The sequence below is a fragment of the Luteimonas sp. e5 genome, from assembly GCF_054031035.1.
In genome coordinates, this window is sequence record NZ_JBSTRX010000002.1 from 564,220 (window position 1) to 765,435 (window position 201,216).

Below are 201,216 nucleotides of genomic sequence, written 5' to 3' on the forward strand. Positions count from 1 at the left end.
ATCAGTTGCAGTGTGCCGCGGCGCAGTTCGCGCGCGGCCAGAATCTCCGGCGTCACCGGTGACAGCGCCAGGTCGGACGCCAGCACCGCCATCTCCAGCAGCACGCTGCGCGCGCCCTGCGTGTCGATCAACAGCAAGTCATAGTGCGTGCGGAAGACGGGAAGCAGATGGCGCAGTCGCAGGCGCCCATCCGGAGCGTGCAGCAGCAGCGTGTTCAGTTCGCCGCGGTCGTCGTTGGAGAGCACCAGGTCCAGGCCCGCGATCGCGGTGCGCGACACCAGTTGCTCGATGCGCCGCTCGTTGAAGGCCAGCATCTCGTAGATGCCGCCGGGCGCGCGCACGTCCAGCGTGAAGTAGCTCGACAGCGTGGGCTGCACGTCCAGATCCAGCAGCAGCACGCGCAGCCCGGCATCGGCGATGAAGCCGCCCAGGTTGGCCGCCGTCGTGGTCTTGCCCACGCCGCCCTTGGTCGAAATGATGGACACCACCTGCATGAGCTTCTCCTCGTCGAATGGCATGAACCGAGAAGAAGCGTCAGGCGCGTTCTTTGAGGCGATCGGCGATCCACTGTTCGATCTCCACCGAGTCCCAGCCCACCGCGCGCACGCCCAGGCGCAGCGCCTTGGGGAACTTGCCTTCCTTCATCAGGCTGTAGATGTGCGCGCGCTTGAAGCCGGTCTTGGCTTCGACCTCGGCGCGGCGCAGGATGCGGTGCTCGGGCGGCAAGGCCGGCGCGATGGTCTGCGAAGACATGAGAGGCACTCCTTGACGCTCGATGGCGTTGTTCAGAAAGTGCCTCGCATTCCATATGCTGCTGCTGCGAGATTCACTGCAACTGCAGAACACGCAACTGCAATTGCAGTCTGCTGTTACAGGCTCAGCGCGATGCCTCCAGGTGGCGACGCGCCTGTGCCAGCTTGCTCCACAGCGTTCGCTCGCTGATGCCGGGCCGCCCTTCATGGTGGGCCAGTAGCGCACTGATCACCGCATCCATGTTGCGGAAGGACGAGTAGGCAGAGCCCGCGGGGGACTTGCCCAACAGCAATGTCAGCAGGCCGCCAATGATGTTCAGGTAAGTCGATTCGCTGCGCAGGCCCGGTTCACTCGCATCGCCCTCACGAATGCTACTGGCATGCTCCTTCGCCAACGCTTCGTGCTGTGCCTTCAGCGCCGCATGTAGTTGTGCGAGTTCGGCAAGCTGCAGCTTGGCGGCCTCGCGATCGGCCAGCAACACGTTCAGCATGGCGACGCTCACCGAAGGATGCAGTTCGCGCTCGATGCCGTCGAACAGGAATGGAGGCCGCTCACCGGGGTAGTAATGCGACATCCACGCCTTCAGGTCGACGTGGCGCACGATCAACGCAGGATCGTCGAGTGCGGGGCGCTGAGGTTCCTGCGCCATGCCTGCCTTGCCGTAAGAAAGCTCATCGTGTGCCAATGCGTCGAAGATGCGCTCGGAGAAAAGGCGCAGCAAGGGCCAGCGCGGAAAGTCGTTCGGCTCAGGCATGGCACGTGGCCCGAGCGTTTCCAGAATCCGCGGCTCAAAGCGCAACAGTCCCGCCCAACGGACGGCCGCCTCGATCGGGCGGTAGTAGATCCTGGCGCCAAAGGCAAGGCAACTCGATTTCTCCATGTCGCGTGCGTCCCATCGTCGGATCGAACTCTGGCAGACGCGCACCGCCCAAGTGGGCGAGGCGATTGCCCAGAAATCCGGATGAAGCGCAGGACCGGCCGGGATCGTGGAAGGAAGCGTTGCATCGGCGCTGACGGCCGGCTAAGGGCGAACTCCATCTTGCTACGCTTGAAACTCCTCAACCATGATGCGGGCGCTTTGCCTTTGGACCGGCACGCGGCTTGGTGGTCGCGCTCCCCTGGAGTCAAGCATGGGTGCCGCGCTTTACCCGAAACCTGGCCAAAGTTTTCCGTAGGAATTCCAACGGCGTAAAGTGCCAATACGTCAACAGGATGAGCCGGTTTGCAACCAGCAAAAGCTCATGCGTTCCGCGTCAGTGAAATGACCGCGGCGGCGAGCCCGCAGGCGAGTGCCGGAGTACGGAAGGGCGCAGCAATTGCGTCGAAACTGGAATTAGTACAGCGCATGAGCCATGCGGATCGGGTCAGCCGCAAGACCAAAGATGAATCGCGCAATCCGAGAAAACTAGCCGCGCACCTTTCGATAGATCTGCGTCAGATCGCGCGTGATGTGCTTGCGTCCTGATGACATACACGTTCGGCGCGTTCGATGAACCGCTGCAACGGCTCCGTCATGCCACCCTCGGTTCGTAGCAGATAGGTGGTTATCGATGCGCTCTGACCGGCCAACGGGCGGACAACAACATCCGCCGGCTGGCAAGTTGCCAAGTGCGCGGCAGTGGAAAAACTTAGCCCGTACCCTGCGGCCACCAACGTCAGCATCAGCCCGTGAGAAGCGGCATACTCAGCCACGATCGGTTGGACATCGACAGAGCGGAACAGTCGTTCGCTCTGCCGACCGCAACCTTGGCATGCCCGTGGATCACAAAGTACCAGCGGATAGCTCACCACTTCCTGCAACGGCACTTCCTTGAAGGCTACAAGCGGGTGCCGTGCGGGCAGGATCACTACCAAGGGGTCGGCCCACAGCGGCTCAGCAATGATCCCGTCCTCCACTTCATTGACCATTGCAAAGCCGGCGTCGAACAGATTTGCGTTCAGCCCCTGCACGAGTTCGGTCAGCGGTACTTCGGAGAGCCGGATGTTTACCTGCGGCGACTCTTCGCGGCACAGTGCAAGCAGTGCTGATAGCCTCGCCCGTCCTATGTCTCTCGACAGCGCGATTCGCAAAATGCCCTGAGAACCGGAGGCAGCAGCCTTCGCGCTGGCCACTGCCTGCTCAACGCTCAACATGATGCGGCGGGCGTCGTCGAGGAAGACTCGCCCTGCCCAAGTCAGGGTTGCGCCCCGCGGCGTGCGACTGAGCAACGTCACGCCTAGAGTTGTCTCCAACTTGCGGATCGTGCGTGATAGGGGAGATTGTTCTATATGCAGCCGCCTAGCGGCTCGACCGAAGTGCAGTTCCTCGGCTACAGCAATGAAACAGCGAAGATGACGTAAGTTCATGCGCAGTCCCTCGTGACGTGACCAGTCCTTATGATCGTAGGGAGCCGCATGCGTGCGGAGAAGAGGCCGGCATGTCTTGCAGCGGCTGCCGTCGCCGGCTCACAGCACGCGGGCAATGGTGTCCGGAGTTATTGCAACGCTGCTTGAACGCGGGCGGCGGTCATGGCGGATGGCTAGCTAGAGCACTCGCGCCAGCGCGCCTCGGCTATCTTCTGTGGCCGCAGCGACCCGAGGAAGACAGTCGCGGCGTCTTACGTCACTCCCCGAGGGCGAGCGATTTGGTCTGTCGACACGGGCGGCGGCGCAGCGTCTGAAGTTCGCGCCAGCGGGCATCGCGCCGGATGAACTGTCGATGGGCATGTTCGGCGAATTCGAGATCGCCACCTGTAACCGCGCTGCTGAAGCACTGCGGCCGGAGCAGTCGCAGCAAGCGGTTGACGCGGGCGGACAAGCAATTCCTGTAACATGTGCCGCGCCTCTTCACTGCCTTGCAGCAAGCCCGCGACAGCGTGAGGGGAGCGGCCAGCGGCTTTCACGGTCAGCAACGCATTACGCTGTCCGATGGCATCACCCCGTCGCGCTTGCCGACCTTGCTGGCGTTAAGCTGGCAGGAGGAGCCCGACGTCGAGTTGCGCCTGTTCGAGGTGTCACTGTCGCAGCAAATCAAGGGGCTGCATGGCGATCTGTATGACCTAGGGCCCAGTCTGGTGAAGTGGGTGACCACATCGTGGCTAAGGCGCTTTGGAGCGCCCCCCCTCATGGTCGCGGCGCCGGCATGGCATCCGCTGCTCAAGCACAAACGTATCTCACTGGACGAGGTGCTGCGTTATCCGCTGGTGCTGGTGACCCACATGCATACGGGAGTCATGAACGTCAGATCCAACGAGTGCTGCCGCGGGTGAAGCAGGAACCCGTGATCGCTGCACGGGTGGCTTCCTGGGAACCTGAAACGCGTCGAGGTATATTGATTGGACAGAAGCTAGTCTTCCGTCAACAGGTGTAGCCATCCCTTGCTAGCGGCTTCCATAGAACTTTTCCACGAACGAGCGACGGTAACTCTGGTGGCAGGCTAGGCAGCTTTGCTGGGTCTTGGAGAAAGCCGCGATGACTGCTTGGCCGTCATTCCGCTGTGCAGCCTCGCCCATGGCGGTCGCGGCGTCATGGACCTGTCCATCAAGACCCCGAAACTTTCCAGCGTCTGCCCCAAGCCAAGCAAGGATGCGCATCTTTTCCGACATGGGCGGCTCGGCATGCTTGGCGATTCGTGGTGCTAGCTCGGCGACCAGCGGCCAGTCTTCTTTGGAGATCGCGCCCGTGACGGCTTGCATGTCGCGACCGAGTCTTTCCATTATGGTACGAAGCGCCATTGGCTTTGCCGCCTCTACGGACTGCGCACCGAGTGCCGTGGCGAAGGTTGCCAAGAGCACGGACAGCGGGACGGTGAAAAACGATCTGGGTTTCAAGGGCTGGTTCACGAATTTCTCCATTGATGTTGTGACGAATGCTTTGGGTCTAACGATTGGTTGCAGGTGTCCTCAAAATTCCAGACTCAGCGCGATCGATCCGAATGCGTGATGGCCCGCCTGCTGGTCGAACTCGCGGGTTCTCCAAACGCGCATCACGGCGAGCCGTACGCCACGTCCAGCAACGATCCATTGGCTACTGATGCCGAGAGCTGCTTGCGCGATCCAAGGCCGCCGGCTGACGTGATGGCTATGCCGGAACATGTTTCCGTCGAGTGAGAAGTCCCAGGCGACGGCTTTACCCTCCAGATTCAGGAAGACATGTGCCCCAGGTTTGGGCGCCAGGACCGACTGCGGCGTTGTCGTGCGCAGATCGGCAACACCAGAGGGCGGGCGGTTCTCTGCGCCAGGGCGGATCGGATAGCTGCCGAAGTCGTTCGGTATGTTCCAGCCCGCGCGAAACTCCACGCCGGTACTGGCGGCGGTTTCGATGTTTCCGACCCGCAGGGCATAGCTGCCGATCACGTCGCTGCCCCATCCAGGGCGGACCGCACCCTCCGTGTACGGCTTGAACTTGCGCTCCATGGCCATCTGAAACGCCGGCTCGTTGCGCAACTGGTTGTCCCAGCCGCGAAATCGCTCAATGCCGCGTGTCCGATGCACCAGATCCTGAGATTGCTCGGCCAGCGACCAGGGGCCGATCACGCCCAGGGTCAGCTCACGCACGTCAAGCATTTCGTAGCTGGCGGCTTGTGGGTGGATGCGGCGATTCCACGCCAAACCCAGGTAGAGCAAACCAGCGTACGGTCGGTCATCTGGAATCACGTCGGTGCGCGTCTTGTTCTCGGGCGTGTACATGGACTGGCCAAAGCGCACGACGAGGTTTTGCGACGATGTCTGGGCGCCGGAATCGCGCCAGAACCCGGGATCAGCCCAGCCGATGAAGCGGGCGTACAAACCAATCGGCTGTGGCAGGCACTCGGGACGGAGCTCGCCTTGCAGATCACGTGAGACTGCTGTTAGCGCGACACCGTTGGTGTAGTTGCGGTCGGAGCCGGTGAATAGATCGTTCTCCAGGCGCAGGGTGCCACCCCGCCAGCGCAGGGAGTGCTCTGGCGAGCAGGAGGGAGGATCTGCAGAGAGCGAGAAGTCGGAACCGAAAGCAGAAATCGGGCTGAACAATGCACAGGCAATCAACAAGGTGGCGAACTGCATCGACTGCTGCACCTTGGTGCCGCGCAGGCTCCGGCAATACCCGTCGATGCCGATCATGTCGCCCCATCGCCTGCTGCCCTGTTGACGTAAAAGCGTTCGAGGGCACTAACGATTTCCTCGGCTTCGTCTACGCAGGTGAACAAGTCGAGATCGGATGGAGAGATATAGCCTTCGTCGAGCAGAAGATCGAAATCAACTACGCGACGCCAGAATGCACGGCCGACCAGCACCACCGGAATCCGCTGCATCTTTCCGGACTGGATCAAGGTGAGCACCTCGAACAGCTCATCAAGCGTTCCATAGCCACCGGGGAAGGCCACCAAGCCCTTGGCGTGCAACAAGAAGTGCATCTTGCGCAGGGCGAAATAGTGGAATCGGAACGCCAAATCCGGGCACATGTAGGGGTTGGGTGCCTGTTCGTGGGGCAGCGTGATGTTGAGGCCAATCGAACGTGCGCCGACCTCGAAAGCACCGCGGTTGGCGGCCTCCATGATGCCGGGCCCACCCCCGGTGACGACGACGAAATCACGGCGGTTTTGCTGCTGGAAACGCGCCGAAATAAGGCCCGAGAAACGCCTCGCTTGCTCGTAGTGACGTGCCTGTTCGACCCGGCGATTGGCCCGCGCAAGCTCTTGCCGCAGCCCGACATCCTCCGGAGTGACGAGCGCCTGACGCTCCAGAACGCCAAGACGGGCTTCTGCCGTCTCGGCATCGCTCACGCGTGCGCTGCCGAAGACCACTACCGTCGAGCGAATGCCTTGCTCGTGCAGGATGCGCTCGGGCTTGAGCAGTTCGAGCTGTAGTCGCAGCGGCCGCAGTTCGTCCTGGCCAAGCAGCTCGATGTCTTCGTACGCAAGCCGGTACGTTGGCGACTCGCGGATGGCGCGCAGGCGTTCATCGAGATCTTCTGCGGGCTTCATCACTCGTGCGCCAGAAAGTCCGGCCAGCGCAGCGCATGGCCATACTCGGGCACCGTGACCTGCCAGCCGAGTTGCTGCTGCAAGAGGTCAGCGAAGGTTTGCGCGGCCGACGATTCCCCATGCACCACGAAGGTTTGCGCCGGTGCTTGAATGAAAGCACGGGCCCAATCCAGCAGCGCCTTCTGGTCGGCATGCGCCGAGAGGCCGTCCACGCTGTGGATCGCCGCATGTACCGGGATGTCCTCACCGAAGATGCGTACACGTTCGGCCCCCTCGATCAGGCGCCGGCCAAGCGTCCCCTGCGCCTGGAAACCGGGAAACAAGATGCTGCATTCGCGGCGTGGCAAGTTGTGGCGCAGGTGGTGCCGGATACGTCCCGCATCGCACATGCCGCTGGCAGAAATAATGATGGCCCCGGAGCGAATCCGGTTCAGCGCCATGGACTCCTCAGCGCTCGCTGTGAAATCCAGGTACGGGAGGTTCTCGCCGCGCGCGTGCCATCCGGCCAACCGCTTCGCCTGTTCGTCGAACAATTCGAGATGTTCACGCGTGATGCGTGTGGCCTCGGTGGCCATCGGCGAATCGACAAACACCATTGGACGCTGCAGACGCCCTTCGCAGGTGAGACGATGTAGGTGGTAGAGCACCTCCTGGGTTCGGCCGACCGCAAAGGCCGGAACGATGACATTGCCGCCGCGCTCGAACAGGGTTTTCTCGACGATGCCGATCATGTCCGCTTCGGTCGCCGAAAAATCCTTGTGCCGGCGGTCACCGTAGGTGGACTCGATGACGAGGATGTCGGCTTCCTCAATGGGTGTCGGGTCGCGCAGGATGGGGCGTCCCGGCTGACCCAGATCGCCGCTGAACACGATCTTCGTGGGGTAACCGTACTCGGTAATCCAAACTTCCACGATGGCCGAACCAAGGATGTGTCCGGCATCACGAAAGCGGGCGCGCACCCCGACGCGGGGTGCGAACTCCCGGTCGTATTCGATACCTCGTACTTGCTGCAGGCATTCGTGTGCATCCTGTAGGGTATACAGGGGTGGCGGCACGGTCTTTTCTTTGAGCCGCTTGGCAACCCGCTTGGCATCGCTTTCCTGGATGTGAGCGCTATCGGGCAGCATCACCCCGAGCAGATCAACCGTCGCTGGCGTGGCGTAGATGGACCCCTTGAACCCGGCGCGCGTGAGTTTGGGCAATAGCCCGCTGTGGTCGATGTGGGCGTGGGTCAGCAGGACGAAGTCAATGGACGCCGGGTCGAACGCGAACGGCTCGTGGTTGCGTGCTGCTGCTATACGCCCACCTTGAACCATGCCGCAATCGACCAGGAAGCGGACATTAGCCGCTTCGACCAGAAAGCACGATCCGGTGACTTCTCGGGCTGCGCCCAAAAAACTGAGTTTCATAGGGCGTTCACTCGGGTTTTCGCATCGGGCAAGTGCTGAGGCCGAGCAGGCGATAGCCAGGACAGCGGCCTGCCAGGCCGGCGAGGAGTGGCATGATTCCAATGAGTCCCAGCCAACGCCAGGATGAGTCCAGCCACAATGGGAGACTGAGCAAAATCAGTCCGATGACGATGCGCACAATGCGGTCGAGATTTCCAACGTTGATTTGCATGACGGCCCCCTTGTGTTGAGTCAGCGGCTTGAAAACGCGACGGGGGCGGCAGCGCCCCGCAGCGGATGGGTTGCGGTCGATGCCGTCGTCGATACGTCCCAGCCGCCACCAAGGGCCTTGTACAGCGCCACCAATTGCACGGCGGCGTTGGTATGTGCCCGCGCGGCTGCGGTTTCGGCCTCGTGCAGGCTGCGCTGGGCGGCCAGCAGTTCGACCAGCGCGATGTCGCCCGCCGCGTAGCGCGCCTTGGCGTGGCCGTAGCTGGTGCGCGCGGCATCCAGTGCCATACCGCGGCGCTCCAGTGTGTCCAGCCCGCCGTGGTAGTCGCCAAGCGCGCGCTCGGCATCGCCCAGCGCCGCCAGCACGGCCTGCTCATAGGCCAGCGCGGCCTGTCGCTCGGCCGCCTCGCGTGCCCGAATTTCGGCTCGCACACGGCCACCGTCGAACAGGCGCCAGGAAATCAGCGGCAGGATGGAAAAACGCGAGCTGGATGCATCGAACCAATCGCTCGTACTGAGCGCTTGGAACCCGCCGCCGACACCGATGGAGAGTTTGGGGAACAACTCGGCCGTGGCCACGCCGATGTCGGCGGAACTCGCTGCCAGGCGACGTTCCGCAGCCAGCACGTCCGGGCGCCGACGCAGCATCTCTGCGCGCTCGCCCACCGGCAGCGCCCGCAGCGTGCTCGGCGTCAAGGGGCCATCCAGCAGTGCCAGCTCCCGCTCCGGCGGCGCGCCCAGCAGCACGCCCAGGCTGAGTATCGCGGCGCGCTGACGCGCCTGGATATCCGGGATGAGCGCGTTGACTGCTGTCCATTGGGCGTACGCCGCCTCCACGTCGGCGGCCGACGCGTCGCCCAGCGCATGCCGCAGGCGCACCAATTCCAAGGTCTGCTGCAGCGTATCCAGTGTGGCCTGTTGTGCGTGCAACTCGTAGCGGGCGCCGACGGCGGTGAACCAGGTGCGCGCGACCTCGGCCACGATGCGCATGCGTACGCCCTGCGCCTCGGCTTCGGTCGCCTGCAGGCGGGCGCTGGCGCCTTCCAGCGCCCGCCGCTTGGCCCCGAACAAGTCGGCCTCCCAGGCCGCGTCGAAGCCCGCGTCGTAGATGGTCTGCGTGGCGTCAAGGCCGGGGATCGAACCTACGGGCAGGGGTCCGTTCTCGCTTTGACGGCGCCGGTTGACGCTCGCGCCAGCGGCGGCGGTGGGCAATGCCTCGCCGGCCACACGATCGCGCAGGGCGCGTGCCTCATCGATGCGTGCCGCAGCCTGGCGCAGATCCAGGTTCTGTGCCAGCGCCGTGGCCATCAGGCGATCGAGGATGGGATCGTCCAGTGCAGACCACCATTGGCTCAAGTCTGCGGACTGGGATTCGCTTGCCAACGGCAAGCTCCAGCCGCTGCCGACGTCGACCGGCGGCGGCTCGCGGTAGTCGGGGCCCACGCTTGCGCAGGCAGTCAGCAGCACGCAGGACAGGGCCAGCGCGAGCGGACGCGCGCGCCCAGGGGTCAGGCCGGTGACGGTTGCGCGAAGAAAGGGAGTGCGGGGCTTGGATTTCATTGCAGGCGTCCTCGGACGAATACGGTGGCCATCGTCAGCGTGGCCAGGGCGATGACCGCCAGCGGCCACAGGCTGGCGAGAATGTCACCGGGCGGCATGGCCTTGAGAAAGCTGCCTTCGACGATGATGAGGAAGTGGGTCAGCGGAATGGCCTGAGCCAGCCATTGCAGGACGACAGGCATGTTTTCCACAGGCGTCGCAAAGCCTGACATCAGCACCGCCGGCACGCCGACGGCGAACGCCCCCAGGATGGCCTGCTGCTGCGTCATGCTGACCGCGGAAATCATCAGGCCGATGCCGACCACCGAGGCGATGAACAGCACCAGGCTGGCAAGCAGGAGTGCAAACGAGCCCGTAAACGGGATGCCGAACAGGAAGACGCCCGCGCTAATCATGAACAGGCCCAGCCCGGTGCCAATTGCGAGTGCCGGCAGCGACTTGGAGATGATGATCTCGGGCGTCGAGGTGGGCGACACCAGCAACTGGTCGAAGGTGCCCAGCTCGCGCTCGCGCGCGATCGACAACGAGGTGATCAAGAGCGAGCTGAACAGCGCCAGGATGCCCGTCAGCCCGGGCACGATGAACCAGCGGTAGACCAGATTCGGGTTGAACCAGTGGCGCACGACCACGGGCGTTGGTGCCTGGGCGTCGGGCACGACCTCGGCGCCGACATCGGCGGCGATGGTGGACAGATAGGCCACGGTGATCTGCCCGGAGTTGCTGCGCCGGCCATCGACCAGTACCTGCGCGCGGCCACTTTCGCCGGCAGCGATGGAGCGCGAGAAATCCACCGGGATGGCGAGCGCGGCGATCACCTCGCCACGGTCGATCAGCTCGTGCAGTTGCTGCTGGCTGTCGACATGCCGGATGTGGGTGATGAAGCGGGCGCTGTCCAGGCGCTGTACCAGCTCGTGCGACCAGCGCCCCGTATCCTGGTCGTAGACGGCGATATCGACGTTGCGCACTTCCAGCGTCGCGGCAAAGGCGAACACCAGCAACTGCAGGATCGGCGGCACGAACACCACCATGCGGCTGCGCGGGTCGCGCAGGACGCTGAGCACCTCCTTGATGAACTGGGCGCGCAGGCGGGTCAACGAGAATGCGGACGTCAACATCGCTTCACTCCAGGTTCTTGCGCGTGGCGCGCTTGGCGATCACGAAGAACAGCACCCCGATCGCCGCCATGGCCGCCAGGTTGGGCAGGAACACGGCCCAGATGTCGCCGGCCAGGAACACCGTCTTCAGCGAATCGACGAAGTAACGCGCCGGAACCAGCCGGGTGATGGCCCGGATCGGCGCGGGCATCGCGTCGATCTCATACAGAAAGCCCGACAGCATGAAAGCCGGCAGAAAACCCGTGAACAGCGCGATCTGCGCTGCCAGGAACTGGTTGCGTGCCAAGGAGGAAATCAGCAGACCTTGACCCAGCGCCGGCACCATGAACACCGCCGACAGCAGCAGCAGCGCCGCCAGCGAGCCCCGCATCGGGACCCCGAACACGAACACCGCCAGCGCCGCCGCACCCAGCGTGGACAGCATGCCGAGCACGAAGTACGGCAGCAGCTTGCCGATCAGGATTTCGGCCACCGAGGCCGGCGTGGACAGCACCGCCTCCATGGTGCCGCGCTCCCATTCACGCGCCACCACCAGTGCAGTCAGCATGGTGCCGATGATGGTCATGACGATGGCGATGGCACCGGGAATCAGTGCGCGGCGGCTTTCCAGCTCGGGGTTGAACCAGTAGCGCGGTTCCAGCATGACGGCCTGCGCTGGTGCTCCGACGTCCAGTCCGGCACGCCAGGACTGGACCACGCCACGGGCGTAGTTCTCGACGTAGTTGGCGGTATTGGGGTAGGAGCCATCGGTGACGATCTGCACCAGCGGCTCGCTGCCACGCTGGGCCAGACGCTGCTCGAAATCCTGCGGAATCACCACGTAGCCGCGCAGGTCGCCTGAGACCAGTTGGTCGGCCACTTCGCGCCGGTCATGGGCGAAGTGCGTATTCAGGAAGCGGGTGCCCGAAAACGCTGCGGCCAGCGAGTGTGCCGATGCGCCGGGCGACTCCAGGACCACGCCGACACGGACATCCTTCGCATCCAGCGACACCGCATAGGCGAACAGCAGCAGCAACACCACTGGCAGCACGAACGCGATCAGCAGCGTCGAGGGGTCGCGCAGCGCCTGGTAGCTTTCCTTGGTCACCAGGGCGATCAAGCGCCGTAAATCAAAACGGCGCAAGTCGGTCTGCAGGGGGCCACTTCCGTCTTTGTGCATTGTGGCGCCGTTCATGTGGCGGCCTCCAGCTCGCGGTCTGACGACTCCACCAGGTGAATGAAGGCGTCCTCCATCGTCGGGTCGGGTTGTTCGGGGCTGACCGCCGAACGTTTGAGCGCGTCGGGCGTATCCAGCGCGATCAGTTGCGCACGCGAGAGCATGGCCACGCGGTCGCAGTATTCGGCCTCGTCCATGAAGTGGGTGGTGACCATGATGGTCACGCCCTTGCGGGCCAGTCCGTTGATGTGGGTCCAGAATTCCCGCCGGGTGATCGGGTCCACGCCCGAAGTGGGTTCATCCAGGAACAGCACGGGCGGCCGGTGCATCAGCGAACAAGCCAATGCCAGGCGCTGCTTGTGGCCCAGCGGCAGGGAATCGGGCGTGGCGGACAGCCAGTCGCCCAGATCGAAGGTTTCGATCATCTCGGCAATGCGCTCGCGCCGGGTGTTGCCTTCCAGTCCGTAGACGCCGGCCGAGAATTCCAGGTTCTGCTGCACCGAGAGCAGGCCGTAGAGCGAAAACTTCTGCGCCATGTAGCCGAGCCGGCTCTTGGCTGCGCCGGTGGCGCGGCGCAGATCATGGCCCACCACATGCGCTTCGCCAGCAGTTGGTTTCAACAGGCCGCACAACATCTTGAAGGTGGTGGACTTGCCGGCGCCGTTAGGGCCGAGCAGGCCGAAGATTTCGCCCTTTTGCACCTCGAAGCTGACGTTGTCGGTGGCGGTGAACTCGCCGAAGCGCTTGGTGAGGTTTCGGCACGACACGGCAATGTCGGAACCCAGCTCAACCGGCGGCAGACGCTCGGCCAGCGTCGAAGTGCCGCCGGGGCCGCCACCGAGCAGATCGATGAAGGCGTCTTCGAAGCGCGCGGGCACCTGCGCCAGCTCCACTCGCGCCTGATCGGACAGGGCCTGGAGCTGCTCCGCTTGAGCGCCCTCGCGCAACACCACGCGCACGCCGGCGCCCTGGATCACGCCATCGCTCACGCTGGGCAGGTCGAGTGCCTGGGTCAGGACCGCTCGGCGCTCGGCACCGACGTCTTCCAGACGGAAACTGCGGCCTTCGAGCTGCGCGGTCAGCTCCTGCGGCGGGCCATCGAACAGGAGCTGCCCTTGGTTCAGCAGCAGCACGCTCTCGCAGCGCTCGGCTTCGTCGAGATAGGCGGTGGACCAGACCACGGCCATGCCTTCATCGGTCAGCGCCTGCACCATGCGCCACAAGTCCTGGCGGCTGACCGGGTCGACACCCACGCCCGGCTCGTCCAGCAGCAGCACCTTCGGCCGCGCCATGAGCGCACAGGCAAGGCCCAGCTTCTGCTTCATGCCGCCGGAGAGCTTGCCGGCCAGGCGTTTGGTGAAGGGTCCGAGCCGCGTGAAGTCCAGCAGCTCGGCAAACAGATCGGCGTTGCGGTCCGCATCCATGCCGCGCAACTGCGCATACAGGCGCATGTTCTCCATCACCGACAGGTCTTCGTACAGGCCAAAGCGTTGCGGCATGTAGCCACTGGCGACATGAATGGCGTCGTTGTCCTTGACCACGTCATAGCCTGCCAAGGTGACGTGGCCGGCGTTAGGCACCAGGAGGCCGGTCAGAATCCGCATCAGCGTCGTCTTGCCAGCGCCGTCGGGGCCGACCAGACCCGTCAGCCGCCCATAGTGGATGCGCGCGCTCAAGCCCCGCAGCGCCTTTACGTCTCCGAAATGCTTGTCCACGTCTTCGATGACGACGGCAGCGTCTTCGCCCGCACCCGCAGGCACGGCGGCGATGGCAGGGCTTGCCTGCATTTCAACGCTCCCCCGCCGGGATGCTGGTGCCGGCTTTCGCATCGACCTCGATCGTCACCGGCATGCCCTGGCGCAAGGCACTGTCGCTGTCGGCTTCGTCGATGACGATGCGCAGGCGGTAGACCAGATCCGTGCGCAAATCCGTCGTCTCCACCGTCTTGGGGGTGAACTCGGCGCGCGGCGAGATGAAGCCGATCTGGCCGCGATAGACCTTCTCTGATGAATCGCTTTTGACGCGCACCACAGTACCGGGCGCGATGCGCCCCAAGTCCGACTCGCCCACGTAGGCGCGCACGTAAACCGGCTTGTCCAGGCTCAGGCTGTAGACCGCGCTCTGGCTTGCGACCATGCTGCCGGGCTCCCGCACTCGTGCGATGACGGTGCCGCTACTGGGCGCCATCAACTCGGTGTCCGCCAAGGCTGTCGTGGCTTGCGCTGCGGCAGCCTGTGCGGCCGCAAGGCGAGCTTCTGCTGCGGCGATGTCTTCCTTGCGAAAACCTTCGGATGCTTGCGACAGGGCCGCCTTGGCCGCTTCGACGCCAGCGGCTGCCTGGTCGCGTGCCGTGCGGGCTGCATCGACCGTGCGCTGGCTGCTGGCGCCCGATGCCAACAGGCCACTCTGGCGCTGGAAATTGCGCTCGGTCTCGGTGGCGAGCGCCTGTGCCTGTCTGAGAGCCTCGCGCGCCTGGGTGATTTCCTGTGGTCGCAGGCCGCGGCGCAGCTTGGCCAGTTCCGCCTGCGCCACCTGCACCTGGGCCTGCGCTGCCGCAAGGGCCTCCCGATAGGGTTGCGCATCGAGCGCCGCCAGGCGCGCGCCGGCGCTGACGGCATCGCCCTCATCGAAAGCCATTTGCATCACGCGCCCGGGCTGACGGAAGGCCAGTTGCACCTCGCGGATGTCGACGTTGCCGTAGAGGCGCAATGCATCTTGTTGTCCATGGTCGCGCGACAGCCAGAACGCCAGTGCGCCGCCAAGAGCGAGCACGACGACGGCGATTACGACCCAACGGGTTTTTCTGGAGAGGAGGTTTGGAGTTGTCATCGATGGGTTTCCGCTGGATAAAGGTGCTCAGTGCTCGCGTGCGACCGGCGCATTCGCCGCTGACCGGCGCCAGGCTATGGCCGCTATGCCTGCCCACACCAACGTGCGCAGCGTCATGGCGACCACCGTGCGCCGCTCCCAGGCGCCACCCAAAGCCACATGCACTCCGAAAGCCAGGAACACGAGTGCGGTCGCCACCGTGATGACAATCGCCAACCACGCGGCCCAGCGCCGGCGCATCCACAAGCCGACGCCGGCGACGATGTAGGCGAGCCCGGCCAGAAAATTGAACCAGAGCACGAAAGGCACATAGTGGCCGGCGGCTTGGCGCGCCGCGCCGTCGACAAACAGAACGGCGCCGCCCTCCCGAAGAGTGAGCAGGCCGAAGCCGATCGCGAGCGGGGAGATCAGCCAGTGCCAGATGCTGCGTTGTGGATGAGTGGTCATCTTCATGGCCTTTACTTGATCGCGGAAACTCCCAAGCCTTCGCCGTCGTCGCGGTGTGCGTGTGCGTTCCGCCGGGCGGTCGGGCTGAGTGTTGAATGACGCGGATTCGCGCTGGAGGCGCAACGCGATCGCATGACCGTGGTGTGCCTCTCGGCCGACCGGGCAACTGCGTGGCGGCAGGATGGAAGGCGTTTCATCGGGTGTGCGTGATGCCACGGAGATAGATGGCAAACACGGCTGGCGCATCACGACGGATGCGACTGACCTTGCCGGCCAACAGCGACTGCATGACCAGTCCCTGGATCGTGCCGATGAACAACACGGCGGCGGCATCTACGTCCAGATCCGCATCCAGGTCGCCTTGGGCCTTGCCTGCCTCCATCAGGCGGCGCAGGCGCTGTTCGTATTGACGGAGCAAGGTCTGCACCATCCGCTTGGCGAGCGTCTCGCCAGAGCGTTGCAGTTCTCCGAACAGCATGCGCGGCACGCCGGGATGCTTGGCCACGAAGTCGATGTGCGTCATGAACATGGCTTCGAGTGCCGCGGCAGGAGACGCGGCGCCCTCGGCCGCCTTGTCCACGCGCACCAGCAGACGCTCACCGACCCAGGTCATCGTTGCCTCCAGGATCGCGTCCTTGGTGGGGAAGTGGCGAAACAGCGCGCCCTGCGTCAAACCCATTCGATCGGCGATGGCCGTGGTCGTGATTTCGGCCGGGTTTTGCTCCGCGGCCAAGTCCACCACCGCTTGCACTGTGGCAGCACGCCGCTCTTCAGCGGACAGATGTTGAGGACGTTCGCTCACCGATCAGACTCCATAAAGTAAGTGACTTATTACTATCCTAACATGCAAAACATCCGCGTCGCAAGATCGGGAATACGGTTCATCGCATGGGAAAGGATGGTTCCTGCCCCATCCATGGATCGTGGCCAAGTGAGCTGACGAGACCCAGGAAGCGAACACACTCCTCTGGCACATCATGAGTAATCGGTCGGCAGGTCGGCCACCCCAGTCAGAGCAAGAGAAGCGGTTTCGTTCGAGCGAAGGCGGAAATCCCCCGGGCGTTCTTCAAGGCTTTGCATCTTTTCCCGTAGGCATTATGATAGTAATAAGTTACTTACAACATCGGAAGACCAGAGATGAACACCCTTGCCATACCTGACAAGCCCGCGCCGGCACCGTCCGAAGTCGTCTGTCGCCCCGATGTCCTGGATACGCTTGCGAACGCGTGCCGGGCACGCGGCACTGGCGGGTTGTCACCGGCGGCGGGTTTGCTGGCTTGGTACGACTGGGCGCTGCACCTGAGCCTTTCACCGGGCAAGCAGCGCAGCCTGATCGAAAAGGGATTGCACAAGCAGCGACGCTTGGCGCGCTACGTCGCGCACGCTGCAAGTGCCCACGGCTGCCCCACGTGCATCGAGCCGTTGGAGCAGGATCGGCGCTTCGAGGCGCCGGCCTGGCAGCAATGGCCGTTCAACGTGATCCACCAGGGCTTTTTGCTGCAGCAGCAGTGGTGGCACAACGCCACCACCGGCGTGCGCGGCGTGTCGCGCCATCACGAGAACATGGTCACTTTCGCTAAGCGGCAGTGGCTGGACATGTGGTCGCCATCGAATTTCATCTGGACCAACCCGGAAGTGCTGGAAGCCATCAGAACCAGCGGCGGCGCCAACCTGTGGCGCGGCGCGATGAACTTCCTCGACGATACACAGCGTCTTGCGCTTGACGATGAACCGGCCGGGGTCGAAGGCTTCAAAGTCGGCCAGGACGTGGCGGTCACACCAGGAAAGGTGGTGTTTCGCAACCACCTGATCGAGCTGATCCAGTACACACCCACGACCCCCGATGTGTATGCCGAGCCGGTGCTGATCGTGCCCTCCTGGATCATGAAGTACTACATCCTCGACCTGTCACCGCACAACTCGATGGTGAAGTACCTGGTCGACCAGGGGCATACGGTGTTCATCCTTTCCTGGAAGAACCCGACCGCGGCCGATCGCGACCTCGGCCTCGAGGATTACCGATGGCTGGGGGTCATGGATGCACTGGACGCGGTCACGGCCATCGTGCCCGAGCGCAAGGTGCAGGCGGTTGGCTATTGCCTGGGCGGCACCTTGCTGACGATCGCCGCAGCCGCGATGGCGCGCGATGGCGACGAACGGCTGCGCAGTTTGACGCTGCTGGCGTCGGAGACCGACTTCCGCGAGTCGGGCGAAATCGCGCTTTTCATCGACGACAGTCAACTTGCCTGGCTGGAAGCCGGGATGTGGGACAAGGGCTATCTCGACGGCAAGCAGATGGCCGCCTCTTTCCAGATGCTCAACTCGCGCGACCTGATCTGGTCGCGGCGCGTGCGCGAGTACCTGCTGGGCGAACGGCAGGAGTTCAATGACCTGATGGCATGGAATGCCGACGTGACGCGCATGCCGTATCGCATGCACAGCGAGTACCTGCGGCGTTTGTATCTGAACAACGATCTGGCCGAGGGACGCTACCAGGTCGGCGGACGGCCGGTGGCGATCGCCGACATCGAAGTGCCGATGCTCATCGTCGGCACGGTGCGCGACCACGTTGCCCCCTGGCCATCCGTGTACAAGATGCATCTGCTCAGTGATGCGGAGCTGACCTTCGTACTGACCAGCGGCGGGCACAACGCCGGCGTGGTCAGCGAGCCGGGGCACCCCCGGCGCAGCTACCAGATTGCGACCCGCAGCGTCGGCGCTCGCTACGTCGATCCGCAAACGTGGCGTACCGAAACCCCGCTGAACGAGGGCTCATGGTGGCCAGCCTGGCAGCAGTGGCTGGCACGACATTCGACCGAGCGGGTATCGCCGCCTGCCATGGGCGGCACGCAGGTCCCGCTTGGTGATGCACCGGGAACCTATGTGGCAATGCGCTGATACGACGCGCCGAAGCCGAGACAAGACAAGACCATTTCAACAGGGACATCGCTTGGGATGGCCTACACCCGCCCCGAAGGGGGCCCACCATGACCGAAGGGCACTGCAATGAGCAACGAACTGCCAATCCATCTCTACAAAGCCAATGCCGAGCTGCAACTGCAGATCACGCGCTTGCTGCAGGAGAGCAGCCATCACTGGCTCGAAGTCATGCAACAGCTCAGCGCTGGCAGCGTGCTGGAGACCACCTCGCGCATCCAGGGCCTCCAACAGGCGGCCGACTGGCAAGCGCTCGCGACCTTGCCGTCCGAAGTGTTCTGGCGTCTGTGCCAAGGCCGCATGGGCGATGCCCAAGCGGTCGGGCAAGTAGCAGCCAAGAGCCAGACGGCCTTTGCCAATGGACTGCGCCAGGCGCTCACGACTTGGCAGGAGTCTGTCTCCGAGGCATTCGGCGCGAGTGGCGACGCAGCCTCTTTCACGCAGCTTTGCCAGCGCTGGACCCAGCCCTGGACCGCCCCAAGCGCCGTACCCCAGGGCAAGACCAAGAAATGAGGGGACGGCAATGAATACGACGCAACGGACGGCGCTGGTGACGGGAGGCAACCGGGGGTTGGGCGCTGCGATCGCCCGTGCCCTGCACGATGCCGGCCACCGCGTGATCGTCACGCATACCCCCGGCAACACCACGATTGGCCAGTGGCAGCAAGCGCAAGCGACACAGGGCTACAAACTTGCTGCCTACGGGGTGGATGTATCGAACTACGAATCAACGCAGGAAATGGCGCGGCGCATCCACGCCGACGGTCATCGGATCGACATCCTGGTGAACAACGCCGGCATCACCCGCGATGCAACGCTGCGCAAGCTCGACAAGGCCGGTTGGGATGCCGTACTGCGCACCAACCTGGACTCCATGTTCAACGTCACCAAGCCGTTCATCGATCCGATGGTCGAGCGCGGCTGGGGTCGCATCGTCAACATCTCGTCGATCAACGGCAGCAAGGGCCAGTTCGGGCAGACCAATTATTCGGCGGCCAAAGCCGGCGTGCACGGGTTCACGAAGGCGCTGGCGCAGGAGGTCGCGCGCAAGGGTGTGACGGTCAACACCGTGTCGCCGGGTTATCTGGCCACCGAGATGGTGATGGCGGTGCGGGAGGACATGCGCCAGAAGATCATCGATGCGATTCCGGTTGGCCGTCTGGGCCAGCCGGACGAGATTGCGGCACTTGTCGCCTTCATCGCCAGCGAAGCCGCCGCCTTCATGACCGGCAGCAACGTGGCGATGAACGGCGGCCAGCATATGTATTGAGTAGTCGAGGGGCCTGCGGCATGAAAGTCTGGACCATTCGCTTGGGCAGTTCACCGAAGAGCATCCTTTACACACTCGGGTGCTCGGACACGAAGCATGCGCATTGACACGAGGGTGTTTGCGTGCTGACGGATAGTGATCTGCAAGCCCTCCGGTTGACCGCACGTTTAGCAGGCGTCGTCACCCTGATCCTGATCGACATCCCCATCGCTTGGTGGCTGGCTCGTACCAAGACCTGGTGTAAAGGGCCGATGGGAGGCTGCCTTGGAGCCTAGATTGCTACGCTATTTCGTTGCAGTCGCGGAAGAGCTGCATCTCGCCCGCGCGGCCGAGCGTCTCGGGATCGAGCAATCTCCCGTATCACGAGCAATGCGCGACCTGGAAAGCCAGCTTGGCGTGCAGTTGTTCGACCGCAGCACCCGCCTGACGCGGCTGACCTGGGCCGGCCAGGTGTTCCTAGGCGAATGCCGACGCGTGATGGCCACCGTGGAGCAGGCAGTCAAGAGTGCCAAGGCGGCGGCACAGGGCTACCAGGGCCATCTGCGCATCGCGATCTGCGACGGCCTGGCGCAGCCCCGCATCGCCACCTTGCTGGCACGCAGCCGCGAGGAGGAGCCCGAGATGGAGATTCGCGTCTTCGAGCTGCCGTTCGCGCAGCAGCTCAAGACGCTGCACGACGATCTGCTGGACATCGGCTTTGCGTTGTCAAACGCGGTACATGATGGCCTCGTCGCCGAGCCGGTGTGGACCGATCCGCTGTCGGTGATCGTGCCCGCACGCCACCCCTTGCTGGCACACGTGCAGGTGCCGCTGGCCGAAGCCCTGAAGTTCCCGCTGGTTCTGTGCCATCCCGAATCGGGATCGGGCTGCCGCCATCAGATTCAAGCGCTGCTGCAGGACGCAGGCACGCCGCTCAAGCTGGTCGATGAAGTGACCAGCCTGGGCGTGATGCTGACCCTGGTCGGTGCAGGCTACGGCATCGGCTTCGCCATCGCCTCGCAGGTGCAGACGCTACAGCGCCCGGACATCTCCATTCGTCCCTTGGCCGGCAGCCCACCGGTGCTCTCTACCTACCTGCTGCGCCGCCGGGGCGAACCCTCGGAGCCCATGAAGCGGTTCATCGAGCGGGCGAAAGGCGGGCGGGACCGCGCCTGTCGATGATGAGTCAATCCTTTGAGGACGCAGCTCACCTGTCCGTAGCGGCCTGTGGCGTGATGTGCCAGTGGACAGATAGACTTCGGTATGAAATCCGATGCTCTGGCTGTTGATGGATGAGCTTGGCTCGATTTGGATCACCCGCAGCGGCTTGCGTTGACCAGGCCGAAGACTTGAGTCCACAATCGAGTCTATTCCGTGACGCTTGGATCGGAAAAAGCGTTCGTAATAAACGAGTTAGCGACCGGGTGCTGTTCCCTTCACCCGCTCCAGACCGATCACGGCAGCCTGCGGGCTGCCGTTTTCATGTGCGCACGTGCAGCCGGCCTTCATTGCCGATCCTGCACCATGGCGCCTGTCCCCCGCGGCCGGACCTGCATTGATGAAACTCGCGATCCTGTCGCGCAATCCGAAGTTGTATTCCACCCGCCGCCTGGTCGAGGCCGCGCGTGCACGTGGCCACAGCGTGCGCGTGCTCGATCCGCTGCGCTGCTACATGCGCATCGGCAACGACGGTTTCACGCTGCGTTACAAGGGTGCGCCATTGAGCGATTACCGCGCGGTGATCCCGCGCATCGGCACCTCGATCACGCGTTACGGCAGTGCGGTGCTGCGCCAGTTCGAATTGATGGGCGCATGGACGCCGAATCCTTCGGACGCGATCGCCCGTGCCCGCGACAAGCTGCGCGCGCACCAGTTGCTGGCGGCGCAGGGCCTGGCGATGCCGGCGACGGTGTTCGGCGACAACCCGGACGACACCAGCGACCTGCTGGCGATGCTTGGTCCCCCGCCGCACGTGATCAAGTTGAACGAGGGTGCACAGGGCAGCGGCGTCCTGCTGGCGGAAAAGCTCTCCGCCTCGCGCGGCATGATCGATGCCCTGCGTGGCCTGCATGCGCAGTTTCTGGTGCAGGAATTCATCGCCGAAGCCGGCAACAGCGATCTGCGTTGCCTGGTGGTGGGTGAACGCGTGGTCGCGGCGATGCGGCGCGAGGCGGACGAGGGCGAGTTTCGTGCCAACCTGCATCGCGGTGGGCATGCCCATGCGCACGCGGTCAGCGAGCAGGAAGCCGCGCTCGCGGTGCGTGCGGCGCAGGCATTGGGCCTGGGCGTGGCCGGGGTTGACCTGATCGCCTCCGCACGCGGCCCACTGCTGCTGGAAGTGAACGCATCGCCCGGCCTGGAAGGCATCGAACAGGCCAGTGGCGTGGATGTGGCATCGGCAATCATCGAGCACGTGACGCGCCATGCCGCACAGGCACCGGGCATGGCACGGCGACGCACGCCGGGCAGCGTCGTGGCCGGCGCTGCGCGCCCACGCGGCGCTGCGACATCGACCTGAACCTGCCCGCGGCCGGCATGGCAGAATTGAAACCATACGCGGCACCCATGTCGCAAGCGGAGCACTCATGCGCATACTGGTGATCGAAGACAATCAGGACATCGCCGCCAATCTTGGCGACTTCCTCGAAGACCGCGGCCATACGGTGGACTTCGCCGCCGACGGGGTGACCGGATTGCACCTGGCGGTGGTCAACGAGTTCGATGCGATCGTGCTCGACCTCAACCTGCCGGGCATGGATGGCCTCGAGGTCTGCCGCAAGTTGCGCAACGATGCGCGCAAGCAGACCCCGGTGCTGATGCTGACCGCACGCGACACCCTGGACAACAAGCTGGCCGGGTTCGACTCCGGTGCCGACGATTACCTGGTCAAGCCGTTTGCGCTGCAGGAAGTGGAGGTGCGCCTGAACGCGCTGGTACGCCGCGGCAAGGGCGTGCAGAGCCGCGAATTGCAGGTCGCCGACCTCGAATACAACCTCGGCACGCTGGAGGTGCGCCGCCAGGGCAAGCTGCTGCAACTCAACCCCACCGCATTGAAGATCCTGCAGGCATTGATGGAAGCCAGCCCGTCGGTGGTGACCCGGCAGGAGCTGGAAACCCGGGTCTGGGGCGAGGAATTGCCGGATTCGGACTCGTTGCGGGTGCATATCCATGGCCTGCGCAGCGTGGTCGACAAGCCCTTCGACGTGCCCCTGATCCAGACCCGCCATGGCATCGGCTACCGCATCGCCGCACCCGACGACAGCCAGTAAGCCGGTGTCGCAGTCCGATGGCATGGTGCGCCGCCTGACCCGGCGGCGGCGGCTGCGCAGCCGCATCATCTGGTCGTTCTTCCTGCTCGGGCTCGGCCTCACCCTGCTGTTCGCCTATGCCACCGACCATGTGCGCTCGTTCGTGCAGAACGCGCTGGTCGAGGACGTGCTCAATGACAACATCGACGAGTACGCGCGCAACTGGTATGCCAGCGAGGACAAGAAGAACGTCAGCGTGCAATTCCAGCAGATGGTCGGGCAGGTGGTGCGGCGTGACGAGTTCGAGAAGCTCAAGGAAACCCAGCCCGACTGGTACCGCCTGGGTGATGGCATCCACTCCCTGAGCGGGGTCGACGAGGACGGCAGCACGTTTTCCTACAAGCTGGCGGTGCGCAAGACGCCGGATGAGTGGTTCTTCCTCGCCTACGACACCACCCGCAGCGATCGCGGCGAGATGCGCATCAAGCAATTGCTCGGCCTGTCCGTGGTCGGCTTCGGCCTGTTGTCGTTGCTGCTGGGCTGGTGGTCGGCGTCCAAGGTGATGAGCCCGGTGACCGACCTCGCGCGGCGCCTGCGGCGCGCCGGCAGCAGTTCCGACCCGGAAGCGCTGGCGCCGTACTTCGCCGACGACGAAGTCGGCGAGCTGGCCAAGGCGCTGGATGACTATTCGGCGCGGCTGACCGAGGTGGTGCAGCGCGACCGCGAGTTCAACAGCGACCTCAGCCACGAGTTGCGCACCCCGTTGGCGGTGATCGGCAGTGCCGCCGAGTTGCTGCTTTCGCAGGACGACCTCGACGAGCGCACGCGCCAGCGTCTGCTGCGCATCCAGCGCGCACAGCAGAATGGCGCCGATCTCACCAGCGCCCTGCTGCAGCTTTCGCGCAACGAGCGCGTGCATGGGGCCACCGATGTCGCACGGCTGGCCGAGCAATTGCTGGATGCGCATCGCTCGCAGCTGCGCGGCAAGCCGCTGCAATTGCGCCTGGAAGGCGAGCCCGGCCTGGTGGTGGATGCGCCGGAAGCGGCGGTCAGCGTCGCGCTCGGCAACCTGATCGGCAATGCGGTGAAGTACACCACCCAGGGCGAGGTGGTGGTGCGCCTGCTGCCCGATGCGGTGGAAGTGATCGATTCCGGCCCCGGGCTGTCGGCCGAGGAAGCCGCGCGGCTGTTCGAGCGGGGCTACCGCGGGACGCATGCCGAACACACCCAGGGCGGCGGCATCGGGCTGTCCATCGTGCGTCGCCTGTGTGACCTGTATGGCTGGCGCGTGCACGTCACCCCGGGTGAGCAGGGCGGGGTGGTCGCCACGCTGGCGTTCGAGCCGGCTGAAACCGACGTCCTGTTGCCGCCAGCGCTCGCCTCAGAAGCTGATCCACAGGCAGCCGGCATGCCGGCGCAGGGCGAAGGTGGTGCGGGAGGAAGCCGCCGAACGTCCCAGTGACTGCTCGATGCGCAGGCCGCTCGGAGGGCGTGGCCGCGGGTAGATCGGCACCAGCACGCCCTCCTCATCCTCGACCCACTGCGGCTCGCCATCGCTGCCGCCACCGGCCGGGCCGATGTCGAGCAGCGGTCGCTTGACGATCGCCTCCAGCCGCGCCAGCACCCGATAGCCGCTGCGCGTATCCAGCCCGGCCCAGTGATAGCTGTTGGCCAGGCGATTGGCATCCTGCATGTCGATCGCCGCCGCCACCTCGTAACTCAGTTCCTCCAGCGTGCGCGCACAGCCGCCGCGATACGGACGCATGCGTGCAGGGCCGGCATGTGCCAGTCGCGGCAGGCGTTCCTCGGCACCGATCGCGGCGCAGGGCCGGTCGGTCATCACCGTGCTGCCGTCGGCGGCGGTGCAGCGGCGTACCTGCGGGGTCTGGGCGTCGGCGGTGGGAATGAATGCCAGCGCCAGACCGAACGCAAACGCGGCACACGCCTGCGTGATCATGCTGCGGCCGCTGCGTTGGCGGGTGGGAAAGGCGGTACTCACCGCGCCATCTTAGCGCCGTGCAGGCGGCTGCAATGCCGCCGCCTGCGGGCCGCCGGCCGACGGCGGTCAGGGCATGGCGGGCTCGGCTTCGGCAGCCGGCAGGTCGAGACGCTGCAACACGTTGAGCGTCGGCTTGGCGAGATTCAAGGTGTAGAAGTGCAGGCCGGGTGCACCGCCTTCGAGCAGGCGCCGGCACAGCGAGGCGACAAGATCGGCGGCGAACTCGCGGATTGCCTCGGCGTCATCGCCGAAGCCGTGCATGCGCTGTTCGACCCAGCGCGGAATCTGCGCGCCGCAGCTTTCCGAGAAGCGGCGCAGCTGGGTGAAGTTGGCGATCGGCATGATGCCCGGCGTCACCGGCGCATCGATGCCGAGTGCGCGGATGTCGTCGATGAAGCGGAAATAGGCGTCGGCGTTGTAGAAGTATTGCGTGATCGCACAATCGGCCCCGGCCTGCATCTTGTGCCGGAAATGTTCCAGATCGGCCTGCGCATCGGCGGCCTGCGGATGGGTTTCCGGGTAGGCCGCGACCTTGATGCGGAAGTGCTCGCCATGTTCCTCGCGGATCAGGCGCACCAGGTCGCTGGCATGGCGCAATTCGCCATGGCTGAACGAACCGGAGGGCATGTCGCCGCGCAGCGCGACGATGCGGCGGCAGCCGAGCTCACGATAGTGGTCGAGCAGCGCACGCACATCCTCGACACGGCTGCCGATGCAGGTCAGATGCGGCACGCAATCCACCGCATGCGCCTCGCGCAGGTGCTGCACGGTGTGCAGGGTCGGCTCACGGGTCGAGCCGCCGGCGCCGTAGGTGCAGGACACGAACTGCGGTCGATGCCGCTTGAGCTGGCGCAGCGCACGGTCCAGTTGCGCCTGCTGGCGCGGGTCGCGGGGCGGGAAGAATTCGAAGCTGAGCAAGGCGAAGGGGCCATGGAAGATGGAAACGACAACTATATCGCTTTATCGGGATGGAAGTGAACTCTCGCGACCGCCGGGATCGGCAGGGGGTACCCTTGTGCGCGGTTTTCCACGCTTTCCGCCATGTCGATCGTCCTCACCGAATTTGCCCGCAGCCGGCTGTTTCCGCGCGAGCCGCGCGGCAACACCGTTCTCGACTGCACCCCGGAGCAATTCCAGCAGCGCCTCAATGACGAGCCGCCGCTGAAGGTGCTCGATGGCTACGCGCCGTTCTGCAAGCTGCATGTGCATCGCAACTGGACATCGACCCGCTGCCTGACGGTGCCGATCACCGAGGCCAACCGGCACCGGCTGCGCAGCGCCTACGAGGCGCGCAACCGCAGCGAGTTGCCGGTGCTGGTGCGCTGGTTCGAGGGCGTCGAGCCGCCGGTCGCCGACTACCTGATCCCGATCCTCTACAGCGCCGAACAGATGGCGAAGGAAGGCGCACCGATCGACGGCGACTGGGGCATCGTCGGCTGCCTGTACACGATGACGCCGGAAGAAATCCCGATGGCACCGATCACCATGATGCGCAATGCGCTGGGCGTGGAGGAGGGCGGATCCGGCGTTGCCATCGATCGCGAAGCCTACCGCCGCAGCGTCGAGTTCTGGGAAGCCAACGCCAACTGGCGGCCCTGAATCCTGCCACGCTGGCCGCTGGCAGGCCGCGTGGCGCATCATGGTGGACTGGCATGCAGCAATGTCCGGCCATGGCCGGCGTGGAGGGCGAGATGAAACTGACAGTGGAAGGCATGACCTGCGGGCACTGCGCACGCGCCGTGGGCAAGGCGATCGAAGCCCTGGGTGGCAGCGCGCAGGTGGATCTGGAGCAGGGCACGGTGGAGGTCAGCGGTGTCAGCGACGAGGAGGCCGTGCGTCGCGCCATCGAGGATGAGGGTTACACGGTGCTTGCCTGCGACGCATGACCGCAGCATCGGGACCCGCTGCAGACGAGGTGCTGCGCCTGCCGGTGCGCGGCATGACCTGCGCTTCCTGCGTGGGCCGGGTGGAGCGTGCACTGAAAAAGGTGCCGGGTGTGGAGAGCGCCGTGGTCAACCTCGCCGCCGAGGTCGCCGAAGTGCACGTGCCGGCCTCGGTGCAGGCGAGCCAGCTGATCGAGGCGGTGCAGGATGCTGGCTACGAGGTGCCCGTGCGCACGTGGCAACTGGCGATCACCGAGATGACCTGTGCCTCCTGCGTGGGCCGGGTGGAACGCGCGCTGGCACGGGTGCCGGGGGTGGTCGAGGCGAGCGTCAACCTCGCCACCGAGCGCGCCAGCGTGCGCGCGCTGGAGGACGTGCAGCCGGCCGCCTTGCTCGCCGCCGCCGCGGACGCCGGCTACCCGGCGCGACTGATCGCCGAAGACGGCGCTGATGCCGCGCGGCAGGCCAGCACCGAGCCGTGGTGGCGCCGGCGCGATGCACGGCATCTGCTGATCGCCGCCCTGCTCAGCGCGCCGCTGGTGCTGCCGATGCTCGGCATGCCCTTCGGCAAGCACTGGATGCTGCCGGGCTGGCTGCAATGGGCGCTGGCGACGCCGGTGCAGTTCTGGTTGGGCGCACGCTTCTATCGCGCCGGTTGGCATGCGCTCAAGGCGCGCACCGGCAACATGGACCTGCTGGTGGCGCTGGGCACCAGTGCCGCCTACGGGCTCAGTCTGTACCACCTGTTGCTGCCGGTCGGAACGCCGGGCGCGGACGCGCTGTACTTCGAATCCTCGGCGGTGATCATCACCCTGATCCTGCTGGGCAAGTTCCTCGAATCGCGCGCCAAGCGCCGCACCAGCGAAGCGATCCGCGCGCTGCAGGCGCTGCGCCCGGATACTGCGCGCGTGCTGCGTGGCGAGAAGGAAGTGGATGTCCCGATCGCCGAGGTAGAGGTCGGCGACCGCGTGGTGGTGCGTCCGGGCGAACGCTTCCCGGTCGATGGCCGCATCCAGAGTGGCAGCACGCATGCCGACGAGTCGCTGATCACCGGCGAATCGCTGCCGGTGGCGAGGCAGACGGGTGATGCGGTCACCGGTGGCGCGGTCAATGGCGAGGGCCGGGTGGTGGTGGAAACCACGGCGGTGGGTGCCGAGTCGGCACTGGCGCGCATCGTGCGTCTGGTCGAGGACGCGCAGGCGAAGAAGGCGCCGATCCAGAAGGCCGTGGATCGGGTCAGCGCGGTGTTCGTGCCGCTGGTGGTAGTCGCGGCACTGCTCACCCTGCTGGCTTGGGGCCTCGTCGATGGCGACTGGTCCAAGGCAATCCTCAATGCGGTGGCGGTGCTGGTGATCGCCTGTCCATGCGCGCTCGGCCTCGCCACGCCGACCGCGATCATGGCCGGCACCGGCGTCGCCGCGCGTGCCGGCATCCTGATCAAGGACGCCGAGGCGCTGGAAACCGCGCATCGCGTCAACGTGGTGGCGTTCGACAAGACCGGCACGCTGACCCGCGGCCTGCCGCGACTGGTCGAACTGCACGCGACGGATGGCGATGATGCGGCCCTGCTCGCGCTTGCCGCAGGACTGCAGGCCGGCAGCGAACACCCACTGGCGCATGCGGTGCTGGATGCCGCCGGCGAGCTGCCGCGCGCCGCGGTCGAGGACGTGCGCGCGGTGGCCGGCCGTGGCGTCGAGGGCCGGCACGACGGCCAGCGCGTGATGCTCGGTTCGGCACGGATGATGGATGAAGCCGACATCGACATCGCACCGCTGCACGCGCAAGCCGAGGCCCTGCAGCAGGCCGGGCATACCGTGTCCTGGCTCGCCGGTGACGGCGGCGACGGGCCACGCCTGCATGGCCTGCTAGCGTTCCGTGACACCCCGCGCGCCGATGCCCGTGCGGCGATCACGCACCTGCATGAGCTGGGCGTGCGCACGGTGATGATCTCGGGCGACAACGCGGGCGCGGCACAGGCGGTCGCCAGCGAGCTCGGCATCGATCAGGTGCAGGCCAATGTGCAGCCGGCGGACAAGGCGGCCGCGATCACCGCGTTGCGTGAAGACGGCATCGTGGCCATGGTCGGTGACGGCATCAACGACGCCCCGGCATTGGCGGCGGCCGATGTCGGCATTGCCATGGGCAGTGGCACCGATGTCGCCATGCATGCCGCCGCGATCACCCTGATGCGCCCGCGTCTGGGTCTGGTCGCCGATGCGCTGGACGTGTCGCGCCGCACCACGCGCAAGATCCGGCAGAACCTGTTCTGGGCCTTCGCCTACAACGTGGTCGGCATCCCGCTGGCCGCGCTGGGCTGGCTGGACCCGATCATCGCCGGCGCGGCGATGGCGTTTTCCTCGCTCAGCGTGGTCGGCAATACCCTGTTGCTGCAACGTTGGCGCCCGCAGGCCACGGCTGACAACACGGACGGGGCTGCCGATGATTCCCGGCCCGGTGCCGTGCGCGCCGCATGAGTGATTGGCAGCCGATGATTCCGTGGCTGCACATCAAGGGAGATTGCGATGTCCGAACCGTCACAGCTGGTCGCCCGGCTGCGTTTTGCGCCCGGCGAGTTCGAGCGCTACAAGGCGCATGTGGTGCAACCGGCCAGCACCCTGGATGGCTGGGACGCATGGCTGTCCAGGGCGGTAGCCGGTCAAGGCGCGGGCAACGGCGCTGGCCGTGTTCAGGCCCCCAGCCGTTGCAGCTCCTCACGGGCCTGTGCGCCGGCGTGCAGCCGCCCGATGTGGCCGGCCAGCGTCTCGCTGCTCATGCCCTTGGGCTTGACGAACAGGCTGAGGACACTGCGATAGTTGCCGCTCTTGCGGTCCTTCGCGCTCTGGCCGACCCCGCGCGCCAGCGGCAACTTGGGTGCCTCGTAGCCGGCGACATGCTCCAGTGTCACCGTGGTCATGGTGGCGACGCCATTGATGGTGTTGGTCATCACCTCGAAATCGTCGATCGAGGTCCACGGCAGCAAGACGCCGCGCACGTCCACGCCCTGCTCGGTCAGGGTGAAGGTGGGCTGCCGCGCGCGCAGGAACAGCATCCACACCGCGAATGCGACCAGCGCCAGGCCAACGCCGCCGAAACCCAGCTTTTCGATGCCGCCGAGCTTTGCCGAGCTGAAGGCCAGGTAGGCCAGCGCCAGGCCGAATGCACCGGTCAGGATGCCGATCAGCAGCGCCGATGGCCACACGTCCACGCGACCACGCCCATCGGCGTCCAGCTGCCGCAGCTCGGCGATCGCGCGCTCGCGCTCGTGCTGCGACTGTTCGGCAAATTCCTGTTCCAGCGAGGAGGTGATATCGGTCATGGTGCAAATCTCCGTTGGGGGTGTGGTGGGACGGTGTGTTCAGCCGGGTGCTTCATGGCGCCGCAGCGTTGCCCGGGGCCGCTTCCAGCCCCAGCTCGGCGAGCAGGCCGCTTTCGTTCCGGTCCAGGGCGCGTTGCAGCAGGTGCGCGTCGATCGCCACGCCCAGTGCCTGCAGCCGTTGCGCCAGCGGTGGGTGGGTATCGAGCGGATGCGCCTGGCGCTCGCCCAGGTGCGTGGCCGGATCATCCGGGCCGTGTTCGGCGACCCAGCGGCGGACGAGCGTCAGCACGCCCTCGTGGCGACCCGGGGGCGCCTCGCGGTTGTGCTGCAGCGCCGCCTCGACGACGGCATGCAATGCGCTGATGCGCAGCAACGCCGAGGCGACGGCCTGCCGGCCGGCGACGCGCGTGCCGAAGGCATCGGCGGCCAGTTCACGCTGTCGGCTCCAGTGCTGCACGGCGTGGTCGAACTCGCTCAGGAACCATTTTCCGAAGCGGGTCGCCGGCCGGCTCAGCAGCTCGCGCCAACCGCCGTCGTTGTCGTCGTGCTCGTTGGTGATGGCAAGGATGCTGTCCACCGCCGCGCGGTAGACCGGTGCGAAACGCAGGCTGTATTCGGTGTCTTCGCCGTGGAAGTGGGCCAACTCGTGGCCGATCACCGCCGACACCTCATCACGCGCCATGAAGGCCACGTAGGGCAGTGGCAGGTACAACACGCGGCCGGGCGGCACCGGCTTGCCGCTGACCAGCGCGACCGGGTGTTCGGTGACGAAGAAGCCTTCGTTCAGGCCCACCAGCACGGCGTCCGGTGGCCGCGTCGCCAGTTGTCCTGCCAGGCGCTCGACGTAGCGCCACAGTGCCGGTGCGGCATCGCGCGTCAGCGCCTGGCCCATGATCCGGATCGGCTCCGGCTGCGTCCTGCGCAGCGACAGGCGCAGCATGTCGCGCACGATCAGCAGCCACATCCACAGCAGGGCCAGCGCACACAGCGCCAGCACGCCGATCGCGCGTAGCGGCCCGCGGCCCAGGTCGCCGGCATCGACCAGGCGCAGGGCCTCGAAACTCGACAGGCCGATCAGGCCGAAGAACACCAGACTGGTCTGCACCAGCAGGAACACCGGCAGCCAGCACCGACCGGCATCGAAGGCCTGCAGCAGCCGCGCGCGCGAATGCAGTGCCTGTCGCGTCGCGCGGCGCAAACCCCACAGCGCCAGCAGAAAGACGCCGATCGCGGCCACCCCGAGCAGCAAGGTCAAGGGGGGCAACCACGCCAGCCCACCGGCCCATTCCGCATGTGTGGATCGATGCGCCGCCGGCAGCACATCGCCCATCGCCTGGTCGGTGGCGACCCGCCACCATTGCCACAGCGCCAGCAACGCGATCAATGCGGGTACGCCCAGGCCGAGCAGCACGGGGGCGCGGCGTTCAGGGGACGGTACGGGCTGGATCGATTCGGACATCGGGGCTCCACTGCTTGGCGGGGCCACCGGCACCGATGCCGGCCGGAAAGCGCGATTCGCATGCCCCAGTCCTTGTCAATCACCAAATCGCGGCAAAAGCGCTCATTTTTCTGCGCCTGCCCGGCGCCAGCACCCGCCAGAGCGGCGCGGCGCCGGCATGTGCCACCACCCGAAACACGACGGGCGCCATGTGGCGCCCGTCGTCGTTCGCATCCCGTGTGTCGGGCAGGCGATCAGTAGCGGTAATGCTCGGCCTTGTACGGGCCGTCGATCGGCACGCCGAGGTAGGCGGCCTGCTCCGGGGTCAGGCGGGTCAGCTTGACGCCGATCTTGTCCAGATGCAGGCGCGCGACTTCCTCGTCCAGCTTCTTCGGCAGGATGTAGACCTTGGATTCATACGTGTCCTTGTTGGCCCACAGGTCGATTTGCGCCAGCGTCTGGTTGGAGAAGCTGTTGCTCATCACGAAGCTCGGATGGCCGGTGGCGCAGCCGAGGTTCACCAGGCGACCTTCAGCCAGCAGGAAGATCTCGTTGCCGGCGTCGAAACGGAACTTGTCCACCTGCGGTTTGATCTCGGTGCGTTCGGCGCCGGAGGCGATCAGCGCATCGACCTGGATCTCGTTGTCGAAGTGGCCGATGTTGCAGACGATGGCCTGATCCTTCATCGCGCGCATGTGCTCAAGCGTGATCACGTCCTTGTTGCCGGTGGTGGTGACGTAAATGTCGCCGCTGCCCAGGGTGTCCTCGACGGTGGCGACCTCGAAGCCTTCCATCGCCGCCTGCAGCGCGCAGATCGGGTCGATCTCGGTGACGATCACGCGCGCACCGTAGGCACGCAGGCTGTGCGCCGAGCCCTTGCCGACATCGCCATAGCCGCAGACCACCGCGACCTTGCCGGCCAGCATCACGTCCATCGCCCGCTTCAGGCCATCGGCCAGCGACTCGCGGCAGCCGTACAGGTTGTCGAACTTGGACTTGGTCACCGAGTCGTTGACGTTGATCGCCGGCACCAGCAGCTTGCCGTCCTGCGCCAGCTGGTACAGGCGCATCACGCCGGTGGTGGTTTCCTCGGACACGCCCTTCCAGTCGCGCACCACGGTGCTCCAGAAGCCGGGGCGTTCCTTCTCCACGCGCTTGAGCAGGTTCTTGATCACCTGTTCCTCGTGGCTGGCCGCCGGCGCATCGACCCAGGAACGGTCGCCCTGTTCCAGCTCGTAGCCCTTGTGGATCAGCAAGGTCACGTCGCCGCCGTCATCGACCACCAGCTGCGGGCCGACGAAGCCGCCCTTGCCATCCGGGAACGACAGCGCGGCCAGGGTGCAGTCCCAGTATTCCTCCAGCGTCTCGCCCTTCCAGGCGAACACCGGCACGCCACTGGCGGCGATCGCCGCGGCGGCGTGGTCCTGGGTGGAGAAGATGTTGCACGAGGCCCAGCGCAGGTCGGCGCCGATGTCCTTCAGGGTTTCGATCAGCACCGCGGTCTGGATCGTCATGTGCAGCGATCCGGTCACGCGCACGCCCTTGAGCGGCGCCTCGGGTGCGTACTTCTTGCGGATCGACATCAGGCCTGGCATCTCGTGCTCGGCGATGTCGATCTCGCGGCGGCCCCAGTCGGCCAGGGAAATGTCGGCGACCTTGTAATCGCCGTCTTCGGAAAAGGTTTTCAGTTGTGCATTCATGACGTGCTCCACGTGCTCCGTTCTGTGCGTCGATGGACGGGTGAACGGGCGCCGTTGCAGTCTTCGCCGAGCCTGGCCGGCAGCGGATGATGGATCATCACTCCGCTGCGGTCGCAGCGCCCCTCGGCAGCCGCCAATTATATCGTGGCCGCGTGTATCCCGCGATGCCGGCCGCGGACGGCGCTGCATGGCGGGCGAGAGGGGGCGGTGCTAGGCTTCATGCTGACACGGCCAAGCGTGGCTGGTTGCCTGCAAGCGTGTGATGAGCACCCCGGAAGAACTCGATGTCCGCGCCTGCCTGGAAGCGGCGCTCGACCATGAGGCCGACAGCCTGGCCAGCCTGATGACCCAGCTGCAGCAGGAGTTGCGCCAGATCGCGCGCCGCCAGCGTCGCCGCGGCATGGCCGGGGAAACCCTGTCCACCACCGCACTGGTCAATGAGGCCTGGCTCAAGCTGGCCGGGGCGGCCGAGCGCATCGAGCAGATGGATCACCGCCACTTCCTCGCGGTGGCGGCACAGGCCATGCGCTACATCGTGATCAACCATGCGCGCGATCGCGTGGCCGACAAGCGCGGCGGAGGTGCATTGCACGTCACGCTGGATGACGAGCTGGTCAGTGATCCGCAACGGGCCGAAGCCGAGCGCATGATGGAACTGGCCGATGCGCTGGATCGACTCGAGCAGGCACGTCCGCGGCTGGCACAGGTGGTCCACCTGCGTTACTTCGCCGGCTTGACCGAAACCGAGACCGGTGAAGTCCTCGGCATTGATCGCAGCACCGTGCGCCGTGACTGGATCAAGGCGCGTGGCTGGTTGCACAAACGTCTGGATCCGGACACCGGGGCATGAGCACATCGTCATCCGGCACCTGCGACTGGGCGCGACGGGAAGCGCTGCTGGATGCCGTGCTCGACCTGCCGCTGGAGCAACGCGGCGCATTTCTCGACAAGCTGGCGCAGCAGGATGCAGGCGATGCCGAAGTGGTGGCGGCGTGGCTGCGAGGGGTGGAAGAATCCGATGGCCACTGGATCGAAGCGGCCACCGATGGCGCGACGGGGCGTGCCGGCGAGGTGGTCGGGAACTGGCGCGCATTGCGCCTGCTTGGCCGCGGCGGGATGGGCGAGGTCTGGCTCGGCGAGCGTGCCGACGGATTGTTCGACAAGCAGGTGGCGATCAAGTTCATCCGCGATGAACGCCCGGCCTTGCGCGAGGGCATCGAAGCCGAGCGCCGCCTGCTGGCCGCGCTGCGCCATCCCGGCATCGTGCGTTTGCTGGATGCCGGACTGACCGTATCCGGGCAACCGTACCTGGTCACCGATTACATCGAAGGCATGCGCCTGGATGAGTGGCTGCGCAGCCACCAACCCGGCCTGCCGGCGCGTCTGGACTTGCTGCGCCAGATCGCCAGTGCGCTGGCCCATGCTCACGAGCAACTGGTGGTCCACCGCGACATCAAGCCGGGCAATGTGCTGGTGGATGCAGCGGGACGGACGCATCTGCTCGATTTCGGCATCGCGCGCGCGCTCGACCACGAAGACGGCGAAGCCGGCTCGCAGCGCGCGATGATGACGCCGGAATTCGCGGCACCCGAATCACTCGATGGCTCGCGCGTGGGCGTGCGTGCCGACATCCATGGGCTGGGTGCACTGTTGTATTTCCTGCTGTGCGAAAAGCCACCACTGGCCCTGCGCGATCTGCCGCTGAGCGCGGTGCACGAGCGTATCCGCACGCAGGCGCCTGCGCCGTTGCTCGAACGCATGCCCGCGTCGCTGCGCACCGGCGCCTCGTCGCATTGGCTGGCGGATCTGGAAGCCATCGCGCTCAAGGCGATGGCCAAGGACCCCGCCGACCGCTACGGCAGCGTGGAAGCCATGCTGGGCGATCTCAAGGCGGCTGGCGAACAGCGCAGCATCACTGCGCGAAGCCTGGGTCCGGCGGCGCGCGCCTGGCGTTTCGTGTATCGCAATCGTCTGGCGATCGGCATCGGCGTCGTGCTGCTGGCTTCACTGCTTGCGGGTCTTGCCGGCACCTTGTGGCAGGCGCGTCAGGCCGCGCAACAGCGCGACCTGGCGGCGGCTGCGGCAATGCGCGCGGAGGCCGAACGCGGCGCGGCGGTTGCGGTGCGCGACTTCATGGTCGGCGTGTTTTCCGCGGCCAATCCCGAGCATGTGCAGGGCGAGCTGCCGGATGCCGCGCAACTGCTGGCCAGCGGCGTGCGCCGCATCGAGGGCGATCTGGCCGACAAGCCGGCGCAGCAGGCCGAGCTGTTCACCGCGCTGGGGGACAGCTATGCCGGCCTCGGTGAATACGCGCGTGCGGTGGAGCTGACCCGACGCGCCTACGAACTGGCGCTGGCCGCATGGGGCGAGGACGATGCACGCAGTCGACGCACCCTTGCGCGCCTGGCCTATGCCACCTTGCAGCTAGGTGGGCCGTTCGATGCCTTGCGCGGGCAGCTGGAGCGTTCACTGGCCTATCCGCTTCCGCTCGATGAGAGCGACCGGATCGCGTTCGCCGAGGTGCGCGCCAACCTCGGCGGCGTGCTGTTTCGCGTGGGCCAACTGCCCGAGGCCGAGCGCGTGCTGGCGCAAGCGGTGGCCGAGGCGCGTGCACTGGGTGCGTCGGGCGAAACCGCGTTGATCACCGCATTGCACCAGCGCACCATGCTGGACGATGCCAGCGGTCACCGCGAGCAGGCCATCGCCGGTCTGCACGAACTCACCGCCTTGCTGGAACGCCAGCCGGTCGGCTCGGTGGCCAATCGCCAGGTGGCGTTGCAGAACCTGGCGACCCTGCTTGGCCAGGCCGGTCGCGGTGACGAGGCCGAACAGATCCTGATCAAGCTGCGCGATGCCAACAGCGCGATGTACGGTGCGAGCCATCCGGCCACCATTGCCAGCAATGTGCAGCTGGGCCGCGCGTTGTTGCGACGCGGGCAGAATGCGCAGGCACGCTCGCTGCTGGAACAGATGCTGGCGCTGGCCGTGCGCGCGCATGGCGAAGACAGTGAATCGGCCGCCTTCGCGCGGATCAACCTGGCGGCGCTGGAATTGGCCGAGGATCGCCATGCGGTGGCGATCGGATTGATCGAGGCGGTGTATCGCCATGCCGTGGCGCACGATGGCGTGCACGGCCCGCGCGCCCTGATGATGTTGCAGAACCTCGCGCGCACGCGCATCGATGCCGGCGACCTGGCAGGGGCCGAGCGCGATCTGCAGGCGCTCGAGCACGCGCTGGATGCCAGTGGTTCACCGCCAATGGCCGAGCCGCTGGCCTTGCAGGGCACCCTGGCGCGCCTGCGCGGCCAACCCGCACAGGCGCGGGCGTTGCACCGGCAGGCGCTGGACATGCTGGCGCAGCGGGGTGACACGTCCAGCCTGGACGTGCAGGACTACCGGCTGCTGCTGGCCGAAGATGCACGAGACCTGGGCGAGTTCGACGTCGCACGTGCGCATGTGCAGGACGCACTGAAGGGCCTGGCGGCGCTGGATCCTTCCTCCACTGCCAGCCAGAGCGGCGGTGCGCACTACCTGCTGGCACAACTGGACGTGCTGCAGGGGCGCTGCAGCGCCAGTGCACACGACGCGTTGGCGACCTATCGCACGCAGTTGCTGGCCCCGTTCACGCATGTCGAACCACCTGCGGCAGCGCGCTTGCGGGTGGCGACCGTGGATCTGTATCAGGCCCGTTGCCGGGTGCTACTGGAACCCGGTGATGCGCAGGCTCGCCGTGGTGCGCAGGCGCTGGCGCGGCGCATGCTCGCCATGCCCGGTGCCGAAGCCCACGCGCTGCGGCTGGCGCGGACCATGCTGGCGGGCTCGGGCGCGTCCTGAACCCGCGGACACTCTCCCTGAGCCATCACCCGGGTCGGGCCGCCACCTGCAGAGGCGGCGAGTGCTGGCCGGCACCGTGCCGCTGCGCGCCTGACGCCGCGAAGCAAGGACGGCCCGAAGCTGTCACGCTCCGCTTGAAGCCTCACCGGGGGTCGGCGATATCAAGCACGGAAAACATGGTCCGCCAATTGCCCCGTGCCTTGCGCACGAGGTTCGAGAAAAACGCAATCAGCTCACCGGCCGTTCTTTCGCGGTCGACATCATCGCCGGCATTTCCGTTCATGGCGTCGATCTTGAGTTCGACTTCCTCCAGATCACCCGCCACCCATCCACCTGACGACGCCAGCAGGTATTGCAAGTGATAGGGAATCTCGAAATCGATGGTCGGGGTTCCGTTGGCCAGAGCGGTTTTCAGCTTGCGCATCTGTTGCGCAAGAAGCTGCAGATCGAAGCTCCTTTCCGCCTCCTCGGAGCACAGCTCCGAGCCGTATTGCGCGATCTCAGCCCAGTATTCCGTGTCATGGGAGCCATCCATCTGCTCCATGTGCCGACTGGCAAACGTGGTGATCTGTTCAAGGTCCGCAGTCAGCGGCGACAACACGAGGTCGGAGCCATAGTCGAATCCGAAATAATGCGTTGTTCCATCGACACGAATCTGCTCGATGCCGCCCACATGGCCATATCTTCCATCAAGAGCATCCATGGCTTTTCCTTCGAGTTGTTGAAGATTGCCGTGCGGCATGCCACATCAGCCGCATCGGGCGCGGGTGCCGCCATCCCTGGCAGCGTCATCCACGCTCCTGTGCATCGATCACCCGGCCGCAGCCGCTGCTGTCCAAGTGCAGGCATTCGCCCAGGAAAGAGGCGAAATCATCCGCATGCACCCAGGCCAGCCCCAGCGCGTCATCCATGAGTGCATCGGCCAGTGCGTCGGTGCTCATTGCCGCCGGGTCGCCAAGCTCCATGGCCTTGCAGAAGTCGGCCAGGCTGTTTGCGCCGGCGTGCATTTCATGATCGAGGCTCGCAATGCAGCCGCGTTGGCGTCCGGCGAGGACTTCCACGTACATGGCGCCGTCGTAGCCTTCGCCGATCGGCAGGAACACGCCATGGAACAGGTTGCGCGTGCTGCACAAACGATCGGCCAGCTCGTAATGCGGATCGCGGCTGCGGAAACCGAACAGCACGCGCACGTCGGGATAGCCCGGTTCGGTGGGCGTGCCGTGCAAATAGGCCGAGGCGGCATCGCCCGCCGCATCCAGATGGTCGAATAACAGGCCGTTCTGCGTCTTCAGGAAATCGGCATAGGCATCCGAAAACTCGAACTCCGCCTGCAGCTCGACGACCTCCCCGGCGGGTGGCAGCGGATAGCCGTAGGGGTTGGGAAAGCGGATCTTCATTCTGTGCTCCGTGGTGCAGCCGGTTCGGCTGGCAGGGCGGGGCGCAGGGCGCGCGCCACCGTCAGCAAGGCCCAGCCGTGGAACAGGGCGAGACACAGGCGTGCAATGCCGCCCATGGCCATGCCGGCGATGAATACGCCGGGTTCGCAATCGAGCATTTCCGGGTTCGACAACATCCAGTGTCCGAGCCACACCAGCCCCACGAGTCGCATGGCCACGCACAGCAGCGAGGCCAGGCCGAGCCACAGCCCGACCCGCCTGCCGCGCAACAGCAGCAGGTTGCCGCTGATGCCGGTCAGGGCGACCGCTACGCCGGAAATGCCATCCATCCATGCCTGCACCGCATCCGCACTGCCCGGCTCCAGACCGGGCAGCATCGCCCAGGCCAGCATGGCGCTGACCAGCACCAGAGTGCACAGGAGCAGGTCGATCTTCAGCCAGGCGCGTGCAATGCGCAGCGCCGTGCCGGGTTTAGCGGCGCCGGTCGTGGCGGGAGACGCGTTCATGCCGACGATGGCCGAAGACGAGTCAGTCATGGTGGCCAACGCGGATGTAGCCGTAAGGATTGAAGTAGAGGTCGTCTTCGTCATGGCGCGTGCTGGGGATGGACGGCGCATGCGGTCCGTCGCCACGCAGCAGGCCGTCGATGGCGCGATCCATCGCTTGCACACGCGCCATCTCGTCGCCCACTTCGCGATGGCTCACATCCGGATGGCCGAGCAGGTGCATGCCGCAGGAGTAGAACTCGTCGCCATCCACGATCGGTCTGCGCACCCAGGCCGCGGCCAACGCCCTGCGGTCACCGCCGGAGGCACTCGAGGCCAGCGCCAGCCAACGCGATTTTCCGTGCGCGATCCCGGCGCTTTCGGACTTTGCCGCCAGGCCGCCGGACTGCAGCAAGGCGGATGTCAATGCCAATGCGTCGGCCGATGTTTCCAGCGCGGTTTCCTGCGGCAGTGGCGGGGACAGGATGTAGACGACGGACTCGTGCGCGTCGACCGCAACCCAGTCCTCCGTGAGCATGCTCGGGTCGACACGATCCCGACAGACGTCGAAGGCGCGGGGCATCCTGCCATCGTGCGCCTCCTCCGAATATTCCAGATCCACTTCGAAGCCCTTCCCGAACGAAGCGACGACTTCCTCGGCGTTGCCGAGAAAACCTTGCTCGCCGAGCACGCAAATGACATGGCGTGGCAGCATGTTCATGGCGTCCTCATCGCAGCGTGATCGGGTCGATCAGGACGTTTTCCACGGGTTGGCCGGCAGCCAGCCATTGTCGCCAAGCACCTTGGTGGCGTAGAAATCCCGCGGCGCCGAGTACGCGAAGATGGCAGCGATGAGGAACCGGGTGGCGTTGGCGAGGGTTTCTCCGCCGATGAAGTACAGGATCATCGACAGGATGAACACGGGCGGCACCGTGATCGCGAGCAGCACCAAGCCCTTCTTCCACATGCCCTTGGCGATGTAATAGAGCAAGCCGAAGGCGAACGCCAGGATCATGCTCACCGGCGGCGGCTGCACTTCCTTCAGGCGCAGCTTGCGCTCTTCCGGCGGCAGGTCCTTGAGTGCGGGCGCGCCCAGGCCGCCTGCGTTTTGCAGACCCTTGAAATAGGCTTTCCAGCGGTCGGACACGGCCAGCGCATCGATGTCCACGTGATTGGCGGCAACCGGCGCGGCCGGCAGGATTTCGGGGGTGGTGGAAGTGGTCATCACAGACTCCAACAGTTGAAAGGGCAGGCGATGGGTGGATCGGCGGTGGTTGCCGATCCGCCCGGTTTCAGTACCGCCTGTCCTTCAATTCACGATCGCGCCCCGGAATGCGTCATTTTTTCGTCCGGCGTCGTTCGCCGCACAGGGCCGGGCAGGACGCCGCGGATTCGCCATGTTCAGACAGGCGCGGCGCCCGCCCGTGGCCGGCGGCCAGCGGCCGATGCGATTCGGTCCACGCGCAAGAAGGTGTCCGCGCAAAATGCGCGCCGTGCGGGGTGGGGCATGACTTCCGGCCCCCGCAGCGGTGGCGTGCCTGTGGCAGGCTGATGATTGCGATTTCGAGGAGACGCCCGATGCGCCTGCCCCTGCTTGCCGGCCTGTTGCTGGCCTTCGCGCCGCTGTTCAGCCATGCGCAAACCGCCTACCGCACGCCGCCGCCGGAGTTGAAAGCGATTGCCGATGCGCCGCGCGCGCCGCAGCTGAGCCTGAGCCCGCAACGCGACCTGCTGGCGCTGATCGCGCAGCCGGGCCTGCCGGGCATCGAGGTGGTCGCGCAGGAGGAACTGAAGCTCGGCGGCACCCGCATCCATCCGCGTTCGTTCTCGTCCAGCCAGTTCGTGTTCGGCGATGACCTCAAGCTGCTGGAAGTCGCCGGTGGCCGCGAACTGGGCATCGACGGCCTGCCCACGCCGCTGTCGATCGCCAGCAGCGCGTGGTCGCCGGACCAGCGTTATCTCGCCTTCAATCAGGTCGAGCCGGCCAAGGGCGTCAACAGCCTGTGGCTGGTGGATGTCGGCGCACGCAAGGCGCGGCAGCTGACCACGCGCGCGCTGAACACGGTGACCGATCGCGGCTACCAGTGGCTGCCCGACAGCCGCGGCCTGCTGGTCAGCCTGCGCCCGGCCGATGCCGGCGCGTTGCCGGTCGGCGATGGCGTGCCGGCCGGCCCCAATATCCAGCAGTCCGCCGGCAGCGGCGCGGTGCGCAGCCTGCGCACCTATCAGGACCTGCTGTCCAGCCCGCTGGATGCACGCCGTTTCGAATACCTGGTGCGCAACCAGCCGGCGCTGGTCGGCATCGACGGCGCGGTGCGTGAAATCGGCACGGCCGATGCCTTCATCCGCCTCAGCGTGTCGCCGGATGGCCGGCATATCCTCAGCGAGCGCATCATCACGCCGTATTCGTATTCGGTGCCGTACCGCATGTTCCCGCGGGTGATCGAAGTGCGCGACCTGCAGGGCCGGGTGCGGCATACCGTGGCCAGCCTGCCGCTGGTCGAAGGGCTGCCGACCGGCAACGACGCGGTGCCCGAGGGCGTGCGCAACGTCGCCTGGCGCCACGACGCGCCGGCCACCCTGGTCTGGGCCGAGGCCGCCGATGGCGGCGACCCGGCACGTGCGGCCGAGGTGCGCGACATCGTCTACATGCAGGCGGCGCCGTTCCGCGCCCAGCCGCAGGTGCTGGCGCGGCTGGGCAGCCGCTTCCGCGGCATCCACTGGGGCCGCGGCGACCTGGCCATCCTCAACGAGTTCTGGTGGCGCGACCGCCATCAGAAGCAGTGGCTGATCCAGCCCGATGCGCCGCAGGCCGCGCCACGGCTGATGCATGAAGGCTCGGTGCAGGACCGCTACAACGACCCCGGCACGCCGGTGATGGTGGCCGATGCCGCGGGCAATGCGCGGCTGCTGACCAGTGCCGATGGCGGCAGCATCTATCGCATCGGCGCCGGTGCCTCGGACGAGGGCGATCGCCCGTTCCTGGATCGGCAATCGCTGCAGTCGCTGCAGGCGACCCGCCTGTTCCGCTCCAGTGGCGAGATGTACGAGATGCCGGTGGCACTGCTGGATGCCGAGGGCAGCCGCATCCTGACCATGCACGAGTCGCCGCGCTCGCCACCCAATGTGCACCTGCGCAGCACCGGCAGCGATGACGCGCCGGTGGCGCTGACCCGCTTCCCGCATCCCACCCCGCAGTTGCAGGAGGTGAGCAAGGAGCTGATCCGCTACAAGCGCGATGACGGCGTTGATCTGACCGCCACCCTGTACCTGCCACCAGGCCACGACCCCAAGCGCGACGGCCCGCTGCCGCTGCTGATGTGGGCCTACCCGCGCGAGTTCCGCAGCGCCGGCGATGCCAGCCAGGTCACCGGCTCGCCGTGGCGCTTCAACGCGATCAGCTACTGGGGCCCGCTGCCGTGGCTGGCGATGGGCTATGCGGTGCTGGACAACCCGACCATGCCGATCATCGGCGAGGGCGATGCCGAACCCAATGACACCTATGTGCGCCAGCTGGCGGCCGGCGCGCAGGCCGCGGTCGATGAAGTGGTGCGCCGCGGTGTTGCCGACCGCGACCGAATCGCCGTCGGCGGGCACAGCTATGGCGCCTTCATGACCGCCAACCTGCTCGCGCATACGCGCCTGTTCCGTGCCGGCATCGCCCGCAGCGGCGCCTACAACCGCACCCTGACCCCGTTCGGCTTCCAGGCCGAGGAACGCAACTTCTGGCAGGCCGCCGACACCTATGCCGCGATGTCGCCGTTCAACCACGCGGACAAGATCAAGGCACCGCTGCTGCTGATCCACGGCGAGCAGGACAACAACTCCGGCACCTTCCCGGTGCAGTCCGAACGCATGTACGCGGCCGTCGCCGGCCTCGGCGGCACCGTGCGCCTGGTGATGCTGCCCAACGAATCGCACGGCTACCGCGCCCGCGAATCGATCTACCACATGCTGGCCGAAAGCAACGACTGGCTGCAGCAGCACCTGAAGCCGCAGGCGGAGCCGCCGGCGCGATGAGCGGCGTTCGACCGGGCCGGAGGTGCAGGTCTGCGCGCCGGCCCGGCGTCGGGGGCGGCGTTTGCCTGTGTCGCACTAAAAGCGGGAGCTGCGTCACATCCTGACGCCGACTTGCCTATAATTCGATCATCCGATCCGGGGCAGGACGATGAACAAACGCATGGTGGCGGCAGTGTTGGGGGCGGCGGCTGCGGTATTGGCCTTGCCGGTGGCGGCGCAAACGTCGCTGGGCAGTTGCCCGGCGGATGCCTTCATCACTCGCGGCGCCGGCAGTACGCCCACCAGCCTGTACACGCTGGATCTCGCCACCGGCGCGATGACCGTGCAGGGGCCGCCGGATCCGGACATGGCACAGGTCAACGGCATCGGCTTCCGCAGCCAGGACGGGTTCATCTGGGGCTGGAATTGGGGAGTTAACCGTCTTGCGCGAGTCGGGCAAGGCGGTGTGACTGTTCTGCTTTCTTCGTTCCCCGCAAATATGCCAGCAAATGCAAGTCCGGACTTTTACGCGGCGGATATCCAGCCAAGTACGGGCTATTACGTGGGTCATGATGGTGGCAGTTGGCTCTACCGGCTCAACGTCGATACCAATGCCTTCGTGGACCGTGTCAACGTAGGCAGCGCGCTGGCGGATACCACCGATCTTGCCTTCAGCCCGATCGACGGCATGATCTACAGCGTCAACAGCACTGGTGGCGACCTGATCCGTGTCAATCCGGCCACCGGTGCAAGCCAGGTGGTGGCAGCGGGTCTGCTGCCGACCGGCGAAACCACCGGCGGCGGTTTCGGCGGCTTGTTCTTCGACAGCCAGGGCACCCTGTATGCCTACAAGTCCGGCAGTGGCGGTGCGTTCGGCTATGTCTATCGTGTGTTCAATCCACATACGGCAAGCCCCAGTTACGACCGTCTCGCCCAGACGCCGACCGCCAGCCGACTCGATGGCGCACGCTGCCCCAATGCGCCGCCGCAAGGTGCGCCGGCCATCATTCTCAACAAGCTGACCCACGGCCAGGCGGGCGGCCCGTTCGACTTCACCCTCAGCAACACCGTGCATACCAGCGGCAGCGTCAGCACCACCACGGCGGGGACTGCCGCTCAGGTCGATGGTGACACCACGCGCACCGGGCTGCAGCCGTTCACCGTGCTCAATGCCAATCTTGGCCAGCCGGTGCAAATCACCGAATCCACCCTGCCGATGGGCTGGAGGCTGAGTGCGATGAGCTGCACACTGAATGGCGCGCCGGTCGGCAGCGCGGACATGGCCAATCGCCGTTTCACCCTGCCAGGCAGCGTCATCGCCACCGGCAACAGCTTCGTGTGCACCTTCGAGAACAGCCGCCTTGAGGCCGACCTGAGCGTGGCCAAGACCGCCACGCCGACCGGGCCGGTGGCGTTGGGTGCGCCCATCCAGTACCAGCTCGTCGTCACCAACCACGGGCCCGACCCGGTCACCGGCGCGGTGCTCACCGACACCCCGGACGCGACCTCGGGCCTGTCCTGCGCCGACAGCGCGCCGGTCAGCTGCACGGGGACGCCGGCCAGCAGTTGCCCGGCCGGCCCGCTGACCTTGGGCCAGTTGAAGGCCGGCCTGACCCTGCCGACGCTCGGCAACGGCGCCAGCGCCACCTTCGGCTTCACCTGCCAGGCGCAGTAAGCCGCCAGCGTGAAATGAAACGGGCCGCGCGATGCGGCCCGTTTTCATTGCAGTCGACGAAGGTGCCGCGGCTTACTTCAGCTTCGCCGCCTTGCGCAGTTCCTCGGCCTTGTCGGTCTTTTCCCAGCTGAAGGCAGTGGCGGTCTGCTTCTTGCCGGCGCCGTCGGTGTAGCTGATCGCCTTGGGCTTGCGGCCGAAGTGGCCGTAGCTGGCCGTGGGCTGGTAGATGGGATGCTCCAGGTCCAGCATGCGCGTAAGCCCGTACGGGCGCAGGTCGAAGTGGGCGCGGATCAGTTTTTCGATAAGGGCGTCGGTCACCTTGCCGGTGCCGAAGGTTGTGACCGAGATGCTGGTCGGTTCGGCCACGCCGATGGCGTAGGACAGCTGCACCTCGCACTTGTCGGCAAGGCCCGCGGCGACGATGTTCTTGGCCACGTAACGGGCGGCGTACGCCGCGCTGCGGTCCACCTTGGAGGGGTCCTTGCCGGAGAACGCGCCGCCACCGTGGCGGGCCATGCCGCCGTAGGTATCGACGATGATCTTGCGTCCGGTCAGGCCGCAGTCGCCCACCGGCCCGCCGATCACGAACTTGCCGGTCGGGTTGATGTGCACCTTGTTCTTCGGCAGCGACTCCAGCCACTTCTTCGGCAGCACCGGCTTGAGGATCTGCTCGCGCACCGCCTCGATCAGGTCCTTCTGCTTGATGCCGGGGTCGTGCTGGGTGGACAGCACCACCGCGTCCAGGCCGAGGATGCTGTTGCCATCGTCGCTGTAGCGCAGGGTCACCTGGCTCTTGGCGTCCGGGCGCAGCCACTTCAGCTTGCCGGACTTGCGCACCTTGGCCTGCTGCTCGACCAAGCGGTGGCTGTAGTAGATCGGCGCGGGCATGTATTCCGGCGCCTCGTTGCAGGCATAGCCGAACATCAGGCCCTGATCGCCGGCACCTTGTTCCTCGGGCTTCTTGCGGTCCACGCCCTGGTTGATGTCCGGCGACTGCTTGCCAAGCATGTTGATGATGGCGCAGGTGTGGCCATCGAAGCCGACGTCGGAGTTGTCGTAGCCGATGCCGTTGATGACCTTGCGCGCCAGCGCCTCGATGTCCACCCAGGCGCTGGTGGTGACCTCGCCGGCGACGATCGCCGCGCCGGTCTTGACCATGGTTTCGCAGGCCACGCGGGCGCGCTTGTCCTGCGCCAGGATGGCGTCCAGCACGGCGTCGGAAATCTGGTCCGCGATCTTGTCCGGGTGGCCTTCGGACACCGATTCGGAGGTGAACAGGTAGCTGGACATGGGCTTTATCCCTTGATTCGGATGAAAAGATAGGGTGCGCATGATACCGCCTCGCCGTCGCGTGTGCAGATGAGCCGGGCGGCAGCCGCCAACGATCGTTAAGCCGCGGTTGTCGCGCACCGTCACCGGGTTGCAACCGGATTGCAACCGGGTTGACGCGACCGCGCGGCACTGTGCAGGGCAGGTTCCGCCTCCCGGTGTGCCGATGCTCGAATTGCAAGCCCGTGTCCGGCAGCGTTTTCCGCACTGGTTCCACGGCCCGCGTGCGCGCATTGCCAGGCCCTTGCTGCGCGGGGTGGAAAAGCTGTCGCGGCTGGAGCGGATCGAAGCGTTCCTGCAGGCCGCACCCGAGCGGCGCGGCTTCGACTTCGTGCGTGCCGCGCTCGAACACCTGGATGTGCATTGCCAGGTGGATGCCGAGGCGCTGGCGCGCATCCCGCCGCGCGGCCGCCTGCTGGTGGTGGCCAACCATCCCTCCGGCGCGCTGGATGCGTTCGCCCTGCTTGACGCCATCGGCCGCGTGCGCCGCGACGTGCGCATCGTCGCCAACGACATGCTGTGCGCGATCACCCCGCTGGCCGATCTGCTGCTGCCGTTGCGCGTGTTCGGCGGCGGGGCGGGTGTCGGCTCGTTGCGTGCGATCCGCGCCGCGCTGATGCGCGAGGAATGTGTGGTGGTGTTTCCCGCCGGCGAGGTATCGCGGCTGTCGCCACGCGGCATCCGCGACCGCCGCTGGGAGCCGGGCTTCCTGCGCTTCGCACGCGCCACCGGCACCCCGGTGTTGCCGGTGCACGTGCGTGCGCGCAATTCGGCGCTGTTCTATGGCGCCTCGGCGCTGTTCAAGCCGGCCGGCACGGTGCTGCTGGCGCGCGAGATCTTCGCCCGTGGCGGTCGCCGGATCGAACTGCGCATCGGCACGCCACGCCCGCTGGCCACGCACGCCGACGAGCGGCGCACGCTGCAGGCGCTGCGTGCCGAGCTGTATCGGCTTGGACGCGCCCGCGCAGCGGGGCAGGGTGCGATGCCGCCGCTGGCCGCGGCCGAGCCCGCGGCGCGGGTCGAGGCCGACATCCAGCGCTTGCGACTGCTTGGCCATACCTCCGACGGCAAAGAGATCCGTTGCGGACGGCTGGCGATGGATTCGTCGCTGATGCGCGAGATCGGCCGCCTGCGCGAGCGTACCTTCCGCATGGTGGGCGAGGGCAGCGGGCGCAGCCGCGACATCGACGAATTCGATGCCTGGTACGAGCACATCGTGCTGTGGGATGCGCCGGCGATGCGCATTGCCGGCGCCTACCGCCTTGCACGCGGTGCCGAGGTGCTGGCCGGACGCGGACTGCCCGGCCTGTACACCGCCTCGCTGTTCCATTACCGCGAAGCCGCCGTGCCGCGGCTGGCCGCCGGCATGGAACTGGGGCGCAGCTTCGTCTGCCCCGAGTATTGGCACAGCCGCAGCCTGGACTACCTGTGGCAGGGCATCGGCCTGTATCTGCGCGAACATCCACAGGTGCGCTGGCTGTTCGGCCCGGTGTCGATCAGCGCCGCGCTGCCGGCGGCGGCGCGCGACGCGCTGGTGGCCTATTACAGCCGCTATTTCGGCAGCGAGGATGGCCTTGCGCGTTCGCTGCGGCCGTTCGCCTATTGCGCCACGCCGCCGGACTTCGGCACGCTCGATGCCGACACCGCCTTCGGCGTGCTGCGCGCCAACCTCGCCACGCTCGGCAGCCGGGTGCCCACGCTGTACAAGCAATACACCGAACTGTGCGAACCGGGCGGCGTGCGTTTCCTCGCCTTCGGCGTGGACCCGGACTTCAACAACGCCATCGATGGCCTGATCGAGGTCGATCTGGCGACCCTGCGCGCGGGCAAGCGACGGCGCTATTTCGAAACCGGGGAGGCACGCGCATGAACACGTCCATTGCTTCGCGTCGTCACTGCCGCACGCTGTTCATTTCCGATCTGCACCTGGGCTCGCGGCACTGCCATGCGGCACAACTGGCGGCGTTCCTGCGCGGGGTGTCCTGCCAGCGGCTGTACCTGGTCGGCGACATCGTCGACATGTGGTGGCTGGCACGGCGTCGCGCGCACTGGGACGCGGCGCACAACCAGGTGGTCGAGGCGCTGCACGCACTGCGCCGCGCCGGCACGCACATCATCTACGTGCCCGGCAACCACGACCGCCCGCTGCGCCAGCTGTGCGGACTGATGCTGCCGGCGATGCAGGTGCGTCGCCGTGCCATCCACGTCACCGCCGATGGCCGCCGCCTGCTGGTGGTGCATGGCGATGATTACGACGCCATCACCCACTTCGGCGGCCTGCAGGAGCGTTTCGGCGATTGGCTGTACGAGCGCATCCTGACCTGGAATGCATGGGCCAACCGGTTGCGCGGCCGCTTCGGCCTGCGCTACTGGTCGCTGGCCGAATTCCTCAAGCAGCGCAGCGCCGCGGCGGAAGCCTACATCGCCCGTTTCGTCCAGGCCGGGCTCGAGGATGCGGCCAATCGCGGCCTTGACGGCATCATCTGCGGCCATATCCACCGCCCGGCACTGCTCGAGCGCGATGGCCTGATCTATGCCAACGATGGCGATTGGGTGGAAAGCCTGACCGCGCTGGCCGAGGATGCGGACGGCACGCTGCGCCTGCTCGGTCTGGAGGGCGAGACCCTGGCCGAACTTGCGCCGCGGCCCTGCACGTCTGCTGCCGAACCCGTGGCTCTGGCCGAAGCGGCCTGAGTCGCACCGCCTGACGCTCGCGCGCACGCTTCTTTCCTCACGAGGCCGGCGCTATGCTGGCCCGCGTATGAGGAAAGGACCATCCGCGATGGTGGGCAAGCAGCCGGCAATGAAGAGGCAGGCGCGGCTGCTGGCAGCCTGCCTGTTCCTGGCCGGCAACGCGGTCGCCGCCGATGTGCCGGTGCTGAGTTTCGAGCAGGCGCGCGAACGCCTGGAACAGGTCTCCGACGCGCTCGCCGCGGCCCAGGCCGGGGTACGCAACAAGCAGGACCTGCAGGATGCCAGCCGCTACCTGCGGCTGCCGGAAATCACCGCCGACGTGCGCCGCATGCAGTTCCAGAAGACCCTGCGGCTGCCGCTGGGCTCGCTGGCGCCGGTGGCCGAGGCCTTCGGCATCGAATCGCCGCTGCGCTTCGCCGAGCGCGATTGGCGCACGCGCCCGATTGTCACCGCCAGCATGCCGCTGTACAGCGGTGGACTGATCCCCGCGGCGCAGCAGGCGGCGCAGGCGGCCACCGCGCAGGCGCAGGCCGAGCACGAGGCGCAGCGGCAGTCGCTTGCGTTGCAGCTGGTGCAGGCCTATTTCGGCCAGCAGCTGGCCGAGCAGGCGGTGCAGGTGCGGCGCGAGGTGCGTGACGGCCTGCAGCAGCACCTGGACGATGCACTCAAGCTCGAGCGCGAGGGTTTCGCCAGCCGCGCCCAGCGCCTGCAGGCCAACGTCGCCCGGGACAAGGCCGAGCGCGACTACCAGAAGGCGCGCAACGATCTGGCGACCCTGCAGCAGGCACTGGCCACGCTGCTGCGCAGTGGCGGGGCGGTGCGCACGTCCTCGCCGCTGTTCGTGATCGACGCGCCACTGGGCGCACGTGAGGAGTTCGAGCGCAGCGCGCTGCAGCATCATCCGCAAATCGAGCGCCTGCGCGCGCTCGCCGCGCAGGCCGAACAGGGCGTGCGCGTGCAGCAGGCCAAGCTCAAGCCGCAGGTCTACCTGTTCGGGCAATACGACCTGCACCGCCGCGACGCGCTGCTGAGTGACGCCGACTGGGCGTTCGGCATCGGCCTGCGCTACACCTTGCTGTCGCCGAGCGCGCGGCCGCTGCAGGTCAGCGCCGCACGCGCGCAGCTGGAGCAGGCGCGCTCGGGCGTGAGCGAGGCCGAGAACCAGCTGCGGCTGGGCGTGGGCAAGGCGTGGAACGAGCTGGACACCGCGCGCACCCAGTTCCGCCTGCTCGACAGCAGCATCGCCCAGGCCGAGGAGAACCTGCGCCTGCAGGAGCTGTCCTACCGCGAAGGCCTGGCGACTTCGCTGGACGTGATCGATGCGCGCCTGGCGTTGGGCGGGGCACGGGTGGAGCGGGCGCAGGCCGCCTATCAGTTCGACGTGGCACTGGCGCAGCTGCTGGAAGTGAGCGGGCAGATGGATCGGTTCGACGACTACCGCCGACGGGCGGACAAGGTGCTGGAATGAGCGATTCGCTGGAACCGGGCGTCAGCCCGCGGCATCGCCGCGCGTTCGCCATCGGTGGCGGCCTGCTGCTGGTGCTGGTCGCGCTGGGCCTGTGGCTGGGCCTGCGCCGCCCGGCCGACCAGGTGCAGGGCATGGCCGACGCCGACACCGTCAACGTCGCGGCCAAGGTCACGGCGCGACTGCAGAAGCTGCATGTGCGCGAGGGCGAGCGGGTCGCGGCCGGACAGGTGCTGTTCGAGCTGGACAGCCCGGAAGTCGCCGCCAAGGAGCGCCAGGCCGACGCCGCGGTGGCGGCCGCGCAGGCAGTGGCGGACAAGGCCGAGGAGGGTGCCCGCAGCGAGGACATCCGCGCCGCCGAGGCCAACTGGAGGCGCGCGGTGGCCGGCGCCGAGCTGGCCACGGCCACCTTCCGCCGCGTGGACAACCTGTTCCACGAAGGCGTGGTGACGCGGCAGAAGCGCGACGAGGCGCAGGCGCAGGCGCTCAGTTCCCAGGAGCTGGCGCGCGCGGCGCGTGCGCAATACGACCAGGCGCTGGCCGGCGCGCGCAGCCAGGACAAGGCTGCGGCGCTGGCCCAGGTGCGCCAGGCCGAAGGCGCCAAGGCCGAGGTCGACGCCGCGCGGCAGGAAACGCTGGGCCGTGCGCCGCTGGCCGGCGAGGTGGGCAAGCGCCTGTCCGACATCGGTGAACTGGTGCCGGCCGGCTACCCGGTGTTCACCGTGGTCGACATCGACGCCATGTGGGTGGCGCTGACCCTGCGCGAAGACCAGCTGCACGGGCTCAAGCCGGGCGCGACGCTGCAGGGCACGATTCCCGCGCTGGATGGGCGTGGTGCCGAGTTCGAGGTGTACTTCATCAGCCCGGCCGGCGACTACGCCACCTGGCGCAGCACGCGCCAGTCGTCCGGCTACGATGTGCGCAGCTTCGAGGTGCGGGCGCGGCCACGGCAGCCCATCGACGGCTTCCGCCCGGGCATGAGCGTGCTGTTCGCATGGCCGCAGGGCTGACAACGGGCACGCTGGCCGCCTTCTCTGCTTCGCTGCGACGCGAACTGCGCCACTGGCGCCACGACCGCTGGGAGCTGGCGCTGCTCACGCTGATGCCGCTGCTGCTGATGGCGCTGATGATGTGGCTGTTCTCCGCCTCGGTGTTGCGCCAGGTGCCGGTGGCGCTGGTGGATCTGGACGGCAGCGCGGACAGCCGCGCGCTGGCGCGTGCCATCGACGCCAGCCCGGGCGTGGCGATCGCCAGCCAGCCGGCGTCGCTGGCGCAGGCGCAGGCACAGCTGCGCGCGCTGGAGGTGTTCGCCATCGTGCTGGTGCCGCGCGACATGAGCCGACGCGCCTTGCGTGGCGAGGCCGCGCCGGTGTACGCGTTCTACAACGCCACCTACATGGCGACCGGCCAGTCGGCCGCGCGTGACATCGCCGACGCGGTGGGTGCTTTCAACGCGCGCATGCTGCGCGAGCGGATCGGCCGGCAGACGGGGCCGGCGCGCCTGCGCGCGGCGCCGGTGACGGTGCAGGCCACGGTGCTGCACAACCCGGCACGCAGCTACGAGCTGTTCCTGCTGCCGCTGATCCTGCCCGCGGTGCTTTCGCTGCTGGCCGCGCTGACCGCCGGCGGCGCGGTCGGCCGCGAGCGCCGCGACGGCCGCCTGGCCGAATGGTTGGGCGAGCGCCCCTGGGCCGCCATCGCCGGCAAGCTGAGCCCCCATGTGGCGTTGTTCTCGCTGTATGGCGCGCTGGGGGTGCTGTACGTGGCCTACGCGCGCGGCGACGGCGTGGCCGGCAGCCTGTGGCTGCTGTTGCTGGCGCAGCCGCTGTTCTACCTCGCCAGCTGCAGCTTCGCACTGCTGTTCATGGCGCTCACGCGCGACATGGGCACGGGCCTGTCGCTGGTGGGCTTGAGCATCGGCACCGCGCTGGCGTTTTCCGGCGCCACCTTCCCGGTGATCGAGGCGCCGCTGTTCACCCGCGTGTGGAACGCATTGCTGCCGCTCACCGCCTATGTGCAACTGCAGATGCAGCAGCTGTTCATGGGCACGCCGTGGCCGCTGTCGCTGCGCCCGCTGGGCGTGCTGCTGCTGATGGCGGCGCTGGCCGGTGGCCTCGGCGCGTGGTTGCTGGTGCGCACGGCACGCACCCCCGTCGCTGCGCCGCCGGTGCCGGCATGAGCCGCATCGCCACCAGCTTCCGCGCCACGTTGCAGGCGGTGTTCGCCGATTCAACGGCGCGCGCGGTGATGATCGGCGCGATCCTGCTGTATTCGTTCTTCTACCCGGCGGCGTACCGCCACCAGGTCGCCAGCGACCTGCCGATCGCGGTGGTCGATGCCGACCGCAGTGCCACCAGTCGCGAACTGATCCGGCATGTCGACGCGCTGCGCGCGGTGCGGGTGGTGACGCAGCCGGCGGATCTGGCGCAGGCGCGCGCGCAGCTGGAGGCCGGGCATGTGGACGGCATCGTGCTGATCCCGGCGCGGCTGGAGCGCGACATCCTGCGCGGCGGCAGCGGCCGGCTGGTGCTGCTGGGCAATGGCGCCTACCTGAGCCGCGCCAGCGCCGTCCTCAACGGGCTGGCCGAGGGCATCACCGCCTTCGCCCGCGCGCAGGCGATGCGCCAGACCGCGTTCATGGGGCCGCCGCAAGCCGCGCCGCTGGAGCTGGTGCAGCGGCCGCTGTACAACACCCGCGAGGGCTACGGCAGCAGCGTGGTGCCGGGCGTGGCCGAATTGATCGTGCACCAGACCCTGCTGCTGGGCATCGGCGTGCTGCTGGGCAGCCGCCGCGCGCAGCTGGGCCGGCGCCTGCATTTCGCACCCGTGGTGCTGCTGGGCATGGCCGCGGCATTCGTGCTGATCGCCGTGTGCGGGCTGCTGTACTACGCCGGCTTCACTGCCTGGGCGCAGGACTATCCGCGCGGCGGCAACGTGCCGGGCCTGCTGCTGGCGGTGCTGCTGTTCGCGCTGGCGACGGTGTCGTTCGGCCTGTTCGTCGGCAGCTTCTTCACGACCCGCGAGCGCGCGTTCCAGTACCTCACCGCCGTGTCGATCCCGCTGTTCTTCCTGTCCAACCTGTCGTGGCCGGCGCTGGCCTCGCCGCCGGCGTTGGTGGCGCTGGCCAAGCTGCTGCCGACCACGCCCGGCATCAACGCCATCGTGCGCACCCAGCAGATGGGCGCGCGCCTGCCCGAGATCGGCGGCGAGCTGCTCAACCTGCTGCTGCTGGCGCTGCTGTACGGCGCGCTGGCGCTGTGGCGGTTCCGCGCGCCGCCGCCACGCCACGAGCCCGCGCCGGTGCCGGAGTCGCCTCGCCACGCCGGGGAGGGGCGCCCGGCGGGCTGACATGCTCCTTGAGATAATGCGGCGATGGATTCCCTGAGCCAGATCGTCTTGGGCGGCGCGGTGGCCGCCGCCATCGCCCCGGCCGGTCATCGCCGCGCGGCGCTGCTGGCCGGTGCCGCGCTGGGTACGCTGCCGGACCTGGACAGCATTCCCATCGCGCTGCTCACCGATGATCCGGTTGCGCGCATGACGCTGCACCGCGGGGCCAGCCACTCGCTGCTGGTGCTGCCGTGGGTGGCGCTTGCGATCTGGGCATGGTTTCGCAGCCGCGGCGGGCGCGTGGCCGAATCACCCGTGCGTTGGTTCTGGGCGATCCTGCTGGCGCTCGTCACCCATCCGCTGCTGGACGCGTTCACCGTCTACGGCACCCAGCTGTGGTGGCCCTCGACCTCGTCGCCGGTGATGTGGTCGAGCGTGTTCATCATCGACCCGCTGTACACGGTGTGGCTGCTGGCCGCCTGCATCGCCGCCTGGTGGTTGCGCGAGCGCCGCGCTGCGCAGCACTGGTTGCTGGCCGGGCTGCTGCTGAGCAGCGCCTATCTGGGCTGGTCGTTGCTGGCCAAGCAGCTGGTCGAGCGCGAAGCGGCCAAGTCGCTGGTGGCGATGGGTCTGGACGATGCGCGGATGCTGTCGGTGCCGATGCCGCTGAACACGCTGCTGTGGCGGGTGATCGCGATGACCCCAAACGGCCATGTCGAAGGCCAGTATTCGCTGTTGGCCGATCGTGGCCGGCCATTCCGCTTCGAAGCCTTCCCCGCCGATCAACAGGCGATGGCCGATGCCCTGCGCTTTCCCGCCGGGCAGCGCCTGCACTGGTTCACCCATGGTTTCCAGCGCGCCGAGGCCGTGGATGGGCAACTGGTGCTGCGCGACCTGCGCATGGGTGCGGAGCCGGAGTATTTCTTCAGCTTCGCCTTGGCGCAGCGCGATGCCGAGGGTGGCTGGCAGGCACTGGCACCGAGCGAGCAATTGCGTCCCGAGCTGAGCCGGAGCTTCGGCGAGCAGCTGCGGCAGACCTGGATGCGCATCCGGCAGCCGGACCTGGGCGAGGCGCAGGCGATGAACGGAGCGCCGCCCACGCCCGGTGCGGGCGTGACGGCTCAGGCGGCCAACGCCACGCCGGCGATCAGCGCATCGAAGTAATCGCGCGTGATTGCGTGCTGGTGGCGTGCGTCCTCGGCGCGGTTGACCAGCGCACGAAACGCGGCGTTCTCCGGGTGATCCTTGGCATACCAGCCCAGGTGCTTGCGCGCGATGCGCACGCCATTTTCCTCGCCATAGAACGCGTACAGCGCCTCCAGATGCGCCAGCAGGACATCGCGCACTTCGTCCAGCGCGGGCGGCGGCAGGTGTTCGCCATGCTCGAGAAAATGCGCGATCTCGCGGAAGATCCACGGCCGGCCCTGCGCGGCGCGACCGACCATCACCGCATCGCAGCCGGTGCGCGCGAGCACCTCACGTGCACGCTCGGGTGAGTCGATATCGCCATTGGCGATTACCGGGATGCGCAGTTCGGCCTTGATCGTTGCCACCGTGTCGTGTTCGGCCACGCCACGGTAGTGCTGGTCGCGGGTGCGGCCGTGCACGCTCAGCGCGGCGATGCCGGCGCTTTCGGCAACGCGGGCGATGGCCGGGGCATTGCGATGTCCGGCATCCCAGCCGGTGCGGATCTTCAGCGTCACCGGCACTTCGACCGCGGCCACCACCGCATCGAGGATGCGCCCGACCAGCGCTTCGTCGCGCATCAGCGCCGAGCCGGCCCACACGTTGCACACCTTCTTGGCCGGGCAGCCCATGTTGATGTCGATGATCTGCGCGCCCAGATCGACGTTGTGACGCGCGGCATGGGCCAGCTGCGCCGGGTCGGTGCCGGCGATCTGCACGCTGATCGGGTCCGGTTCGCCGGCGTGGTCCATGCGGTGCCGCGACTTGCTGGTGTTCCAGAAGCGCGGATCGCTGATGGTCATTTCCGACACCGCCAGGCCCGCGCCCATGCGCTTGCACAGCTGCCGGAACGGCTTGTCGGTCACGCCGGCCATCGGGGCCAGCACGACGCGCGGCTGGATCAGGTGCGGGCCGATGTGCATGCGCGGATTATCGATCAAACGCCGCTGCACGATGCCCCAAGCTGTTGTCGAGTCGTCGCCTGCTGGCCGTAAAACTGAATGAAGTCTGAGCAATGGACGTCATTGGCTGCAATTCGTCCGCGCTGCGGCTGTGTCCGTATCCGATTTCTGCATAGGCTTGCGCTGGGACTGAACAGTTCACGTTGGTGAGTTGTGCGTGACGGGCGGCCCATTCCCCCCACATCCATGGAAGATCCATTCATGAAAGTTTCCCTCTCCACTGCGCGTCCACGCGCGCTCATGGTTGCCCTGTGCGGCCTGCTGCCGTTGGCGGCACATGCGCAGGACCTGCGCCCGACCTACAACGAAGTGAGTTACATCGCCGGTCGTGACAAATCGGACTTGCGCACCAATGCCCTGTATGCGCGCATGGAAGTCAGCGACCGGATCCAGGTGCACGGCGCCGTGTACAAGCACAGGGCAAGCAGCACCAGCCACAAGATCGGCGAGTATGCCCTTGGTGTGGGCTATCGCCACCCGATCGCGGACAACCTGGACTTCCATGCGACGGTTTTCGGCTCCCACGTACGTGATCGCTGGAATCTCGACAGCGGGGATATTCGCGCCACGCGCACCGGTTACGTCGTGAAGGCAGGCGTCAAGTACCGGCCAACCGAGGCCTTCCAGATCGCGCCGACGGTCGGCTACTCGTCCGTAGGATCTTCGCGGTACCTGCAGGCCTATCGCACGCCGTTCATCGAGACGGAGATGTCCTACGATTTCAGTCGTCATTGGGGTGTCACCGGTGCCGTCTCCTTGCACAAGGGAGGCAACTGGGGGGTTCTCGCGGGACCGCGCTTCACCTGGTGAGGCGGAGGGTGATCGTGTCGATCACCAGCCCGCAGTGCGACAACGACAAGGCGCGCCCATGTGGCGCGCCTTGTCGTGATGCCCATCGTCCGCCATCGTCGCCCACAGGCGCCGATCGCGGGCAGTTCGTTCAAGCGGTGGTGTCGACCACGCTGGCGTCCGGCGCATTGGCCTTGACCGAGGCGATGCCGTTTTCGCAGGCGGCCTGGCCGGAATACATCTCGCTGTGGCCGATCACCTGCCCGTTGCCGGCCTTGAGCACGAAGTAGGGGCTGCCGTCCTTCGCGGTTTTGCGTTCGTAGAACTTGTCATCGGCGGCGTGCTTGCGCACCGATTCGATGCCGTTCTGGCAACCGGCCATCTGCGAGTAGCCCTCGCTGGTCAGGATCACCTGGCCATTGCCGGCCTTCAGATTGAACTGGAACTCGCCATTCTTGCGCTTGCTGATCTCGAACTTGCCGGCCATCGCCTGCTCCTTTGCGGTATCGGAAGCGTCATCGAAGGGAAGATGACCGATTCAGTCTAGACCCTGCCGTGGTGCGATGGCGTCAACCCGGCGTCAAACGCGGCATTGCGCTGGCGGCGCCGGCGGATTCGGTGGCGCGTGCCGCGTACAGACCGGCGAAGGCGATCAGTTCGGCGAACGGCGCCTGCGGGCGTGCCGCCCAAGCCGCGCACAGGGCGCCATTGAAGGCATCGCCGGCGCCGGTGGTGTCGACCACATGCGCCGGACTCGCGGGGACGCGCCGGCAGGGCGCGGCATCGCCATGCAGTCGCTGCGAAGCATGCGAGACGAAGCTGCCGGCTTCGCCCAGGGTGATCACCACGCTGCCGCCCGGATGCAGCTGGCGGCACAGCCGGTGCAGTTCGTCGTCCGTGCAGCCGGCGACCTCGGCGGCCGCGATGGTGATGTCCGCGTGCCGCGCAAGCAGGGCGGCGAACTCGGTTTCGTTCGGGGTCAGCACATCGGCCAAGGCCAGCAGCGTCGCCGTGGTCGCAGCATTGGCCGGGGCCGGGTTCAGCACCGTGCGCACGCCGGCTTCGCGCGCCATCGCGAGCGCGGCTTCGATCGCCGCCAGCGGTGATTCCAGTTGCACCAGCAGCACGTCGGCCCGGGTGATCGCGCTGGCCTGGCCGCGCACATGCGCCACGTCCAACGCCGCGTTCGCGCCGGCCCCGATGACGATGCTGTTGCGCCCGGCGGCATCGACGAAGATGCCCGCGGTCCCGGTCGGTGCGTCGGCTTCGAGCGCGTCCAGCACGATGCCGTCCTCATCGGCCAGGCGCCGCGCCAGCGCACCGCCGGCATCATCGCCGAGTGCGCAGACGAAATGCGTGCCGGCGCCCGCGCGGCGCGCCGCCACCGCCTGGTTGAAGCCCTTGCCGCCCGGGCCGCTGGCATACGTGCCGGCCAGCGTCGCGCCCGCCAGCGGCAGGGCATCGCAACGCCAGACGTGATCGACGTTGAACGAGCCGACCACCACCACGCGACCCATGTCAGGCAGCCAGGAAGTGCAGCACGCCGGCGATGGTCGCGGTCATCATGGTGGCGATCGAGCCACCGAGCACCGCGCGCAGGCCGAAGCGGGCGAGGTCCTGTCGGCGCTCCGGGGCGATGCCGCCAATGCCGCCGATCTGGATCGCGATCGAGCTGAAGTTGGCGAAGCCGCACAGCGCGTAGGCGGCGATCAGCCGGCCCTGCTCGCTCAGCGCGGCGGTACCGGCGACGCGCCCCGCATCGATGTCGGCCAAGCGCACGTAGGCGACGAATTCGTTCAGCACCACCTTGGTGCCGATCAGTCCGCCCACCGTGCTGGCATCCTGCCATGGCACGCCGATCACCCAGGCCAGCGGCGCCAGTGCCCAGCCCAGCAGGTTGGCCATGTCGGTGGGGCGGCCGAGCGCCTGCTGCAAGCCGGTGACTTCGCCGAGCCACACCAGCGGCGCATTGATCAGCGCGATCAGGGCGATGAAGGCGAGCAGCATCGCGCCGACGTTGAGCGCCAGCTTGAGTCCGTCCGAGGCGCCGGCGGCGGCGGCATCGATCACGTTGGTGGTGGTCTTTTCCACCTTGACCTCGACCTTGCCGAAGGTGGCCGGCTGGCCGGTTTCCGGCACCAGGATCTTGGCAATCACCAACGTCGCCGGCGCCGCCATGATGCTGGCGGTGATCAGGTGCTTGGCGTAGAACGCCTGCAGCACCGGATCGTTGCCGCCGAGCAGCATCACGTAGGCACCGAGCACGCCACCGGCAATGGTGGCCATGCCGCCGACCATCAGCGTCAGCAGTTCGGACTGCGTCATGCGCGAGACATAGGGCCGCACCACCAGCGGCGCCTCGGTCTGGCCGATGAAGGCATTGGCGCATACCGACAGCGTTTCCGCGCCCGATACCCGCATCACCCGGGTGATGATCCAGGCCATGCCCTGCACGATCTTCTGCATCACCCCCAGGTGGTAGAGCACGCTCATGAAGCTGGCGAAGAAGATGATCGTCGGCAGTACCTGGAAGGCGAACACGAAGCCGAACTTCGCCGGGTCGGTGAAGTCGCCGAAGATGAACTTCGCGCCCTCGGTGGTGAAGCCGAGCAGGCGCACGAAGCCCTGCGACAGCGCATTGAAGGTGCCCGCGCCCCATGGCGTGAGCAGCACGAAGCAGGCGATCAGGATCTGCAAGGCCAGCCCGGTGGCGACCAGGCGCCAGTCCACCCGGCGCTTGTTGTTGGAGAACAGCCAGGCGATCGCCAGCAGGACGGCGAGGCCGAACAGGCCGAAGCCGATGCGTGCAAGTGCTTCCATCTAGTCCGTTCCCAGAAACTGGCGATGCGCGCAGATTATCCGATGCCGCGCAGTGCCGCCCACAGGCCGAGCGCGAGGAATACCAGCGCCGCGGTGATGCGCGCCGCCTTCAGCGGCAGGCGTGCGGCAAACCGGCTGCCCAGCAGCACCACCGGCACGTTGGCCAGCAGCATGCCCAGCGTGGTGCCGGCGACCACCTGCCACAGCGGCGGATACTTCGCCGCCAGCAGCACGGTGGCGACCTGGGTCTTGTCACCGATTTCGGCGATGAAGAAGGCGATGGTGGTGGCGATGAAGGCACCGCGTGCCGGCAATGATTCGTTCTCGTCCAACGTGTCCGGCTTCAACGTCCACAGTGCGATGGCGATGAAGCTGGCTGCGACCACCCAGCGCAGCACCTCGGGCGTCAGCCATGCGGCAACCACGGTGCCGAGCCAACCGGCGAGCGCATGGTTGAGCAGGGTGGCCACCAGGATGCCCCAGATGATCGGCCACGGCTTGCGAAAACGTGCGGCCAGCAGCAGCGCCAGCAATTGCGTCTTGTCGCCGATTTCGGCCAGCGCCACGGTGCCGGTCGAGATCAGCGCGGGATAGAGTGAATGGTCCATCGAAGTTCCGGGGCCGGGTGAAGTCGACACGCGAAGACACGCAGCACGTCACCCGGCCCGGGCTGCGCGCTGCCTGCCTTCGGTCTTGCCCGGCCGGGTCAATGAACCTGGCCTGCGACGCCATGGCCAGCCGGCCAAGCATGTTGACGCCGCTCGCGGCCGCATGGCCGTGGGCTACTCCCCGAGGAGGTGGCGCAAGGATACGCGATGCTGCTTGCCATCATTGCAAATGCGAATTATTCTCATTAGCGACATCAATGAGGAAGCCACCATGTTCGATCTGCCGCTCGATTCCGTCGCGCCCGATGCCACCAGTGCGGCCGCCGTGCCAGCTGCCAGTGCGCATCCGCAGGTCGCGGCAGCTGCGCAATGCATCAGCATCAGCAGCGCAGCCTTGCTGCAGGGCGCGCGCGAAGTGCTGATCCGCCATGGCGATGCCTGCTATCGCCTGCGCCATACGCGCAATGACAAGTTGATCCTCACCAAGTAGGCCGCTGATGTGCAGGCAACGCCATTTCCCGCGTGCGCCGTTGCGCCGTGTGCCGTTGGCGGCACTGGCCGGTGTCGGCCCGATGCTGTGCCTGTACCCGGATGCCCGGCGCAGCGAGCTGGCCGCCTGGGCCAGCGCGTGCGAGGTGTGCGCCGAGAGCTGCGTGGATGTGGACGGCATACGCGAGAGCCTGCGCCTGCTCGATCAGGGCGGTGACTGCTGCCTGCGCCTGTTCCTGCTGCCCGACAGTGATTACCAGGCCTGGGAACAGCTGCGCGCCGGCTTGCCATGTGTTTCCAGCGAAGCGCGCCACCAGGCCTGTCGTGCCTGCAGCCTGATGCGACGTCGTTTCAACGACTGCTTCGGCGGCTGGCTGGGCGGAGCGGACTGGCGCGCCTCGGTACTGCGCATCGCCGACGGCGGGGATGGAGTCGCGACGCTGGCCTGGACCGGGCTGTCGGAAATCGGTCGCGGCATCGCCCGCCGCATCGCGCAGGCCGAAGGGGTCAGCGGCCCGGCGCTGGCACCACTGGCCTGAACATCGCCGGCCATCGTCTGTCCGTATACTCGGCGCATCCATAGGGGAGTACGCACATGCTTTCGGGTTCGATGTTGGCGATCGTTTTGCTGGTGGCCGGGGTGATCATCCTGTCCAAGACGGTGCGCATGGTGCCGCAGGGCTTCGAGTGGACGGTGGAGCGCTTCGGCAAGTACACCCACACCATGACCCCCGGCCTGCACTTCCTGATCCCGGTGGTGTACGGCGTCGGGCGCAAGGTCAACATGATGGAGCAGGTGCTGGACGTGCCCAGCCAGGACGTGATCACCAAGGACAACGCGGTGGTCAAGGTCGATGGCGTGGTGTTCTTCCAGGTGCTGGACGCGGCGAAGGCGGCCTACGAGGTTTCCAACCTGGAGATCGCGATGGTGGCGCTGGTGCAGACCAACATCCGTACGGTGATCGGTTCGATGGATCTGGACGAATCGCTGAGCCAGCGCGAAACCATCAATGCGCAGCTGCTGGACGTGGTGGATCTGGCGACCAATCCCTGGGGCGTGAAGGTGACCCGGATCGAGATCCGCGACATCCAGCCACCGCGCGACCTGGTCGATTCCATGGCCCGGCAGATGAAGGCCGAGCGCGAACGCCGCGCGGTGATCCTGGAAGCCGAAGGCCACCGGCAGTCGGAAATCCTGCGTGCCGAAGGCGACAAGCAGTCCGCCATCCTCAAGGCCGAAGGTGAAAAGGAAGCCGCCTACCGCGAAGCCGAAGCGCGCGAGCGTCTGGCCGAGGCCGAAGCCAGGGCCACCGAGCTGGTGTCCGACGCGATCGCCAAGGGCGACGTGCAGGCGATCAACTACTTCGTCGCGCAGAAGTACGTCGAAGCCTTCGAGAAGCTGGCCACCGCGCCGAACCAGAAGTTCGTGCTGATGCCGATGGAGTCCAGCGGCATCATCGGCTCCATCGCCGGCATTGCCGAACTGGCCAAGGACGCGCTGGGCAAGCAGACCGGCAGCCCCGCCGGCAACCGCCTGCCACCCTCGCGCCCGGGCATCTGAGAGCATGGACGGCATGCGTTGGGACGTGTTCGTGTGGGCCGCGGCGGCGCTGCTGCTGATGGCCGCCGAAACCCTGGTGCCGGGCGCGTTCCTGCTGTGGCTGGGCTTTGCCGCGGCGGCGGTGTTCCTGATCGTGCTGGTGCTGCCGGGCACCTCGCTGCTGCTGCAGGTGGCCGCGTTCGTGGTGCTCAGCTTCGTCAGCATCGCGGTGTACCGCAAATGGTTCCGCGGCCGCGAACGCCAAAGCGACCGGCCCACGCTGAACCAGCGCGCGGCGCATCACATCGGTCGCCAGGTGGTGCTGGAGCGGGCGATCGAGGGCGGCGTCGGCCGGGTCAAGATCGGTGATGCCTACTGGACAGTCAGCGGTCCGCCGTTGCCGGTCGGCAGCGTGGTGCGCGTGGTCGGCGTGGACGGCATGAACCTGGTGGTGGTGCCGGACGGTTGAGCCGTGAGCCGCGCGTCGGCGGCGCGCAAGGCTCAGCGTCGCGGCCGTGACGGAGCCGGCTTCGAGCCCAGCAGGTGGCCGTTGACGACGGTGCCGTAGGGTGAGGCATCGGTGTCGTGGAAACGCTTGCGCGTTTCGGCGACATCGCCGGTGAAGCGCGGGTCCTGCGGCCGTTCGTGGGCATTGATGTACAGCGCCACGTCCAGCGCCTGCTGATCGCTCAGGGTGCCGCCCAGGCCCAGCGGCATGTTGTACTTGATGAAGGCCGAGGCATTGTCCAGCTGGTGCATGCCGGCGCCCCAGTTGTAGGAGTTGGAACCCCACAGGGCCGGAAACACCTGACGGCCGCCGGCACGCTGGCCTTCGCCGTCGGCACCGTGGCAGACCGCGCAGTATTCGGTGTACACCTGCTCGCCGCGGGCATAGTCGGCCGGCTCGGCGGCCTTGATTTCGGCCTTGGGGTAGCCGGCACCGGGCATCCTGGTGCCCAGCGGCACGCCCTGTGACAGCCAGTAGGCATAGGTGGCGATGGCGCGCAGCTCCGGCGCATCCGCCGGCGGCATGGTGCCGTTCATGCTGTAGATGAAGCAGCCCTGGATGCGCGAGATGAAGTCATCCACGCCGTCGATCTTCTGCCGGTACTGCGGATACAGGTTGTAGGCGCCCCACAGCGGCGCCGAATTGGCCATGCGCCCGGCGTCGAGGTGGCAGTTCTGGCAGGACAGGTCGTTGCCGATCCACTTGGCGGCGTGTTTTGGCGTGTCCATGAAGATGTCGCGGCCCATGCGCACCATTTCGCCGAAGCGATCGTCGGGGATGCTGTCTTCGCTGGGCGGTTTCCAGTCGCCCTCATCGGTGCTGTCGGCGGTTGTCGTTGCTTGCGACGCGGTGTCTGGCGCCGGCGCGGGCGCGTCACTGCCCGATTTCTGGCAGCCGACCAGCAGCAGCAATGCGAGTGCCGCGGCCACGGGGTGCATGCGGATGTTCATCGCGCGCCCTCCGCAGTGCCCGGCAATGCGGCGAAGTAATGCGCCAATGCATTGATTTCATCGTCGCTGAGCTGGTCGGCGACATGCTTCATCAACCCGAGCGGATCATTCGCGCGCTCGCCCTTGCGCCACGCGTTCAAGGTGCTGATGGCGTAGCTGGCGTGCTGGCCCTGCAGGCGCGGAAAGCTGCTGCCCACGCCGATGCCCTCCGGGCCGTGGCAGGACTCGCAGGCCGGAATCTGTCGCGACCAGTCACCGCGCGTGGCCAAGCGCTCGGCCATGGCGCGTGCCTCGGGACTCAACGCTTCACCCGCTTCGGCGTCGCTCGCGTGCGGCGGCAGCGCGGCATAGAACGCGGTCGAGGCCTGCATGTCCTCATCGCTCAGGTTTTTGGCGATCGGCGTCATCGCGGTCTGCCCGCGACGATCCTGCGCGTGGTCATGCATCTGCTTGAGCATGTAGCCGCCATCGAGGCCGGCCAGACGCGGATAACCCACGGCCGGCATCCCGGCACCGTCGGCGCCATGGCAGGCGACGCAGGTCTGCACCACGTCGGGTACCTGCGCCGGCGACTGCGCCAGCACCGGCAAGGCGGCCAGCACCGCGAATGCGGCCCAGCGGGCATGGGTGGTCGAAGGTTTCGCGGCGGACATGGGGCCTCCTTCTGATACGGGCATGGCGGCCGGCACGGGACGGGCCATGCGCATCCGGTTGTACGCGCCAGCCTGCGCCTGGACAGGTCAACGCTGCGTGCAGGCAGGCGAAGCTGCGATAATCGATCCTTTCACCATCGAGGCCGCCATGACCCGCAAGACCCTTCTCAATGAACGCCATCGCGACCTGGGCGCGAAGATGGTCGACTTCGGCGGCTGGGACATGCCGATCCACTACGGCTCGCAGATCGACGAGCACCATCAGGTGCGCCGTGCCGCCGGCATGTTCGATGTTTCGCACATGAACGTGATCGACGTGCACGGCGCCGGCGCGCGTGATTTCCTGCGCCGGGTGCTGGCCAACAACATCGACAAGCTCAAGGCACCGGGCAAGGCGCTGTACAGCTGCATGCTCAACGAGCGAGGCGGCGTGATCGACGACCTGATCGTGTACTGGCTGGGCGATGAGCGCTTCCGCCTGGTGGCCAATGCCGCCACGCGTGACAAGGACCTTGCCTGGCTGCGTCGCCAGGGCGAAGGCTTCGATGTCGAGATCGTCGAACGCAAGGGTCTGGCGATCATCGCGGTGCAGGGCCCGCAGGCGCGCGGCAAGGTGATCGACCTGCTGGCCGAGGACGAGCGCGAGCGCATCACGCAACTGGCCAAGTTCAGCGCCAGCGATGCGCAGGCCGCCGATGGTGGCGAGTGGTTCATCGCACGCACCGGCTACACCGGCGAAGACGGCTTCGAGGTGGTCCTGGCCGAGGAGGGCGCGCTGGCGCTGTGGAACGCGTTGCTGGATGCCGGCGTCAAGCCGGCGGGCCTGGGCGCGCGCGACACGTTGCGCCTGGAAGCGGGCATGAATCTGTACGGCCAGGACATGGACGAGGACGTGTCGCCCTACGAGGCCGCGCTTGGCTGGACGGTATCGCTCGACGAAGGCCGCGATTTCATCGGCCGTGAAGCGATCCAGGCGCAGGCCAAGGCGCCGCCGCGGCGCATGATCGGCATCGTGATGGACGACAAGGGCGTGTTGCGCCACGGGCAGAAGGTGCTGAGCGAGGCCGGCGAGGGCGAGATCCTTTCCGGCACTTTCTCGCCGACGCTGGGCAAGGCGATCGGCTTTGCACGCATCCCGGCGGGCGAGGCCGGCGCACTGCGGGTGGACATCCGCGGGCGCGAAGTGCCGCTGCGCGCGGTCAAGTTCCCCTTCGTGCGCGATGGCAAGGCGCAGGACGGCATCTGAAGTGCTGTCGGCCCACGCCGGCAACGATTCCATCAGCTACGATTCGAACATTCCCATCCACTGCAACGGAGTTCCCATGAGCAGCGAAATCCCCGGTGATCTGAAGTTCCTCAAGTCCCACGAATGGGTTCGTGTCGAAGACGACGGGCGTGCCCGTGTCGGCATTTCCGATCACGCGCAAGGGCTGCTGGGCGATCTGGTCTATGTCGAACTGCCGGCGGTCGGTGATGAGCTCGAAGCAGGCAATGCCTGTGCCGTGGTGGAATCGGTGAAGGCCGCGTCCGACGTGTATGCACCGGTCAGCGGCAAGGTGGTCGAGATCAATGAAGCGCTGGCCGACACGCCCGAAACCATCAACGCGAGTGCGTTCGGCGATGGCTGGCTGTTCGTGCTGGAAATGAGCGATCCCGGCCAGGTCGACGGGCTGCTGTCGGCGGATGGCTATGCCGAGGTGATGGAAGACGACGCCTGACGCAACTGGTGAAAGTTTCGCCACTCGACGGCCGCCATCGCGCGGCCGTCCTGCTGTCCGCACGTCGGAAAGTTCGCGCAAATCACCTGTCGATCGGTGCATGCGCACACTCGGTGTGCAAAAGCCGCGAGCTCACCAACACGGGGTCACGTGCTCGCGTGCGCAGCGCAGCGCATGCCTGCGCAGTGTGGGTGACTGAACGTTGCGGTTTTTTCGATGCATGACAAAAACCCCTTGTTTCAAAGGCTGTCGCGACATCGACGCCGGCATGGTGCAGCCGCGTCGGGGTGCAATCGCTTGCATGCACACGCTGCAATCCGCGTTGCAATCGGCGTTGCCGGCGAGCGTCCACCATGCGTGCATCCGCACTTTTTGCGCACAGCATGTTGACAGTCAAAAAAAGCGTGTTTAGTTTTCGCGAAACGACAGGCGACTTCGAATTGTCAAACGTCATCGCGAATGCAGCGTGCCCGGGGGGTCCCGTGATTGCCCATTCCAAACGGAATCGGGCCAGCCGCATCGTCGCCGTCCTGCCACCTTCAACAGCCCGCGCCATTTCCGGCGCGGGCTTGTCGTTCATGCATGCCGCACGGCGGCATGCGCCACATCCGTCGCCGCGCATCGTGTGCGCGGCCGGTTCATCGCGGGTCCGACTCCCGCGGTGCGCAAAGCCTGGGCAGTTGTCGAAACAGTCCCAATGACGAGGAGCCATTCCATGGCCATGAAGAAAGCAGCAAAGAAGGCGCCGGCCAAGAAGGCGGCGAAGAAAACCGTGAAGAAGGCGACGGCGAAGAAGGCCGTGGCCAAGAAGGCCGTGAAGAAGCCTGCGGCCAAGAAGATCGCCAAGAAGACGGCGGTGAAGAAGGTCGCGAAGAAGGCGACGGCAAAGAAGGCGGTGAAGAAGACCGCGAAGAAGGCGACGGCAAAGAAGGCCGTGGCAAAGAAGGCGGTGAAGAAGACGGCGAAGAAGGCGACGGCGAAGAAGGCCGTGGCCAAGAAGGCCGTGAAGAAGACCGCGAAGAAGGCCACCGCGAAAAAGCCTGCAGCGAAAAAGGCAGTGAAGAAGGCCACGAAGAAGGTCGCCGCCAAGAAGGCGGTGAAGAAGACCGCGAAGAAGGCCACCGCGAAGAAGGCCGCCAGCAAGAAGGCACCGGCCCGGAAGGCGGTGAAGAAAGCGGCTGCCAAGAAGCCTGCCGCCAAGAAGGCGGTGAAGAAGCCCGCGGCGAAGAAGGCCGCGCGGAAACCGGCTGCACGCAAGAAGGCGCCGGCGGCGATGCCAGCGATGCCGAAGCCGATCATCTGATCGCGCATTCGGTCCGTCCGGCCCCACTGCGCCCAGGCAGGGGAGTCAGGACTTGGGTTCCGGTCGTTCGGATACCAAAAACCCGCGCCCAGGCGCGGGTTTTTCTTTGGCTTCGGACTGGCCCGCCGTTGCAGCAGCGGGTGCGGTGCGGTTTCCTCAGCGAGCGCCGTCGCCGGAACTGCCGACGGCTTCGAGCTCCTCGCTGCTGGCATAGCCGGGCATGCCTTCGAGCTTCAGCCATGCCACTTGCGGCAGGCCGATCGCGCTGTCGAGGATGGTCGGCAACAGGCCCGAGGGCAGGCTGCTCTCGCTGTTCCACAGGATCGCGACGCCAAGGTCGCGGTCGGGCAGCAGTGCCATCGCCGCGCGATAACCCTGCACCGCACCGCCGTGGAAATACATCGAGTGCCCGGCATAGTTGTATACCCGCCAGCCCATGCCGTAGCCGGCTGCGCTCAGGCGTTCGCGACGCCAGCTGGAGCTGCGCAGTTCGGTCGGGGTGTCGATGCGTGAAGCATGGATGCTGGAGAGCAGGCGTGGCGAGAGCACGTCCGGGCGATGGCCGGTCTGCGCGATCAGATACTGCGCCATGTCACGGATGCTGGCATTGACGCCGGCTGCCGGGGCCAGGCGGTAATAGGTGGGCTTGGGCATCAGCGAACGCCAGCCGCTGCCGGCGCGCACATGCGGCTTGGCCCAGCGCGGACTCTGCGTGATGCCTTCCAGGCCGAGGCTGGAATCGTGCATTCCCAGCGGCTTGAAGATGCGTGCCTGCACCTGATCGTCGTACAGGCGACCGGTGGCGGCGTGCACCACATCGCCGAACACGCTGAAGGCCACGTTCTGGTAGGAATAGCATTCGCCGGGACCGCAGCGCAGCGGCGCGCTGGCCAGCTTGCCGCGCACCGTCGGATAGCTGGCATAGGCCTCGATGTCGCGGTCGAACGCATTGCGCGGCAGGCCGGTGCTCTGGCTGAGGATGTTGGCGATGCTCAGGCGCGAGGTGTATTCGGGGCTCTTCAGGCGGAACGAAGGCACGTACCGCACCACCGGCTGCTGCCAGTCGATCGCGCCTTCATCCACCAGCATGCCGGCCAACGTGCCGGCGAAGGACTTCGACAGCGAGGCGAGGCGGAACACGGTGTGCGCATCCACCGGCTCGGGGCGTGCGGTATCGGTGACGCCATAGCCGCGCGCGGACAGCACCTGGCCGTTCTGCACGATGGCAACGGCAAGGCCGGGCACGCGCTGGTCGGCCACCAGATACTGCGCCATCGCCTCGAAGGTGCGCACATCGAACGGCATCGCGCCGCCGGGCATGACGGCCTGCGGCGGGGCCATGCCCTGTTCGCGTTCGCGCAGGAAACGGTCGAGCGGGGAGTCCTGGCGTACCACCTGCGGCATGGCGCCGGGTTGTTGCGCGTTGCCGGATGCAGGCCAGCGCAGATCACTCTGCGCCGAGATGCTGCTGGTGGCAGGCGCCAGCAACAGCACTGCGGTCAGCTTCAAGGCGGTCATGACGGGGCGACGATGGGCGTGCACGGCATCCCTCCCTTGTGAGGACAGGATGAATATAGAACGCCTTGCAGTTGAATGCATGAACAGGACGAAGAAGCAACGCCATGCGGTTGATTTGAATGACCTTTGTCAGGCTCGGCGCGGCAGGTTGCTGGCGCGCCGGCTTCAGCCCTCGCCGCAGTAGCGCTTGCCCTTGGCGCTGCCCAGGTCGGAGGTGGCGGCCAGGGCCGCCGCCGGCGCCGCCGCGCTGCCCAGCGCCACCGCGGCGGCAGCGCGCAGGCCCATGCGCGCATAGTCGGGGCGGATGCGTGGCTGAGTGAAGCTGCCTTCGACATGCAGCGGCGAGCGCAGCGAGAGCGGGCTGAACTTGCGCGTCTTCGGGCGCAGCACCAGATCGAGCTGCTCCTTGCCAAGATCGATCGTGCCCACGCCCACGATCACCGTCTCGCTGGTGTCGAATACCAGCTCGTTCGGCGTCATCACCCCGTCCTTGATGTTGAAATCGCCATAGGCGCAGCGGATCGGGATTTGCTCATCCTGCGTCAGTTTGATCTTGAGGATGCCGGCGAGGTCGATCGCGGCCATCTCCATCAACAACTTGCTGATGTGGCCGCGCCCCATGCCCACATCGGCCTCGCCATCGGCATGGCCGAGCATCGCGGCGATCGAGTTGCCATGGGTCCTGGCACGCACGTTGCCGGCCACCTTGCCGATGGCGTTCTCGCCGAGTTCGACCTTGGGCATCAGCTTGCCCAGGGTCAGGCCGGAGGCGTCGATGTCGGCGGTGGTGCGGATGGTGTCCTCGCGTGCATCCATGCGGATCTGTGAGCGGATGCGGCCATCGGCGACGCCGAAATCGAGCGGCGCCAGCGTCATCACGCCGGCCTCCAGCTCCAGGCGGGCGTCCATGTTGTCCACCGGCAGCACGCGGGTGAGGATGCGCGTGGCGCGCAGGCGCACCTGGGCATCCATCGCACGCAATTTGTCGAGGCGGTATTCCTCGCTCGGAAACAGCTTGCCGCGGGCGGCCTGACGCGCGGCCTGGGTTTTCTGCTGCGCGCTGCTGGTCTCGCCACCGCCGCTTTGCGGTGCGCCGCCGATGAAGCCGGCAAGGTCGTCGAGGTCGAGTCGGGTCGAGCGCAGGTCGGCGTCCAGGCGCGGGCGCGGCTCGCCGGTGGTGAAGTGGGCGAAGCCGCCGAGGTCGCTGTCGCCGACCTTGCCGCTGAAGTCGTCGTACTTCCAGGTGCTGCTGCTTGCCGAATGCACCACGCGGGTCAGACGCCCGTCCAGCACGTACGGCGGGGTCGGTGGCGCGGCGATGCCGAGCAGCGGGTACAGCGCCTCCATGCTGCTGCCGGCCAGCTCCAGTTGCAGGTCGAAGTCGCGCAGGCGCAGCGGGTCGAGCAGATCGCCGCGAACATGCGCACGCGTGGCACCGGCCACTGCGCGCACGTCGATGCGATACGGTGCTTCGCGGTCGGTCAGCGCCAGCGGCGATTCGCCACGGCCTTCCAGGGTGAAGGCATTGCCCTTCCAATGGCCCTTGCCCTTGACCTCGATCGGCGGGCCACTGTCATCCGCGCCCGGCGCGGTGCTGTCGACGCGGATGTCGATGTCGGTCTTGCCCTTGGCATTGACGAAGCGCAGCTCGCCACCCTCGACCCACAGCTGGCGGAACTCGGGTGTGTTGCCGCCCCCTTTGCGGCGTGACTTGAACACCCAGTTGCCTTCGCCCTCGGGGCCGGTTTCCAGCAGCAGGCGCGGGCGGGTCAGGCGCAGTTCGGGAATGCGCAATTCGTGCTTGAAGATCGCCGGCAGCAGCGGCAGGGTGAATTCCAGCCGTTCGCTGGAGGCCATCAGGGCCTCCTTCGACCACTCGGCATTGCCCAGGCGCAGACCGTCCACGCGGATTCGCGTGAGCCGCCCGAGCTTCACGTCGAGGTCGCCATCGATATGGAATTCACGGCCGGTGCTGGCGCTGACGAAACGCTCGACCGGGCGTTTGAACCAGTTCCAGTCCCACAGCAGGATCAATACCATGAGGCCCAGTGCGAGCAGGGCGAACACGCTGGCCAGCGGGTGCCTGCGTGGCCAGGCGAGCACGCGTTCGCCACGGGCTTTGTTCGTCATCGGGGTTTCGCGGTCGGCTTCCGCGGCGGGTTTTCGATCCTGGCTGGATGCCATCGACAAGCACGGGAATGGGCGTGGCTTCAGCTTTCACGCGCGCGGGTAAAACCGCGGTGAACTGCGTGCGGATTCGTTCAGGCTGCATGCGCCGAGCGGTTCAGCCGGCGGGCACCACCAGGGTCCACACCGCGATGAAATGGCAGCCGGTGCCTGCGATGCAGGCGAGGTGCCAGAGCGCGTGCGAATAGGTCATGCGGCGGTTGAGGTAGAACGCCGTGCCCAGCGTGTAGCACAGCCCGCCGGCCAGCAGCCAGCCGAACTGCCAGGTACTCAGGGCGGCCAGCACCGGTTTGGCATACAGCACCACCAGCCAGCCCATGGCGATGTAGGTCAGGGTGGACAGCAGGCGCAGGCGTCCGGTGAAGAACAGCTTGTAGACGATGCCGACCGCGGCGATGCTCCATACCGCGATGAACAGGGTCCAGCCCGTGCGTCCGCGCAGCACGGTGAGGGTGAACGGAGTGTAGGTGCCGGCGATCAGGATCAGGATCGCGCAGTGGTCGAGCACCTTGAGCCAGGCCCGACGTGCCGGGTGGCGCGCCGAGTGATAGGCGGTGGATGCTGCATACAGGGCAAGCATCGAGAGCGAGAACACGATTGCCGAGGCCAGTTGCCAGCCATCGCCTCCGGCGGTCAACGAGGCAATGATCATGGCCGTGCCGCCGACCAGGGCGAGCAGGCTGCCGACGGCATGGGTGAGCACGTTGGCGCGCTCTTCCTCTGGCGAGTACGCGGACGTATGGATGCTCATGGCCCGAGCATACACGCTTGCTGCACTGCCGCAACAGGCCGCCGATGATCAGTGCCCGCGGTGGCGTGCCGTGTCCGGCGTCGTGCCGCCGGATCAGCCGTGGGTCAGTTCGCGGGTGGCGAGGAAGCGCACGCTGTCGTGGGCGCGCTCCTCGGCCAGTTGCAGATTGACCCGGGTCGGTGCCAGGTACACCAGTTCGCCGGCGGCATCCAGCGCCAGGTGCGGCGCGTTCTTCTCGCGGAAGGTTTCGAGCTGCCGCGCGTCATCACATTCGATCCAGCGCGCGGTGGCGATGGTCACCGGCTCGAAGATCGCCTCCACGCCGTACTCGCTCTTCAGGCGATAGGCGGCGACATCGAACTGCAGCACGCCGACCGCGCCGAGGATCAGATCATTCGACATCAGCGGACGGAAGAATTGGGTCGCGCCTTCCTCCGACAATTGCGCCAGCCCCTTCTGCAGCTGCTTGAGCTTGAGCGGATCCTTCAGCCGCGCGCGGCGGAACAGTTCCGGTGCGAAGCTCGGGATGCCGGTGAAGGCCAGGTCCTCGCCCTCGCTGAAGCTGTCGCCGATCGCGATGGTGCCGTGGTTGTGGATGCCGATCACGTCGCCCGGCCAGGCGTCCTCGGCGATCTCGCGATCGCTGGCCATGAAGGTCAGCGCGTTGGCGAGCTTGATCTCCTTGCCACTGCGCGGATGGAACGCCTTCATGCCGGCGCTGAACTTGCCCGAGCACACGCGCATGAAGGCGACCCGGTCGCGGTGCTGCGGATCCATGTTGGCCTGGATCTTGAACACGAAGCCGGTCAGTCGCGATTCGGTCGGCGCCACCTCGCGGGTGGTGGTCTGGCGTGGCTGCGGCGGTGGCGCGTGCTGGACGAAGAAGTCCAGCAGCGGCTGCACGCCGAAGTTGTTGACCGCGGATCCGAAGAACACCGGTGCCTGCTCGCCGCGCAGGTAGGCGTCCTTGTCGAACGGATGGCTGGCGCCCTGCACCAGCTCCAGTTCGTCGCGCAGCTCGGCCAGCATGTCCGCGCCGATCGCCTGCTCCACGCCCGGCGCATCCAGCGACGGGAAGATGGTGGAATCCTGCCGCGTGTGGTTCTTGCCCGATTCGTACAGATGCACTTCACCGCTGAGCAGGTGCACCACGCCCTTCAGGCGCTTGCCCATGCCGATCGGCCAGGTCACCGGCGCGCACTGGATGCCGAGCACACTCTCGATTTCGTCCAGCAGTTCGATCGGCTCCTTGCCTTCGCGGTCGAGCTTGTTGATGAAGCTCATGATCGGCGTGTTGCGCAGGCGGCACACTTCCATCAGCTTGATGGTGCGCTCCTCCACGCCCTTGGCCACGTCGATCACCATCAGCGCACTGTCCACCGCGGTCAGCACGCGGTAGGTGTCCTCGCCGAAGTCGGCGTGGCCGGGGGTGTCGAGCAGGTTGACGATGTGCCCGGCGTAGGGGAACTGCATCACCGAGCTGGTCACCGAAATGCCGCGCTCCTGCTCCAGCGCCATCCAGTCCGAGGTGGCATGGCGCGCGGCCTTGCGGCCCTTGACCGAGCCGGCCATCTGGATCGCGCCGCCGAACAGCAGCAGTTTCTCGGTCAGCGTGGTCTTGCCCGCGTCGGGATGGGAAATGATGGCGAAGGTGCGCCGACGCGCGGCTTCTTGGGCGATGGTGGACATGCGCTGTGCGGGCAGGGCGCGACGGCGGGGCGCCGTGCGCGGAAAGGAAGCCGCGAATTATACGGGCAGGCCGTGCCCGGGCCGGAAGCGTGCGGCCTCGCGCATAATGCAGGGATGAATGACACGCGCCTGATCGATGCCGACGCCAGCGGCGAAGACGTCGTCATCGATGCCAGCCTGCGCCCGCGCAGTCTGGCCGATTACCTTGGCCAGGCCCCGGTGCGCGAGCAGATGCAGATCTACATCGAGGCCGCCAAGCGCCGCAGCGAAGCGCTCGACCACGTGCTCATCTTCGGCCCGCCTGGCCTTGGCAAGACCACGCTCTCGCACGTCATCGCCAATGAGCTCGGGGTCAGCCTGCGGGTGACCTCGGGGCCGGTGATCGAGCGCGCCGGCGACCTCGCCGCGCTGCTCACCAACCTGCAGCCGCATGACGTGCTGTTCATCGACGAGATCCATCGCCTCTCGCCGCAGGTCGAAGAGGTGCTGTACCCGGCGATGGAGGATTTCCAGATCGACATCATGATCGGCGAAGGCCCGGCTGCGCGCTCGATCAAGCTCGACCTGCCACCGTTCACCCTGGTCGGCGCGACCACCCGCGCGGGCCTGCTCACCGCGCCGTTGCGCGACCGCTTCGGCATCGTGCAGCGGCTGGAGTTCTACGCGGTGGACGAGTTGACCCACATCGTGCGGCGTTCGGCGCAGATCCTCGGCATCGAGTGCGAGGCCGAGGGCGCCGCCGAGATCGCGCGCCGCGCGCGCGGTACCCCGCGCATCGCCAACCGCCTGCTGCGGCGGGTGCGCGACTATGCCCAGGTCAAGTCCGACGGACGCATCGGACGCGAGGTCGCCGATGCGGCGATGCGCATGCTCAAGGTCGACCCGGAGGGCTTCGATGAGCTCGACCGCCGCCTGCTGTTGCTGATCATCGAGAACTTCGATGGCGGCCCGGTGGGCGTGGAATCGCTGGCCGCGGCGCTGAGCGAGGAACGCGGCACGCTGGAGGACGTGATCGAGCCGTACCTGATCCAGCAAGGCTTCCTGGTGCGCAGCGCGCGTGGACGCATGGCCACGCACAAGGCCTATCGCCACCTCGGCCTGCGCGCGCGCAGCGAGCGCGCCGATTTGTTCCCCGCCGCCGCAGACGACAGTGAAGCAACGGAGAATCCGGCATGAGCGTGACCGTCCTGACCGACAGCGTGCCGAGCGTCGATGTCTACTGCCATCTGCGCCAGGCCGCGGGGCTCAGTCCCAAGGATCCGCAGGCGGCGGCACGCGGCCTCGCCAACACCTTGTTCGCCGTGCAACTGCATGATGGCCGTGAGGTGATCGGCATGGGCCGGGTGATCGGCGATGGCGGCCTGTTCTATCAAGTCGTCGACATCGCGGTGCTGCCCGAACACCAGGGGCAGGGCCATGGCAAGCGCATCATGGCGGCGATCCAGGCCTGGCTCGAGGCGAATGTGCCGGCGAGCGGCTTCGTCAGCCTGCTCGCCGATGGCCAGGCGCAGGCGCTGTACGCGCAGCATGGCTTCGTCGCCACCGCGCCGGCTTCGGTGGGCATGCGCTGGCAGCGCCACGCGCGGACCGACGCGGCATGAACGGCGCCGATGCATTCGTGCACCCGTTGCGGGTGTACTGGGAGGACACCGATGCCGGCGGCGTGGTCTATCACGCGCAGTACGTGGCCTTCATGGAGCGCGCGCGCAGTGAATGGCTGCGCGCGCTGGGCTTCGGCCAGGAGCTGCTGCGCACGGAGCACGGCCTGTGCTTCGTGGTGCGGGCGATGCAGATCGACTTCCGTGCCCCGGCCCGACTCGACGATTTGCTGGCAGTCAGCGTGCGCCTTGCACAATGCCGCGGTGCCAGTCTGGTGCTGGCGCAGGAGGTGAGGCGTGATGACACGTTGCTGGTCGGTGCGCAGGTGCGCATCGCCGCGGTCGGCGCCGATGATTTTCGCCCCTGCGCGATTCCCGAGGCGATACGCTCGCGTATCACCGCTTCCCCCTAGCTGAAGGACCCCGACGCCGATGCTCCCCACCGTCCACGTTGCCATGGCCGCCCAGGTCGCCACCCAGCCGCTGGAGGCCGATGCCGCCGCCGCACCGGCGATCGACGTCACCACCGCCGCGCCTGTCGCCGCCGACCTCGACCTGTGGCAACTGATCCTGCATGCCTCGCTGCCGGTGCAGCTGGTGATGCTGCTGTTGCTGCTGGCCTCGGTCGCCTCGTGGGTGATCATCCTGCGCAAGAAGCGGGTGCTCGATCGCGCGCTGCGCGAGGCCGACGATTTCGAGGAACGGTTCTGGTCCGGTGCCGAGCTCGGCAAGCTCTACGACAGTGCCCAGCGCGGTGCGGAAGGCGGCATGGAGGCGATCTTCGAGGCCGGCTTCCGCGAGTTCCACAAATCGCGCCAGCGCCGCGGCGTGGTCGATGGCCGCCTGCAACTGGAATCGGCGCAACGCGCAATGCGCGCGACATCCTCGCGCGAGATCGATGGCCTGGAGCAGAACCTCGAATTCCTCGCCAACGTCGGCTCGATCAGCCCGTACGTCGGCCTGCTCGGCACCGTGTGGGGGATCATGATTTCCTTCCATGGCCTGGCCAACGTCAAGGAAGCGACCATCGCCACCGTGGCCCCGGGCATCTCCGAGGCGCTGATCGCCACCGCGATGGGCCTGTTCGCCGCGATCCCGGCGGTATGGGCCTACAACCGCTACGCGACCAAGGTGGAGCGGGTCGCGGTCAAGTACGACGCGTTCCAGGAGGAGTTCTCCTCCATCCTCGAACGCCAGGCGGAGTAAGCCGCGATGACGCCGCGTCGTTTGCGCCGCCGCAACCAGCTCAAGGCCGAAATCAACGTCGTGCCCTACATCGACGTGATGCTGGTATTGCTGATCATCTTCATGGTCACCGCGCCGCTGCTCAACCTCGGCGTGGACATCGAGCTGCCGCAGTCCACTGCACGCTCGATCCAGAATCGCGAGGATCCGGTGGTGGTCAGCGTGGACCGTTCCGGGCGCATGTACCTGACCCTGCAGGGCGATACCAACCGCGAGGTCGGGCGCGCCGAACTGGTGGACAAGGTCGGCGCGTTCGTGCGCAACCGTCCGGATGTGCCGGTGTATGTCGCCGGTGATGCCAATGCGCCCTACCAGACCGTGTATGACGTGCTCAGCATCCTGCAGACCGAGGCCGGGGTGGCACGTGCCGGGCTGATGAGCACACCGGTGGAGCGCGCCGGGCGATGAGGGAAACCCGCGCCGACACCACACGTGCGCTGGTGCTGGCGGTGCTGTTGCACCTGCTGTTCGCTGCGCTGGTTTTCGTCGGCCTCGGCTGGGTGCGGCGCAGTGCCGAACCGGCCGGTGGCGGCCCGGCGGTGGAAGCGGAGATGGTCGATGCCGGCATGCTGTCCGCACGCATGCAACGCGCGCTGGCCAGCCGCGAAGCGGCGCAGGAGCCGACACCGGTCGAGCCCGATCCGTTGCCCGATGCCATCACCGAGCCGGAGGACATCCCGCCGCTGCCGCAACCCGAACCCGAACCGCGCCCCGAGGACGCGGTGAGCACACCACAGCCTGCACCGCAGGTGCCTCTGGCACAGCCTGACACCCGCGAGCAGGACGAGGCCCGGCGCGAGGCGATCAACCGCGAAACCCGCGAGCGCGAGCAGGAAGCCCGGCGCCGTCAGGAGCAGGTGGAACTGGCGCGCAAGCAGGCACAGGAAGCGGCCGAGCAGCAGCGCCGCCTGGCCGCGCAGCGCAAGGCCGAGGCCGATGCACGCGCCGAGGCGCAAGCCAAGGCCAAGGCGGAAGCCGAAGCACGCGAACGCCGTGCCGCGCAGCTGGCAGCCGCGCGCGAACAGCAATTGGCCGACGCGCGCGCGCGTGCCGGCAGCGGGCAGCCGGGCACCGCCACCGGGCCGGGGCAGGGCCGCGACACCCGCGCCGAATGGCTGGCGCTGGTGGTCAGCGAGATCGAGAAGCAATGGGTGCGCCCGGATGACATCCCGCGCGGCCAGCGCTGCCCGATCCGCATCAAGCTGCTGCCCGGTGGCGAAGTGCTTTCCGCCGAAGTGCAATCCAGCTGCCCCTACAGCGAGCAGAACCGGCGCAGCGTCGAGGCGGCGGTGCGCAAGGCCAGCCCGTTGCCGCTGAAGGGCAATGAAAATCTTGCACTGCGCGATTTCGTGGTGAATTTCTACCCCTCGCGCTGAAGCCGCGATGCGTGGGCAGCGCCTGCCTGAACGCTCGCCGGCCATACCTGAACTTTCATTCATGCATGACGCATGGGCACGTTAATCTTTCCGGGTTCATCCTTGCGCCGGACGATTGACGACAACCATGACTGCACTCATCAAGCGTATTCCCCTGCTGATGGCATTCCTGCTCTGGGCCGGCATGGCCGTGGCGCAGCAGGCCGAAGTCGACCTGGTCGGTGGCCGCGACGCGGCGACGCCGATTGCCGTGGTGCCGTTCGGCGGTGGGCCGCAGGGTGCGGAGATCGCCGCCATCATCAGCGCCGACCTGGCACGCTCCGGCCAGTTCCGTCCGCTGCCCGAGCGCGACATGGCCGAGCGCCCGACTTCTTCGGGCGAGGTCAACTACCCGTTCTGGCGCACCCTCGGACAGGACTGGCTGCTGGTCGGCCGCGTCACCGGCGAGTTGACCGTGCAGTACGAGTTGTTCGATGTCGCCAACCAGACCCGCGCCATCGGCCTGATCAAGTCCGGCGCGCCTTCGTCGTTGCGCGACATCGCGCACCAGATCGCCGATGAAGTGTTCGAGAAGGTCACCGGCACGCGCGGCGCGTTCTGGACCCGGCTGGCCTACGTCAGCGTCAGCGGGCTGGGCAAGTCGGCACAGTATTCGATCATGGTGGCCGATGCCGACGGGCATCGCGCGCGCAGCGTGGCCAGTTCCGGTTCGCCGCTGATGTCGCCGGCGTGGAGCCCGGATGGCAGCAAGCTGGCCTATGTCAGCTTCGAAAGCGGCAATTCGGCGATCTACGTGCAGGATCTGGTCAGCGGCGCGCGCGAGCGCGTCGCCGCGTTCCCCGGCATCAACAGTGCGCCGGCGTTCTCGCCCGATGGCCGTCGGCTGGCGATGACGCTCTCGCGCAGCGGCAATCCGGAAATCTACGTGATGGATCTGGGCAGCAAGGCGCTGACCCAGATCACCCGCCAGTCGGGTATCGATACCGCCGCCGCATGGAGCGGCGATGGCGCCAGCCTCTACTTCACTTCCGACCGTGGTGGCCGTCCGCAGATCTATCGCGCCTCGGCCAGCGGCGGCGGTGCCAGCCGGGTCAGCTTCGAGGGTGGTTACAACGCCGACCCCAGCGTCTCGCCCGATGGCCAGAAGATCGTGATGGTGCAGGGCGCGGGCAACAGCTATCGCATCGCGCTGATGGACAGCAGCCTGGGCAGTGCGCGCTGGAGCCTGCTCTCGCCCGGTTCGCTGGATGAAGCGCCGAGCTTTGCACCCAATGCCGGCATGGTGGTCTATGCTGGCCGTGAGGGCACCCGTGGCGCGCTGTACGTGGTGTCCGCCGATGGTCGCGTGCGTGAGCGCCTGCCGGCCAGCGGCGGTGACTTGCGCAATCCCGCGTGGTCGCCCTATCGCGCGAGTCGTTGAGCTTCCCGTCCGCCAGAACGTCAAGGAGATAACCGATGCGTCCGCTTTCCCGTCTCATCCTCGCCACCATGCTGTGCACCGGCATGGTCGCCTGCTCCAAGAAGGTCAAGGAAACCCCGCCTCCGCCGGCCACCGACACCGGGGCCACCACCAGCCCGGGTGAAAGTGCACCGTATACCCCGGCTCCGGGCGCCTACACCGCGGCCGATCTGGATACCGATGCCTGCCTGCGCCAGCGCGCGCTGTACTTCGACCTTGACCGCGACATGGTCAAGCCCGAGTTCCAGAACCTGATCCTGTGCCACGCCAAGTACCTGCGCGACCGCCCGATGGCGCGCCTGACCCTGGAAGGCAATACCGACGAACGCGGCAGCCAGGAATACAACCTGGGCCTCGGCGAGCGTCGTGCCAACTCGGTCGCCCAGGCGCTGCAGGCGCAGGGTGCCTCCAGTGGCCAGATCACCGTGGTCAGCTACGGTGAGGAGCGTCCGGTGTGTCGCGAGTCCAACGAGTCGTGCTGGTCGCAGAACCGTCGCGCCGACCTCAACTACACGGTGCCCTGATGCACAAGCCGGCTGCATGGCTGGCATTGCCGCTGGCCTTGGCGTTGCTCGTTCCGGGCAACGCCGAGGCCCAGCGCCGACCCAGCACCAAGGATCGGCTTGCCGCGCTCGAGCAGCAGGCCAATGCGCCTTCGCCGGCACTGGAGTTGCTGCGCCAGATCGAAGACCTGCGTGCGGAAGTGCAGGGTCTGCGTGCACAGATCGAGGAGTTGCAGCACCAGAATCAGGAAACCGCACGCTCGGCGCGCAATCAGTACCTGGATCTGGACACCCGGCTGCAGCAGCTGGAAGCGGCCAACCAGCCGCCACCGATCGACATGGACAGCCTGCCCGCGGGCGAGCCGGCACCGGCGGCCGGTAACGACGGTGCGCCGCCACCGGCCACGCCTGCCGAACGCGCCGCCTACGATGCCGCGCTCAATGCGCTCAAGGCCGGCGAGTACGTCGAGGCCGCGCGCGGGTTCAGCGACTTCCTCGCCGCCTATCCGCGCGGCGCCTATGCCCCGAACGCGGTGTATTGGCTTGGCGAAAGCTATTACGTGACCGAGAACTATGCGCTGGCCCAGGAGCAGTTCCAGGCGCTGGTGCAGCGCTGGCCGGTGCACGACAAGGCGCCGGGTGCGCTGCTCAAGCTCGGCCTGTCGCAGATCGGGTTGCGGCAGGAATCGGAGGGCCGGCGCACCCTGCAGGCGGTGGTCGAGCAGTATCCGGGCAGCGACGCCGCACGCACCGCGCAACAGCGCCTGCGCAGCGGCGGCTGAAGCGGCCGCCGTTGCCGGCACAGGCGGGGCGCGGCAGGCGTTAAAATCAGGCGATGGACCCCGTTGCCGTGGATGCCGCGCCCGCCGAGCGCCTGCGCATCACTGAAATCTTCTGCTCGCTGCAGGGCGAAGCCCGCGCCGCTGGCTGGCCCACGGTATTCGTGCGCCTCACCGGCTGTCCGCTGCGCTGCGTCTATTGCGACACCGCCTATGCCTTCCACGGCGGCCAGTGGCGCGACATCGACGATATCCTCGCCGAAGTGCGCTCGCACGGCGTGCGCCACGTCTGCGTCACCGGCGGTGAGCCGCTGGCGCAGAAGCGCTGCCTGACATTGCTGGCGCGGCTGTGCGATGCCGGCTTCGATGTCTCGCTGGAAACTTCCGGTGCGATCGACATCGCCGGCGTCGATGCGCGGGTCAGCCGCGTACTCGACATCAAGACCCCGGACTCGGGTGAAGTGGCGCGCAACCATTGGCCGAACCTCGACCTGCTCACCCCGCGCGACCAGGTCAAGTTCGTGATCGGCTCGCGCGAGGACTTCGACTGGGCGTGCCAGGTGGTGTCCGAACATGGCCTCGACGCGCGCTGCGAGGTGCTGTTCTCGCCCAGCCACGGGCGCCTGGCGGCACGTGAACTGGCCGACTGGATCGTGGCCGAGCGCCTGCCGGTGCGCTTCCAGATGCAGCTGCACAAGCAGCTCTGGGGCGAGGAACAGGGCCGCTGATGGCGCTGGAGGGGTGGGATACTGGAAGCGACGGGCGCCCGGCCCGCATCGATTCGGGAACGCATGTCGATGAATGATTCGCGCAACGCGGTGGTGCTGGTTTCCGGCGGCATGGATTCGGCGGTGGTCGCGGCCATCGCCCGCGAGCAGGGCTTCGTCGTGCATGCGCTGTCGGTGGCTTATGGCCAGCGCCATGTCTCGGAGCTGGCCGCCGCGGCGCGGGTGGCGCAGATGACCGGCGCACGCGCGCACAAGACCGTGGACGTGGATCTGCGCAGCATCGGCGGTTCGGCGCTGACCGATGACATCGCGGTGCCGACCGCGGCGGATGGCGGCATCGCGGGCGAGGATGAAATCCCCTCCACCTACGTACCGGCACGCAATACCATCATGCTCGCGGTGGCGCTGGGCTGGGCCGAAGTGCTGGGCGCGCGCGACATTTTCTGCGGCGTCAACGCGGTCGATTATTCGGGTTACCCGGATTGCCGCCCGGCTTTCATCGAGGCATTCGAACGGCTGGCCAACCTTGCCACCAAGGCCGGGGTGGAGCAGGGCGGCATCCGCATCCATGCGCCACTGATGCACATGGGCAAGGGCCGCATCGTCACCGAAGGCGTGCGTCTGGGCGTGGATTTCTCGCAGACCGTGAGCTGCTACCAGGCCGATGCGCAGGGCCGCGCCTGCGGCCAATGCGATGCCTGCCGATTGCGCGCGCAAGGCTTTGCTGATGCCGGCATCGCCGACAACACGCGCTACATCGGGTAGAATTCGCCCTCCCCGGCGACATGCCGGGTGCTGCCTTCGCGCATCGGGTCGTTAGCTCAGTTGGTAGAGCAGGAGACTTTTAATCTCTTGGTCGATGGTTCGAGTCCATCACGACCCACCATTCACATCGATCCCATTCACGCTATGCCGCGTCGGTACGAGCACCATCTCCATCCGGGATGGACTGCCGGCCACGCGCGGGGCGCGTGGCGTTCGTCGCTGCGCGCGCCGGTGGCGCGCAAGCGCAGCGTCTCACCCATCACGACCCACCATTCACATCGATCCCATTCATGCTATACCGCGTCGGTACGAGCACCATCTCCATCCGGGATGGACTGCCGGCCACGCGCGGGGCGCGTGGCGTTCGCCGCTGCGTGCGCCAGTGGCGCGCGGGCGCAGCGTCTCACCCATCACGACCCACCATTAAGTCCCTCGTTCGGCTTCACCTCCGCGCTGCAGCCAGGCCGCCGCGGCGCGGCCCGCGCGCAGGCCGCTGGCGAAGCTGGCCTGCAGCAGATAGCCGCCGGTCGGCGCTTCCCAATCGAGCATTTCACCGGCGCAGAACACGCCCGCGCGCTGGCGCAGCATCAGGCCGTCGTCGAGTTCTTCCAGCCGCACGCCACCGGCGCTGCTGATCGCTTCGGCCAGTGGCCGGCAACGCTGCAAATCGAGGGGCAGGCGCTTGATGGTGGCAGCGAGGCGCTGCAGATCGTCGCCGGCGGCACGGCCCAGCTGCTCGAAGACCAATGCGGTCTTGGCCGCGTCCAGTCCGGCCTGGCGGCGCAGGTGCTCGCCCAGGCTGCGCTTGCCGCGTGGCTTGGAAAGATCGGCCTGCAGGCGCTGCACGTCGCGCCCGGGTGCAAGGTCAAGCCACAGCGTGGCGTGTCCTTGGCGTTGGATCTGCGTGCGCAGGTCGGCGGCTGCGGCATACACCAGGCTGCCTTCGATGCCGTAGCGGCTGATCACGCACTCGCCCTGCCGTGACTGCAGTTTGCCGTCGGCATCGTGCCAACATGCGATCACCGGCTTCAGTGGCGCACCGGCATGGCGCTCGACCAGCAGCGGGCTCCACGCGATCTCGAATCCGCAATTGGCCGGCTGCAATGCCGCGACCTCGATCCCGGCATCCGCCAGCGCGGTGACCCAGGCATCGTTGCCGCCGATGCGTGGCCAGCTGGCGCCGCCCAGTGCCAACACGGTGGCTGCGGCATGCAGGCGGCGCTCGCCATCGGCCGTGGCGAAGCGAAGACGCCCCTCCGCGTCCCAGCCCAGCCAGCGATGACGCACATGCAGGCGCACGCCGCAGCTGCGCAGGCGTGCCAGCCACGCGCGCAGCAGCGGCGCGGCGCGGCCATCCAGCGGGAATACCCGGCCCGAACTGCCGATCCGGGTGTCGATGCCGAGATCGCGTGCCCAGGTGCGCAGGGCGTCGGCATCGAAGTCATCCAGCCACGCCGCGACGTCGCGCGCACGTTCCCGATAGCGTGCATCGAACGCCGGTCGCGCTTCGCCATGGGTGAGGTTGAGGCCGCCCTTGCCGGCGACGAGGAAACGGCGCCCCGGCGAGGGCATCGCTTCGAACACGTCGACCTCGATGCCGGCGGTGCGTGCGGCTTCGGCGGCCATCAGCCCGGACGGGCCGGCACCGATCACCGCCAGCGTGACTGCCTCGGGCGCCGCGCTGCTCACTGCAACAGCAGCACGGTGGCCAGGCCAAGGAAGGTGAGAAAGCCCAGCGTATCGGTGATGGTGGTGAGGATCACGCCGCCGGCCAGTGCCGGATCGAAGCCGAAGCGCTTAAGGGTGACCGGCACGAACACGCCGCCGAGCGCGGCGAAGCAGAAGTTCAGCGTCAATGCGACCGCGATCACCGCCGCCAGCGCCACGTTGTGGAACCACACCAGCACCACCAGGCCGAGCAGGAGGCCAAGCGCGAGTCCATTGATCAGTGCCACGCGCACTTCCTTCCATACCAGCGTGCTGACGTTGCTGGAGCCGATCTGGCCGAGCGCCAGGCCACGCACCATCAGCGTCAGCACCTGGGTGCCGGCATTGCCGCCCATGCCGGCGATGATCGGCATCAGCACCGCGAGTGCGGTCAGCTTGTGGATCGATTCCTCGAAGCGGTCCACCACCGAGGCGGCGAGGAAGGCGGTGACGAGGTTCACCGACAGCCACACCAGACGGCGGCGGAAGGCGCGGCGCACCGGCGAGAACAGGTCTTCCTCGTCGTCCAGGCCGGCGGCGGACAGCGCCTGGTGCTCGGCCTGCTCGCGGATGATGTCGACCACGTCGTCGATGGTGATGCGTCCGAGCAGCACGTTGCCATCGTCCACCACCGGCGCCGAAACCCAGTCGTTGTCGGAGAAGCGGCGCGCCACTTCCTGCGCCGAGGCATCGACGTGGATCGATTCGAGCTCGTCGTCGATCAGCTGGTTGAGCGCGGTGCCGGCATCGCGCGTGACCAGATCCTGCAGTGCGACCCAGCCCATCAGCTGGTGGCGGCGGTTGACCACGTACAGGTGGTCGGTGTTTTCCGGCAACTCGCCGCGCAGGCGCAGATAGCGCAGCACCACGTCCACCGTGGTGTCGGCGCGCACGGTGACCACGTCCGGATTCATCAGGCGCCCGGCCGTGTCCTCGTCGAAGGACAGCACCTGCTCCAGCCGTTCGCGGTTCTCGCGGTCCATCGACTTCAGCACTTCGTCGATCACCGTGTCCGGCAGGTCGTCGACCAGGTCGGCGAGGTCGTCGAGGTCGAGGTCCTCGACCGCAGCGACCAGTTCGTCGGGATCCATTTCCGCGATCAGACCCTCACGCACCTCATCGCCGACGTGGACCAGCACCTCGCCGTCGTCCTCGGCGTCGACGAGGCCCCAGACCACGCTGCGCTTGGCCGGCGGCAGCGACTCGAGCAGGTTGCCGATCTCGGCCGGCGAGAGGGTGTTGATCATCCGCCGCACCGGGCCCAGGCGGCCGCTGTCCAGCGCGTCCGAGAGCAGTCGCAGCTGGCGCACGGTCTTGTCGGGGCGGATGTGTTCGGCCACGGGCACGGTTCCGGCAGGGCGGTCGGGCCAGCGGCGCGACGCGGGATCAGGCGTTCATGATGCCGGCATTATCCCGCATCCGCGTGAGGCATGAAACGCATCGTCGCGTTCAGTCGGCGGCAGCAGTGGCCATCCAGCGTTCGATCGCGGTGCGGTCGCGTGCGCGCAGCAGATGCCGCCCGCGCTCACGCAACTGGCCGAGGTGGCTGTCGCGGATCACCCGGCGCACTTCCAGCATGGTGGCCGGGTGCAGGCTGAACTCCTCCAGCCCCAGCGCCAGCAGCAGGCGGGTGAACATCGCATCGCCGGCCATTTCGCCGCACAGGCTGACCGGGCGGCGGTGGCGCCGGGCGGTGCGGATGAGGTCATGCAGCAAGCGCAGCAGGGCCGGGTGCAGCGGGCTGTACAACTCGCCGAGATGCTCGTTGTTGCGATCGGCGGCCAGCAGGTATTGCACCAGATCATTGGTGCCGATGGAGATGAAGTCGATTTCGCCGATGAAGCCGGTCAGTGCCAATGCCGCCGACGGCACCTCGATCATCGCGCCCAGCGGCACTTCATCGGCGATGGAATGGCCTTCGCCGCGCAAGCGGCTTGCACACTCGGCCAGCAGTGCGCGTGCGGCGCGGATTTCGTCGCGCCCGCTGACCATCGGCAGCAGGATGCGCAGCGGTCCATAGGCGGAGGCGCGCAAAATCGCGCGCAACTGGGTGCGGAAGATGTCCGGGCGTGACAGCGACAGACGGATGCCGCGCAGGCCCAGCGCCGGGTTGTCCTCGCCGCGCAGGGCAAGGCCGGTGTCATCGGCCTTGTCGGCGCCGAGGTCGAGCGTGCGGATGGTGGCGGTGCGCCCGGTCAGGCCGAGCACCAGGTCGCGGTAGGCGCGGAACTGGGTGTCCTCATCCGGCAACTCGCGCACGCCGAGGAACAGGAACTCGGTGCGGTACAGGCCGACGCCCGCCGCGCCGAGGGCATGCGCATGCGCCACGTCCTCGCGCGATTCGGCATTCGCCCACAGCTTGATGTCGACACCGTCGCGGGTGCGCGTGGGTTCACGGCGCAGGCGGTTCAACTGCTGCTGTTCGCGCCGATGGGCCTCGCTGCGCCGGCGGTGATCCTCGAGGTCGGCGGCACTCGGCTCGCGGATGACGATGCCTTCGCCACCATCCACCACCAGCACGTCGCCATCGTTCAGGCCCTGCAGGGCATAGGCGGCACCGACCACTATCGGCAGGTGCAGGCTGCGCGCGAGGATCGCGCTGTGTGACAGGGCGCTGCCGCTGGTGGTGACCACGGCGAGCACACCCTGCGCCTGCAACTGGGCGATTTCCGCCGGCGCGATGACATCGGTGACCAGGATGTCGCCGGCCACGCCGTGCAGTTCCGCCTCCTTCTGGTGCAGCGCCGCGTGGATGCGGCCGATGACCTGGTCGATGTCTTCGATGCGGCTGCGCAGGTAGGCATCGTCCATGCCGAGGAACACGTTGGCGATGCGGTCGCGCTGCAAGCGCAGGGCATAGTCGGCGCTGTAGTGCTGGCGGCCGATCAGTTCGTCCAGTCCCTGCAGCAGCTCGGGGTCGTCCAGCATCAGCACGTGCAGGTCGAGGAACTCGCCGACTTCGTGCGCCAACGCGCCGTGCAGGCGTTCGCGCAGACCGCGGATTTCCTCGCGCACCTGCTCGATCGCCGCATGCACGCGGGCAAGCTCCGCCGGCGCCTGGTTGGCCGGCACCTGCTCGCGTTCGACCTCCAGTGCCTGCGGCAGGCGCAGGCGTGCACGACCCAGTGCGGTTCCGCGCGAGGCGGCGATGCCGGACAGGTCGCGACGCATCAGGCCTCCTCGTCGAAGCGACGTGCGAACAGGTCCAGCGCGGCGGCCATCGCCGCGGCTTCGTCCTCGCCCTCGATGCGCAGGGTGACCCGGCTGCCGGGTCCGGCCGCCAGCATCATCACCCCCATGATGCTCTTGGCATCCACTTCGCGGCCGCGTGCGGCGAGGAAAGCGTTGCTGCGATAGCCCGACAGCAGTTGCACCAGGCGCGCGCTGGCGCGTGCATGCAGGCCGAGACGGTTGTCGATGGTGATTTCCTGCTGCAGCATGCCGACCCCCTACACCGGGTCGTCCAGCAGCACGCCGTTGCGCCCGCCGAGCGAGGCGGTGGCCTGCAACGCGTCCAACGCCTGTTCCGGGTAGTTCATCACCCGCAGCAGCATCGGCAGATTGAGCCCGGCGACACGCCGTGTGGGCGAGCCCAGCTGCGCCAGCCTCGCCGCCAGGTTGCTCGGGCTCGCACCATACAGGTCGGTCAGCAGCAGCACGCCGTCGCCGCTGTCGACGCGGCGCATGGCCGCGCTGGCCGCCGGCAGGATGGCGTCGAGGTCGGCATCGAACGGCACCTCGAAGCTGCCCGCTGCCAGTGGCAGGTTGCGCAGCACGCGCTCGGCCGAGGCCAGCAGCGCGGCGCCGACACCGCTGTGGGTGATCAGGAGAACGCCGACGCTCATCGCGTGCGGCCTTGGCAGGGACGTGGTCGTGGCATGTGGATTGAGTGCACGAAGAGGCGTCCAGTGTGCCTGATGGCGGCACTCGACGAGGGTCGTCGCCAATCCGCATGCGGGCGGGTGCTGGCCATGGTGCGCGGCCGGTCAGGCATCCAGCTCACGATGGAAGCTGGCGGCATCCGGCCAGCCGCTGGTGCGGAAGTGCGCAGCCAGGGTTTCGGCCAGGTACACCGAACGATGACGGCCGCCGCTGCAGCCGATGGCCACGGTGATGTAGCTGCGCGTGTCCTGACGCAGGCGCGGCAGCCAGGCACCGAGGAAGTCGCGCACTTGGGTGTAATAGGTCTGCACGTCGGCTTCGCCATCAAGGAACTCGCGCACCGCCTGGTCGCGCCCGGACAGCGGACGCAGCTGCGGGTTCCAGTGCGGATTGGGCAGCACCCGGGCATCGAACACGAAGTCGGCATCCGATGGCAGGCCGCGGCGGTATGCGAATGAGGCGAACAGCAGCAGCGGCGGCTTGTCGCGGCCGATGCCGAGGCGTTCGATCACCTCGCGGCGCAGCTGGTGCACGTTGAGCCCGCTGCTGTCGATGCTCTCGTCGGCCAGCGTATGCAGCGGCTTGAGTGCCTGGCGCTCGAGCCCGATGGCATCGGCGAGGGCGAGGCCGAGGTGGCTCAGCGGGTGGCGGCGGCGGGTATCGGCATAGCGGCGCAGCAGCACCTCGTCGCTGGCATCAACGAACAGCAGGCGCGGGTCATGTCCCTGTTGACCGAGTTCCGACAGCCATTGCGGCATGTGGTTGAGGTCACTGCGGCTGCGCACGTCGATCGCCACCGCCAGCGGTGGCGGGCTGTCGCCGCCATGCAGGGTGAAATGCTTGCGCACGCAATCGCTGAGCAGTTCCGCCGGCAGGTTGTCCACGCAGAAGAAGCCGTTGTCCTCCAGCGTCTTCAGGGCGATCGATTTGCCGGCGCCGGACATTCCGGTGACCAGCAGCAGGCGCGGTGACTCAGGCATCGACGGGTTCCTCGCCATCGGCGGTTTGCAGGAAATGCGAGTGACGGGCCATGAAGGCGGCCGCGGGATGCACGCCCTTGGCGCGCAGGATGTGCTGGCGTGCGGCGGCTTCGGTCAGCACCGCCAGGTTGCGTCCGGGCATCACCGGCAGGGTGATCATCGGCACGTCGAGGTCGAGCACGCGGCGGCTGCCAAGGTCGCCGGTGAGGCGTTCGATGCCGGCCGGACTGGCTTCCAGCGCGGGACGGGTCAGGTGCACGATCAGGCGCAGGTACTTGTTGCGCTTGACCGCGGTGTCGCCGAACATCTCGCGCACGTCGAGCAGGCCCAGGCCGCGCACCTCCAGCATGTCCTGCAGCAGTTCGGGACAGGCGCCGTCGAGCACGTCCGGCGCGATCTGGGTGAATTCGGGCGCGTCGTCGGCCACCAGACGATGGCCGCGGGTGATCAGCTCCAGCGCCAGTTCGCTCTTGCCGGCACCCGACTCGCCGGTGATCAGCACGCCGATGGAATAGATTTCCATGAACACGCCATGCAGCGTGGTGCGCGGAGCCAGCTGGCGTGCAAGGTGGTATTGCAGGTGGTTGAGCAGCTCGTGGCCACGGCGTGGCGATGTCCACAGTGGCGTGCCGGACTCGTCGGCCGCGGTGAGCAGGTCCTCGGGCGCGGCGTGACCCTTGCCGATCACCAGTGCCAGCGGCTGCGCCTGGATGATCTTCTCGATCGCTTCCCAGCGCGCGCGGGCATCAAGTTCGTCCAGCCACGCCAGCTCCTCGCTGCCGAGGATCTGCACCTTGTTGGGATGGATCAGGTTGAGGTAGCCGGCCAGCGAGGGCCGCCGTGCATTGGTTTGTGCCGCGACCAGCATGCGCTGCGCCTCGTGTTCGCCCCCGACCCAGCGCAGCGCCAGCTTTTCGCGCATCTGCTCGAACAGCTCGCCGGCACTGATGCGCTGACTCATGGCGGCGGCACCTGGGCGAGCAGGGCATGGGCGGCGTCGGTGTCGTGCGCCGTGCGCAATGCGTCGCGGAACCCGGCATCGATGAAGCGTTCGGCGATTTCCGCCAGCAACTGCAGGTGCTGGCGGGTGAAGTGCGCGGGCACCGACAGCGCCAGCACCAGATCCACCGCTTCGCCATCGACGGCATCAAGCTCGAGCGGCCGGGCCAGGCGCACGAAGGCGGCACGCGCCTCGTCGAACACGTCATTGCGCCCATGCGGCAACGCCACGCCGTGGCCGATGGCGGTGCTGCCCAGGCGCTCGCGCTGGCGCAGGCTGGCAAGGATGTCATCGCTGCGCGCAGGATCTTCGTCGGCGAGCAGCTGTGCCAGCCGGGCGAGCAGGCCGTCGACATCGTCGACCGCAACATCCAGGGCAATGCGCGTGGGCGCCAGCAGCGTGCGCAGGCTCATGCGGCGGGGAACGGGCGGGCGGCAGGGACGGGTGGCATGGCATCGGGCACCGTCACGGCGGGATGGCCGCGCGGCGCGCTGCGGTGGAGGTCGGGGTTCAGCCGAATGCACCCTCGCGCGCGGCACTGTCATTGCGGCGCGCGCGGTCGTGCAGCTTCTGCTTGTGCTTGACCAGCACCCGGTCCAGCTTGTCGGTCAGCAGATCGATCGCGGCATACATCGTCTGTGCGCTGGCGTCGGCGTGGTAATCGGCACCGGCCACGCGCACATGACCGACGGCGCGGTGATGCGGCTTGTCCAGTTCCAGCTGCAGCCGGACCTGCATCGGTTGCTCGAAATGCCGCTCCAGCCGACTCATCTTGTCTTCGCCATAACTGCGCAGCGCGTCGGTGACTTCGATGTGCTGGCCGTAGACCTCGATCTGCATGGCTTTCCTCCCGGGCTTGGTGTGCGTCTCCATCACAGCATCGCGCAAGCGGGTTGGCAAGAGGTGAAGGAGCAGTTAAACGAAGTGCGATGCGGGCTTCGCGGTGCACTGCATGGCTGCGGAAGGCCGTGTGATCGCGTGGCATGAGCCGCAGAGGCCAAGCGCCGACAGCTTCAGAGCCGCACGCGCTCTTGCGAGGAGGGAATGCCCAGTGCCTCGCGGTACTTGGCCACCGTGCGCCGGGCCACGGCCACGCCGCCGGCCTCGAGCTGCCGTGCCAGGGCCGCATCGGACAGCGGCTTGCGCGGGTTCTCCGCTTCCACCAGGTCGCGGATCATGGACTGGATGGCGGTGCTGGAGGCCTCGCCGCCTTCGCCACTGATGCCCGAGGCGAAGAAATCGCGCAAGGCCAAGGTGCCGCGCGGGGTGCGCATGTACTTGCGTGCGATCGCGCGCGAGATGGTCGATTCATGCAGTTCCAGCTTGCTGGCGACCTGACGCAGGGTCAACGGACGCAGCGCCTGCGGACCGAACTCGAGGAATGCGGCCTGTTCGCGGATCAGGTATTCGGTGACCCGCAGCAGGGTTTCGCCACGTTGCTGGATGTTCTTCAGCAGCCAGCGCGCTTCCTGCAGCCGACCGCGCAGATAGTGTCCATCCTCGCCGCCGGCATCGGCGGCCATCGCGGCGTAGTGGCTGTTGATCGTCACCCGCGGCTGTGCATGGCTGGCGAGGGTGGCGCGCCACAGGCCGTGCTGGCGCCAGACCACCACATCGGGCACCACGTAGCTGTCATGCGCGACGCTGCCGATCTGCGCACCGGGCCGCGGATCAAGGCCGCGCAGCAGGTCGATGGCGATCGCGGCATCCTCCGGCGACACCTGCATTTCGCGTGCGATGCCTTCCGTACCCAGGCGCGGCAGGCGCTCGATGGCTTCGCCGCAGATGCGGCTGGCGAGCTCCCGCCCCGGGGTGTCGGCGGGCAGCAGCTGCAACTGCAGACACAGGCATTCCCCCCAGATCGCGGCCGCCGCAGCCGGGCGGGTCAAGTTGCTGGATCAGGTGCAGCACCGGAAGGATGTCTTCATCATCCAGCGACCATTCCGCCGGCAGGGCTTCACGGATGGCGGCAAAATCCTCGCGCAGATAGCCGTCGTCGTCGATGCCGTCGATCAGCGCCAGGCCGATCTGCATGTCGCGCGGCGAGAGGCGGGTGAGCCCGAGCTGCCAGGCCAGGTGCTCGCGCAGGTCGCGGTCGGCGGCATGGCGTGCCAGCACGTCATCGTCCCCGCCGCCTGCGCCGGTTCCCTGCGACATGGACCAGTCGTCACCGGCTTCGCGCCATTCATCGCGGACATCATCGGCCTGCCAGTCATCAACGGCATCCTGTGCGGCACGCTCGCCTTCGCCGATGCCGTCCACAGGCTCGGGTTCGACCGCGTCCTCGGCCCATTCCAGCAGCGGATTGGTTTCCACCTGCTCGGCGAGCTCCGCATCCAGCTCCATGGCCGACATCTGCAGCACCGCCAATGCCTGGCGCAACTGCGGCGTCAGCGCGAGGGTCTGGGTCTGTCGGGCCTGGAGCTGCGGTTTCATGGATCCCCTTGCACGCGCGTGGATGGCCTCCCGCGCGTGCCGGGATCACAGGCGGAAGCCTTCGCCCAGATACACCCTGCGCACGTCCGGGTTGGCCAGCAACGTGTCCGGAGCCCCCTGCGCGAGCACGCTGCCTTCGTTGAGGATATACGCGCGGTCGCAAATACCCAAGGTTTCGCGCACGTTGTGGTCGGTGATCAACACGCCGATGCCACGCTGCTTGAGATGGGCGATGATCTTCTGGATCTCGCCGATGGAAATCGGATCCACGCCGGCGAAGGGCTCATCGAGCAGGATCAGGCGTGGACGCGCGGCCAATGCACGGGCGATTTCGCAGCGACGGCGTTCACCGCCGGACAGGCTGCTGCCGACCTGGTCGCGCACGTGTTCGATCTGCAATTCCTCCAGCAGCGAGGCCAGTTCGCGCTCGCGCGCAGGGCGGTCGAGATCCTTGCGCAGCTCCAGCACCAGGCGCAGATTGTCGGCCACGCTCAGTTTGCGGAACACCGACGGCTCCTGCGGCAGATAGCCCACGCCGAGCTTGGCGCGTTCGTACATCGGCTGGTGGGTGATGTCGCGGCCATCAAGCTCGATGCGGCCGGCATCGGCCGGCACCAGGCCGACGATCATGTAGAAGCAGGTGGTCTTGCCGGCGCCATTGGGCCCGAGCAGGCCCACCACTTCGCCGGGTTCGAGGGTCAGGCCGAAGTCGCTGACCACCACGCGCGACTTGTAGCTCTTGCGCAGGCCGCTGGCGACAAGCATCAGTTGCCTTCCGCGTTGCGTGGCTTGATCGTCATCTGCACCCGGCCGCTGCCCTGGCCGCCACTTTGCACCTGGCCGCTACGCATGTTGTAGACCACGCGCTCGCCGCGCAGGTTGCCGCGCGGCTGGGTGATCACCACGCCTCCGGTGAGGATCACGGTTTCGCTGCGCATGTCGTAATCGACCTTTGTGGAACGCGTGCTCATCGGTGTTCCATCGTCCATCTCCTGCGACATCGTCACCGGATTGCCGCTGAGCACGGTGCGCGAGATGTCGCCGCCGGACTGGTATACCTCGGCGCGCGCGGCATTGATCTTCAGCGTGCCCTGGGTGATCACCACGTTGCCGGTAAGCACGGTCGGGCTGCCGTCATTGTTGGCGTTGTATTCGGTGTGGTCGGCGCTGATGTGCATCACCGCACGCCGGTCGGAGGACTTGGCCATGGCCAGGCCGCTGGCGACCACCAGCACCAGGGCGGCGATCAGGGCTTTACTTGATGGACGGCGCATATTGGGCACGGACCTCGGATTTCAGGATGAAACGGTTCTCGTCGAGTCGGGCCTCAAGGCCGCGGCCGCGGGCGATGGAACCGGGTTGGGTGATGGTGACCAAGCCGTCGCTGGTGGCGATGTCGCGGTCGCGGAACACGTCGAGCGCTTCGGTCTGCATCGTCAGGCCGCTGTCTCCATCGGGGTTGTCCAGCTGCACGTCGCCGCGCAGGCGCAAGTGGTTGCCCTCGCCATCGACCCAGCCGCTGGCCGAGCGCGAGCGCCAGTGGCTGCCGTCGCGGTGCGGAAACGTGAACACGGGATTGTCGATGTCCATCTCGCGAGTATCGGGACTGCGCGCCAGTTGCGGCGCCCTGAGAGTGAAGCCCTCGCTGCCGTCCTTGCGCAGGGCGATGATTTCGAAATCGTGCAGCAGATAGTCGGCGCGAGCCTGCGCGGCAGCCTCACCGGGCGGCTGCCGGCGCTCGTGCAGGATGCCCCAGCCGACCGCGATCGCCGCCACCAGCAGCACCAGACGCAGCACGCCACGCCTGCTCACGCCGGCACCCCGAATTCGGCCAGCACCGCCTCGTGCCGGTCCTGCGCCAGCAGCAGCAGGTCGCAGAAGTCACGCGCGGCACCGTGGCCGCCAGCGCGCGGCGTCACCCAATGTGCACGCGATGCGGTCCACGGGTGCGCATTGGCAGGCGCCACCGCCAGACCGACATGGAGGAACACACCCAGATCGACCAGGTCATCGCCCATGAACGCGACTTGATCCATTTCCAGCTGCAGGCGCGCGGCGATGTCGCGCGTGCTCGCCAGCTTGTCCTTGGCCGCGGTATGCACTTCGGTCAGGCCCAGTTCGGCGCCGCGGATCTCGGTGACCCGGCTGCGGCGGGCGGTGATCAACGCGACCTCGATCCCGTGCCGGCGCAGCAGCGCCAGGCCCAGACCGTCCTGCGCATGGAATGCCTTGTGCTCGCGGCCGTCATCATCGAAATGCAGGCGTCCGTCGGTCAACGTGCCATCCACATCGAAGCAGGCCAGCCGGATGCGGCGGGCGCGTTCTTGCACGTCCTGGGGTGCGGTGATCGACATGAATGCGATCACACCACGCGCGCGCGCAACAGGTCGTGAATGTTCAGCGCGCCGACCACACGGCCGTCCGCGTCGACCACCGGCAACGCACTGATCTTGTGCTTCTCCATCATCCGCGCCGCCTCCACTGCCAGTGCGTCGGCGCGGATCGACTTCGGCTGGCGCGTCATCACCTCGCCGATGCTGAGCACGCGCACATCGGCGCCGGCATCCAGCGCCCGGCGCAGGTCGCCATCGGTGAACAGGCCGCTGAGGCGGCCCTCGCCATCCACCACCGTGGTCATGCCCAGGCGCTTGCGGCTGATCTCCAGCAGGGCTTCGCTGAGCCGGGCGTCCTCGCCGACGCGGGGCACTTCGTCCTCCACGTGCATGACGTCGCGGATGTGCAGCAGCAGGCGTCGGCCGAGGCTGCCGGCGGGGTGCGAGCGGGCGAAATCCTCGGCAGTGAAGCCGCGCGCTTCGAGTAGCGCGACCGCCAGCGCATCACCCAGCACCAGCGCCGCGGTGGTGCTGCTGGTCGGGGCAAGGTCGAGCGGGCAGGCCTCGGCCGGCACACGCGCGTCGATGTGCGCATCGGCACGACGGGCGAGGGTGGACTGCGGCTGCCCGGTGATCGCGATCAGCCGGTTGCCCTGACGCGCCAGCACCGGCAGCAGGGTGATCAGTTCATCCGTCTCGCCGGAATTGGACAGCGCCAGCACGATGTCGGCATCGGTGATCATGCCGAGGTCGCCGTGGCCCGCCTCGCCCGGGTGCACGAAGAACGCCGGGGTGCCGGTGGAGGCCAGGGTCGCGGCGATCTTGCGCGCCACATGGCCGGACTTGCCCATGCCGGTGCAGACCACGCGCCCGCGAGTCTCCAGTACCAGTCGGCAGGCGTGGGTGAAACCGCCATCCAGACGTGCACCCACCGCATCGAGCGCGGCGGTTTCGGTGGCGAACACGCGGCGCGCGCTGGCCAGCAGGCTGTCGGTGGAGGCGGGGGCGGCGGACATGCGGGGGCAGGGGCGAGGCGCTAAACTAATCGGTTCATTTTACCCGTTTGGAGAGCGCCGCGATGAACCCCGCCCGCATCGAGCAATTGATCCTTGCCGGCCTTCCCGATGCCCGGGTGGAGGTGCAGGGCGCGGATGGCGTTCACTTCGAGGCGCTGGTGGTGAGCGAGTCATTCCGCGGCAAGCTGCCACTGGCGCGGCATCGCATGGTCTATGCCACCTTGGGCGAGCGCATGGGCGGCGAGATCCACGCGCTGGCGCTGAAGACGCTGACCCCGGAAGAGGCAACTGCGGCCGGAATCGCCTGATGCAGAAGATCGTGGTCGAAGGCGGCGCGGTTCTGCGCGGCGAGGTGCCGATTTCCGGCGCCAAGAATGCGGTGTTGCCGATCCTGTGCGCCACCTTGCTGGCCGAGGCGCCGGTGACCATCGCCAACGTGCCGGCCCTGCATGACGTGCGCACCACGATCAAGGTGCTGGAAGGGCTCGGCGCCGACGTGGACATCGACGAGCGGCATTTCGGCCGCGGATTGGAGAGTGCGCTCACGGTCGACCCGCGCCCGGTCGACCAGCATGTCGCGCCCTACGAATTGGTGCGCACCATGCGCGCCTCGGTACTGGTGCTCGGTCCGCTGCTGGCCCGGCATGGCCGCGCTGAAGTGTCGCTGCCCGGCGGCTGCGCGATCGGTTCGCGCCCGGTGGATCTGCACATCAAGGGCATGCAGGCGCTGGGTGCGCAGGTGGAGGTCGAGCACGGGTTCATCAAGGCGCAGGCCGAGCGCCTGCGTGGCGGGCGCGTGGCGTTCGAGATGGTCAGCGTCGGCGCCACCGAGAACGTGTTGATGGCGGCGTGTCTGGCCGAAGGCGAGAGCGTGCTGGAAAACGCCGCGATGGAGCCGGAGATCGTCGATCTCGCTGCCTGCCTGGTGGCGATGGGCGCGAAGATCGAGGGCGCAGGCTCCGGGCGCATCCACGTGCAGGGGGTGGAGCGGTTGCAGGCCGCACGCCATGTGGTGCTGCCCGATCGCATCGAAGCCGGCACTTTCCTGGTCGCCGCGGCAATGACCGGGGGCCGGGTGACGCTGCGCCATGCCGATGCCGACTCGATGGAGGCGGTGCTGGCCAAGCTGGAAGAAGCCGGTGCGCGGATCGACATCGACGGAACCTCGATCACCCTCGACATGCAGGGCCGACGGCCGCGTGCGGTGGACATCCACACGCAGCCGCACCCGGGCTTTCCGACCGACATGCAAGCCCAGTTCATGGCCATGAACTGCGTGGCCGAGGGCGCGGCGGTGATCAGCGAAACCATCTTCGAAAACCGCTTCATGCACGTGCAGGAGCTGCTGCGGCTGGGCGCGGACATCCACATCGATGGCCATACCGCCTTCGTGCGCGGCGTGGAAAAGCTCACCGGAGCGCCGGTGATGGCGACCGATCTGCGCGCCTCGGCCAGTCTGGTGCTGGCTGGTCTGGTCGCCGAGGGCGAAACCGTGATCGATCGCATCTACCACCTCGATCGTGGCTACGAGCGCATCGAGGAAAAGCTCTCCGGCCTGGGTGCCGGCATCCGTCGCATCGACTGAGCGCGGGCGGCTCGCGCCGGCAGTCAGGGCAAACGAAACAGGCCCCGTCGAGCGGGGCCTGTCGTGATTGCCGCGGGCGAAGTGGCTGGCGCTTAGTTGACCGACTGCAGGCGCAGGTCGATGGTGTCGCCGTTGTCGTCACGTTGCAGGATGCGCACCGGAACCGGGACGTTTTCGACCACCCACAGGCTCATGCGGTTGCCGCCGTCGTTGCCATCGACCTTGATCGCGTTCAAGGTCTTGCCGTCGACCTGGATGTTCTCGCGACCCGCGGTGCGGAAGGCGATGGTCTTGACCTTGCCGTTCTCCACCAGGCGATAGCGCAGCGGCTTGCCGGCCAGGGCATCGCGCACGATGGCGAGGTTCAGCGTCATGCCGTCGACGTCGCCGGCCTGCAGCCGCACCGGACCCTTGCGATCCTCCTTGACGTGCCCGCTCCAGGTTGCCTGGCCGGCACCCCAGTCGTACTGGCCCTGCTTGCTGCGCTTGCGCACCACCATGTTCACCGACTCGCTGTTGCTGAGCGGCCGCAGGCGCTCGCCGCCGGCATCGACCACGGCGCTGCGCTCGAGTTGCACCAGCGCATTCTGCACGTTCATGCGGTAGGTCCAGCGATGGCTTCCGGCCGGGCTCAGCGACATGCTGGCATTGGCTGCCATGTTGTTGTAACTGGCACGGTAGCTGGCATTGAACGCTTTCAGTTCGGCGGCCTGTGCCGGGACCAGTGCGGTCAGGGCAAGTACCGCGGCCAGTGCCGCATTGCGGTGGATGGACATGTCAGACTCCCTTGTACTGGATCAGCATCAGGTCGAGCGGGGCATCGTCACCATCCTGCAGGTGGATGCGTACCGGCAGCGGCACTTCCGGGGTGTACCAGACCACGGTGCGGTCGCCACCCGCCGCGCCGCGCTCGATGCGCCAGGCGTCGTAGCCAATCTCGCCGATGCGCACGTTTTCCGTCGCCTGCGAGACCTGATAGCGGTGTTCACGGCTGCGCGAATCATCGACGAAGCGGTAGGTCAGGGTGGCCCCCGGCTGCGCATCGCGCATCACCGCCAGGTTGATCAGCAGGCCGCTCATGTCGCCGGCCTGCAGCGCGATCTCGCGGCCGCGGCGCGACTTCTTCACATCGCCCGACCAGGTGGCGATGCCCTTGGCCCAATCATATGCACCGACGGTCTTGCGGGTGGCGAACAGCGCATGGCGCACGGTGCTCTGCGTGATCGGCCGGTACTGGCCGCCCAGCACTTCGAACACCGTGCTTTGCTGGATGTTGACGCCTGCGGCACCGGCCAGGCCTTGGGTACCCTGGATGCCGAGGTCCACGCGCCAGCGCGCACCACCGGTATTGACCAGGCGCATCACCGCCTGGCCCAGCGGCTTCTGCCCGCGGAACACCTGATAGGTGCCGGCGAAGGGGCGCAGCACGAACGGCGGCAGCGGCGCCGCGTCGGCCACCGCCTGCACCTGCGTCTGGTCCGCGGCGGCGGATGCCGCAGCGGCAGGCAGGGGCCGGGCGCCAACGGTCGATGACAGGACCAGCACGGCAATCAGGATGGCAGGACGACGCATGGGCAGTTCGTTGTTCGGGTCGTTATCCGGGTGCGTGGACAATCTAATGTGCCGGCGGTAAATGCGGCATGACCGCCGGCGGTCGGGTTGCGCCCTATTCAGGCAGGTCCGGTACAGGCAGGCCCGGCGGTGGCCGCAGCCGGCCCAGGCTGGCATCGTGCAGCACCTGCACCAGCAGCGCATGCTCCAGTGGCAGCAGGCGTGCGGCGAGGCGAGCCTCGTCATCCCCGGGCAGGATCGGCATGCGCGTTTGTGCGATCACCGTGCCCGCATCCAGTTCCGGGATGACCCAGTGCACGCTGGCACCGTGTTCGGCATCGCCGGCTTCCAGCGCGCGGCGATGGGTATGCAGGCCGCGGTACTTCGGCAGCAGCGACGGGTGGATGTTGAGCAGGCGGCCGGCGAAACGGTGCACGAAGGCGTCGCCGAGGATGCGCATGTAGCCGGCGCAGACCACCCAGTCCGGCGCGGTCGCGGCCACCGCATCGCCGAGTGCGGCTTCGAAGCGGGCGCGCTCGGCATGCCACCCCGGGTCACGGCTCCAGCGCAGGGCAGGCGCGACGCGCTGCAGTGCCTCGCAGCCGGGGCGATCGGAAAACACCCCGACCACCTCGGCATGCAACTTGCCTTGGGCGATCGCGTCCAGCACCGCCTGCAGATTGCTGCCGCGGCCGGAAACGAGGAAGGCGATGCGTGCCGGTGGCAGCAGCGCGGCGGATTCAGCCAATGCGCACCCGCTCGCCATTGCTGCGCGCCACCACCTGGCCGATCGCTCGCGGCCCAAGGCCGAGGCGTTGCAGTTCGTCCTGCACTGCGCCGGCCTGTGCCGGATCCACGATCAGCACGAAGCCGATGCCGCAATTGAAGGTGCGCCACATTTCCGCATCACTGACCGCGCCTTCGCGCTGCAGCCAGTCGAACACCGCCGGCAGCACCAGTGCGCCCGCATCGATGTCCAGTCCGAGCCCGTCGGGCACCACGCGGATGATGTTCTCGCTGAGGCCGCCGCCGGTGATGTGGGCAAGGCCGTGGATCGCCGGTCCGTGCGCGCCGGCGAGGAGATTCAGCAACGGCTTGACGTAGAGCCGGGTCGGCGCCATCAGCGCGTCCTCCAGCGAGATCTCGCCCAGGGTCATGCCCAGCGGCATTCCGGCACGCTCGAGAATGCGGCGGATCAGCGAATAGCCGTTCGAATGCGGGCCGCTGGAGGCCAGCCCGAGCAGCACGTCGCCGGCGCGCACCTGGCTGCCGTCACGCAGCTCGCTCTTTTCCACCCCGGCGACACAGAAGCCGGCGAGGTCGTATTCGCCCGGCGCGTACATGTCCGGCATTTCCGCGGTTTCACCGCCGATCAGCGCGCAGCCGGCTTCCTCGCAACCGCGCGCGATGCCGCCGACCACCGCGGCGGCGGTGTCGATGTCGAGCTTGCCGGTGGCGAAATAATCGAGGAAGAACAGCGGCTCGGCGCCCTGCACCAGCACGTCGTTGACGCACATCGCGACCAGATCGATGCCGATGCTGTCATGCCGGCCCAGTTGCTGCGCCAGCTTGAGCTTGGTGCCGACGCCATCGGTGCCGGAGACCAGCACCGGTTCGCGGTACTTGCCGGAGAGGTCGAACAGCGCACCGAAACCGCCGAGCCCGCCCATCACGCCCGGGCGCAGGGTGCGCTTGACCAGCGGCTTGATCCGCTCCACCAGCGCGTTGCCGGCATCGATATCCACACCGGCGTCGCGGTAGGTCAGGGGGGTGGGCGAATTCACGGCGTCCTCGCTGGGCATCGGAAACGGCGATTTTACCAGTCGTCAACGCCGCGCGATGGACGCGCAGCCGCGCCTGCGGCACCATTTGTGCATCGGTTTCCGGAACAGACACATGTCGACAGCGATTCGTTGGGCCTGCGCGGTCATGCTGCTGCTGGCGATGGGCGCGGCCCACGCGCAGCGTGCCGAAGGCAGCCGTGCCGCCGCCCAGGGCGTGTACCAGGCCGAAGTGCCGGTGCGCTCGCAGACCGAAAGCGAGCGCAACAGCGGCTTTGCGCGTGCACTGGTGCAGGTGTTGTCGAAGATCTCCGGCGAGCGCAGCCCGCAGCAGCGGCCGGGCGTGGGCGAGGAGCTGCGCAACGCGAAAGACTACGTGGCCGGCTACGACTATCGTCAGGATGAAGGTGTTTCCGCCAGCGGGGCGCCCACGTTCAGCACCATGCTGGTGGTGCGCTTCAAGCCGGACAAGGTCAACGAGCTGGCGCAGCTCGTCGGCGTGCCGGTCTGGCCGGAGCCGCGGCCCAAGCCGGTGCTGTGGCTGGCTCTGGATGACGGCAGCGGGCCGCGTCTGGTGGCGTTGAAACAGGTCAACGTCGCGCGCAGCGCACTGGATCGCGCGCAGGCGCGTGGCTATCGCCTGGGCCTGCCGCAGGGCAACGCGGCCGAACAGGCCATCGCCGGCGCGATCTGGCGTGGCGACACCGCCGCGGTAGCGCGCATTTCGCGTGCCTATCGCCCGCCGATGCAATTGATCGGCAAGGTGCAGCGCGCCGGCAGCGGCTGGCGTGCGGACTGGATCTTCGTCGACAACGGCCGCGTGCTGGCGCGCCGCTCGGAAACCGGTGCCGACGCGCGACGCGTGATCGCCACCGGTGCCGATGTTGCCGGCGATGCGTTGGCGCGCAAATATGCCCGGGCGACTGTGCCGGCCAGCCCGCCCGGCGACTTCCGCCTGGTGTTCAGCGGCATCCACAGCGGCAGCGATTACCTGCGCTTGGTCGGCTACCTCGAACGGCATTCGCTGGTCGGCACGGTGGTGCCGGTATCAGCCGAGGGTGAGCAGGCGGTGTTCGTGGTGCACCTGAAGAGCGGCCTTGCCGGGTTCCGTCGCGTGATCGAGCGCGATGGCGTGATCGCCGCCGACCAGGCCGAAGGCGGTGACGCTGCCTTCCGCTTGCGCTGAGGCCGCCATGGCAACGTCTGCGCAAGCCTCACTGGCCATCATCGCCCGCTTCTTCCGCTGGATGCAGTGGGGTGTGGTGGCACTGGGGCTGGGTTGGCTGCTGGGCCGCCTGTCGCCGGTGCTGACGCCGTTCGTGATCGCGGCGATGCTCGGCTGGCTGGGTGATCCGCTGGTGGATCGCATCGAGGCGCGTGGTGCCAGCCGCAATACCGCGGTGTTCGCGGTGTTCACCGTGATGACGCTGGCCTTGCTGCTGTTGTTGCTGATTCTGGTGCCGCTGGTGGTGCAGCAGGTCACCACCCTGGTGCAGTCCTGGCCGGAATACCAGCGCTGGTTCGATGGCTGGTTCAGCGGTCGCCTGGCGCCGTGGGTCGAGCAAAACTTCCATTTCGACCTGGTGGCCTGGTTCGAGGCCGATCACCTGCTGGAAATGCTGCGCCAGCACTGGCAAAGCGCCGGCGGGGTGGCGGTCAATCTGCTCGGCTTCGTCTCGCGCTCGGGCCTGACCATGATGCTGTGGGCGGCCAACGTGGTGCTGATCCCGGTGCTGGCGTTCTTCTTCCTGCGCGACTGGGATCGCTTCGTCGAGCGCATCGCGGCGCTGGTGCCACGCGACCATATCGACACGGTGACGCGCCTGGCGCGCGAATCCGACGAGGTGCTTGGCGGCTTCCTGCGCGGTCAGTTCCTGGTGATGGCCGCGCTGGGCGTGCTGTACGGCGTGGGCCTGTGGCTGGCCGGGATCAAGGTCGGCATCCTGATCGGCATCATCGGTGGCCTGCTCAGCTTCGTGCCGTATCTGGGGCCGGCCTCGGTGGTGGTGATGGCGACCGTGGCGGCGCTGGTGCAGGGACTGGGTTGGCAGGGGCTGGCCGGGGTGGCGGTGGTGTTCACCGTGGCGCAGCTGATCGAGAGCTATCTGCTGACGCCGAAGCTGGTCGGCGAGCGCATCGGCCTGCACCCGATGGCGGTGATCTTCGCAGTGATGGCTGGCGGCGTGATGTTCGGCTTCCTCGGCATGCTGCTGGCGTTGCCGGCGGCGGCGGTGATCAACGTCCTGCTGCGTTTCGCGGTGGAGCGTTACCGCGCCAGCCGCGCCTATGTCGGCGAGGGCCCGGCGATCGTGGTCGGTGACGAACGACGCGTTGTCGCGACGGTGGACAGCACGGACAGCGAGCCACCACAGACGTGAACTCCATCGCCCGGCAACTGCCGCTGGCCCTGCGTTACCCCTCCGACCAGCGTCTGCAAGCCTACGTCGGCGCATCGGACGTGATGCTGGCGCAATTGCGCGCGCTGGCCGCGGGCGGGGACTGGCTGTACCTGCATGGCCCGGGCGGGGTGGGCAAGACGCATCTTGCGCTCGGCCTGTGTGCCGAGGCCGAGGAGCAGGGCGTCGCGGTGCGCTATCTCGCCCTGCCGTCGCTGGCGGGCGCAATGGCCGCTTCGCTGCCGCAGCCGCAAGCGGACACCTTGTACGTGCTGGATGGGCTGGAGGCAGTGGCCGGCCGTCGCGATGACGAGATCGCGCTGTTCGATTTCCACAATCACGCGCGGCGCGTGGGTGCGCGCGTGCTGTATGCGGGGCGCGAGGTGCCCGACGCGCTGGGCCTGGTATTGCCCGACCTGCGTTCACGCTTGCAGCAGCTGGCACGCATCCGCCTGCACCCACCCGACGACGCGACGCGCGGCGAGATCCTGCGTCAGCGTGCCGAGCGGCGCGGCCTGCAACTGGAGCCGCCGGCGCTGGACTGGCTGCTGCGCCGGGTCAATCGCGACCTCGTCAGCCTGACCCGCATGCTCGATCGTCTGGATCGGGAATCCCTCGCCGCGCAGCGCCGCATCACGCTGCCGTTCCTGCGCCAGGTGCTGGGCACGGAGGGCTAGGCGACCGGCGCCTGGCCCGCTTGCGCCTTCTGCAAGTGGCGGTTGAGTTCGGCCAGGCGCTCGGGGGTGCCGACATCGGTCCACTGTCCGCGATGGTGGTCGCCGCTGACCTTGCCCCGCGCCATCGCCGCGCGCAGCAACGGGGCCAGCTTGAAGCGCGGCGGGATGGCATCGCTGCCCGGTGCGGTACCGATCACCTCGCGCCAGTGCTCCAGCAGTGCCGGGCGGTACACGCCGACGCCGGCAAAAGTCAGTCTGTGCGCGCCCTCGTCGTGCAGGCGGCCGTTCGCATCCAGCACGAAGTCACCCTCCGGGTTGTGCGGCGGATTGTCCACCAGCAGCAGATGGGCGAGGCCTGCGGGCGAGCGTGGCAGGGCGGCAAGGTCGGCATCACAGAAGATGTCGCCGTTGACCGCAATGAACGGTGCATCGCCCAGCAGCGGCAAGGCGTTCAACATGCCGCCACCGGTTTCCAGCGGGGTTTCACCTTCGTACAGGAAATGCAGGCGCAGGCCGAAGTCGCGGCCATCACCCAGCCGCGCAGGGAATTGTTCGGCCAGCCAGGAGGTATTGATCACCACGTCCTCGACGCCGAGTGCGGCGAGGCGATGCAGATGCCAGGCGATCAGGGGCTGGCCACCGACTTCGAGCAGCGGCTTGGGCACGCGGTCGGTCAACGGACGCATGCGCTGACCCAGCCCGGCAGCGAATACCAGTGCTTTCATGCCGGGGCTGGTGCTGCCTGCAATGCGTGCATCGCAGGTTTCACGCGCCGCTGCAGGAAGTCATGCAGGGGCTGCAATGCGGCATGGCGTGGCAGCACCTCGTCGAGGTAGCCGAGGAAGCGCGGGGCGTCGGCCAGGTATTTCGGTTTGCCATCGCGATGATGCAGGCGCGCGAAGATGCCGAGCACCTTGAGATGGCGCTGCACGCCGATCAGATCGACATCGCGCAGGAAGCGCTCCGGCGCGGGCAGGGGCACGCCTGCCGCACTGGCGCGCTGGTGGTAATGCCGCAGCCAGGCATCCACCCGCGGTGCCGGCCAGCTGATGAAGGCATCCTTGAACAGCGAGAGCACGTCGTAGGCAACCGGCCCGGTCACCGCATCCTGGAAGTCCAGTACCGCCGGGCCATCGCGCACCGGCATCAGGTTGCGCGGCATGAAGTCGCGATGCACCAGCACCTGCGGCTGTGCCAGTGCCGCGTCGATCAGCACCCGTGCCGCGGCATCGAGGGTTTCCAGTTCGCCGCAATCGAGCGCGAGTCCAAGGTGACGCTGGCAGAACCATTCATCGAACAGGCGCAACTCGCGAAGCAAAAGGGCTTCGTCGTAGGCCGGCAGCCAGGCCGGCGGCGCGATCGCCTGCAAGGTGAGCAGCTGGTCGATGGCGGCATCGAACAGGGCATCGGCATTGTCGGCATCGAGCCGCTGCAGATAGGTATCGGTGCCGAGGTCTTCCAGCAGCAGGAAGCCGATATCGCGCGCTTCGGCGATGATGCGCGGCACGCGCACGCCGCCGTGCTGCAGCACCTGGTGCATCGCCAACCACGGTCGCACATCCTCCAGCGCCGGCGGCGAATCCATCAGGATGTACGAGGTGTCCGCGCCGATGCCGCGCCAGTAGCTGCGGAAGCCGGCATCGGTGGACGCGCGTTCGAGTTGCAATCCTGGCGCGCCCAGCGCAGCGCGCGCCCAGGCCAGACGTTCGGCTTGCCGATCCATGGTGCCGTGCTCAGCGACGGCTTTTGAAGATGCGCCGTTCGCGCGGCGAGCGGAACAGGCCGACCACGATCAGGATCACGATCGCGCCCAGTACCGCGGCGATGAAACCGGCCGACTGGCCGGGCTGGTACCAGCCGAAATGCTGGCCGACGGCGCCGGCCAGGAGTGCGCCGCCGATGCCGATCACGATCGTCATCAGGCAGCCCATGCGCTCGCGTCCCGGCTTGATCAGGCGTGCCAGCAGGCCGACCAGAAGACCGATGAAACCGATATAGAGCCAGTTTTCGCTACCGAACAGCGGCATGGTGATTCCCGTCGAGGCCGTGGCAAAAATCATAACAGTGGTGAATGCGGGATGCCCGCCGGGAGCATCCCGCAACGTTCCCCGATCAGCGTGTCGGGCGCTTCTTGCGCATCGCCTCGTAGACGAACAGCAACACCACCGCGGCGAGGATCGCCACCACCCAGGTCAGCACGCGACCCAGGCCAAGACTGACGGATACCTGGCCGCCGATCACCGCACCGACGATGCCAAGCAGGATGGTCATGATCCAGCCCATCGGATCGGAACCGGGTTTGATGAGACGGGCCAGCACGCCGATGATCAGGCCGCCGATGATGTAACCGATAACGCCTCCGAACATGGTGTTGCTCCGGTTGTTGAGTGCGTCACGGATGCTAGCAAGGCAGGCGTGATTGCCATGTTGCATCGCGGCAGGCATCGCGGCGCGGGAAGATCGGTTCAGCAGCAGCCATGATCGCCATGGCGTGTGCCGGAGTCGGCGGCAACCGCGGAGCCCGCGGTTTCACCGCGCAGGCTGGCGGCGTGATGGGCGGCGATCACGTGTGCCACGCAGGCGGTCACGCCCTTGCCCATGGGAATGTGCAGGAACTCGTTCGGCCCATGCGCATTGCTGTGCGGCCCGAGCACGCCGGTGATCATGAACTGCGCACCCGGGAACTTCTCGCCGAGCATGCCCATGAACGGGATGGTGCCGCCTTCGCCCATGTACATGACCGGTTTGCCGAACACCGCCTGGCTGGCGTCATCGACCGCCTGTGCCAGCCATGGCGACATGCTCGGCGCGTTCCAGCCGGTGGAGGATTTTTCCAGTTCGAAGCTGACCCTGGCCCGGTTCGGCGGATCCTGCAGCAGTGCATCGCGCAGCAGGCGACCGCCGGTTTCGCCATCCAGCGTCGGTGGCAGGCGCAGGCTGAGCTTGACCGCGGTGTACGGGCGCAACACGTTGCCGGCCGAGTCCAGTGGCGGCATGCCATCGACCCCGGTGATCGACAGCGCCGGGCGCCAGGTGCGGTTGAGCACCAGTTCGACCAGGTCATCGCTGACCGGTTGCACGCCATCTGCCCACGGGAACATCGATATCAGTTCGTCGCCGAGGGTGTCCGCCATGCGCTCGACCTGCTCGCGGCGCTCGGCGGGAATGTCCACGTGCAGGCCTTCGAGATTGATGCGCCCGGTGTTCTCGTCCTCCACGCGCGAGAGCAATTGCCGCAGCAGGCGGAAGCTGGAGGGCACCGCGCCCGAGGCGCTGCCGGAGTGCACGCCTTCGTCGAGCACGTCCACCCGCAGATTGCCGCCGGCCATGCCGCGCAGCGAGGTGGTGCACCACAGCTGCTCGTAATTGCCGCAGCCCGAATCCAGACACACCACCAGCGAGGGCTTGCCGATGCGTCCGGCGAGGTGGTCGACGTAGGCCGGCAGGTCGTAGCTGCCCGATTCCTCGCAGGCCTCGATCAGCACCACGCAGCGCGCATGGGCGATGCCCTGCGCCTGCAGCGCCATGAGGCTGGCCAGCGAGCCGTACAGCGCATAGCCATCGTCCGCGCCGCCACGGCCGTACAGCTTGTCGCCGCGCAGCACCGGCTTCCACGGACCGAGGTCCGGGTCCCAGCCGGTCATTTCCGGCTGCTTGTCGAGATGCCCGTAAAGCAGCACGCAGTCTTCGCCCGTCGCCGCGTCGCTGGCCGGGATCTCGATGAAGATCAGCGGCGTGCGGCCTTCCAAGCGCACCACTTCCAGTGTCATGCCGGGGATGTCCTGGCGCCGTGCCCATTCGCACATCAGCTCCACCGCCTGCTCCATGTAGCCGTGTTCGACCCAGTCCGGATCGAACATCGGCGACTTGTTGGGGATGGCGATGTATTCGATCAATTGCGGGACGATTTCCTCATCCCATTTGCGATCGACGAATGCGTTGATCTGGCGGGCATCGGGCAGCGTGGACATGGTGCGCTCCATGGCGGGAAACTCCGACTTTAGCGATTCGTGCATGTGCCGCCCGTGAGCATCGCCTGACCGCTGGGTAAGAAAACTCCTACCCATTGGCGGGAAAAATTCCGATGCTCCGACCAAGGAAGCGCCGATGGTCGTGCATGCTGCGCCGGCACAGACTGTCCCCAAGTTCCCGTCTGCCGAATCGGTCCTGGCACATGTCCATGCAATACCTGTCCGCTCTGCTTGCACTCCTGTTGCCGATGCTCGGCCCGCCCGGCCAGGCCACGGCGGCGGAGGCGGTGGACATCAACACCGCCGATGCCGAAAGGCTGCATGAAGCCCTGCAGGGCATCGATCCTGCGCACGCCCGCGCAATCATCGATTACCGGCAAGCGCATGGCGCATTCACCAGCGTCGAGCAGTTGGCCCTGGTCAAGGGTGTCGGCATGCAGGCCGTGGCGCGCAACCGCGAGCGCCTGACGGTCGGCGAGGCACGACCACGGCAACCCTTTTCGAGAGAGCAGAAGGGACGTGTTCCGTTGACTCGCAAACCCTGACACTCAGGGGAGTGTCCCGGCCTCGTGCAGGTGCGGGGCAGGACGCCCCAACACATGGCCAGGAAGGATCAAGGCCATCTGCCACAGGACGTGGCCACAGGGACGTGTCGTCGCCTGGCATGCATGGATGGCATGCCAGGCGACACCTTGTGCCCGGCATAGGGTGTTTTCCGAAGACAACGGCCCGACTGCCGGAGGCTGATGCAGGTCGGTGGCATGGCTAGACTCGGGCAATGCACATTCCGCGAATCATTCGTTTGGCCGATGCGGCGCGACAGCGCTGGCGCAATGGCGGTGGCTGGACCCGCGAAATCGTCGTGGGTGGTGCGGGAGTGGATTGGGACTGGCGCCTGTCACGGGCCGAGATCGAAGCGGACGGCCCGTTCTCCACATTCCCCGGCATCCAGCGCGAAATCGTCTTGCTCAGCGGCGCGGGCATGGCGTTGTGCTTCGATGATGGCGATTGCGTCGAGCTTTGCGCGCAAATGCCCAGCCTGCGCTTCGACGGTGGCCGTGCACTGCATGCGCGCTTGCTCGATGGGCCGGCAGAGGCGTTCAACCTGATGTGGAAACCGGCGCGTGTCGATGCCCGCCTGGAGCGACGGCAGGTACGTGGCAATGCCCGTTGGAGTGCCGGATCGGGCGAAGTCGCCGTCCTGCACCTGGCTGGCGGACGCATGCAACTGCCGGGCACCGGCATCGAGCTGCAAGGCGGGGACACGCTGCTGCAGCCTGCCGCCGGCGAAGCCATGACCCGGCCGCTGCTCGGAGACGGCTTCGCCCTTTTCGTCAACCTGTCCCCGAGGCGCGGGAGGCCGACGGTGCGCACGGCAACAGCCATGGCATGAATCCCGGCCGTGTCCATGGCTTCGGATGGGTTTCGTCCACACCCGGACCGACAGGTGCAGCGTTCCCGGCTCGGGCCTGAGCAGCGGTTGTGCGCCTGACCCATGCGGATGCGGCAGAAAACGCGGGGAAGCCGCCACGCCGCCGCACATGGGCAAGCCGCGCCCGGGATTTTGTGCGCATCGACACATTCTGCTTCGACATCGGTCGCGAATCGGGTTCTGCGCGCGAATATTTGATCGCGCTCACGTCCGCTCGCCGCCAACCGACTTATGGTGTCGGCAATCGTTCAGGATTGAATACGATGGGTCATGTGCTTTTTGAGTCCGGCGAGCATCGCTGCGTCGCCTTCAATGACCTGGTACGCGGAGAAGACGGCGTCCAGGCCAACCAGTTTCTGATCCAGCACGGCAGCCATTCGGCGCTGCTCGATCCCGGCGGCGCGCTGCTGTACAACCCGCTGATCCTCGCCATCGGCCAGTACGTGCGTCCGACCCAGGTGAACTGGATCCTGTGTTCGCACCAAGACCCGGACATCATCGGTTCGGTGGACAAGTGGATGCTGTACACCGAAACCACCATCGTCTGCTCCGAGTTGTGGGGACGCTTCGTGCCGCACGTGGTGCCGGGCTACATGAAGAATGCCGGGCGCGAGCGCTACAAGCTGATTCCCGACAGCGGCGGCCACGTGGATCTGGGTGATGCCAAGGTGCACCTGCTGCCCGCGCACTTCATGCATTCGGTCGGCAACTTCTGCTTCTGGGATCCGTCAAGCCGAATCCTGTTTTCAGGCGACGTCGGTGCCTCGCTGATTCCGAGCGGTGAGCCCTACCGCTTCGTGGAGAGCGATTTCGACGAGCACAAGCGGCGAATGGAGGGTTTCCATCGCCGCTACATGGCGTGCAACAAGGTGCTGCGCCTGTGGGTGGAGATGGTGCGCGAGCTGAATCCGGACATGATCGTGCCGCAGCACGGCTTGCCGCTGAAGGGTGAGGCGATGGGACGTTTCCTCGACTGGCTCGAAGCGCTGGAGTGCGGCACCGACCTGCTCACGCGCAGTGATTACCGCCTGCCGATGATGTGAGCCGGCAACTGGCGTTCAACGGTCGTCACGGGTCCAGATCGCGCCATCCACCACCTTGACCGGGAAACGGGCCACCGGCGTGTAGGCGGGGGGGCAGGTTGCCTCGCCGCTGCGCAGGTTGAACTTGGCGCCATGCAACACGCACTCGATCTCGCCGCGTTCGCCGTCCACCTCGCCGGCGGAAAGCTCGAAATCCTCATGCGTGCACTGGTCATGCACGGCGTAATAGTTCCCATCCAGATTGACCACGAGGATCGGCGTGTCGCCGTGCCACACGGTTTTCTTTTCGCCGGGCAGCAGCTCGGCCTCGGTGCAGACGAATTCCCAGTCGCGCAGGTCTTCGCTCACAGTGCTTTCTCCAGCAGTTCGAAACGCAGGTCGGGGCGACGCGGGATGCCGAAGCGCTCATCGCCATAGGGGAAGGGTTTGTGCACGCCGGTGCGGCGGTAGCCGCGGCGCTGGTACCAAGCGATGAGTTCCTCGCGCAGGTCGATCACGCTCATGCGCAGCATCCGCTGTCCAAGTTCCTCGCGCGCGATGCGCTCGGCCTGGGCCAGCACGCGGCTGCCGATGCCGCCAGCCTGCAAGCCGGGACGCACCGCAAACATGCCGAAGTAACCGGCGCCATCCTCCACCGCGACGTGCGCACAGGCGACCGGCTCGCCCTCGACTTCGGCAATCAGCACCAGACTGTCCTCGCGCGTGATGTCCAGTGCAAGCCGTTCCGCGTCAATGCGCGCACCATCGAGCAGATCGGCCTCGGTGGTCCAGCCGGCACGGCTGGCCTCGCCGCGATAGGCACTGGTGACCAGCTCGAGCAGCATCGGGATGTCGGCGGTGGTGGCGTGGCGGAAACGCATGAGGCGAGGAGTGAGTGAAGAGGAGTGAGGAGTGAGAGGGGGACGCAAGAGCGACGCGGGAGTGGAGAGGGGAGTGTGGCAGCGCCAGCTTTTGCTTTTTCTCGCTTCTCACTCCTCTTCACTCACTTCTGGCTTCAAGCCAGCAGCCGCCGCACCTTTCCGATCGCCGCGGCCAGTGCCTCCACGTCCTCGTGCGTGTTGTAGAACGCGAGCGAGGCGCGGCAGGTGGCGTTGACGCCGAAGAATTGCAGCAGCGGGTGTGCGCAATGCTGGCCGGAGCGTACCGCAACGCCTTCCAAGTCGAGCAGGGTGGCGAGGTCGTGTGCGTGCACGCCATCGATCAGGAAACTGATGATCGCCGCCTTGTCGGGCGCAGTGCCGATGATGCGCAGGCCTTCGATTTCGGTCAGTGCGCGCGTGGCGTGATCGAGCAGGTCGGCCTCGCGTTGGCGGATGTTGGCCATGCCGATCGCGTCCAGCCATTCGACCGCCGCGCCAAGCCCGGCGAAGCCGGCGATGTTGGGGGTGCCGGCCTCGAAGCGCTGCGGCGGGTCGTTGAACACGCTGCCCTCGAAGCGCACTTCGCGGATCATCTCGCCGCCGCCGATGAACGGCGGCATCGCTTCCAGATGTTCGCGCCGCGCCCACAACAGGCCGGTTCCGGTCGGGCCGCACAGCTTGTGCCCGGTGGCGGCATAGAAGTCGCAGCCCAGCGCGGCGACGTCGACCGCCATGTGCGGCAGCGCCTGCGAGCCGTCGATCACGCTGACGATGCCGCGCCTGCGTGCTTCGCGGCAGATTTCCTGCACCGGGTTGACCGTGCCGAGCACGTTGCTGACATGGGTCAGGCCGAGCAGCTTCACCTCGGGCGTCATCGCCGCCCACAACGCATCCATGTCCAGTGCGCCATCGGGCTGCAGTTCGGCCACGCGGATGCTGGCGCCGGTGCGCTCGGCCACCAACTGCCACGGCACGATGTTGGCATGGTGCTCCATGCGGCTGAGCAGGATCACGTCGCCGGGCGCGAGCCGCGGCAGCGCCCAGGAATAGGCGATCAGGTTGATGGCGAAGGTGGTGCCGCTGGTCAGCACCAGTTCGTCGCTGCGCATATTGAGGAAAGTGGCGAGCTTGCGCCGCGCATTCTCGTAAAGCTCGGTGGCCTCGGCACCGAGCTGGTGCACCGCGCGGCTGACGTTGGCATTGTGCCGGCGGTAGTACGCATCCACCGCTTCGATCACCGCGCGCGGCTTCTGGCTGGTATTGGCCGAATCGAGATAGACCAGCGGCTTGCCATGCACCTGCCGCTGCAGCAGGGGGAACTCGGCACGGATCGCCTGCCAGTCGATTGCGCCGCTCATCACGCAGCGCTCTCGCGGCGCGCCAGCGCACGGTCGACATGCGCTTCGAGCATCGCACGCAGCTGCGCATCCTCGACCATGGACAGCAGGTCATGCACGAAGGCGGCGGTCAGCATCTGACGGGCTTCGAGCTCGCCGATGCCGCGCGAGCGCAGGTAGAACAGTGCGGTCGGGTCGAGCTGGCCCACGGTGGCGCCATGCGCGGCCTGCACTTCGTCGGCATGGATCACCAGCACCGGCTGGGTGTTGATGTCGGCCGTGTCGGACAGCAGCAGGTTGCGGTTCTGCAGGTCCGCGTCGCTGCCATCGGCGCCGGCGAGGATGGTGATGCCGCCATGGAACGCCAGTTTGGCGCGATCGTCGGCGAGCCCGCGCCAGGGCAGGTCGCAGCGTGTGTCGCGCGCGGCATGGGTGATTTCCAGACGGGTATCGAGATGACGCCGGCCATCGCCGAGCAGCAGGCCGCCACAGGCGGCATGCGCGCCGCTGCCCTGCAGCTTCAGGTTGAGCTCGTGGCGTGACAGCGCCGCGCCCAGTTCCAGATCCAGGCGCCGGTAATGCGCATCCTGCTCCAGCCGCACCTCGCTGCGCAGGTAACGGCTGGCGGCGTTGCTGTCATGTTGCAGCCGCAGGTGCTGCAGCTGCGCCTCGGCCTCAAGCCGGATCTCGATGTGGCTGTTGTCGAAATTGGCGTGCGCTTCCACGCCCAGCTGGTGTTCGACCAGGGTCAGTGCCGCGCCCTGCATCAGATGCAGCTGGTGGCGCAGATGGCTCACTCGGTCATCGCCATCGCCGATGCCGAGGCTGACCAGATGCAATGGCTGCGAAATCGACCCGCGCACCTGGATGCGGGCGCCGTTGCGCGCCAGCAGCGCATTGAGGTTGGCGAACACCGCATCGCCCGCCGGCTGCCAGGCATCGGCCTGCGCGGGGATCTCCAGTGCGGCGCGCTCGTGATGCCGGCAATCGATGTCGATGTCCTCGCCCAGGCCGTCGAAATCCGACAGCCCGGCATCGAAGTGGCCATTGACGAACACGATGCGCGGCGCGGGAATATCGGCCAGCAGCGCGGCGTCGGCTGGCAATGGCGTGGCCGCAGCGAAACGGCGCCGCTCGAAGGCGCGCAACGGGGTGTATTTCCACGCTTCCGAGCGCGGTCCGGGCAGACCCGCCTCGCGCAGGAGGTGGGCCGCGGGTTCCTCGTGGCCGGCCAGCAGGGAGTCGAGCAATGCACTCATCAGGCCGCCGCCTCCGGCGTGATGCGGTCACGCACCCAGGCGTAGCCATGCTCTTCGAGCTTGAGCGCCAGTTCCGGCCCGCCGCTTTCCACGATGCGCCCATCGGCCAGCACGTGCACCACGTCCGGCTTGATGTATTCCAGCAGGCGCTGGTAGTGGGTTATGACGACGAATGCGCGATCGGGCGAGCGCAGCGCGTTGACGCCATCGGCCACCGCCTTGAGCGCATCGATGTCGAGGCCCGAATCGGTCTCGTCGAGGATCGCCAGGCGCGGCTCCAGCACCGCCAGCTGGAAGATCTCGTTGCGCTTCTTCTCGCCGCCGGAAAAGCCCTCGTTGAGGCCGCGGTTGAGCAGGTTGTCGGGCAGGTGCAGCACCTTGATCTTCTCGCGCACCAGCTTGAGGAAGTTGACCGAATCCAGCTCCGCTTCGCCACGTGCCTTGCGTTGCGCGTTCAGCGCGGCGCGCAGGAAATAGGTGTTGTTGACGCCGGGGATTTCCACCGGGTACTGGAAAGCGAGGAACACGCCGAGCGCAGCGCGCTCCTCCGGCTCCAGCGCAAGCAGGTCCTGGCCATCGAACGACACGCTGCCCTCGCTGATGTCATAGCCTTCGCGGCCGGCCAGCACGTTGCCAAGGGTGGACTTGCCGGCGCCGTTCGGGCCCATGATGGCGTGCACTTCGCCCGGCTTCACCGCCAGTGAAAGGCCGTTGAGGATGCTGCGCTCGCCGGCGCGGACATGAAGGTTCTGGATATCGAGCATGGGTTGGTCCCGGGACAGGTGGGGAATGGGAAAGAGGGAAGGGTTCAGTTGCCGGAGATCGGGCGCGAGCCACTGCACACGCTGCCTTCGGGCAGGCCGTCGAGCCAGGCGCGCAGCTGCGCGGTACGCTCGCGGGTCAGGCGCGCCTTCTCGTTGAGCCGGCACATCGGATTCACCGAGCCGTAGCGGATGCGCGGGTCTTCGTCGGCTTCGGTCGGGAACAGGGCCTCCATTTCGGCATCGCGGAAGGCGATCCAGCGACGCTGTGCGGTGCGCAACCGATCCAGGAACAGCGCGTCGTCGGCATGACGCCGGCGCACTTGGGCATAGACCTCGTTGAGTTCGCGGTCGGCCGCGGCCAGCTCCTGAGCGGCGCAGGCGTTGAGCTCGGCCTGATTGCCGTCCATGCGACACGCGGTGTCCGGCGCCTGTGCCAGCGCCAGCGCCGGCAACAGCGCCAGACTGCCAAGCAGGCCGGCAAGGCATGCGGGCAGGCGCGCACTCATCCGACCGCCCCTTCCAGCGACACTTCCAGCAGCGCCTTGGCTTCCACCGCGAACTCCATCGGCAGTTCGCGGAACACCTGCTTGCAGAAGCCGTCGACGATCATCGACACCGCGTCTTCCTCGCCGATGCCGCGCGAGCGGCAGTAGAACAGCTGGTCGTCGCTGATCTTGCTGGTGGTCGCTTCGTGCTCGACGGTGGCGTCGGCGCGGCGCACCTCGACGTAAGGGAAGGTATGCGCGCCGCACTGCTTGCCGATCAGCAGCGAGTCGCACTGGGTGTGGTTGCGCGCGCCCTCGGCCGAGCGCTCCACGCGAACGAGGCCGCGGTAGGTGTTCTGCCCGTGGCCGGCGCTGATGCCCTTGCTCACGATCTTGCTCTTGGTGCGCTTGCCGACGTGGATCATCTTGGTGCCGGTATCGGCCTGCTGGCGGTGATGGGTCAGCGCCACCGAGTGGAACTCGCCCACGCTGTCATCGCCCAGCAGCACGCAGCTCGGGTACTTCCAGGTGATCGCGCTGCCGGTCTCAACCTGGGTCCAGGTCACCTTGCTGCGCGCGCCGCGGCATTCGGCGCGCTTGGTGACGAAGTTGTAGATACCGCCGACGCCGTTCTCGTCGCCCGGGTACCAGTTCTGCACCGTCGAATACTTGATCTCGGCATCTTCCAGCGCGACCAGCTCCACCACCGCCGCATGCAGCTGGTTTTCGTCGCGCATCGGCGCGGTGCAGCCTTCCAGGTAACTGACGTGGCCACGATCCTCGCAGATGATCAGGGTGCGCTCGAACTGGCCGGTATGCCCGGCATTGATGCGGAAATAGGTGGACAGCTCCATCGGGCAACGCACGCCCTTGGGGATGTAGACGAAGCTGCCATCGGAGAACACCGCCGAATTGAGCGCGGCGAAGAAGTTGTCGCCCACCGGCACCACGCTGCCGAGGTACTGGCGCACCAGGTCCGGGTGCTCGGCGATGGCCTCGGACATGGAACAGAAGATGATGCCCTTCTCGGCCAGCTCCTTGCGGAAGGTGGTGCCGACCGACACCGAATCGAACACCGCGTCGACCGCGACGCCGGCGAGCTTCGCGCGTTCGTGCAGCGGCACGCCGAGCTTGTCGTAGGTGTCGAGCAGCTCCTGCGGCACTTCGTCCAGCGACTTGTACTTGGGGCCCTTCGGCGCGCTGTAGTAGGACAGCGCCTGGAAGTCGATCGGATCGATTTGGAGCCGCGCCCATTCGGGCATCGGCATGGTCAGCCAGTGACGGTAGGCCGCCAGGCGCCATTCGGTCATCCACTCCGGCTCCTGCTTCTTCGCCGACAGCGCGCGGATGATGTCCTCGTCCAGGCCCGGCGGCAGGGATTCGGTTTCGATGTCGGTGATGAAGCCGGCTTCGTACCTGCGCCCGAGACGGGCATGGATTTCGGCGTTTTCCTGCGGCGCGTCGGGCGCGGTGGCAGGCAGGGCAGTGGATGTGTTCATGGTGGTCTTCAGGCCAGCGCGAGGCGGGCGGGAATGCGCTTGCGCGCAGGGAGGGCAGGGCGAATGTCACCGTGCAGCATGGCGTGCAGGCTGACCGCGGACAGCGCATCGGCGATCACCGTGTTGATGTGGCGCCAGTTGCCACGAATGCCGCAGGAATCCTCGATCTCGCATTGGCCATGGTCGGTGCTGCATTCGGTCATCGCCAGCGGGCCTTCCATCGCCTCGACGATGTCGGCCAGCGAGATCTCGCGCGGGTCATGTGCCAGGCGGTAGCCGCCATGTGCGCCACGGATGCCTTCGACCAGGCCTGCCTGCGCCAGCGGCTTGAGCACCTTGGCCGCGGTGGGCGGCTCGATGCCGGCGCGTTCGGCCAGCTCCGCGGCGCTCAATACCGCCTGCGGCGTGGCCGCCAGCACGCTCATCAGCACGGTGGCGTAATCGGTGAGTTTGGTGACGCGAAGCATGGCGGCGTGGCGGAGGCTGGCCAGGGAAATCAATCAGGACCGGAATTGTACTATTAAGCCGGCCCGCGGCAAAGCGCGGCATGCGGCACAATGCCCTGCCAGTCGTCAGCCATCGCCTTTCATGTCGAAGAAATCGAAGAAGTCGAAAAAGAAGTCGCGCAAGATCGAACGCCGCCAGTCACCGATCCACGGCAATGGCGTATTCGCCACCCGGGACATCGCCAAAGGCGAAAAGGTGATTCGCTACAAGGGCTTCCTGCGCTCGCATGCCGACGTCGATGCCGAGTACGGCGGCATCGAGGAGAACGGGCATACCTTCCTGTTCACGCTCAACGACGAGTACGTGATCGATGCCAATGTCGAAGGCAACATCGCGCGCTGGATCAACCACAGCTGCACGCCGAATTGCGAGGCGGTGCTGTACGAGAACCCGAAGGGCAAGCGGCACAAGGACAAGGTCGTCATCGAGGCGCTGCGCGACATCGCCGCCGGCGAGGAACTGTCCTACAACTACGGCATCGTGCTCGACGAGCCGCATACCGACGAATTGAAAGAGCTCTGGGCCTGCCGCTGCGGCGCGCCCGGCTGCAGCGGCACCCTGCTGCAACCCAAGCCGGAAGAGAAGGCGGAGGAATCGACCGGGGACGGGGCGAGTGAGCCGCTCGCCGCGTCGAGTGACAAAGCGGAGGCGAAAGCGCCTGGCAAGCCATTGGCGGAGGCATCCCAACCTGCGCAGCGCGGCACGGGCTCGGAGACGGAGGGTGCGGCCACCGGCAACAAGAGCGATGCCAGCCGCGTCGATGAAAAAACCACGTCCCGGACCGTACGCAAGAAGGCTGCCGGGAAATCGGATGGCGGCAAGCGGGATGCCAAGCCGAGTGAAAGGACGAAGGGCGCTGCCAGCGCAGCCGACGAACCCGTCGCGAGCCAGGCTGGCACCAAGGCGGCCGCGAAGAAAGCCAAGGCGAAAAAAGCCGGCAGGAAAGCGGTTTCCAAGGCCGCGGTGAAGAAGACCACGGCCGGCAAGCGTGGCGCAACCAAGGCAGTGAAAAAGGCACCGCTCACCTCGGCCGTCGCCAAAAAAGCGGCCACCGAGTCCGGCGGCAGGAAAACGGCCAGCGGCAACGCCACGGCCGGCGTGAGCGCCGCCAAGGCGCCGCGCAAGAAGAGCGCGACGAAGAAGGCTCTAACCCGATCGGCGAGCGGGAAATCGGTGACGGGCAAGAAGTCCGTGGCGAAGGCACCGCGCAAGCAGAGCACCTCGAAGCGCAGCGTTGCCGAATCCGCCGGCAAGAAGGCCACGGCCAAGTCCACCCGCGGGAAAGCCGCCGCCAAATCCAGCGCCAGAAAAGCGGTGACGAAGACGCCGCGCAAACAGGCGGCGACCGTGAAAACCGTCGCCAAGCGTGCCGGCAAGAAGGCGGCTGTGGCGACGGATACCCGCGCTACCCGCCGCGGCTGATCATTGCGCGCCGCGTGCCGGCGGCGCGTAGCTCAGTTCGCCAATCTGCAAGGCGCTGCCCAGACGCGGCCAGCGTGCGTCGTCACTGCGGTATTCCGAGTCACCTTCCGGATACGCGTCGCCGCCGGCCGAGGGCGCAGGTTCCAGGCGCACGCCCAACTCGCCGATGTCGCCTGCGCTTGGGTCGAGCTTGCCGCCGTTCCAATCCGCCACGCGCCCGCCATAGTCCCAGGACAAGCCGTAGAAGGTCACCGGGGCGGCATTGATGGTGACCAGTTCCTGCAGCGGCATGCCGATGCGCACGCCGCTGGCGAAATGCCACAGCGAGCCCGGATCGGAAACCCGCACCGAGGCCAGTCCCGCGAGCGCGGCGGTGTCGGTGAAGTAGAGCGTGGCGCGACGCTCGGGCTGTTCCGGGAACAGCACGATGCCGCGCGTGGTATCGCCTTCGGCCAGTGGCAGGTCATCCACCACGCGCACATTGTCGGTGCCGTAGCGCGCCTGCAGCTGCTGCAGCGTGGTGTCGGCCGTGAGCGCGCCGGGCAGGCGCCAGTCGTGCGCGCCATCGGCAGGTACGGCGGGTGCGGCCGGTTCCGGATTGGCAGTGGCAGTGTCATCTGCGGAGCTGGCGCGGGCAGGCGGAGCGACCTCTTCCGCATTCCCGTTGCCCGGTGCGGGGGCGTTGCAGGCGGCGAGGGCGAGCACGAGCATGGCGACGGGCAGCCGCAGGTGCTGACTGGTTCGGGACATGGGGTGTTGGGTCATCGGATTTCCCTCAAGTTGGCGGAGCGGATGCGCCAGGCGCGTTGCTCGGCATCGGCGCCATCCACCACGCTGCGCTGCAACTGGTAGCTGCCGGCGTAGCGGGTCTGGCCGCCATCGGCATGGCGCGCGGTCAGGGTCACCGGGACTTCGATGTGGCGCTGCCCGGCGCCCGGCTCGATGCGCCCGGGCTGGCCGATGCTGAGCGACACACCGACGGTGTCGGCATAGCCGTTGCGGAACTGTTGCAGGGTCTGTCCGCTGGCTTCGCCGCGACCGCGCCACAAGGCATAGGCGGAAGCCGGATCGCCATTGTTTATCGCGGCGTAGTAGTCGCGGATGACCTGCACGGCGGCATCGGCGCCGGGTTCGGGTGGGGCATCCGTACCGGTGGCGGTAACCGGTGCCGGCAGGGGTGGTGCATCGGCCAGCAACGGATCATGGATCGCAGGTTCGGCGCCATCCTCCGGCAATTCCTCGATGCCCGGCACGTCGATCTGCACCGGTTGCCCGTCGCCTGCCGCCGGCATGCCGGTGATCGAGCCGGCGCCGCCGGCGGGCGTGGGCAACGGTGTGCCCGGTGCATGGGCGTTGCTCGCGTCGTTCCCGGCGCTGCGCTGGCGCGGGGATTCACCGCAGGCCGCGAGCAGCAGGCACAGGCCGACGGCGAGCACGGGGAGGGGGCGGGCCTGCATCACAGCACCCGTCGCCGCGGTTGCAGCCAAGCCAGCAACAGGCCGAGCAGCAGCATGGCCAGCGCGGAAAGCACGATCTGCTTGAGCACCACCATGCCAGGCCAGGGCTGCACCGCGTAATAGACCAGGTAGCCGGGCAGCGGCACGGTCAGTGCCATCAGTGCACCGAAGCGCAGGCCCTGACGCACATCGCTGGTCGCGCGTGGGTGGAAGGCGCGATACAGCGCGGTCAGGCCGAAGCCGATGCACAGGTGCGCCAGCAGCATCCATGGCAAGTAGCGAGCGCCATGCTCCGGGCCGCGGATCAAGCCGGCCGGCACCAGCGCCGCGTAATCGGCACGTAGCAACAGGCCGTGGATGAGGAAGTCCAGCACCAGCGCCACGATGCCGGTGACCAGGCCGCAGATCAGGAAGCGCTTGTCCATGCCGGCATGCTAGCGCGCTGCCGCGCGAAGACGGCGTTGATGCACGCAGGCTTCATTCATTCGGGCCCTCGGCCTGCAGCAGCGGCCACGGGTTGTAGGCACCATCTGTGCGGTAAATGCCGTAATGCAGGTGCGGTGGCGTGCCGCGCGCATTGCCGCTGTCGCCGACGTAGCCGAGCAGGGTGCCGGGCTGCAGCAAGTCGAAGCGCCGGATGCCGGGTGCGAAATCGTCCAGGTGCGCGTAGTAGTGGCGCTCGCCACCCGGGCCCAGCACCCACACCTGGCGCCCACCCAGGCCACTCTCGCGCAAGTCGATGACAAGGCCGCGGGTGCTGCTGCGCACCGGCGTGCCGCGTGCGGCGAAGATGTCCACCCCCTCATGCCGGCGTCCGCCACTGCGGGCCGCGCCCCAGGTGTCGGCGATGCGCCGTGCCGCGACGCCTTCGACCGGTACCGGCAGGCTCGCCGGCGGCGGCAGCCGCGAAAGGCGCCACGCTTCGCACAGCGCCAACGCCCACGGCTGGCGCGCGCTCCACAGGCCGCCTGCAACGAGCAGCAGCAGGACCAGCGGCCACAACGGCAAGCGCGGGGTGCGTCGGTGTCGGGGCATGCATTCGTCATGTGCCGGAACGGGCGTCCAGCATCGCGCATGTGCGTGTGGCGGGAATGAAGCCGCCTCCTCGACGACGTGCGTGGTGCCTTGTCCGGGACACAAAAAAACCGGGGCCGTCGCCGGCCCCGGTTCGTGCATCAGGTGATGTCGCCCGCGATCAGCTGGCGGCGTCCTTGAGCTTCTTCAGCGGACGCACCTTGACCTTGACCGAAGCCGGCTTGGCGGCGAACCACTGCTCTTCCTTGGTGAAGGGGTTGATGCCCTTGCGGCGCGGCTTGGCCGGCACCTTGGTCGAGGTGATCTTGAACATGCCCGGCAGGGTGAAGCTGCCCGCACCCTTCTTGTGCATCGATGCCTGGATGGTGTTCTCCAGCGCGGCGAGCACGTTCCTGACGTCCTTGGCGGCGACTTCGGCGTGTTCGGCGATGTGCGTCACCAGCGCGGACTTGGTCATCGGCTCGGTGATCGGCTTCATCGTCTTGGCAGCCGCCTTCTTCGGCGCGGCCTTTTTCGGCGCAGCAGCTTTCTTCATGGCCATGGGTTTCATGTTCCTCTGGATGATGTTGGGTAATGCGCGGTAACGACCGGCGACTCAATGTATTGCATGCCGCGCCCTGCGCCAAGGGGTTTTGCACGGTTTTTTGCGGGTTTTTCGCCTTGTGCGGCTGTTTTCGTCCGCGTTTGCCGGTCGCGGGTCGGTCGTGGTCGCGGATCAGCGCGTCATGGAGTGCGGCAGGGGGCGATTGCAACTGCCGGGCCTGCTGCCCATGGCCGGCCTTCGCAGCGAGGGCAGGCGGATCGGCACAGGTGAACGAAGGGCAACGCGAATGCGGAATTCAGCGCGGTTTCAATGCCCGCATCACAAGGTGGTGGCAGGCGCCAGGGTCAGGCGCGGGGAGTTGCATGATGAAGAAGCGTCTTTTGATTCCATCGTTGGCGATCGCTCTGGGCTTCGCTGCGGGCGCGGCGAGCGCACAGGACGCCAGCAGCCTGCTGCTGGGTTACGACACTTCGGTGAATCGCGGCTACCGCCCTGCGGTGCAGCCGGCGTACCCGTCGAGCGGCATGCAGCAGGATGCGCAGTACGACTGGGCACGGGTGATCAGTGCGGTGCGCGTGCCCGCGGGCGGTTATGCCAGCAGCGGGTATGGCGATGCGGGTCAACGTTGCTACACGCGCGATGATGGCCATGCCGAAGGGGCGTATTACCCCGGTCAGCCGAATGGTGGCTACTACGGTGGCTACCCCGGCGGCCAGCGCGCGGGCTCGCAGGCTGGCCGCACCATGGCCAGCATTGCCGGTGGCGTGGTCGGCGCGGTGCTGGGCAGCAAGGTCGGTGGTGGCAGTGGCCGTTATGCGACCTCGGCGATCGGCTCGATGGTCGGCAGCCAGGTCGCGGGCAGCATCTACGATCAGGCGCAGCGCGAACGTCGCCGCGGTCAGGTCACGGTCTGTGATCCGGTCCCGGTGTCCGGCGGCCAGCCGGGCTACGGCCAGGCCGGGTGGGGCGATGCCTGGGACGTGACTTACGAATACAACGGCCGCCGCTATACCCGGCGCATGGATCACCACCCGGGTGATCGGGTCCGGGTGCGGGTCGACGTCAGCCCGCAGTAAGCATCGTATACCTGCGCATGCGCCTGTGCCTGCCGTCGCAGCTCGCCCGGCGGGTGGCGCGCGTGTCGTGCCGAGCGTGAGTCAGTACCAGTCGATCTGGCCGTGCACCACGCTGACCACGCGGCCGCCCGACCACACATCGCCGTTGTCATCGACCTGGAGTTCGATGATCGCGTCATGACCGACTTCGCGTCCCTGACTGATGCGGTAGAAACCATCCGCACCAGGCAGCGCATCGCGTGCGGCCAGCCACGCGGCGAGGGTGGCGTTCGCAGCGCCCGAGGCGGCATCCTCGAATTGCGACGGGGCACCGACGAAGGCGCGCACCGCGTAGTAATAGACCGGGTCATGGCTGCGCGCGTATACGAACAGGCCCATGCTGCCGCTGTCCTCGGCAAGCCGGCTGATCGCGGCCCAGTCCGGCTGCGCCGCGCGCAGTGCGGCTTCGCTTTCCAGCTCCGCCAGCCACCAGCGGCGGCCGCCGTCCATCAGCGCCGGTGGCAACCCGCCCAGCGGCAGCCCGGCCAGCGCATCGCGCAGGCGCGGATCGTCGGCGTTGGCGGTTTCCAGCAGCGATGCGCGCGGCGTGCGTATCGCGATGCTGCGGCTCGCGCCCTCGCCCTTGATGCGCAGCGGCAGGCGACCGGCGATGCCGTCCTGCACCAGTTGCCCGTCGACCGGCGTGGCAATGCCGGCTTCCAGCACCACGTGCGCGGTGCCGACCGACGGATGCCCGGCGAAGGGCACTTCGCGGCGCGGGCTGAACATGCGCAGCCGATAACTGCTGTCGGCATCGACCGGCGGCAGCACGAAGGTGGTTTCCGGCAACCGGGTCCAGCGTGCGATGTCCTGCATCTGCTGATCGGACAGCCCTTCGGCATCCAGCACCACGGCCAGCGGATTGCCCGCGCCGGGACGGTCGGCGAATACGTCGACTTGCACGAAGGGGCGCGGACGGCGGGTGGATTTGCTCATTAGAATGGGACTTTCGCCAGCGTGTCTGGCCGGCCGGTCATTCTAATGTCTCAATCTCAATCATCCTTGCCCTGGCTGGTGCTGAAGTTCGGTGGCACCAGTGTGTCCAGCCGCATGCACTGGGACATGATCGCGCGCATCGCCGCCGATCGCGCGCAGGATGCGCGCGTGCTGGTGGTGGTTTCGGCATTGGCCGGAGTCACCAACGAATTGATGGCGATTGCCGCGGGTGATGACATTCCCGGCCGCATCGAAGCGTTGACCGTGCGTCACCGCGCGCTGGCCGAAGAGCTCGGTCTGGATGCGCAGGCGGTGATCGGGGAACAGCTCGACGCCTTGCGCGCGACCGGCAACGATCCGCGCGCAGGCGCGCGCCCGTTCGGCTGGCAAGCCGATGTGCTGGCCCATGGCGAACTGCTGGCTTCGCGCCTGGGGGTTGCCTATCTGCAGGCGCAGGGAATGGACTGTGCCTGGTGCGACGCCCGCGACTGGCTGGATGCGCAGGTGCTGCCCAATGCCAGCGACTGGGCTTGCCACCTAGCGGCAAGTTGCAGCAGCAGCGCCGATGATGCCTGGCGCGAACGCTTCAACGCGCAGCGCGGACGCGTGCTGCTGACCCAGGGCTTCATCGCGCGGCATGCCGATGGCGGCAATGCCGTGCTCGGTCGTGGTGGTTCGGATACTTCGGCGGCCTGTTTCGGCGCCCTGCTCGGCGCGCAACGGGTCGAGATCTGGACCGACGTGCCGGGGATGTTCAGCGCCAATCCGCGCGAAGTGCCCGAAGCGCGTCTGCTGGCACGGCTGGATTATGCCGAGGCACAGGAAATCAGCACCACCGGCGGCAAGGTCCTGCATCCGCGTGCGATCGCGCCCTGCCGCGAGGCGCGGGTGCCGATGGCGATCCTCGACACCGCGCGCCCGCACCTGCCGGGCACGCGCATCGAGGGCAGCGCGCAGACCGTGCCCGGAGTCAAGGCGATCAGCCGCCGCGACGGCATCGTGCTGGTGTCGATGGAGTCGGTCGGCATGTGGCAGCAGGTCGGCTTCCTCGCCGACGTGTTCGAGCGCTTCAAGCGCCATGGACTGTCGGTGGACCTGATCGGCTCGTCGGAAACCAACGTCACCGTGTCGCTCGACCCGAGCGAGAACCTGGTCACCACCGACGTGCTCTCGCGCCTGTCCGAAGACCTTGCCGAGGTGTGTCGGGTCAAGGTCATCGCGCCATGCAGCGCGATCACCCTGGTCGGGCTCGGCATGCGTTCGCTGCTGGACAAGCTTTCCGACGTGTGGGCCACCTTCGGCCGCGAGCGCGTGCACCTGATCTCGCAGTCCTCGAACAATCTCAACCTGACCTTCGTCGTCGATGAAGCCGATGCCGATGGGCTGGTCCCGCATCTGCATGTCGAGCTGATCCGCAGCGGGGCGATGCCGGTGCGCGCCGCGGGCGTGTTCGGGCCCAGTTGGCGCCAGCTGGATGCGAGTGATGCGCTGCCGCTGCGCCGCTGGTGGCAGCAGCCGGCGATGCGCGAGCGCCTGTTGGCCTGTGCCGAAAGCGGCACGCCGCGTTACGTCTACCACCTGCCCACGTTGCGTCGTCAGGCACAGCGACTGAATGCCATCGCCGACCTGGACGGGCGCTATTTCGCGATCAAGGCCAACCCGCATCCGGCATTGCTGCGCGAGCTGCATGCGCTGGGCTTCGGTCTGGAATGCGTGTCGCTGGCGGAGATCGAACACGTGCTGGCCAGCGTGCCGGGCATCGATCCGGCGCGCCTGCTGTTCACCCCGAGCTTTGCGCCGCGCGCGGAATACCAGGCCGCGTTCGAGCATGGCGTGCGCGTCACCCTGGACAATGTCGAGCAGCTGCAGCGCTGGCCGGAGGTGTTCCGCGGCCGCGAGTGCTGGCTGCGGGTCGACCTCGGTCGCGGCGACGGCCACCATGCCAAGGTGGTGACCGGCGGCAGCGCGTCCAAGTTCGGCCTGCCGCTGGCACGGGTGCAGGCCTTCATCGAAACCGCGCGCACGCTCGACCTGTCCGTCATCGGCCTGCACGCGCACCTGGGCAGCGGCATCGACAGTCCCGCGCACTGGGCGCAGGTGCATGCCGAACTCGCCACCCTGGCCGACGGCATCGGCACCATCGAAACGCTCAACCTCGGCGGTGGCTTGCCGATTCCCTACCTGCCGGACGAGCCCGAGTTCGACCTCGACGCATGGGCGCGCGCGCTGGCCGAGGTCAAGTCCGCGTTCCCGCGCTATCGGGTGGTGATCGAGCCCGGCCGCTTCATCGCCGCGCAGTGCGGCGTGCTGCTGGCACGCATCACCCAGGTGGTGGAGAAGGACGGCATCCGCCGCATCGGCATGGATGCGGGCATGAACGCGCTGATGCGCCCGGCGCTGTACGACGCCTGGCACGACATCCGCAACCTCAGCCGGCTGGATGATGACAACGAGCTTCCGCATGACGTGGTCGGTCCGGTGTGCGAGAGCGGTGACGTGCTCGGCCATGCGCGCGACCTGCCTGCGGCCAGCCGCGAGGGCGACGTGATGCTGGTGGCCGATGCCGGCGCCTATGGCCACGTCATGGCCAGCCATTACAACCTGCGGCCGCTGCCCGCCGAAGAGGTGATCGATGACTGAGTGGACATTCGAGCGCGACGCGATTCGCGCGTTCCGCTTCGTGCGCCGCGAACTGGATGCCGCCAGCGGCGAAGTGCGTCTGGTGTATGCCTTCGATGACGGCCCGGAGCTGGTCGAAACCCTGCGCATCCCCGGCGCGCCGTTCGCATTCGACGCCGCGCGCGGCGCCGCCATCGAACAGGCGCTCACCCTGCTGCACCTGATCGCCGGGGTCAGCTATTACAAGGCCGCGGTGCCACAGCGCATCGAGGTCGAGTGTGCGCGGCTGGATGCCGCCACCGCGCGCCTGATGGAGGAGATCTACCGCCATGGACTGGGCGAGTTCGCCTACCGCAACGGCTTGCAGCTGGAGGGGCGCATCCGTTTCCCGCATGAGGAAGCCTCGCCGCACGCGGCACCGGCGCTCGACCTGCGTCATCACGCGCTGACCGCGATCGGCGGTGGCAAGGATTCGCTGGTGTCGATCGAGGCACTGCGCGTGGCCGGGGTTGAACAGACGCTGTGCTGGATCGGCGGCTCGCAACTGATCCGCGCCTGTGCCGAGCGCACCGGGCTGCCCACTCTCAACATCGAGCGCCAGCTCGCGCCGCAGCTGTTCGAGTTCAACCGCCAGGGTGCGTGGAACGGGCACATTCCGGTGACCGCGATCAATTCGGCGATCCTGGTACTGGCGGCGCTGCTGGTGGATGCCGATCAGGTGGTGTTCTCCAACGAACGTTCGGCCAGCTACGGCAGCCGGATCGAAGGCACCGGCGAGGTCAATCACCAGTGGTCGAAGGGCTGGGCGTTCGAACAGGCGTTCGGCGAGCATGTGCAACGGCACGTCGCCGCCGATCTGCACTATTACTCCCTGCTGCGCCCGTTGAGCGAGCTGGCGGTGGCGCGGCAGTTCGCCCGCAGCACGCATTACGACGCGCACTTTTCCAGCTGCAACCGCAATTTCCACATTCTGGGCGAGCGCCCGCTCGGACGCTGGTGCGGGGTGTGTCCGAAGTGCCATTTCGTGTTCCTCGCGCTGGCGCCGTTCATGCCCAAGCCGCGGCTGACCGCGATCTTCGGCCGCAATCTGCTGGACGAGCCGGACCAGGTCGCCGGCTTCGATGCACTGATGGAGTTCCGTGACCACAAGCCGTTCGAATGCGTGGGCGAGGCGCGTGAATCACGCGCCGCGATGGCGGCGCTGGCGCAGCGTCCGGAGTGGCGCGAGGACGCGGTGGTGCAGCGCTTCATTCGTGAAGTGCAACCACAACTGGATGCCGATGACCTGTCGCTGGACGCGTTGATGGTGCCTGACGCGGAGCACCGCATCCCGGCGCCGTTGTGGGAACGCCTGGGTGCGTATTTCGCAGCTTGAGGGCCGCCGTGTCGCCCTGTGGGGCTGGGGTCGCGAGGGCCGCGCCGCGTATCACGTGTTGCGCAGGCGGTTGCCGGCGCAGCCGCTGACCCTGTTCTGTACGGCCGCCGAAGCCGGATCGGCGCGCGTACTGGGCGATGCGCTGCTGGGCATCGAAACCGGGGCGCTTGCCGAGCAACTCGGCGCGTTCGACGTGGTGGTCAAATCACCGGGCATCAGCCCGTATGCCGACGCGGTGCGTGCGGCGCAGGCAGGCGGCACCCGCTTCATCGGCGGCAGTGGCCTGTGGTTTGCCGAGCGCGGGGCGCAGCAGCGCACCTGGTGCGTGACCGGCACCAAGGGCAAGAGCACCACCAGCGCGCTGCTGGCGCATCTGCTGCGCAGCGCCGGGCGTCGCACCGCGCTGGCCGGCAACATCGGCCTGCCGTTGCTGGAGCTGCTGGAGGACGATGCCGAGGAATGGGTGATCGAGCTTTCGAGCTACCAGACCCGCGATGTCGCCGAAAGCGGTGTGCGACCAACGCTGGCGCTGATCACCAATCTGTTTCCCGAGCATCTGGATTGGCACGGCTCCGAGGCGCGTTACGTCGAGGACAAGCTGGCACTGCTGACCGAGGCGCGCCCGCGCATCGCGGTGCTCAATCACGCCGATCCGCGGCTGGCCCGTCTGCGGCTGCCGGATTCGCAGGTGCACGGGTATGGCGATGCCGCAGGCTGGCACCTGCAGGGTGATCTGCTGATGCGCGGCAGCCAGGAGGTGATGGATACGCGGGAGCTGCCGCTGCCCGGGCGGCACAACCGCGGCAATCTGTGTGCGGTGCTGACCGCGCTGGATGCGATGGGTCTGGATGGCGCCGCACTGGCACCCGCGGCCGCGCAGTTCCGCCCCTTGCCCAATCGCTTGCAGACGCTGGGTGTGCGTGGCGGCATCACCTGGGTCAACGATTCGATCAGCACCACGCCGCACGCCAGCCTGGCGGCACTGGAAGTGTTCGCCGGACGCAAGGTCGTGCTGCTGGTCGGTGGGCATGACCGCGGGCTGGACTGGCAGGCGTTCGCCGATGCGATGCGCCAGCACGCGCCGCACGGCATCGTCACCCATGGCGCCAATGGCCCACGCATCCACGCATTGCTGGCTCCCCTCGCCAGCGAGGCCGGGTTTGAACTGCATGCCGCCCGCGACCTCGAACAGGCGGTGGCATTGGCACGCCATGTGCTGGACGGGGAGGGCGTGCTGCTGCTCTCGCCGGGTGCGCCGAGCTTCGGCGCGTATTCCGACTATGTCGCGCGCGGCCGGCATTTCGCCGAACTGGGCGGCTTCGATGCCGATGCCATTGCCGCGATCGCCGGGCTCGGCATCGCCTGACATCCGCCTCGCCGCGCGGCATTTTCACCGTGCCTGCGCACGGGATGGGCCAAGCTGGCCGGCATCCACGGTGATGCCGGCTTCCGGCAGGAGCGTGAGCGATGAGCGGGCAGCGCGGCAAGCAGGCCGATGTCGTGATCAAGCGCATCTACGAGGCACCGGCGGCGAGCGATGGCCAGCGCGTGCTGGTCGACCGGCTGTGGCCACGCGGTGTGTCCAAGGCGCGGGCGAAACTGGATGCGTGGTTGAAGGCGATCGCGCCCTCGGACGAGCTGCGCGACTGGTTCGGACATGACCCGGAGAAATGGGATGAGGCGCGCCGACGCTACTTCGCCGAACTGGACGCGAACGCGGAGGCCGTTGCCGAACTGCGTGCGATGCTGGCCAAGGGCCGCGTGACCCTGCTGTATGCGGCGCGCGACACGCAGCACAACAATGCGCAAGCGCTGCTCGAGTATTTGACCGGCAAGCGCGCCTGACCCGGGCGCTGCGGCGTTATTTTTCGCGCGCCACCGCGTAACGCGCCAGACCACGCAACGCCGCCACGGCCTCATTGTCGGCCAGGTCATCGAGTGCGGCTTCGGCGCGGGCCGCGAACTCTTCGGCACGTGCGCGGCTGTAGGCCAGCGAGTCCTGCGCTTCGATCGCCGCGATCACTTCCGGCAAGGCGTCCACGTCACCTGTTTCCACGATCGTGCGCAGGCGCTCGCGCACTGCGGACGGGGCGTGCTTCATCGCGTGGATCAGCGGCAGCGTCATCTTGCCTTCGGCAAGGTCATCGCCCAGGTTCTTGCCCAGGGTGTCGGCATCGGAGGCGTAATCGAGCACGTCATCGGCGATCTGGAAGGCATGACCCAGGTGCAGGCCGTAGTCATGCATCGCCTGCTGGGTGGGTGCATCGGCACCGGCCAGCAGTGCACCCAGCCGCGTTGCCGCCGCGAACAGGATCGCGGTCTTGCGTTCGATCACCCGCAGGTAGGCGGTTTCGTCGGTATCCGGGTTGCGCACGTGCAGCAGTTGCAGCACCTCGCCCTCGGCGATCTGGTTGGTGGTGTCGGCGAGGATCTGCTGCACCGCCATGTTGTCCAGTTCCACCATCAACTGGAAGCTGCGCGAATAGAGGAAGTCGCCGACCAGCACGCTGGTCGCGTTGCCCCATACCGCGTTGGCGGTGGAGCGGCCGCGGCGCAGGTCGGATTCGTCCACCACGTCGTCATGCAGCAAGGTGGAGGTGTGGATGAATTCGATCACCGCCGCCAGCTGGTGCGCATCCGCGCCCTGGTGGCCCAGCGCGCGCGCGGCCAGCAGCAGCAGCATCGGCCGCAGGCGCTTGCCGCCGGCACCGATGATGTATTCGGACACCTGGTTGATCAGCACCACGTCCGAGGCCAGACGGCGGCGGATCAGCGCGTCCACCGCGGCCATGTCGGCGGCGGCCAGCTGCTGGATGGCGTGCAGCGCCAGCGTGGCGCGGGCGGTGGTCAGGGGCGGGGCGGCGTGCGGCATCGCGCCATTATAGGTGGCCACCGGGTCCGCTCGCGGCGGATTCCTACCCGCCATCGGGGGCTTGCCCGGTGGCGCCGGTGCCCGCGTTAGAATCCAATGTTCCTGCGCGCGGCATTGCGCCGCCGCATCCAGACAGAACGCAACCGCAAAAGGACAGGACATGGCACGTGGCATCAACAAGGCGATTCTGGTCGGCAACCTCGGCAACGACCCGGAAACCAAATACACCCAGGGCGGCATGGCGATCACCAAGATCAGCCTGGCCACCACCAGCGTGCGCAAGGACCGCGACGGCAATACCCAAGAGCAGACCCAGTGGCATCGGGTGACCTTCTTCGGCAAGCTCGGCGAGATCGCCGGGGAGTACCTGCGCAAGGGCAGCCAGGTGTATGTCGAAGGCGAAATCCGCTACGACAAGTACACCGGACAGGATGGTGTGGAGCGCTATTTCACCGAAATCGTCGCCAACGAGATGCAGATGCTCGGCGGTCGCGGCGGCGGTGGTGAAGGCGGCTACGCCGGTGGCGGGCAGGAACGCGGCCCGCGCCAGCAGCCGGCGCAGCGGCGTGAGCCGCAGCGTGCCCCGGCGGCACAGCCCACCCCCGCCGACTTCGGCGGCGAGGGCTATGACGATGACGACATCCCGTTCTAGGATCAAGATGCCTGCGCCGATCCGCCGCGTCTGAGCCGGCATGCAGCCACAAGCCCCGCGATCGCGGGGCTTGTGCGTTTTCGGGCGCCGCCGGACCCGGGTGGGGCGTGATGGCGACAGGTACGCGATGCTCGCCTGCGCGTGCGGGATACGACTTCGCTGCGGATTGGTCGCGGACGCTTCGCCGCAGGCACGATCCGCGCCGGCTCGCGTTACCATCGGGCTTTCCATCGCCCAAGGGGATCCCACGATGCGTTTGCGTTCCGCCGTGCTCAGTCTTGCCCTCCTGGCCGCGTTGCCGCTGGCCGCCCACGCCGAGCGCGGCTTCGATGTGCGCGACATGCTCAAGCTGGATCGGTATTCCTCGCCGCTGCTGACGGCGGACGGCTCGCTGCTGTACGCGCACCGCGCGACCGATGCCAAGACCCTGTCCGGCAGTACCGCGTTGTGGCTGCGCCCGGCCGATGGCGGCGAGCCGCGCCGCGTCACCCCGGCGGATTTCCGCGTCAGCTCGCCAGCACTGTCGGCCGATGGCAAGAGCGTGTATTTCCTCAGCGCCAAGTCCGGCAGCAACCAGTTGTATTCGATGCCGCTGTCCGGTGGTGCGCCCAAGCAATTGACCGCGCTGCCGGTGGCGGTGGACGGCTTCGTGCTGTCGCCGGACAACCGCCGCGTGGCCCTCGCGCTGTCGGTGTTCCCCGAGTGCAAGGCAGACATTGCCTGCAGTGCCGACCGCCTCAAGGCACAGGGCGAACGCGGCACCAGCGGCGTGCTCTACGAGAGCCTGTTCGTGCGCCATTGGGATACCTGGAAGGACGGGCGCATGAACCGCGTGTTCATTGCCGACCTGGGCAAGGCACCGGCCCGCACCGGCACGCTGCTGGCGCCGGAGGTGCAAGGCGACATCCCGGCCAAGCCGTTCGGCGATCTGTCCGATCTGGCGTGGTCGCCGGATGGCAGCCAGCTGGCGCTGGCGATCCGCCCGCAGACCCCGCAGCAGCCGTGGTCGACCAATTTCGACATCTGGCTGGTGCCGGCCGATGGCAGCGGCAATGCGCGCAACCTGACCGCGGCCAACCCGGCCTGGGATGCCGGCCCGGTGTTCAGCCATGACGGCAAGACCCTGTACTACTGGGCGATGAAGCGGCCCGGTTTCGAGGCCGACCGCCACGCCGCGATGGCGATGGATCTGGCCAGCAGGCAGACCCGCGAGATCGCGCCCGACTGGGATCGCTCGGTCAACGGCCTGACCCTGTCCGCCGACGGCAAGACCCTGTACGCCACCGCGCAGAGCATGGGCGAGCGACCGCTGTACGCGATCGACATCGCCAGCGGCGAGGTCACCGAGCTGGTTGCCGACGGTTCGGTCGGTGCCTTCGACGTGCGCGAGGGGCGCATCGCCTTCGCCCGCAACTCGCTGAAGACTGGCGACCAGCTGTTTGTTGCCAATGCCGATGGCAGCGGCGTCACCGCGGCCAGCCGCAGCGCCGGCGAGATGGCGCCGGAGGTGCGCTTCGGCGACTTCGAGCAGTTCAACTTCAAGGGCTGGCGCGGCAACACCGTGCACGGTTACGTGGTCAAGCCGTGGAACTGGCAGCCGGGCAAGCGCTATCCGGTCGCGTTCCTGATCCACGGCGGTCCGCAGGGCAGCTTCGGCAACGGCTGGAGTTACCGCTGGAACCCGCAGACCTATGCCGGCGCCGGCTATGCAGTGGTGATGATCGATTTCCACGGCTCCACCGGATACGGCCAAGCCTTCACCGATGCCATTTCCGGCCACTGGGGCGACCGCCCGCTGGAAGACCTGCAGAAGGGCTGGGTCGCGGCGCAGAAGCAGTACGACTGGCTGGACGGCGATCGCGCCTGCGCGCTGGGCGCCAGCTACGGCGGCTACATGACCAACTGGATCGCCGGCAACTGGTTCAACCGCGACGGCAGCGCGCCGTTCAAGTGTCTGGTCACCCACAACGGCGTGTTCGATACCCGTTCGATGGGTCTGGTCACCGAGGAGCTGTGGTTCACCGAATGGGAGTTCGGCGGCACGGTGTGGGAGAAGCCCGAGGCCTACGAGCGCTTCAACCCGGCGCGGCATGTCGGCAAGTGGAAGACGCCGACCCTGATCGTCGGCGGAAACCTCGACTTCCGCGTGCCGATCGACCAGAGCATCTCCGCCTTCACCGCCCTGCAGCGCCGCGGCATCGACTCGCAATTCCTGTATTTCCCGGACGAAAACCACTGGGTGCTGAAGCCGAACAACTCGGTGCAATGGCATGACACCGTCAATGCCTGGCTGAAGCGGCATATCGGCGAATGATGCGCCTTACGCGCCCGCGGGCGCCGCGTCCTTCCATCGTGTGAACCCTGTCCGCGCCGGTATCCCCGGCGCGGAGCATCCCCGAACCTGCGGAACCTGCCATGCAAGCCACGCCCGACCCCATGCCGCCCGGTGCGCTGATCGACAACGACATCGTGGTCTTCGGTCTGATCGCCGCCACCCTGGGTGCGATCTTCTGGAGCGCCTCGCGCCCCGCCGGCTTCTGGAAGAAGTTCTACGCCATCGTGCCGCCGCTGCTGCTGTGCTATTTCATCCCCGGCCTGTACAACAGCATCGGCCTGATCGACGGCGCCGGCAGCAAGCTGTACAACCCGGTCGCCAGTCGCGTGCTGCTGCCGGCCGCGCTGGTGCTGCTGACGCTGACCGTGGACCTGCGCGCGGTGTTGCGGCTCGGACCGAAGCTGCTGGCGATGTACTTCGGCGCCACGCTCAGCATCATGGCGGGCGCGATCATCGCCTTCCTCGTCATGCGCGCGCTGATGCCGGAAATGATGGCCGGCAATACCTGGGCCGGCATGGCGGCGCTCGCCGGGAGCTGGATCGGCGGCGGCGCCAACATGCTGGCGATGAAGGAAATCTTCGACGTCGATGCCACCACCTTCGGCCAGTTCGCGGTGATCGACGTCGCCGTCGGCTACGTGTGGATGGCCGGTCTGATCTTCATTGCCGGGCGTGCCGCGACCATCGATGCGCGTTCCGGTGCCGACACTGCCGCGCTGGAAGATCTCAAGGAGCGGGTGGCGGCGTACCGTGCGCAGCACGAGCGGGTGCCGACGCTGACCGACTTCATGCTGATCGTCGGGCTTGCCTTCGGCGTGGTCGGCCTTGCGCACTGGGTCGCCGGGCCGTGGTCGAGCTGGGTCGGACAGAACATGGCCTGGGCCAGCCGCATGGGCCTGCACGAGCCCTTCGTGTGGATCATCTTCATCTGCACCCTGGCCGGCCTCGCGCTCAGCTTCACCCGTGCGCGAACGCTGGACGGGGCGGGCGCTTCGACCATCGGTTCGGTGCTGCTGTATTTCCTCATCGCCGCGATCGGCATGCAGATGGAAATCGGCGCGCTGCTGGACAACCCCGGTCTGTTCCTGCTCGGCGCGTTGTGGCTGTCCCTGCACGTGGTGTTGCTGTGGCTGCTCGGGCGCGCCCTGCGCGTGCCGCTGTTCTATTTCGCGATCGGCTCGCAGAGCAATGTCGGCGGTCCGGCCTCGGCGCCGGTGGTGGCCTCGGCCTTTCACCCGGCACTGGCACCGATCGGTGCATTGCTGGGCGCGATGGGCTACGTGGTCGGCACCGTCGCCGCTTGGGTGCTGGGCCTGACCCTGCGCGCGATGGCCGGTTGAGCCCATGCCGCGTCGGCCGTCGGCGCGTGCGCGGCAGGCGCCCGTTCTGCCGGCTCAATCGAGGAACTGCAGTCGCGCCAGTTCGGCGTAGAGGCCACCCTGTGCCAGCAACTCCTCGTGCCGACCTTCGGCGACGATGCGCCCGCCATCCATCACCACGATGCGGTCGGCCTTGAGAATGGTGGCCAGGCGATGGGCGATGACCAGCGTGGTACGCCCGGCCATCAAGTGCTCCAGCGCGGTCTGCACCGCGCGCTCGCTCTGCGCATCCAGCGCCGAGGTGGCTTCGTCCAGCAACAGGACCGGCGCGTCCTTGAGCAACGCGCGCGCGATCGCGATGCGCTGCTGCTGGCCACCGGACAGGCGCGCACCGCGCTCGCCCAGCTGCTCGTCGAAGCCGGCCGGCAACGCGCGCAGGAAGTCCAGCGCCTCGGCCGCGCGCGCGGCGATTTCCACTTCCTCGTCACTGGCCTCCAGCCGGCCATAGCGGATGTTCTCGCTGGCGCTGGCGGCGAAGATGGTCGGCGCCTGCGGCACCAGCGCGATGGCCTGGCGCAGATCGGCGGGGTCGAGCGCGCGCAGGTCCTCGCCGTCGACGCGGATCACACCCTGGTCGGGGTCGTAGAAGCGCAGCAGCAGCGACAGCACCGTGCTCTTGCCGGCACCGGACGGCCCGACCAGGGCCACGGTTTCGCCCGGGCGCACGTGCAGGCTGAAGTTCGACAGCGCCGGCACGTCCGGTCGGCCGGGGTAATAGAAGGTCACGTCCTCGAACGCGACTTCGCCACGCAATGGCGAGGGCAGGGCACGCGGCGCGGCAGGCGCGGCGATGCGCGGGTGCTGCACCATCAATTCCTCGATCCGGCCCATGCCGCCGGCGGCGCGCTGCAATTCGTTCCAGGTTTCCGCCAATGCGCCGACCGAGCCGCCGCCGATCAGCGTATAGAACACGAACTGGCCGAGCGTGCCGGCGCTCATGCGCCCGTCGATCACGTCGTGCGCACCACTCCACAGCACCAGGGTCACCGCGCCGAAGATCAGCACGATGGCGCTGGCGGTGACCACGGCCTGCCAGCGGATGCGGCGTCGTGCGGTATCCACCGCCAGTTCGATGGCTTCGCCGAAGCGTTGCCGCTCGTGCGGTTCGCGCACATGTGCCTGCACGGTGCGGATCGCGCCGAGTGATTCGGCCGCGGCGGTGTTGGCATCGGCCACCCGATCCTGGCTGTCGCGGGCCATCTTCTGCAGGCGGCGGCCACCGAGGATGATCGGCAATACCGCCAGCGGGATGCCGATCAGGGCGCCGGCGGCGAGTTTGGGCGCGGTGACGAACAGCATCACCAGCGAGCCGAGCACGGTGATGGTGCTGCGCAGGGCCACCGACATGCCCGAGCCGACCACGCCGCGCAGCAGCTCGGCATCCGCGGTCAGACGCGAAATCAGCTCGCCGCTGCGGTTGCGGTCGTGAAACTCCGCATCCAGCCCGATCAAAGTGGTGTACAGGCGCTGGCGCAGGTCGGCGACAACGCGCTCGCCGAGCAGGCTGACGAAGAAGAAGCGCAGCGCGGTGGCGAAGGCGAGCACCAGCACCACCGCGAACACCAGGGCGAAGATGCGGTTGATGTTGCCGCCGCTGGAAAAGCCATGGTCGATCATCTGCCGGAACGCGACCGGCAGGGTCAGGGTGGCGGTCGAAGACAATGCCAGAGCGCCAAGCCAGCCGGCGAGCAGACCGCGCTGGCGCATGACATAGGGCCACAGCGCACGCAGGCTGTTGATCGGCGCCTTGGCGGTGCTGGCTGCGGCGTCATCGCCGCGCGGACGGAATCTGGACATATCCCCATGCGATGGAGGCGGGTGTCGCCGATTTCAACCGCGTCGGTTCAAGGCTCGGGTTTGGGCCCGGGTTCGGCCAGCAGGGGCTTGAGATCCTCGGGCACTTCCACACGCGGGTTGCGCTGCACGAATTCACGCATGCTGGCACGCGCTTCCTCGATGCGGCCTTCGTCGCGCAAGGTGCGGATGCGCTCCAGCCAGGCCTTGTGCACCGTGGGCGCGGTGGCGCTGAGCGGTGGGCGCTCGTCGAATGCGTCGGATGTGTCTGCTTTCGGAGTGGCTTCCGCGGCGCTGAGTGCCGGACGTGCCGCGGCACGGGGTGCCGGGGTGGCCATCCGGGACTCGCTGGCCGCTTGCGTTGCTGCAGGCTCGACCGCGGTGCGTTCGGCCGCCACCGTGGTGGCAGGCTTGGCCGCCGTGGACTGGCCTTGAGCGGCCGTGCGTGCAGCCGCGGCCGATGCAGCCGGTGCGACCGGCGCGTCGGGCAGCGGGATCGGCGGCGCGCCGGGAAGTTCGGCCGCCACCGCCGGCGCCTGGCGCGGACTGGCAACCACAGCATCAGCTGTCGGTGTGCGCGCGGCCTGCGCCGTTGCCTCGCTTGCGGGCGCCGCTGCGCGCTCGACTGCAGCCTGCCGTGCTGCACGCGGCTGCGCGCTGCGGGGTGCCACGGGCTCGGGCGGTGGCGGCGGAGGTGGCGGCAGCGCGGTCGTGGCGTTGTCAGCGCTGTCCGCAGGCAGGTAATCGATCGGCTGACGCTGGCCGTCGCGATCATCGGCAGCCACCGTCGCCGGGGCTTCGTAGACCACGCGCTGGCCCCGCTGCAGCAGCGGCTCGAGCTGCCAGCCAATGCCGGCGACCACCACCAGCGAGGCGGCCACGCCGAGCCAGACCGGCCAGCGTGCCGGGCGTCGGCGTGGTGCGCGCGTGGCGCTCGCCGTGCCGGTGGCCAGCGCCAGGATGCGCGCATCGGTCGCCGCCGACGGCTCGCCATGCGGCGCGATGCGCGCGAGCCGATCCGCCAGCGCGCGCTCTTCGGCGTCGAGTGCGTCGTGCCCGGGTTTGGCGTGCTTGCTCATGGATTCAACCTCGCGCGCAATTTGTCCATCGCGTAGCGCAGGCGCGATTTGACCGTTTCCCGACCCACGCCGGTGGCGTTGGCGATTTCCTCCAGGCTCAGTTCCTGCTCCAGTCGCAACAGCAGCACCATGCGCTGCTCTTCGGGAAGCTCGTCCAGCGCCAGCTGCAGGCGCCGACGCTCCTCGAACTCCGACAAGGCGCGCTCCGGCGTCTCGTGATCGCTGATGCGCGCGATGCGTTCCTCGGCATCGCCGGGTGCCGGCGGGCGGTGCTTGCGTGCCCGCCAATGGTCGTTCAGCCGATTGTGCGCGATGCGGTACAGCCAGCCGCTGAACGGCGCATCCGGTTTCCACTCGCGATGCGCGGCGATGACCCGTTGCCACACATCCTGGAACAGTTCCTCGGCCAGCGCCGCATCGCGCAGGTGGCGCAGCAGGAAGCGGTACAGCGGCAGGCGGTGGCGCGCATACAGCTGCGTGAATGCGTCGCCGTCGCCGGCGGCCCAATCACGCATCAGCACCGCGTCATCCGCGGGGGTGTCATCCGTGCTGGCGTGTCCGGGTTCCATGGCATGCAGGCTACGCCCTGCGCGGCAGTGCGGGAAGGTGGGCGGTGGCAGCGGGATGCAGGCAGTCACGTGCATGGAAACGTGCCGTGATGGCAAACGGGGTCACGCGCCGATGCATGGTTCAGGTTCGCAGCAGCAACAGACGCGGTTCGGTCATGTCGGCGATGGCACTGGCCACGCCTTCGCGGCCGATGCCCGAATCCTTGACCCCGCCATAGGGCATGTTGTCGACACGGAAGCTGGGCACGTCGCCGAGCACCACCGCGCCGACCTCGAGCTCGCGCCAGGCCTGCATCGCGTGTTCGACACGGGCGCTGAACACGCCGGCCTGCAGCCCGAAGTCGCTGTCATTGGCACGCTCCAGCGCCTGAGCGAAATCCTCGAACGGCTCGAGCATCGCCACCGGCCCGAACACCTCCTGGCGGTACAGCGCGCAGTCGTGCGGCACGTTTTCCAGCAGGTGCGCCGGCAGCATGTTGCCCTGGCGCGCGCCACCGGCCAGCAGTTTGGCACCCTGCCGGCGCGCCTGCGCGATCCAGCCCTCGACCCGTTGCGCGGCGTCCTCGTCGATCATCGGCCCGATGAAGGTGTCCTCATCGCGCGGGTCGCCCATCGGCAGTGCCTTGATCCGTGCGCGCAGTTGCTTCTTCAGCGGTTCGTACACCTCGCGGTGCACCAGGATGCGCTGCACGCTGATGCAGCTCTGCCCGCTCTGGTACCAGCCGCCGAACACCAGCCGCTCGACCACCTGCGGCAACGGCACACCGGGATCGGCATCGACGATGCAGGCGGCGTTGCCGCCCAGTTCGAGGGTGACCTTTTTCTTGCCGGCACGCGCCTTGAGTTCCCAGCCGACCAGGCCGCCGGTGAACGAGAGCAGGGCGATGCGCTCGTCCTCGACCAGTTGCGCGGCATCGTCGTTGGAGCAGGGCAGGATCGAGAACGCCCCCCTGGGCAGGTCGGTTTCGGCGAGGATCTCGCCGATGATCAGCGCGCCGACCGGCGTCTTCGCCGCCGGCTTGAGCACGAACGGGCAACCCGCGGCGATTGCCGGCGCCACCTTGTGCGCGACCAGGTTGAGTGGAAAGTTGAACGGGGTGATGAAGCTGCACAGGCCGATCGGCACGCGGCGGGTAAGGGCCGACCAGCCACGGCTGCGCTCGGCGATGCCCAGCTCGGTCATCTCGCCGCCGATGCGGATCGCTTCGCCGGCGGCGATGTCGAAGGTCTCGATCAGCCGGGTGACTTCACCGCGTGCGTCGCGGATCGGCTTGCCGGCCTCGATGCACAGGGCCTGCGCCAGCTCCTCGCGGCGCTCTTCGAAGCGCCGCACGCAATGCTGCAGTACCGCGCGGCGGCGGTCGGGGGCGAACGCCGCCATCGCTGCACGTGCCTTGTGACCGGCGACGATCGCCTTGCGTACCAGTGCGGCATCGGCCCAGGCGACGCGGGTGGCGCGCTTGCCGCTGTATTTGTCGAGCACCTCCAGCATGTCGGCGCCGGGCACGGCGCGGTTGGCGAGGTACAGCGGATAGGTCTTGCGCAGTTTCATTGGCCGGGATGCGGATGACTCGCGGTCAGCCTAGCCCGGGCGATGTCGGCGCGGGGCGAAGAAGGCTTCAGTCTTCGCCGGCCTCGACGCGCAGCCGCAGTTCGCCATCGGCGAGCCGCGCGGAGAGTGCATCGCCGGGCGCGGCATCGTCCACCCGGCGCACCACCCGGCCATCGGCATGGCGCAGGATGGCGTAGCCGCGCGCGACGGTGGCCAGCGGGCTGACCGCCTCCAATGCACGCGCCAGCCCGGTCAGGCGCTGCTGCTGCCAGCGCAGTCGTGCCAGAACCAGTGCCTGCGGACGGTCTTGCAGGCTGCGCAGGCGCTGCGCGAGCGCATCCAGCCGCTGCCGCGGTGCATGCATGCGCAGGCCGAGGCCGGCCTGCCGGGTACGCGCCAGCGCGGTCTGCAACTGCCGTGCCAGCGCGGCATCCAGCCGTTGCCGTGCCTGCTGCTGGCGGCTGCGCAGCATGGCCAGGCGCGCCTGCGGGCGCTGTGCACGCAGGCGCAGCTGGGCACGATCCAGACGCTGCATGGCATTGCGCAGGCGGTGCTGTTGCTGGCTCGCCAGGCGTTGCTGCAGGCGCTGCAGGCGCTGGCTCAGGGCGATGCGCTCGGGCGCGATCAGTTCGGCCGCGGCCGAGGGCGTCGGCGCGCGCAGGTCGGCGGCGAAATCGCTCAGGGAAAAATCGCTTTCATGTCCGATCGCGCTGACCACCGGCACCGGCGAGGCTGCGATCGCGCGCGCCAGCTGTTCGTCATTGAATGCCCACAGGTCTTCCAGCGAGCCACCGCCGCGGGCCAGCAGCAACAGATCGTAGCGGCCGCTGCTGATCGCGCGCGAGAGCATGCCGCGGATCTGCGGCGGGGCGGTGCTGCCCTGAACCGGCACCGGCAGCACTTCGACCTCCAGCAGCGGAAAGCGCCGCGCCAGCACCGAGAGCACGTCATGCACCGCGGCGCCGCCGGGGGAGGTGATGAGGCCGAGGCGGCGCGGGAAGGCGGGCAAGGGCAGTTTGCGCGCGGCATCGAACAGGCCTTCGGCCTGCAGCCGCGCCTTGAGTTCCTCGAACGCGCGGCGCAGCGCGCCTTCGCCGGCCTCTTCCATGTGTTCGAGCACCAGCTGGTACTCGCCACGCGCCTCGTACAGCGTCAGCCGCCCGCGCGCGAGCACGCGCATGCCCTCGCGCGGCACGAACTTGAGCCAGCCCGATTTCGGCTTGAACATCGCCGCACGCACCTGGGCGCGGGCGTCCTTGAGGGTCAGATACAGGTGGCCGGAGGCAGGCCGCGCCACCTGGCCCAGCTCGCCCTCGATCCAGACCAGCGGGAAGGCGTCTTCCAGCAGGTTGCGCGCCAGCGTGTTGAGCTGGCTCGGGCTGAGGATGGTGTCGGGCGGGGTCTGCGCCATCGCGGCAGGATACGCGAGGCTCCCTATAATCCGCACATGGAAGCCGATCCCGCCCGCCCCGACATCGCCGATTTCGGCCCCGCCCCGCGCCACGCCACCCGCGCGGTGGACATCGGCGGCGTGCGCGTGGGCGGCGACGCGCCGATCGTGGTGCAGTCGATGACCAATACCGACACCGCCGACGTGCAGGGCACGGTGCGGCAGGTGGCCGAGCTGTGGCGCGCGGGCTCGGAGCTGGTGCGGGTCACGGTGAACAATGCCGAATCCGCGGCCGCGGTGCCGCGCATCGTCGAGAAGCTGGCGATGATGGGCATCGAGGTGCCGCTGATCGGCGATTTCCACTACAACGGACATACCCTGCTGGCGAACGAGCCGGCCTGTGCCGAAGCGCTGGCGAAGTACCGCATCAATCCCGGCAACGTCGGTTTCGGCAAGAAGCGCGACAGCCAGTTCGCGCAACTGATCGAGTTCGCCATGCGCCACGGCAAGCCGGTGCGCATCGGCGCCAATTGGGGCTCGCTCGACCAGTCGCTGGCGGCGGCGTTGATGGACGAGAACGCGCGCCGCGCCGAGCCCTGGGACGCCGCTCGCGTGCTGCGCGAAGCGCTGATCCGCTCGGCGCTGGATTCGGCGCAGCGTGCGGTCGAACTGGGTCTGCCCGCCGACCACATCGTGCTCAGTGCCAAGGTCAGCGGGGTGCAGGAATTGATCGCGGTGTACCGCGACCTCGCCCGGCGCAGCGACTTCGCCCTGCATCTGGGCCTGACCGAAGCGGGCATCGGCAGCAAGGGCATCGTCGCCTCCAGCGCCGCGCTCGCGGTGCTGCTGCAGGAAGGCATCGGCGACACCATCCGCATCTCGCTCACGCCCGAGCCGGGGCAGTCGCGCACCGCCGAGGTCGTGGTGGCCCAGGAACTGCTGCAGACGATGGGCCTGCGCGCGTTCACCCCGATGGTCACCGCCTGCCCGGGTTGCGGACGCACCACCAGCGAGTTCTTCCAGGAACTGGCCGGGGTGGTGCAGGCGCATGTGCGCGAGAAGATGCCGGAATGGAAGATCAAGCATCCCGGCGCGGAGAACATGACATTGGCGGTGATGGGCTGCATCGTCAACGGGCCGGGCGAATCGCGCCATGCCGACATCGGCATCTCGCTGCCGGGCACCGGCGAAGCGCCGGCGGCGCCGGTGTTCGTCGATGGCGAGAAGGCCGTGACCCTGCGCGGCGACAACATTGCCGCCGAGTTCATCGAGCTGATCGATGCCTATGTCGAGCGACGTTACACCGCCCACGCCGCCGACTGATCCGCTGGCGCTGCCGCGCGAAGGCCTGCGCTATGGCGCACACGCCTTGCGCCGGCATGGCCTGCGCCTTGCGCTGCTGTTTGCCGCGCTGCTGCTGCCGCTGTGGTTGTTCGGCGAGCTGGCCGAGGAAGTGCATGAAGGCGAGGCGTTCTTCTTCGACCTGCCGTTGCTGGCCTGGTTCGAGGCGCATCGCAGCCCGTTGCTGGACACGGTCTTCGTGTTCTTCACCCACCTTGGCTACGGCTGGGGCGTGGTGCCGTTCGACATCCTGCTGGTGTTGGTGCTGGCTGCGCGGCGACGCTGGCGCGAGGGTCTGTTCGCCGGTCTTGCACTGGCCGGTTCGGGCCTGCTCAACGTCGCCGCCAAGCATCACTACGGCCGGCCGCGGCCTTCGCTTTGGGAATGGCTGACCACGGCCGACGGCTACAGCTTTCCCAGCGGGCACGCAATGGGCTCGATGACCCTTGCCGCGGTGCTGGTGCTGCTGGCCTGGCGCACCCGTTGGCGCGTGCCGGTGCTGGCCTCGATGCTGGTGCTGGTGCCGATGGTCGGCGCCTCGCGGGTCTATCTCGGCGTGCATTACCCGAGTGACATCCTCGCCGGCTGGAGTGCGGCGCTGGCATGGGTGGTCGGCGTGTACCTGCTGCTGTTCGGCCTGCGCCATCGGCCGTGGCGTGGGCGCATCGGCGGATAGCGTTACCGCACACCGGCCTCAACTGCCCGATGGCACCGCCTCGCTGGGTGCCTGGGTGGCCTTGCGCCGTGCCAGTCGCGCCTCACGGTGCGCGATGTAGCCATTGGCGCCGAGGATGATGCCGGCGCCGAACACGGTCCAGCGGTCGATGCCTTCGCCAAACAGCCACCAGCCCATCAGCGCGACGAACGGCAGCTGCACGAAACTGATCGGGGTCAGCGCGGAAACGTCACCGAGCTTGAGCGCGCGCGTCCACAGCAACTGGCCGAGGGTGCCGAACAGGCCGGTCAGTATCAGCCAGGTCCAGATCAGTCCGTCCTGTGGCCAGCGCCATACCAGGATCGCCGGCAGCAACGACATCGGGGTCCAGAACACGTAGGTCCAGAACACGATCGCGTTGGCGCCATCCACCCGCGCCAGCTGCTTGATCTGGATCGCCACCAGCGCGCTCATCACCGCACCGGCCACCGCCACCAGCAGCGCCGGGGAGAACGCGTGTGACCACGGACGCACGATCAGCAGCACGCCGAGGAAGCCGATCAGCACCGCCAGCCAGCGGCGCACGCGCACCTTCTCGCCGAGCATCAGCACGGCGAAGATGGTGACGAAGATCGGCGAGGAATACGACAGCGCGATGGCCTGCCCGAGCGGCAGATGCGCCAGAGACCAGAACATGCAGAACATGCCGATCAGGCCGATCAGGCAGCGCAGGAAATAGCGCGGCAGCTGCGTGGTGTGCACCGCCTCGCGCATCGCCGCCATCGGCCGCGGCGCGCGCAGCGTGGGGCCGAGCAGCAGCGGCAGCAGGAACAGCAGGCCGAGCGAATTGCGGAAGAAGGCGATTTCCCAGGTGTCCACCGCATGCGAGGCGAGGCGGATGGTCAGCGCCATCACGCCGAAGCTCAACGTGCTGGCCAGCATCAGCAGGGCGGCGCGCAGGCTGCGGCTCACCAGTCGGCACCGATCAGGCGGGGTTCGGGCTCGATGCACACGCCGAAGCGCTGCTGCACGCTGGCGGCGACCTCGCGTGCCAGTGCCAGCAGTTGCGCACCGCTGGCGCGGCCATGGTTGACCAGCACCAGCGCGTGTCCGGGCGCGATGCCGGCATCGCCCTGGCGCCGGCCTTTCCAGCCGCATTGTTCGATCAGCCACGCCGCCGACAGCTTGCGCAGCTGCGGGTCCGCGGCGGGGTACAGCGGCAGCGCGGGATGCTCGGCACGCAGCGCCTCGGCCTTGGCCAGCGGCACCAGCGGGTTCTTGAAGAAGCTGCCGGCATTGGGCAGCTGCGCCGGGTCGGGCAACTTGCGCTGGCGCAGGCGGATCACTGCTGCGGCGACATCACGCGGGCCCGGCGTGGTCACGCCCATCTGTTCCAGCTCGCTGCCGATGCCGGCATAGTCCAGCTTCAGCCGTGGCGTGCTGCCAAGGCGGAACTCGACGCGCAGCACGGCATGTCGTTGCGGATCGTGCTTGAACGCGCTGTCGCGATAGGAGAAGCCGCATTCGCGATGGCTCCACCAGCGCGTCTGGCCGCGCTGGCGGTCATGCACTTCGACCCGTTCGATCAGGTCCATCACCTCGACGCCATAGGCGCCGATGTTCTGGATCGGCGCGGCGCCGACGCTGCCGGGAATCAGCGCGAGGTTTTCCAGTCCGCAGCCGCCGATCGCCAGCGAATGCATCACCAGTTCGTGCCAGACCATGCCGGCGGCGACGCGCAGGCGCAGGCTGCCATCGGCTTCGCGCGTGCAGTCGATGCGGCGGTCGCTCACCTGCACCGCGCAATCGATCTCCTCGGCCACCAGCAGCAGGTTGCTGCCGGCACCGATCAGCAAGGCGTCATCGCCGGCCCGTGCCAGTGCTTGCGGCAGCTGATCGACATCCGACACCTGCAACAGGCGGCGCGCATGCGCGGGCAGGGCGAAGGTATTGGGCAGCGCGGCGTGCGAGTGTTCGCGGATCGTGCCGGCGGGCGCCGTGTGCTGGCTCATGGGGTGCGGCGGGCACCGCTGCTGGGGGCTTCCTTGCGCCGGCGGATCGCCTCCACGCACTCGCCGACCAGACGCGGGCCGCGATAGATCAGCCCGCTGTAGAGCTGCACCAGTTGCGCGCCAGCCGCGGTCTTGGCCACCGCGTCGGCACCGGAGAGGATGCCGCCCACGCCGATCAACGGCAGCGAATCGGGCAGGCGTGTGCGCAGGCGGCGCAGGGTGGCGGTGGAGCGGCCAAGCAGCGGTGCGCCCGACAGGCCGCCGGCTTCGCCGGCCAATGGATGTCCGCTGATCGTCGCACGGCTGATGGTGGTATTGGTCGCGACCACGCCGTCCACGCCGAGATCGTCCAGCACCCGGCTGGCGGCGTCGATGTCATCGTCGGACAGGTCAGGCGCCACCTTGACCAGCAACGGCACGCGCTTGCCATGGCGCGCAGCCAGGCGTTCCTGCCCTTCGCGCAGCGCGCCGATCAGCGCACGCAACTGCTGTTCTTCCTGCAGCTCGCGCAGGCCCGCGGTATTGGGCGAGGAAATGTTGACGGTGACGTAATCGGCCAGCGCATAGACCCGTTCCAGGCAGGTCAGGTAGTCGCTGGCGGCCTCGGCATTGGGGGTGTCCTTGTTCTTGCCGATGTTGATGCCGAGGATGCCGGGGCGGTGCTTCAATGCCTCGACGTTGCGCACCAACGCATCCACGCCGTCATTGTTGAAGCCCATCCGGTTGATGATGGCGCGCTGGTCAGGCAGGCGGAACAGCCGCGGCGCGGGATTGCCCGGCTGCGGGCGCGGGGTGACGGTACCGACCTCGATGAAGCCGAAACCGAGCGCGAACAGGCCTTCGATGTGATCGCCGTTCTTGTCCAGGCCCGCGGCCAGCCCGACCGGGTTGGGGAACTCGAGTCCGAGCAGGCGGGTGGGGAAGGGTGCCGGCCGCTTTGGCAGCAGCAGCCGGCCGATGCCACTGGCGGCGGCGATATCGCCCCAGCGCAGGGCGAGCGCATGCGCACGCTCGGGGTCGATGCGGAACAGCCAGGGGCGCAGCGCGGCGTACATCGCTCAGTATCGGGAAAAACCGAACCAGGCCAGGCCGCCAAGGAACAGGAAGATGACCAGCAGCGCAAGCACGACGAAGCCGATCTGCAACCAGCCCAGCACCAGTCCGATCACCGCCATGGTGTCGCCTTCCAGCTGCTGTGGTTGCTTGCGGATTTCACTGCGCGCCATGTGCCCGCACACGATCGCGACCACGGAACCGACCAACGGCAGTGCAAGCCAGCTGAGCAAGCCGCTGATCAGGCTGACCACCGCCAGCGCGCTGGTCTGGCGCGCTGGCGGTTGGCCGGGGGCCTGCAGCGGGGGCGGCAGTTGTGCGCTCACCGGTGCACCTCAGAGATCGAACTTGATGCCCTGCGCCAGCGGCAGCTCATCGGAGTAGTTGATGGTATTGGTCTGCCGGCGCATGTAGGTACGCCACGCATCCGAGCCGGACTCGCGACCACCGCCGGTTTCCTTCTCGCCACCGAAGGCGCCACCGATTTCCGCGCCCGAGGTGCCGATGTTGACGTTGGCGATGCCGCAGTCCGAGCCCCAGGCGGCGAGGAACTGCTCGGCCTGCTTGAGGTTGGTGGTGAAGATCGACGAGGACAGGCCCTGCGGCACGCCGTTCTGCATGTCGATGGCGTCGTCCAGGTCGGAATACTTCATCACGTAGAGGATCGGAGCGAAGGTTTCGGTCTGCACCACCTCGGCGTCATTGTCCAGGCCGGTGACGATGGCCGGCTTGACGAAGAAGCCCTTGCCCTCGATCGCTTCGCCACCGATTTCGATCGTGCCACCCGCCTCGCGCGCCTTGGCGATGGTGTCGGTGAACGCCTTCACCGCATCGGCCGAGTTGAGCGGGCCGACCAGATTGGCCGGGTTGGTCGGATCGCCGATCTTGCCTTCCACCTGGCGGTAGGCCGCGACCAGCTTCTCCAGCACCTCGTCATACACCGACTCGTGCACGATCAGGCGGCGGGTGGTGGTGCAGCGCTGGCCGCAGGTGCCGACCGCGCCGAACACGATCGCCGGGATCGCCAGCTTCAGGTCGGCGGTTTCATCGACGATGATCGCGTTGTTGCCACCCAGTTCCAGCAGCGAGCGGCCCATGCGCCGCGCCACGCGCTCGCCGACCAGACGACCGACGCGGGTCGAACCGGTGAAGCTGACCAGTGCCACGCGCTTGTCGTCGACGAAATCCTGCGCCAGCTCGGTGCCGGCATCGTTGAACAGGAAGAAGATGTCGGGGAAACCGGCATCCTTCAGCGCCTCGTTGCAGATCTTCATGCTGGCGATCGCCGACAGAGGCGTTTTCGGCGAAGGCTTCCACACCGTGATGTTGCCGCAGACCGCGGCGATGAAGCTGTTCCAGGCCCACACCGCGACCGGGAAGTTGAACGCCGAGATCACGCCGACGATGCCCAGCGGGTGCCACTGCTCGTACATGCGGTGGCCGGGACGCTCGCTGTGCATGGTCAGGCCGTACAGCTGCCGCGACAGGCCGACGGCGAAATCGCCGATGTCGATCATTTCCTGCACTTCGCCGTCACCCTCGGGCTTGGACTTGCCCATTTCCAGCGCGACCAGCGAACCCAGCGCGTCCTTGTGCCGGCGCAGCGCGTCGGCGCACAGGCGGATCGCCTCGCCGCGGCGCGGCGCGGGCGTCTTGCGCCACACCTTGAACGCCTCGCGGGCACGATCCATGATCGTTTCGTAGTCCTCGCGGCTGGAGGCATGCACCTGGCCCAGCACCTCGGCGGTGGTCGGATTGACCGGTTCCAGCACGCCGGCGTTGGTCGTCTTCGACCACTCGCCGTTGCCGAGGTAGCTGCCGGATTCGGTGGCGGAAAGACCAAGCTTGGAAAGAACGGGATGCAGGGACATGTGGGACTCCAGAGGGCGAGAAACGAGAAACGAGAAGTGAGGAGTGAGGAGTGAGGAGTGAGAGCAAAGCGGAGGGGTGCGAGGCGGTCGGCCTCTCGCTCCTCACTCCTCGTCTCTCACTTCTGCTCTTCTGGCGACCCCGGCACGATTCGAACGTGCGACCTTCCCCTTAGGAGGGGGATGCTCTATCCAGCTGAGCTACGGGGCCGAATCCGTTCGATTATCGCATGCGCCCGCGACACGGGCGACCGCGCCAGGGCAGCCTCAGGCCCCGCGCATGGCGCCGAAATGGTCGAGCACGTGCATGCCGGCCATGCCGGGACGATAGCCCAGCTGCAGGGCTCGGGCGACGTATTCGCTGGCCAGGCGTGCCGCACGGCGCGGGGGTTCCCCCAGCGCCAGGCGCGCGGCGATGGCCGCGGCCAGCGTGCAGCCGGTGCCATGGCCCTCGATGTCGAGCCGTGCGTGGACGAACTCGTCGCGGCCTTCCGCATCCAGCCAGCGGTCGTGCACCAGTGCGCCTTCGTCCAGATGCCCGCCCTTGAGCAGCACCGTCTGCGCGCCCAGCGCGCGCAATTCGTGCAATGCGGCCTCGGCATCGGCCGCGTTCCCGATGCGGCGTCCGAGCAGCCATTCGGCTTCCGGGATGTTGGGGGTGAGCACCGTCGCCATCGGCAGCAGCCGCTCGCGCAGGATCTTGTGGGCGTCCTCGTCGAGCAGCCTGGCACCCGAGGTCGCCACCATCACCGGATCCAGCACCACGTGTGCAGGTTGGTGCGCTTGCAGTGACGCGGCCACCGCCTCGACCACGTCGGCGTTGGCCAGCATGCCGAGCTTGACCGCGACGATGTTGAAATCGGCGAAGCAGGTATCCACCTGCGCGCGGATGAAGGTCATCGGCGGCACGTGCATCGCCTTCACCCCTTGGGTGTTCTGCGCGGTCAGCGCGGCCAGTACGGTCAGCCCGTGCACGCCATGCGCAGCGAAGGTCTTGAGGTCGGCCTGGATGCCGGCGCCACCGCCGGAATCGGAGCCGGCGATGGTGAGGACGCAGGGGGGGCGTTGATCAGTGGTCATCGAGGGAAGAATCGCAGGTGGCCAGTGGGGACAGGGTTTCGGCAAGGTCCAGGGCCGCATCGTAGCCCGGCACGAAGTGCAGGCCGTGGCCATCGCCACCAAAGCGCATTCCGGCCAGGGTGCGCCGCGCCTGCGGCTGCAGGCCGCTGATCACCAGATGGATGCCGCGTTCGCAGGCGCGCTGGTACAGGCCCTGCAGCGCATGCGCGCCGCTGGCGTCGATGATCGGCACCTGTGCCATGCGCAGGATCAGCACCCGCGGTGCCACATCGCCCGCCTTGTCGGCAGGCACGATCCTGCGCGGCGGCGTGTCCAGCAGCGCGTCGATGCGCCCGGAAGCGCCGAAGAACAGCGGGCCGACGACGCGGAACACCTCCACGCCCGGCGGCAGGCGCAGGCGCTCGGAAATGTCCTCGGCTTCCAGCTCGGCTTCGCTGGGCGTCGCGCCGGCAAGCTTCACGTCGGTGCTGACTTCCACCACCGCGGCCATGCGCACCATGAACACCAGCGCGGCGATGACCACGCCGACCTGGATGGCGAAGGTCAGATCGACGAACACGGTCAGCGCGAAAGTCGCCAGCAGCACCGCGCGGTCGCCATAGGGCGCCCCGAGCGTGCGGCGGAAGGCGCGTTGCTCGCTCATGCCCCAGGCCACCATCACCAGCACTGCGGCCAGCGCCGGCAGCGGCACGAAGCGGGCCAGTCCGGACAGCGCCAGCATGAACACCAGGATGAAAACCGCATGCAGCACGCCGGACATGGGCGAATAGGCACCGGCACGGATGTTGGTGGCGGTGCGTGCGATCGCGCCGGTGGCTGGCAGCCCGGCAAACAGCGCCGAGCCGGCATTGGCCACGCCCTGCGCCACCAGTTCGGTATTCGGCCGGTGCCGGCCACCGCCCATGTTGTCGGCGACGGTGGCCGAGAGCAAGGATTCGATGCCGGCAAGGAAGGCGATGGTCATCGCCGAGGGGATCAGCTCCGGCACCCGCGCCAGATCGATCGTCGGCAGACTCGGCATCGGCAGGTGGCTGGCGATGCTGCCGAAGCGCGAGCCGATGGTATCGACCGGCAATTGCAGCACGCCGACCAGCAGCGAGGCGGCGACCACCACGATCAGATAGGCCGGTGCCTTCGGTGCCCAGCGGCGCAGCGCGGCAATCACCGCGATGCAGCCGATGGCAATCGCCGGTGCCCACGGATTGAAGCTGGCAAGGTTCTGCCACAAGGTGCGCAGCATCGGCAGGAACTCGGCCGGCACCTTTTCCACCTGCAGGCCCAGCAGATCCTTCAACTGGCTGCTGAAGATGATCACCGCGATGCCGCTGGTGAAGCCGATGATCAACGGCTGCGGCATGAAGCGCATCCAGCCGCCGATGCGCAGCGCGCCGGCCAGCACCAGCAGCACGCCGGCCATCAGCGTGGCCAGCACCAACCCGTCGAAGCCGTGGCTGACCACCACCGCGTAGACCACCGGGATGAACGCGCCGGTCGGTCCGCCGACCTGGAAGCGCGAGCCGCCCAGCGCGGAAATCAGGAAGCCGGCGATGACCGCGGTGACCAGGCCCTTGTCCGGCGAAGTGCCGCTGGCAATCGCCAGCGCCATCGCCAGCGGGAAGGCGACGATGGCCACGGTCAGCCCGGCCACCGCATCGCGGCGCAGGTCCGCCAGCCGGTAGCCCTCGCGCAGCATGCTGAGCAGCTTGGGCGCGAACACCGCTTCGCGTTGCCGGTTCATGCTGCCGGCCCAGCCATTGGCGACAGTGCCGCATGCAGTCGCGGACCGGCGACGACGCCCGGGCGTCGTGCCACCGGTTTCAGCGGGCAGGCATGCAGCGGTCCATTCACAGCACGTCGGAAGCGTAATCCGCCAGCCGCGAGCGCTCGCCGCGACGCAGGGTGACATGCGCCGAATGCGCCCAGTGCTTGAAGCGGTCCACCGCGTAGGTCAGGCCGGAAGTGGTTTCGGTGAGATAGGGCGTGTCGATCTGCTCGACGTTGCCCAGGCACACGATCTTGGTGCCGGGGCCGGCGCGGGTGATCAGCGTCTTCATTTGCTTGGGCGTCAGGTTCTGCGCCTCGTCGATGATCAGCCAACGCGAGAGGAAGGTGCGCCCGCGCATGAAGTTGAGCGCACGGATCTTGATGCGGCTGGCGAGCAGGTCGTTGGTGGCCTGCTGCTCCCAGCTGCCGCCCTTGCCGCTGTTGGGCATCAACACTTCGAGGTTGTCGGTCAGCGCGCCCATCCACGGCGTCATCTTCTCTTCCTCGGTGCCGGGCAGGAAGCCGATGTCCTCGCCCACGCTGACCGTGGCGCGGGTCATGATGATCTCGCGATAGCGCTGCGCGTCCATGGTCTGCGCCAGCCCCGCCGCCAGGGTCAACAGGGTCTTGCCGGTGCCGGCGGTGCCGAGCAGGGTGACGAAGTCGATGTCCGGATCCATCAGCGCATTGAGCGCGAAGTTCTGCTCGCGGTTGCGCGCGGTGATGCCCCACACCGCATGCTGCTGGTTGCGGTAATCGTCGACGATCTGCAGCACCGCGCGTTCGCCATCCACCGACACCACGCGGAACTCGGTCTGTTCGTCGCCGGGGAGGTAGAGGAATTGATTGGGGTACCACTCGGCATCGGCATCGGGCACCACTTCGTAGTAGGTGCGTCCCTTGTCGGTCCACGATTTCAGCGCCTTGCCGCTGCGCTGCCAGAAATCCTCGGGCAGCGCGCTGGCCCCGGTGTAGAGCAGGTTGAAGTCATCCAGCGCGCGATCGTTCTCGTAATCCTCGCTGTGGATGCCGGCGATCGCCGCCTTGATCCGCAGGTTGATGTCCTTGGACACGAACACCACTTCGCGCCCGTCGCCGGCCGAGCGCAGGCCGAGGATCGCGGCGAGGATGTGGTTGTCCGGCATCACCGTGCCGAAACGCTCGCCGCCGCCGCCGAAATCCGTGGTCTGGAAGCGCAGCACACCGCTGGCGCCGACGCCGCGCAGCTGCAGGCCGCCGGGCGGGCGCAGCTGCAGGCCGGTGGCCAGCTTGTCCGCACCCTGTTCCTCGATCAATTCGTTGATGAAACGGCTGACCTGGCGCGCATTGCGTGCAGCCTCGCTGGTGCCCTTCTTGCCGTTGTCCAGCTCCTCGATCACCTGCATCGGCAGGTACACGTCGTGCTCGGCGAACTTGAACAGTGCGGTCGGGTCGTGCATCAGCACGTTGGTGTCGAGCACGTACAGGCGCTTGCCTTGGGTCATCGGGAGGTCCTTGACGTGGAATACCGGGAGCGCGGGGTGTCGCCCGCGCATGGCGGGGCGCCCGCCGCCGACGGGGCCGGGGACGGGCAGGCGGGATACTTCGCTGCGGGCTTCACTGCGTGCGCGCCGCCTGCAGTGCCTCGAGCACGGCCTGGGCATGCCCGGGCACCTTGACCTTGCGCCATTCCTGCACCACGCGGCCCTGCGGGTCGATCAGGAAGGTGCTGCGCTCGATGCCCTCGTATTCGCGGCCGTACAGCTTCTTCGGCTTGATCACGTCGAACGCGCGACAGAGGGTTTCGTCGGGGTCGCTGACCAGGTCGAAGCCGAAGCCCTGCTTGGCGATGAAGTTGGCATGCGTGCGCAGCGAGTCGCGCGAGACGCCGAGGATTTCCGCATCCAAGCGTTCGAAGTCTTCGACCAGTGCGGTGAAATCGCGGCCCTGGGTGGTGCAGCCGGGCGTGTGGTCCTTGGGGTAGAAATACAGCACGCGCCAGCGCCCGCCGGAATCGCCGAGCGTGGTGCTGGCGCCGCTGGCCAGTGCCAACGGCAGTTTCAGGGTGCTTGCGGGCAGTTTCTTGCCGGTCATCGCCATCCTCAGAACTTCATCGGGTCCATGATCGCGTCCAGGTTGAGGTGGTCGCAGAAATCGAGGAAATCATCGCGCAGGGCCGCGATGTGCATGTCCGCCGGCACCCCGATGGTGATCTGCGCGGTGAACATTTCGGCCCCGGTCTGCATCGCCTTGTAGCGTGAACTGTGCAGGTTTTCCACCGTGATGCCCTGCTGGTCGAAGAAGTCCGCGAGCTGGAACAGGATGCCGGGCTTGTCCGCGGCGACCACTTCGACGATGTAGGGGATCAGGTTGGATTGCAGCGGCTTGGGGCCGGTGCGGTAGTGCACGATGCGCAGTGATTCGTCGCGTGCGAGGCGGTCGATGGCGCCTTCGAGCTTGGCGATGGCGTCCCACGAGCCGGCCGCCAGCGCCGCCACCGAGACATCGCGGCCGACCGTGGTCAGGCGCGCATCGATCAGGTTGCAGCCGGAATCGGCGATGCGCCGGGTCACCGCCAGCAGGGGGGAGGCCGGGTGCGTGCTGTAGGCATTGATGAGCAGGTGATTTTCGTTCTGCGCCGGGCGCGGAGTGTGTTCGTTCAAGACAGCTTCCAGGGCCCTGGGGCCTGAACAGGAGCCGGCATGCGGCCGGCGAGCCCGTCCAGCATACTTGTCCGCCATTTCGGGCCGCAAGTAAGATGCCGCCGGCCGCATGCTGTTGATGCGCGGCCATCCACCCCCATCGCAGGCCCTGCTTGAACTCGACGCTCCTCGCCATTTCCGGTTGCATCACCGCCCTTGCCACGCCTTTCGACGCCGATGGCGCGGTGGACTTCGCCGCCTGGCGACAGTTGCTGGCCATGCAGCTGGAGGGCGGGGTGCAGGCGCTGGTGGTGGCCGGTTCGACCGGCGAGGCCGCCGCGCTGGGTGACGACGAGTACGAGGAATTGCTGCGCCAGGCGCTGGCCGTGGTCGCCGGACGGGTGCCGGTGCTGGCCGGCACCGGGCATTCGGCCACCGCGCGCACCATTGCGCAGACCCGCCGTGCCGCCGAACTGGGTGCGGATGCCGCGCTGGTGGTCACGCCACCCTACGTGCGCCCGACCCAGGCGGGGTTGATCGCGCATTACCGCGCGGTGGCCGCCGAGGGCGGCCTGCCGGTGCTGCTGTACAACGTGCCGACGCGTACCGGCTGCGACTTGCAGCCCGAAGCGGTGGCCGAGCTGGCCACGCAAGCCGGCATCATCGGCCTCAAGGAAGCGGTTGCCGATCCGGCGCGCATCGCCGCATTGGCCGCGTTGTCGCGGCCGGGTTTTGCCCTGCTGTCCGGTGACGATCCGAGTGCGCGCCGCGCCATGCAGGCCGGATTCGACGGCGTGGTCTCGGTGGCCTCGAACGTGGCGCCGCGCGCGCTGCGCCGGCTGTGCGACCTCGCCCGCGACCCGCGGCAGGCGGCGGCCGCCGAGGCGCTGGATGCACGCCTGCAGCCGCTGTTCGAGTTCCTCGGCTGCGAACCCAATCCGATCCCGGTCAAGGCCCTGCTGCGGCAGGCCGGGATCGGCCATGGCCTGCGTCTGCCATTGACCGCGCTTTCGCCAATGGCACAAACACGCCTGCAGGTGGCTGCAGCCGTTATCCTTGAGCTTGAAAACGAATGCCATTGACCGATGGCCCCATGCCCATCCAGGAGTTCCCCATGTCCCTCGCATCCCCCGGCCGTGCCGTCCTGCTCGCCAGCCTCGCCGCCACGCTCGCCCTGACTTCGGGCTGCAGCTGGTTCCGCAAGGACACCGCTGCCTACAAGTTGAGTGGCGAAGCGCGTCCGCTGGAGGTGCCGCCGGATCTGCAGCAACCGGACACCAGCGGCGCGATGAACCTGCCGCCCAGCGGCGGCGTCAGTGCGTCCAGCATGGCGCGCCCGGCAGCGGCCGCTTCGCCGACCAGCTTCCGCGTGCCCGGCGCCCAGCGCGACGAAGTGTTCGCCCGCCTTGGCGAGGCGCTGGAAGCGGTTGAGGGTCTGACCATCGCCAGTCGTGCCAACCTGCTCGGCACCTATGACGTCAGCTATGGCGGCAGCAATTTCCTGGTGCGCAGCGTGCAGGTCACCGATGGCGTGACCGTGGCGGCGGTCGATCCGCGCGGCCTGGCCGCCACCGGTGAGGCGGCCAGCAGCCTGATCGCCCAGCTCAAGGTGGCACTCGGCGGCCAGTAAGCCGGCGAGCGTTGCCGGCATGCAATGCAAACGGGCGCCGCATGGCGCCCGTCGTGTATCACGGTGATGTAGCTCAGCGCTCGAGGTAGGGCAGCTTGTTCGGCTTGCCGTCCCACTCCTCGGCCTCGGGCAGCGGATCCTTGCGCGTGGTGATTACCGGCCACTCGGCGCTGAGTTCGGCATTGAGCGCGATGAAATGCTCCTGGCCGGCCGGCACGTCATCCTCGGGATAGATCGCGTTGGCCGGACACTCGGGCTCGCACAAGGTGCAGTCGATGCACTCGACCGGATCGATCACCAGGAAGTTCGGCCCTTCGTGGAAACAATCCACCGGGCAGACCTCGACGCAGTCGGTGTATTTGCATTTGATGCAGTTGTCGGTGACGACGAAGGGCATGGCAACCTTGCTCGGAATGGCGCTCCCTACGGGAATCGAACCCGTGTTTCAGCCTTGAGAGGGCCGCGTCCTGACCGCTAGACGAAGGGAGCGCGTGTCGCATGAATACGATGCGCCGGATAGTATAAGCGGGTTTCATCTTCCTGCAGAGCCTCGCGGCTGAATGACTTCCGATCCCGATTGCCCCACCCATGTGCCGCGCAAGATCCCGCGTGACGCCCATCCGGTGTCGCGCAAGGACATCAGTCCGAACGCGGTGCGGGTCCTGTACCGACTGCGTGAAGCGGGCTACCAGGCGTGCCTCGTCGGCGGTGCGGTGCGCGACCTGCTGATCGGGGTCGTGCCCAAGGATTTCGACGTCGCCACCGACGCCACGCCCGAGGAGGTCAAGGCGCTGTTCCGCAATTGCCGCCTGATCGGCCGCCGCTTCCGCCTGGCGCATGTGGTGTTCGGGCGCGAGATCATCGAAGTGGCGACCTTCCGCGCCAACGGCGGCGATGACGAAGGTGATCGCGAGATCCACGACGATGGCCGCGTGCTGCGCGACAACATCTACGGCAGCATCGAGGAAGACGCACTGCGCCGCGACTTCACCGCCAATGCGCTGTATTACGACATCGCGGATTTTTCCATCCACGATTTTGCCGGCGGCTTCGATGACATCAAGGCGCGCCTGCTGCGTCTGATCGGCCAGCCAGAAGCGCGTTATCGCGAGGATCCGGTGCGCATGCTGCGCGCGGTGCGGCTGGCGGCCAAGCTCGATTTCGCCATCGAGCCGACCACCGCCGAGCCGATCCCGCGTCTGGCCGGCCTGCTGGCCGAGGCGGCGCCGGCGCGTCTGTTCGAGGAGTGCCTCAAGCTGTTCCTGTCCGGGCATGCAGTGGCCAGTTTCGAGGGACTGGAGCGCCACGGCCTGCTGCCGGTGCTGTTGCCGGAAGCGGCGGCCGCACTCAAGGCCAACCGTGGCGGTGCATTGCGCCGCATGCTGCTGGCAGGACTGGCCTCGACCGATGCCCGTGTCGCCACCGGCGAGCCGGTATCGCCGGCCTTCCTGTTTGCCTTGCTGCTGTGGCCGGCTTACTGCCGCGAACTGATGCGCCTGCAGGGGCAGGGCATGCAGGCGGCCGAAGCACAGCGTCGTGCCGCCGACCGGGTCACCCTCAACCAGACCCGGGTGATCGCGCTGCCGCGCCGATTCTCCATCCCGATGCAGGAAATCTGGCTGTTGCAGCCGCGTTTTGGCCAGCGCAAGCGGGTCGCGCGATTCATTGCCCATCCGCGCTTCCGTGCGGCCTTCGACTTCCTGCAACTGCGCCAGCACGCCTCGGACGAGCATGCCGCCGACATCGCCTTCTGGCGTGGCCAGCAGGGCGTGCCGGAGACGCCCGACCGAGTGGCCGCGGATGACGACAATCCCGACCGGATCGCGGCGGAGGAAGCACGCCAGGCCGCCAGTCGCCGGCGACCGCGTCGCCGCCGTGCGTCGCGTCCCGCGGCGACATGAGCGCGCGGGCCTACGTCGGCCTCGGCGGCAACGTGGGCGATGTGCCGGCGACCTTGCGCGCGGCGCTGGCGGCATTGGATGCGCTGCCCGGGACACGGCTGGCGGCGGTTTCCGGTTTCTACCGCAGCGCCCCGGTGGGCGGCATCGCGCAGGACGACTTCGTCAACGCGGTGGCCGCGCTCGACACCACGCTGCCGCCGACGGAACTGCTGCAGGCGTTGTTCGCGATCGAGCGCGCACATGGCCGTGATCGCCGCCGCGAACGGCGCTGGGGGCCGCGCACGCTCGACCTCGATCTGCTGCTGCACGGCGATGCGGTGATCGAGACGGACGGCCTGACCCTGCCGCATCCGCGCATGGCGCAGCGCGCCTTCGTGCTGCGGCCGTTGGCCGAGATCGCGCCCGAGGCGTGCATCCCGGGCATCGGTGATGTCACTGGCTTGCTAGAGGCGCTGGGCGAGGAACAACGGCTGGAACGGCTGCCCGACACGGTGCGTTGAACCGCCACGGCTACAATCGCGGAACCTTTCGCCGCCGGCCCCGATCCGCATGAGCGCTCCCAAACCCGTCACCGTTCCCGAACTGGCCGCACTGCGCGATGCCGGCCACAAGCTGAGCATGCTGACCTGCTACGACGCCGGTTTCGCCCGCACCCTGGATACGGCCGGCATCGACCTGATCCTGATCGGTGATTCGCTGGGCATGGTGGTGCAGGGCGGCAATTCGACCCTGGCGGTGACGGTGGATGACATCGCCTACCACACCCGCTGCGTGGCGGCGGTGACGCGACGTGCGCTGATCGTCGCCGACATGCCGTTCCAGGCCGATGCCACGCCCGAGCGCGCGCTGCAGGCGGCCACCCGCTTCCTGCAGGCCGGCGCCGGCATGGTCAAGCTGGAGGGCGCCGGGCACAAGCTCGAGAGCATGCGCTTCCTGGTCGAGCGCGAGATCCCGGTCTGCGCGCACCTGGGCCTGACCCCGCAGTCGGTGCTGCGCTTCGGTGGCTTCAAGGTACAGGGCCGCGGCGATGCGGCGGCCGAGCGGCTGCGTGCCGAAGCGCGCGAGGTGGCCGAGGCCGGCGCCAGCCTGCTGGTGCTCGAGGCGGTGCCCTCGGCGCTGGCGGCGGAGATCACCGCGGCCTCACCGATCCCCACCATCGGCATCGGCGCCGGCGTGGACTGTGACGGCCAGGTGCTGGTGCTGCACGACATGCTCGGGCTGGACAGCGGCCATCGCCGGCCGCGCTTCGTGCGCGATTTCCTCGCCGATGGCGGCTCGGTCGCCGGTGCGGTGGAAGCGTTCATCGCCGCGGTGCGCGAAGGCAGTTTCCCCGGACCCGAACACGGCTATCAGGCCTGAGCGCGCAATGCTGACCATCGACCAGTTGCCGGCACTGCGCGAGCAGATCGCGTCCTGGCGACGCGCCGGCGAGGGCGTGGTGCTGGTGCCGACCATGGGCAATCTGCATGCCGGCCACTACTCGCTGGTCGAATTGGCGCGGCGGCATGGCGAGCGCGTGGTGGCGAGCGTGTTCGTCAATCCCACCCAGTTCGGCCCGAACGAGGATTTCGACCGCTATCCGCGCACGCCCGAGGCCGACGCCGCGGGCCTCGCCGCCGCCGGCTGCGACCTGCTGTGGTTGCCGGACGTGGACAGCATGTATCCACTGGGGCTTGGCAACAGCGTGCAGGTGCGCGTGCCGGGCATTACCGAAGTGCTCGATGGCGCGCATCGGCCCGGGCATTTCGACGGCGTGGCCACGGTGGTGGCGCGCCTGTTCAACCAGGTGCAGCCGCAGGCCGCGGTATTCGGTCGCAAGGACTATCAGCAGCTCGCGGTGATCCGCCATCTGGTGCAGGACCTGGCATTCCCGATCCGCATCATCGGCGCGCCGACCAGGCGCGAGGCCGATGGCCTTGCCCTGAGCTCGCGCAACCAGTACCTGTCCGCCGCCGAGCGCGCCCTCGCGCCGCGCATCCACCACGTGCTGCAGGCGATGCGCGATGACATGCTCGCCGGCAAGCCGCGCATCGAGGTCGAGCGTGATGCGATGCGTGAATTGAGCGAAGCGGGCTTCCGCCCCGATTACGCGGTGGTGCGCACCGCGGCACTGGCCGAGCCCGAGGCCGGGCAGCGCGGCGAGCACGTCGCCCTGATCGCCGCGCGCCTGGGTGAGACACGCTTGATCGACAACCTCGAATTCGCGCTTCCCGCCGGCATCGGCGGCTGAACGGATCGCGTCGATTGTTGCGACGCGCCATGGCACTGCCTACACTGCGCGCAGATATGCCGGCCCGGAGCCGCCCCATGTTGCTGACCCTGCTCAAAGCCAAGATCCACCGCGCCTCGGTGACCCATGCCGAGTTGCATTACGAGGGTTCCTGCGCCATCGACAGCCGCCTGCTGGAGATCGCCGGCATCCACGAGAACGAGCGCGTGGAAATCTACAACATCAACAATGGCGAGCGTTTCGCCACCTACGCGATCCGTGCTGAGGCCGGCAGCGGCATCATCTCGGTCAATGGCGCGGCCGCGCACAAGGCGACACCGGGCGATCTGGTGATCATCTGCGCCTACGGCCAGTGCGATGCCGCCGAAGCGGCGAAGCACAAGCCGACGCTGGTCTACGTCGATCGCGACAACCGCCTGACCCATACCAACGAGTCGATTCCCGCCCAGGCCGCCTGAGGCATGTTCACGCGCCTGGACGAGCACGCGGCGCGACTGGCGGAGGTCCCGCTGGCACGGTTGCTGGCAGAAGATCCGGCGCGTGCCGGTGACTTCGCGCTGCGGGTCGGTCCGCTGTATGCCAACTTCGCCCGTCAGCGCTACGACCGCGAGGCGCTTGGCGCATTGTTCGAGTTCGCGCGCGACGCAGACTTCCCGGATGCCCTGCGCCGCCTCGCCGATGGCGAAGCCGTCAATCCGAGCGAAGGCCGCGCCGCGCTGCATACCGCACTGCGAGGCGAGGCATCCGCCACCGCGGAGGCCACGGCGGCGCACGCGATGGCGAACGAGGCCTTGCAGCGCATGCAGCAGTTGGTGCAGGCGATCCATGATGATCCGAGTATCCATGACGTGGTCAGCGTCGGCATCGGCGGCTCGGACCTTGGCCCGCGACTGGTGGTGGATGCCTTGCGCATCGCAAAACCGCGGTTGTGCGTGCACTTCGTGTCGAATGTCGATGCCACCGCGATCACCCGCTGCCTGGATCAGCTTGATCCCGCGCACACCGCGGGCATCGTCATCTCCAAGAGCTTCGGCACCCGGGAAACCCTGCTCAACGGTGCCATCCTGCGCGATTGGCTGGGCGATGATGCGCGCCTGCATGCGGTCACCGCGCGTGTCGATGCCGCCGAGTCCTTCGGCATCGCCAAGCAGCGCATCCTGCCGATGTGGGATTGGGTCGGCGGACGCTACTCGCTGTGGTCGACGGTGGGCTTTCCGATCGCGCTGGCGCTTGGCATGCCGGCCTTCCGGCAACTGCTGGCTGGCGCGGCAGCGTTCGACCGTCATGTACTGAGCGCCGAGCCGGAGCACAATCTTGCCTGCTGGCATGCGCTGACCGCGCTGTGGAACCGCAACGGCCTGCAGGCGGCGAGCCAGGCGGTGCTGCCCTATGACCAGCGCCTCGCGCTGCTGCCGGCCTACCTGCAGCAGCTGGTGATGGAAAGTCTGGGCAAGCGGGTGCAGGCGGATGGCCGTCCGGTGCAGCGCGACACGGCGCCGGTATGGTGGGGCGGGGCCGGCTCTGACTGCCAGCACAGCTACTTCCAGGCGCTGCATCAGGGCACCCAGGTGGTGCCGGCCGAGTTCATCGGCGTGCTGCGGCCCGATCATGCGCATGCCGGCAACCATGCCGAATTGCTGGCCAGTCTGTTGGCGCAGGCCGAGGCGCTGGCCAATGGCGAGGACAATGACGACCCGCACCGCGCCTACCCCGGAGGTCGGCCAAGCAGCCTGATCCTGCTCGATGCACTGAGCCCGCAAGCACTGGGCCATCTGCTCGCGATGTACGAGCACAGCGTCTATCTGCAGGCGGTGGCTTGGGGCATCAACGCCTTCGACCAGTTCGGCGTGGAGCTGGGCAAACGCCTGGCCGAGCGCCTGTTGCCGGCCCTGCGCGGCGAGGTACAGGCCGAGGATGCGGTGACCCGCGAGCTGCTGCGCCAGTTGCGCTGAGGCTCAATCGACGCCGTGGCGGGCCAGTGCCCAGGCCACGTGCTCGCGCACCAGTTCCGACGGATGCGCGGCGCGCCGGCGCAACGCGGCGATCACCTCGGGCGAAGTCGGCGCATTGCCCAGTGCCACCGCGATGTTGCGCAGCCAGCGCAGATGGCCGCTGCGGCGGATCGCCGAGCCTTCGGTGCGGCGCAGGAATTCGTCCTCGTCCCAGGCGAACAGTTCGACCAGGCTGGCACTGTCGAGTGAATTGCGCGGCGCGAAATCGTCTTCGTGCGAATGCTGCGCAAACTTGTTCCACGGGCATACCAGCTGGCAATCGTCGCAGCCGAAGATGCGGTTGCCGATCGGCGCGCGCAATTCTTCCGGGATTGACCCTTCGTGTTCGATGGTGAGGTAGCTGATGCAGCGCCGCGCATCGAGCCGGTAGGGCGCGACGATGGCCCGGGTCGGGCAGATGTCGATGCAGCGCCGGCAGGTGCCGCAATGGTTGCGCGCCGGCTGCGCCGCGGGCAAGGGCAGGTCGAGGAAGATCTCGCCGAGGAAGAACCAGGAGCCGCCGTCCTTGTCGATCAGGCAGGTGTGCTTGCCGATCCAGCCCAGGCCTGCGTTGCGTGCCAGCGCACGCTCCAGCACCGGGGCCGAATCGACGAACACGCGGTAGCCGAATTCGCCGATGCGCGCGGCGATGCGTTCGGCCAGATACTGCAGGCGGCGACGCATCAGGCGGTGGTAATCGCGACCCAGCGCATAGCGCGCGACGTAGGCGCGATGTCCGTCGGCCAGGGTCGCCCAGGCCTCGTCGTGGTCGCGGCCATAGTCCAGGCCGACCGAGATCACCGACAGCGTGCCCGGAAGCAGCTCATCGGGTCGGCTGCGCTTGTCGCCGTGGGCCGCCATCCAGTGCATGTCGCCATGCAGGCCCTCGGCCAGCCAGCTGCGCAGGTGGGCTTCGTCCTCGTCCAGTTCGATCCCGCTGACGCCGAAGCGGGTGAACCCGAGGCGCGCCGCATCCTCGCGAATCTGCGCGAGCATGGCAGCGCTATCGAGCTCGGGGGCAGGCATGCGCGAAGTATAGAATCGACGCATGACTGGCCCCAGCGCGCTGTATGCCACCGACCGGATGCGCGAGATCGAAGCGCGTGCACAGGCACTGCCGGGCATCGACGAAGGCGAGTTGATGCGCCGCGCCGGGCAGGCGGCATGGCGCTGCCTGCTGAGGCACTGGCCCGAGGCGCAGCGCATCGTCGTCCTGTGCGGGCCCGGCAACAACGGCGGAGACGGCTGGGTGCTGGCCCGCCATGCGCAGGAATCCGGGCGCCGGGTGCAGGTGCTGTATCCACCCTCGTTGCCGCCGGCCTCGCCCTTGGCGCAACGCATGGCGGCCGAATACCGCGCCAGCGGCGGCGCGGCGTCGGCGTTCGACGGCCGTCTCCCGGCAGCGGACGTGATCGTCGATGCGCTGTTCGGCCTCGGCCTTGCGCGCGCGCCGCAAGGCGAGGTGGCGGCCATGATCAAAGCAGCGAATACCGCACCTGCCGCGGTGCTCGCCATCGACCTGCCAAGCGGGGTCGATGGCGAGCGTGGATCGGTGCCGGGCGTCGCCATCCATGCCAGCCACAGCGTGCAGTTCATCGCCGCACACCCGGGTCTGGTCACCGGTGCCGGCGTCGATCATGCCGGGGCGTTGAGCCTGGCCACGCTCGACCTGCCGGCCTCGGTATTCGCCGACGTGCCGCCGTTGGCCGAGGTGCAGGCGAGGCCACGGCTGCCCGCGCGCCGGCGCGATTCGCACAAGGGTCGCTTTGGGCATCTGCTGGTGGTCGGTGGCGATGCCGGCATGGGCGGTGCGCTGGTGCTGGCGGCGGAAGCGGCGTTGCGCAGTGGCTGTGGCGTGCTCACCGCCGCCACCCGCGCGGCGCATGTGCCGGTGGTGTTGGCGCGCCGTCCCGAAGCGATGGTGCAGGCGGTGGAAGATGCCGATGGATTGAGCGCGTTGCTGGCGCCAGCCGATGCGCTGGTGCTCGGGCCGGGGCTGGGCCGCAGTGCATGGTCGCAGGCGCTGTTCGCTGTTGCCATCGATTGGCCGCAGCCGCGGGTGATCGATGCGGATGCGCTGAACCTGCTCGCCGAGGCGCCCCGTGCATGCCCAAGCGCGGTGCTGACCCCGCATCCGGGCGAGGCCGCGCGTCTGCTGGGTTGCGATGTCGCCAGTGTGCAAGCCGATCGCTGGGCGGCCGCGCATGCACTGGCCGAGCGTTACGCGTGTGCGGTGGTGCTCAAGGGCGCGGGCAGCCTGATCGCCGCGCCGGGCGAGCGCACCCGTGTGGTGACGCTGGGCAATCCGGGCATGGCCAGTGCGGGCATGGGCGATGCGCTGGCAGGCGTGATCGGCGCGCGTCTGGCGCAGGGCGATGCGCCGTTCGTCGCCGCCTGCCATGGCGCGTGGCTGCATGCACGCGCCGGCGATCTTGCCGCCGGCGACGGCGAGGCGGGAATGCTGGCCAGCGACCTCATCGCCCGATTGCGTCAGGCCAGCCGGGAATGCACCCTCGACGCATGAACAGCGAATGGTTGCTGGCCGATCCCGCCGCCACCGATGCACTCGCGCGTCGGTTCGCCGCCTGCGCACCCGCGGCGGCGGTGCTGCATCTGCAGGGCGACCTGGGCGCCGGCAAGTCGAGCTTCGCCCGCGCGTTGCTGCGTGCGCTGGGGGTGGAGGGGCCGATCCGCAGCCCGACCTACACGCTGGTCGAGCGTTATGCGCTGCCCGGGGGTGACGAGGCGCTGCACCTGGACCTGTATCGGATCGGCGATCCGGGCGAGCTGGAGTATTTCGGCATCGAGCCGGACCTCGCCGCGCTGTGGCTGGTGGAGTGGCCCGAACGCGGTGCGGGCGGCAGCCTGCCCGCGGTCGATGTGCACATCGAGCTCGCCATCGAAGGCGAAGGCAGACGCCTGTGCGCACGGGCCGCCAGCGCGACCGGTCGTGCCTGGCTGGAGCGGGTGATGGCCGGCGAAGTGGCCGGCCCGGCCGGTTTGTCATTCTCGAAAAGCTGAGAGGAAGTTAACCGAAGCATCGGATTTTCAAGGGAAAAGACTTGATCTTGACTCCTTGCAATGCTTGAATCGGGCCATGCGTGCGCGGGGACTCCGATTCGAGCAAGTTCTGCTGGGGCTGATGCTCCTGTTCGCCATCGCGTGGAATCTGGCCGAGGCCCGCGAGGTGCGCTCGGTGGAACTGCGCTCCGGAGCCACCGGCACCCGCGCCGAGGTCGCGCTGGACAGCCGCGCCGAATATCGCCTGATCACGCTGAAGAATCCCGATCGGCTGGTGCTCGACGTGCTCGATACCGGCCTCTCGCCGCAGGTGCGCCTGCCCGCCGGTGGCGGCGTGGTCAGCGCGGTGCGCAGCGGCAAGCCCGAGCCGGGCATCACCCGCATCGTGTTCGATCTGGCGGCGCCGGTGGTGGCGATCGGCCCCAACCTGGAATGGCGCGATGGTCATGCAGTGCTGATCCTTGAATGGCCTGGCGATGGCATTTCCGCGGTGGTCGCGCACAGCCAAGCGGCACCACGCGCAACGCCGGACCAGGCGGGCAACGCAGTATCCCCGCTTCCCGCCGGCACCTTGACCACGGTTTCGGCAGCGCCGGGCACGGGCACGGTGCCGGCATCCCCGCCAGCGGCGGCGACGCCTGCGGCCGAACCCGCGCCGATGCCGTCCTCGCCCGCGCGCCTGCCGCAGGTGGTGGCGCGGCCCGCGGTGACGCCGCAGCCCACCCGCGCCGAACCCGCACCGCCGGCTGCCACGCCCGCGCCCGTTCGCAGCCTGAGCCAGATGAGCAGCGGCGCGCTGCGCCCGATCGTGGTCGCGATCGATGCCGGGCACGGCGGCCAGGACCCGGGGGCGGTCGGCCTCAATGGCACCCGCGAGAAGGACATCACCCTGGCGGTGGCGCGTGAACTGGCGCGCCAGGTCGATGCCATGCCGGGGCTCAAGGCCTATCTGACCCGCGACGCCGACTTCTTCATCCCGTTGGCCGAGCGTTACCAGCGCGCGCGGCGTGCCAATGCCGACGTGTTCGTGTCGATCCATGCCGATGCCGCCGAGAACCGCAATGCGCGCGGCTCCTCGGTCTACGTGCTGTCCACGCGTGGCGCCACCTCGCAGGCGGCGCGCTGGCTGGCCGACCGCGAAAACGCCGCCGACCTGGTGGGCGGGGTGCGTTTGAAGAACCGGGAAAACACCCTGGCCTCGGTACTGCTCGATCTGTCGCAAAGCGCCACCCAGCGCGCTTCCGAGCGCATCGCCAACGAAGTGCTGGGCGGCCTGCGCCGGGTCGGCAAGACGCACAAGAGCCAGATCGAGAAAGCCAACTTCGTCGTGCTGCGCTCGCCGGACGTACCCTCGATGCTGGTCGAAACCGCCTTCATCAGCAATCCCGAGGAAGAGCAGCGGCTGAAGGATCCGAACTTCCAGCGCCAGCTCGCGCGTGCGGTACTGGATGGCATCCATACCCATTTCACCCGCATGCCGCCCCCGGGTACCCACTACGCGGCGTGGCGCGAAGCGCAGGGTGGCGGCAGCAGCACCACGACCGCGTCGCGCTGAAACCGGATCGGCCCGGGCCACGTAGAATCGCGGTTCCCCCACGAACCGTGATTCGAGCCGCCCAGTGATCCCTGCCCGCATCCGCCCCTTGCCCGAACACCTCGCCAACCAGATCGCCGCCGGCGAAGTGGTCGAACGTCCGGCGTCGGTGGTCAAGGAGCTGGTGGAGAACGCACTGGATGCCGGCGCGCAGCGCATCGACATCGAGCTGGAGGAAGGCGGCGCGCGTCTGGTGCGGGTACGCGACGATGGCCGCGGCATCGCCGCCGACGAGTTGCCGCTGGCGGTGGAGCGGCACGCCACCAGCAAGATCGCCAGCCTCGAGGACCTCGAGGCGGTGGCCACCCTCGGCTTCCGCGGCGAAGCCTTGCCCTCGATTGCTTCGGTCAGCCGTTTCCGCATCACCTCGCGCCGCGCGGCCGATGAGCATGCTCATGCGGTCGAAGTCGAAGGCGGGCGCATCGGCGCGCCGGTGCCGGCGGCGCATGCGGCGGGCACCAGCGTCGAGGTGCGCGACCTGTTCCACAACGTGCCGGCGCGACGCAAGTTCCTGCGCACCGAGCGCACCGAGCTGGGCCATGTCGAGGAATGGCTGCGCCAGCTGGCGCTGGCGCGTCCCGATGTCGAGCTGCGCCTGAGCCACAACGGCAAGGTGCTGCGGCGCTATCGCGGCGGCGAAGCGGCAGAGGAGCCGGTGCAGCGGCTGGTGCAGGCGCTGGGCGAGGAATTCGCGCGCCATGCCATCGCCATCGAGCACGAAGCGGCGGGCCTGCGCCTGTCCGGCTGGATCGCGCAACCGGCGTACAACCGCCCGAGTGCCGACCAGCAATACCTCTACGTCAATGGCCGTGCGGTGCGTGATCGCAGCATCGCGCACGCGGTCAAACTGGCCTACCGCGACGTGCTCTACCACGGTCGCCAGCCGGCCTACGTGCTGTTTCTCGAACTCGATCCGCGGCGGGTCGATGTCAATGTGCATCCGGCCAAGCACGAAGTGCGGTTCCGCGATGCGCGGCTGGTGCATGACTTCGTCTATCGCAGCCTGCAGCAGGCGCTGGCCGATACCCGTGCCGGTGCACAGCCGGCACCGGATGCCGGCATCGACGCGCCGGATGCAGCGGGCATCCCGATCGGCGACACGCAACCGCTGCCCTCCACGCACTGGCAACGCCAGCAGTCCGGGCTGGGGCTTTCGGTGGCGAATGCCCCGGCGGCCTATGCCGCGCTGTACCAGGGCGGCGGCGCCAGCGTCCCCTCGCACGGGGCGGTGAGCGCGCCGCAGGAGGCCATGGAAGAGGGCGAGATCCCGCCGCTCGGCTTCGCATTGGGCCAGTTGCACGGCATCCACATCCTGGCGCAGAACGCGGACGGGCTGGTGGTGGTGGACATGCATGCCGCGCACGAGCGCATCAATTACGAGAAATTGAAGACCGCGTTCGACGGCGAGGGCCTGCGCCTGCAGCCGTTGCTGGTGCCGGTTTCGCTGGCGGTGTCCACGCGCGAGGCCGAGCTGGTGGAGCGCGAGGGCGAGGCGTTGCGGGAACTGGGCTTCGACCTGGCACGCAGTGGCGAGCAGAGCCTGCTGCTGCGCGCGGTGCCGGCGCTGCTGGCGCAGGGTGATCCGCAGGCGCTGGTGCGCGACGTGCTGGCCGACATGGTCGAGCACGGGCACAGCCTGCGCGTGGCCGAGGCACGCGACGCGCTGCTGTCCACCATGGCCTGTCATGGCAGCGTGCGCGCCAACCGCCGCCTGAGCGTGCCGGAAATGAATGCCCTGCTGCGCGAGATGGAAGCCACCGAACGCTCCGCGCAGTGCAACCATGGCCGTCCCACCTGGACCCGCTTCAGCCTGGCCGAAATCGACCGCTGGTTCCTGCGCGGGCGTTGAACGCCGTCGCTCAGTCGTCCTTGGGCAGCATGCGGATGCAGTCCACCGGGCACGGCGGCAGGCACAGCTCGCAGCCGGTGCACAGCGACGCGATCACCGTGTGCATCAATTTGGAAGCCCCGACGATGGCATCCACCGGGCACGCCTGGATGCACTTGGTGCAGCCGATGCATTCGTCCTCGACGATCAGCGCCACCGCCGGCGCCTTGTGCTCGCCGCGACTGCGGTCATAGGGCTTGGCCGGTACTCCGAGCAGACGCGCCAGCGCACGCGCACCGGCATCGCCACCCGGCGGGCAATGATCGATATCCGCCTCGCCACGCGCCAATGCCTCCGCATAGGGCCGGCAACCCGCGTAACCGCATTGCCCGCACTGGGTCTGCGGCAGCAGACGCTCGATGCGCTCGAGCAGAGGCGCAGGAACGAGTGAAGAGGAACGAGCAACGAGTGAAGAGCCGGACGCGGCCGGCGCTGGACTCTTGCTCTCTCTCACTTCTCGTTCCTCTTCACTCGTTTCCAGCTCTCATCAGAAGTGAGTGAAGAGAAGTGAGTAGTGAGAGGAAAGCGTAGCGCTGCCGGTGCTGTGCTCTCGCTTTCTCTCACTTCTCGTTCCTCTCCACTCGTTCCTCGCTTTCATGAGAAGTGAGCAGTGAGAGAAGAGCGTAGCGCTGCCTGCTCTTGCTCTCTCTCACTACTCGTTCCTCTCCACTCGTTCCTCGCTTTTACCTGACCGGCATGCCGGCTTCGGCGCCGTCGTCGGCATCCAGCAGCGCCAGGGCGCCGCCATCGAAACCGGCGGAGAGGATCATCCCTTCGCTCACGCCGAAACGCATCTTGCGCGGGGCGAGGTTGGCGATGAACACCACGTTGCGGCCGACCAGCTTTTCCGGTTCGGCATAGCTGGCGCGGATGCCGGAGAAGATCTGGCGCTGGCCGAGTTCGCCGGCATCAAGCACGAAACGCAGCAGCTTGTCGGAGCCTTCCACCAGGGTGCATTCGAGCACCTTGCCAATGCGCAGGTCGAGGCGGGCGAAATCGTCGATGCCGATGGTCGCGGTCTCCGCCTTGGTCGCGGCCTTCTCGGGTGCCGGCTGCTTGGTCGGCGTGGTCTGTGCAGTTTCGTTGGCGGATTTCAGGGTGTCCTTGCTGGCTTCGATCATGGCATTGATGCGTTTGGGTTCGATGCGGGTGAACAGGGGCTGGTAGCGCTGGATACGCTGCGCCAGCAGCGGCGCAGCGCAGTCGGTCCACGCCGAAAGCGGCGCGCCCATGAATTCGGCGACGCGGCGCGCGGTCTGCGGCAGCACCGGTGCCAGCGCCAGCGCCAGCACGCGGAACAGGTTGAGGCCCTGGGTGCAGACGGCCTGCAGTTCGGCTTCGGCACCGGCCTGTTTGGCGATCACCCACGGCTTGCGCTCGTCGATGTAGCGGTTGGCCTCGTCGGCCAGTGCCATCGCAAGACGCAGCACCTGGGCGACATCGTTGTCCGCATAGGCCGCGCGGATCGGCTGCAGCGCGGCGACGAAGCGCTGGTACATCGCCGGCTCGGGCAGCGCGGATGCCAGCTCGCCGTCGAAGCGTTTGTCGATGAAGCCGGCGCAGCGGCTGGCGAGGTTGACGAACTTGCCGACCACATCGCTGTTGACCCGCTGCACGAAGTCGCCGAGGTTGAGGTCCACGTCCTCCACGCCGCCGGAGGTCTTGGCCGCGAAGTAGTAGCGCAGTGCCTCGGGCGCAAGGCCATGCTCGAGCCAGCGGCGCGCGAGGATGAAGGTGCCGCGCGACTTCGACATCTTCGCGCCGTCCACGGTGAGGTAGCCGTTGACATGCAGCCGGGTCGGTGCGCGCATGCCGGCGCCATGCAGCACTGCCGGCCAGAACAGGCCATGGAAGTTGACGATGTCCTTGCCGATGAAATGGTGCATCTCGGCGCGGGAGTCGGCGCCGAGGAAGGCGTCGAAGTCGATCCCTTCGCGTTCGCACAGCACCTGGAAGCTCGACAGGTAGCCGATCGGCGCATCCAGCCAGACGTAGAAATACTTGCCCGGCGCGCCGGGAATCTCGAAGCCGAAGTAGGGCGCGTCACGCGAGATGTCCCAGGCGCGCAGCCCGCCTTCGCCCTCCAGCCACTCGCCGAGCTTGGCCTTGACCCCGCCGACGGCGACGTCGCCAGCCAGCCATTCGCGCAGGAACGCCTCAAAATGGCCGAGTTCGAAGAAATGGTGTTCGGAATCACGCAGCACCGGTGTCGCACCCGAGACCACCGAGCGCGGCTCCTTCAGTTCGGTCGGCGCGTAGGTGGCGCCGCAGGCTTCGCAATTGTCACCGTACTGGTCCGGCGTGCCGCAGTTCGGGCAGATGCCCTTGACGTAGCGATCGGGCAGGAACATGCCGCGCTCGGGGTCGTACAGCTGCGACACGGTGCGACGGCTGATATGTCCCTGTTCGGACAGGCGTGCGTAGATCGCCTCGGTCAGCGCGCGATTGCGCGGCGAATGGGTCGAATCGTAATGGTCGAAATCGACGTGGAACGCGGCGAAGTCGGCCTCGTGGCCCTTCTGGATTTCGGCAATGAAGGCTTCCGGCGTGGTGCCGGCCTTTTCCGCCGCCAGCATGATCGGCGTGCCGTGGGTGTCGTCGGCACAGACGTAGTGCACCTCATCGCCCGCCATGCGCCGCGCGCGCACCCAGATGTCGGCCTGGATGTAGCCGACCAGATGGCCCAGATGCAGCGGACCATTGGCATAGGGCAGGGCGTTGGTGACGAAAACCTGGGCGGACATGGCGGAATCAATGCGGGAAACCATCCATTATCCCATGCAGTGGCGGTGGCGAATCGCATCTGCTGCGGAATTGGCCGCGACGGCAGGTTCCGCGTTAGAATCACGGGCGTACCGTTTCATCGACCGTGAGAACAAGGTGGCCCGCGCAATGCCGGCCGAGCGTGCGACATGGACACTACCCGCGCCCCCCGCTGATTTCCGCCGACGCATTCAACTCCGGTTTGAAAGGCGCTTCGGCGCCTTTTTTCGTCCCGCCACTGCGGTTTTCCAGGATTCGACATGATCGCCATCACCCTTCCCGACGGCTCGCGCCGTGAATTCGAACACCCCGTCACGGTCATGCAGGTGGCCGAGTCGATCGGCGCCGGCCTTGCCAAGGCCACTGTCGCCGGCGAGGTCGATGGCCGCCTGGTCGATGCCTGCGATGTGATCGACCACGACGCCCGCCTGCGCATCATCACCCCGCGCGACCAGGAGGGGCTGGAGATCATCCGCCACTCCAGCGCGCATCTGGTCGGGCATGCGGTCAAGCAACTGTTTCCCGAGGCCAAGATGGTGATCGGCCCGGTGATCGAGGAAGGCTTCTATTACGACATTCACTCCGAGCGCCCGTTCACCCCGGAGGACCTGGCCGCGATCGAGGCGCGGATGAAGGAGCTGATCGCGCAGGATTACGACGTGATCAAGCGCATGACCCCGCGTGAGGAGGTGATCGCCGAGTTCCGCCGCCGCGGCGAGGATTACAAGCTGCGCCTGATCGAGGACATGGGCCCGGAAATCACCCAGATGGGCCTGTACCACCATCAGGAATACGTCGACATGTGCCGCGGCCCGCACGTGCCGAACACGCGGTTCCTGAAGGCCTTCAAGCTGACCCGCATTTCCGGCGCCTACTGGCGCGGCGATGCCAAGAACGAGCAGTTGCAGCGCATCTACGGCACCGCCTGGGCCGACGACAAGCAGCTCAAGGCCTACATCCGCCGCATCGAGGAAGCCGAGAAGCGCGACCACCGCCGCATCGGCAAGCAGCAGGAGCTGTTCCACCTGCAGGAAGAAGCACCCGGCCTGGTGTTCTGGCACCCCAAGGGCTGGACCCTGTGGCAGCAGGTCGAGCAGTACATGCGCCGGGTCTACCGCGACACCGGTTACGGCGAAGTGCATTGCCCGCAGATCCTCGATGTGTCGCTGTGGCAGCGTTCCGGCCACTGGGACAACTACAAGGAGAACATGTTCTTCACCGAGTCGGAGAAGCGCACCTACGCGGTCAAGCCGATGAACTGCCCGGGCCATGTGCAGATCTTCAACCAGGGCCTGCACAGCTACCGCGACCTGCCGATCCGCTACGGCGAATTCGGCTCCTGCCATCGCAACGAGCCCTCCGGCGCGCTGCACGGCATCCTGCGCGTGCGCGGCTTCACCCAGGATGACGGCCACATCTTCTGCACCGAAGACCAGATCGAGTCCGAAGTCGCCGCCTTCCACCAGCAGGCGCTCAAGGTCTATCGCGACTTCGACTTCACCGACATCCAGATCAAGATCGCGCTGCGCCCGGAGCCGCGGCTGGGCGATGACGCCACCTGGGACAAGGCCGAAGCCGCGCTGCGCTCGGCCCTGCGTTCGGCCGGCGTGGAATGGGAGGAACTGCCGGGCGAGGGCGCGTTCTACGGCCCCAAGATCGAATACCACCTGCGCGATGCGATCGGCCGCACCTGGCAGCTGGGCACCATGCAGGTCGATTTCATGATGCCCGGCCGGCTCGGTGCCGAATACGTTGACGAACACAGCCAGCGCCGGCATCCGGTCATGCTGCACCGCGCCATCGTCGGCTCGATGGAGCGCTTCATCGGTATCCTGATCGAGCACCATGCCGGCCAGTTCCCGACCTGGCTGGCGCCGGTGCAGGCGGTGGTGATGAACATCACCGATGCCCAGGCCGGGTACGCCGATGAGGTGCGCAAAACCCTTGTGGCCCAAGGCTTCCGCGTCAGCGCCGATTTGCGGAACGAAAAGATCGGCTATAAGATTCGCGAGCACACGCTGCAGCGGGTGCCGTACCTGCTGGTGGTCGGGGACCGCGAGAAGGAACACGGCCAGGTCGCGGTGCGCACGCGGGGAGGCGAAGACCTGGGCAGCATCGACATCAACGCCTTTGCCGAGCGCCTCGCGGGCGAGAATGCCCCTGCCGCATGAGCATGCCCGGCCCGCCATGAGAAACGCGGGCCGGAACCCTTGACCGTTGGAGATTGCAATATCAGCACGTACGATTCGAAACAGAACCGCCGCAACCAGGACATCCGCGTACCCCGCGTGCGCGTGATCGGCAGCGACGGCGAAATGATCGGTGTCCTCTCGCGCGACGAAGCCCTTGCGCGGGCCGAGGACGAAGGCCTCGACCTGGTCGAGATCCAGCCCAATGCCGATCCGCCGGTCTGCAAGATCATGGATTTCGGCAAGTTCAGGTTCGAGCAGCAGAAGCGCGCCAACGAAGCCAAGAAGAAGCAGAAGCAGTCCGAGATCAAGGAAGTGAAGTTCCGCCCGGTCACCGACGAGGGCGATTACCAGATCAAGCTGCGCAAGATGCGCGAATTCCTCGAGGACGGGGACAAGATCAAGGTCAACATCCGCTTCCGTGGCCGCGAAATGAGCCACCAGGAACTGGGCCGCGAGATGGCCGCGCGGATCGAGGCCGACCTCGGCGACGAGGTGACGATCGAATCGCGCCCGCGGCTGGAAGGCCGGCAGATGGTGATGATGATCGCGCCGAAGAAGAAGTGAGCGCGACGGCAGGGCAGGGCGCGGACCGCGCCGGCCCTGTCGAGCACGCCGACCGCGCACGACGGGCTTGCGTCGCGGTCGAAATCGCCGCATACTAGTCGGCTCCCGGTTCGCCGGGCGTTTTTGATTGGACCCGCCATCCCCCGTCAGGGGCGAGGGCCTTCTAACCGATCAGGGCAGGACGGAAAGCGCAGCGCATGGTGTCCATGCATGGCTGCCGCCTTGATCAGTCGAACAACCCCGAAAGGACATCACCATGCCCAAGATCAAGTCGCATCGTGCTGCCGGCAAGCGGTTCAAGAAGACCGCCAGCGGCAAGTTCAAGCGTGGCAGCGCCAACCGCAGCCACATCCTCACCAAGAAGGCGACCAAGCGCAAGCGCAACCTGCGCCAGCCCGCCTACGTGCGCGCCGAGGACGCTGGCCGCATCGCGCGCCAGCTGCCCTACGCCTGAGACTGAGAGGAGAACCCGGAAATGGCACGAGTCAAGCGTGGCGTGGTAGCACGCCGTCGTCACAAGAAGGTCCTGAAGTCCGCCAAGGGCTATTACAACGCGCGCCGCAAGGTGTTCCGCGTCGCCAATCAGGCGGTGATCAAGGCCGACCAGTACGCCTACATCGGCCGCAAGCTGAAGAAGCGTCAGTTCCGCAGCCTGTGGATCACCCGCATCAATGCCGCCGCGCGCATGTACGGCCTGTCCTACAGCCGCTTCATGAACGGCCTGGCCAAGGCCGGCATCGGCCTGGACCGCAAGGTGCTGGCCGACATCGCGGTGCATGATCTCGCCGGTTTCGGCCGCCTCGCCGAAGCCTCGGCCAAGGCACTGGGCGTGGCCATCACCATCCCGGCCACCCTGCCGCGCTTCGTGCAGGAGGCCAAGCCGGCCAAGGCGAAGAAGGCCAAGCCCGCAGCCAAGGCCGAGCAGGCCGCCCCGGCTGCAGCGGCGAAGAAGGCACCGGCGAAGAAGGCCGCCAAGGGCGACGACCTCAAGCTGATCGAGGGCATCGGCCCGAAGATCGCCGAGGTCTTCAATCAGGCCGGCATCCTCACCTTTGCCGACCTCGCCGGCAGCGACCCGGCCAAGCTGCGTGAAATCCTCGACCAGGCCGGCAGCCAGTTCGCCGCCCACGACCCGACCACCTGGCCGCAGCAGGCCGAGCTGGCCGCCGCGGGCAAGATGGACGAGCTCAAGGCGCTGCAGGACGAACTGCAGGGCGGTCGCGAAGTCGAGTAAGCCCGGCATGCGGGCGCCGCGCGCGCCCGTGCTTGCATGCATCCCGCAGGCGGGGAAGGGCGCAAGTCCTTCCCCGTTTTGCATTCAGCGCCGGCGAAGTGCGTCCCGTCCCCGAGTGGGCGACAATCCCCGGCTTGCGCACGGCGTGCGTCGTCGCGCCCATTCCCGCCTTCCTGCCCGTTGCCGATCACGATGAGCGATATCCAATCCCTGCAGACCCGAGCACTGGACGAGGTCGAGGCTGCCACCACACCCGAAGCGCTCGAAGCACTGCGCGTCGCGCTGCTGGGCAAATCCGGCAGCATCACCGCGCAGTTGAAGACCCTCGGCACCTTGCCACCCGAGGAGCGCAAGGCCGCGGGTGCGGCGATCAACCGCGCACGCGATGCCATCGCCACCGCGCTCGGCGCGCGCAAGGCGCAGCTGGACGCCGCCGCACTGGACGCGCGTCTGGCCAGCGAAGCGGTGGACGTGACCCTGCCCGGACGCGATGCCGCGCTGGGCACGCTGCACCCGGTCAGCCGCACCCTGGAGCGCATGACCGGCATCTTCGCGCGCATGGGCTACGAACTGGCCGCCGGCCCCGAGATCGAGGACGACTGGCACAACTTCGAGGCGCTCAACTTCCCGCCGCACCATCCGGCTCGGGCGATGCATGACACCTTCTACTTCGCCGACGGACGCCTGCTGCGCACGCATACCTCGGGCGTGCAGATCCGCTACATGCTCGAGCACGTGCGCGCCGGGCAGACGCCGCCGCTGCGCATGATCGCCGCCGGCAAGGTCTACCGCAGCGATTCGGACCAGACGCATACCCCGATGTTCCACCAGATCGAGGGGCTGCTGGTGGATGAAAGCGCCAGCTTCGCCGATCTCAAGGGCACCCTGGCCGAGTTCGTGCGCGCGTTCTTCGGCCGCGATTTCCGCATGCGTTTCCGTCCGAGCTACTTCCCCTTCACCGAGCCCTCGGCCGAGGTCGACATCGCCTGGCAGCAGGCCGATGGCAGCATGCGCTGGCTGGAAGTGCTCGGCTGCGGCATGGTGCACCCCAACGTGCTGGCGAACGTCGGCATCGATGCCGAGCGCTACACCGGCTTCGCCTTCGGCATGGGCGTGGAGCGCTTCGCCATGTTGCACGAAGGCGTGGACGACCTGCGCAGCTTCTTCGAGAACGACGTGCGTTTCCTGCGCCGCCACGCCTGAGCCCCTTCCCGATCATGCCGCGCCTCGTCGCGGCACCTGCCGCACTGGATCCCGATTGGCATGAAATTTTCCGAAAACTGGCTGCGCGAACACATCCACACCGACGCCGACCGCACGCGGCTGGCCGAAGCGCTGACCGCGATCGGGCTGGAAGTGGAACAGCTGGACGTGCTCGGCGAAGACCTCGACAAGGTGGTGGTGGCCGAGATCGTCGCCGCCGAAAAACATCCGCAGGCCGATCGCCTGCAGGTATGCGAGGTGGATGCCGGCGCGCACGGTCGCCTGCAAGTGGTCTGCGGAGCACCCAACGCCCGCGTCGGACTGAAGGCGCCGCTGGCGATGGTCGGCGCGCAACTGGGCGAGCTGCGCATCAAGGCCGCGACCCTGCGCGGCGTCGAATCCAACGGCATGCTGGCCTCGGGCAAGGAGCTTGGCCTGGATGCCGACGCCTCGGGCCTGATGGAGCTGCCGCAGGATGCGCCCGTGGGCACGCCGCTGGCCGACTACCTGGGCCTGCCCGATGCCAGCATCGAGCTCAAGCTCACCCCCAACCGCGCCGACTGCTTCGGCATCCGCGGCATCGCCTTCGACGTGGCTGCGGCGACCGGCAGCGAAGTGAGCGCATTCGACATTCCGGCGGTGCCGGCGACCACCGCGCAGACGCTGGCGGTCGAGCTGGCCGCCGGCGCCGATGCGCCGCGTTACCTCGGCCGCGTGATCGAGGGCGTGGACGCCACGGTGAAGACGCCGCTGTGGATGGCCGAGCGCCTGCGTCGCAGCGGCATCCGCCCGCTCAGTTTCCTGGTCGATGTCACCCAGTACGTGATGCTCGAACTGGGCCAGCCGATGCACGCCTTCGACCGCGATCGCCTCGAGGGGCCGATCCGCGTGCGTCGTGCGCGTCGCGGTGAGCACATGGTGTTGCTCGACGAGCGCGATGTGGCGCTCGACGAGGAGTTCCTGCTGGTCACTGACGACGAGCGGCCGATCGCACTGGCCGGGGTCATGGGCGGGCACGACAGCCGGGTCGATGAAGCCACGCGCAACGTGTTCCTCGAAGCCGCGCACTTCGCGCCGGGCGCCATCATCGGCCGCAGCCGCCGGCTCGGTCTGCATACCGATGCCGCGCACCGCTTCGAGCGTGGCGTCGATCCGCAACTGCCGCGCCAGGCGATCGAGCGCGCCACGCGCCTGATCCTCGACATCGCGGGTGGTGAGGCGGGTCCGGTGGTGGAAGCGGTCAACCACGCCGACCTGCCGTGTCCGGCGAGCATCCACCTGCGCCGTGCGCGCGTTGCGCGCGTGCTCGGTCTTGCCATCGCCGACGCCGAGATCGAGCGCATCCTCAACGCGCTCGGGTTGCAGGTGGAGGCCGGCGATGAGGGCTGGAACGTCACCCCGCCGCCGCGCCGCTTCGACCTCGCCATCGAGGAAGACCTGATCGAGGAAATCGCCCGCATCCACGGCTATGACCAAATCCCGATCAAGCTGCCCGGTGGCCCGGCGCGGGTCATCGCACCGGCGGCCGACGCCGTGGCCGAGGCCGATCTGCGCCGGCACCTGGCCGTGCGTGACTGGCAGGAAGCGCTAAATTACGCCTTCGTCGATGCCGCGCTGCTGGGCAAATGGCAATTGGACGATGCCGTGCCGCTGCTCAACCCGCTGTCCGCGGAACTGGGCGTGATGCGGCCGATGCTGCTGCCGGGGCTGGCCAGCGCGTTGGCACGCAACCTGGCGCGACAGCAGACGCGGGTGCGCCTGTTCGAGCTGGGCCGCGTGTTCGCCGTGCCCGCCGAAACCGGCGCGGCACCCCAAGAGATCGAACGCATCGCCGCGCTGGCCTGCGGCAGCGCGCGCGCCGAGCATTGGGCCAGTGATGCGCGCGAAGTGGATTTCCACGACCTCAAGGGGGAAGTCGAGGCACTGGCGGCTTGGGCCCGCATCAAGCTGGAGTTCCAGCGCAGCACCGAGCCGTTCGGCCATCCCGGCCGCAGCGCCGACATCCACCATGAGGGGCAGCGTGTCGGCTGGCTCGGGCAACTGCACCCGCGCCTGTGCCAGGCGCTGGAGATCGACGTGCCGGCATTCGGCTTCGAACTCGACCTCGCGCCGCTTGCCCGGCGCCAGCCGGTCACGACGCGCGCGTTGTCGCGCTTTCCCTCGGTGCGCCGGGACCTGGCGGTCATCGCCCCCGAGGCGCTGCAGTGGCAGGCGATCCGCGACACCGTGCTGCAGGCGGCCGGGCCGCTGCTGCGCGATCTGGTGCTGTTCGATCGTTACGCAGGCAAGGGGGTCGAAGCGGGATTCAAAAGCCTCGCCATGGGCTTGATTTTGCAGGAGGAATCGCGCACGCTGACCGAACAGGAAGTGGATGCGCTGGTGGCCAGGGTGATAACGGCCCTGGCCCAGGAGCAGGCAATCCGGATCAGGGGATGAAGCATGTCGTTGACCAAGGCGGTGATGGCCGAGCAGTTGTTCGAGGAACTCGGACTCAACAAGCGCGAAGCGAAGGAGTTCGTTGATGCCTTCTTCGAAACGCTGAGCGCCGAGCTGGCCCAGGGCCAGCCGGTGAAGCTGTCGGGGTTCGGCAACTTCGAGCTGCGCCGCAAGAACCAGCGCCCGGGCCGCAATCCCAAGACCGGCGAGGAAATCCCGATCAGCGCACGCACCGTGGTGACGTTCCGCCCGGGGCAGAAGCTGAAGGAGCGGGTGGAAGCCTATGCTGGACCCAGGTAGCAACAAGGAGCTGCCGCCGATCCCGGCCAAACGCTACTTCACCATCGGTGAGGTCAGCGAGCTGTGTGATGTCAAACCGCACGTGCTGCGCTACTGGGAAACCGAGTTTCCCGGGCTCAATCCGGTCAAGCGCCGCGGCAACCGCCGCTATTACCAGCGCCATGACGTGCTGATGGTGCGCCAGATCCGCAGCCTGCTGTACGAGCAGGGCTACACCATCGGTGGCGCACGCCTGCGGCTGGAGGGCGAAGGCGCCAGGCAGGAATCGGCACTCTCCTCGCAGATCATCCGCCAGGTGCGGCAGGAACTCGAAGACATCCTCGACCTGCTCAAGCGCTGAGGACGCAGCTCGCGTCGCGCCGCCGCGCCTGCGGCTCGTGGCTCACGATCGCTTCGGCAAGACCAATTCACCCACTGCGCCAGGCGTGCATGGTGCACGCCCGGCCACAGGGTGGCGCTCCATCCCGACGCGCGCCGGGATGGAGCCCGCAACGTGTTTGCCTCAGCGGCAGCTGTCCAAAATCTCGACCACGTTGTCATTGAACCTCAGGTTGGTGAGGGTCCATTCGTTGCCGGGCTTGTAGTAATAGAACTGCCAGGCGATCGGCAGGTCATCGAACTTCTGCAGGTAGACCAGGCGCTTGTACGAGGGTGAAAGGTCTTTCTCGCACGCCTTTTCGTAGCCGCGTGGCGTGCCATAGGCCTTGAACAGGTTTTCGACCTGCCCCTTGACGCTCTGGATGGAAGCGGGATTGCGCCGCTGGATGACGGTTCCCTCGAACACCGACTCGATGGACTCGGCGGCATTGCCGTCCTGGATCGCCTTCAGCAGTGCCTCGGCGTCAGTGGCCGGGTTCTGGCAGAAGGCGGAGGTCGATACGAGCGCGAGCACGGCTGCGATGACGTATTTCATTGCTTGATCCCCTCTGGTTCGACAGTTGAAGTGGGCCACGTCGTGGCCCGGTCCGGAATCCCGCACGCTGCGAACCATGTCACTGGACAGGTCGAGACAGGCGCTCGATCGCACAGGGAATGCGTGTTGTGCTGTGCGACAAGGCGTGAAAGGTGCGGGTGAAAACCATACACCATGCGCCACGCATCACGCAGTCGGTGTCGGGTCCTGTGGAACGAGTTTCCGGCTCGCGGCGTGCGAACGTGACGCAAATAAAGCCAATACCGCCCAGCCGATCGCGGCCAGCAGCTTGCCGTGGGGGTTTCCGGAAAACAGCCATGCAGAGGTGAAGACCAGTAGGCCGATGACGACCGCGTGCAGGACCTGGCGCTTTGCCGCAGGTCGTGCCACGGCAAGCCGCGTCCTGCACTGCGGGCATGTGACCTCGCCGTCGGGATGCGTCGGCGTGGCACGCAGCGTGTGGTCCGGGATCCTGGCGCTGCACGCGCCGCAAACGTAATCGGACATGATTCAAGTCCGGTGCGCGACGGCATGCGTCAGCCCTGCAAGGGCAGATGCTGCTTGATGAACTGCTGCACGGCCTCGCGGTCCGCCGCAAGCTGGTCGAACTCGATCAGGAAGGGGCTGCCGAACTCCGCCGACAGCCGGCGTGCCGACTCTCGCGGACGGCCTTCCGCTTGCCGCGATATGAAATCATCCGGATCCTTCAAACGCATGACCAGAATGTTGTTGCCATGATGAGTGCAGGCGGAAAACGCATCCCATGGCGCGTTGAAATGGCCCGCGAATCCCGTGGTGGTCACCCCCTCTGCGGTGAGCGATACACGCGGCTTCGGATTGAGGACCTGTTTCACCGCCAACCCCGTGAAGAACGCGAACAGAAGGGCCCCGCCGAGCATGATGGGGTAGTAGATGAGCGGGCTGCGGATGACGCGGAATACCGAATCCGGATCCGGGCCGCGCATCAGCATCCACAGGAAGCCCAACGTGAACGCAGCCGCGCCGGCCGTGCCCAGCATCAGTTTCATCTTGTTCGGATACAAATGCAGTTCTTTCATTCCAGCCTCCCTCATGGCTCCGCTTCGCGTGTCGCACGGCAGGATCGCGCATGGATTCGCCAGCTGAGCGCAGGCCGTACCCGGCGCGAGCCGCGGTGAATCTCTCGTGCAGTTCCCCGGGTCGTCTTTCGACATGGTGCCCTCCGTCCTTCGATGAAGCGGAGAATGAAGAAGCACCCGACCGCCGCAGCATTGCCCACCCGCGATGACGAAGTCAATCCAGCGCGTGATGAAACACGAGCGCGGCGGAGCCGGTCCGATGTCAATCCACGTGCTGCTTCAGGTAGGCCACCACGCTCGGCCAGTCCGGGAACCGCGCGCTGCCGAAGTGGACATGCTCGCCCGCGAATCGATCGACGCCGTTCCTGGTGCGGTCGTCAATCAGGAAATCCCCGATGTTCAGATTCTTGTGATGGGAGAGGATCAGGCGTTTGTAGGCAGGTGCGCCCAGATGCTGCTTGACCCACAGCAACTTGTCGGACCACGCGCTTGGATTCTCCCAGGGTGCGGTTGACAGCAGGTAGGTATCGAACAGCCTGCTCAACTCGTTGAAGGCGTCGATCGCACCGGGCAGGGGCGCCATCCTGGAAAATATTCCGGGAACCTCGTCCAGACGGTCGGCATATGTCCGGTGGTCGTCTTCGGACAGATGCGCGAATGCACTCGGAAAATCGACGAGCACATTGTCCATGTCGATGTAGAGGATGCGCATGGGGCGGTTCACAGCTGCCGCACCAGCACGTCATCCCCTTGCGGAGTCACGCGGAATGCCTTGATTCCGTCGTTCCCGTCCTCGGCAAACACCAGGATCGCCGGGAATATGTCATCTCCCGGACCGGAGGCACTGACCGCGAGGAAGTCCGAAGTCGGTTTTGAAAGATGTGGTGGGCCGATCTCCAGGCGTGTCGGACTGCCGCCGCGCCCGCGCGGCATCCGGTATACCCGGTAGGACAGTTTGTCCGTGGCCGGATAGCGGCTTTCCTTCGCGAACGTCACTTTCCAGAACTGGCCGGAGCGAAAGACCTCCCTTTCCGAAGACGAAGTGGCGCACCCGCTTGCAAGCATGGCGATCCCGAGCATCAGCTTCTTCATCATCCCGACTGTCTCTTGATTTTCGCGAAAAACGTTTCGTGTCCCGGCACCGGGCAGGTCCGGCATGCCGAAGTCCCGCGATTGCGTGCACCTGATGTCCGACTGGCGGGGAAGGCGGGTGGCAGTGTCAGCACGTCCAGTAAATCCTGTTGACAAGGTCCACCACGTTCGGCCCGTCACTGCAGCCGCCGACCTCGGGCGCATGTCGGTCCTGCTTCGACTGCCCGATGATCCAGGTGCTCGAAGCCGCATGCCACATCAGCCACCCCTGCTCGATGACACCCGCCGGGAACGGGTCATGCGCTTTCGGATTGACAACGGTGATGCGGTCACCGCGGATCGTCACGTGCAGCGGAATGCTGTTGAACCGCGGATCTTCCGCGAAGCGATGCTGGAACACGTACTGGCCGGAGGCGAGCGGCAACGCCGGGCCGGGCAGCGAGGAACACCCGACGAGAAAGCATGCGAGCAGGGCAACCACCTTGTTCATGCGACTCCTGAGTCCGGGCTTGGCCGGCGTGCCTCATCGCCGTCCCGGCATGCTCAGCCTAGCATGCCCGGGCGGTACCGGACGCGCGGTCGCAGGCAGCGCTTCGTGCGCCACCCGCGCCGCTCAGCGCTTTTCGTAGAAAGGTTTCAACACCCGATAGAGCGGGTAGGCCAGCACCAGAAAAATCAGCGCGGCTTCATGCCGGGAGGCCAGTTCCGCCCATGCTTGCATGTGTCGTGAAGGGCCGAACAAACCGCCCACCACCAATACCGGGCCCATCACCAGCAGGACAGCCACCGTTACCTGTCCCCACCAGGGCCAGTCCGGCAGGGTGCCTCCCCATGCGTACAGGAAGAACGCGCCGGTGGCAGAAAAGATCAGCCCGAGCGTGACCAGGTAGCTCCTGGCATAGACGGCACTTTTGCTCTTGAACATGCGTGATTTCATCGTTCGAACCCGGCAGCGTGCTGATGTCGTGCAGGTATGCGGAGCACATCGGGATGCACGCCTTTGTTGGTCGGCTGGTATGCAATGAAACATTGTCGGCGACGATGAGGCGTCATGGGGGAAGTCCACGCCCATGGCGCTTGCGCAAATTGCGGCGATGTGCCCGGTTCGTGGCGCGGCCCGGGGCCAGGCGGGCGGACTCGATGGCTCGACAAATTCGCTCGACGTCCTGCTCGGTCAAGCGGGGTTGCGTGAACGACAGGATATGGGAATCGAAGTCGTGCAGGGTCCGCACATTGTCCGGCAGCGGCGTCTTGAACTTGGATTCGCCGGTGAACACCACGACCGAGTGGATGAGCGAATGGGCCATGCCGAGCATGTCCGCGAGTGTCATGGTGTGCTTGTGGTTCTGGCGCAGCGGGTTCTGGAACGTCTTTTTCCTGCCGTAGATCGATTGCGTCCAGGAGCGGTCGCGCTGCGAGCCGAAGATCCAGCCCTTGTAGTTCTTCGTCTCGATGACGAAGATCCCGTAACGCGATACATATACATGGTCGATCTGCGTGGTTGCGGAGCCGTCGGGAATGGTCACGTTATGGAATGCACGATAGGCGTGCGCGGGGAGCCTGCGCGCAGCTCGGCGTTCTAGCCTCTTCTCGCCGAACCAGCCTTTCACTGCAGGTGATTTGAGGATGGCTGTCAACACGAACAGCGGAGCAAGCCACCACAGCTGTTTGAACAGCGTCAGCAGGAATGCAGTCGTATCCATATGTGTTTATGACGGATGCCTGCTCGCCAGGCAAGGAACACTGGTGCCCTGCTTCAACGTGTTGCCGGAGCTGGCAGGGCTCTACTCACAGCCCGCAAAGCGCCGCCCACAGCCTGACCGGTGAGGGTGTCGGGTTGAGCAAGGCTTCGGAGTTGAAGTCGCTGCCAATCGCCTCGTCGGCCGTGGTCGCATTCGAGTCGGCGAACCCGACAATCACGCGCGTGTCCTCGCCGCGCGGATACTGGACGAACCAGTATTCGAACCCGCGCTCCATGGCCAGCTCGGTGTAGACGCACATCAACCAGCGCGAACCCGGAGCCGTGCGCTCGTGGAAGTTCGGGATCGAGAGATAGGACTTCGTCGGCAGGCGTTCGACTTCAGTCGCGGTCAAATCGAAGTCGGCACCTTGCTCCTTCGAATTGGCGACGAACAGATCCCCCGCTCGGGCCGCAGCCGTGGCCTGCGCGAGCAGGATGATCGAGATGAGAATCAGGCTGAAGGGTTTCATCGGGAGATCGTCATGTGCGGATGGTGGTGTGATGCGCAGCCGGGCCGGATGGCTGCACGCGGGTCAGGCGCGAATACACCTGCCGCCGGCATCGCCCGGGCTGCCACGGCTGATCCGGCGAACGCCGCGGCGGTGCGCTGAAGGCTCAAGGCGATGCTTGCATTCGTCGGGTGTGAAAGCAAGGCGTTCCGTTTCGGGCGACAACGAGCAGTGACGTGGCGGCTCTTCGCTGTGGCGATCAACCGGCCAGCCACTCGAGCGCTTCATTGATGAGACGGAGAACTTCGGGATCATCCCGGTACTTCCTTCTCATGCGCTCGGCGTCTTTCTCCAGTGAGTGACAGCGCAACTTCCCGAGCTGGCGGTTCACTTCGCGATCGCGCGCATCCCCCATTCCCATGAACTCGTCTGCGTAATGCCGGCAGGCGATCGAGCGTTCCGCCACCCTGCGCGCATCCCGTGGAAGTTCGGGATAGCCCGATGTCGGGCTATCCTGCCCCGCGGGCGTGTGCGCCAACGCGAGGCCGGCAACAAGCAGCATGTGCAGAAAACCCATCATCATCTCACGCATCTATCGATGTCACGCTTGGCGATGGCGTGGTGGTGCAGGGCGCCATCCTGCTCCGGGCCATGCGCCCGTGGGGTTTTGGCCACGCGACGAACGGCGAAGGCACGGACTACTTGCGCCAATAGTCGTTCGCGGCGGCGATCGTCTGGAAGTTGATGGCGACCACCTGCGAGGCGAGGGTGAGGCCTTCGGCTGAATTGGCATATTCGGGGCGCAGCTCTTTCAGCACGCCCGTATCCGGTTGCGTGTACTTGACGCCACGACGACTCAGGGTGATGGCCAGCTCGAACCCCTCTTGAGGTGTCGCGGTAATCAGCGTTGCAAGCCATTGATCGTTCATGACAGCCACCTTCATCAGTTTGGTGAACATGCCGCGGGTTCGCATGCGGAGCCTCACGCCGGAGCGGTTCCATCGCGCGTGGAGCGGCGCATGCACGAACCAGCTTATCACGCACTCCGGGCTGCAAAACGCGGTTGCCCCCGCGAGCACTCAGGCATCAATCCCGGACTCGAGTGCGGCAGCACATTGCGTCGAGCGCCCTGCGGCCGGGCAATGGATTGCACCGCTTGACGCGGCCTCATGGCGATGTGCCGGATGATCGCCAATGTGTTCTCGACGAAATCACATTGGGGGTCAGCTGTGGCGGAGTTGATCCGCGGTCAAGCCACGATGCGGGCCTCGTGCGGGCGCCCGGCATCGTGGCCGCGTTCACTCAATACCCGGTGCACTCCATGTGCACGTCGCGCTCATGGCAGCGGACCCCGGGCATGACGTGAGGCGTGAATGGCGCGGTGCTGCCGAAGGTCCGATAACTGCTTGTGGAACCTTCCCTGTCACGGCCAGTGGCAGCCCATGCGTATCAGCGTGACGCAAGCATGCACCTGGCGACCCAATGCCGCGGAGGCGTGAGCAAACTGCCGGCACTCACCGACGGAATTCGGCCACCACCGGCGGTGACACCAGTTTGCGCATGATCCAGCCGAACAGGACACTGAGGCCGATGGCGATGATGACGCTGAACGCGGCGATGGCCACGAAGAACGGTGTCATGTCGGGTCCGCCGCTCAGGGTCGCCACGGAAAACTCCTCGCGCATGGACGAAAACTGAGAGAACTGCAGGGCAAGGCCCGCGATTTGCCAGAGGATGGCGAATCCCAAGGCAGCGATGAAGCACAGTCGCGCCCAGTTCCGGCGCCGCAGCAGGCCGATGGAACTGACCAGCATGAAGAGCGACAGCAGCAGGAACGCGAAGAAGATCAGGGGGGCGTGCTCCGCCATGAAGACGGCAGAGGGCGGCGCTCCGGGCGGTGGCGCGGAGTTGCTGAACATCGGGTCACGAAAAATCGTCAGGACCATGATGTTCTGCAGCAGCGAAATCATGGTTGCGAATCCCGACAGGATGATGAATATCCACGCCACCACGGTGACGAATGTGGATCGTTGTTGCGTTGCGCTCACAATGCGGCTCCTGCAATCGGGCTTGAAACCTGGTGCATGAATCAAGCCGGGCCGTGATGCATGCCCGGTTCGGGTGCGTCCTCGCGCAGGCCTGGCGGTTGACTCAGACTGACTTCGGGTAGCGCCATGACGGATGGTCGAAGTAGCGCGGATACTCCATCAGCACATGTGTCATCGCATCGAAGTCGGAAGTATTGCCCGGGTTTTTCTTCACCGCCTGGCTGGCCGCGACGATCTGCGCCAGCAAGGCATGCAGCGCAACATCCGCCTCGGGTTCCAGCTTGCAATTGGCAAGCATGAAATGGAACTGCGTCTCGATCTCCCGGGCGAGGGCAGCGGCTTGATCGGCATCAAACGCGCCATTGGTCCGGGCGTCCTGGGCACGGGTGACGGCCTCGGCAATCGCGTCCATGCCTTGCCGGAGAGGGGCATCCGTGGCCCAGGGCTGCTGCGGAACGGGCGGGAGCTCGGTTGCATGGGCATGCACGTCGGCCGAATTGGTCTCGGCAGTGTGCGGCTCGGATGCGCTCGAAGAAGAAGCGGCCGCGCTCTGCACGGGCTGAGGAGCCACCGTCTCCTGGCGATCGCAGGCGACCAGGGAAAAGGCGACGAGGGCGACGAAAATCAATGAGCGGGTAACCATGGATCCTCCAGAGCGCGAGCTGGTCGCATTTGACCGCGTGCATCGGTGTCGCACCACCCTGTGCAATGGTGGCGAGTGCTTGCCAGCGTAGCGCAAGCCCGTGGCTGGTGCCGCGTGGCAGTGCTGATTTGCACGGATTCAGCTGTTTTCCCGGAATGCCAATGCACGGAACTCATCTGCTTGTTCCGGACTTGAAAAGCACGATTTCGGGAAAACCTCGAACATGGCATCCGAGTGGTACAAGAGAAAAAAACGATCGTTTTCCAGTGCCTTGACATAGTCCGACCAGGCGCGTCTGTGTTGTCCGGCCTCCGAGAAGCTGTCAATGCCAAGGCGGTCCCATGAGTACGTGTAAACAGTTCGAAGCGAGGCTTGCTGGCGATGGATTTTCCTTGCCCAGCGCGGCAGGATCAGTCGGGATTGGACCAGCTCGCCAATGAGTGCGCCGATGCTGGCGGCAATCAGGAGGAGCCCCGGCCATCTGTGGCCGATGGAAATGGCAAGCATCCCGGCGGCTGCCACGACTGGCAGCACAAGCAGCAGTCGATTGACCAGCCTCCTGCGGTGAAGCCGCAACGCGCCGAGATAATCCTCGAGCGATATCGACACTCTGATCATTTGGCGTCTCGCGAACACGTCATGCCGCGTGGTGGAAACGGCTGGTGGCATGCCAGGCCAAGCGTAACATGCAAAAACGGCCATGATGAAGCCTCAGCCAGGCATCAAGAGTTTGAAACTCGGAAAGAGCTCCATGACCTGGCGACTGCAACTGCTGATAATGTTCGGAAAATCCGATGCCAATCGATCCTGCGATACTCCGCCGATCCCGGTGGGTTTGGGTGCTTCAGTTTGAATAGGGCTCATCCGCGCATGCGTGGTTGCCGCGTGCCGCCCTGAGCCAGGGTGGCATGCGCCGTGGCGACGAGTGCGCACCGACATGACGCAAGCACGCAGTTGACGCCTCGAAGCAGTGTCGGCTGAACGAACTGCCAGGTTTTTCAGCCAAGACGATCAGCAGGCTGGAATGAGCCGAACAGACTCTCGTAGATGGTGCCATCCGGAGCGGCAACGACCGGGTCAAGCTCGCCGCTCCTGACATTTTCATGCAGGATGCTGGCGTAACTTTCCCGACGCGGCCCCAAGCCCGCCAACGCCCTGAAGCGAGCGACCATGCTATCCGGCCAGTCCTCGCTATTGCGCGGGTGCATCGCGCGAAGAGCTTCTGCCTGCTCCATGCAACGCAAGTCGCCATTATTCGAACGGTGAAGAATGTCGCCCCAATAGGGTGCGCCCGAAACAAGGTCAAGAAACTCTTCGAGATCCTTGGCAATCGTTCCAGCAGATCCTTCTGAGGAGATGAACAGTACTCGTCCGTCAGTGAGCAGGATGAAACGGCCGCCGGAGCCGTCTGCTCCAAAAGAGTCAAAAGAGGGGGCACCCTTGATCGTGTACCAGTCTTCGCTCAGGTTATCGCCAATCTCCACTTCAAAGTTCCAAAGGAGCTTGCAGAGTTCAGGGTTGCTGCGAATGGTGTCGATGGAGATGGCAGAATCATGCATTGAAATATCCGGCACATGAGTTGAGTGGGGCCGCGAATCGGTGTTGTCTGGATGAATTGTCAGACCTCAGTCGGAACCAGGGCGCCGAGCCCGCTGCAATTGATCTGGGTGCAACCGTACCAAACGGTTTCGTTGAACTCGCACTCGCCGCCCAGATTATCCGGGCCGAAGGTACAGTCTTCAAATCGACAATCGACGAACCGGCAGCCCGCAAAGACCGCGCCACGAAAGGTACAGCCCGCGAACGTGCAGCCGACGAACACGCCAGGTTGAACAGCGGCCAATACAAGTCGATTCCGCGCAGAGTACAGAACAGAAATGCAGAGCCGATTTGACCGCCGTCCATCGACGGCACAGCCAGATCGCAGTAACGCAGGAGCGAGCCATCGATGAGCTTCGACAGCTCGGATGCTTCGGTGACGAGTGCTTGTTCCTTCAGCATGGACTGGGCACCTTGAACCAAGCCGCCACAGGCTGTGGCGGCGAGTGCGCGCTGACATAACGCCAGCACACACTTGGCGCTACGCGTGGAGTCGGCTTGAGCGAGTTGTCAGGTCCCGCCTGGCGCGCTAAACGTGACATTGCCTTTTTCATCAAGCACTTCGATGCGGGCGTCTCCGTCATGGTCCACCCGGAGCCGAATACGATCACGGCCTTGTGAGTCGGCTAGCAATATTTCAGCATCTTCGTTCTTGTTCTGGATTGCGATGCGACGCTCAACAACCTTGCTGGCTGCAATGACGTCCAACTCTGCGGGTGGGCGAGAGTTGATGTGAATCCCCGCCACAGCGTCTTGTCCATCGGGACTGACACGGGTGATCATTCCCATTGCATCGTAGTTTGAATAGTCGAATGCGAGTGCTGCAATTTTGCCCATCTTGGCATCGGTAATTGCGAGGCCACCGACCTCGTTACCAGTCGTGTCATAGAAAACAATACCTGCAGGATGCACGGCGCGCGGATACTCTTTGCCGCCCAGTTTTGGCAACGGGAAGTGCTCGGCATTAGAGATCACCAAGCGTGATACTCCAGAAGGGTCCACGACGTTGATGCGTTCGACAGTCAGCTCGGTTTGGCTATGCGGAGATTTGGCGGCGGTAAGTGCTAAAACCCCCAGGGCGAGCGTAGTTGCCACGGCATAAACCTTGAGCCAGCGGACGTCTCGGCTGATTCTCAAGTAATCATCAGATATAGCGTTGCTTTGCATTTGATGCGCTCATTGTCGATTGATGATTGATAGGGGCCTGACAGCTGAGTTGGGCTGGGTGCGCGCGTGGCAAGCGGCGGTGTAGCGTTGGCTTGCACCGCAAGCGCGGCCACGAAGCAACGTCGGCTTGAACGAACTGTTAGGTGCGGTTAGCGTTGACCGTCAACCGAACTTGGCGAATACTTCTTCGCCCGTCATCTTTGCGGTCTCATTCTTCATGCTGTAGAAGCTCGGCTTCTCGTCGATGAAGATCTCGTTGGTCAACTGGAACGGTTGCTCTTGGAAAAGGCCGGCAGGAAGTATGTACTCGTTGTTGGGCAACAGATGGTAGAAGAGATGTGTTCCGCAATTCGAGCAGAAACCTCGTTCTGCCCAATACGACGACTGATAGGTTTTCGGCTCATTTCCCGAGAAGCCAACACCCGTTGGACAATGAACTGCAAACATTGGGCCACCCGACCAGCGCCTGCACATTGAGCAGTGACACAGACCGACTTCAGATTGATCTGGTGCTTCAATTTCGATAGAGCCGCAAAGACATTTGCTTTTCATACAGTTCTCCTGGATGTTGCCTGCCGGATCGAACACCCGAGTTGAGCCGCGCTGCGTAGTGGACGGCACGGTGTGGCAGCTGAGCGTATCACGCCAGGACGGCTACGAAGCAGTGTCGGCTTGAACGAGTTGTTGGGCTGCGGGTGAAGTGGTGCAGGCGCATCCGAAGCTGCCAGATATTTCAGCCACCGTAAGCCCGACACGCAGTTAAGCGTTGCCTACGCCCCCGGCGCCAACGAGTGAAGAACTCGCACCGCACGGCTTGCAGCGCCGCCAAGCCAGGCACAATCGTCGGGACGTCCATGATCGAAGGTTGAAGGCGGTGACGCGACTACCGAAGCCGCCGATGCCGGGTGGACTGTGTGACGAGAGGGGACGTTCGGACGCCTTCAACCTGTAGCCGCATCATTGACACCTTGGCCAGAAGCAGACGGGATGAAAAGTACCCGGGAAAACTACTCTTTGTGTTTTGCCGTTAACAACCTGACACCTTGAGCTAAGCCGCACGCGAAGTGGTGGCGAGTGCGTGCTAGCGTAGCGTATGCACGCATTTTACACTGCGAAGCGGGGTACAGCTTGTATGAACAGTCATGCACTGCGCTGTAATTAAAAACCAGCACGAGTTGAGTTTGTGAGCAGTCAAGGGCACAAGCCGTGCTTCCGCTTACCGTCAGAGGGGGCTGCGACCTGCACGAATTTCAGATGGTCTCCGTCGAATGCAAGTGTCCACACAAGTTGGTCTATGTAATAGTTATCAAGTTTGTCGGTTGTTCGGGTGGGAACTCCAAGCTTTCTCCTGGTCTGTTGCCTGGAGTCAGATGCCGATAATCCTAAGGGAAGAGTTCCTGCGTATTTGCCATGTTTCTTGTTCTCTTCTACAAGAGAAACCTCAAGTTGATCAAGGATAAAGTCGCCATCGCTTTTTTTATGGATCCCTTCGTTCTCCGCCCCAATGGTAAAGGCAATGGAAATTCCTTTTCCCGGAATAAAATAGAGTGTGTCCAAATTTCTATGAGCGCTCGGCCTCCAGGTGATGCCGTGCTCTTTCAACAGACTGTCGAGCGCCGGATAAGTGCTGCTGTGGCCTATATAGGGAGTGAAGTCAAATGCGTTCATCTTGTTCCTTTGATGCAGATCCAGATGGAAGAACCAATCCGGCCATCCTTTTTGGAGATATCTGCAAGACATCTGTGAGCGCCGAGAATCGCCGTCAAATCACTATTATTTGCGCGATCAATGCTCTCGCACATCCTGATATCGCTATCAATGCTGCACTTGATCATCTTATCTGTCCGTGGATCCTTGCCAGAACTTGGCTCAACCTTTCTTCAGCTCAGTCAAAACAAGCACAGCCGATAAGCCAGAGCTTTATATCCCGAAAAAAACCTGACACCTTGAGTTAAGTTGTCACGTGCAATGGTGACCAGTGTTTGCTGGTGCAGCGCAGCATGCGCTTGACGCTAGGAAGCGGGGTCGCGTTGAACGAGTTGCTGGATGGCGCACCTAGGACGCCGGCTTCAGTGCTGTTTGCCCTTTGCGGTAGAGAGATATGATCATATCCCTATTCAAAAAATCCGCCCAGCTGGCGCCATATCCGCTGGCTTGCATGGTGACATCATCTTTGAACAGCTTTTTAACCAGTTCCAGATGAGGATCGCCAAAGTGATCGCTGCTATCCACAAGAGGATAGTCAAAGTAAAGATTCTCCCAGTATGTCTCCACGTCATAGCCCCGAGTCGCCAGGAGGATGGGGGTTTCAACTCGGTCGAGAACCTTGAGTTGACCATCTCCATCCCCCCAGAAAAGATCGTCGCAGGTTGCTTCCCCTATAAAGTTCAAGTTGCAGCTTGTCACAACCACGGCATCCACAGATACTGTTCCACGCACCACCAGGGTAAGCGGGTTGTCTTTCGGGTTGGAATTGTAGATGAGTTTGGCATTGAGATCGTCAGGCACAAATATCCCGCAAAGGGTCTCGGAATTGGCGTAGTAGTGTCGATCCAGGCAGATTTGAGTGCTCTCTGACTCATCCTCCATCAGAATGAACTTGGCATTTCCAGGGAGTTTCTCCTCGGTTTCCCGATGCTGGTACTCTTCAGGCAAGCTCTGCAGTACATCACTCCATTCGATAATCTTCACTTTGAGCATCCCTCCGGCTGAGTGAAAGTGGGAACTGTAGCGTCATCTGACGCTTGAGCCAAGTCACCACGCTCAGTGGCGGCGAGTGCATGCTGGCTTTGCGTATGCACGCACATGACGCTACGAAACAGGGTCAGCTTGAATGAATTGTTAGACCACTGAGCGCTATTTAGGTGAAGGACTTACAAGTTGATTTGTCGACTCCCAAATGGCTCTTCCAGTCAGGCAGTAAGTTCCGGTGATTTTTGCGTTGATTGTCTTTTCCCCAACGCTTATTGAAGCAATCGAGGATATGGTCGAACACTTCTTTGATGCCACCTTTGATACCGTTTTGACGGTCGGGAGATGGCTGTGCGACGACATATAAACATCCGAACCCGCACGTGGTTCAAAGCCTAGTGCGTTCAAGATACTTATTTCAACACTATTGTGTGAGACTGGCGGAAATCCAAGCTGCATAAGCTGCTTTTCAAGATTGGCCCTTGTGTCTTGAGTGAGTGAAGGCGTCAATGGCGCTAAGGCAAGCATTACGATAGTCAGTGTTGTCGCAGATGGCATGGTGGCCTTTCCAGTGGGGTCTAACACCTTGAGTTAAGCCGCGCTGCGTAGTAGACAGCACGGCGTGGTAGCGTGAGCGTACCACGCCGGGATGGCTACGAAGCAGCATCGGTTTGAACGAATGTTAGAAGTACTTTATTGATAATACCGCCATACTGAAAGCATGTGCTCGGCCTTGCTCCGTTCACCAAGAAAGTCCGTGAGAGCAAGTGTGATGATCTCGCGCCCGGAAGGCTTGAGCTCACAGTCTTCAAAGTGCTCCTCTTCGCCGAGGTTTAGAAACGCACTGGCAACCGTAGCGACACCGCCCAGGCCAAAATACAAGTTCTCCGCAAAAACCTGAGGATTCCAGCGGCCGCTCCCATGATGATCGAACAATACACGACCACTTGAACAATCAAATATGAACGGGTCGCCACCTTGGTCAGCGACGACGAGCCAATCCCGGCCCCAACCTTGCAAGGGATTGTCGGGGGTGCGGGACCATGCGTAACCGGCCTGCAAATCGGCGAGTTTATGAAGTGGAGGAATACAGACAGGATTGCCACCTACCGTTAGAGTAGATCCGACTGGCCCAACATTGGCGTGATATGTTTCTCCCCAAGGGCCGACTTCAAGATAGAACGTTGCAACTTCTTGAGGAAGCACTTCACGGCCAGTCCATTCCGAAGCTGCCTGAGGCCGCAGTTCACCGAAAGGCTCAAATAAAGGTCGCAATGATGCGTAGTTGAGCACGTCTAACGCCTTGAGTTAAGCCGCCCCGCGAAGCGGCGTCGACTGAACGAATTTTCAGGCCCCAATTTAGCAAACGCCTACGCGCGACTGAAAAGTATCAACAGGAGGCGCGCAGCCGTCACAAGCGCCATGAAGGAGATCGCCGAGAACAAAAGGATGAATGCCCAATATTTGGCGGGCTCCCCGGCACGGGATGCCGATTGAGTGCTGTCGGTGTGGCGAATGCGGCCGGTGCGCAAACCGGACTGCACGACCCGGCCGAGCCAGAGACCGAAGACGAGCGAGGCAATCGTGACGAGTATCTGGACAGCAGCCATTGGGGTCTAACACCTTGAGTTAAGCCGCCACGCGCAGTGGCGGCGAGTGCGTGCTAGCGTAGCGCAAGCACGCACTTGACGCTACGAAGCGGGGTCGGCTTGAACGAATTGTTAGACCGCACCCATGAGGCTGGAGATAACCGGACCAATCGCTTCTGTGGCAATCACTCTCACGCCCGCTCCTGTGAGAGCGCGAAGTCTTTCGAAGTAGCTTCTGCGGTCTTGTGACTCATCGACAGATTCAGGGGTTTTCTGAAGTAGAGAGAACCCCTTACTAGTTAGGACTAAGTTTTGAAATCCGCGTTGATCAAAATGCTCTGGACCGCTGCTCTTTCTAATGAAGCCTTCATCTAGTAAGAACTGGATAGTGGAGTGTGCACTTGAAGCCAGATGCTTATATTCATCGCTTTCGGGGCCGTACTCTTGTTCGAATAAGACGTTCAGACCGGTTAGCGCAGGGTCAATAGTTATTGGTGTCGGAAAAGACTCATAAAGCTCTACAAAGACTCGTGCGGAAACGACGTTAAAGACTTCAATGTTCGCGGGAGTGGCCATGATGTCACCTGTGCGGTCTAACACCTTGAGTTAAGCCGCCACGCGCAGTGGCGGCGAGTGCGTGCAAGCGTAGCGTAAGCACGCACTTGACGCTACGAAGCGGGGTCGGCTTGAACGAATTGTTAGCCTTCACCTGCAACGAGGTCGATTTTTGATGCGACTGATTTGATGTTCGAATAGAGTTGAGAGAATCGCTTCTCTTGAGCAACATGCGCGATGATCTCTGCTCTTTGCCGAGCGTCACCAGTGAGTGTTTCATCTTCCGCCTCACGAGTGAACCGTCGATATAAGTCAGCTTGCTCATGTCTAGGGGTTAGGGCGCCTATCAGTTCTGCCTCTAATACGTAACCGTAGTTGGACTGCATGAATTTTCTTCCCTCAGCTTCTGAGGAGAAATACTCAACTATCTCTGTCGCGGTTGCACGTCCTGAAACGAAATTCCTGTATAGAGCCGAGTTCTTGATCTTCAGAAGAATTAGGCAGCCAAGCATCAGGGGGTGAAGATATTGATTCTGAGCTGTAGCGCGAATAGCAAGGCTCAGTAGGCTAAAGGCACGCTCTCGCTCCCTGAAAGAAAAGCCGAGAGCGACAAACAAGTATCTGAACATGCTCTCCAAGCGATCCTTGTCATATCTTGTCTCTTGGTGCTGCATCCGGTCTGCGAAGAATTGATCCAACCCGAACCTAGTAAATTGCGCTTGCAGGAACTCGCCGGAAGTTGGATTAGGCAGGTTTAATTCAAGATCAAAGAATCTCTTCAGGTAGCCATCCACATCCATGCCTTGGCCATACATTGTCCTTACCGAATGCCCAAGCTGGTCTGGATCCAGTGCGATCACGAAGGCAACGCGATCAATCGAGAAGAAGTGCTTAACAATTTCAAGTAGGCGAACAGCATGTGTCGGCCTGCACCTATCCAGCTCATCGATGATGAATACAAGCGGAAGTTCAGAGTCGGCACCATACAGCGTTTCAGCGATCTCCTTTAGTTCCCTCTGGAACGATGAGATGGATTTCTTGGCTTCCGTATATGCATTGATCTGATCTTGGGCGAACTTTTCTGCTGCATCTGCAATGGCGCTCTCAGTAAGGTCATCAAGGTTGATGACGCCAGCGGTTCCGATGCGAACGGCAGCGGGTATGGCGGCTCTTATAATTTTTCCGCCATACTTTTTAGCCTTTCCGATATTCGATTGAATGGACCGGTTCCCGCCTCGCAGTGAGTTGAGTTGCTCTTCCGTATCCCCTAGAAGCGCGACGAATGGGTCGTCTAGGTAATCGCTTGCCCAGGCGTTGAAGCTTATATGCTTTATTCCTTCAGCAGATAGATGCGCCTCTAGCATCCTGAGAAAGGTTGACTTTCCGAAGCCCCACGGAGCATTCACAGAAACTACTAGCGGGTCTGTGCTGCTCTTCAGAATATTCGTGAGTGACTCAACAGCCGCTCGGCGGTCAAGCTTGTCATTCGCGAATGGTCGTTCAGACGTGACATCGATTGTAGGCGCTCGAAGTCGCATGAATTTTCTCTGTGAAGGCTAACACCTTGAGTTAAGCCGCCACGCGCAGTGGCGGCGAGTGCGTGCTAGCGTAGCGTAAGCACGCACTTGACGCTACGAAGCGGGGTCGGCTTGAACGAATTGTTAGGCAGCAGCCTCTGGATCAATGTCAAAGTGCATCACATTTTCCCTTGTACCCAGCTTTGTGTAGAGTGACACGGCCGGATCATCGCCGTAATCTGCTTGTACAAAGATGACGTATGCTCCGATGCGAGTGGCGATTTCCTGAACTTTCCGGATAAGTCGAGACGCTATGCCGCAACGCCGGTGGTCTTCAATGACTGCCAAGTCATAGATGTAAATCTCTTTGCGGGCTTGCTCAAACTTATGAAGAACGTATCCGGTTAGGCCGCCAATTACTTCATCGCCGCATACTGCGGCGACCGCTATAAACGTATCGCGGGCCAGAAGGTCGTGAAGATACTGGTTGGTTGGCTGACTTTCAGCATAGTTGACAGGATCAGCAAACACGGTGGCGAACATGTCCAGCATGTTTCTAAGCTCTGTGACATGCTGAGGTCGCAGTTCAACAATGCGCTTTTCGACGTTTGCGATGATCCTGCTCCTGTTGCCTAACACCCGAGTTAAGCCGCGCTGCGTAGTAGACGGCACGGCGTGGTAGCGTGAGCGTACCACGCCGGGATGGCTACGAAGCAGTGTCGGCTTGAACGAGTAGTTAGGCTGTGGGTGAAGTGGGGCAGTGGCATCCGAAGTTGCAGATGGTTGAACCACCGCAGGCCGGACACGCAGTCATGCGTTGCCTCAGCCCACCGCGCCAATGAGCGAAGAAGCCACACTCAACGGCTTGCAGCACCGCCAAACCAGGCACAGCTGTCAGAACGCCAATGATCGAAGGTTGAAGGCGGTGACGCGGCGACCGAAGCCAGCCGATGCTGAGTGAACTGTGGACGAGAAGTGGGACGTTCGGACGCCTTCAAGCTGTAGCCGCGTCCGTGATGCCTTGGCCAAAAACCGACGTGATGATAAGCACCCGAAAAAGCCACTCTAAGTGCTTTGCCGTTAACAGCCTAACACCTGAGTTAAGCCGAAATGCGTAGTGGCGACGCGTTGTGGTACACGCTACCACAATAAGCGGCGCCACGAAGCATTTTCGGCTTGAACGAATTGTTAGGTGCCGCCCTTTGAGAGTTGCTCCCAGCCATACGATCCAAAGTCATGTACCGAAAGAGTTGTTGGCAGTGTGTATCCCCATCCGCCAGCTTTCCACCACGATTCAGCTAGCCAACGCGAGAGGAGAAGTGCAGAGAGCCGAAGGCCCGGGAATTGGTCAGGATCTAAGAAATACTGCTCGTCAATGTCAGCTAGAGCTTCAAGGCCGAGTTTAAGTTCCAGCGATCTTCCTGGGAAGATGCTTTGGTCTTTGTGGTCTACTTTGTTGTGTTTGCCACGCCAGTAAGCCCAAGCACTCGGAGCTCCGCCGTATTCGTCAGGAAATATCTCGATTTGTGCTTCGTCTACACCGTCGCCAATAGGAAGAGCATGCAGTTCGCGGAGAACACGGATTGCACCGTCCGAGAGGCGATCCAGCTTGCGCTGATACATTGCAGAAAATTGCTCTTCGGTCAATCCATATGGAACCATCTGAGGCACCTAACACCTTGATTTAAGCCGCCACGCGCAGTGGCGGCGAGTGCGTGCTAGCGTAGCGCAAGCGCGCACTTGACGCTACGAAGCGGGGTCGGCTTGAACGAATTGTTATGTTGCGGCAGACGGGTCTAGGCCTATCAGCTTTGTGGCGGCTGCCGAGATGGCAACAACAACCCTGAAATTTACATGTTTGGGTGGGCCAGTGTACTCAAATACGTACCTTAGTTCTTGGAAGGTATCCTTTGCCTTATCGAGGTCGCTGTCAAAGTCGTCTACATACGGCGCTGCCTGGCAGCGTATCTCGTTTTGTAGCCTAATAGGCAATTGAGAAAAAAGCTTTTGTAGATCGTGGCCTCTTGCCACAATGCCCTCTCTTCGGAGCAAAGCTTTGAGGCCAATTTCTGCGGCGAAGGCCGCACAGACGTAAGCGGGTAGGGCCAGCGGCAACACCTCTTCGTTGATAGAGGTGCAGACGTTTGGAACTCCATTTGATTCAACCAGGCATCGCTCATAAGCAGCATGGAACATTAGTGCCTGTGTGTCCATCAGAAGCTGCATAGATTCTCCGCAACATAACACCCGAGTTAAGCCGCGCTGCGTAGTAGACGGCACGGCGTGGTAGCGTGAGCGTACCACGCCGTGATGGCTACGAAGCAGTGTCGGCTTGAACGAGTTGTTAGGCTGTGGGTGAAGTGGGGCAGACGCATCCGAAGTTGCAGATGCTTGAACCACCGCAGGCCGGACACGCAGTCACGCGTTGCCTCCGCCCACCGCGCCAATGAGCGAAGGAGCCACACGCAACGGCTTGCAGCACCGCCAAGCCAGGCACAGCCGTCAGGACGCCAATGATCGAAGGTTGAAGGCGGTGACGCGGCCACCGAAGCCGCCGATGCCGGGTGAACTGTGGACGAGAGACGGTACGTTCGGACGCCTTCAACCTGTAGCCGCGTCCGTGACGCCTTGGCCAAAAACCGACGTGATGATAAGCACCCGAAAAGGCCACTCTAAGTGCTTTGCCGTTAACAGCCTAACACCTTGAGTTAAGCCGCCACGCGCAGTGGCGGCGAGTGCGTGCTAGCGTAGCGCAAGCACGCACTTGACGCTACGAAGCGGGGTCGGCTTGAACGAATTGTTAGACAACAATCAGAATAGTTTGGAAATAATTACGCACCCGCGATCGATTTCGCAGTCCTCTCGTTCAACCAAATCAGCTATCACCCTCATAAACTCATCAATGCCCTTGGCACAGACCCTGATACTATTATCAGCGTGATGGCGGTAGAAGATCTGTCCATACGTTCCATTTGGGCCAGGGTCAAGATCCAGGATAAATCCATCGCCTTCAAACTCAGTGAACTTAATCCAGTTTGAACTCCAAGCCAAATTCTTGATCTTGTCAGGCACCAGCCATTCGATTTCACCGAAGTCGGAAAGAGCGTCGGTGAGCATTCTTTGGCTTTCTAGAATTTCTGGAATGGGTAGAATTCTATTAAAGTTTACGAATTCAGCCTCAGGCTTCTGGCCGTTGTTAAGAGTGTAGAGGTCGAGGAAGTCCTTTGGTATCTCCGTGGTGACCAAGGAGCGTAGCACGTCTATCTCTGGTTCCGTGGCACCCTTCTCGAAGCTATCCGCGATAGCCATTTTTGCCGAAATCGCACGCTTTGCTCTCGGCTAACTTGAATGGATGGTCATTGTTGTCTAACACCTGAGTTAAGCCGCGCTGCGTAGTAGACGGCACGGCGTGGTAGCGTGAGCGTACCACGCCGGGATGGCTACGAAGCAGTGTCGGCTTGAACGAGTAGTTAGGCTGTAGGTGAAGCAGGGCAGTGCCATCCGAAGTTACAGACGCTTGAACGACCGCAGGCCGGACACGCAGTCAAGCGTTGCCTACGTTCACCGCGCCAATGAGCGAAGAAGCCACACTCAACGGCTTGCAGCACCACCAAGCCAGGCACAGCCGTCAGAACGCCAATGATCCAAGGTTGAAGGCGGTGACGCGGCCACCGAAGCCAGTCGATGCTGAGTGAACTGTGGACGAGAAGCGGGACGTTCGGACGCCTTCAACCTGTAGCCGCGTCCGTGATGCCTTGGCCAAAAACCGACGTGATGATAAGCACCCGAAAAAGCCACTCTAAGTGCTTTGCCGTTAACAGCCTAACGCCTGAATTAAGCCGACCCGCGAAGCGGGTTCGGCTTGAATGAATTGTTATGTGGCAAGACGGCTACTTGGCGCAAAGAGTATTCCAGACCTTTGCAAACTCCCCCGCAACCATCTGCTCCTCGAGGTACGTCAACTCCGGTTTACCCGCAGAAATGAACTTTTGATGCCCAGAGTAGCCGCCAAAGCTGTTTTTTGAGTTGACCTCACCACAAGTGACGGGCAATCCGTCCTTGCCGCGATTGAAGTACACGGCTCGGAACTGTGCGGAGCCCGGATCTTTGAGCTTGGTCTTTACAGCCTCTTGACCGCGTGCGATCCAAGTTGCTCGCCTGGATTGCTCGTCCGCGACCGGATCCGGGGTGGACGGGGTGAACATACGAGCGGCGAACAGCACACCAAGAATGCCGAGACCGACAAAAACGGCAACTGATGCAACTGCTTTTATGTGACGGGCCTTGGATCCGGGCTTGATGCCGGACCTGACGGCGCCAACCATGAGTGGTATGCCAATCAAGGGGACAAACACGTAAGCAGTAGCCACAAGCCCAGCGGGCGCTGAGCCGGCGTCGATGAATCTGGAGATGACTGCGTAGTAGATGACGATTGCTGCAATGCCGATCAGTGCGCCCATGCTCTTTTGTCCGTTTGCGAGTCGAGTCTCATTGCCACATAACACCTAAGTTAAGCCGAGGCGCGTAGTGGAGCGAAGCACATGGCAAGCTTTACCTGCCATGTGGTTTGCGTAACGAAGCGGCTTCGGCTTGAACGACTTGTTAGGCCGCCGCACGCCCGGCTTGCACCCGAACTGGCGACAGCCCAACCCTTGCGCCGAACAGTACAACAAGTCTGGCCGAATGGCCTGAGGCTGGCACTTGCCGGGGCCGAAGCCAGAACCAGCAACTCGCGCGGCCAAGAACTCTCACAGCGCCCTGTCCGAAGCCGACTCGGCCGGTCGAACCTCGCGGAGCGTCGCGCCCGTCCGAAGCCGAGGCGCCGCAGGGCTGACTGCCGATGCCTGCACCGTGCGTGCGAGGTGCGAACGCTGCGGATAAGCGAGGCGCTACACATTGCCTGGAACCCGGCAACAACAGTGCGGGAAACAAGGCCTAACGCTTGAGTTAAGCCGCGCCGCGAAGCGGCGTCGGCTTGAACGAATTGTTAGGCGCCAAGCCGTTCCTGAATTTCACGTATGAATCGCTCTGGTTCGTCTAGGCCGATGTAGATTGTCGCCACCTTGCGACTACCCAGCATTGTTTCGATTGTAGTCGATGGTTTCAACTGCAATCGGATATTCGCTGTGCCTGTTCCAACGAATCGAATAGCTTGCTTGGATCTGCGCGGACGAATATTTTCGCGTTGAACGGAGTGGATTTGCCAATACGGGACGGCAAGATCGCCAATGACGCCATGACGTATGTGGAGTGAATCCTGCTCCAAGGTGGTTGCTCTCAGAAGTGTTGCTCGATACTCCGAGAGCAGAAAGATGAGTCCGTATATTGACACTGTGGTTACGATGATCGCCCATGTCGGGCTGAAAAGGTGAATCAAGACGTGCGCGATGGGTATCTCGGCCGCAACTAGCCACATGAAAGCCTGTTGATTCGATGCGTTCGAATCATGCTTGAAGCAGAAGAAGCCATCAGGTGGCGAGTAGAGCTTGGCGCGATTTCGAACGAACGCATAAGTCCAGACTCGAGCATCGGCCTGAAGTAGCTGTGCAATCTGGTTGCTTGGAACCTTCTTGGATATGGCTTGGCTTATTGCATTTTCTATATTCTTAGCATGGCGGTTTCGATAAATTTCGAGTCCCACCGAAACAACAACGGCAGCTTGAAGGAGAAGAAGTGCTCCCAAATATAGCCATCGGCCTTTCTCGATATGACTCCAGACCATTTTTTGATCGGGCGGAATAACGTACGATCCTACAAGCACTCCCAAAGACACTAGTCCGATAAAAACGAGTAATGCTTTTTTCGGCTTTGGCCTGAAGATTATGAAGTAGGCCAATGGCAGAAGAATAAAAAAATCAAAAGCCAAAGGCCACTCAGGGAGTGGCTGTTTGATCGAGTTTGTGTGCCATTGAGCAGCCGCGTAATTACCCAGGTATATGGCTGTGGCCAGAGATAGAAATGCGATTGTAGCTTTCTGTTTTGTCGGGATCGCGTTCATGTGTCTCTTGGCACCTAACACCTAAGTTAAGCCGAGACGCGTAGTGGAGCCAAGCACATGGCAAGCTCCATCTGCCATGTGTTTGGTGGAACGAAGCGGCTTCGGCTTGAACGCATTGTTAGGCCTTTGCGTCACCAGTCACCACGTGCCGCTGCGTGCTCTACGTTCCGATGGATGTTGTTGATTGCAGTGAGGGCAATAGCAAAGCTTTTGAATGTGCTGCCAGGCATCAACTCGTCCAGATCCACGGTGCCCACATAGGACATTACTCTGTACTTTTGTCCTCCAAACAAGCCACGCCCAGCGTCCAATTTTAGAAACACAAAATCTGTCTCTAGGAATGGACAGGTAAGAACAATACAGCCGTTCTCGCAGGCCTGTTGCAGGGCGCCACCCATGCTGTGATGAAGCACGATATCTCGATTGGTGCCTCTCACAGATTCCTTGTACGCACGAAACATCTCAAGGTCTAGCTTTGTGAACGGCGTGCGCTTCGTGGCGCTTAATGCGGTTTGAAGCGTGACGTGACTAGGTAACATATAACTCCCCCGTGATCTCCCTACAAAGGCCTAACACCTGAATTAAGCCGCGCCGCGAAGCGGCGTCGGCTTGAATGAATTGTTAGATGCCAGCCCGATCAATGTGCGCTGACCTTGGATAGCAGATTT

General features: G+C 66.2%; 206 protein-coding genes, 3 tRNA genes, 4 pseudogenes and 1 riboswitch (1 of these 214 only partly in view). Of the genes and pseudogenes, 83 read left to right on the top strand and 130 right to left on the bottom strand.

The genetic code is table 11. From position 1 onward, the window contains the following. The 4 genes from ACW11F_RS08080 to ACW11F_RS08095 form a co-directional block, all read right to left on the bottom strand. Positions 1 to 494 carry the 5' portion of a ParA family protein gene (locus tag ACW11F_RS08080; protein ID WP_151610059.1) on the bottom strand. It extends 373 nt beyond the left edge of the window, so 494 of the gene's 867 nt are visible here — the first part of the coding sequence; its start codon is at positions 492 to 494; the stop codon falls past the left edge of the window. A gap of 40 nt (positions 495 to 534) precedes the next feature. Then, positions 535 to 753, bottom strand: coding sequence for an AlpA family transcriptional regulator (locus ACW11F_RS08085; protein WP_004255100.1), 219 nt, complete (start codon positions 751 to 753; stop codon positions 535 to 537). A gap of 124 nt (positions 754 to 877) precedes the next feature. Then, a complete protein-coding gene (locus ACW11F_RS08090; protein ID WP_446678075.1) occupies positions 878 to 1,678 on the bottom strand; it encodes an ATP-binding protein in 801 nt (266 codons plus the stop codon). A 509-nt stretch (positions 1,679 to 2,187) separates the two neighbouring features. Beyond that, on the bottom strand, positions 2,188 to 3,099 hold the full coding sequence (locus ACW11F_RS08095) for a LysR family transcriptional regulator (protein WP_013721842.1): 912 nt from the start codon (positions 3,097 to 3,099) through the stop codon (positions 2,188 to 2,190). Positions 3,100 to 3,566: 467 nt separating this feature from the next. Between ACW11F_RS08095 and ACW11F_RS08100 the strand changes: the two genes are divergently transcribed. Continuing rightward, a complete protein-coding gene (locus ACW11F_RS08100; RefSeq protein ID WP_456996355.1) occupies positions 3,567 to 4,001 on the top strand; it encodes a LysR substrate-binding domain-containing protein in 435 nt (144 codons plus the stop codon). A 111-nt stretch (positions 4,002 to 4,112) separates the two neighbouring features. Here the strand turns inward: ACW11F_RS08100 and ACW11F_RS08105 are convergent, their stop codons facing one another. From ACW11F_RS08105 to ACW11F_RS08160, 12 genes are all read right to left on the bottom strand, one after another. Beyond that, on the bottom strand, positions 4,113 to 4,574 hold the full coding sequence (locus ACW11F_RS08105; RefSeq protein ID WP_023443928.1) for a cytochrome c: 462 nt from the start codon (positions 4,572 to 4,574) through the stop codon (positions 4,113 to 4,115). A gap of 60 nt (positions 4,575 to 4,634) precedes the next feature. Continuing rightward, positions 4,635 to 5,834, bottom strand: a complete 1,200-nt coding sequence (locus tag ACW11F_RS08110) for a lipid A deacylase LpxR family protein (RefSeq protein ID WP_151609303.1) — start codon at positions 5,832 to 5,834, stop codon at positions 4,635 to 4,637. After that, entirely contained in the window at positions 5,831 to 6,697 is an 867-nt protein-coding gene (locus ACW11F_RS08115) for an LOG family protein (RefSeq protein ID WP_151609302.1), read from the bottom strand. The genes ACW11F_RS08110 and ACW11F_RS08115 overlap by 4 nt, the downstream gene beginning before the upstream one ends. After that, complete coding sequence (locus ACW11F_RS08120; RefSeq protein ID WP_151609301.1) at positions 6,697 to 8,106, bottom strand: MBL fold metallo-hydrolase RNA specificity domain-containing protein; 1,410 nt, start codon at positions 8,104 to 8,106, stop codon at positions 6,697 to 6,699. The genes ACW11F_RS08115 and ACW11F_RS08120 overlap by 1 nt, the downstream gene beginning before the upstream one ends. Positions 8,107 to 8,113: 7 nt before the next feature. Next, positions 8,114 to 8,317: a YgaP family membrane protein gene (locus ACW11F_RS08125; protein WP_456996356.1), complete on the bottom strand. Its 204-nt coding sequence runs from the start codon at positions 8,315 to 8,317 to the stop codon at positions 8,114 to 8,116. Between the two features lie 20 nt (positions 8,318 to 8,337). Beyond that, a complete protein-coding gene (locus ACW11F_RS08130) occupies positions 8,338 to 9,876 on the bottom strand; it encodes an efflux transporter outer membrane subunit (protein WP_456996357.1) in 1,539 nt (512 codons plus the stop codon). After that, positions 9,873 to 10,991 (bottom strand): ABC transporter permease, encoded by a 1,119-nt coding sequence (locus ACW11F_RS08135; RefSeq protein ID WP_099589929.1) that lies wholly within the window; start codon positions 10,989 to 10,991, stop codon positions 9,873 to 9,875. Before ACW11F_RS08135 ends, ACW11F_RS08130 begins: the two co-directional genes overlap by 4 nt. A gap of 4 nt (positions 10,992 to 10,995) precedes the next feature. Then, complete coding sequence (locus tag ACW11F_RS08140; protein WP_275848935.1) at positions 10,996 to 12,165, bottom strand: ABC transporter permease; 1,170 nt, start codon at positions 12,163 to 12,165, stop codon at positions 10,996 to 10,998. Further along, the gene (locus tag ACW11F_RS08145) at positions 12,162 to 13,934 is read right to left on the bottom strand and encodes an ATP-binding cassette domain-containing protein (protein ID WP_151609299.1); all 1,773 of its coding nucleotides are present in this window, start codon (positions 13,932 to 13,934) and stop codon (positions 12,162 to 12,164) included. Before ACW11F_RS08145 ends, ACW11F_RS08140 begins: the two co-directional genes overlap by 4 nt. 1 nt (position 13,935) lies before the next feature. Next, positions 13,936 to 14,976 (bottom strand): secretion protein HlyD, encoded by a 1,041-nt coding sequence (gene hlyD, locus ACW11F_RS08150; protein WP_151609298.1) that lies wholly within the window; start codon positions 14,974 to 14,976, stop codon positions 13,936 to 13,938. A 27-nt stretch (positions 14,977 to 15,003) separates the two neighbouring features. Beyond that, entirely contained in the window at positions 15,004 to 15,429 is a 426-nt protein-coding gene (locus ACW11F_RS08155; protein WP_151609297.1) for a hypothetical protein, read from the bottom strand. Positions 15,430 to 15,616: 187 nt separating this feature from the next. Continuing rightward, positions 15,617 to 16,225 (bottom strand): TetR/AcrR family transcriptional regulator, encoded by a 609-nt coding sequence (locus ACW11F_RS08160; RefSeq protein ID WP_004255154.1) that lies wholly within the window; start codon positions 16,223 to 16,225, stop codon positions 15,617 to 15,619. A 335-nt stretch (positions 16,226 to 16,560) separates the two neighbouring features. Here ACW11F_RS08160 and ACW11F_RS08165 point away from each other — a divergent pair, with 335 nt between their 5' ends. The 7 genes and pseudogenes from ACW11F_RS08165 to ACW11F_RS08195 all read left to right on the top strand — a co-directional run. Continuing rightward, on the top strand, positions 16,561 to 18,321 hold the full coding sequence (locus ACW11F_RS08165) for a PHA/PHB synthase family protein (RefSeq protein ID WP_456996358.1): 1,761 nt from the start codon (positions 16,561 to 16,563) through the stop codon (positions 18,319 to 18,321). A gap of 108 nt (positions 18,322 to 18,429) precedes the next feature. After that, positions 18,430 to 18,873, top strand: a complete 444-nt coding sequence (locus ACW11F_RS08170) for a phasin family protein (protein WP_013721835.1) — start codon at positions 18,430 to 18,432, stop codon at positions 18,871 to 18,873. A 10-nt stretch (positions 18,874 to 18,883) separates the two neighbouring features. After that, on the top strand, positions 18,884 to 19,630 hold the full coding sequence (gene phbB / locus ACW11F_RS08175) for an acetoacetyl-CoA reductase (protein WP_151609295.1): 747 nt from the start codon (positions 18,884 to 18,886) through the stop codon (positions 19,628 to 19,630). 276 nt (positions 19,631 to 19,906) lie between these two features. Next, on the top strand, positions 19,907 to 20,791 hold the full coding sequence (locus tag ACW11F_RS08180; RefSeq protein ID WP_226038649.1) for a LysR family transcriptional regulator: 885 nt from the start codon (positions 19,907 to 19,909) through the stop codon (positions 20,789 to 20,791). A gap of 376 nt (positions 20,792 to 21,167) precedes the next feature. Continuing rightward, complete coding sequence (gene rimK, locus ACW11F_RS08185; protein WP_456996359.1) at positions 21,168 to 22,127, top strand: 30S ribosomal protein S6--L-glutamate ligase; 960 nt, start codon at positions 21,168 to 21,170, stop codon at positions 22,125 to 22,127. Positions 22,128 to 22,194: 67 nt separating this feature from the next. Next, positions 22,195 to 22,878, top strand: a complete 684-nt coding sequence (locus tag ACW11F_RS08190) for a response regulator transcription factor (protein WP_456996360.1) — start codon at positions 22,195 to 22,197, stop codon at positions 22,876 to 22,878. A 22-nt stretch (positions 22,879 to 22,900) separates the two neighbouring features. After that, positions 22,901 to 24,196 (top strand): annotated as a pseudogene (locus ACW11F_RS08195) (sensor histidine kinase); the annotation flags it as partial. A 42-nt stretch (positions 24,197 to 24,238) separates the two neighbouring features. On the opposite strand, the gene ACW11F_RS08200 reads toward ACW11F_RS08195, so the two are convergent. Both ACW11F_RS08200 and metF read right to left on the bottom strand, forming a co-directional pair. After that, positions 24,239 to 24,856 (bottom strand): hypothetical protein, encoded by a 618-nt coding sequence (locus ACW11F_RS08200; protein ID WP_456996361.1) that lies wholly within the window; start codon positions 24,854 to 24,856, stop codon positions 24,239 to 24,241. A gap of 66 nt (positions 24,857 to 24,922) precedes the next feature. Then, positions 24,923 to 25,774 carry a methylenetetrahydrofolate reductase [NAD(P)H] gene (gene metF / locus ACW11F_RS08205; RefSeq protein ID WP_456996362.1) on the bottom strand — a complete coding sequence of 284 codons (852 nt, stop codon included), beginning with the start codon at positions 25,772 to 25,774 and terminating at the stop codon, positions 24,923 to 24,925. A gap of 123 nt (positions 25,775 to 25,897) precedes the next feature. Here metF and ACW11F_RS08210 point away from each other — a divergent pair, with 123 nt between their 5' ends. Genes ACW11F_RS08210 through ACW11F_RS08220 form a run of 3 tightly spaced genes read left to right on the top strand, consistent with a single transcriptional unit; the run spans position 25,898 to position 29,213 of the window. Further along, positions 25,898 to 26,455, top strand: a complete 558-nt coding sequence (locus tag ACW11F_RS08210) for a DUF3228 family protein (RefSeq protein WP_456996363.1) — start codon at positions 25,898 to 25,900, stop codon at positions 26,453 to 26,455. A 53-nt stretch (positions 26,456 to 26,508) separates the two neighbouring features. Beyond that, positions 26,509 to 26,742, top strand: coding sequence for a heavy-metal-associated domain-containing protein (locus ACW11F_RS08215; protein ID WP_456996364.1), 234 nt, complete (start codon positions 26,509 to 26,511; stop codon positions 26,740 to 26,742). After that, positions 26,739 to 29,213: a heavy metal translocating P-type ATPase gene (locus tag ACW11F_RS08220; RefSeq protein ID WP_456996365.1), complete on the top strand. Its 2,475-nt coding sequence runs from the start codon at positions 26,739 to 26,741 to the stop codon at positions 29,211 to 29,213. Before ACW11F_RS08215 ends, ACW11F_RS08220 begins: the two co-directional genes overlap by 4 nt. A 212-nt stretch (positions 29,214 to 29,425) precedes the next feature. On the opposite strand, the gene ACW11F_RS08225 is transcribed toward ACW11F_RS08220, so the two are convergent. The 3 genes from ACW11F_RS08225 to ahcY all read right to left on the bottom strand — a co-directional run bounded on the left by ACW11F_RS08225 (position 29,426) and on the right by ahcY (position 33,193). Beyond that, on the bottom strand, positions 29,426 to 30,055 hold the full coding sequence (locus ACW11F_RS08225) for a hypothetical protein (RefSeq protein ID WP_456996366.1): 630 nt from the start codon (positions 30,053 to 30,055) through the stop codon (positions 29,426 to 29,428). Positions 30,056 to 30,107: 52 nt separating this feature from the next. Then, entirely contained in the window at positions 30,108 to 31,514 is a 1,407-nt protein-coding gene (locus ACW11F_RS08230) for a M48 family metallopeptidase (protein ID WP_456996367.1), read from the bottom strand. A gap of 233 nt (positions 31,515 to 31,747) precedes the next feature. After that, complete coding sequence (gene ahcY / locus ACW11F_RS08235) at positions 31,748 to 33,193, bottom strand: adenosylhomocysteinase (protein WP_456996368.1); 1,446 nt, start codon at positions 33,191 to 33,193, stop codon at positions 31,748 to 31,750. A gap of 39 nt (positions 33,194 to 33,232) precedes the next feature. Continuing rightward, positions 33,233 to 33,324: riboswitch (S-adenosyl-L-homocysteine riboswitch) on the bottom strand. Between the two features lie 131 nt (positions 33,325 to 33,455). Between ahcY and ACW11F_RS08240 the strand changes: the two genes are divergently transcribed. Both ACW11F_RS08240 and ACW11F_RS08245 read left to right on the top strand, forming a co-directional pair. Continuing rightward, entirely contained in the window at positions 33,456 to 34,043 is a 588-nt protein-coding gene (locus tag ACW11F_RS08240; RefSeq protein WP_456996369.1) for an ECF-type sigma factor, read from the top strand. Further along, a complete protein-coding gene (locus tag ACW11F_RS08245) occupies positions 34,040 to 37,027 on the top strand; it encodes a protein kinase domain-containing protein (RefSeq protein WP_456996370.1) in 2,988 nt (995 codons plus the stop codon). Before ACW11F_RS08240 ends, ACW11F_RS08245 begins: the two co-directional genes overlap by 4 nt. Positions 37,028 to 37,169: 142 nt before the next feature. Here ACW11F_RS08245 and ACW11F_RS08250 read toward each other — a convergent pair whose 3' ends face one another. From ACW11F_RS08250 to ACW11F_RS08270, 5 genes are all read right to left on the bottom strand, one after another. After that, entirely contained in the window at positions 37,170 to 37,730 is a 561-nt protein-coding gene (locus ACW11F_RS08250; protein WP_456996371.1) for a hypothetical protein, read from the bottom strand. A gap of 85 nt (positions 37,731 to 37,815) precedes the next feature. Further along, complete coding sequence (locus ACW11F_RS08255; protein ID WP_456996372.1) at positions 37,816 to 38,424, bottom strand: hypothetical protein; 609 nt, start codon at positions 38,422 to 38,424, stop codon at positions 37,816 to 37,818. Further along, on the bottom strand, positions 38,421 to 38,930 hold the full coding sequence (locus tag ACW11F_RS08260) for a hypothetical protein (protein ID WP_456996373.1): 510 nt from the start codon (positions 38,928 to 38,930) through the stop codon (positions 38,421 to 38,423). The genes ACW11F_RS08255 and ACW11F_RS08260 overlap by 4 nt, the downstream gene beginning before the upstream one ends. A gap of 22 nt (positions 38,931 to 38,952) precedes the next feature. Then, a complete protein-coding gene (locus tag ACW11F_RS08265; RefSeq protein ID WP_456996374.1) occupies positions 38,953 to 39,630 on the bottom strand; it encodes a hypothetical protein in 678 nt (225 codons plus the stop codon). A gap of 30 nt (positions 39,631 to 39,660) precedes the next feature. Further along, positions 39,661 to 40,134 carry a DUF2628 domain-containing protein gene (locus tag ACW11F_RS08270; RefSeq protein ID WP_456996375.1) on the bottom strand — a complete coding sequence of 158 codons (474 nt, stop codon included), beginning with the start codon at positions 40,132 to 40,134 and terminating at the stop codon, positions 39,661 to 39,663. Positions 40,135 to 40,487: 353 nt separating this feature from the next. Between ACW11F_RS08270 and ACW11F_RS08275 the strand changes: the two genes are divergently transcribed. Both ACW11F_RS08275 and ACW11F_RS08280 read left to right on the top strand, forming a co-directional pair. Further along, positions 40,488 to 42,929, top strand: a complete 2,442-nt coding sequence (locus ACW11F_RS08275; RefSeq protein ID WP_456996376.1) for a prolyl oligopeptidase family serine peptidase — start codon at positions 40,488 to 40,490, stop codon at positions 42,927 to 42,929. 148 nt (positions 42,930 to 43,077) lie between these two features. Continuing rightward, a complete protein-coding gene (locus ACW11F_RS08280) occupies positions 43,078 to 44,583 on the top strand; it encodes a DUF6923 family protein (protein WP_456996377.1) in 1,506 nt (501 codons plus the stop codon). A 72-nt stretch (positions 44,584 to 44,655) separates the two neighbouring features. On the opposite strand, the gene metK is transcribed toward ACW11F_RS08280, so the two are convergent. After that, entirely contained in the window at positions 44,656 to 45,873 is a 1,218-nt protein-coding gene (gene metK / locus ACW11F_RS08285) for a methionine adenosyltransferase (RefSeq protein WP_456996378.1), read from the bottom strand. A 205-nt stretch (positions 45,874 to 46,078) separates the two neighbouring features. On the opposite strand from metK, the gene ACW11F_RS08290 reads away from it, so the two are divergent. From ACW11F_RS08290 to ACW11F_RS08320, 7 genes are all read left to right on the top strand, one after another. Then, the gene (locus ACW11F_RS08290) at positions 46,079 to 47,782 is read left to right on the top strand and encodes a GNAT family N-acyltransferase (protein WP_456996379.1); all 1,704 of its coding nucleotides are present in this window, start codon (positions 46,079 to 46,081) and stop codon (positions 47,780 to 47,782) included. Beyond that, positions 47,779 to 48,606, top strand: coding sequence for a UDP-2,3-diacylglucosamine diphosphatase (locus tag ACW11F_RS08295; RefSeq protein WP_456996380.1), 828 nt, complete (start codon positions 47,779 to 47,781; stop codon positions 48,604 to 48,606). Before ACW11F_RS08290 ends, ACW11F_RS08295 begins: the two co-directional genes overlap by 4 nt. Positions 48,607 to 48,715: 109 nt before the next feature. After that, the gene (locus ACW11F_RS08300; RefSeq protein WP_456996381.1) at positions 48,716 to 50,074 is read left to right on the top strand and encodes a TolC family protein; all 1,359 of its coding nucleotides are present in this window, start codon (positions 48,716 to 48,718) and stop codon (positions 50,072 to 50,074) included. After that, positions 50,071 to 51,081 carry an HlyD family secretion protein gene (locus ACW11F_RS08305; protein WP_456996382.1) on the top strand — a complete coding sequence of 337 codons (1,011 nt, stop codon included), beginning with the start codon at positions 50,071 to 50,073 and terminating at the stop codon, positions 51,079 to 51,081. The genes ACW11F_RS08300 and ACW11F_RS08305 overlap by 4 nt, the downstream gene beginning before the upstream one ends. Continuing rightward, the gene (locus ACW11F_RS08310; protein WP_456996383.1) at positions 51,066 to 52,250 is read left to right on the top strand and encodes an ABC transporter permease; all 1,185 of its coding nucleotides are present in this window, start codon (positions 51,066 to 51,068) and stop codon (positions 52,248 to 52,250) included. The genes ACW11F_RS08305 and ACW11F_RS08310 overlap by 16 nt, the downstream gene beginning before the upstream one ends. Continuing rightward, positions 52,247 to 53,419 carry an ABC transporter permease gene (locus ACW11F_RS08315; protein WP_456996384.1) on the top strand — a complete coding sequence of 391 codons (1,173 nt, stop codon included), beginning with the start codon at positions 52,247 to 52,249 and terminating at the stop codon, positions 53,417 to 53,419. The genes ACW11F_RS08310 and ACW11F_RS08315 overlap by 4 nt, the downstream gene beginning before the upstream one ends. Before the next feature lie 24 nt (positions 53,420 to 53,443). Next, a complete protein-coding gene (locus tag ACW11F_RS08320; RefSeq protein ID WP_456996385.1) occupies positions 53,444 to 54,562 on the top strand; it encodes a metal-dependent hydrolase in 1,119 nt (372 codons plus the stop codon). Here the strand turns inward: ACW11F_RS08320 and dusB are convergent. Further along, complete coding sequence (dusB, locus tag ACW11F_RS08325) at positions 54,520 to 55,506, bottom strand: tRNA dihydrouridine synthase DusB (protein WP_456996386.1); 987 nt, start codon at positions 55,504 to 55,506, stop codon at positions 54,520 to 54,522. The two genes, ACW11F_RS08320 and dusB, sit on opposite strands and share 43 nt — an antisense overlap. Positions 55,507 to 55,731: 225 nt before the next feature. On the opposite strand from dusB, the gene ACW11F_RS08330 reads away from it, so the two are divergent. Then, the gene (locus ACW11F_RS08330; RefSeq protein ID WP_456996387.1) at positions 55,732 to 56,355 is read left to right on the top strand and encodes a hypothetical protein; all 624 of its coding nucleotides are present in this window, start codon (positions 55,732 to 55,734) and stop codon (positions 56,353 to 56,355) included. Positions 56,356 to 56,485: 130 nt separating this feature from the next. Here ACW11F_RS08330 and ACW11F_RS08335 read toward each other — a convergent pair whose 3' ends face one another. The 4 genes from ACW11F_RS08335 to ACW11F_RS08350 all read right to left on the bottom strand — a co-directional run bounded on the left by ACW11F_RS08335 (position 56,486) and on the right by ACW11F_RS08350 (position 59,762). Next, positions 56,486 to 56,821 carry a YegP family protein gene (locus ACW11F_RS08335; RefSeq protein WP_456996388.1) on the bottom strand — a complete coding sequence of 112 codons (336 nt, stop codon included), beginning with the start codon at positions 56,819 to 56,821 and terminating at the stop codon, positions 56,486 to 56,488. Positions 56,822 to 56,903: 82 nt separating this feature from the next. Next, positions 56,904 to 57,851 (bottom strand): ribokinase, encoded by a 948-nt coding sequence (locus tag ACW11F_RS08340; protein WP_456996389.1) that lies wholly within the window; start codon positions 57,849 to 57,851, stop codon positions 56,904 to 56,906. A 1-nt stretch (position 57,852) separates the two neighbouring features. Further along, on the bottom strand, positions 57,853 to 59,154 hold the full coding sequence (locus ACW11F_RS08345; protein ID WP_456996390.1) for a NupC/NupG family nucleoside CNT transporter: 1,302 nt from the start codon (positions 59,152 to 59,154) through the stop codon (positions 57,853 to 57,855). Positions 59,155 to 59,189: 35 nt separating this feature from the next. Further along, complete coding sequence (locus ACW11F_RS08350; protein ID WP_456996391.1) at positions 59,190 to 59,762, bottom strand: TMEM165/GDT1 family protein; 573 nt, start codon at positions 59,760 to 59,762, stop codon at positions 59,190 to 59,192. Positions 59,763 to 60,033: 271 nt separating this feature from the next. Between ACW11F_RS08350 and hemP the strand changes: the two genes are divergently transcribed. Genes hemP through ACW11F_RS08370 form a run of 4 tightly spaced genes read left to right on the top strand, consistent with a single transcriptional unit; the run spans position 60,034 to position 62,260 of the window. After that, positions 60,034 to 60,252, top strand: a complete 219-nt coding sequence (gene hemP / locus ACW11F_RS08355; RefSeq protein WP_456996392.1) for a hemin uptake protein HemP — start codon at positions 60,034 to 60,036, stop codon at positions 60,250 to 60,252. Between the two features lie 7 nt (positions 60,253 to 60,259). Further along, positions 60,260 to 60,790, top strand: coding sequence for a Hemin transport protein (locus tag ACW11F_RS08360; protein WP_456996393.1), 531 nt, complete (start codon positions 60,260 to 60,262; stop codon positions 60,788 to 60,790). Between the two features lie 56 nt (positions 60,791 to 60,846). Next, complete coding sequence (locus ACW11F_RS08365; RefSeq protein WP_456996394.1) at positions 60,847 to 61,812, top strand: SPFH domain-containing protein; 966 nt, start codon at positions 60,847 to 60,849, stop codon at positions 61,810 to 61,812. 13 nt (positions 61,813 to 61,825) lie between these two features. After that, positions 61,826 to 62,260: an NfeD family protein gene (locus ACW11F_RS08370; protein WP_456996581.1), complete on the top strand. Its 435-nt coding sequence runs from the start codon at positions 61,826 to 61,828 to the stop codon at positions 62,258 to 62,260. A 32-nt stretch (positions 62,261 to 62,292) separates the two neighbouring features. On the opposite strand, the gene ACW11F_RS08375 is transcribed toward ACW11F_RS08370, so the two are convergent. After that, complete coding sequence (locus ACW11F_RS08375; protein ID WP_456996395.1) at positions 62,293 to 63,249, bottom strand: c-type cytochrome; 957 nt, start codon at positions 63,247 to 63,249, stop codon at positions 62,293 to 62,295. After that, positions 63,246 to 63,902 carry a c-type cytochrome gene (locus ACW11F_RS08380; protein WP_456996396.1) on the bottom strand — a complete coding sequence of 219 codons (657 nt, stop codon included), beginning with the start codon at positions 63,900 to 63,902 and terminating at the stop codon, positions 63,246 to 63,248. Before ACW11F_RS08380 ends, ACW11F_RS08375 begins: the two co-directional genes overlap by 4 nt. Positions 63,903 to 64,050: 148 nt before the next feature. Between ACW11F_RS08380 and gcvT the strand changes: the two genes are divergently transcribed. Continuing rightward, positions 64,051 to 65,148 carry a glycine cleavage system aminomethyltransferase GcvT gene (gene gcvT, locus ACW11F_RS08385; protein ID WP_456996397.1) on the top strand — a complete coding sequence of 366 codons (1,098 nt, stop codon included), beginning with the start codon at positions 64,051 to 64,053 and terminating at the stop codon, positions 65,146 to 65,148. A gap of 76 nt (positions 65,149 to 65,224) precedes the next feature. Next, the gene (gene gcvH, locus ACW11F_RS08390; RefSeq protein WP_456996398.1) at positions 65,225 to 65,620 is read left to right on the top strand and encodes a glycine cleavage system protein GcvH; all 396 of its coding nucleotides are present in this window, start codon (positions 65,225 to 65,227) and stop codon (positions 65,618 to 65,620) included. An 82-nt stretch (positions 65,621 to 65,702) separates the two neighbouring features. Here gcvH and ACW11F_RS08395 read toward each other — a convergent pair whose 3' ends face one another. Continuing rightward, positions 65,703 to 66,200, bottom strand: a complete 498-nt coding sequence (locus ACW11F_RS08395; protein WP_456996399.1) for a hypothetical protein — start codon at positions 66,198 to 66,200, stop codon at positions 65,703 to 65,705. A gap of 135 nt (positions 66,201 to 66,335) precedes the next feature. Between ACW11F_RS08395 and ACW11F_RS08400 the strand changes: the two genes are divergently transcribed. Continuing rightward, positions 66,336 to 66,923, top strand: a complete 588-nt coding sequence (locus ACW11F_RS08400; protein ID WP_456996400.1) for a hypothetical protein — start codon at positions 66,336 to 66,338, stop codon at positions 66,921 to 66,923. 156 nt (positions 66,924 to 67,079) lie between these two features. On the opposite strand, the gene ACW11F_RS08405 is transcribed toward ACW11F_RS08400, so the two are convergent. The 4 genes from ACW11F_RS08405 to ACW11F_RS08420 form a co-directional block, all read right to left on the bottom strand. Further along, positions 67,080 to 68,264, bottom strand: a complete 1,185-nt coding sequence (locus ACW11F_RS08405; protein WP_456996582.1) for a serine hydrolase domain-containing protein — start codon at positions 68,262 to 68,264, stop codon at positions 67,080 to 67,082. 342 nt (positions 68,265 to 68,606) lie between these two features. After that, a complete protein-coding gene (locus ACW11F_RS08410; RefSeq protein ID WP_456996401.1) occupies positions 68,607 to 70,571 on the bottom strand; it encodes an AsmA family protein in 1,965 nt (654 codons plus the stop codon). 154 nt (positions 70,572 to 70,725) lie between these two features. Beyond that, the gene (gene trhA, locus ACW11F_RS08415) at positions 70,726 to 71,379 is read right to left on the bottom strand and encodes a PAQR family membrane homeostasis protein TrhA (RefSeq protein ID WP_456996402.1); all 654 of its coding nucleotides are present in this window, start codon (positions 71,377 to 71,379) and stop codon (positions 70,726 to 70,728) included. A 93-nt stretch (positions 71,380 to 71,472) separates the two neighbouring features. After that, positions 71,473 to 73,068: a peptide chain release factor 3 gene (locus ACW11F_RS08420; protein WP_456996403.1), complete on the bottom strand. Its 1,596-nt coding sequence runs from the start codon at positions 73,066 to 73,068 to the stop codon at positions 71,473 to 71,475. Positions 73,069 to 73,182: 114 nt separating this feature from the next. Between ACW11F_RS08420 and ruvB the strand changes: the two genes are divergently transcribed. The 12 genes from ruvB to ACW11F_RS08480 all read left to right on the top strand — a co-directional run bounded on the left by ruvB (position 73,183) and on the right by ACW11F_RS08480 (position 81,642). Then, entirely contained in the window at positions 73,183 to 74,244 is a 1,062-nt protein-coding gene (ruvB, locus tag ACW11F_RS08425; protein WP_456996404.1) for a Holliday junction branch migration DNA helicase RuvB, read from the top strand. Continuing rightward, a complete protein-coding gene (locus tag ACW11F_RS08430; RefSeq protein ID WP_456996405.1) occupies positions 74,241 to 74,669 on the top strand; it encodes a GNAT family N-acetyltransferase in 429 nt (142 codons plus the stop codon). Before ruvB ends, ACW11F_RS08430 begins: the two co-directional genes overlap by 4 nt. Beyond that, positions 74,666 to 75,079, top strand: coding sequence for a tol-pal system-associated acyl-CoA thioesterase (gene ybgC, locus ACW11F_RS08435; protein WP_456996406.1), 414 nt, complete (start codon positions 74,666 to 74,668; stop codon positions 75,077 to 75,079). Before ACW11F_RS08430 ends, ybgC begins: the two co-directional genes overlap by 4 nt. 19 nt (positions 75,080 to 75,098) lie before the next feature. After that, entirely contained in the window at positions 75,099 to 75,872 is a 774-nt protein-coding gene (gene tolQ / locus ACW11F_RS08440; RefSeq protein WP_456996407.1) for a protein TolQ, read from the top strand. 6 nt (positions 75,873 to 75,878) lie between these two features. Then, the gene (locus ACW11F_RS08445; protein ID WP_456996408.1) at positions 75,879 to 76,319 is read left to right on the top strand and encodes an ExbD/TolR family protein; all 441 of its coding nucleotides are present in this window, start codon (positions 75,879 to 75,881) and stop codon (positions 76,317 to 76,319) included. Continuing rightward, positions 76,316 to 77,287: a cell envelope integrity protein TolA gene (tolA, locus tag ACW11F_RS08450; protein ID WP_456996409.1), complete on the top strand. Its 972-nt coding sequence runs from the start codon at positions 76,316 to 76,318 to the stop codon at positions 77,285 to 77,287. Before ACW11F_RS08445 ends, tolA begins: the two co-directional genes overlap by 4 nt. A 127-nt stretch (positions 77,288 to 77,414) precedes the next feature. Then, entirely contained in the window at positions 77,415 to 78,707 is a 1,293-nt protein-coding gene (tolB, locus tag ACW11F_RS08455; RefSeq protein WP_456996410.1) for a Tol-Pal system beta propeller repeat protein TolB, read from the top strand. A gap of 35 nt (positions 78,708 to 78,742) precedes the next feature. Next, positions 78,743 to 79,270, top strand: coding sequence for a peptidoglycan-associated lipoprotein Pal (gene pal, locus ACW11F_RS08460; protein ID WP_456996411.1), 528 nt, complete (start codon positions 78,743 to 78,745; stop codon positions 79,268 to 79,270). Next, positions 79,270 to 80,031, top strand: coding sequence for a tol-pal system protein YbgF (ybgF, locus tag ACW11F_RS08465; RefSeq protein WP_456996412.1), 762 nt, complete (start codon positions 79,270 to 79,272; stop codon positions 80,029 to 80,031). The genes pal and ybgF overlap by 1 nt, the downstream gene beginning before the upstream one ends. A gap of 53 nt (positions 80,032 to 80,084) precedes the next feature. Continuing rightward, positions 80,085 to 80,756, top strand: coding sequence for a 7-carboxy-7-deazaguanine synthase QueE (queE, locus tag ACW11F_RS08470; RefSeq protein ID WP_456996413.1), 672 nt, complete (start codon positions 80,085 to 80,087; stop codon positions 80,754 to 80,756). 63 nt (positions 80,757 to 80,819) lie between these two features. Beyond that, entirely contained in the window at positions 80,820 to 81,521 is a 702-nt protein-coding gene (gene queC / locus ACW11F_RS08475) for a 7-cyano-7-deazaguanine synthase QueC (protein WP_456996414.1), read from the top strand. A 45-nt stretch (positions 81,522 to 81,566) separates the two neighbouring features. Next, positions 81,567 to 81,642 (top strand) — tRNA-Lys (locus ACW11F_RS08480). A gap of 302 nt (positions 81,643 to 81,944) precedes the next feature. Here the strand turns inward: ACW11F_RS08480 and ACW11F_RS08485 are convergent. The 15 genes and pseudogenes from ACW11F_RS08485 to ACW11F_RS08555 form a co-directional block, all read right to left on the bottom strand. Then, positions 81,945 to 83,210, bottom strand: coding sequence for a TIGR03862 family flavoprotein (locus tag ACW11F_RS08485; RefSeq protein WP_456996415.1), 1,266 nt, complete (start codon positions 83,208 to 83,210; stop codon positions 81,945 to 81,947). Then, the gene (gene mgtE / locus ACW11F_RS08490; RefSeq protein ID WP_456996416.1) at positions 83,207 to 84,568 is read right to left on the bottom strand and encodes a magnesium transporter; all 1,362 of its coding nucleotides are present in this window, start codon (positions 84,566 to 84,568) and stop codon (positions 83,207 to 83,209) included. The genes ACW11F_RS08485 and mgtE overlap by 4 nt, the downstream gene beginning before the upstream one ends. A 109-nt stretch (positions 84,569 to 84,677) precedes the next feature. Then, positions 84,678 to 86,399 carry a phosphoenolpyruvate--protein phosphotransferase gene (gene ptsP, locus ACW11F_RS08495; RefSeq protein ID WP_456996417.1) on the bottom strand — a complete coding sequence of 574 codons (1,722 nt, stop codon included), beginning with the start codon at positions 86,397 to 86,399 and terminating at the stop codon, positions 84,678 to 84,680. Further along, positions 86,399 to 86,668, bottom strand: a complete 270-nt coding sequence (locus tag ACW11F_RS08500; RefSeq protein WP_456996418.1) for an HPr family phosphocarrier protein — start codon at positions 86,666 to 86,668, stop codon at positions 86,399 to 86,401. Before ACW11F_RS08500 ends, ptsP begins: the two co-directional genes overlap by 1 nt. A gap of 9 nt (positions 86,669 to 86,677) precedes the next feature. Next, a complete protein-coding gene (locus ACW11F_RS08505) occupies positions 86,678 to 87,073 on the bottom strand; it encodes a PTS sugar transporter subunit IIA (RefSeq protein WP_456996419.1) in 396 nt (131 codons plus the stop codon). Between the two features lie 141 nt (positions 87,074 to 87,214). Next, entirely contained in the window at positions 87,215 to 88,090 is an 876-nt protein-coding gene (rapZ, locus tag ACW11F_RS08510) for an RNase adapter RapZ (protein ID WP_456996420.1), read from the bottom strand. Beyond that, positions 88,083 to 89,051 carry an HPr(Ser) kinase/phosphatase gene (gene hprK, locus ACW11F_RS08515; protein WP_456996421.1) on the bottom strand — a complete coding sequence of 323 codons (969 nt, stop codon included), beginning with the start codon at positions 89,049 to 89,051 and terminating at the stop codon, positions 88,083 to 88,085. Before hprK ends, rapZ begins: the two co-directional genes overlap by 8 nt. Beyond that, a complete protein-coding gene (locus tag ACW11F_RS08520; protein WP_456996422.1) occupies positions 89,048 to 89,503 on the bottom strand; it encodes a PTS sugar transporter subunit IIA in 456 nt (151 codons plus the stop codon). The genes hprK and ACW11F_RS08520 overlap by 4 nt, the downstream gene beginning before the upstream one ends. Positions 89,504 to 89,600: 97 nt before the next feature. Further along, on the bottom strand, positions 89,601 to 89,930 hold the full coding sequence (gene hpf, locus ACW11F_RS08525) for a ribosome hibernation-promoting factor, HPF/YfiA family (RefSeq protein WP_456996423.1): 330 nt from the start codon (positions 89,928 to 89,930) through the stop codon (positions 89,601 to 89,603). 173 nt (positions 89,931 to 90,103) lie between these two features. Next, positions 90,104 to 91,526: pseudogene (locus ACW11F_RS08530) on the bottom strand (RNA polymerase factor sigma-54). Between the two features lie 45 nt (positions 91,527 to 91,571). Continuing rightward, positions 91,572 to 92,291 carry an LPS export ABC transporter ATP-binding protein gene (gene lptB / locus ACW11F_RS08535; RefSeq protein WP_456996424.1) on the bottom strand — a complete coding sequence of 240 codons (720 nt, stop codon included), beginning with the start codon at positions 92,289 to 92,291 and terminating at the stop codon, positions 91,572 to 91,574. Further along, positions 92,291 to 92,800 carry a lipopolysaccharide transport periplasmic protein LptA gene (gene lptA, locus ACW11F_RS08540; protein WP_456996583.1) on the bottom strand — a complete coding sequence of 170 codons (510 nt, stop codon included), beginning with the start codon at positions 92,798 to 92,800 and terminating at the stop codon, positions 92,291 to 92,293. The genes lptB and lptA overlap by 1 nt, the downstream gene beginning before the upstream one ends. Further along, positions 92,781 to 93,338: an LPS export ABC transporter periplasmic protein LptC gene (gene lptC, locus ACW11F_RS08545; RefSeq protein ID WP_456996425.1), complete on the bottom strand. Its 558-nt coding sequence runs from the start codon at positions 93,336 to 93,338 to the stop codon at positions 92,781 to 92,783. The genes lptA and lptC overlap by 20 nt, the downstream gene beginning before the upstream one ends. Then, the gene (locus ACW11F_RS08550) at positions 93,335 to 93,880 is read right to left on the bottom strand and encodes a KdsC family phosphatase (protein ID WP_456996427.1); all 546 of its coding nucleotides are present in this window, start codon (positions 93,878 to 93,880) and stop codon (positions 93,335 to 93,337) included. The genes lptC and ACW11F_RS08550 overlap by 4 nt, the downstream gene beginning before the upstream one ends. 8 nt (positions 93,881 to 93,888) lie before the next feature. Continuing rightward, entirely contained in the window at positions 93,889 to 94,875 is a 987-nt protein-coding gene (locus ACW11F_RS08555) for a KpsF/GutQ family sugar-phosphate isomerase (protein ID WP_456996428.1), read from the bottom strand. A gap of 62 nt (positions 94,876 to 94,937) precedes the next feature. Between ACW11F_RS08555 and ACW11F_RS08560 the strand changes: the two genes are divergently transcribed. Together ACW11F_RS08560 and murA are read left to right on the top strand one after the other, a co-directional pair. Further along, complete coding sequence (locus tag ACW11F_RS08560; protein WP_456996429.1) at positions 94,938 to 95,183, top strand: BolA family protein; 246 nt, start codon at positions 94,938 to 94,940, stop codon at positions 95,181 to 95,183. Further along, a complete protein-coding gene (gene murA, locus ACW11F_RS08565; RefSeq protein WP_456996430.1) occupies positions 95,183 to 96,460 on the top strand; it encodes a UDP-N-acetylglucosamine 1-carboxyvinyltransferase in 1,278 nt (425 codons plus the stop codon). The genes ACW11F_RS08560 and murA overlap by 1 nt, the downstream gene beginning before the upstream one ends. A gap of 92 nt (positions 96,461 to 96,552) precedes the next feature. Here murA and ACW11F_RS08570 read toward each other — a convergent pair whose 3' ends face one another. The 4 genes from ACW11F_RS08570 to purM form a co-directional block, all read right to left on the bottom strand. Then, positions 96,553 to 97,236 carry a DUF3108 domain-containing protein gene (locus ACW11F_RS08570; RefSeq protein WP_456996431.1) on the bottom strand — a complete coding sequence of 228 codons (684 nt, stop codon included), beginning with the start codon at positions 97,234 to 97,236 and terminating at the stop codon, positions 96,553 to 96,555. 1 nt (position 97,237) lies between these two features. Continuing rightward, on the bottom strand, positions 97,238 to 98,032 hold the full coding sequence (locus ACW11F_RS08575; protein ID WP_456996432.1) for a DUF3108 domain-containing protein: 795 nt from the start codon (positions 98,030 to 98,032) through the stop codon (positions 97,238 to 97,240). 94 nt (positions 98,033 to 98,126) lie between these two features. Next, positions 98,127 to 98,741, bottom strand: a complete 615-nt coding sequence (gene purN / locus ACW11F_RS08580; protein ID WP_456996584.1) for a phosphoribosylglycinamide formyltransferase — start codon at positions 98,739 to 98,741, stop codon at positions 98,127 to 98,129. A 10-nt stretch (positions 98,742 to 98,751) separates the two neighbouring features. After that, entirely contained in the window at positions 98,752 to 99,795 is a 1,044-nt protein-coding gene (purM, locus tag ACW11F_RS08585; protein WP_456996433.1) for a phosphoribosylformylglycinamidine cyclo-ligase, read from the bottom strand. Positions 99,796 to 99,907: 112 nt separating this feature from the next. Here purM and ACW11F_RS08590 point away from each other — a divergent pair, with 112 nt between their 5' ends. Genes ACW11F_RS08590 through hda form a run of 3 tightly spaced genes read left to right on the top strand, consistent with a single transcriptional unit; the run spans position 99,908 to position 102,865 of the window. Beyond that, positions 99,908 to 100,978 carry a DUF2066 domain-containing protein gene (locus tag ACW11F_RS08590; RefSeq protein ID WP_456996434.1) on the top strand — a complete coding sequence of 357 codons (1,071 nt, stop codon included), beginning with the start codon at positions 99,908 to 99,910 and terminating at the stop codon, positions 100,976 to 100,978. Between the two features lie 7 nt (positions 100,979 to 100,985). After that, the gene (locus tag ACW11F_RS08595; RefSeq protein ID WP_456996435.1) at positions 100,986 to 102,170 is read left to right on the top strand and encodes an AI-2E family transporter; all 1,185 of its coding nucleotides are present in this window, start codon (positions 100,986 to 100,988) and stop codon (positions 102,168 to 102,170) included. Beyond that, positions 102,167 to 102,865, top strand: coding sequence for a DnaA regulatory inactivator Hda (gene hda, locus ACW11F_RS08600; RefSeq protein WP_456996436.1), 699 nt, complete (start codon positions 102,167 to 102,169; stop codon positions 102,863 to 102,865). The genes ACW11F_RS08595 and hda overlap by 4 nt, the downstream gene beginning before the upstream one ends. Here the strand turns inward: hda and murU are convergent. From murU to ACW11F_RS08625, 5 genes are all read right to left on the bottom strand, one after another. Then, positions 102,862 to 103,590 (bottom strand): N-acetylmuramate alpha-1-phosphate uridylyltransferase MurU, encoded by a 729-nt coding sequence (gene murU, locus ACW11F_RS08605; protein ID WP_456996437.1) that lies wholly within the window; start codon positions 103,588 to 103,590, stop codon positions 102,862 to 102,864. The genes hda and murU overlap by 4 nt on opposite strands. Next, positions 103,587 to 104,588 (bottom strand): aminoglycoside phosphotransferase family protein, encoded by a 1,002-nt coding sequence (locus tag ACW11F_RS08610; protein ID WP_456996438.1) that lies wholly within the window; start codon positions 104,586 to 104,588, stop codon positions 103,587 to 103,589. The genes murU and ACW11F_RS08610 overlap by 4 nt, the downstream gene beginning before the upstream one ends. A gap of 10 nt (positions 104,589 to 104,598) precedes the next feature. Next, the gene (locus ACW11F_RS08615; protein ID WP_456996439.1) at positions 104,599 to 104,892 is read right to left on the bottom strand and encodes a GlsB/YeaQ/YmgE family stress response membrane protein; all 294 of its coding nucleotides are present in this window, start codon (positions 104,890 to 104,892) and stop codon (positions 104,599 to 104,601) included. 85 nt (positions 104,893 to 104,977) lie between these two features. Next, positions 104,978 to 105,232, bottom strand: coding sequence for a GlsB/YeaQ/YmgE family stress response membrane protein (locus ACW11F_RS08620; protein WP_456996440.1), 255 nt, complete (start codon positions 105,230 to 105,232; stop codon positions 104,978 to 104,980). Between the two features lie 98 nt (positions 105,233 to 105,330). Beyond that, positions 105,331 to 106,836 carry a M20 family metallopeptidase gene (locus ACW11F_RS08625; protein WP_456996442.1) on the bottom strand — a complete coding sequence of 502 codons (1,506 nt, stop codon included), beginning with the start codon at positions 106,834 to 106,836 and terminating at the stop codon, positions 105,331 to 105,333. A gap of 248 nt (positions 106,837 to 107,084) precedes the next feature. On the opposite strand from ACW11F_RS08625, the gene ACW11F_RS08630 reads away from it, so the two are divergent. The 3 genes from ACW11F_RS08630 to ACW11F_RS08640 all read left to right on the top strand — a co-directional run bounded on the left by ACW11F_RS08630 (position 107,085) and on the right by ACW11F_RS08640 (position 109,311). Then, positions 107,085 to 107,381 (top strand): ComEA family DNA-binding protein, encoded by a 297-nt coding sequence (locus tag ACW11F_RS08630; protein WP_456996443.1) that lies wholly within the window; start codon positions 107,085 to 107,087, stop codon positions 107,379 to 107,381. A gap of 233 nt (positions 107,382 to 107,614) precedes the next feature. After that, entirely contained in the window at positions 107,615 to 108,229 is a 615-nt protein-coding gene (locus tag ACW11F_RS08635; protein WP_456996444.1) for a HutD/Ves family protein, read from the top strand. Between the two features lie 89 nt (positions 108,230 to 108,318). Then, a complete protein-coding gene (locus ACW11F_RS08640; RefSeq protein ID WP_456996445.1) occupies positions 108,319 to 109,311 on the top strand; it encodes an oxygen-binding di-iron domain-containing protein in 993 nt (330 codons plus the stop codon). 15 nt (positions 109,312 to 109,326) lie between these two features. On the opposite strand, the gene ACW11F_RS08645 is transcribed toward ACW11F_RS08640, so the two are convergent. From ACW11F_RS08645 to ACW11F_RS08680, 8 genes are all read right to left on the bottom strand, one after another. Next, complete coding sequence (locus tag ACW11F_RS08645) at positions 109,327 to 109,659, bottom strand: non-heme iron oxygenase ferredoxin subunit (RefSeq protein ID WP_456996446.1); 333 nt, start codon at positions 109,657 to 109,659, stop codon at positions 109,327 to 109,329. After that, positions 109,656 to 110,171 carry a GNAT family N-acetyltransferase gene (locus ACW11F_RS08650; protein WP_456996447.1) on the bottom strand — a complete coding sequence of 172 codons (516 nt, stop codon included), beginning with the start codon at positions 110,169 to 110,171 and terminating at the stop codon, positions 109,656 to 109,658. The genes ACW11F_RS08645 and ACW11F_RS08650 overlap by 4 nt, the downstream gene beginning before the upstream one ends. Positions 110,172 to 110,305: 134 nt before the next feature. Continuing rightward, positions 110,306 to 111,529, bottom strand: coding sequence for a cysteine desulfurase (locus ACW11F_RS08655; protein WP_456996448.1), 1,224 nt, complete (start codon positions 111,527 to 111,529; stop codon positions 110,306 to 110,308). Next, complete coding sequence (gene sufD, locus ACW11F_RS08660; protein ID WP_456996449.1) at positions 111,529 to 112,767, bottom strand: Fe-S cluster assembly protein SufD; 1,239 nt, start codon at positions 112,765 to 112,767, stop codon at positions 111,529 to 111,531. The genes ACW11F_RS08655 and sufD overlap by 1 nt, the downstream gene beginning before the upstream one ends. Beyond that, a complete protein-coding gene (sufC, locus tag ACW11F_RS08665) occupies positions 112,767 to 113,531 on the bottom strand; it encodes a Fe-S cluster assembly ATPase SufC (protein WP_456996450.1) in 765 nt (254 codons plus the stop codon). The genes sufD and sufC overlap by 1 nt, the downstream gene beginning before the upstream one ends. Positions 113,532 to 113,575: 44 nt before the next feature. Then, entirely contained in the window at positions 113,576 to 114,037 is a 462-nt protein-coding gene (locus tag ACW11F_RS08670) for a lysozyme inhibitor LprI family protein (RefSeq protein WP_456996451.1), read from the bottom strand. Further along, positions 114,034 to 115,515 carry a Fe-S cluster assembly protein SufB gene (gene sufB, locus ACW11F_RS08675; RefSeq protein ID WP_456996452.1) on the bottom strand — a complete coding sequence of 494 codons (1,482 nt, stop codon included), beginning with the start codon at positions 115,513 to 115,515 and terminating at the stop codon, positions 114,034 to 114,036. The genes ACW11F_RS08670 and sufB overlap by 4 nt, the downstream gene beginning before the upstream one ends. An 8-nt stretch (positions 115,516 to 115,523) precedes the next feature. Next, a complete protein-coding gene (locus ACW11F_RS08680) occupies positions 115,524 to 115,982 on the bottom strand; it encodes an SUF system Fe-S cluster assembly regulator (RefSeq protein WP_456996453.1) in 459 nt (152 codons plus the stop codon). A 121-nt stretch (positions 115,983 to 116,103) separates the two neighbouring features. On the opposite strand from ACW11F_RS08680, the pseudogene ACW11F_RS08685 reads away from it, so the two are divergent. Continuing rightward, a pseudogene (locus tag ACW11F_RS08685) lies at positions 116,104 to 116,595 on the top strand (SET domain-containing protein); the annotation flags it as partial. Between the two features lie 849 nt (positions 116,596 to 117,444). Here the strand turns inward: ACW11F_RS08685 and ACW11F_RS08690 are convergent. The 5 genes from ACW11F_RS08690 to ACW11F_RS08710 all read right to left on the bottom strand — a co-directional run bounded on the left by ACW11F_RS08690 (position 117,445) and on the right by ACW11F_RS08710 (position 120,471). Next, complete coding sequence (locus ACW11F_RS08690) at positions 117,445 to 118,209, bottom strand: hypothetical protein (protein WP_456996454.1); 765 nt, start codon at positions 118,207 to 118,209, stop codon at positions 117,445 to 117,447. Beyond that, complete coding sequence (locus ACW11F_RS08695; RefSeq protein WP_456996455.1) at positions 118,206 to 118,901, bottom strand: hypothetical protein; 696 nt, start codon at positions 118,899 to 118,901, stop codon at positions 118,206 to 118,208. Before ACW11F_RS08695 ends, ACW11F_RS08690 begins: the two co-directional genes overlap by 4 nt. Continuing rightward, positions 118,901 to 119,326 (bottom strand): hypothetical protein, encoded by a 426-nt coding sequence (locus ACW11F_RS08700; RefSeq protein ID WP_456996456.1) that lies wholly within the window; start codon positions 119,324 to 119,326, stop codon positions 118,901 to 118,903. Before ACW11F_RS08700 ends, ACW11F_RS08695 begins: the two co-directional genes overlap by 1 nt. A gap of 52 nt (positions 119,327 to 119,378) precedes the next feature. Continuing rightward, positions 119,379 to 119,936: a M23 family metallopeptidase gene (locus tag ACW11F_RS08705; RefSeq protein ID WP_456996457.1), complete on the bottom strand. Its 558-nt coding sequence runs from the start codon at positions 119,934 to 119,936 to the stop codon at positions 119,379 to 119,381. A gap of 160 nt (positions 119,937 to 120,096) precedes the next feature. Next, positions 120,097 to 120,471, bottom strand: a complete 375-nt coding sequence (locus ACW11F_RS08710) for an HU family DNA-binding protein (protein ID WP_456996458.1) — start codon at positions 120,469 to 120,471, stop codon at positions 120,097 to 120,099. A gap of 374 nt (positions 120,472 to 120,845) precedes the next feature. Between ACW11F_RS08710 and ACW11F_RS08715 the strand changes: the two genes are divergently transcribed. After that, positions 120,846 to 121,556: a glycine zipper 2TM domain-containing protein gene (locus ACW11F_RS08715; protein ID WP_456996459.1), complete on the top strand. Its 711-nt coding sequence runs from the start codon at positions 120,846 to 120,848 to the stop codon at positions 121,554 to 121,556. An 81-nt stretch (positions 121,557 to 121,637) separates the two neighbouring features. Here ACW11F_RS08715 and ACW11F_RS08720 read toward each other — a convergent pair whose 3' ends face one another. Further along, positions 121,638 to 122,531, bottom strand: coding sequence for a PhzF family phenazine biosynthesis protein (locus tag ACW11F_RS08720; RefSeq protein WP_456996460.1), 894 nt, complete (start codon positions 122,529 to 122,531; stop codon positions 121,638 to 121,640). Positions 122,532 to 122,576: 45 nt separating this feature from the next. Between ACW11F_RS08720 and ACW11F_RS08725 the strand changes: the two genes are divergently transcribed. The 4 genes from ACW11F_RS08725 (at position 122,577) to ACW11F_RS08740 (ending at position 128,370) form a co-directional block, all read left to right on the top strand. Then, the gene (locus ACW11F_RS08725; RefSeq protein ID WP_456996461.1) at positions 122,577 to 125,171 is read left to right on the top strand and encodes a bifunctional aspartate kinase/diaminopimelate decarboxylase; all 2,595 of its coding nucleotides are present in this window, start codon (positions 122,577 to 122,579) and stop codon (positions 125,169 to 125,171) included. Continuing rightward, positions 125,164 to 126,525, top strand: a complete 1,362-nt coding sequence (murL, locus tag ACW11F_RS08730; RefSeq protein WP_456996462.1) for a UDP-N-acetyl-alpha-D-muramoyl-L-alanyl-L-glutamate epimerase — start codon at positions 125,164 to 125,166, stop codon at positions 126,523 to 126,525. Before ACW11F_RS08725 ends, murL begins: the two co-directional genes overlap by 8 nt. Continuing rightward, positions 126,506 to 127,891, top strand: coding sequence for a UDP-N-acetylmuramoyl-L-alanine--D-glutamate ligase (gene murD, locus ACW11F_RS08735; protein WP_456996464.1), 1,386 nt, complete (start codon positions 126,506 to 126,508; stop codon positions 127,889 to 127,891). The genes murL and murD overlap by 20 nt, the downstream gene beginning before the upstream one ends. Positions 127,892 to 127,992: 101 nt before the next feature. Continuing rightward, positions 127,993 to 128,370 carry a DUF488 domain-containing protein gene (locus ACW11F_RS08740; protein WP_456996465.1) on the top strand — a complete coding sequence of 126 codons (378 nt, stop codon included), beginning with the start codon at positions 127,993 to 127,995 and terminating at the stop codon, positions 128,368 to 128,370. A 16-nt stretch (positions 128,371 to 128,386) separates the two neighbouring features. Here the strand turns inward: ACW11F_RS08740 and ACW11F_RS08745 are convergent, their stop codons facing one another. Further along, complete coding sequence (locus tag ACW11F_RS08745) at positions 128,387 to 129,397, bottom strand: polyprenyl synthetase family protein (RefSeq protein ID WP_456996466.1); 1,011 nt, start codon at positions 129,395 to 129,397, stop codon at positions 128,387 to 128,389. Between the two features lie 160 nt (positions 129,398 to 129,557). Here ACW11F_RS08745 and ssb point away from each other — a divergent pair, with 160 nt between their 5' ends. From ssb to ACW11F_RS08760, 3 genes are all read left to right on the top strand, one after another. Then, complete coding sequence (gene ssb, locus ACW11F_RS08750; RefSeq protein ID WP_456996467.1) at positions 129,558 to 130,049, top strand: single-stranded DNA-binding protein; 492 nt, start codon at positions 129,558 to 129,560, stop codon at positions 130,047 to 130,049. A gap of 250 nt (positions 130,050 to 130,299) precedes the next feature. Continuing rightward, complete coding sequence (locus ACW11F_RS08755) at positions 130,300 to 132,363, top strand: prolyl oligopeptidase family serine peptidase (RefSeq protein WP_456996468.1); 2,064 nt, start codon at positions 130,300 to 130,302, stop codon at positions 132,361 to 132,363. 122 nt (positions 132,364 to 132,485) lie between these two features. Beyond that, entirely contained in the window at positions 132,486 to 133,724 is a 1,239-nt protein-coding gene (locus ACW11F_RS08760) for a DUF819 family protein (protein ID WP_456996586.1), read from the top strand. A gap of 54 nt (positions 133,725 to 133,778) precedes the next feature. Here the strand turns inward: ACW11F_RS08760 and ACW11F_RS08765 are convergent, their stop codons facing one another. The 5 genes from ACW11F_RS08765 to xseA all read right to left on the bottom strand — a co-directional run bounded on the left by ACW11F_RS08765 (position 133,779) and on the right by xseA (position 140,168). Beyond that, positions 133,779 to 135,560 carry an ABC transporter transmembrane domain-containing protein gene (locus ACW11F_RS08765; protein WP_456996469.1) on the bottom strand — a complete coding sequence of 594 codons (1,782 nt, stop codon included), beginning with the start codon at positions 135,558 to 135,560 and terminating at the stop codon, positions 133,779 to 133,781. A 47-nt stretch (positions 135,561 to 135,607) separates the two neighbouring features. Beyond that, on the bottom strand, positions 135,608 to 136,636 hold the full coding sequence (locus ACW11F_RS08770) for a hypothetical protein (RefSeq protein WP_456996470.1): 1,029 nt from the start codon (positions 136,634 to 136,636) through the stop codon (positions 135,608 to 135,610). Then, positions 136,633 to 137,205, bottom strand: a complete 573-nt coding sequence (locus ACW11F_RS08775) for an RNA polymerase sigma factor (protein ID WP_456996471.1) — start codon at positions 137,203 to 137,205, stop codon at positions 136,633 to 136,635. The genes ACW11F_RS08770 and ACW11F_RS08775 overlap by 4 nt, the downstream gene beginning before the upstream one ends. Before the next feature lie 121 nt (positions 137,206 to 137,326). After that, positions 137,327 to 138,757, bottom strand: coding sequence for an aldehyde dehydrogenase family protein (locus tag ACW11F_RS08780; RefSeq protein ID WP_456996472.1), 1,431 nt, complete (start codon positions 138,755 to 138,757; stop codon positions 137,327 to 137,329). 67 nt (positions 138,758 to 138,824) lie between these two features. Continuing rightward, positions 138,825 to 140,168: an exodeoxyribonuclease VII large subunit gene (xseA, locus tag ACW11F_RS08785; RefSeq protein ID WP_456996473.1), complete on the bottom strand. Its 1,344-nt coding sequence runs from the start codon at positions 140,166 to 140,168 to the stop codon at positions 138,825 to 138,827. 36 nt (positions 140,169 to 140,204) lie between these two features. Between xseA and ispG the strand changes: the two genes are divergently transcribed. Beyond that, positions 140,205 to 141,470 carry a flavodoxin-dependent (E)-4-hydroxy-3-methylbut-2-enyl-diphosphate synthase gene (gene ispG / locus ACW11F_RS08790; RefSeq protein WP_456996474.1) on the top strand — a complete coding sequence of 422 codons (1,266 nt, stop codon included), beginning with the start codon at positions 140,205 to 140,207 and terminating at the stop codon, positions 141,468 to 141,470. Continuing rightward, positions 141,433 to 142,164, top strand: a complete 732-nt coding sequence (locus ACW11F_RS08795) for a phosphatase PAP2 family protein (RefSeq protein WP_456996475.1) — start codon at positions 141,433 to 141,435, stop codon at positions 142,162 to 142,164. Before ispG ends, ACW11F_RS08795 begins: the two co-directional genes overlap by 38 nt. A gap of 18 nt (positions 142,165 to 142,182) precedes the next feature. Here the strand turns inward: ACW11F_RS08795 and ACW11F_RS08800 are convergent, their stop codons facing one another. The 11 genes from ACW11F_RS08800 to ACW11F_RS08850 form a co-directional block, all read right to left on the bottom strand. Continuing rightward, on the bottom strand, positions 142,183 to 143,103 hold the full coding sequence (locus ACW11F_RS08800; RefSeq protein WP_456996588.1) for a DMT family transporter: 921 nt from the start codon (positions 143,101 to 143,103) through the stop codon (positions 142,183 to 142,185). 8 nt (positions 143,104 to 143,111) lie between these two features. Continuing rightward, on the bottom strand, positions 143,112 to 144,155 hold the full coding sequence (gene murB, locus ACW11F_RS08805; protein WP_456996476.1) for a UDP-N-acetylmuramate dehydrogenase: 1,044 nt from the start codon (positions 144,153 to 144,155) through the stop codon (positions 143,112 to 143,114). Then, positions 144,152 to 145,210 carry a quinone-dependent dihydroorotate dehydrogenase gene (locus ACW11F_RS08810; RefSeq protein ID WP_456996477.1) on the bottom strand — a complete coding sequence of 353 codons (1,059 nt, stop codon included), beginning with the start codon at positions 145,208 to 145,210 and terminating at the stop codon, positions 144,152 to 144,154. Before ACW11F_RS08810 ends, murB begins: the two co-directional genes overlap by 4 nt. A 3-nt stretch (positions 145,211 to 145,213) precedes the next feature. Next, complete coding sequence (locus ACW11F_RS08815) at positions 145,214 to 145,534, bottom strand: DUF4190 domain-containing protein (RefSeq protein WP_456996478.1); 321 nt, start codon at positions 145,532 to 145,534, stop codon at positions 145,214 to 145,216. A 9-nt stretch (positions 145,535 to 145,543) separates the two neighbouring features. Beyond that, a complete protein-coding gene (amaB, locus tag ACW11F_RS08820) occupies positions 145,544 to 147,079 on the bottom strand; it encodes an L-piperidine-6-carboxylate dehydrogenase (protein WP_456996479.1) in 1,536 nt (511 codons plus the stop codon). A gap of 131 nt (positions 147,080 to 147,210) precedes the next feature. Further along, positions 147,211 to 147,287: transfer RNA gene (locus ACW11F_RS08825), tRNA-Arg, on the bottom strand. Positions 147,288 to 147,343: 56 nt separating this feature from the next. Then, entirely contained in the window at positions 147,344 to 148,156 is an 813-nt protein-coding gene (thiD, locus tag ACW11F_RS08830) for a bifunctional hydroxymethylpyrimidine kinase/phosphomethylpyrimidine kinase (RefSeq protein WP_456996480.1), read from the bottom strand. Then, positions 148,146 to 149,894: a SulP family inorganic anion transporter gene (locus ACW11F_RS08835; RefSeq protein ID WP_456996481.1), complete on the bottom strand. Its 1,749-nt coding sequence runs from the start codon at positions 149,892 to 149,894 to the stop codon at positions 148,146 to 148,148. Before ACW11F_RS08835 ends, thiD begins: the two co-directional genes overlap by 11 nt. 106 nt (positions 149,895 to 150,000) lie before the next feature. Further along, on the bottom strand, positions 150,001 to 151,404 hold the full coding sequence (locus ACW11F_RS08840) for a PhoH family protein (RefSeq protein ID WP_456996482.1): 1,404 nt from the start codon (positions 151,402 to 151,404) through the stop codon (positions 150,001 to 150,003). A 112-nt stretch (positions 151,405 to 151,516) separates the two neighbouring features. Then, positions 151,517 to 151,993 carry a peroxiredoxin gene (locus ACW11F_RS08845; protein ID WP_456996483.1) on the bottom strand — a complete coding sequence of 159 codons (477 nt, stop codon included), beginning with the start codon at positions 151,991 to 151,993 and terminating at the stop codon, positions 151,517 to 151,519. A gap of 8 nt (positions 151,994 to 152,001) precedes the next feature. Further along, positions 152,002 to 152,562 carry a glycine cleavage system protein R gene (locus tag ACW11F_RS08850; RefSeq protein WP_456996484.1) on the bottom strand — a complete coding sequence of 187 codons (561 nt, stop codon included), beginning with the start codon at positions 152,560 to 152,562 and terminating at the stop codon, positions 152,002 to 152,004. 152 nt (positions 152,563 to 152,714) lie between these two features. On the opposite strand from ACW11F_RS08850, the gene dapA reads away from it, so the two are divergent. Together dapA and ACW11F_RS08860 are read left to right on the top strand one after the other, a co-directional pair. Further along, the gene (gene dapA, locus ACW11F_RS08855) at positions 152,715 to 153,623 is read left to right on the top strand and encodes a 4-hydroxy-tetrahydrodipicolinate synthase (RefSeq protein WP_456996485.1); all 909 of its coding nucleotides are present in this window, start codon (positions 152,715 to 152,717) and stop codon (positions 153,621 to 153,623) included. A gap of 32 nt (positions 153,624 to 153,655) precedes the next feature. After that, positions 153,656 to 154,171 (top strand): hypothetical protein, encoded by a 516-nt coding sequence (locus tag ACW11F_RS08860; RefSeq protein ID WP_456996486.1) that lies wholly within the window; start codon positions 153,656 to 153,658, stop codon positions 154,169 to 154,171. Positions 154,172 to 154,244: 73 nt separating this feature from the next. Here the strand turns inward: ACW11F_RS08860 and fdxA are convergent, their stop codons facing one another. Further along, on the bottom strand, positions 154,245 to 154,568 hold the full coding sequence (gene fdxA, locus ACW11F_RS08865) for a ferredoxin FdxA (protein WP_456996487.1): 324 nt from the start codon (positions 154,566 to 154,568) through the stop codon (positions 154,245 to 154,247). A gap of 17 nt (positions 154,569 to 154,585) precedes the next feature. Further along, positions 154,586 to 154,660 (bottom strand) — tRNA-Glu (locus ACW11F_RS08870). A gap of 71 nt (positions 154,661 to 154,731) precedes the next feature. Between ACW11F_RS08870 and pcnB the strand changes: the two genes are divergently transcribed. From pcnB to pgi, 6 genes are all read left to right on the top strand, one after another. Next, positions 154,732 to 156,072, top strand: a complete 1,341-nt coding sequence (gene pcnB / locus ACW11F_RS08875) for a polynucleotide adenylyltransferase PcnB (protein WP_456996488.1) — start codon at positions 154,732 to 154,734, stop codon at positions 156,070 to 156,072. Further along, entirely contained in the window at positions 156,069 to 156,572 is a 504-nt protein-coding gene (gene folK / locus ACW11F_RS08880) for a 2-amino-4-hydroxy-6-hydroxymethyldihydropteridine diphosphokinase (protein ID WP_456996489.1), read from the top strand. Before pcnB ends, folK begins: the two co-directional genes overlap by 4 nt. 49 nt (positions 156,573 to 156,621) lie before the next feature. Then, complete coding sequence (panB, locus tag ACW11F_RS08885) at positions 156,622 to 157,431, top strand: 3-methyl-2-oxobutanoate hydroxymethyltransferase (RefSeq protein WP_456996490.1); 810 nt, start codon at positions 156,622 to 156,624, stop codon at positions 157,429 to 157,431. A 7-nt stretch (positions 157,432 to 157,438) separates the two neighbouring features. Then, a complete protein-coding gene (gene panC, locus ACW11F_RS08890) occupies positions 157,439 to 158,302 on the top strand; it encodes a pantoate--beta-alanine ligase (protein WP_456996491.1) in 864 nt (287 codons plus the stop codon). A gap of 77 nt (positions 158,303 to 158,379) precedes the next feature. Further along, positions 158,380 to 158,760, top strand: a complete 381-nt coding sequence (panD, locus tag ACW11F_RS08895; protein WP_456996492.1) for an aspartate 1-decarboxylase — start codon at positions 158,380 to 158,382, stop codon at positions 158,758 to 158,760. 3 nt (positions 158,761 to 158,763) lie between these two features. Next, positions 158,764 to 160,254 (top strand): glucose-6-phosphate isomerase, encoded by a 1,491-nt coding sequence (gene pgi / locus ACW11F_RS08900; RefSeq protein WP_456996493.1) that lies wholly within the window; start codon positions 158,764 to 158,766, stop codon positions 160,252 to 160,254. Positions 160,255 to 160,257: 3 nt separating this feature from the next. Here pgi and queG read toward each other — a convergent pair whose 3' ends face one another. Further along, a complete protein-coding gene (gene queG / locus ACW11F_RS08905; protein WP_456996495.1) occupies positions 160,258 to 161,319 on the bottom strand; it encodes a tRNA epoxyqueuosine(34) reductase QueG in 1,062 nt (353 codons plus the stop codon). Positions 161,320 to 161,341: 22 nt separating this feature from the next. Between queG and ACW11F_RS08910 the strand changes: the two genes are divergently transcribed. From ACW11F_RS08910 to mutL, 4 genes are all read left to right on the top strand, one after another. After that, the gene (locus ACW11F_RS08910) at positions 161,342 to 162,817 is read left to right on the top strand and encodes an NAD(P)H-hydrate dehydratase (protein ID WP_456996496.1); all 1,476 of its coding nucleotides are present in this window, start codon (positions 161,342 to 161,344) and stop codon (positions 162,815 to 162,817) included. Then, positions 162,814 to 163,314 (top strand): tRNA (adenosine(37)-N6)-threonylcarbamoyltransferase complex ATPase subunit type 1 TsaE, encoded by a 501-nt coding sequence (gene tsaE, locus ACW11F_RS08915; protein ID WP_456996497.1) that lies wholly within the window; start codon positions 162,814 to 162,816, stop codon positions 163,312 to 163,314. Before ACW11F_RS08910 ends, tsaE begins: the two co-directional genes overlap by 4 nt. 121 nt (positions 163,315 to 163,435) lie before the next feature. Further along, positions 163,436 to 164,869: an N-acetylmuramoyl-L-alanine amidase gene (locus ACW11F_RS08920; RefSeq protein ID WP_456996498.1), complete on the top strand. Its 1,434-nt coding sequence runs from the start codon at positions 163,436 to 163,438 to the stop codon at positions 164,867 to 164,869. A gap of 127 nt (positions 164,870 to 164,996) precedes the next feature. Then, positions 164,997 to 166,757, top strand: coding sequence for a DNA mismatch repair endonuclease MutL (gene mutL / locus ACW11F_RS08925; RefSeq protein ID WP_456996589.1), 1,761 nt, complete (start codon positions 164,997 to 164,999; stop codon positions 166,755 to 166,757). 10 nt (positions 166,758 to 166,767) lie between these two features. Here mutL and rnfB read toward each other — a convergent pair whose 3' ends face one another. Together rnfB and metG are read right to left on the bottom strand one after the other, a co-directional pair. Further along, on the bottom strand, positions 166,768 to 167,250 hold the full coding sequence (gene rnfB, locus ACW11F_RS08930; protein WP_456996499.1) for an Rnf electron transport complex subunit RnfB: 483 nt from the start codon (positions 167,248 to 167,250) through the stop codon (positions 166,768 to 166,770). A 229-nt stretch (positions 167,251 to 167,479) separates the two neighbouring features. Further along, positions 167,480 to 169,540: a methionine--tRNA ligase gene (gene metG, locus ACW11F_RS08935; protein WP_456996500.1), complete on the bottom strand. Its 2,061-nt coding sequence runs from the start codon at positions 169,538 to 169,540 to the stop codon at positions 167,480 to 167,482. 279 nt (positions 169,541 to 169,819) lie between these two features. On the opposite strand from metG, the gene thrS reads away from it, so the two are divergent. The 9 genes and pseudogenes from thrS to ACW11F_RS08980 all read left to right on the top strand — a co-directional run bounded on the left by thrS (position 169,820) and on the right by ACW11F_RS08980 (position 177,828). Then, a complete protein-coding gene (gene thrS / locus ACW11F_RS08940) occupies positions 169,820 to 171,730 on the top strand; it encodes a threonine--tRNA ligase (RefSeq protein ID WP_456996502.1) in 1,911 nt (636 codons plus the stop codon). 60 nt (positions 171,731 to 171,790) lie between these two features. Continuing rightward, on the top strand, positions 171,791 to 172,315 hold the full coding sequence (gene infC / locus ACW11F_RS08945) for a translation initiation factor IF-3 (RefSeq protein ID WP_456996590.1): 525 nt from the start codon (positions 171,791 to 171,793) through the stop codon (positions 172,313 to 172,315). 256 nt (positions 172,316 to 172,571) lie between these two features. After that, complete coding sequence (rpmI, locus tag ACW11F_RS08950; RefSeq protein ID WP_456996503.1) at positions 172,572 to 172,769, top strand: 50S ribosomal protein L35; 198 nt, start codon at positions 172,572 to 172,574, stop codon at positions 172,767 to 172,769. A 21-nt stretch (positions 172,770 to 172,790) separates the two neighbouring features. Beyond that, positions 172,791 to 173,141 (top strand): annotated as a pseudogene (gene rplT / locus ACW11F_RS08955) (50S ribosomal protein L20); the annotation flags it as partial. Positions 173,142 to 173,180: 39 nt separating this feature from the next. Further along, positions 173,181 to 173,549: a helix-hairpin-helix domain-containing protein gene (locus ACW11F_RS08960; protein WP_456996591.1), complete on the top strand. Its 369-nt coding sequence runs from the start codon at positions 173,181 to 173,183 to the stop codon at positions 173,547 to 173,549. Between the two features lie 192 nt (positions 173,550 to 173,741). Next, the gene (gene pheS / locus ACW11F_RS08965) at positions 173,742 to 174,752 is read left to right on the top strand and encodes a phenylalanine--tRNA ligase subunit alpha (RefSeq protein ID WP_456996504.1); all 1,011 of its coding nucleotides are present in this window, start codon (positions 173,742 to 173,744) and stop codon (positions 174,750 to 174,752) included. 60 nt (positions 174,753 to 174,812) lie between these two features. Then, positions 174,813 to 177,188 carry a phenylalanine--tRNA ligase subunit beta gene (gene pheT / locus ACW11F_RS08970; protein WP_456996505.1) on the top strand — a complete coding sequence of 792 codons (2,376 nt, stop codon included), beginning with the start codon at positions 174,813 to 174,815 and terminating at the stop codon, positions 177,186 to 177,188. Between the two features lie 3 nt (positions 177,189 to 177,191). Continuing rightward, positions 177,192 to 177,488, top strand: a complete 297-nt coding sequence (locus ACW11F_RS08975) for an integration host factor subunit alpha (protein ID WP_456996506.1) — start codon at positions 177,192 to 177,194, stop codon at positions 177,486 to 177,488. Continuing rightward, positions 177,472 to 177,828 (top strand): MerR family transcriptional regulator, encoded by a 357-nt coding sequence (locus tag ACW11F_RS08980; protein WP_456996508.1) that lies wholly within the window; start codon positions 177,472 to 177,474, stop codon positions 177,826 to 177,828. The genes ACW11F_RS08975 and ACW11F_RS08980 overlap by 17 nt, the downstream gene beginning before the upstream one ends. Positions 177,829 to 177,990: 162 nt before the next feature. Here ACW11F_RS08980 and ACW11F_RS08985 read toward each other — a convergent pair whose 3' ends face one another. The 19 genes from ACW11F_RS08985 to ACW11F_RS09075 form a co-directional block, all read right to left on the bottom strand. Next, positions 177,991 to 178,401, bottom strand: a complete 411-nt coding sequence (locus ACW11F_RS08985; RefSeq protein ID WP_456996510.1) for a hypothetical protein — start codon at positions 178,399 to 178,401, stop codon at positions 177,991 to 177,993. A gap of 186 nt (positions 178,402 to 178,587) precedes the next feature. Continuing rightward, positions 178,588 to 178,908, bottom strand: coding sequence for a TMEM14 family protein (locus ACW11F_RS08990; protein WP_456996512.1), 321 nt, complete (start codon positions 178,906 to 178,908; stop codon positions 178,588 to 178,590). A gap of 29 nt (positions 178,909 to 178,937) precedes the next feature. Next, complete coding sequence (locus ACW11F_RS08995) at positions 178,938 to 179,459, bottom strand: hypothetical protein (RefSeq protein ID WP_456996514.1); 522 nt, start codon at positions 179,457 to 179,459, stop codon at positions 178,938 to 178,940. Between the two features lie 262 nt (positions 179,460 to 179,721). Further along, positions 179,722 to 180,171, bottom strand: coding sequence for a 5' nucleotidase, NT5C type (locus ACW11F_RS09000; RefSeq protein WP_456996515.1), 450 nt, complete (start codon positions 180,169 to 180,171; stop codon positions 179,722 to 179,724). Positions 180,172 to 180,179: 8 nt separating this feature from the next. Then, positions 180,180 to 180,617, bottom strand: a complete 438-nt coding sequence (locus ACW11F_RS09005; RefSeq protein ID WP_456996516.1) for a hypothetical protein — start codon at positions 180,615 to 180,617, stop codon at positions 180,180 to 180,182. Positions 180,618 to 180,678: 61 nt separating this feature from the next. Beyond that, on the bottom strand, positions 180,679 to 181,041 hold the full coding sequence (locus ACW11F_RS09010) for a hypothetical protein (protein ID WP_456996517.1): 363 nt from the start codon (positions 181,039 to 181,041) through the stop codon (positions 180,679 to 180,681). Between the two features lie 123 nt (positions 181,042 to 181,164). Then, complete coding sequence (locus ACW11F_RS09015) at positions 181,165 to 181,476, bottom strand: hypothetical protein (protein WP_456996518.1); 312 nt, start codon at positions 181,474 to 181,476, stop codon at positions 181,165 to 181,167. Between the two features lie 124 nt (positions 181,477 to 181,600). Next, positions 181,601 to 182,254 carry a nuclease-related domain-containing protein gene (locus ACW11F_RS09020; protein WP_456996519.1) on the bottom strand — a complete coding sequence of 218 codons (654 nt, stop codon included), beginning with the start codon at positions 182,252 to 182,254 and terminating at the stop codon, positions 181,601 to 181,603. 85 nt (positions 182,255 to 182,339) lie between these two features. Next, positions 182,340 to 182,762 (bottom strand): hypothetical protein, encoded by a 423-nt coding sequence (locus tag ACW11F_RS09025; protein WP_456996520.1) that lies wholly within the window; start codon positions 182,760 to 182,762, stop codon positions 182,340 to 182,342. Between the two features lie 238 nt (positions 182,763 to 183,000). Further along, positions 183,001 to 183,333, bottom strand: coding sequence for a hypothetical protein (locus ACW11F_RS09030; RefSeq protein WP_456996521.1), 333 nt, complete (start codon positions 183,331 to 183,333; stop codon positions 183,001 to 183,003). Positions 183,334 to 183,439: 106 nt separating this feature from the next. Further along, entirely contained in the window at positions 183,440 to 183,700 is a 261-nt protein-coding gene (locus tag ACW11F_RS09035; protein WP_456996522.1) for a hexameric tyrosine-coordinated heme protein, read from the bottom strand. A gap of 555 nt (positions 183,701 to 184,255) precedes the next feature. Beyond that, complete coding sequence (locus tag ACW11F_RS09040) at positions 184,256 to 184,789, bottom strand: hypothetical protein (RefSeq protein WP_456996523.1); 534 nt, start codon at positions 184,787 to 184,789, stop codon at positions 184,256 to 184,258. A gap of 103 nt (positions 184,790 to 184,892) precedes the next feature. After that, the gene (locus ACW11F_RS09045; RefSeq protein WP_456996524.1) at positions 184,893 to 185,432 is read right to left on the bottom strand and encodes a hypothetical protein; all 540 of its coding nucleotides are present in this window, start codon (positions 185,430 to 185,432) and stop codon (positions 184,893 to 184,895) included. Positions 185,433 to 185,570: 138 nt separating this feature from the next. Next, entirely contained in the window at positions 185,571 to 186,134 is a 564-nt protein-coding gene (locus ACW11F_RS09050) for a YcxB family protein (protein ID WP_456996525.1), read from the bottom strand. A 296-nt stretch (positions 186,135 to 186,430) separates the two neighbouring features. Beyond that, the gene (locus ACW11F_RS09055) at positions 186,431 to 186,991 is read right to left on the bottom strand and encodes a hypothetical protein (protein WP_456996526.1); all 561 of its coding nucleotides are present in this window, start codon (positions 186,989 to 186,991) and stop codon (positions 186,431 to 186,433) included. A gap of 59 nt (positions 186,992 to 187,050) precedes the next feature. Further along, positions 187,051 to 187,491, bottom strand: coding sequence for a pentapeptide repeat-containing protein (locus ACW11F_RS09060; protein WP_456996527.1), 441 nt, complete (start codon positions 187,489 to 187,491; stop codon positions 187,051 to 187,053). Positions 187,492 to 187,541: 50 nt separating this feature from the next. Then, complete coding sequence (locus ACW11F_RS09065) at positions 187,542 to 188,198, bottom strand: hypothetical protein (RefSeq protein WP_456996528.1); 657 nt, start codon at positions 188,196 to 188,198, stop codon at positions 187,542 to 187,544. A gap of 162 nt (positions 188,199 to 188,360) precedes the next feature. Continuing rightward, on the bottom strand, positions 188,361 to 188,750 hold the full coding sequence (locus ACW11F_RS09070) for a GFA family protein (protein WP_456996529.1): 390 nt from the start codon (positions 188,748 to 188,750) through the stop codon (positions 188,361 to 188,363). 639 nt (positions 188,751 to 189,389) lie between these two features. Next, positions 189,390 to 189,866 carry a hypothetical protein gene (locus tag ACW11F_RS09075; protein WP_456996530.1) on the bottom strand — a complete coding sequence of 159 codons (477 nt, stop codon included), beginning with the start codon at positions 189,864 to 189,866 and terminating at the stop codon, positions 189,390 to 189,392. Here ACW11F_RS09075 and ACW11F_RS09080 point away from each other — a divergent pair. Beyond that, complete coding sequence (locus ACW11F_RS09080) at positions 189,857 to 190,153, top strand: hypothetical protein (protein WP_456996531.1); 297 nt, start codon at positions 189,857 to 189,859, stop codon at positions 190,151 to 190,153. The genes ACW11F_RS09075 and ACW11F_RS09080 overlap by 10 nt on opposite strands. Before the next feature lie 100 nt (positions 190,154 to 190,253). Here the strand turns inward: ACW11F_RS09080 and ACW11F_RS09085 are convergent, their stop codons facing one another. From ACW11F_RS09085 to ACW11F_RS09140, 12 genes are all read right to left on the bottom strand, one after another. After that, positions 190,254 to 190,889: a hypothetical protein gene (locus tag ACW11F_RS09085; RefSeq protein WP_456996532.1), complete on the bottom strand. Its 636-nt coding sequence runs from the start codon at positions 190,887 to 190,889 to the stop codon at positions 190,254 to 190,256. 693 nt (positions 190,890 to 191,582) lie between these two features. Continuing rightward, a complete protein-coding gene (locus ACW11F_RS09090) occupies positions 191,583 to 192,182 on the bottom strand; it encodes a hypothetical protein (RefSeq protein ID WP_456996533.1) in 600 nt (199 codons plus the stop codon). Positions 192,183 to 192,259: 77 nt separating this feature from the next. Continuing rightward, a complete protein-coding gene (locus tag ACW11F_RS09095; RefSeq protein WP_456996534.1) occupies positions 192,260 to 192,499 on the bottom strand; it encodes a hypothetical protein in 240 nt (79 codons plus the stop codon). A 111-nt stretch (positions 192,500 to 192,610) separates the two neighbouring features. Further along, entirely contained in the window at positions 192,611 to 193,054 is a 444-nt protein-coding gene (locus tag ACW11F_RS09100) for a hypothetical protein (protein WP_456996535.1), read from the bottom strand. Between the two features lie 122 nt (positions 193,055 to 193,176). Next, positions 193,177 to 194,571: a KAP family P-loop NTPase fold protein gene (locus ACW11F_RS09105; RefSeq protein WP_456996536.1), complete on the bottom strand. Its 1,395-nt coding sequence runs from the start codon at positions 194,569 to 194,571 to the stop codon at positions 193,177 to 193,179. A 123-nt stretch (positions 194,572 to 194,694) separates the two neighbouring features. Beyond that, positions 194,695 to 195,165, bottom strand: a complete 471-nt coding sequence (locus tag ACW11F_RS09110) for an AAC(3)-I family aminoglycoside N-acetyltransferase (RefSeq protein ID WP_456996592.1) — start codon at positions 195,163 to 195,165, stop codon at positions 194,695 to 194,697. Between the two features lie 573 nt (positions 195,166 to 195,738). After that, positions 195,739 to 196,221 (bottom strand): hypothetical protein, encoded by a 483-nt coding sequence (locus tag ACW11F_RS09115; RefSeq protein WP_456996537.1) that lies wholly within the window; start codon positions 196,219 to 196,221, stop codon positions 195,739 to 195,741. 105 nt (positions 196,222 to 196,326) lie between these two features. Further along, positions 196,327 to 196,776 carry a HEPN domain-containing protein gene (locus tag ACW11F_RS09120; protein WP_456996538.1) on the bottom strand — a complete coding sequence of 150 codons (450 nt, stop codon included), beginning with the start codon at positions 196,774 to 196,776 and terminating at the stop codon, positions 196,327 to 196,329. 585 nt (positions 196,777 to 197,361) lie between these two features. Then, the gene (locus tag ACW11F_RS09125) at positions 197,362 to 197,859 is read right to left on the bottom strand and encodes an SMI1/KNR4 family protein (protein WP_456996539.1); all 498 of its coding nucleotides are present in this window, start codon (positions 197,857 to 197,859) and stop codon (positions 197,362 to 197,364) included. 581 nt (positions 197,860 to 198,440) lie between these two features. Beyond that, positions 198,441 to 199,010, bottom strand: coding sequence for a hypothetical protein (locus ACW11F_RS09130; protein ID WP_456996540.1), 570 nt, complete (start codon positions 199,008 to 199,010; stop codon positions 198,441 to 198,443). Positions 199,011 to 199,537: 527 nt separating this feature from the next. Further along, positions 199,538 to 200,548 carry a hypothetical protein gene (locus ACW11F_RS09135; RefSeq protein WP_456996541.1) on the bottom strand — a complete coding sequence of 337 codons (1,011 nt, stop codon included), beginning with the start codon at positions 200,546 to 200,548 and terminating at the stop codon, positions 199,538 to 199,540. A 131-nt stretch (positions 200,549 to 200,679) separates the two neighbouring features. Further along, positions 200,680 to 200,946, bottom strand: a complete 267-nt coding sequence (locus ACW11F_RS09140) for a hypothetical protein (RefSeq protein ID WP_456996542.1) — start codon at positions 200,944 to 200,946, stop codon at positions 200,680 to 200,682. Positions 200,947 to 201,216 lie beyond the last annotated feature (270 nt).

What these genes read in the sequence shown, in the direction of transcription:
- ACW11F_RS08085 (WP_004255100.1), bottom strand. Translation starts at nt 753, where the DNA reads ATGTCTTCGCAGACCATCGCGCCGGCCTTGCCGCCCGAGCACCGCATC.
- ACW11F_RS08095 (WP_013721842.1), bottom strand. Translation starts at nt 3,099, where the DNA reads ATGAACTTACGTCATCTTCGCTGTTTCATTGCTGTAGCCGAGGAACTG.
- ACW11F_RS08110 (WP_151609303.1), bottom strand. Translation starts at nt 5,834, where the DNA reads ATGATCGGCATCGACGGGTATTGCCGGAGCCTGCGCGGCACCAAGGTG.
- ACW11F_RS08115 (WP_151609302.1), bottom strand. Translation starts at nt 6,697, where the DNA reads ATGAAGCCCGCAGAAGATCTCGATGAACGCCTGCGCGCCATCCGCGAG.
- ACW11F_RS08120 (WP_151609301.1), bottom strand. Translation starts at nt 8,106, where the DNA reads ATGAAACTCAGTTTTTTGGGCGCAGCCCGAGAAGTCACCGGATCGTGC.
- ACW11F_RS08125 (WP_456996356.1), bottom strand. Translation starts at nt 8,317, where the DNA reads ATGCAAATCAACGTTGGAAATCTCGACCGCATTGTGCGCATCGTCATC.
- ACW11F_RS08130 (WP_456996357.1), bottom strand. Translation starts at nt 9,876, where the DNA reads ATGAAATCCAAGCCCCGCACTCCCTTTCTTCGCGCAACCGTCACCGGC.
- ACW11F_RS08135 (WP_099589929.1), bottom strand. Translation starts at nt 10,991, where the DNA reads ATGTTGACGTCCGCATTCTCGTTGACCCGCCTGCGCGCCCAGTTCATC.
- ACW11F_RS08140 (WP_275848935.1), bottom strand. Translation starts at nt 12,165, where the DNA reads ATGAACGGCGCCACAATGCACAAAGACGGAAGTGGCCCCCTGCAGACC.
- ACW11F_RS08145 (WP_151609299.1), bottom strand. Translation starts at nt 13,934, where the DNA reads ATGCAGGCAAGCCCTGCCATCGCCGCCGTGCCTGCGGGTGCGGGCGAA.
- hlyD (WP_151609298.1), bottom strand. Translation starts at nt 14,976, where the DNA reads ATGACAACTCCAAACCTCCTCTCCAGAAAAACCCGTTGGGTCGTAATC.
- ACW11F_RS08155 (WP_151609297.1), bottom strand. Translation starts at nt 15,429, where the DNA reads ATGAAGATGACCACTCATCCACAACGCAGCATCTGGCACTGGCTGATC.
- ACW11F_RS08165 (WP_456996358.1), top strand. Translation starts at nt 16,561, where the DNA reads ATGAACACCCTTGCCATACCTGACAAGCCCGCGCCGGCACCGTCCGAA.
- ACW11F_RS08170 (WP_013721835.1), top strand. Translation starts at nt 18,430, where the DNA reads ATGAGCAACGAACTGCCAATCCATCTCTACAAAGCCAATGCCGAGCTG.
- phbB (WP_151609295.1), top strand. Translation starts at nt 18,884, where the DNA reads ATGAATACGACGCAACGGACGGCGCTGGTGACGGGAGGCAACCGGGGG.
- rimK (WP_456996359.1), top strand. Translation starts at nt 21,168, where the DNA reads ATGAAACTCGCGATCCTGTCGCGCAATCCGAAGTTGTATTCCACCCGC.
- ACW11F_RS08190 (WP_456996360.1), top strand. Translation starts at nt 22,195, where the DNA reads ATGCGCATACTGGTGATCGAAGACAATCAGGACATCGCCGCCAATCTT.
- ACW11F_RS08210 (WP_456996363.1), top strand. Translation starts at nt 25,898, where the DNA reads ATGTCGATCGTCCTCACCGAATTTGCCCGCAGCCGGCTGTTTCCGCGC.
- ACW11F_RS08215 (WP_456996364.1), top strand. Translation starts at nt 26,509, where the DNA reads ATGCAGCAATGTCCGGCCATGGCCGGCGTGGAGGGCGAGATGAAACTG.
- ACW11F_RS08220 (WP_456996365.1), top strand. Translation starts at nt 26,739, where the DNA reads ATGACCGCAGCATCGGGACCCGCTGCAGACGAGGTGCTGCGCCTGCCG.
- ACW11F_RS08225 (WP_456996366.1), bottom strand. Translation starts at nt 30,055, where the DNA reads ATGACCGATATCACCTCCTCGCTGGAACAGGAATTTGCCGAACAGTCG.
- ACW11F_RS08230 (WP_456996367.1), bottom strand. Translation starts at nt 31,514, where the DNA reads ATGTCCGAATCGATCCAGCCCGTACCGTCCCCTGAACGCCGCGCCCCC.
- ahcY (WP_456996368.1), bottom strand. Translation starts at nt 33,193, where the DNA reads ATGAATGCACAACTGAAAACCTTTTCCGAAGACGGCGATTACAAGGTC.
- ACW11F_RS08240 (WP_456996369.1), top strand. Translation starts at nt 33,456, where the DNA reads ATGAGCACCCCGGAAGAACTCGATGTCCGCGCCTGCCTGGAAGCGGCG.
- ACW11F_RS08245 (WP_456996370.1), top strand. Translation starts at nt 34,040, where the DNA reads ATGAGCACATCGTCATCCGGCACCTGCGACTGGGCGCGACGGGAAGCG.
- ACW11F_RS08250 (WP_456996371.1), bottom strand. Translation starts at nt 37,730, where the DNA reads ATGGATGCTCTTGATGGAAGATATGGCCATGTGGGCGGCATCGAGCAG.
- ACW11F_RS08255 (WP_456996372.1), bottom strand. Translation starts at nt 38,424, where the DNA reads ATGAAGATCCGCTTTCCCAACCCCTACGGCTATCCGCTGCCACCCGCC.
- ACW11F_RS08260 (WP_456996373.1), bottom strand. Translation starts at nt 38,930, where the DNA reads ATGAACGCGTCTCCCGCCACGACCGGCGCCGCTAAACCCGGCACGGCG.
- ACW11F_RS08265 (WP_456996374.1), bottom strand. Translation starts at nt 39,630, where the DNA reads ATGAACATGCTGCCACGCCATGTCATTTGCGTGCTCGGCGAGCAAGGT.
- ACW11F_RS08270 (WP_456996375.1), bottom strand. Translation starts at nt 40,134, where the DNA reads ATGACCACTTCCACCACCCCCGAAATCCTGCCGGCCGCGCCGGTTGCC.
- ACW11F_RS08275 (WP_456996376.1), top strand. Translation starts at nt 40,488, where the DNA reads ATGCGCCTGCCCCTGCTTGCCGGCCTGTTGCTGGCCTTCGCGCCGCTG.
- ACW11F_RS08280 (WP_456996377.1), top strand. Translation starts at nt 43,078, where the DNA reads ATGAACAAACGCATGGTGGCGGCAGTGTTGGGGGCGGCGGCTGCGGTA.
- metK (WP_456996378.1), bottom strand. Translation starts at nt 45,873, where the DNA reads ATGTCCAGCTACCTGTTCACCTCCGAATCGGTGTCCGAAGGCCACCCG.
- ACW11F_RS08290 (WP_456996379.1), top strand. Translation starts at nt 46,079, where the DNA reads ATGCTCGAATTGCAAGCCCGTGTCCGGCAGCGTTTTCCGCACTGGTTC.
- ACW11F_RS08295 (WP_456996380.1), top strand. Translation starts at nt 47,779, where the DNA reads ATGAACACGTCCATTGCTTCGCGTCGTCACTGCCGCACGCTGTTCATT.
- ACW11F_RS08300 (WP_456996381.1), top strand. Translation starts at nt 48,716, where the DNA reads ATGAAGAGGCAGGCGCGGCTGCTGGCAGCCTGCCTGTTCCTGGCCGGC.
- ACW11F_RS08305 (WP_456996382.1), top strand. Translation starts at nt 50,071, where the DNA reads ATGAGCGATTCGCTGGAACCGGGCGTCAGCCCGCGGCATCGCCGCGCG.
- ACW11F_RS08310 (WP_456996383.1), top strand. Translation starts at nt 51,066, where the DNA reads ATGGCCGCAGGGCTGACAACGGGCACGCTGGCCGCCTTCTCTGCTTCG.
- ACW11F_RS08315 (WP_456996384.1), top strand. Translation starts at nt 52,247, where the DNA reads ATGAGCCGCATCGCCACCAGCTTCCGCGCCACGTTGCAGGCGGTGTTC.
- ACW11F_RS08320 (WP_456996385.1), top strand. Translation starts at nt 53,444, where the DNA reads ATGGATTCCCTGAGCCAGATCGTCTTGGGCGGCGCGGTGGCCGCCGCC.
- dusB (WP_456996386.1), bottom strand. Translation starts at nt 55,506, where the DNA reads ATGCACATCGGCCCGCACCTGATCCAGCCGCGCGTCGTGCTGGCCCCG.
- ACW11F_RS08330 (WP_456996387.1), top strand. Translation starts at nt 55,732, where the DNA reads ATGGAAGATCCATTCATGAAAGTTTCCCTCTCCACTGCGCGTCCACGC.
- ACW11F_RS08335 (WP_456996388.1), bottom strand. Translation starts at nt 56,821, where the DNA reads ATGGCCGGCAAGTTCGAGATCAGCAAGCGCAAGAATGGCGAGTTCCAG.
- ACW11F_RS08340 (WP_456996389.1), bottom strand. Translation starts at nt 57,851, where the DNA reads ATGGGTCGCGTGGTGGTGGTCGGCTCGTTCAACGTCGATCACGTCTGG.
- ACW11F_RS08345 (WP_456996390.1), bottom strand. Translation starts at nt 59,154, where the DNA reads ATGGAAGCACTTGCACGCATCGGCTTCGGCCTGTTCGGCCTCGCCGTC.
- ACW11F_RS08350 (WP_456996391.1), bottom strand. Translation starts at nt 59,762, where the DNA reads ATGGACCATTCACTCTATCCCGCGCTGATCTCGACCGGCACCGTGGCG.
- hemP (WP_456996392.1), top strand. Translation starts at nt 60,034, where the DNA reads ATGTTCGATCTGCCGCTCGATTCCGTCGCGCCCGATGCCACCAGTGCG.
- ACW11F_RS08360 (WP_456996393.1), top strand. Translation starts at nt 60,260, where the DNA reads ATGTGCAGGCAACGCCATTTCCCGCGTGCGCCGTTGCGCCGTGTGCCG.
- ACW11F_RS08365 (WP_456996394.1), top strand. Translation starts at nt 60,847, where the DNA reads ATGCTTTCGGGTTCGATGTTGGCGATCGTTTTGCTGGTGGCCGGGGTG.
- ACW11F_RS08370 (WP_456996581.1), top strand. Translation starts at nt 61,826, where the DNA reads ATGCGTTGGGACGTGTTCGTGTGGGCCGCGGCGGCGCTGCTGCTGATG.
- ACW11F_RS08375 (WP_456996395.1), bottom strand. Translation starts at nt 63,249, where the DNA reads ATGAACATCCGCATGCACCCCGTGGCCGCGGCACTCGCATTGCTGCTG.
- ACW11F_RS08380 (WP_456996396.1), bottom strand. Translation starts at nt 63,902, where the DNA reads ATGTCCGCCGCGAAACCTTCGACCACCCATGCCCGCTGGGCCGCATTC.
- gcvT (WP_456996397.1), top strand. Translation starts at nt 64,051, where the DNA reads ATGACCCGCAAGACCCTTCTCAATGAACGCCATCGCGACCTGGGCGCG.
- gcvH (WP_456996398.1), top strand. Translation starts at nt 65,225, where the DNA reads ATGAGCAGCGAAATCCCCGGTGATCTGAAGTTCCTCAAGTCCCACGAA.
- ACW11F_RS08395 (WP_456996399.1), bottom strand. Translation starts at nt 66,200, where the DNA reads ATGAACGACAAGCCCGCGCCGGAAATGGCGCGGGCTGTTGAAGGTGGC.
- ACW11F_RS08400 (WP_456996400.1), top strand. Translation starts at nt 66,336, where the DNA reads ATGGCCATGAAGAAAGCAGCAAAGAAGGCGCCGGCCAAGAAGGCGGCG.
- ACW11F_RS08405 (WP_456996582.1), bottom strand. Translation starts at nt 68,264, where the DNA reads ATGGCCCCGCCGCAGGCCGTCATGCCCGGCGGCGCGATGCCGTTCGAT.
- ACW11F_RS08410 (WP_456996401.1), bottom strand. Translation starts at nt 70,571, where the DNA reads ATGACGAACAAAGCCCGTGGCGAACGCGTGCTCGCCTGGCCACGCAGG.
- trhA (WP_456996402.1), bottom strand. Translation starts at nt 71,379, where the DNA reads ATGAGCATCCATACGTCCGCGTACTCGCCAGAGGAAGAGCGCGCCAAC.
- ACW11F_RS08420 (WP_456996403.1), bottom strand. Translation starts at nt 73,068, where the DNA reads ATGTCCACCATCGCCCAAGAAGCCGCGCGTCGGCGCACCTTCGCCATC.
- ruvB (WP_456996404.1), top strand. Translation starts at nt 73,183, where the DNA reads ATGAATGACACGCGCCTGATCGATGCCGACGCCAGCGGCGAAGACGTC.
- ACW11F_RS08430 (WP_456996405.1), top strand. Translation starts at nt 74,241, where the DNA reads ATGAGCGTGACCGTCCTGACCGACAGCGTGCCGAGCGTCGATGTCTAC.
- ybgC (WP_456996406.1), top strand. Translation starts at nt 74,666, where the DNA reads ATGAACGGCGCCGATGCATTCGTGCACCCGTTGCGGGTGTACTGGGAG.
- tolQ (WP_456996407.1), top strand. Translation starts at nt 75,099, where the DNA reads ATGCTCCCCACCGTCCACGTTGCCATGGCCGCCCAGGTCGCCACCCAG.
- ACW11F_RS08445 (WP_456996408.1), top strand. Translation starts at nt 75,879, where the DNA reads ATGACGCCGCGTCGTTTGCGCCGCCGCAACCAGCTCAAGGCCGAAATC.
- tolA (WP_456996409.1), top strand. Translation starts at nt 76,316, where the DNA reads ATGAGGGAAACCCGCGCCGACACCACACGTGCGCTGGTGCTGGCGGTG.
- tolB (WP_456996410.1), top strand. Translation starts at nt 77,415, where the DNA reads ATGACTGCACTCATCAAGCGTATTCCCCTGCTGATGGCATTCCTGCTC.
- pal (WP_456996411.1), top strand. Translation starts at nt 78,743, where the DNA reads ATGCGTCCGCTTTCCCGTCTCATCCTCGCCACCATGCTGTGCACCGGC.
- ybgF (WP_456996412.1), top strand. Translation starts at nt 79,270, where the DNA reads ATGCACAAGCCGGCTGCATGGCTGGCATTGCCGCTGGCCTTGGCGTTG.
- queE (WP_456996413.1), top strand. Translation starts at nt 80,085, where the DNA reads ATGGACCCCGTTGCCGTGGATGCCGCGCCCGCCGAGCGCCTGCGCATC.
- queC (WP_456996414.1), top strand. Translation starts at nt 80,820, where the DNA reads ATGTCGATGAATGATTCGCGCAACGCGGTGGTGCTGGTTTCCGGCGGC.
- ptsP (WP_456996417.1), bottom strand. Translation starts at nt 86,399, where the DNA reads ATGCGTCGCGACCTGTCCGGCATCGCCGCCTCGCGCGGAACCGCACTG.
- ACW11F_RS08500 (WP_456996418.1), bottom strand. Translation starts at nt 86,668, where the DNA reads ATGCTGCAGCAGGAAATCACCATCGACAACCGTCTCGGCCTGCATGCA.
- ACW11F_RS08505 (WP_456996419.1), bottom strand. Translation starts at nt 87,073, where the DNA reads ATGAGCGTCGGCGTTCTCCTGATCACCCACAGCGGTGTCGGCGCCGCG.
- rapZ (WP_456996420.1), bottom strand. Translation starts at nt 88,090, where the DNA reads ATGCCTGAGTCACCGCGCCTGCTGCTGGTCACCGGAATGTCCGGCGCC.
- hprK (WP_456996421.1), bottom strand. Translation starts at nt 89,051, where the DNA reads ATGAGTCAGCGCATCAGTGCCGGCGAGCTGTTCGAGCAGATGCGCGAA.
- ACW11F_RS08520 (WP_456996422.1), bottom strand. Translation starts at nt 89,503, where the DNA reads ATGAGCCTGCGCACGCTGCTGGCGCCCACGCGCATTGCCCTGGATGTT.
- hpf (WP_456996423.1), bottom strand. Translation starts at nt 89,930, where the DNA reads ATGCAGATCGAGGTCTACGGCCAGCACATCGAAGTCACCGACGCGCTG.
- lptB (WP_456996424.1), bottom strand. Translation starts at nt 92,291, where the DNA reads ATGCTTGTCGCCAGCGGCCTGCGCAAGAGCTACAAGTCGCGCGTGGTG.
- lptA (WP_456996583.1), bottom strand. Translation starts at nt 92,800, where the DNA reads ATGCGCCGTCCATCAAGTAAAGCCCTGATCGCCGCCCTGGTGCTGGTG.
- ACW11F_RS08550 (WP_456996427.1), bottom strand. Translation starts at nt 93,880, where the DNA reads ATGTCGATCACCGCACCCCAGGACGTGCAAGAACGCGCCCGCCGCATC.
- ACW11F_RS08555 (WP_456996428.1), bottom strand. Translation starts at nt 94,875, where the DNA reads ATGTCCGCCGCCCCCGCCTCCACCGACAGCCTGCTGGCCAGCGCGCGC.
- ACW11F_RS08560 (WP_456996429.1), top strand. Translation starts at nt 94,938, where the DNA reads ATGAACCCCGCCCGCATCGAGCAATTGATCCTTGCCGGCCTTCCCGAT.
- murA (WP_456996430.1), top strand. Translation starts at nt 95,183, where the DNA reads ATGCAGAAGATCGTGGTCGAAGGCGGCGCGGTTCTGCGCGGCGAGGTG.
- ACW11F_RS08570 (WP_456996431.1), bottom strand. Translation starts at nt 97,236, where the DNA reads ATGTCCATCCACCGCAATGCGGCACTGGCCGCGGTACTTGCCCTGACC.
- ACW11F_RS08575 (WP_456996432.1), bottom strand. Translation starts at nt 98,032, where the DNA reads ATGCGTCGTCCTGCCATCCTGATTGCCGTGCTGGTCCTGTCATCGACC.
- ACW11F_RS08590 (WP_456996434.1), top strand. Translation starts at nt 99,908, where the DNA reads ATGTCGACAGCGATTCGTTGGGCCTGCGCGGTCATGCTGCTGCTGGCG.
- ACW11F_RS08595 (WP_456996435.1), top strand. Translation starts at nt 100,986, where the DNA reads ATGGCAACGTCTGCGCAAGCCTCACTGGCCATCATCGCCCGCTTCTTC.
- murU (WP_456996437.1), bottom strand. Translation starts at nt 103,590, where the DNA reads ATGAAAGCACTGGTATTCGCTGCCGGGCTGGGTCAGCGCATGCGTCCG.
- ACW11F_RS08610 (WP_456996438.1), bottom strand. Translation starts at nt 104,588, where the DNA reads ATGGATCGGCAAGCCGAACGTCTGGCCTGGGCGCGCGCTGCGCTGGGC.
- ACW11F_RS08615 (WP_456996439.1), bottom strand. Translation starts at nt 104,892, where the DNA reads ATGCCGCTGTTCGGTAGCGAAAACTGGCTCTATATCGGTTTCATCGGT.
- ACW11F_RS08620 (WP_456996440.1), bottom strand. Translation starts at nt 105,232, where the DNA reads ATGTTCGGAGGCGTTATCGGTTACATCATCGGCGGCCTGATCATCGGC.
- ACW11F_RS08625 (WP_456996442.1), bottom strand. Translation starts at nt 106,836, where the DNA reads ATGTCCACGCTGCCCGATGCCCGCCAGATCAACGCATTCGTCGATCGC.
- ACW11F_RS08630 (WP_456996443.1), top strand. Translation starts at nt 107,085, where the DNA reads ATGCTCGGCCCGCCCGGCCAGGCCACGGCGGCGGAGGCGGTGGACATC.
- ACW11F_RS08635 (WP_456996444.1), top strand. Translation starts at nt 107,615, where the DNA reads ATGCACATTCCGCGAATCATTCGTTTGGCCGATGCGGCGCGACAGCGC.
- ACW11F_RS08650 (WP_456996447.1), bottom strand. Translation starts at nt 110,171, where the DNA reads ATGCGTTTCCGCCACGCCACCACCGCCGACATCCCGATGCTGCTCGAG.
- ACW11F_RS08655 (WP_456996448.1), bottom strand. Translation starts at nt 111,529, where the DNA reads ATGAGCGGCGCAATCGACTGGCAGGCGATCCGTGCCGAGTTCCCCCTG.
- sufD (WP_456996449.1), bottom strand. Translation starts at nt 112,767, where the DNA reads ATGAGTGCATTGCTCGACTCCCTGCTGGCCGGCCACGAGGAACCCGCG.
- sufC (WP_456996450.1), bottom strand. Translation starts at nt 113,531, where the DNA reads ATGCTCGATATCCAGAACCTTCATGTCCGCGCCGGCGAGCGCAGCATC.
- ACW11F_RS08670 (WP_456996451.1), bottom strand. Translation starts at nt 114,037, where the DNA reads ATGAGTGCGCGCCTGCCCGCATGCCTTGCCGGCCTGCTTGGCAGTCTG.
- sufB (WP_456996452.1), bottom strand. Translation starts at nt 115,515, where the DNA reads ATGAACACATCCACTGCCCTGCCTGCCACCGCGCCCGACGCGCCGCAG.
- ACW11F_RS08680 (WP_456996453.1), bottom strand. Translation starts at nt 115,982, where the DNA reads ATGCTTCGCGTCACCAAACTCACCGATTACGCCACCGTGCTGATGAGC.
- ACW11F_RS08690 (WP_456996454.1), bottom strand. Translation starts at nt 118,209, where the DNA reads ATGACCCAACACCCCATGTCCCGAACCAGTCAGCACCTGCGGCTGCCC.
- ACW11F_RS08695 (WP_456996455.1), bottom strand. Translation starts at nt 118,901, where the DNA reads ATGCAGGCCCGCCCCCTCCCCGTGCTCGCCGTCGGCCTGTGCCTGCTG.
- ACW11F_RS08700 (WP_456996456.1), bottom strand. Translation starts at nt 119,326, where the DNA reads ATGGACAAGCGCTTCCTGATCTGCGGCCTGGTCACCGGCATCGTGGCG.
- ACW11F_RS08705 (WP_456996457.1), bottom strand. Translation starts at nt 119,936, where the DNA reads ATGCCCCGACACCGACGCACCCCGCGCTTGCCGTTGTGGCCGCTGGTC.
- ACW11F_RS08710 (WP_456996458.1), bottom strand. Translation starts at nt 120,471, where the DNA reads ATGAAGAAAGCTGCTGCGCCGAAAAAGGCCGCGCCGAAGAAGGCGGCT.
- ACW11F_RS08715 (WP_456996459.1), top strand. Translation starts at nt 120,846, where the DNA reads ATGAAGAAGCGTCTTTTGATTCCATCGTTGGCGATCGCTCTGGGCTTC.
- ACW11F_RS08720 (WP_456996460.1), bottom strand. Translation starts at nt 122,531, where the DNA reads ATGAGCAAATCCACCCGCCGTCCGCGCCCCTTCGTGCAAGTCGACGTA.
- ACW11F_RS08725 (WP_456996461.1), top strand. Translation starts at nt 122,577, where the DNA reads ATGTCTCAATCTCAATCATCCTTGCCCTGGCTGGTGCTGAAGTTCGGT.
- murL (WP_456996462.1), top strand. Translation starts at nt 125,164, where the DNA reads ATGACTGAGTGGACATTCGAGCGCGACGCGATTCGCGCGTTCCGCTTC.
- ACW11F_RS08740 (WP_456996465.1), top strand. Translation starts at nt 127,993, where the DNA reads ATGAGCGGGCAGCGCGGCAAGCAGGCCGATGTCGTGATCAAGCGCATC.
- ACW11F_RS08745 (WP_456996466.1), bottom strand. Translation starts at nt 129,397, where the DNA reads ATGCCGCACGCCGCCCCGCCCCTGACCACCGCCCGCGCCACGCTGGCG.
- ssb (WP_456996467.1), top strand. Translation starts at nt 129,558, where the DNA reads ATGGCACGTGGCATCAACAAGGCGATTCTGGTCGGCAACCTCGGCAAC.
- ACW11F_RS08755 (WP_456996468.1), top strand. Translation starts at nt 130,300, where the DNA reads ATGCGTTTGCGTTCCGCCGTGCTCAGTCTTGCCCTCCTGGCCGCGTTG.
- ACW11F_RS08760 (WP_456996586.1), top strand. Translation starts at nt 132,486, where the DNA reads ATGCCGCCCGGTGCGCTGATCGACAACGACATCGTGGTCTTCGGTCTG.
- ACW11F_RS08765 (WP_456996469.1), bottom strand. Translation starts at nt 135,560, where the DNA reads ATGTCCAGATTCCGTCCGCGCGGCGATGACGCCGCAGCCAGCACCGCC.
- ACW11F_RS08770 (WP_456996470.1), bottom strand. Translation starts at nt 136,636, where the DNA reads ATGAGCAAGCACGCCAAACCCGGGCACGACGCACTCGACGCCGAAGAG.
- ACW11F_RS08775 (WP_456996471.1), bottom strand. Translation starts at nt 137,205, where the DNA reads ATGGAACCCGGACACGCCAGCACGGATGACACCCCCGCGGATGACGCG.
- ACW11F_RS08780 (WP_456996472.1), bottom strand. Translation starts at nt 138,757, where the DNA reads ATGAAACTGCGCAAGACCTATCCGCTGTACCTCGCCAACCGCGCCGTG.
- xseA (WP_456996473.1), bottom strand. Translation starts at nt 140,168, where the DNA reads ATGGCGCAGACCCCGCCCGACACCATCCTCAGCCCGAGCCAGCTCAAC.
- ispG (WP_456996474.1), top strand. Translation starts at nt 140,205, where the DNA reads ATGGAAGCCGATCCCGCCCGCCCCGACATCGCCGATTTCGGCCCCGCC.
- ACW11F_RS08795 (WP_456996475.1), top strand. Translation starts at nt 141,433, where the DNA reads ATGTCGAGCGACGTTACACCGCCCACGCCGCCGACTGATCCGCTGGCG.
- murB (WP_456996476.1), bottom strand. Translation starts at nt 144,155, where the DNA reads ATGAGCCAGCACACGGCGCCCGCCGGCACGATCCGCGAACACTCGCAC.
- ACW11F_RS08810 (WP_456996477.1), bottom strand. Translation starts at nt 145,210, where the DNA reads ATGTACGCCGCGCTGCGCCCCTGGCTGTTCCGCATCGACCCCGAGCGT.
- amaB (WP_456996479.1), bottom strand. Translation starts at nt 147,079, where the DNA reads ATGTCCCTGCATCCCGTTCTTTCCAAGCTTGGTCTTTCCGCCACCGAA.
- thiD (WP_456996480.1), bottom strand. Translation starts at nt 148,156, where the DNA reads ATGACCACTGATCAACGCCCCCCCTGCGTCCTCACCATCGCCGGCTCC.
- ACW11F_RS08835 (WP_456996481.1), bottom strand. Translation starts at nt 149,894, where the DNA reads ATGAACCGGCAACGCGAAGCGGTGTTCGCGCCCAAGCTGCTCAGCATG.
- ACW11F_RS08840 (WP_456996482.1), bottom strand. Translation starts at nt 151,404, where the DNA reads ATGACCCAAGGCAAGCGCCTGTACGTGCTCGACACCAACGTGCTGATG.
- ACW11F_RS08845 (WP_456996483.1), bottom strand. Translation starts at nt 151,993, where the DNA reads ATGACCGGCAAGAAACTGCCCGCAAGCACCCTGAAACTGCCGTTGGCA.
- ACW11F_RS08860 (WP_456996486.1), top strand. Translation starts at nt 153,656, where the DNA reads ATGTCCCTCGCATCCCCCGGCCGTGCCGTCCTGCTCGCCAGCCTCGCC.
- fdxA (WP_456996487.1), bottom strand. Translation starts at nt 154,568, where the DNA reads ATGCCCTTCGTCGTCACCGACAACTGCATCAAATGCAAATACACCGAC.
- pcnB (WP_456996488.1), top strand. Translation starts at nt 154,732, where the DNA reads ATGACTTCCGATCCCGATTGCCCCACCCATGTGCCGCGCAAGATCCCG.
- folK (WP_456996489.1), top strand. Translation starts at nt 156,069, where the DNA reads ATGAGCGCGCGGGCCTACGTCGGCCTCGGCGGCAACGTGGGCGATGTG.
- panB (WP_456996490.1), top strand. Translation starts at nt 156,622, where the DNA reads ATGAGCGCTCCCAAACCCGTCACCGTTCCCGAACTGGCCGCACTGCGC.
- panC (WP_456996491.1), top strand. Translation starts at nt 157,439, where the DNA reads ATGCTGACCATCGACCAGTTGCCGGCACTGCGCGAGCAGATCGCGTCC.
- panD (WP_456996492.1), top strand. Translation starts at nt 158,380, where the DNA reads ATGTTGCTGACCCTGCTCAAAGCCAAGATCCACCGCGCCTCGGTGACC.
- pgi (WP_456996493.1), top strand. Translation starts at nt 158,764, where the DNA reads ATGTTCACGCGCCTGGACGAGCACGCGGCGCGACTGGCGGAGGTCCCG.
- queG (WP_456996495.1), bottom strand. Translation starts at nt 161,319, where the DNA reads ATGCCTGCCCCCGAGCTCGATAGCGCTGCCATGCTCGCGCAGATTCGC.
- ACW11F_RS08910 (WP_456996496.1), top strand. Translation starts at nt 161,342, where the DNA reads ATGACTGGCCCCAGCGCGCTGTATGCCACCGACCGGATGCGCGAGATC.
- tsaE (WP_456996497.1), top strand. Translation starts at nt 162,814, where the DNA reads ATGAACAGCGAATGGTTGCTGGCCGATCCCGCCGCCACCGATGCACTC.
- ACW11F_RS08920 (WP_456996498.1), top strand. Translation starts at nt 163,436, where the DNA reads ATGCTCCTGTTCGCCATCGCGTGGAATCTGGCCGAGGCCCGCGAGGTG.
- metG (WP_456996500.1), bottom strand. Translation starts at nt 169,540, where the DNA reads ATGTCCGCCCAGGTTTTCGTCACCAACGCCCTGCCCTATGCCAATGGT.
- thrS (WP_456996502.1), top strand. Translation starts at nt 169,820, where the DNA reads ATGATCGCCATCACCCTTCCCGACGGCTCGCGCCGTGAATTCGAACAC.
- rpmI (WP_456996503.1), top strand. Translation starts at nt 172,572, where the DNA reads ATGCCCAAGATCAAGTCGCATCGTGCTGCCGGCAAGCGGTTCAAGAAG.
- pheS (WP_456996504.1), top strand. Translation starts at nt 173,742, where the DNA reads ATGAGCGATATCCAATCCCTGCAGACCCGAGCACTGGACGAGGTCGAG.
- pheT (WP_456996505.1), top strand. Translation starts at nt 174,813, where the DNA reads ATGAAATTTTCCGAAAACTGGCTGCGCGAACACATCCACACCGACGCC.
- ACW11F_RS08975 (WP_456996506.1), top strand. Translation starts at nt 177,192, where the DNA reads ATGTCGTTGACCAAGGCGGTGATGGCCGAGCAGTTGTTCGAGGAACTC.
- ACW11F_RS08980 (WP_456996508.1), top strand. Translation starts at nt 177,472, where the DNA reads ATGCTGGACCCAGGTAGCAACAAGGAGCTGCCGCCGATCCCGGCCAAA.
- ACW11F_RS08985 (WP_456996510.1), bottom strand. Translation starts at nt 178,401, where the DNA reads ATGAAATACGTCATCGCAGCCGTGCTCGCGCTCGTATCGACCTCCGCC.
- ACW11F_RS08990 (WP_456996512.1), bottom strand. Translation starts at nt 178,908, where the DNA reads ATGTCCGATTACGTTTGCGGCGCGTGCAGCGCCAGGATCCCGGACCAC.
- ACW11F_RS08995 (WP_456996514.1), bottom strand. Translation starts at nt 179,459, where the DNA reads ATGAAAGAACTGCATTTGTATCCGAACAAGATGAAACTGATGCTGGGC.
- ACW11F_RS09000 (WP_456996515.1), bottom strand. Translation starts at nt 180,171, where the DNA reads ATGCGCATCCTCTACATCGACATGGACAATGTGCTCGTCGATTTTCCG.
- ACW11F_RS09005 (WP_456996516.1), bottom strand. Translation starts at nt 180,617, where the DNA reads ATGCCGGACCTGCCCGGTGCCGGGACACGAAACGTTTTTCGCGAAAAT.
- ACW11F_RS09010 (WP_456996517.1), bottom strand. Translation starts at nt 181,041, where the DNA reads ATGAACAAGGTGGTTGCCCTGCTCGCATGCTTTCTCGTCGGGTGTTCC.
- ACW11F_RS09015 (WP_456996518.1), bottom strand. Translation starts at nt 181,476, where the DNA reads ATGTTCAAGAGCAAAAGTGCCGTCTATGCCAGGAGCTACCTGGTCACG.
- ACW11F_RS09020 (WP_456996519.1), bottom strand. Translation starts at nt 182,254, where the DNA reads ATGGATACGACTGCATTCCTGCTGACGCTGTTCAAACAGCTGTGGTGG.
- ACW11F_RS09025 (WP_456996520.1), bottom strand. Translation starts at nt 182,762, where the DNA reads ATGAAACCCTTCAGCCTGATTCTCATCTCGATCATCCTGCTCGCGCAG.
- ACW11F_RS09030 (WP_456996521.1), bottom strand. Translation starts at nt 183,333, where the DNA reads ATGCGTGAGATGATGATGGGTTTTCTGCACATGCTGCTTGTTGCCGGC.
- ACW11F_RS09035 (WP_456996522.1), bottom strand. Translation starts at nt 183,700, where the DNA reads ATGTTCACCAAACTGATGAAGGTGGCTGTCATGAACGATCAATGGCTT.
- ACW11F_RS09045 (WP_456996524.1), bottom strand. Translation starts at nt 185,432, where the DNA reads ATGGTTACCCGCTCATTGATTTTCGTCGCCCTCGTCGCCTTTTCCCTG.
- ACW11F_RS09050 (WP_456996525.1), bottom strand. Translation starts at nt 186,134, where the DNA reads ATGGCCGTTTTTGCATGTTACGCTTGGCCTGGCATGCCACCAGCCGTT.
- ACW11F_RS09055 (WP_456996526.1), bottom strand. Translation starts at nt 186,991, where the DNA reads ATGCATGATTCTGCCATCTCCATCGACACCATTCGCAGCAACCCTGAA.
- ACW11F_RS09060 (WP_456996527.1), bottom strand. Translation starts at nt 187,491, where the DNA reads ATGTCAGCGCGCACTCGCCGCCACAGCCTGTGGCGGCTTGGTTCAAGG.
- ACW11F_RS09065 (WP_456996528.1), bottom strand. Translation starts at nt 188,198, where the DNA reads ATGCAAAGCAACGCTATATCTGATGATTACTTGAGAATCAGCCGAGAC.
- ACW11F_RS09070 (WP_456996529.1), bottom strand. Translation starts at nt 188,750, where the DNA reads ATGAAAAGCAAATGTCTTTGCGGCTCTATCGAAATTGAAGCACCAGAT.
- ACW11F_RS09080 (WP_456996531.1), top strand. Translation starts at nt 189,857, where the DNA reads ATGCGTTCATCTTGTTCCTTTGATGCAGATCCAGATGGAAGAACCAAT.
- ACW11F_RS09075 (WP_456996530.1), bottom strand. Translation starts at nt 189,866, where the DNA reads ATGAACGCATTTGACTTCACTCCCTATATAGGCCACAGCAGCACTTAT.
- ACW11F_RS09095 (WP_456996534.1), bottom strand. Translation starts at nt 192,499, where the DNA reads ATGGCTGCTGTCCAGATACTCGTCACGATTGCCTCGCTCGTCTTCGGT.
- ACW11F_RS09100 (WP_456996535.1), bottom strand. Translation starts at nt 193,054, where the DNA reads ATGGCCACTCCCGCGAACATTGAAGTCTTTAACGTCGTTTCCGCACGA.
- ACW11F_RS09105 (WP_456996536.1), bottom strand. Translation starts at nt 194,571, where the DNA reads ATGCGACTTCGAGCGCCTACAATCGATGTCACGTCTGAACGACCATTC.
- ACW11F_RS09120 (WP_456996538.1), bottom strand. Translation starts at nt 196,776, where the DNA reads ATGCAGCTTCTGATGGACACACAGGCACTAATGTTCCATGCTGCTTAT.
- ACW11F_RS09125 (WP_456996539.1), bottom strand. Translation starts at nt 197,859, where the DNA reads ATGGCTATCGCGGATAGCTTCGAGAAGGGTGCCACGGAACCAGAGATA.
- ACW11F_RS09130 (WP_456996540.1), bottom strand. Translation starts at nt 199,010, where the DNA reads ATGGGCGCACTGATCGGCATTGCAGCAATCGTCATCTACTACGCAGTC.
- ACW11F_RS09135 (WP_456996541.1), bottom strand. Translation starts at nt 200,548, where the DNA reads ATGAACGCGATCCCGACAAAACAGAAAGCTACAATCGCATTTCTATCT.
- ACW11F_RS09140 (WP_456996542.1), bottom strand. Translation starts at nt 200,946, where the DNA reads ATGGGTGGCGCCCTGCAACAGGCCTGCGAGAACGGCTGTATTGTTCTT.